Genomic DNA, 230,686 nt, shown 5'->3' with positions numbered 1-230,686 from the left:
CGACACCGGAGGCTTCGGCGTGCGTCTTGAGGTCGAAGTCGGTGCGGTTGGCCACGCCCTCCAGCTCACCCCACTCGCTGCCCTGGAAGTTGAACCGGTACTCCAGGTCCACGGTCCGCTTGGAGTAGTGGGAGAGCTTGTCCTGCGGGTGCTCGTACAGGCGCAGGTTGTCCTTGGCGATGCCCAGGTCCAGGTACCACTGGTGACGCTGGTCGATCCAGTACTGGTGCCACTCCTCGTCACTGCCCGGCTTGACGAAGAACTCCATCTCCATCTGCTCGAACTCACGGGTCCGGAAGATGAAGTTGCCCGGGGTGATCTCGTTGCGGAACGACTTGCCGATCTGGCCGATACCGAAGGGAACCTTGCGGCGGGCGCTCTGCTCGACGTTCTTGTAGTTGACGAAGATGCCCTGCGCGGTCTCCGGGCGCAGGTAGGCGAGGCCCTTCTCGTCCTGGATCGGGCCCAGGTAGGTGCGCAGCAGGCCGTTGAACATGCGCGGCTCGGTGAAGGAGGCCTTGGCACCGCAGTTGGGGCAGGCGATCGCGGCCAGGCCCTCCTCGGGCTCCCGGCCGTGCTTGGCCTCGTAGGCCTCGATGAGGTGGTCCGCGCGGAAACGCTTGTGGCAGGCCTGGCACTCCGTGAGGGGGTCGACGAACTCCTTCACGTGGCCGGACGCCTCCCAGACCTCACGGGCCAGGATCACGCTGGAGTCCAGGCCGACGACGTCGTCGCGCTCCTGCACCATCGAGCGCCACCACTGGCGCTTGACGTTGTTCTTCAGCTCCACGCCAAGGGGGCCGTAGTCCCAGGCGGCGCGCAGACCTCCGTAGATCTCACTGGAGGGGTAGACCAGACCTCGGCGTTTGGCGAGGTTGACCAGTGCGTCCATTGCCTCTGACTTGGCGGCCATGGGTGACTCTCCATCCGGCTGGCGGTCGGTGGATCGCGGTTCGCGATACATCGTCGGGTGTGTGGGAGGGCGGTTCGCGCGCGGAGCCACGGATGTGGCGCACCGGGCGACCGCTTCCCCCCAGGCTAGAGCAATCCGCAGACGGCCGCGCACCCTTCGCCAGGGGCGCGGCCGTCTCGGAGCGGGGCCGCTCAGGAGGGCGCGTCGCCGCTGGTGAGGATCTCGAACGCGGAGGGTTCGTCGATGGCCCGGGAGAGCAGTGGGACCGCGGTGACCTTGACCTCGTAGTCCGACAGGGCCCGGCGGTAGAACCCGGCGCCCTCCCATTCGGTGACCACGGTCCACAGGGTCGGTTCGTCGGCGGCGCGGCCGATGCGGTGGCCTCGGAAACCGGGCCGTCGGGACAGGACGTCGACGGCGGCGTCGGCGTCGGTTCGGAAGGCCTCGGTCTCGGCCTCGGGCACGGAGTAACGGGTGATGACGATCACGGGACCATTGTCGCGCAGGGACACGGCGGACCGGCCCGGAGGTGCTCCGGGCCGGCCGACCGCCCTCCTGGCCCAGCCACGAGGGGAACGTCCTCTAGTCCTTGCCGAAGACCCGGTCGACGACCCTGGCCGAGGCGTGGCCGTCGTCCAGGGGACAGAACTGGTCGACGAACGCCCGGTAGGAGTCCCGGCTCTGCGCGGCGACCTCGTCGATGTCCAGCAGTGCTCCGATGACCTCGTCCGAACGGGTCAGCAGCGGCCCGGGCGCGGTCTCCTCGAAGTCGAAGTAGAACCCGCGCAGGTTGTCCCGGTAGCTCTCCAGGTCGTAGGTGAAGAAGAGCATGGGGCGGCCGGTGTTGGCGAAGTCGAACATCATCGACGAGTAGTCCGTGACCAGTACGTCGGTGATCAGGAAGAGCTCCTGGATCTCCGGGTACAGGGACACGTCGTAGACGAAGTCCTCCCCCACGATCGGAACGCTGTCGACCACGCGGGGGTGGCGGCGCACCAGCAGGACGTGGTCGTCGCCGAGCTTGTCGTACATCCGACGCAGGTCCAGGTGCAGGTCCAGCTTGTGCTTGCCGCGCGTGTAGTACTTGTCGTCACGCCAGGTGGGCGCGTACAACACCACCTTCTTGCCCTCGGGCAGACCGAGCAGGCGCCGGGTGCGTTCGGCGACGGCCTCGCGCTCCGGGGAGAAGAAGATGTCGTTGCGCGGGTATCCGGTCTCCAGGATCTCCCCGTCGAACCGGAACGCGCTGCGCAGGATCGGGGTCGCCCAGGGGCTCGGTGAGACCAGGTAGTCCCACTGCCGGGTCTCCCAGGCGAGCTTGTCGAAGTAGTCGCGCGACTTGCCGCGGATGTTCTCCACGTCGAAGCCGATCCGCTTGAGCATCGAACCGTGCCAGGTCTGCACGACCACCTGGTCCGGGTGGCGGTGGAACCAGGCGGGCTGGCGGGAGTTGCTGACCAGGTAGCGGCTCCGGGCCAGTTCCCGGTAGTACTCCTCGCCCCGGTGCCGGACCGGGGTGAGGTCCTCGGGCAGGCGTACCTGCCCGTCGGCGACCAGCCAGGACATGGGGTAGTCGGCCCAGCGCTCACGCCCGCGCAGCTCGGCGTAGATGCTCTGCGGGCTGTCGGAGTACTGGCGTCCGGTGTAGGTGTCGAAGAGGACGCCCTCGGTGATCGGCTTCGCCCGCTGGACCGGGTAGAAGGTCTCCCGAAGCTCGCGCTGGGCGAAGGCCCCGCGTTCGGCGGGCCGCAGGTCGGTGCCGACCTGGAGCACCGGGATACCGCGTCCCTGGTAGGAGAGCGTGTAGGTGCGCTCGGGGGTCTCGGTTCCCAGCGGCAGCCCGTGGATGAGGGTGTCGGTGAACTCCACCCCCAGGTCGACGCTGTCGGCCGGGGCGCCCCCCTGCGCGGACTCCTCGCCGACCCGCCCCCACACCTGGTAGGAGCCTGCGGGCAGGGACAGTTCGCCGGACAGGGTGGGGATGCGGGAGGGATCGAAGCGAGCGGTGAAGCGGCTTCCGGAACGCTCCACCCTGAGCCGGTGCTCATCCTCCCGGCCGCGCGCCTTCACGACCAGGCCCAGGTCGACCCCGTCGGCGAACTCCCCACCGAGGACGAGGACGCGCTCCTGCCATTCGGCCCGGTCGACCAGGGGGCGGGCCCGGCCCGCACGCAGCTTCAGGTGGCCGGTGGCGGTCCGTTGGACCGCCAACTCCTGGTGGGCGCCCTCGGAGTTGTAGGGGACGGTGGTGACCTCGTCGGGCAGAACCAGGGGGACGGTCCGCTGGTCGGGGGTGACCAGGTGGGCGTCCCACTCCTCCTGCCGGATCACGCCGCCGCACTCGCTGAGTCCGCGGGCGAAGAGCTCCTCGGCCCGCACGACGGCGTCGAAACGGCCGCCCTGGATACTGACCGGATAGCTGAGCACGGCCGTGCCCGGACGCCGGACCAGCCTGAGCTCGGTGGCCTCGGCCGCGGGTGCGGACAGCAGCTCACCGCTGAGGGAGAGTTCGGCGGTGCGGCTTTCGAACCGGTGCTCGGTGACCCGGGCGCGTTCCGGTTCCACGCTGATGACGAGGTGGCGGTCCTTGTTCCAGTGCGGGCGGACCCATACGTCGTCGCCGACGCTCTGGTAGCCGGGGCGCTCCGGCGGGCCGGGGACCGGGTTGGAGACGACGCGGCGCCGGGTCAGGCTGCGGTTGAACACCACGAGCTCGATCTTCCAGTCGCCGGGCTCCCACCTGCCGGAGGTGCGCAGTCGGCGCGGGTCCACGACGACCGTGAAGCCGCCGTAGTCGTGTCGTGCGGAGTCGGGCAGGTCGGGCAGCCGGTACTCGGCGGCCAGCCGGGTCCGCACCGGTACCCGGACGCGGCGCCGGGTGGCGGTGTTGACCACGAAGGCGACGATGTGCTGCTGCCAGCGTTTGCGCGCCCGCAGGTTACGGATACCGATGCGGCCGCTGACGTGCAGTCGGCCGTCCTCCCAGTGGACGTTCTCGGTCTTCTGCCGGACCTTGATCTCGCCTTCGAGACGGTAGATCTCCCTGGGGACGGCCTTGGCCGGGTCCTTGGCCTCGAAGAAGGGGTAGCGGACGTAGTAGCCGAGCCCCTGGCGGACGACGTCGGCCTTCTTGATCTCGACGCTCTTGGCGAAGGTCGCGACCTCCAGTACGTCTTCCAGCCGCCGCTTGCGCACCAGGTGGTACAGCAGGCGGTTCAGAACGTTGAGCTCGTGCAGAAGAGTGCCCGGCACGTGGTCGAGGAACCCGTTGAGCAGGTCCAGGACGGTCTGGCGGACCTCGTCGTCGGCCTCGTCGAGCCGCAGCAGCAGGCGGTGGAGCTCGCCTTGCAGGAGAGTACGGTCCCAGAGCCGGCGGTCGGCGCAGGTGAGTTCCGCGCCGAGTTCGCCCATGGCGGTGAGCCGCCGGGTGAGGGCGCCCTTCTCCAGGGGGGTGCCGGAGCTCTCGCGTTCGCGCAGGAGCAGGACCGGAGCGGGCAGGACGTCCACGGCCCGGGCCAGGAGGGTCGCGCGGCGGATGTCGAGGTCGTCGTCCTCCGGCGCGAGGGCGTGAACGGGCAGGGAGTCCCAGAACTCCCTGCGCCAGAGCCGGTTGCCCAAGGTGGCGTCCGACACCAGGCCCGGCACGGCCCGAGGGTCCTCGGCGAGCCGGTGGCGTCCGAACCTGCGATGTGCCCTGGAGGGTGCGGCACCCAGTTCGTTGAACCGGTGGACGTTACCGATGACCAGGTCGGAGTGGGTGTCGGCGGCGCTACGGGCGAGGTAGGCCAGGGCGTAGCCGGTCAGCGCGTCGGAGCCGTCGATGAAGAGCAGGTGGCTGCCGCCGGCCACGGCGCTGCCCCGGGAACGCGCCTCGGGGTGGTTCGGCGCCGGCTCGCCCGGCACGAGGGTGACGCGCAGCCCTGCGGGCGGCGCCTGCGCGAAGGTTTCGGCTGCGGCGAGCCCGTCCTCACGAGCGGACTCGACCGCCTCGTCGCCCTGGTCGTCCTCCTCGGGACGGGACTCGTCGGGCCCGGGTCGGTCTTCCCCGTCGTCCCCGTTCGTGTCCTGGTCGACGGCTTCGTCAGCGGCCTCGGAGCCGCTGTCGGCGGACCTTCGCCCGCCGTTGGTGGTGCGGACCGGCACGAGGACGACCTCGGTGTCCGCTCGTGCGGCGGTGCTCTGCGCCGCCTCCCCGTGCTGGCTCTCGTCCCGCTGACGGGCCAGGGAGTCGAGGCAGTTCTGCAGATGCGGCTCGGTGACGTCGAACGTCACGATGACTGTGGGTTCGGGCACGGAAGTTGACACCCTCCGGAGGGTCCGTCGCTGTGCGACGCGCGGGAACCGTGGTGCGGACGGCCCGCGTTGGTTCAGACGGCCAATAACTGAATACAGACGGTTGACGACCCGTATCGTGTCGAACCCAGGACAGTCGGGATACGGGTACGAGGGGGGATGCACGGCAATGCGGCCGTGCCTGCGCCCGGCGCTGCGCCAGGGCCCTGCACTAGGGTCAGATCCACGATTATCACAGGCCTCGGGACACGGTGTGCACACCAGCCGGACGAAAACGCCCGGTCCGGGGCCTGCGGCACGGGACACAGGAAGAGGAACAGTCGGCGATGGCCTCTCCCGAGCACGAGGACGAGCAGCGGCGACCCGGCCCGGGGCGGCCGCTTCCGCCAGGGGACTCCCTTTTCACCCCGGGTGCAGGTCGGCTGCGCCGTGCGGTGGAGCGGCGCAGCGCGGTGCCGCTCGTGTGGCTGCACCAGCGGCCCCGGTGGCTGCCCCCCGCGGTGTTGGGAGCGCTGTTCGTCGCGGGACTGATGGCGCCCGGCTGGCTGGGCGCGCTGTGCCTGCTCCTGGTGGTGGCGTCCTTCCTCTGGTTGGCTTTCCTGACCTGGCCCTCGCTCAACCGGCAGCAGCGGATCCCGCGGATCCTGATGGTGTCGGTGGTCCTGGTGCTGGCGGTGGCGCGAATGCTCGGGTTCTGAGATCCGGAGCACCTCCGCGAATTTTGACAACCATTTTCGTTTTCGCCATACTGGGTGAGTGTCTGCCCAGTTCAAGGGGGCCGGGGGCCGGGCCTCCGAAACCCCGCCCGCCTTCCAGGCCATCGACGCGCACGCCGCCTATGACGGCGTCCCCGTCCTCAACGGCGTCAGCGTCGACATACCCCCGGGTCAGACCATGGCCGTCCTGGGTCCCAACGGTTCGGGCAAGTCGACCCTGATGCGCGCGATGCTCGGTATCGTTCCCCTCACTTCCGGCGAGATCCGGATCCACGGCACGCCCCTGCGCCGGTTCCGCGGCTGGCGCCGGATCGGGTACGTACCCCAGCGGCTCACCGCCGGGGGCGCCGTGCCCGCCACCGTGCGCGAGATCGTCGCCTCCGGACAGGTCGCCGCGCGCCGACGCCTCTCCTTCACCACGAAGGACGACCGGGCCGCCGTTGACGAGGCCCTCGACACCGTCGGCCTGGCCGACCGGGCGGGGGACGCCGTGCGCGAGCTCTCCGGCGGCCAGCAGCAGCGGGTGCTCATCGCCCGCGCCCTCGCCGGACGGCCCGACACCTTCGTCATGGACGAACCCATGGCCGGGGTGGACGCGGAGAACCAGCGCGCCCTCGCCGGGGCCATCACCCGGCTGCGCGACCAGGGCAGCACCGTAGTCCTGGTCCTGCACGAGCTGGGCCCCCTGGAGGAGGTCATCGAACGCGCCGTGGTGCTGGAGCACGGCCGCATCGTGCACGATGGGGAGGCGCCCGAGGCCACCGGGGAGTGCGCGCGCCCCGGGCACGAGCACCAGCACCCCCATCCTGATCCCAACGATCCCGACCCGAGCCCCGCGGACACCGGCACGGCCGCGGAGATGATCCGTCTGGAGGTGCCCCGCCGTGACTGAGCTGCTCCAGTACGAGTTCATGCGGCGTGCGCTGCTCGCAGCGCTGCTGGTCGGGCTGGTCACCCCGATCATCGGCACCTTCCTGGTCCAGCGCCGCCTCGCCCTGCTGGGCGACGGCATCGGCCACATCGCCCTCACCGGCGTGGCCCTGGGCCTGCTGACGAGCACCTCCCCCGTGCTGACCGCCGCCGTCACGGCCACCCTGGGCGCCATCGTCATGGAGCTGGTCAGGGTACGCACGCGCACCAGCGGCGACGTGGCCCTGGCCCTGCTGTTCTACGGCGGCATCGCGGGCGGCGTCCTGCTCATCGGGATGACCCCGGGGGCGAGCAACGCCACCCTGACGTCCTTCCTGTTCGGTTCGGTGAGCACCGTGGGCGAACAGGACATCTGGATCGTGGGCGTGCTGGCCGTGGGCGTGGCCGTGGTCCTGGCGGTCTTCGGCCGCGAGTTGTTCGTGCTGTGCCAGGACGAGGAGGTGGCCAGGGCCCACGGGCTCCCGGTGCGTTTCCTGAGCATCCTGCTGGCGGTCACCGCCGCTTTGACCGTGGTGATCGCGATGCGGGTGGTCGGTGTGCTGATGGTGAGCGCCCTGATGATCGTCCCGGTCGCCGCGGCCCAGCAGCTGAGCCGCAGCTTCCGGGTGACGATGGGGCTGGCGGTCCTGATCGGCCTTGTCTCCTCGCTCGGCGGACTGACCACGGCCTTCTACTCGGACCTGTCCCCGGGGGCCACCATCGTGCTGCTGGCACTGGCGATCTTCTGCCTCTCGGTGGTCGTGGGCGGAGCCCTGCGCCGTGCGGGCAGGCGCCGGACACCGGAGCCCCTGCAGCCCGTGCCGGGGGGTCCGGCAGATACGATGCCCCAGACAGATCGGGGGAGGGTGACACCATGAGCACACGACGCGAGGCCGTTCGGCAGGCGCTGACCGATGCCTCCGGTTTCCGCAGCGCGCAGGACCTGTACGCGGACCTGCGAGCCGACGGGTCGAAGATCGGTCTGACCACGGTGTACCGGGCCCTGCAGGCCCTGAGCGACTCCGGTGAGGTCGACGTTCTGCGCACCGACGACGGCGAGGCCGTCTACCGTGCGTGCGACACCGAGAGCCACCACCACCACCTGGTGTGCCGGACCTGCTCCACCGCGGTGGAGATCAAGGGTCCCACCGTGGAGAAGTGGGCCACGGAGATCGGTGCCGAGCACGGTTTCACCGGCGTGACCCACACGGTGGAGGTGTTCGGCACCTGCGCCGACTGCTCCCTGCGGGCCGTGCAGCAGACCTGACCCCGAGGAGGGGTCGTCACGGGCCCCGTGCGCACCCGGCCGGGTGTGTACGGGGCCCGTCGTGCACACGAACTCCACCCATTGGTTACCCGCCAGTAGCCATCCCGTGTCACGGCTGAGCCAGGCTGTGCGACCGTGTACAGACGAACCACGGCAGCGCTCCTGACGACGCTGCTCATCACCCCGCTCCTGTCCGCCGCCCCCGCCTTCGCCGATTCGGCGCCCACCTCCCAGCCAGCCCCCCGCATCGTCACCCACAACACGTTCCTGATGCCCAAGGCCCTCTACCCGAACTGGGGCCAGGACATCCGCGCCGACCTGATCGTGGACGACGGCGTCCTGTCCGGTCAGGACGTCGTGGTGCTCCAGGAGCTCTTCGAGAACTCCAGTGCCGGACGTCTGCGCGAGGGCCTGGCCGAGGAGTACCCGCACGCCACACCCGTCCTGGGCCGCTCGGAGTCGGGCTGGGACCGCACCACCGGCTTCCGGCACGAGACCGTCACCAACGGCGGGGTGAGCGTGCACAGCGTCTGGCCGATCGTCCGCAGTGAACAGCACGTCTTCACCAGCGCCTGCGGCGCCGACTGGTTCTCCAACAAGGGCTTCGCCTACGTGGAGCTGGACACCCCCGACGGACCGCTGCACGTGGTGGGCACCCACATGCAGTCCGAGGACGGTTCCTGCGGGGACGGGGAGGACGAACAGGTCCGTGGTCAGCAGCTGGACCAGATCCGTTCCGTGCTGGAGGACAAGGAGGTCCTCGGCACCGAGCCGGTGTACCTGGCGGGCGACCTCAACATCGTGGGCGGCGGCCGGGAGTGGGACCGCGCGCTCGAACAGCTCGACGCCGTGGAGCCCGTCTCCGCCAACGACACGGCCTCCTGGAACACCGAGACCAACTCGATCGCCGCCGAGGAGTACCCGGACTGGGCCCCGGAGCAGCTGGACCACGTCCTGCCGATCGGCGACGCGTCACCGCAGACCTACGTCAACGAGACCCGGCCAGTGAAGAGCGAGCCCTGGACGGTCCGTTCCTGGGGCCGCGAGTACACCTACGACGACTACTCGGACCACTACCCGGTGTTCGGCTCCACCGACCTGCCCTGACCGAACGCGCGGTGCGGGCGGCCGGAGCCGCCCGCACCGCGGGGCCGACAGCGATGGGGCCGCCGCCCGTTGCCGGGTGGCGGCCCCTCGCGGTGTCTACACCCGGCGTCCGTCGCCGGGCTCGCAGCGTTCCAGGGTGGGGCGCTTGGCGTTCACGCCGTCGCCGGAGGAACGGCCGGTGAGACGGCGGTGGATCCACGGGACGAGGAACTCGCGCGCCCAGTGCAGGTCCTCCTGGCGTGCGGTGCGCCAGTCGCGGGGCTCCGGAGGCGGCCAGGGCTGGTTCCAGTCGGAGTCGACCGGCAGGTCCAGGACCTCGCACACCCGCAGGGCGAGCCGGCGGTGGCCCTCCGAGGACAGGTGCAGGCGGTCCCAGTTCCAGGCACGGGAGTCGGAGAGGACCTTCATGCTCCACACGTCGACCACGTCGCAGCCGTACCGGTCCGCGACGGCGCGCATGTGCATGTTGTAGGTGGCGATCTTGCCGCGCAGGTGCCGCATGACCGGCTGCCAGTTGGTGTCGAAGCCGGTGAAGACGACCACCCGGGCACCGGTGGCGCGCAGGTCCGCGACCATCGATTCGAAGATCTCCACGACCTGGTCGGGGTCGCTGCCCGGGCGGAGGATGTCGTTGCCGCCCGCGCACAGGGTGACCAGGTCGGGCTTCATCTCGACCGCGCGCGGGACCTGTTCGTCACGGATCTGCGCGATGAGACGCCCGCGGATGGCGAGGTTGGCGTAGCGGACCTCGGGCACGTGCGCGGCGAGGTGCTCGGCCAGGCGGTCGGCCCAACCCCGATAACGGCCGTTGGGCACGCTGTCGCTGTCCGGGTAGGGGTCGCTCATGCCCTCGGTGAAGCTGTCACCGAGGGCGACGTAGGACAGAATGTCCTTGCTTTTCAGGTCACCGGAGGATCCGGTAGGCACACCGCTCATGGTGTCCGATGATCCAACCCGACCCTCTGGTTACGCGACAGTAGGTTGGTGGTTCGCCGCCTTTTGCGGCGGAACTCACACCTGGGGGGCACCCGCGCAGCCGGTGCGCTCGGGAGGGGGCCGCCAGGCCGGGCGGCCCCCTCCCGACGGGTGTCAGCGGTCCTTCGTGAGCGGGGTCAGCTCGGGGCGCTTGGCGGTCACCGTGTCACCCGAGGACCTTCCGGTGAGCCTGCGCCCGATCCACGGCCCCAGGGACTCCTTGAGCCAGTGCAGGTCGTCCCTGCGCGCCTCGGCCCAGCTGACCGGCTCGGCCTCGGGCCAGGGCTCGTCCCAGCGCTCCTTGGTGGGCACGCCCAGGACCTCGGCCACCCGCAGAGCCAGGCGGCGGTGCCCCTCCGGGGACATGTGCAGGCGGTCCTCGTCCCAGGCGCGCGAGTCGGTCAGCACGTCCATGGACCACTGGTCGACCAGGAAGCAGTCGTACCTGTCGGCGATCGCGCGCACGTTCATGTAGTAGCGCGCGAACAGGCCGATGGTGCCGCGCATGTACCCGGTGGCCACGTTGACGCCGGTGAACAGCACGACCTGGCTGCCGTTGGCGCGCAGGCGGCTCACCGTGCGGTCCAGGATCTTCGCCAGCCGCTCGGGGTCGCCCGCCGGGCGCAGCAGGTCGTTGCCGCCCGCGCACAGGGTGACCAGGTCCGGCGCCATCTCCAGGGCGGGCGGGACCTGGTCCGTGACGATCTGGCGGATGAGCTTGCCGCGCACCGCCAGGTTGGCGTATCCGACCTCGCCCACGTGATCGGCGAGGTGCTCGGCCAACCGGTCCGCCCAGCCCCGGAAGACACCGCTGCCGTCCGGGTAGGGGTCGCCCACGCCCTCGGTGAAGCTGTCGCCGAGCGAGGCGAGCGTCATCCCCGGCCTGATCGGCGAGGTCTCCTCGGAACGGTTCGTCTTGGCCATCACTTGGTCTCCTCAGCCACCGGGTTGGGCACGGCACCGCCGTAGCGGCGGTCCCGGCTCGCGTAGATCTCACAGGCCCGCCACAGGTCGCGGCGGTCGAAGTCGGGCCAGAGCGTCTCCAGGAAGACGAACTCCGCGTAGGCGGACTGCCAGAGGAGGAAGTTGGACAGCCGCTGCTCGCCGGAGGACCGCACGAAGAGGTCCACGGGCGGGACGTCGGGGGCGTAGAGGTGCTGGGCCAGGGTGTCCTCGGTGATCTTCTCCGGGGAGATCCGCCCGGCGGCGGCCTGGCGGGCCAGCTCGCGCGCGGCGTCGACGATCTCCGCCTGCCCGCCGTAGTTCACACAGAACTGGAGGGTGAGCCGGGTGTTGTCCCTGGTCATCTCCTCCGCGTCCTTGAGCTCCCGGATGACGCTCTTCCAGAGCATCCCGGAGCGTCCGGCCCACTTGACGCGCACGCCGCGGGCGTGCAGCTCGTCGCGGCGGTTGCGGATGGTGTCACGGTTGAAACCGAGGAGGAAGCGCACCTCGTCGGGCGAGCGCTTCCAGTTCTCGGTGGAGAAGGCGTAGGCGGAGAGGTTGGGGATGCCCATCTCCAGAGCGCCCTCGATCACGTCGAAGAGGGAGGACTCACCGGCCTTGTGCCCCTCGGTGCGCGGCAGGCCGCGTTCCTTCGCCCAACGGCCGTTGCCGTCCATGACCACGGCCACGTGGCGGGGCACCAGGTCGGCGGGGACTTCGGGGGGCCGGGCCCCACTGGGGTGCGGGACGGGCGCGGCGTGGTCCCGCTCACGCCGCTTACCGTTGTCGAAGCTGAACAGACTCAAGAACGCTCCACATGGCGCAGTGATCGGATTCCGTTTTCCAGGTGCCACTGCAGGTAGGCCGCAACCAGCCCGCTGCACTCGGAGCGATGCCTGCCGTCGCTGGCGTCGGCGCTGTCCCAGTCGCCCCCGAGCAGCGCCGACATCAGCCGGAGCGTCTCGGGCGAGGGGTGCGTGGAACCGTGCGGACGGCACACCGAGCAGACCATACCGCCCGCGTGGACCGCGAACGCACGGTGCTCCCCCCGACTTCCGCAACGGGCGCACTCGGTCAGAGCGGGGGCGTACCCGGCGACGGCCAGGGAGCGCAGGAGGTAGGCGTCCAGGACCAGCCTGGAGTCGTGGCTTCCCTCCCCCAGGGTACGCAGGGCGCCGATGAGCAGGAGGAACTGGCGCAGCGCCGGGTCCTTCTCCACGGCGACGACCTTTTCCGCGGTTTCCAGCATCGCGGTGGCCGCCGTGTAGCGGGAGTAGTCCGACACGACCGTCTTGCCGTAGGAGCGCACGGTCTCGGCCTGGGTGATGACGTCCAGGGTCCGGCCGGTGTGCAGCTGGAGGTCGACATGGGTGCACGGCTCCAGCCGGGCGCCGAAGCGCGACTTGGTGCGGCGCACGCCCTTGCCGACGGCGCGCACCAGCCCGGTGCGGCGGGTCAGGAGTGTGACGATACGGTCGGCCTCGCCCAGTTTCTGGTTGCGCAGGACGACGCCCTCGTCGCGGTAGAGACTCACACCCCCATTGTCGCGGATGGCGACGACCGTCTCGCGCGGACGCCCAGTCCCTTGAGCTGGTTTATTACGGTTTGGATTCCCTTTTCACAGTATTTGCTCTACTCTCACGCGCTAGGGCACACGGTTTCGGGCCCACCGCCCTTCCCCCGCGGCATCATCGCCCGAAACCGGAGGAAAAGCCCGCCCAGCATCAGACCACCGATTCCACACGTGGTCATGGGCACGGGAAGAACCGAGCCGGGGAAGACCACAGGCCCCGGCGGCGGAACCCCGTCGGGACCGCGTGTACCCGACCGCCCCGCAGGGGTGCCCGAACGATTCCCGATCCCGGTACGGAAGGCAGAGCGATATGGCGCGAGGTCGCCGAGGCAGGCGCAGGACGAGCGCTCGCGAACAGCGCTCGGACCGTGAAGGACGGCGCGGCAGGGTGCCACTCGTGGCCGGTATGGTCGCGGTCCCCGTGGGACTGACCCTGGCCGGGGCCCTGGTCCTCACCGGGCTCGGCGAGGAGCCGGACCCCGCGGACGGCACGACCGCTGCCTCCGGTGGCGCCGGCAGCGGGCTCGGGGGCACCGCGGCCGACGACTCCGGGGTCCCGGACACAGAGCCCGAGGACGATTTCTTCGCCACACCCACCAGTGCTCCTGACCCCGCCGAACCGCGGGGGGACAGCGCACCGAAGAGCTCCAGCGTCACCGGCTCCTCCGCCACGGAGGAGTCCGCGGGGTCCGACGAGCCCGAGGACTCCGCCGACGGCGAGGGCGGCCGAGGTGGCGGCGGCAACGGTGGCGGGAACGGTGGCGGGGGCCGCGGAGGCGGCGGCCAGTCCACCGGTGGCTCCTCGTCGACCTCGGCGGTCGTGAACCTGGTCAACGACGAGCGCGCATCGAACGGTTGCGACCCGGTGCACGTGGACGACCGGCTCACCAGCGCCGCCCAGGAGCACAGCGAGGACATGGACGCCCGCGACTACATGGCCCACGAGAGCCCCGAGGGCGAGGGGCCGGGCGAGCGCGCACGGCGGCACGGCTACGACGCCTGGGGGGCGGAGAACGTGGCCAAGGGTCAGACCAGTGCCGAGCAGGTCATGGACGCCTGGATGAACAGCCCCGGCCACCGGGCCAACATCCTCAACTGCGATCTCGAAGCCATCGGGGTCGGTGAGTCCGGCCACGCCTGGACCCAGAAGTTCGGTTACGAGTAGCCGGAGGGCGTGCCGTCTCCGCCACCGCCGCGACGGCTAGAGTGCGCGGTGTGAGCATCGAGATCCGTCCCGCGGGCCGCGCCGACCTCTCGCGGGTTCTCCGGCTGCTCGGCGAGAGGCACCCGGAGGACCCGCCGATGCCTGAGGCGGAGGCCGCCCGGGCCTGGTCGGAGATCGCCGGCCAGGACGGGCGGACCCTGCTGGTGGCCCAGAACGGTTCCGGTGAACTACTGGGCACGGTGGACTGCTTGGTCATGGCCGACCTCGGCCGTGGCGGACGGCCGCGCCTGGTCCTGGAGAACCTGGTGGTCGCCGAGGCGCACCGCCGCCGAGGCGTGGGTCGCATGCTGCTGGCCGCCGCGCGGAGCCTGGGCGAGCGGGAGGGCTGCCACAGGATCCAGTTCCTGGCCGCCGAGGACGCCTACGTGCACGCCTTCTACCGCTCCTGCGGGTTCACCCCCGGGGAGGGCGGCGGATTCTCCCTCCACCTGTGACCCTGGGGCACGGGACGGGGCCCGCGACGTGTGTCGTGGGCCCCGTCCGCTCAGTGCCAGGGATGCCGGGCTCCCGTGCCAGGGGTACCGGGTGGTGGGTCAGGCGCGGCCGATGGCGCTGCACACGGCCTTCAGGGAGGCGGTGGTGATGCTGCTGTGGATACCCACGCCCCACACCGTCCTGCCGTCGATCTCGGCCTCCACGTAGGCGGCGGCGCGGGCGTTGCCGTCCTCGCCCATGGAGTGCTCCACGTAGTCGATGACCCGGACCTTGACGTCCACGTCGGCCAGCGCGTCGCCGAACGCGGAGATCGGGCCGTTGCCGGTGCCCTTCAGTTCGCGGATCTCACCGTTGACACGGGCGTCGGCCTCGATCGTGTACGTGCCGTCCTCGGAGGTGCTGGAGCGGTGCGCCAGGACCGCCACCGGGCCGCGCTCGGCCAGGTAGGTGTCGGAGAAGATCTCCCAGATGCGCTCGGCCGGGAACTCGCCGCCCTCGGCGTCCATGAAACTCTGGATGACCTGGGAGAACTCGATCTGCAGCCGGCGCGGCAGGTCCAGGGAGTGGTCCCGCTGCATGACGTAGGAGACGCCGCCCTTGCCGGACTGGCTGTTGACCCGGATGACCGCCTCGTAGTTGCGGCCCACGTCCTTGGGGTCGATGGGCAGGTAGGGCACGTCCCAGGGGTAGTCCTCGACCTGCTTGCCGGCCTCGGCGGCGCGGGCGTCCAGGTCGGTAAAGCCCTTCTTGATGGCGTCCTGGTGGGAGCCGGAGAAGGCCGTGTAGACCAGGTCGCCGCCGTAGGGGTGGCGGGGCGCGACGGGCAGCTGGGTGCAGTGCTCGACCGTGCGGCGGATCTCGTCGATCCGTGAGAAGTCGATCTTGGGGTCGACGCCCTGGCTGAACAGGTTCATACCCAGGGTGACCAGGCAGACGTTGCCGGTGCGCTCACCGTGCCCGAACAGGCAGCCCTCGACCCGGTCGGCCCCGGCCATGACGGCCAGTTCCGCCGAGGCCACGCCGGTGCCGCGGTCGTTGTGCGGGTGCACGGACAGGACCACGTGCTCGCGCCGGGTCAGGTTGCGGCTCATCCACTCGATCTGGTCGGCGTAGACGTTGGGGGTGGCGCGCTCGACGGTGGCGGGCAGGTTCAGGATGATCTCGCGGCCCGGGCCGGGCTGCCAGACGTCCATGACCGCTTCGCAGACCTGCAGGGCGAAGTCCAGCTCGGTGTCGACGAAGATCTCCGGCGAGTACTCGTAGCCGAAGTACTCGGTCTCGCCCAGGTACTGCTCGGCGAAGCGCATCACGTGCCGGGTTCCCTCGACGGCGATGTTCTTGCAGGCCTCGCGGTCCACCCGGAACACCACGCGGCGGAAGGTGGGCGCGGTGGCGTTGTACAGGTGCACGGTGGCGCGCCTGGCGCCGACCAGGCTCTGCACGGTGCGTTCGATCAGGTCCTCACGGGCCTGGGTCAGTACGGAGATCTGTACGTCGTCGGGGATCAGGTCGTCCTCGATCAGCGACCGGACGAAGTCGAAGTCGGTCTGGCTGGCCGAGGGGAAACCGACCTCGATCTCCTTGTAGCCCATCCGGACCAGCAGCTGGAAGATCTCGTGCTTGCGCGCGGAGTCCATCGGCTCGATCAGCGCCTGGTTGCCGTCGCGCAGGTCGGTGGACAGCCAGCGGGGGGCCTCGGTGATGGACTTCGAAGGCCAGGTGCGGTCGGGCAGGTCCACCGGAGCGAAGGGCTCGTAACGATGGAAGGGCATGGGGCTGGTCTTCTGCTGCGGCACCATAGCGGTGTGGCTCCTCGGGAAATTGTGGCGCGTGATGTCGTGGTCGACACGGCAAGCCGAAGTCCCGCGGCGAGGGGCCGACCGTCTAACGATCCCCGCCGCGGCCACTAAGGAGGAGCAGCTCGCGCAGCATAACGATTGTCACGCTAGCAGACGCCGGGGAAAATCCGGTACCCGATGTCCACAGTATGGGACGACCCCGGCTTGGCCTGCGACGACTGCGGAGCTTTCGGCCGATTTCAGATGATCGTTCAAAACGGGTACCTCGACTTCAAGATATAGCCGTTGGCGGTTACCCTGGAGGGGAACCCTTCAGTGCTAGGGGGGTCATACGGATTCCGTCGGCGGGACCCAGGGTGCGGCCAACACCCGAGGCCGGCGTCGCCGCGCAGAGCAAGCCACGTAAGCCGCGCCGACGCCAGGCCGGTACCGCCGACGGAAATCCTTCCTTCACCCGCGAACGCCCGACCCCACTGGGGCCGGGCGTTCCTGCGTCGGCCCACCGGGAGTCCGAACACAGCCGCAGCGGCACCCCTCCTCGGGACACCCCCCGCCTCGACCGCCTCCGGGCGCCAGCGCAAGGGAACCCGGTACCGAATGGCCACATGCGGCCACGCTGGGTGTGCGACCGGTGACAGAAAAAGCGGGCTTCACGTGGCAAGGCCGCCAAACTAGTCAGAATGCTTCCATGGCTACGCAAAGTTAGCCATATTGACAGGTTGCGGCGTCCCGATCTCCAATATCGCCACGTGTTCGAAGCCTCACCCCCGCTCATGGAGGCATCGTGGACCACCCGTCCCCCGCTCCCCTGCTCAGAAGAACCCTCGTCCCCGTGGCCGCAGGCGCGCTCCTGCTGAGCACCCTGGCCACCGGCAGCGCCACCGCGGAACCCTCGTACGACCTGTACGAGATCACCGGCGTGCACACCGCCCAGGAGCGCTCCGAGATCGCCGCGACCGGCGTGGCCATCGACCACGTCGGTGAGGACTCGGTGCTGGTCACCGGTTCGGTCGAGGACGTGGCCGAGCTCGACGACCTGGGTTACGCCCCCGACCCCTTCGACGTCCCCGGGACCTTCGCCGGCCCCGACCCCGGGTACACCACCTACCCCGAACTGCTGGACATCGTCGACGAGGTCGTCGCGGACCACCCCGACCTGGCCTCCCAGCAGGTCTACGGCCAGTCGTACGAGGGCCGCGACCTGGTGGCGGTCAAGATCAGCGACAACGTGTCCGTGGACGAGGACCAGCCCGAGGTGCTGTTCGTCCACTCCCAGCACGCACGCGAACACCTGACCGTCGAGATGGCGGTCTACCTGCTGGACCTGCTCACCGACGGGTACGGCGACGACCCACGCATCACCGAACTGGTCGACAGCCGCGAGATCTGGATCCTGCCGAACGCCAATCCGGACGGCAGCGAGTACGACATGGCCGGCACCAGCTGGCGGGACTGGCGCAAGAACCGCCAGCCCAACCAGGGGTCGTCGGCCATCGGCACCGACATGAACCGCAACTGGGCCCACAAGTGGGGCTGCTGCGGCGGTTCCTCCGGCAACCCGAGCAGCCTCACCTACCGGGGCTCGGCCCCCGAGTCCTCCCCCGAGGTCGCGGCGATCGCCGACTTCGTCCGCGGCCGCGCGGTCGGGGGCGAGCAGCAGATCACCAGCGCCATCGACTTCCACACCTACAGCGAGCTGATCCTGTGGCCCTTCGGCTACACCTACGACGAGGCCACCGAGGGGATGACCCAGGAGGAGTACGACACCCACGAGGCGCTGGGCACGTACATGGCCCAGGCCAACGGCTACACGCCCCAGCAGTCCAGTGACCTGTACGTCACCGACGGCTCGATCAACGACTGGCTGTGGGCCGACCAGGGCATCGTGAACTTCACCTACGAGATGTATCCCCGGTCGTGGTGGGGCGGCGGCTTCTACCCGCCCTCCTCGGTGATCGGGCGCGAGACCTCCCGCAACGAGGAGGCTGTGCTGCGGCTGCTGGACTACGCGGACTGCCCCTACCGGATCATCGGTGAGGAGGAGGCCTACTGCGGCTGACCCGCACGGCGTCCGGCAGCCGGGACGAACGGACCGAGGGGCGGCGGTGCGCCAGCGAAGAACACCGCCGCCCCTCGGGGCTGTGCGGCCCCCTCCCGCCGGTCTGGGAGGGGGCCTCGCCAGGGGGCCGGGGTGCAGGTCCGGCCCCCTGGCGGTCTGTGGGGTCCGGGCGCCGACGCGCCCGGACCGGGGTCACCCGCCGGGGACTACGCGCCGGGCAGCGGCTCGAACTCCTTGACGGCGTCGATGGCCGGACCGTGCGGGGTGTTGGCCTCGCGCTCGATCATGATCTCGACCAGGACGGGGCGCGAGGTGGACTGCGCCTGCTTGCGGGCCCACTCCAGGGACTCCCGGATCTCCCCGGGCTCCCAGACCCGGCGGCCGGAGCAGCCGTAGGCCTCCATGAGCTTGACGCTGTCGGTGCCGTACTCGTCGTAGTGGATGTCCACCTGGTAGTTCATGTCGAAGGGGATCGACGCCTGGCGGATCAGGCCCAGGTACTCGTTGTTGAGCATGATGATCACGTACGGCACGTTGTACTGCGCCGCGACCGCCAACTCCTCGACCATGTACTGGAAGCCGTAGTCGCCGACGATGCCGACCACCTCGGCGTCCGGCTCGGTGTGCTTGAGGGCCTTCTTGACACCGATGGCGGCGGGGATCTCCCAGCCGAGCGGGCCCGCCTGGCCGCAGATCTGGTAGTGCCGCGGCTTGTACGCCTTCTGGTGCTGGCCGCCCCAGATCTGGTAGAGGCCGATGGCGGTGACGAAGTAGGTGCTGGAGTCGAAGACCTCGTTGATCTCCTTGTAGACGCGCGGCGCCTTGACCGGGACGGTGTCGAAGTCCTCGCGCCTGGTCAGGGTGGACTTGAGCTCGTTGACCCGGTCGATCCACGCGCCCACCTGCGCGGTGGCCCTCCGGCGCCTGGCGGCGGCCAGCAGCTCCTGGAGGAAGAGCTTGGCGTCGGAGACCACGCCCAGGTCGGGCTCGAAGACCCGGCCGATCTGGGTGGCCTCGATGTCCACGTGGACGAACTTGCGCTCGCCCCGGTAGACGTCGATCTGGCCGGTGTGGCGGTCGGCGAAGCGCGCGCCCACGGCCAGGACCAGGTCCGACTCCAGGAAGGAGGCGTTGCCGTAGCGCTGGGAGGTCTGCACGCCGGTCATGCCCGAGTACAGGGGCGAGTCCTCGTCGAAGGAGCCCTTGCCCATGAGGGTGACCTGGACCGGCACCTGGAGGTACTCGGCCAGTTCGCGCAGGTCGTCGGAGGCCTCGGCCAGGATCACGCCGCCGCCGGCCAGGATGAGCGGGCGCTCCGCCTCCAGCAGCAGGTCCAGGGCCCTCTCCACCCGGGGCAGGTGCGGCTCGACCGTGTTGATCTTGAGTGCGGCGTCCAGTTCGGGGTCGTACTCGATCAGGTGCTGGGCGATGTCCACCGGGATGTCGACCAGGACCGGCCCGGGACGGCCCTCCTGGGCGATGCGGAAGGCCTCGCGGAAGATCCACGGGGCGGTCGCCGCCTCCTTGATCTGGACGGCCCACTTGGTGACGGGCTTGGCGATCTCGACGATGTCGACCGCCTGGAAGCCCTCCTTGTCCAACAGGTCGGTGCGCTGCTGGCCGGTGATGCACACGATCGGGACCGAGTCCGCGATGGCGGTGTACAGGCCGGTGATCATGTTGGTCCCGGCCGGGCCGGAGGTGCCGATCGCCACGCCGACCCTGCCGGTCGTGCGCGACCAGCCGTCGGCCATGTGGGTGGCGCCCTCCTCGTGGCGGACGGTGAGGTGTTCGATGCCGCCCACCTCCTCCATCGCCTTGTAGAGGGGGAGGATGGCCGCGCCGGGGCAGCCGAAGGCGGTGTCGACGCCCTCGTCCTTGAGGACCTCCACGACGGCGTTCATCGCGGGCATTTTCGCCATGGGAGCGAACCCTTCAGTGCTGGGGTGGCCGGGGCGCTCGGGGTCGGCCCCGTCTGGACGGGCCGTCCCCGGCGCCCCGGTGCTGGGTGCTAGGGGTGGGGCGGCGTTCTCGCCTGCCTCCCGGGTGGGCCAACACCCGGGGGCGAGCACGGTGCCCCGGTCATACGGACTGCTGTGGCTGTCGGTGCTGCTGGTGGTACTGCTGCTGGCGGTGCCGGTCCGGTGGGGCCGGGCCCGGCCGGGCGGGCGCTACTCGCCGTCGCGGCCGGAGAGCTGCTCGACGACCTTGAGCAGGGCGGAGTGGTCGAGGCCGCCGTGGCCCTGGTTCCTGAGCGCGGCCACGTACTGCGCCACCTGCGAGCCCAGCGGGATGGCCACCCCGGCCGCGCTCGCGGAGTCGGTGATGATGCGCATGTCCTTGTCGTGCAGGGCGATCCGGAAGCCGGGGGCGAAGTTGCGCTCACGCATGGCCTTGCCCTTGCGCTGGAGCACGGTGCTGCCCGCGAGCCCGCCGCCCAGGACCTCCAGACCGGACTCGGTGTCGACGCCGTGCGCCTCCAGGAAGACGAGGGCTTCGGCGAGGAGCTGGATGTTGCCGGCCACGATGAGCTGGTTGGCGGCCTTGACCGTCTGTCCGGAACCGTTGGGGCCGACCAGGACCGGGGTGGAGCCCAGGATGTCGAAGACGGGGCGCGCGGCCTCGAAATCGTCATGGGAGCCGCCCACCATGATGGAGAGCTTGGCCTCGACCGCGCCGGCCTCGCCGCCGCTGACCGGGGCGTCCAGAACGCGGAAACCGCGCTCGGTGCCGTCCGAGGCGAGCTCCCGGGAGACGTCGGGGCGGATAGTGCTCATGTCGATGACCAGGGTGCCGGGCTTGGCGTTGTCGTAGACGCCCCCCTCACCGCGCAGGACCTGGTTGACGTCCGGGGAGTCCGGAACCATCGTGATGACCGCGTCGACGTCGGCGACCGCCTCGGCGATGCTCCCGCCGCGCAGGCCGCCCTCGGTGACCAGGGCGTCGACGCGCTCGGGGCTCTTGTTGACGCCAGTGACGCTGTAGCCGGCGCGGACGAGGTTGACGGCCATGGGCAGGCCCATGATGCCCAGACCGATGAAGGCGATCTTACGGATGGCCATGACGGCCCCTTTCAGACTGTGTGACTGGTGTGGATGGCGCGGCCGGGGCGACCCCTGGGGTCAGTCCAGCCAGCCGAAGCTCTGGGTGGTGGGGACGGTCGGCTTGTACTCCAGGCCGACCAGGCCCCGGTATCCGCCGGCCTGGGCGGCGGAGAGGAGTTCGTCGATGGGCAGATCGCCGGTGCCGGGCTCGCCCCTGCCGGGGGCGTCGGCGATCTGGATGTGTCCGAACTCGGCCGCGTGGTCGCGGACCACGGCGGCGACGTCGTCGCCGTTGACCGCGAGGTGGAAGAAGTCGGCGAGGAGCGCGACGTTCTCGGCCCCGGCCTCCTTGACCCTGGCGACGAAGGCGAGGCCCTCGGCCGCGGTCTTGAGCGGGTAGTCCTCGGAGCCGCTGATGGGTTCGACGAGCACGGTGCCACCGACCTTGGCGACCGCCTCGGCGGCGGCGACGGTGTTCTCCAGCGCGAGGCGGTCCTGTTCGGCCGGGTCGACCCCGTCCTGGCGCAGGCCGTAGAGGGCGTTGAAGCCGGTGGTGCCGGTGCGCTCGGCGATCTGGGCGACCACCTCGGTGTTGGCGAGGAACTCGGCGGTGCGGGAGGGGTGGGACAGCACACCGCGGTCAGGGCCGGGGAGCCGACCGGCGAAGAAGTTGAGGCCGCTGAGGCGCACACCGGCGGTGTCGAGGGCGTCGACGAAGGCGTCGACCTCCTCCTGCGCCGGGGTCGCGCTCTCGAAGGGCCACCAGAACTCGACGGCGTGGAAGCCCGCGTCGCGTGCGGCCTGGGGGCGCTCGTTGACGGGGAGCTCGGTGAACAGCAGGGAGCAGTTCACCGTGTACCCGAGTGTGTGGCTCATGCGTTGCCTCCGGCATCCACTTCCGTATTGCGGAAAGTAGTTTTCACTTTAAGGAATGCCTTGAGTGTGTGCCGGACCACCACCGCTTGTCAACCACCCCGACGACCGAACCCGAAGGCGAGCAGCGGCCGCACCCGCGCCCCACCCCGCGCAAACACGACCCCCGGACCCCCGCGGGCCCCACCGGTACGCAGGAACTTCACGGTTTCTTTGTCGGTAGATACAGATTCGACTGTTTTTCTCCGATCCCCCCTTGCCAGTGTTGACAAGGTCACACTGTCATCAACTAGAGTCCCTCCAATCCGTAATACGGAATCAGCTATCTGCACTATGAAAGCCCTGGCCGGTTCGAGACCCCCCGCCCCACGGGACGGGAGGTCGGCGCGCCGGCCGAGCAACGGGAGAACACATGCCCGAGAGCACCCCGGACACGTCGGGAAGCACACCCGACCCGGGTCTGGCGCGACTGAACGCCCTGTCCCGGGAGGAGCTGCGCACCGAACTCGCGCAGTGCCTGAACGTGGACCGCTGGGTGGAGGCCGTCGCGTCCGAGGCGCCCTACGCCGACCGCGGGACCCTCCTCGCCCGGGCCGACAGCCACGCGCGCGGGATCACCGCCGAAGAGGTCGCCACCGCCCTGGACCGCCACCCCCGGATCGGGGAGAAGGCCGAGGGGCAGGACACCGAGTCGGCCTGGTCGCGCGGCGAGCAGTCGGCCTTCGCCGCCGACACCGACGACGCCTCGGCACGGGTCCAGCGGATCTTCACCTTCGCGCAGGGTGAGTACGAGGGAAGGTTCGGGCAGATCTACCTCGTGTGCGCCAGCGGCCGCAGCAGCCGCGAACTCCTCGCCGACCTGGTCGACCGCCTGGCCAACGACCGCGAGACCGAGCTGTCCGTGGTCGGTGAGGAGCTCCGCAAGATCTCCGGGCTCCGCCTGGTCAAACTCCTGGAGGCAGCATGAGCCACGTGACCACCCACATCCTCGACGCCGCCCTGGGCAGCCCCGCCCGCGACGTGCCCGTCCGGCTGGAGGCCGCCGCCGACCGCGACCGCACCTCCTGGAAGACCGTCGCCGAGGGACGCACCAACGACGACGGCCGCGTGCCCGACCTGGGACCCGACCAGCTCGCCGCCGGGTACTACCGCGTCGTCTTCGACACCGGGTCCTACTTCGCCGCGACCGGCCAGAAGGGGTTCTACCCCGAGGTCAGCATCGTGTTCGACCTCGCCGAGGAGGACCAGCACTACCACGTGCCCCTGCTCCTGAGCCCGTTCGCCTACTCGACCTACCGGGGTTCCTAGCCCGGTCCACCCGATCCCGAGCCCGAAAGCGAGGCGAACCGCCCGGCCCCACCCCGCCCGTGACACCCAGACCTCTTCGAGTGCGTGACAGGTCCTTCCGCATGACCACAGCGGTCCTCCCTCATACGCACAGCGCACCGGCGCGCATGCCGCGCACGGCGCGAGCGATGAAACCGAATCCACACGGATGGAGTTCACCCTGATGGGCATCAGACTCGGAGACAACCAGTACGGCAAGGCCGAGGTCCGCCTCGTCCACGTCCAGCGCGACACCGACGTCCACCAGATCAAGGACGTCAACGTCACCTCCCAGCTCCGCGGCGACCTGGAGGAAGTCCACACCGTCGGCGACAACGCCAAGTGCCTGCCGACCGACACCCAGAAGAACACCGTCTACGCCAAGGCGCGCGAGTGGGGCGGCGTCGGCGCGATCGAGGACTTCGCCCTGCGCCTGGCCCGACACTTCGTGGACGAGCACGAGTACGTGCACGGTGCCCGCCAGGAGGTCCAGGAGTACTCCTGGGACCGGATCGCCACCGCGAAGGGCCCGCACGACCACGCGTTCTCCCGCCGCGGCGCCGAAACCCGCACCACCGTCGTCAACAAGGACGGCGACCGGGAGTGGGTGGTCTCCGGATTCGAGGGCCTCACCGTCCTCAAGTCCACCGGTTCGGAGTTCCACGGCTACCCGAAGACCCGGTACACCACCCTGAAGGAGACCGAGGACCGGATCCTGGCCACCGACGTCACCGCCCGCTGGCGCTATGTCGGCACCGACCACGACTTCGACAAGTCCTACGCCTCGGTCCGCGCCCTGTGTCTGGAGGCCTTCGCCGAGACGCACAGCCTCGCCCTGCAGCAGACGCTGTACGCGATGGGCACCGCCGTCCTCGAAGCCCACCCGGAGATCGCCGAGATCCGCTTCTCCATGCCGAACAACCACCACTTCCTGGTGGACCTGTCCCCGTTCGGCCTGGACAACCCCAACGAGGTGTTCTTCGCCGCGGACCGCCCCTACGGCAAGATCGAGGCCACGGTCGAGCGCGATGACGCCCCCGAGGCCGGCGACGCCTGGAAGACCGTTCCGGGATTCATCTGATCCCCTGACGCCGGGAAACCCCTTCGGGTTCCGCCCGGCGCCCTTCGGAACCCTCTGAACCCCGGGGCCCGCGCGTGCGGCCGGGCCCCGGATCCCCACCTCACGGATCCGATCCCCCTCAGAGCCCGACCGGCCCCAAGGTCCCCCACCCGAGGTATTCCTCGCCTGCCCGCCGAAAGGCGGGCCACACCGGCCTTCCGCGTGCCCGGGAGCTGTGCCTCCCGAGCGTCCGGGGCCGGAGCGACACCACCGGGCAACCGCTCGGAGAACCCGGTCGCCCCCTCGGTGACCACCGATCGCAAAGGCTGGAAACTGGCCATGTCGAACAGTCCGTCCGCGAAGGACTCGGCCACAACAACTGCCACGAACCCCGCCCGCCCCGAGGACGAGAAGCTGCCCACGCGGCTCCTGCTCGTCTACGGGCTCCAGCACATCCTCACCATGTACGCCGGTGCGGTGGCACCGGCCCTCGTCATCGGCGCCGCCGCTGGGCTCGCGAACGACCCCGCCGCCATGGGAATCCTCGTCAGCGGCGCACTCCTGGTGGCGGGTATCGCCACCCTGCTGCAGACCGTCGGCCACCGGCGGGTCGGCGCGCAGATGCCCATCGTGGTGGCCTGCTCCTTCGTCCCCGTCAGCGCCATCACCGCTCTGGCCGCCGGCCAGGACGGCGAGAACCTGCCCGTCGCCTTCGGCGCGTCCATGGCCGCAGGTGTGTTCGCCCTGGTCCTGACCCCGTTCTTCGGGCAGCTGATCCGCTTCTTCCCGCCGATCGTCACCGGCACGATCATCACGGTGATCGGTGTCAGTCTGATGCCGGTGGCGGCCCGCTGGATCATGGACGGCAACGTCCGTGTCCTGGAGGACGGTTCCGAGGTCCCGGCCGCGCCGTTGGCCAACCTCGCCCTGGCCGGCCTGACCCTCGCGGTCATCCTCGTCGGTTCCCGGCTCTTCCCCGGCATCTGGGGACGGCTGTCCATCCTGCTCGGCCTGGTCGTGGGCACGCTCGTCGCGCTCCCGCTCGGCATGGCCGACTTCAGCCGGGTGGGCGAGGCGGACCTCGTGTTCAACCCCGCGTCGGTGTTCTACTTCGGTGCCCCCCAGTTCGAGGTCACCGCGATCATCACCATGTGCATCATCATGCTGGTGGTCCTGACCGAGGGCGCCTCACACATCATCGCGGTCGGTGAGATCACCGGTTCCAAGGTCGACGCCAAGCGCATCTCGGCCGGTCTGCGCGCCGACGTGAGCGGCTCGATCATCGGCCCGATCTTCAGTGCCACGCCGACCAGCTCCTTCGCGCAGAACATCGGCCTGCTCGCGCTCACCGGCATCCGGAGCCGCTACGTGGTCGCCACCGGCGCCGCCATCCTGCTGGCCCTGGGGATGTTCCCGGTCCTGGGCGGGGTCATGGCCGCGATCCCCACTCCGGTCCTGGGCGGGGCCGGGCTGGTCCTGTTCGGCAGTGTGGCCGCCAGCGGGGCCAAGACCCTGGCCAAGGTGGACTTCACCAACAACCTCAACCTGATCCTCGTCGCCGCCTCCGTGGGGGTGGCGATCATCCCGCTGGCCTACCCGACCTTCTACTCCTTCCTCCCGGAGTCGGTCGAGCTCATCGCGCACTCGGGCATCATCGGCGCGGCGATCGTCTCGATCCTGCTGAACATCTGCTTCAACGTGATCGGCCGCGGTCCCTCGCCCTCCCCCGCCGAGATCGACCAGGCGGAGATCGGCACCGCCGGTCCCGGCGAGGCCAAGTACACCGACCAGGCGGGCGCGGCCCACCGGGGCGGTGAGGAGGAGGCCGGGCACCCCGACCGGACCTGACCGGCCGGACCGACCAGGGGCGGGCGCACCGTGACCGTGCGCCCGCCCCGCTGCTGTTAAGCGGAGATGAATGGTATGCCTGTGAGGGTGAGCGACTGGGACCTGCGCAAACTGCGCGTACTCCGCACCCTCGAGGAACTCGGGACCGTCAGGGCCACGGCCGAGGCCCTCTCCATGACGCCCTCCGGCGTCTCCCAACAGCTGTCGACGCTCTCCCAGCAGGTGGGGGTGGAGTTGCTGGAGGCGCACGGGCGCCGGGTCCGCCTCACCGACGCCGCACACGTGCTGCTGCGGCACACCGACGTCGTGCTGGCCCAACTGGAGCGGGCCGAGGCCGAACTCGACGGGTTCGTGCGCGGCGAGGCCGGACGGGTTCGCGTGGGCACCTTCGCCACCGCCATCCCCTCCCTGGTGGTCCCGGCGCTGAACGCGCTGCGCGAGGCCCATCCCGGGCTGCGCACGCGGGTACACCAGGCCGAGGCCGCCGAGGTGTACGAACTCCTCGCCGCGGGTGAGATCGACATCGGACTGTCCCTGGCCGCCCAGGCCCCGACCGGCCACGACGGGCGCTACGACCGGAGCGAGCTGCTCACCGACCCCCTGGACGTGGCCGTGCCCGCCCGGCACCGGCTGGCCGGCACACCGGCGCTGCGGATGCGCGACCTCGCCGAGGAGCCGTGGATCTACGGGGCCTCGGGGCCCTGGCGGGACATCACCATCGCGGCCTGCGCCCAGGCCGGGTTCGTTCCCGAGCAGGCTCACGTGGCCTCCGACTGGCGGGCCATCCTCGACATGGTGGCGGCGGGTATGGGCGTCGCGCTGATCCCCCGCCTGGCCGCCACCGGGGACGCGCCGGGGGTCGCCCTACGCGTCCCCCACGCGGACCAGCCGCGCCGCCACGTGGTCACCGCCGTGCGCTCCGGTTCCGGCGAACGTCCACAGATCGCCCTCGCCCTGCGTGCCCTGGCGGAGGCGGCTGCCCGCCTGAGTACAGCAAGTGTTCAGCTAAAACGAACATAGTGATCAAAAACTTTCGCTGGAAGTAATCAGTTTCTCCTGCCACCCTGGAAACGTCCCACCCCAGACACCGGCAGGAGAAACGTGAGCCAGACCCCGTCCTTCGACCCTCGCGCCTACAACGCCCAGCCCTACCCCGGCGGCGACCCCTACGGGGACTTCCGCAGGACCGAGCTGGACTTCTCCGGTCTCGTCGACCTCGCCGACCGCCGCCTGGGCGCCGGCGTCGTGGCCGCCAACGACGAGTTCTTCGCCGAGCGCGAGAACCTGCTCCGGACCGAACCCGCGGTGTTCGACCCGCACCACTTCGGGCACAAGGGCAAGGTCATGGACGGCTGGGAGACCCGGCGCCGCCGGGGCGTGAGCGCCGAGCAGCCGCACCCCACCGCCGAGGACCACGACTGGGCCCTGGTCCGGCTCGCCCTGCCCGGCGTCATCCGAGGCCTGGTCGTGGACACCGCGCACTTCCGCGGTAACCACCCCACCGAGATCGGCGTCGAGGCCGCGCACGTGGCGGGCACCCCCACCACCGAGGAGCTCCTCGACGCCGAGTGGACCGAGATCGTCCCGCGCACCCCGGTGTACGGCCACGCGGAGAACGGCTTCAAGGTCGACCTCCGGCAGCGCTGGACCCACCTGCGCCTCAAGCAGTTCCCCGACGGCGGCATCGCCCGCCTGCGTGTGTACGGCGAGCCCGTCGCCGACCCGGACTGGCTGGCCGCGCTCGGCAGCTTCGACGTCGCCGCCCTGGTCAACGGCGGCACGGTCGAGGACGCCTCGGACCGCTTCTACTCCTCCCCCGAGAACATCATCCAGCCGGGCCGCTCCCACAAGATGGACGACGGCTGGGAGAACCGCCGCCGCCGTGACTCCGGCAACGACTGGGTGCGCTTCCGGCTCACCGCCCAGGCCTCGGTGCGCGCCATCGAACTGGACACCGCCTACCTCAAGGGCAACTCCGCGGGCTGGGTGACCGTCCTGGGCCGGGACGCGCACTCGGACTCCCCGGAGGAATGGTTCGAGATCGTGGGCCGCACCGGACTCCAGCCGGACAGCGCCCACCGCTTCGTCCTGGACGCCCCGGTCACCGTGACCCACGTGCGCACCGACGTCTTCCCCGACGGCGGCATCGCCCGCCTGAACGTGTACGGCTCCCTCACCGAGACCGGAACCGCCGAGCTGCGGAGCCGTTGGGCGGACGCCCGCGGCTGATCCGCGCGGCCGCCGGCCGGCCCCCGTGCGGCTGACCGGCGCCCCGGCGGACGGGGCGCACAGACCGGGGCGGGCACGCGTCAGTGTGCCCGCCCCTCCACGTGTCCCCACCCCGGTGCCCCGGGACCACGGCACCACGACCAGGCGCAGGGCGTGGGTCCCCGACCTGCCCGGTCAAGGTGACCGCTCCTCACCCCGATCCCGTGACGCTTCTATGTCAAGTGGCGGGCTGAAGAGAGACAACAGCCCGCTCTCTCACCACTTGATCAGCGACCATCGCCCGATACACCACATCCATCAAATGCCGCTTCAACGCCCGATACGCACCCTTGGTGCCCTTGGCCTCCTGCCGGGAACGCACGAACTCCCGGGCCGGCCCATGGAACCGGGCCTGCACCACAGCGATCGAGTGCAGCGCCCGGTTCACCTGCCGGTTCCCACCCCGATGCAACCGGTGCCGCTGGCGCCCCGAGGAGAACACCGGGATCGGCGCGCACCCCGCCCACCGGGCCATCCTCGCCGAGGTCTTGAACCGCGACACGTCCCCTACCTGCGAAAGCAACACCGCAGCCCAGACCACACCCACACCACGAATCCCCAACAGGTTCGGCGCCAACGGCTCCACCAACTCCTTGAGCCGCCGCTCCACCCCAGCGATACGCACCAACAGCGTGTGCACCTCACCCAGCTGCTCGGCCAGCGCCCATCGCACCACCTCACCCAGCTCGGCCCCCTCCACCAGCGCACGCACCCGTCCCACCTTGGCCCGGGTGGCCAACGCACCCTTGCCCAGGTTGTGGTCCAGTTCCCGGTGCAGCATCGCCAGCACCCGGTTGGTCAGGGCCACCCGCCGCCGCACCAGGTCCTGGCGCAGATCCACCAGCACACGCACCTGCCGCACCAGCGGATCGAGACGGTGGCGGGCCAGATCAGGGTCGGCCATCGCCGCGCGGGCCACCGCCACCGCGTCGATCACGTCGGACTTGGCGCCCACCGCCCCGCTCAGGCGGCGGTGGGCGGCCATCGCGCGCGCCGGCACCCACACCACTTCCTGGCCCGCCCCCAACAAGGCGTCAGCGATGGCCCGGCCCAGCCCGGGGCCGCCCTCGATCGCCCACAACACCGGGGCATCGCCCGCCAGAGGGCGGATCCAGGCCAGGAGCTCGCCCAGGGCCTGCGGGCCCGCGGTGACCTTCTTGGCAGTGCCCAGCCGGGTGCCGTCATCGGCCAGCGCGAGGGCCTGGTGCATGTTCTTGTGCGGATCGATGCCCACTGTCACCATGGTGGTGTCCTGTCTTTCCTTTGTTCAGGAACGGGACGACTACCAGGGCCCTGGCCCGGGGGACAGATCTACTGTGAGTTATCGGCTGCACAGGCTTCTATGAGGTCACTCCCGCGGCCAGGGTCTTGGCCTGCGGGTGCTGGTGGACAGGTCACGACAAGGTCCACGTGGGACAGATCTTGCTGGAGTCACCCCAGCCCCGCTGTCGGGCGGCTCCCGTCGAAACCCTCCCGACACACACCAGGATGAACCAGTAGATCTTGCTACCAGGGGCAACTTCGGCGCCCATTTCGCTTCTGGTAGCAAGATCACGGCGCAAAGGGGCCCGGGCACACCAAGGGCGTCCCGCCGTCGGCGGGACGCCCGGAAACGGACCTCACCGAACCCTAGGTCCGGGTGATCATCCGCCCCTCGACGCTGTCCGGGCCGACCTCCCGGCCGCGCAGGAGCGTGCGCCGCACCCGGCCCCGCAACTCGGCGCCGTCGTAGGCGCTCAACGGGTTGCGGTGCGCCAGGGCACCGGCCTGCACCCGGACGGTCTCCTCCGGGGCGAACACGGCCAGGTCGGCGTCCAGGCCCGGGGCGATCGACCCCTTGCCCCGGACCCCGGCGACCCGGGCGGGCTCGGCGGACATCCACCGCACGACCTCGGCCAGCCCGACCCCGCGCCCGCGCGCCTCGGTCCACATGGCCGACAGCCCCACCTGCAGGCCGGACACCCCGCCCCACGCGGTACCGAAGTCACCGGTGTCCAGATCCTTGAGGTCGGGGGTGCTGGGCGAGTGGTCACTGACCACACAGTCGATCAGGCCGTCGCGCAGCGCCCGCCACAACAGGTCGCGGTTGGCCGCGCCCCGGATCGGCGGGCAGCACTTGTAGCTGGTGTCCCCCGCCGGGATCTCCTCCGCCGCCAGGGTGAGGTAGTGCGGGCAGCTCTCCACCGTGAGCGGCACGCCCTCCGCCCTGGCCTGCGCGATGAGCGGCAGGGCCGAGGCGCTGGACAGGTGCAGGATGTGCGCCCGCACACCGGTGCGGCGGGCGGTGTCGATCACCAGGGAGATCGCCGCGTGCTCGGCGGCGTCGGGGCGGGAGGCGAGGAAGTCCGCGTACTCGCGCCCGGCGGCCGGGGGCGCCGCCGCCAGAACGCCGGGGTCCTCGGCGTGCACGATCAGCCTGCCACCGAAGGCCTGGATGGCCGTGGCGGCCGTGTGCAGCTGCTCCGGGGACAGGTGCCCGAACTCGTCCACGCCCGAGGGCGACAGGAAGGACTTGAAGCCGAACACCCCCTCGTCCCACAGCTCGGCCAGAGTCCCGGTGGTGTCGGGGCCGCTGTTCTCCGGGACGGCTCCGCCCCAGAAGCCCACGTCCACCGCGAGCTTGCCCTCGGCCGCCGCACGCTTGGCCCTGAGGCCGTCGAGGGTGGTGGTGGGCGGGACACTGTTCAGCGGCATGTCCACGAGGGTGGTCACCCCGCCCAGGGCGGCGGCCCGGGTCGCGCTGGCGAAACCCTCCCACTCGGTGCGGCCGGGCTCGTTGACGTGTACGTGACTGTCCACGAGTCCGGGCAGCAGTACCTCGTCCTCGGCCAGGCGCAGCTCACGCCCGGCCGTCAGCGGGGCGTCGTCCCCGGACAGGACCTCGGTGATGCGTCCGTCGTCCACCGCCACGCTGACCGGGCGCTCACCCTCGGGGGTGAGCGCCCGACGGGCGCGTACGACAAGTGCGTGCTCGGTCAACTCACTGCTCCTGTCCGACACGGCGGGTGGCCAGGCCGACGATGGTACCGGCGTCGACCCCGCAGGCCCCGACCACCTCGGACTCCTCCAGAGCACCGCAGCGCAGGCCGCTGGCCAGCACCGAGGCCAGGGCCTGGGCGGTGGCGGGCTCGTCCATGACGTTCCCCGAGACGTCGCCGAGGTAGGCCTTCAGGCGCGCGGCGGCGGGGGCGAAGGCCTCCCGGTAGAAGGCGTAGGTGGCCAGGTAGCGGATGGGGAGCTGGTTCGGGTGCAGGTCCCAGCCCTGGTAGAAACCGCGCTCCAGGGAACGTCGGACCAGGCCCGCGTGCAGGCCCCACGCGGAGCGCACGTCCTCGGGGGCTCCGGTCGGCAGGATGTTGCTGCCGCCGTCCGAGAGCCACACGCCGGTACCGGCCGCGGCCACCTGCATGACCGACTTGGCGTGGTCGGCGACCGGGTGGGCCAGGCTCTGGTGGGCGGCGGTGATCCCGCAGGCGGCGCTGTAGTCGTAGGTGCCGTAGTGCAGGGCGGTGACCCGGCCCCGGCCCGCCTGGATCATCCGGGAGACCGCGACCGTGCCGTCGGTGAGCAGGATCGACTGGGGGGTCTCGATCTGGAGCTCGAACCGGAGGCGTCCGGCGGGCAGACCGAAGCGCTCCTCCAACCGCTCGGTGATCCAGACCATCGCCTCGACCTGCTCCACCGAGGTGATCTTGGGCAGGGTGAGCACGAGGTTGTCGGGCAGCGAGCCGTGCCCCTCCAGCAGGGTCTGGAGGAAGAGCGTCAGGGTGCGCACACCGCGGTGGCGCCCGGCGGCCTCCATGCCCTTCATCCGGATGCCGAAGTAGGGGGTGGCCGTCCCCTGCTTCAGGTCCGCGACGAAGGCGTTCGCCGTCGCGAGCACGTCGGCGTCCTCGGCCTCGTCCCCGGGCGCGCCGTAACCGTCCTCGAAGTCGGCCCGCAGGTCCTCGACGGGTTCGCGGGTGAGCTTGGCCCGGACCAACGGGAGCGCGTCCGCGACGGCGGCCTCGCTCAGCCCGGTGGCCCCGGCCAGGTCCGATGCCTCGGGCGCGTACTCGTCGAGGGCGGTGAGAGCCTGCGCGCCCCAGTCCGCGGCGAGGCCGGGTCGGATCCGGTCGGCGGGCACGTAGACACTGTGCACCGGCTGGCGGCCACCGGTCGCCCCGGGGTACTCGCGGTCCAGTCGGGCGTCCGCCTCCGCGAGCCGGGCGTCGAGTTCGGTGACCAGATCGGTCAAGCCCTGAAGGCTGTCCCTCGCCACGTGTGGTGTCCTCCTCCGTCATCGGTGCCGACCTCTGAGAGGCCGGTCACTAATTTCTATATGCGGATACTAACTTCTGCGATTCGGAAGAACAAGGGCGCCAGGAGCTTCGTGATCCGGATCCGGAACCCGCAATACACAACGGAGAGCGAAAGACAGCTTTCGTATTGCAGAATGATGAGCGTGACCGCAGCGGCCCTCAGCATGGGAGCACGACCCTTGTCAGCCTCACAGACCCCCCACACGGACCAGCCCCGACCGCCCGAGGAGGCGGCCCGGCGCACCGGTGGTGTGCAGTCCCTCGACCGAGCCTTCTCCCTGTTGGAGATCATGGCCGAGGCGGGCGGCGAGACCTCCCTGAGCCAACTCGCCGACTCCTCCGGGCTGCCCCTGCCCACCATCCACCGCATCATCCGCACCCTGGTCGGCAACGGCTACGTGCGCCAACTCCCCTCCAGGCGCTACGCCCTGGGGCCGCGCCTGATCGGCCTCGGCGACAAGGCCGCGCAGATGCTCGGCACCTGGGCCCGCCCCCACCTGGCACAACTCGTGGAGGACCTCGGCGAGACCGCCAACCTCGCGATGCTCGACGGGGACAAGGTCATCTACGTGGCCCAGGTCCCCTCCCCGCACGCCATGCGCATGTTCACCGAGGTCGGCCGCCGCGTACTGCCGCACTCGGCGGGCGTCGGCAAGGCCCTGCTGTCCCAGCTCAGCGACGAGGAAGCGCTCGCGACCGTGCGCCGCACCGGCATGCCCGCGGCGACGGAGCGCACCATCACCGACCCCGACGCCTTCCTCGCCGAACTCCGGCGCATCCGGGAGGCCGGCTACGCCATCGACGACGGCGAGCAGGAGATCGGCGTGCGCTGCGTGGCCGTCCCCGTCAAGGACGCCCCCTCGGGCATGGCCGTGTCGGTGTCGGGCCCGGAGGCCCGGGTGAGCTGGGACTTCGTCGACCAGGCCGCCCCCATCGTGCGCAGGTGCGCCCATGTCCTGGCCACCGACCTCAACAACCAGAACTGACACGCGAGGAGGGGCTGTGGCCACATGCGGCCACAGCCCCTCCGACCCCTCCGGCGCGCTACGTCTGCTGGTCGAAACCGAGCTTGCGGAGCTGCTTGGGGTCACGCTGCCAGTCCTTGGCCACCCGCACCCGCAGGTCCAGGAAGACCCGCCGGCCCAGCAGGCCCTCGATCTGCTTGCGGGCCCGGGACCCCACGTCGCGCAGACGCGACCCCTTGGAGCCAATCACGATCGCCTTCTGGCTGGGGCGCTCCACGTACAACGACGCGTAGATGTCCACCAGCTCCTTGCCCGGCCTGGTGTTCTCCCGCTCGTTCATCTCGTCCACGACCACCGCGATGGAGTGCGGTAGCTCGTCCCGAACCCCCTCCAGCGCGGCCTCCCGGACCAGCTCGGCAACGAGCATCTCGTCCGGTTCGTCGGTGAGGTCGCCGTCCGGGTACAGCGGCGGCCCCTCCGGCAGGTGCGAGCAGAGCACCTCGGTGACGGTGTCCAGCTGGTAGTCGCCGCGCGCGGAGACCGGGACGATGTCCGCCCAGTCGCCCAGCGCGTCCACGGCCATCAGGTGCTCCCCCACTGCCGCCCTGTCCACCAGGTCGGTCTTGGTCACCAACGCGACCACGGGCGTGTTGGTCTGCTCCGCGAGCTCCTTGGCGATGTAGGTGTCACCGCGCCCGATCGGCTCGTTGGCGGGCAGACAGAACGCGATCACGTCCACCTCGACCAACGTGGAGCGCACCAGCGAGTCCAGCCGCTCCCCCAGGAGCGTGCGGGGTTTGTGCAGACCGGGCGTGTCCACGATGATCAGCTGCGCGTCCGGACGGTGCACGATCCCGCGCACCGTCCGACGCGTGGTCTGGGGCCGGTTGCTGGTGATCGCCACCTTCTGCCCGACCAGAGCGTTCATCAGGGTGGACTTGCCCACGTTCGGGCGGCCCACGAAGCAGGCGAAGCCGCTCCGGAAACCCTCCGGGTAGGAGGGCAGCTCAAGCGGCACGCGGAGCTTCTCGAGGTCGAGGTCGTTCATTTGTCCTTCTCAGCGCCGGGTGATGCTCGCGGGCACCCCGTCGGGCGCCGCGATCACCACCACCTGGGTCTTCAGATCGTCCGCCACCGCGCGGTCGTCCTCGGTCAGTTCCTTGGCCTCGGTGACGACCACCGCCGCCTCCAGGGCGGAGGCCTCACCCGACACCGCAGCGGCCGCGGCGGCCTGGAGCGCGGTGAGGCGGAGCGAGGGCAGCGACACCGAGGTGGCCACGTACGTGCGCCCGGTCTCGTCGCGCACCGCCGCACCCTCGGCGGTCGCGTTCCTGGCCCGGGAGGCCCGAGCGAGCGTGATGAGTTTGGTGTCCTCCGGGCCGAGCCCCGTCGTGTCCGTCACTGGTCCGTGCTCCTCGTGTGTTCGTCCGAACCCTGGTCCTGTTGGTCGGGCAGGCGCTCCACCAGCGCCGTGGTCATCCGGTTGCGGCGGCTGCTCTTGCCCTCCAGGGTGAGCCTGAGTCCAGCGTATTGGGCCTGGGCTCCTCCGGCTGGGACCCGCCCCAGCACGAACGCCACCAGGCCGCCGACCGTCTCCACGTCGGGCACCTCGACGTCGCGGTCGGGGAAGAGCTCCGCGAGCTCTCCCAGCGGCAGCCGGGCGGTCACCCGCACCCGGTCCTCGTCCAACCACTCCACCGGCGGGATCTCGTGGTCGTACTCGTCGGTGATCTCACCGACGATCTCCTCCACGATGTCCTCCAGGGTGACCAGGCCGGCGGTACCGCCGTACTCGTCGATCGCCACCGCCACGTGGTTGCGCCGGCGCTGCATCTCACGCAACAGCTCGTCGATGGGCTTGGTGTCCGGCACGTAGGCGGCCTTGCGCATCACGTCGCCGGCGGTCAGCGCGACCTCCTCCGCCCCGCCCGCGGCGGCGGCCCAGCGGTCACGCAACCGCTCCACCAGGTCCTTGAGGTAGACGATGCCGACCACGTCGTCCTCGTCCTCACCGGTCACCGGGATACGCGAGTACCCGCTGCCCATGGCGAGCGTGAGGACCGCGTCGGCGTCGGCCTCGCGGCTGGTGAAGACGATGTCGGGCCGCGGCACCATCACCTCGCGCACGGAGGTGTCGTCGAGCTTGAACACCGAGTGGATCATCTCGCGCTCCTCGGAGTCGATGACGTCCCCCTGCTCGGCCAGGTCCACGAGCTGGCGCAGCTCCACCTCGGTACTGAAGGGACCGTCCCGGTCGCCCTTGCCGCGCGGGGTGAGCGCCCGGCCCGCCCCGACCAGGAGCCGGGCGAGCGGGCCCAGCACCACCTGGAGCGGGTACACGACCACCGCGCTGGCCCGGGCCGTGGGAGCCGCGAACTGGCGGCCGAGGATGCGCGGGGTCACGGCGATCAGCACGCACTCCACCACGATCATCGCCACGGCGGTCAGCACCAGGGCGGGCCGGCCCGGCCCCAGGAGCAGGACCATGCCCACGACGGCGGCCAGGACAGCGCAGACCTCGCACACCACGCGCAGGAACAGCAGCATGTTCAGGTGTGCGGTGGGGTCGGCGGCGACCCGGTCCCAGGCGGGCCCCGTCCTGGCGGTGCGCTCGCCCTGAGCAGCTTCCATCCCCAGCGACAGGACGCGGGTGACGGCGACTTCGGCGGCCACCAGGAACCCGGCCACGGCGGTCAGGGCCAGGGCCACCGCGAACGCCAGCACCCACTCGGAGGGCTCAGCGGTCGGCGGTGCCAGGCTCGGCCAGAGCGATGCGCTCATCGGGCGCTCTCGTCCCCTTCGGTCCCGGTCCCGCCGGCGGCCTCCCGCTCACGCCAGGCGGCGAGGATCTCACCCTGGAGACCGAACATCTCCTTGTGTTCCTCGGGCTCGGCGTGGTCGTAGCCCAGCAGGTGCAGGATGCCGTGCGTGCACAGCAGGTCGATCTCGGCCTCGGTGCCGTGGCCGGCGGTGCTGCCCTGGCGCTCGGCCACCTGGGGACAGATGATCACGTCACCGAGCACCCCGGGGTCGCTGGTGCGGCCGGGCCCACCGGGGCGCAGCTCGTCCATCGGGAACGAGAGCACGTCGGTGGGGCCGGGCTCGTCCATCCAGCGCACGTGCAGGTCGGTCATGGGTCCTTCGTCCACCAGCACCACGGACAGTTCGGCCAACGGGTGGACTCGCATGGCGTCGAGCACGTGCCGGGCCAGACGGGAGAGCCGTTCCTCGTCCACGGTGGTGACGCCGGACTCGTTGGCGACGTCGATACTCATCGGTAGCTGCTGCCTCACTTGGATGTCGGTGCGGTGGTCGGCGGTGTTCCCCGCTGGCGCCCGCCCGCGGGCGGGCGCCCTATCGACAGCGGTGGGCCCGCACGAGGCGGGCCCACCGGCCGGTGTCACTTGCGTACTTCCCCTCAGTCTGCCCGCTGTTCGGGGCCCTCGGAGCCTCCGTCGCCGCCCTTCGGGGCCCCACCGCCCTGGCGCCGCCCCCCGCGGGGGGCCGATCGGCCGCGGTCCCCGTCGCCGCGGCGGGCCTCAGCGGCGTCGTAACGGCCATAGGCGTCGACGATCTGCCCCACCAGCTTGTGCCGGACCACGTCCTCGCTGGTCAGTCGACAGAAGGCGATGTCGTCGATATCACGCAGAATGTTCTCGATGGTCCGCAGGCCGCTGGTCTGCCCGCCGGGCAGGTCCACCTGGGTGACGTCACCGGTGACCACGATCTTGGAACCGAACCCGAGCCTGGTCAGGAACATCTTCATCTGCTCCGGCGAGGTGTTCTGCGCCTCGTCCAGGATGATGAAGGAGTCGTTAATGGTCCTACCCCTCATGTACGCCAGGGGCGCGACCTCGATGGTCCCGGCGGCCATCAGCTTGGGGATGGAGTCCGGATCGAGCATGTCGTGCAGGGCGTCGTAGAGCGGGCGCAGGTAGGGGTCGATCTTGTCGTAGAGGGTGCCGGGCAGGAAGCCCAGGCGCTCACCGGCCTCGACCGCGGGGCGGGTGAGGATGATCCGGTTGACCTCCTTGTCCTGGAGCGCCCTGACCGCCTTGGCCATCGCCAGGTAGGTCTTCCCGGTACCCGCCGGCCCGATACCGAAGACCACGGTGCGCTGGTCGATGATGTCGACGTAACGCTTCTGGTTCAGCGTCTTGGGGCGGATGGTCTTGCCCCGGTTGGACAGGATGTTGGTGGTCAGCACGTCGGCGGGGCGCTCTTTGCCCGGGGAGCGCAGCATGTGGACCATGCGCTCGATGGTGTCGGGGGTGACGTGGGCTCCGCTCTTGGCGAACTCGATCAGCTCCTCCACGAGACGGACCACCACGGCCGTCTCCTCGGGGGTCCCACTGATCGTGAACTCGTTGCCGCGGACGTGGATGTCGCTCCTGAAGGACCGCTCCAGCGTCCGGAGGAGCTCGTCCCCCGAGCCCAGCAGGCTGATCATCGTGTGTTCGTCCGGTACCACGACCTTGACCTGGGTGTCCTGGTCCGGGTGCGTGTGAGTTGACTCGACCATGGTGTGGCCTCGCGGCCGCTGTCCCTGCCCTTCGGTCACGGCCCCGGGGTCGGTTCCCGGAGCTTCTCGCGGACGGGCCCTCGCCGGTGTCGTACACGGTCACCACAGGTGTGTGGGACAACCGAAGTGGCCGGTGGGGCCCGTCCTCGAGTCTACCAACGGGGGCCCGACGGGCTCGATCCGTTATTTCGTGCCCGAAGCTCCGACCCCTTTCCGGAGGTGACCGTCCGCGGCGGAGCGGGCGCGACCGCCGGTCCGGGGCACGCACCCCGGGAGGGGGTCCCTATCCGGGGGGCCAGTTCAGTCCGCGCCCACCGAGGACGTGCCCGTGGAGGTGGAACACGGTCTGCCCCGCCCCGGTCCCGGTGTTGAAGACCAGCCGGTAGCCGGACTCCACCACACCCTCGGACCTGGCGACCTCGTGGGCCTCCCGGACCAGGGCGTCCAGCAGTCCGGTGTCGGCTGCCGCCGCGGTCGCCGCGTCAGCGTGGTGCTCGCGCGGGATGACCAGGACGTGGGTGGGCGCCTGGGGGTTGATGTCGCGGAAGGCGACCGTGCGCTCTCCCTCTCGGACGATCTCCGCGGGCACCTCCCCCTTGACGATCTTGCAGAAAAGGCAGTCGGGATCGACCATCGCTCACCTTCCGTCGCACGGGCCGCGACCCTGGCGGCACCGCTTCTCGGGCTTGTCCGGGACCATGATGCCGCAGGTGGACGACGGGTGAGGAGATGAAGCCTCAACCTTTCCGCAACCGTTCTGATCCACGTTCCCTGACGGCCGAGAGTTCCGACACGGTAGGGTTTGCGTCAGTGCGCGCCAGATTTTCGGCGCCGTCCGCCGTGTGGCCGTGTCCGGCGTGTTCGGATCCAAACGCACGTCTAGTTGGAAAAGAAGAGGTATGCCCTTTCGTAAACCCCGCGACAAGGGTGTGCGTCGAACTGATGTGACCACAGAAACCTTGGTGGCTGGTGCCACCACGGCACCGCTCTCGGTCGAGTGGGACGCTGACCACGCGGTGACGGAGCTCTACCGGGAGCACTACCGTCCACTCGTTCGGCTTGCCGCCCTGCTGGTCCGGGACCACGCGACCGCCGAGGAAGTCGTCCAGGACGCCTTTGTGGCCATGCACGGAGCCTGGCGTCGCCTCCGGGACCCGAACAAGGCCCTCTCCTACCTCCGACAGGCGGTGGTGAACAAGGCCAGGTCGGTACTGCGCCACAGGGCGGTCGTGGAGAAGCACGCCCCCAAGGCCCTGCCCGACGCGCCCAGCGCCGAGCACGGGGCCATGAACCTTCTGGAACGCGAGGCCGTCATCGCGGCCCTGCGCAAGCTACCCACCCGTCAGCGAGAGGCAATCGTGCTCCGGTACTACGGTGACCTGTCCGAGGCACAGATCGCGGACGCCATGGGCATCAGCCGAGGCGCGGTCAAAAGCCACACGTCACGCGGCATCTCCGCCCTCCGCTCTGTACTGGAGCAGACGTCATGAGCAGCCCCAACGACCGGAACGAGACGGAGTTCGAGGACCAGCTCCGTCAGATACTCAGAGCCGAGGCCGACGAGGTCGCGCCCTCCGGTGAGGGTCTCCACCTCATCCGTGAACGGACCGAGCGCCAACGGGGCGCGGCCTGGTTCAGGCTGCCGTGGCTCCGTCCCGCGGCGGCGGTGGCGGCGGCCACTCTGATCGCCGCCTCGGTGATCATCGCGAACCCCCAGGTACGCGACCAGGTCCTGGAGATCGTCCCGGCCGGTGCCGACCGTGCGGGGACCCCGCCGGAGCCCAGCCAGGAGGACGCCGCCAGTACGACGCCCCCCACCCCGACGACGGACTCCGCCAGCGGCACCAGCAAGCCGGAGAAGGAGCCCGGCCGGCCCGCCGAGAACTCCCCGAGCCCCGAGGACGAGGCCTCCGCCGAGGAGGAGGGCCAGGAGTCGACTTCCTCCTGCCCGCCTGAGGACGAGGTCACCCCGACCGCCACCGACAGCGAGAGCGGCAACGAGCGGGACGGGGAGCAGCCCGAGGACGCGGACTGCGATCCCACCGAGGAGCCGACCCAGAAACCCAGCGAGACTCCGAAGGAGCCCGACGAGGGCGAGGAGGACCCCGGCAGCGGTGAGGAGGAGCCCGACAGCGGCTCCGGCAGCGGCAACGGCGGGGGATCCAACGACAGCGGTGAGGCGGAGGAGAGCAGCGTCAGCTCCGACTGACCCGCGTCGCCCCGGCGCCGGCCGGCCCTGAACCGGTCCGGCGAGGCGACGCAGAACGACGTCGTAGGGCCCGCGGGAGAGACTCCCGCGGGCCCTACGACGTCATGGTGGGGCTCGTTACCGTTCCTGGAGCGGTGACCGGGACCGGGATACCGGGCCCGGCGTGGCCGGCCCCCGCCTCACCAGCGTCCGGTCCTGGCCTGGAGCACCGACAGGGCGGCCACCCCGGCGGTGGAGGTACGCAGAACCGACGGGCCCAGCAGGGACCGGACCGCCCCGGCCTCGTCGAAGGCGGCCAGTTCGGCGTCGGAGATCCCGCCCTCGGGGCCGACGACCAGGACGATCCCCGCCCCGTCGGCCGTCTCCGGGAGGGGCAGCTCGGACAGGCGCCGAGCGCCCTCCTCGTGCAGGACCACCGCCAGGTCGGCCTCGGCGAGCAGCGCGGCCACACCCTTGCGGTCCGCCGGTTCGGCGACCTCGGGCATCCGTGCGCGGCGGGCCTGTTTGGCCGCCTCCCGGGCGCTCGCCCGCCACTTGGCCAGGGCCTTGGCCCCCCGTTCGCCCCTCCACTGGGTGACACAGCGCTCGGCGGCCCAGGGGACGACGGCGTCGACCCCGGCCTCGGTCATCATCTCGACCGCGAGCTCGCCCCTGTCCCGTTTGGGCAGGGCCTGCACCACGGTGATCCGCGGCCTCGGCTCGGGTTCGCTCCGGCGCTGAAGGACACGGCACACGAGGGTGTCCCTGCCGACGACCTCGGCCACCTCGCAGCGCACACGCAGGCCGAGACCGTCGGACAGGTCGACGGTCTCGCCCGCCTGGATGCGCCGGACCGCCACGGCGTGGCGGCCCTCGGGGCCCGCCAGCCGGATCCGGTCACCCGCCAGCTCCGCGGTGTCGGCCAGGAAGACCGGCGGGGTCACTTGGCTCCGAAGGCATCACGGATCTTGGAGAAGAAACCGCCGTGCCCGGGGCTGAACCGGCCCGGGTTCTGGTCCTCTCCGCGCAGCTCCGCGAACTTGCGCAGCAGGGCCTCCTGCTCCTCGTCCAGCCTGCTCGGGGTCTCCACGTCCACACGGATGCGCAGGTCGCCCCGGCCACCGCCGTCGAGGTGGGTGACGCCCTTGCCCGGCAGCGTGATGACGTGGCCCGAGTTGGTGCCCGGACGCAGATCGATGTTCTCGGTGCCGTCGAGGGTGTCGAAGGAGAAGGATGCGCCGAGCGCCGCCGCCGTCATCGGCACGGTGATGGTGCAGTGCAGGTCATCGCCGCGGCGCTCGAAGGTCGAGTGGGCCTTCTGCACGACTTCGAGGATGATGTCGCCGCGCGGTCCGCCGTTGGGACCGACCTCGCCCTCGCCCGCGAGCTGGATGCGGGTGCCGTCGTCGACCCCGGCGGGGATCTTGACGGTGCGGGTGACCTTCTCGCGCACCCGGCCCTCGCCCGCGCAGTCGCCGCAGGGGTTGGTGATGACCGAGCCCTGGCCCGAGCACTGCGGGCAGGGGCGCGAGGTCATGACCTGCCCCAGGAAGGAACGCGTGACCTGGGACACCTCGCCCTGGCCGTGGCACATCTCGCAGGTGGTCCGGTGCGAACCGGCCGCCGTGCCCTCACCCTGGCAGGTCTCGCACAGGATGGCGGTCGGGAAGGTGATCTCCTTGCTGACGCCGAAGGCGGTCTCGACGAGGTCGAGTTCGATGCGGATCTTGATGCTGCGTCCGCGCCGAACCCTCTCCCGGGGCCCCCGGCCGCCGGGCTGACCACCGCCGAAGAAGGCGTTCATGATGTCGTCGAAGGCGAACCCGCCGGCGCCGCCGAACCCTCCGGCACCGCCTCCGCCTCCGCCGCCGGGGGCGAAGGGGTCGTGACCCATGTCGAACATCCGACGCTTGCTCTCGTCGGAGAGGACCTCGTAGGCCTGGGTCACCTCCTTGAAGCGATCCTGGGTGGCGGGGTCCGGGTTGATGTCCGGGTGGAGCTCGCGCGCGAGCCGCCGGTACGCCTTTTTGATCTCGTCCTTGGACGCGTCGCGACGCACCCCGAGAACCTGGTAATAGTCTCTGGCCACTGAGTTACTGTCCTGCCAAAATCTGTCCGACATACCGAGCCACCGCACGGACGGCGCCCATTGTCCCTGGGTAGTCCATACGGGTGGGTCCCACCACACCGATCTTGGCCAGCGACTGGTTTCCCACACCGTAGTCGGCCGACACGATGGAGGTGGACCGAAGGCCCTCGTGGAAGTTCTCCGCGCCGATCCGCACGGTGAGCATAGAGGGATCCTTCGCCTCACCCAGCAAACGGATGAGGACCATGTTCTCTTCCAGTGCTTCGAGCACGTCACGCAGGCTGGCTGCGAAGTCGACGGCCGCGAGGTTGGCGGTGCCCGCCAGGACGATCTTCTCCTCGCGGCGTTCGACGAGGCTCTCCAGCAGAACCGACAGGACCGCGACCGCGACCGGGCGGTCCTCCGGGGCCACCTGCGCGGGCAGGTCCTCCACCGCGTCCGGTACGTCGCCGAGGTGTTTTCCGGCGATGGCGCGGTTGAGCATGGCGCGCAGGTCGTCGACGACGCTCTCGCTGACCGATCCCAGCCCGTCGATGACGCGCTGTTCGACCCGTCCGGTGTTGGTGATGACGACCATCATGATGCGCTGGCCGCCGAGCGGTACGAGTTCCACGTGCTGGACCGAGGACCGGGTCAGCGACGGGTACTGGACGATCGCCACCTGCCGGGTGAGCTGCGCGAGCAGCCGTACCGTGCGGGCGACGATCTCGTCGAGGTCCACGGCACCACCGAGGAAGGACTCGATGGCACGCCGCTCGGCCGCCGAGAGCGGTTTGACCGAGGAGAGCCGGTCGACGAAGAGCCGGTACCCCTTGTCCGTGGGCACACGCCCCGCACTGGTGTGCGGCTGGGCGATGTACCCGTCCTCCTCCAGGGCGACCATGTCGTTGCGGATGGTCGCCGGGGAGACCCCGAGGGGGTGCCGGTCCGCCAGCGCCCGGGAACCCACCGGTTCGTTGGTGTTGACGAAGTCCTCTACGACGGCACGCAGGACCGCGAGCTTGCGCTCGTCCAGCAACTCGCCACCTCCTGGCACTCCAAGGTCTTTAGTGCTAATTCTATGCCCGACCGCAAACCCGTACTGCTACCCGTCGGTAGTAACGCGCCGGGGGCCGGTTCCTCTTCCCTGACGGGGCGGCGACGTGCGCCACCCGGCCACGGGGATTCGCACCCCTTCGCCAGTAGACTGCACCACCGTGGCTACCAAGGGAAACGGCCGCTACGGCCGCGACGTTCTGGCGGGAGACTGGCGACGTCCGAGGAAGGGCGCGGTACGCGAGATACCCCTCAGCCGCGACCTCGTCGTGGAGGACGCCGACGAGAGTTTCTGCGGGGCCGTGGTGTCCTGGGACAAGGCCGCGGTGACCCTGGAGGACCGGCGCGGCCGCCGCCGCGTGTTCGACCTGGGCCCGGCCGCCTTCCTGGTGGACGGGGAGCCGGTGACGCTGGTGCGCCCGGCCACCGCGCCCGGGGGGCCGCTGCGCAGCGCCTCCGGCTCGATCGCGGTGACCGGCGCGCGGGCGCGCACCGCCCGGGAGAGCCGGATCTACGTGGAGGGCGCGCACGACGCCGAACTGGTCGAAAAGGTCTGGGGCCACGACCTGCGCGTGGAGGGCGTGGCCGTCGAGTTCCTGGAGGGGGTCGACGACCTTCCCGCCGTGGTGGCGGAGTTCTCCCCGGGACCGGGGCGCCGGCTGGGGGTCCTGGTGGACCACCTGGTGCCGGGTTCCAAGGAGAGCCGGATCGCGGACCGGGTCCGGGGCGGGGACGTGCTCGTGGTCGGGCACCCCTTCGTGGACGTGTGGCAGGCGGTACGTCCGGGCGCGGTGGGGATCACGGCGTGGCCCGAGGTGCCGCGCGGCCTCCCCTGGAAGGAGGGGGTCGTGGACGCCCTCGGCTGGCGGATGGAGACGGGGGAGGCCTGGCGCCGGATCCTGGGTTCGGTCCGCGGCTACGGAGACCTCGAACCGTCGTTGCTGGGGCGGGTCGAGGAGCTCATCGACTTCGTCACGGGTCCCCACCCTCCGCAACACTAGGATTGGCCCCGCCGCTTCGTCTGCCGGGGCCTCGGACCAGTGTGGTCCGGCTCCGCCGGACAGCACCGGCCTACGGCCCTCCGCGGTCGTCGGTACGGCCCGGTGGACCGGGCAGCACAAGCACACGCCCATCAACAGCGGAGCCGAGGAAGAGCATGAGCGAGACCCCGCCCAATCCCCCGTCCCCTGACGACGGTCAGGGGCAGCAACCGCCGCAGGATCCGGGGCCGCAGCCCCAGCCGGGTTACGGTCAGCCGGGACAGCCCGCTCAGCCTCCGCAGCAGCCCTACGGCCGGCCCAGCGGCGCACAGCCCGGCTACGGCCAACAGCAGCCCGCCTACGGACAGCCCACCGGCGGCCAGCCGCCCTACGGGCAGCAGTACGCGCAGCAGCCCCAGCAGCCCTACGGCCAGCCGGGCTTCGGGCCGCAGCAGCCCGGCCAGCCCCCACAGCAGCCCTACGGCCGGTCCGGGGCCTACGGGCAGCCGCAGCCCCCGCAGACCGCCCGGGACGGAGGCAACGACGTCCTGGTCGCGATGCTGGCCCACCTGTCCGGTTTCGTCATCGCCTGCTTCGGCTGGCTCCCGCCGCTGGCGATCTACTTCGCCAAGCGCAACCAGTCCCCGTTCGTCCGCCACCACGCCTCCGAGGCGGCGAACTTCCAGATCACGATGCTGATCCCTTACGTGTTCGCTGGCGTGGTCTTCTTCGGCCTGGGTATCTTCTTCCCTAGCCTCTCCTGGATCGGTTACCTGCTCATCGCCCTCGTATGGATCCTTTCCATCGTCTTCGGCGTCATAGGAGCATCAGGAGCGAACAAGGGAACGTGGTACCGCTACCCGGCGAGTATCCGGCTCCTGAAGTAGAACCAAGTCCCCCAACACCGAGGAATCGTCATGTCCTATCCGAACAGTCCGAACCCGGAGGACCCCTACGGTCAGGGCGGCCAGCCCGGCCAGGGGCCGTCCGGCGGCTACCCGCCCCCGGCGGGCGGCCAGCCCGGCCAGTACGACTCCGGCCAGCAGCCCGGCGGCTACCCGCCGCCCCCGGGAGGCCCGCAGCAGGGCGGCTACGGGCAACCGCACCCCGGACAGCCCGGCGGCTACGGCGTTCCTCCCGGCCAGGGCGGCTACCCCGGCCAGCACGGCGGCTACGCGCCCGGCCCCGGTCTCGGCGACTCCTCCGCCGTCACGGGGCAGCCGAACCAGGACGAGCGGACGATGGGTCTGCTCAGCCACCTGAGCGGCATCCTCATCGGCTTCCTCGGCCCGCTGGTGCTGTACCTGATCAAGAAGGACGAGTCGCCGTTCGTGCGCGACCAGGCCGCGCAGGCGCTGAACTTCCAGCTCCTGCTGCTGATCGGCTACATCGTCTCGGTCGTGCTGTACATCGTGCTCATCGGCGCGCTCCTGCAGTTGGCGGTCTGGGTGTGCGCGGTCATCTTCGGCATCCTGGGTGCGGTCGCGGCCAACAAGGGCGAGTGGTACCGCTACCCGTTCAACGTCAGCTGGGTCAAGTAGGCCTCAGCGCGTGACAACGGAGGGGCCCGGCATGCTGCCGGGCCCCTTCGCCGTGTTCGGGGCCCTGGGCCGTGGCCCGGTGCTCAGGTGAGGTCGCGGACCACGGCGTCGGCGAGCAGGCGGCCGCGCCGGGTCAGCGCCGCGCGCCCTCCGGCGTGCGCCCCGGCGTCCAGGAGGCCCTCGCCGACCAGGCGTTCGGCGGCGGCGAGCCCTCGGGCGTCCAACAGGTCCAGCGGGCAGCCCCCGTCCACGCGCAGTTCCAGCAGGACGCGCTCGAACCGGCGCTCGGCCGCGGTGAGGACCTCGCGGGCCTGGGCCGGGCTGTCCCCGGCGGCCAGGCGGGCGGCGTAGGCGGCCGGGTGCTTGACGTTCCACCAGCGGGTCCCGCCGACGTGGCTGTGTGCGCCCGGTCCGACGCCCCACCAGTGACCACCGGTCCAGTAGAGCATGTTGTGCGCACTGCGGCCCTCGGGGCTGCGGGCCCAGTTGGACACCTCGTAGGGGGTGTATCCGGCCCCGGCGAGGGCCTCGTCGGCCATGAGGTAGCGGTCGGCCATGGTGTCGTCGTCGGGTTCGGTGAGCTCTCCCCGCCGGACGCGGGCCGCCAGCCGGGTGCCCTCCTCCACGATCAGGGAGTAGGCGGAGACGTGGTCGGGACCGGCCCCGATCGCGGCTTCCAGGGAGGCCGCCCAGTCCTCGTCGCTCTCCCCGGGGGTCCCGTAGATGAGGTCGAGGTTGACGTGCTCGAACCCCGCCCGGCGCGCCCACCTCACGCACTGTTCGGGGCGTCCCGGGGTGTGCCCGCGTTCCAGGATCCGCAGGACGTGGGGCTGCGCGCTCTGCATACCGAAGGACACCCTGGTGAATCCGACCGCGCGCAGGCGGGCCAGGTAGTCGGGGTCGACCGTCTCGGGGTTGGCCTCGGTGGTGAGCTCGGCGTCGGGTGTGAGGCCGAAGCGGTCGCGGATCTCGCCGACGATCCGGCCGAGGTCCTCGGGCGGGAGCAGTGTGGGCGTGCCGCCGCCGACGAAGACGGTGCCGACCCGGGGGCGGTCGCCGGTCAGGACCCGGTCGGCCAGCTCGACCTCGGCCGCCGCCTGGCCCGCGTAGGTCTCACGTGAGGCCGTGACGGTGCCGTCCCGGGAGACGAGTTCGTCGGCGGTGTAGGTGTTGAAGTCGCAGTAGCCGCAGCGGGTGACGCAGAAGGGCACGTGGACGTAGAACCCGAGCGGCCGCTCCCCGAGCTGGGCGAGCGAGGGTTCGGGGAGGTCCCCGGTCCGGGGCACGGGTTCACCGTCAAGGGCTACGGATGGCATGCCTCCAGTGTCACCGACCCGACGGCGTGCCCCGGCCCGGGCCGTGGTCAGAGTCCGGGGGTGGCGTTCTGGGGGTCGCGGCGCAGGGGGGCGTCCACCCGGGCCTCGGGGGCGGGTTCGGGGACCGGGGAGGCCGGGGCGGCGGCTGTGGAGCCGCGGACGACCAGCTCGGGGTCGAAGACGTACTCGGCGTGCGAGACGGGGTGTCCGGCGATCTCGTCGCACAGGGCGCGCACGGCGGCCATGGCCATCGCGTTCACGGGCTGGCGGACGGTGGTCAGGGGCGGGTCGGTGAAGGCGATCAGCTGGGAGTCGTCGTAGCCGACCACGGAGAAGTCCTGCGGGACGCGCAGGCCGCGCTGGCGGGCGGCGCGGATGGCGCCCAGGGCCATGATGTCGGAGCCGCAGACCATGGCGGTGACGCCGCGTTCGATGAGGCGGCTCGCAGCGGCGTGGCCGCCCTCGACACCGAACAGGGAGAGTTCCACGAGTCCGTCGCCGTCGAGGCCGTGCTCGTCCAGGGCCTGGTGGAAACCCTGGAGCTTGCGGCGGACCGGCACGTAGCGTTCGGGGCCGCTGGTGAATCCGATACGGGTGTGGCCGAGGGCGACCAGGTGGTTGACGGCCAGGCGTCCGGCCTCGCGGTCGTCGGCGGAGATGAACGCCGCGGGGATGGAGTCGGCGTAGCCGTTGACCAGAACGATCGGCAGGCGGCGGGAGACCAGGGCCTGGTAGCGCTCGTGTGAGGCCGTGGTGTCGGCGTGTTTGCCGGAGACGAACATGATGCCGGAGACGTTGCGCTCCAGGAGCAGTTCGACGTACTCGTCCTCCGATATCCCGCCCGGGGTCTGGGTGCACAGCACCGGGGTGTACCCGCGCTGGGCCAGGGCGCCCTCGGCCGCCTGGGCGAACATCGGGAAGACCGGGTTCTCCAGTTCGGGGATCACCATGCCGACCAGGCCGGCGGAGCGTTGCCGCAGCCTGGCGGGGCGTTCGTATCCGAGCACGTCGAGCGCGGTCAGGACGGCCTTGCGGGTGTCGCTGCCGACGCCGGGCTTGTCGTTGAGCACTCGCGAGACCGTCGCCTCGCTGACGCCTGCGTGCCGCGCGATGTCGGCAAGTCGTGGACCCATGTGGGCAACTCTAGTCGAGATTACCGTCACAGGGATGAAAGTTGGCGGTAATCTTGCGCAAGAACTTGCAGACGCGACAGGGAAGGACCCCCGCAGATGAAGCACCAGTCGCACTGGTGGCGCGAGGCCGCCATCTACCAGATCTACGTGCGCAGCTTCGCCGACTCCAACGGGGACGGGGAGGGCGATCTGGCGGGGATCCGCGAGCGCCTCCCCCACCTCGCGGAGCTCGGCGTGGACGCGATCTGGCTGACGCCCTTCTACGTCTCGCCGCTCGCCGACGGCGGTTACGACGTCGCCGACTACCGTGACGTCGACCCGCGCTTCGGCACCCTGGAGGACTTCGACGCCCTCCTCGCCGCCGCCCACGACCTGGGCATCCGCATGATCATCGACGTGGTCCCCAACCACTCCTCCTCCGCGCACCGCTGGTTCCGCGAGGCCGTGGCCGCCGAGCCCGGCAGCGCCGCCCGCGCGCGCTACGTCTTCCGGGACGGCCGGGGCCCGGACGGCGACGAGCCGCCCAACAACTGGCAGTCGATCTTCGGCGGTCCGGCCTGGACCCGCCTCAAGACCGAGGACGGCACCCCCGAACAGTGGTACCTGCACCTGTTCGACGCCGAGCAGCCCGACTTCGACTGGAGCAACCAGGAGGTGCACGACGAGTTCGACGACGTCCTGCGCTTCTGGCTGGACCGGGGCGTGGACGGGTTCCGGATCGACGTCGCGCACGGCATGGTCAAGGACCCGGCCCTGCCGGACATCGACGAGGGCGCCAAGGCCGACCTGCTCGACGGCAGCACCTCGCTGCCCTACTTCGACCAGGAGGGCGTACACGAGATCTACCGTCGCTGGTCGCGCATCGCCGCCTCCTACCCGGGCGAGCGGACCCTGGTCGCCGAGGCCTGGGTGGAGGACGCCGAACGGGTGGCCCGCTACCTGCGCCCGGACGAGCTGCACCAGGCGTTCAACTTCGAGTACCTCACCGCGCCGTGGGACGCCGGACGCCTGCGCGAGGTGATCGACGGCTCCCTGGCCGCCAACGGCGCCGTGGGCGCGACCACCACGTGGGTGCTGTCCAACCACGACGTCACCCGGCACGTCACCCGTTTCGGCGGCGGCGAGCAGGGGCTGCGCCGGGCCCGCGCGGCCACCCTGCTGATGCTGGGCCTGCCCGGCTCGGTCTACCTGTACCAGGGCGAGGAGCTGGGCCTGCCGGAGGTCACCGACCTGCCCGAGGAGTCCCTCCAGGACCCCACCTGGGAACGTTCGGGCCGTACCGAGCGGGGCCGCGACGGCTGCCGCGTCCCGCTGCCGTGGGAGGGCCGAAGCGCCCCCTTCGGCTTCGGCCCGGAGGGCACCGAGCCGTGGCTGCCGGTCCCCGGGTACTGGGCCGACCTGTCCCGCGCGGCCCAGCGCGGGGTGCGGGGCTCGACGCTGGACCTGTACACCACCGCGCTCGGCCTGCGCCGCGAGCTGGACGCCCTGGGCGACGGGTCGATGAGCTGGCTGGACTCCCCGGAGGGGGTTCTGTACTTCGAGCGTGAGCCGGGCGTGCGGGTCGCGGTGAACATGACCGAGGCAGCGGTCGAACTGCCCGCGTCCGGGGAGGTGCTGGTCTCCAGCGGCCCCGGCGCCGAACTGACCGGGGGGACGCTGTCCCTGCCCGCCGAGACCTCGGTGTGGCTGCGCGTGTGACGTAGGGGCCGTTCCCCGCGCGGGTGCCGGACCGGTCTGCTTCGCGTCCGGCACCCGCCCGCTCCCGCCACGGACCAACGCGCCGTGGCCGGCCGTACGAACCACCACTCCCCCACCCATCCGCGGGGCACCTCCCCGCCCGGCGACCCCGGGCCCCGCCAGTCACCCCTGGAGACCAACCATGAGGTCACTTCTCCCCCTGTGCTCAGTGGGGCTGGTGCTCGCACTGACCGCCTGCTCGACCACCGAGACAACCGACGACTACTCCTCCGTTCCGCTGACCATATGGGCCGACGAGGAGCGCGCCCAGGCCATGCGCACCTTTGCCGAGGCGTTCGCCCGCGACGTCAACCGGCGGGTGGAGGTGATCGTGGTCGACCACGACGAACTGCGGGCCAGCTTCCTGAGCGCGCACTCCACCGGCCTGGGCCCGGACCTGCTCGTGGGGCCGCACGACTGGACCGGCGAACTGGCGTCGGCCGGAGCCATCGTCCCGGTGGGGCTGGAGGAGGACGACGCAGAACTGTTCTCCCCCGGAGCCCTGGCGGCGGTCAGCTACGACGGCCGGGTCCACGGGGTGCCCTACGCCACCGAGAACCTGGCGCTGCTGCGCAACACGGACCTGGTTCCGCAGGCACCGGACTCGTTGGAGGCCATGGTGGCGACCGGCACGGAGCTGGTGGACTCTGGCACCGTGGACCGGGCGCTGAGCCTCCAGGTGGGCGAGGAGGGCGACGCTTACCACATCCATCCGCTCTTCACCTCGGCCGGCGGCTACCTGTTCGGCGAGGACTCCTCGGGCGACCCCGACCCCACGGACCTGGGGGTGGCCGCCCCGGAGTCGATCGCCGCCTTCGAGCTGCTGGCGGAGCTGGGGGAGGACGGTTCGGGGGTGCTGAGCCGGTCCACCGACGCGACCAACGCGACCTCCCTGTTCGCCTCCGGTGCCGCCCCGTTCCTGGTGAGCGGTCCGTGGAGCGTGGCCGCGGTCCAGGAGGCGGGTCTGCCGTTCGCGGTGGATCCGGTGCCCTCCTTCGCCGAGGGGGACCCGGCCCGGCCGCTGATCGGTGTGCAGTCGTTCTTCGTGGCCTCCGGGGCCAGTGATCCGGATCTGGCCGAGAAGCTGGCCCAGGTGTTCCTGGACGACCCCGAACTGTCGGTGATTCTGTACGAGGCCGACCCGCGTGTGCCCGCGCTGGACGAGGCCCTGGAGATGCTCGCCGAGCAGGACCCGAACCTGGAGGCCTTCCAGCGTGCGGGCGAGGGCGGCCTGCCGATGCCCGCGATTCCCGAGATGGAGGCGGTGTGGAGCCCGTTCTCGCAGGCCAGCGCGGATATCATCGGTGGCGCTGAGCCCGCCGAGGCGCTGGCCGAGGCCGAGCGGCTCATCATCGAGGGCTTCGACGAATAGGGGCCCCGGGGCCCGACCCGGCCCGCCCGTGGCCCGGATGTGCCTCTCTCGACCCGGCCCCAGAACGTGAGCGCGCAGGCGCACCTCCTCACACAGAGCAACCACCGAGACACCTTCGGACAACCATCACCCTTCTGTTTCCGGGGTGTTTCCACATCTTTATCCACAGCGACTGCAAAGCCTTTCAAAGCTTGCAAGTTATTGCTAACGTCACATCACCGAGCATGCCCATAACGGACCCGGTTCCTCCGGTGAACCGCATGCACGACCTCCGACAGTCCTCCCGGAAGGAAGCCACCATGAGATCCCGCAGCGCGTCAGCGGTCGCCGGTATCGCCGCGATCGCACTTATGGCGACAGCGTGCAGCAACGACGGTTCGGACGGAGGCGACGAGGGCGCCGCGCAGAGCACGCTCGTCATCTGGTCCGACCCCGAGCGCGCCGAGGCCATCCAGAGCGCGGCCGCCGAGTTCGCCGAGGCCAACGACATCGAGGTGGACGTCCAGAACGTCTCCTTCGACGACATCCAGGGCGACGTGGTCAACGCCCACCAGGCCGGCAACGCCCCGGACATCTTCATCGGTGCGCACGACTGGACCGGCAACCTCATGCGCAACGGTGCCGTCCAGCCCATCGAGCTCCCCTCGGACCGTGCGGACGCGATCGACCCGACCGCCCTCGAAGCGGTGTCGCTGGAGGGCCAGCTCCTGGGTGTCCCCTACACCCAGGAGAACATCTTCCTGATGCGCAACACCGAGCTTGCGCCCGACGCCCCCGAGACCTTCGAGGAGCTCGTCGAGGTCGGCACCCGGCTCAAGGACGACGGTGAGGTCGACGAGGTCCTGGCCATGGCCGTGGGCCAGGAGGGCGACCCCTACCGGATGAACGCCCTGATGTCCTCCGCGGGCGGCTACCTCTTCGGCCAGGACGAGAACGGCGACTGGAACCCCGACGACCTCGGGGTCGGCACCGACGAGACCATCGCGGCCATGGAGAAGATCGCCGAGTACGGCGAGGAGGGCGAGGGCGTGCTGCGCCGCTCCATCGAACTCGAGAACGAGGCCTCGCTCTTCTTCGAGGGCGACGCCCCCTTCTTCGTCGCCGGTCCCTGGACCATCGGTGACGCCAACGCCTCCGACATCGACTACGAGATCAGCGCCATCCCCGGCTTCGAGGGCATGGACCCGGCCTCCCCCTACATCGGCTACCAGGCCTTCTTCGTCACCGAGGGCAGCGCCAACAGCGCCCTCGCCGAGGAGTTCGTGGTCAACCACGTCACCGACTCCGACTTCGTCCTGAGCCTGTACGAGGCCGACCCCCGCACCCCGGTGCAGACCGAGGCCCTGGAGAGCGTCTCCGCCGACGACCCCAACATCGCCGTGATGGCCGAGACCGGGGAGAACGGCGTCCCGATGCCGAACATCCCCGAGATGGGTGAGACCTGGGAACCGCTGGGCATCGCCCAGGCCCAGATCATCGGCGGCGCGGACGCCCGTGAGGCGCTGGAGACCGCCCACGACACCATCGCCGAGCGGATCGGCCAGTAGTAGTGGCCACCAACCGATCCGGCACAGCGGGCGCCCCCGGGAAGGGGGCGCCCGCCCGCCCAGCGCTGCCCGGTGGCCGTTTCTCCACAAACGGGTCGCTCGCCGGCCAACTGGTCAAGATCGCCCTCCTCGGACTGTTCACCGCCCTCGGCGTCTGGGCCGTCCTCCCCCTCTACACGGCGGGGAACTGGTGGGGCATCGGTCTGGCCGTGGCCGTGGTGGTCCTCGTCTACTGGGTCTACCTGTCCAAACGCACCGTCCCGGCCAAGTACCTGGTCCCCGGTGTGCTGTTCCTGATGGCCTTCCAGATCTTCCCGGTGCTCTACACGATGAGCACCTCGCTGACCAACATGAGCGACGGCCACCGGGGTTCGAAGGAACAGGCCATCTCCTCCATCGAGGCGTACTCGGTGGTCCGCGGCGAGGACTCCGAGGAGTACGTGCTCACCGTGGCCACGACCGGTGACCCCGAGTCGGGCGAGCTGGTGTTCCTGCTCACCGACTCCGAGGGCGACGCCTACGCGGGTACCGAGGAGGGGCTCAGCGAACTCGACCGGGCCGAGGTCGACCCGTCGGGCAAGGTCACCGACGCCTTCGGCTACACCATCCTCACACCCGGCCAGGTCAACGCACGCAGCGACGACCTCCAGAACTTCGCGGTCCCCACCGGCGACGGTTCGGGTATCCGCTCCAGCGGTCTGTCCAGCGCCTTCGAGGGCAACGCCCAGCGCGCCTACGACGAGGCCTGCGACTGCGTCACCGACAGCGAGACCGGGAAGGTCTACACGGCCGACGACGAGCGCGGCGCCTTCTACAGCGAGGACGGCGAGCGCCTGGCCCAGGGCTGGCAGGTGGGCGTCGGGTTGGACAACTTCGCCCGGTTCCTGCTCAACCCCACCTTCGCCGCTTCGTTCTTCGGCACCCTGGTCTGGAACATCGCCTTCGCCGCGTCGGTCACGTTCCTGGTGTTCGTGCTCGGCCTCGCGGTCGCCCTGACCCTGCACGTGCCGAGGATGCGCGGCAAGGTGGTCTACCGGATCCTCGTCGTCCTGCCGTACGCCATGAGCTCCCTGGCCATGTACCTGCTGTGGCGGGACATGTTCAACGCGGACTTCGGCCTGTTCAACCGGATACTCGGCCTCCAGGTGGACTGGCTGGGGGACGTGTGGGCGGCCCGGGCCGCGGTCATCCTGGCCAACGTGTGGCTGGGCTACCCGTACATGTTCCTGGTGGCCACCGGGGCGCTCCAGGCCATCCCCCGGGAGCTGGGCCAGGCCGCGCAGCTGGACGGCGCAGGGCCCTGGCAGGCCTTCCGGCACGTCACCCTGCCCCTGCTGATGGTCGCCATGGCACCGATCCTCATCGCCACGTTCGCGTTCAACTTCAACAACTTCAACGCGGTGTGGCTGCTCACCCGGGGCGGTCCGTTCGGCGCGGAGGGGACGGCCTCGGGCGGCGCCACGGACCTGCTCATCACCTACACCTACAGGTTGGCGTTCAGTGAGGCCACCGCCCAGTACGGGTACGCGGCGGCACTGTCGGTGATGATCTTCCTCATCGTCTCGGTCACCTCGGTGATCAGCCTGAGCCGGACCAAAGCCCTCCAGGAGGTGGACCGATGACCGCTCCCGACGCCGCCGTCAGGCCCGTCTACCGGCGTTCGACCACCACCCGGCTGACCCTGTGGCTGAGCCGACTGGGCTGGCGGCACGCCGTCATGTGGGTGGTCGCGGCCTTCGCGGTCTTCCCCGTGCTGTTCGTGGTCTCCGCGGCGCTCAACCCCGTCGGCACCCTGAGCAGCTCACAGCTGTGGCCGACCGGTGCCAGCCTGGCCAACGCCCGTGAACTGTTCCAGAACACGCCCTTCACCACCTGGTACGCGAACTCGCTGTTCTTCGCCCTGACCAACGCGGCCGTCACCGTGCTGTTGTCGGCACTGGCCGCGTACGCGTTCAGCCGGATGCGGTTCAAGGGCCGCAGGGTGGGTCTGATCGGCCTCCTGGTCATCCAGATGTTCCCGCAGTTCCTGGCGATCGTCGCGATCTATCTGATGTTCTCCAACATCGGTGAGGTCTACCCGGTGATCGGCTTCGACACCCGGTGGGGCCTGCTGCTGGTCTACCTCGGCGGCGCCCTGAGCATCAACACCTGGTTGATGAAGGGCTTCTTCGACACGGTGCCCCGGGAACTGGACGAGTCGGCCCAGATGGACGGGGCCACCCACGCCCAGGTGTTCTTCCGGATCATGCTGCCGCTGGTCACCCCGGTGCTGGCGATCGTGGCGCTGCTGGTGTTCATCAACACCATCAACGAGTTCCTGATGGCCAGCGTGTTCCTACGGGACACCGCGTCCCAGACCCTGGGCCTGGGGCTGTACCAACTGGTGGACTCCCAGCGCAACGCCAACTTCGGGATGTTCGCGGTGGGCGCGCTGATGCTGTCCCTGCCCACCCTGATCGTGTTCTGGTTCCTCCAGCGCTACATCAGCGAGGGCCTGACCTCCGGAGCGGTCAAGGGGTAGCCGGGGGCGGAGCAACCCCGAACCGGGGCCCGCCCGGGAAACGACGAGGAGGGGCGCTCCCCTGCGGGGGCGCCCCTCCTCGTGTGCGGTCACGGTCCCGGAAGGCGTCGCCCCCGGGGCCGGGCACTACTTCTTCTTCTTGTCCTCGGAGATGCTGCTGTCCGTGGACAGCGCGGAGATGAAGGCCTCCTGGGGCACCTCGACCCGACCGACCATCTTCATCCGCTTCTTGCCCTCCTTCTGCTTCTCCAGCAGCTTGCGCTTACGGCTGATGTCACCGCCGTAGCACTTGGAGAGCACGTCCTTGCGGATGGCGCGGATGTTCTCACGAGCGATCACCCGGGCACCGATGGCGGCCTGGACGGGTACCTCGAACTGCTGCCGCGGAATGAGCTCACGCAGCTTCTTGGTCATCTCGACCCCGTAGGCGTAGGCCTTCTCCTTGTGCACGATCGCGGAGAACGCGTCGACCGGCTCACCCTGGAGGAGGATGTCGACCTTGACCAGGTCGGCCTGCTGCTCACCGATGGGCTCGTAGTCCAGGGAGGCGTAGCCCTTGGTCCGGGACTTGAGGGCGTCGAAGAAGTCGAAGACGATCTCGGCCATCGGGAGCGTGTACCGCATCTCGACGCGGTCCTCGGAGAGGTAGTCCATGCCCTGGAGCTCGCCCCGGCGGTCCTGGCACAGCTCCATGATCTGGCCGATGTGGTCGGAGGGGCTGAGCAGGGTGGCCTTGACCATCGGCTCGTAGATCGCCTCGATCTTGCCGGCCGGGAACTCGCTGGGGTTGGTCACCACGTGCTCGGCGCCGTCCTCCATGTCCACCCGGTAGATCACGTTGGGCGCGGTGGAGATGAGGTCGAGGTTGAACTCGCGCTCCAGGCGGGCCCTGGTGATCTCCAGGTGGAGCAGCCCGAGGAAGCCGCAGCGGAAACCGAAGCCCAGGGCGGCGGAGGTCTCCGGCTCGAACGCCAGCGCGGCGTCGTTGAGCTGGAGCTTCTCCAGGGCGTCGCGGAGCACCGGGTAGTCGGTGCCGTCGATCGGGTACAGGCCCGAGAACACCATCGGCTTGGGTTCCTGGTACCCGGCGAGCATCTCCCCGGCGGGCTTGTTCAGGGTGGTGATCGTGTCACCGACCTTGGACTGGCGCACGTCCTTCACACCGGTGATGATGTAGCCGACCTCGCCCACGGCCAGGCCCTTGCTCTTGGTCGGCTCGGGCGAGCTGACCCCGATCTCCAGGATCTCGTGGGAGGCCCTGGTGGACATCATCTGGATGCGCTCGCGTGGGCTGAGGTGGCCGTCGACGACCCGCACGTAGGTGACCACGCCGCGGTAGGTGTCGTAGACCGAGTCGAAGATCATCGCGCGGGCCGGGGCGTCGGCCTCACCGACGGGGGCGGGGATCTGGTTGACGATCTCGTTGAGGAGCTCCTCGACGCCCGCGCCGGTCTTGGCGCTGACCTTGAGCACGTCGGAGGGCTCGCATCCGATGATCCCGGCGAGTTCCTCGGCGTACTTCTCGGGCTGGGCCGCGGGGAGGTCGATCTTGTTGAGCACCGGGATGATCGTGAGGTCGTTCTCCAGCGCCATGTAGAGGTTGGCGAGGGTCTGGGCCTCGATCCCCTGCGCGGCGTCGACCAGCAGGATCGCGCCCTCGCAGGCAGCCAGGGAGCGCGACACCTCGTAGGTGAAGTCGACGTGGCCGGGGGTGTCGATGAGGTCGAGCGTGTAGGTCCTGTCGTCCAGCGCGGTGAACGGGATCCGCACGGCCTGCGACTTGATCGTGATGCCGCGCTCGCGCTCGATGTCCATGCGGTCCAGGTACTGGGCGCGCATCTGGCGGTCCTCGACGACCCCGGTGATCTGGAGCATCCGGTCGGCCAGCGTCGACTTGCCATGGTCGATGTGCGCGATGATGCAGAAGTTGCGGATCAGCGCAGGATCGGTCCAGTTCGGCTGTGCCACCGTGCTCCGTTCACAGGGTTGGGTCCGGGTCGTGATGCGCCTGCGGCGGCGCCGCCCTGCCGGGGGTCCGCCCACGGCATCGTCCATCATCCCACGGCGCCGACACCGTCCTCACCGACCGGGGCCGGTGCGGATACGGCAGTATGGGCGCGAACGCGCGGGACTCGTGTCCAGATTATGCGACCTGGGACCGGGAACGGGCTGTGCGGGTACCGGATGAGGACGGGTGGCGTACGGTTGAAGTGGCTTGTGAAGCGGTTGTTGGCCGGTCTGGCGGCGATCCTGGTCGTGCTGGTGGGCGCAGGTGCGCTGCTGGCCTACCAGTACTCGGGGACCCCCGGAGAAGGGGCCGCCTCCCAGGGGTCGGACGCGGCGTGGGTGGGTTCGTGGGAGGACACGGAGGCGCTGGAGGAGCTACTGGGGACCGGTGGGGTGGACACCCTGTACGTGTACGCGGGCGAGGTGGCCGGGGACGGCGGCGTCGAACGGGTCCCGGGCACCGGTGACCTGCTGGCGTGGTTGGAAGCGGAGTTTCCCCAGGTGCGGTCGCTGGCTTGGCTGCGGCACGTGGAGTCGGGTTCCTCGCTGATCCGGGACCGGTTCGACGCGGACGCGCGGGCGGCCCTGGCGCCCCGGATCGCCGAGGTGGGGGCGGACGGGTTCGCCGGGGTGCATCTGGACATCCGCCCGGTGACGGTGAACGACCCCTCGCTGCCCGCTCTCATGGAGGCGGTCCGGGAGGAACTGGGCGCGGAGCAGGTGCTGTCGGTCCGGGCCCACCACGTGGAACTGGTGCCGGGCGGTCGGGTGCCGTCCTTCGTCGTCGGCGGCGAGGAGAAGTACTGGTCGAAGGGGTACCTGGAGCGGGTGACCGAGCACGCGGACGAGGTCGTGCTGCCCGGGGTGGACGCGGGCATGCCCGTGGCGGGGATGTACGGCGGGTTCATGGTGCGGCAGGTGACCGAGTCGGTGACGGCGCTGCGCACCCGTGCGGACGTGACGGTGCGGTTCGGGGTCCCGGCCTACAGCAGCGAGCGGTGGGGGCCGGCGACCGGTCACGAGACCGCGCTCACCGCGATCGCCGCGGTACGGCTGGGTGTGTCCCGTGTGCAGGTGCCCGACACGATGACCCTGGGTGTGGCGTTGTACCTGGTGGACGAGGCGGAGCCGGAGGACCTGACCGCCTACCGGACGGCCTGGCTGGCGCCGTAGGCGCCCGGGGCCCGAGCAGTCCGATCGGTGCGGCATACTGAGAAGTCCGTGTCTCGGACTTCCACGTTCGAATTTGAGCCCTGTGGACTCACACACACCCTGCGTCGGCGCCCACGCAGGCCTCTCATGGAACGGCTGCCCATGAGATGAGCCGCCTGGCCGACCGGCGCGATGATCACAGTAACTGGAGCACGTTTTCGCATGGCGAACATCAAGTCGCAGAAGAAGCGCATTCGGCAGAACGAGAAGGCTCGTGTCCGCAACCAGGCGGTGCGCTCTTCCCTGAAGACGGCCATCCGGAAGTTCCGCGCGGCCGCCGAGGCCGGGAACGTCGAGCAGGCCACCGTCGCGCAGCGTGAGGCCGCTCGCGCCCTGGACAAGGCCAGCAGCAAGGGCGTCATCCACAAGAACCAGGCCGCGAACCGCAAGAGCGCGATCGCCAAGCGCCTGCAGGAGCTTCAGGCCGCCTAGGGGCGCCGAGCACACGGCTCAGAGGGTCCGGTCCCATAGGGACCGGGCCCTTCCGTGTGTCCGGGGTCGGTCTCCGCGGGTGCGCGCCGGACCCGCGTACCGGCCCCGCACATCCGCGAGCCCCGGTCCGTCGGCCCTCGCGGCGGGTTGTCCACAGGTACGGAAACGGCCGGTGACAGAGCGTCGTCGGCTCCCTAGCGTTGGTGTCATGACCGTTTCGCGCCGGTCACGGCGCCACCCTCCCGTGTCAGCCCCCGAAGAACGACTCCGCTCGCTCGGTCTGGACTCCTCGCCCGCCGCCAGACGGCTGCGTGCCCGTATCACCCGCCCCCGGTGCGAACCCGGCCCCGTGGCCGCCGTCCCCCGGGCCCCCTACGCGGCCGAAGAGGCCGCCGCCCCCTACCGTCTCGAAGAGCCCCGGGTCGTTCCGGCCGGGCCCCGGCGGACGGCGGCCCCCGCGGCCCGGTGGCCCGGGGCCCCGGCCACTCCCGACCGGGACGAGACGGCTCCGACGCGGACCCCCCGGCACGAGCCACCCGGGAACCGGAACGGCCGGAAGGCGGAGGAGGGCCAGAGGACGGGGCAGATCCCGCCGACCCAGGAGAGGGACAAAACCACGCCCGGGACGGACGCGGCGCAGGCCCCGGAAGAGGGCTCGGGAGGACGGCACCGGCGCGCCCGCGAACCGGTGCGTCCGCCCTCCGGGTACACGGAGCTGGATCCGGAGGCAGCCACTCCCCTCCTGGAACGGGTGGCCCGCGGGTGGGGCGCCCGCGCCTCCCTGTCCCGGCGGTCGGTGGTGACCCTGCTGGTCCTGGGCCTGCTCGCCGCGGCGGTCGCCTTCTGGGCGCTGCGTGAGCGCCCCGAGGAGGTGACGGTCCCCGAACTGGTCACCCGGTCGGCCCCGGCCGACCAGAGCACGGACGGGTCGGCCGACGGAGGCGAGGAGGCGGGCCTGCCCGCACCGGCCGGGTCCGACACCGGTGACGGCGCCAGTGGGGACACCGGCGGGGAGGTGGTGGTGCACGTCGGCGGCGAGGTGGCCGAACCCGGGCTGTACACGCTGCCCTCCGGTTCGAGGGTGGCCGACGCGGTCCAGGAGGCGGGCGGGCCGCTGCCCGACGCCGACCTGGACCTGGTCAACCTGGCCCGGTCACTGACCGACGGCGAGCGGATCCTGGTGGGCGTCCCCCAGCCGGACGGCGGTCCGGGCGGCGGCCCGGCGGGCGCCGCTCCACCGGTCAACCTCAACCTGGCCGGGCAGAACGATCTGGAGACGCTGCCCGGTATCGGGGAGAAGCGAGCACAGCAGATCCTCACCCACCGGGAGTCGCTCGGCGGTTCCTTCTCCAGCGTCGAGGACCTCCTCGGGGTGGACGGGATCGGGGAGAAGACGTTCAGGACGCTCGAACCGCACGTGACGGTGGGGTGAGCCGCCGTGGTGGCCTGGTTGGGGACCGACGCACACGGCCTGGAACGACCGCCCGATCTGAGACTGCTCCTGCCGGCCGCGGCGGCCTGGCTGACCGCGCTCGGTGCGCTCGCCGCACCACCGTGGCTGGCGTGGCTGTGCGCCGGGCTGGCGGTCTGCGGCGCGCTGGCGGCGTTCCTCGCGGCGCGCCCCCCGTGGGAGGCCCCCGCGCTGGCCCTGGCGGCGACGTTGGCGTGCTGCGCCACGGTGGCCGCGGTGGCCGGGGCCCATGTGCACCGCACCGTGTCGAGTGCTGCGGCGGAGGCCGTGGGCCGGGGCGGTGACGCGCTCTTCCGTGCGGTGGTGTCGGCCGACCCGCGGCCCAGGGCCGGTATGCCGCGCCCGGGCCGGGCCGAGTGGGTGGTGCCCGCCCGGACCGAGTGGGTCCGGCTGGACGGCCGGGCGGACGCCTCGCGGGCACCGGTGGTGGTCCTGGCCTCCGGGCAGGGCTGGGCCGACCTGCTGCCCGGCCAGTCCTTCGAGGCGCGCGGGGCCTTCCTGGAAGCGGACGGCGACCGTCTGACCGCCGCTCTGGTACCGGTCCGGGGCCCTCCCGAAAAGGTCCGCGGCCCCGGTCGGCTGCAAGTTTTCGCCGCCGGGGTGCGGTCCGGTCTGCGCGAGGCGACGGCGGAGCTCCCGCAACCCGCGCGCGGACTGCTCCCCGCCCTGGTCCTCGGTGACGTGTCGGCCCTGCCGGAAAGCACGGCCGAGGACTTCCGGGCCACCGGGATGACACACCTGTTGACGGTCTCCGGAGCCAACCTGGCGATCCTGACCGGGTTCGTGCTGGGTGCGGCGCGGTGGACGCGCGCGCCCACCTGGTGCGCGGTCCTGGGCGGTGCGCTGATGATCTGGGTGTTCGTCCTGGTGTGCCGACCGGAGCCGAGCGTGGTGCGGGCGGCGTTCATGGGGTCTCTGGGGTTGCTGGCGCTGGCGAGCGGGCGGGCACACGCGGGGTTGGGTGCCCTGTGCGCCACGGTCGTCGGGGTGCTGTTCGTGGCCCCGGGGTTGGCCGCCTCCTACGGTTTCGCGCTTTCCGTTCTGGCCACCGCGGGGATCCTGTTGCTCGTGCCCGGTTGGACCCGGGCGTGGTCCTCGCGCTGCCCCGGACCGGTGGCCGAGGCCTGCGCGGTCGCGGTGGCCGCGCACGTGGCGGTCGCCCCGGTCCTGGTGCTGCTGTCCGGCGAGGTGTCCTGGGTGTCGATCCCGGCCAACGTGCTGGCGGCGCCCGTGGTGGCGGCGGTCACCGTGGCGGGGTCCGCGCTGGCGGCACTGGCCGCGGTGTGGCCGGAGGGGGCCGCGGCCCTGGTGCACCTACCCGGGCTGGGGGTGTCCTGGATCGCCGTGGTGGCCGAGACCGGGGCACGGGTCCCGTACGGGGCGCTGCCCTGGCGTTCGGACGTGGCGGGTGCCCTGCTGTTGGCCGCGGTGGTGGCGGTGTTCCTGCTGACCCGTGGGCTGCTGCGCCGGGTGGTCGCCGCCGTGGCCGTGGCGGTTCTGGTGCTCGGCCTGGCCGTCCGGTGCGTGCCGGGCGGGTGGCCGCCGCCGGGGTGGGTTCTGCTCGCCTGTGACGTGGGGCAGGGGAACGCGATCGTGCTGTCCTCCGGGAGCGGCGAGGCGGTGGTGTTCGACGTCGGCCAAGAGCCGGAACCGGTGGACGACTGCCTGGAGCGCCTGGGGGTGCGCGAGATTCCGTTGCTGGTGCTCAGCCACGACCACGCCGACCACGTCGACGGCGCGCCCGGGGCGTTGAGGCACCGGAAGGTGTCCGCCGCGCTGGCCCCGGAGGGGTTCGGGCAGAGCCCGGTGGGCCGTCTGCTCGCCGAGGAGGGGGTGGCGCTGACGGCCGCCGAGCGCGGCCAGCAGTTCCGGGTGGGTCCGTGGCTGCTGCGGGTGCTCTGGCCGGAGGCGGGGTTCACCGGCTCGGTCAACGACGCGTCCGTGGTGATCCGGGCCGACGGCCCGGAAATGTCGGTACTGCTGACCGGTGACATCGAGGAGGAGGCACAGGGGAGACTGTTGCACGGACCGGAACCGGCCCTGTTGTCGGTGACGGTACTGACCACACCCCACCACGGCGCCGGTAGCCAGGACTCGGACTTCCTCGCCGCGACCGGGGCGGCGGTGTCGGTGACATCGGTGGGAAGGGAGAACCGCCATGGCCATCCCGCACCCTCCACCTGGAACCTGTTGGAGCGGACCGTCCGGGTGAACGCCCGTACCGACCGCGACGGCGATGTCGCCGTCCTGGGCGGCCCGGTCCGGGTGGCGGTCCGCGGCGCGGAAGCGGAACCGGACCGCTGAACGCCCGGCCAGGGAGCTCTCCCGGGACACCGGACGCCGGCCTGCGGTCCGGTGGGCCCGGGCACAGGGAGGGGCGCCGGAGGGGCAGCACCCCCGGTCCGCCGTTCGGGCACCGCCCGGTCGGTGGGGCGTGGCATCCTCGTTGTATGCCTGCACCCGCCCTCATCACGCTCATCGTCGGCGACGAGGAACTCCTCGTCGACCGGGCCGTGGCCGCCGTCGTCGCCTCGGCCCGCGAGACCGACCCCGAGGTGGACGTCCACGACCTGGTCCCCTCCCAGGTAGGCCTGTCCACCCTGGTCGAGGTCACCTCGCCCTCGCTCTTCGGCGACCGCCGGGTGGTGGTGCTCCGCTCCTCCCAGGACCTGGTCAAGGACCTGGCGGCGACGGTCACCGACTACCTCAAGAACCCGGCCGACGACGTGTACATGGTGCTCACCCACGCGGGGGGCGCCAAGGGCAAGGCGCTGCTCCAGGCCGCGGTGAAGGCGGGCGCCCAGCGGGTGGACTGCAAGGGCCCCACCAAGGGCCCCGAGCGGGTCGCCTTCGTCAAGGGCGAGTTCTCCACGGCCGGACGGCAGATCACCCCCGACGCCGCCCAGGCGCTGGTGGACGCGGTCGGTACCGAACTGCGCGAGATCGCCGCCGCCTGTACCCAGTTGATCGCGGACACCGAGGGCCGGGTGGACGCGGCCGCGGTGGCCAGGTACCACTCCGGCAAGGCGGAGGCCTCGGGGTTCAGCGTGGCCGACCGAGCGGTGGAGGGGCGCCTGCCCGAGGCGCTGGAGCAGCTGCGCTGGTCACTGGCGGTGGGCACCGCACCGGTACTGGTCAACAGTGCGCTGGCCGGCGCGGTGCGCGGGATCGCGGTGGCCGCCCAGCCGCCGCGGGGGATGAGTGAGGCGGAGCTGGCCAAGCGCGCCAAGGTTCCGCCGTGGAAACTGCGCACCCTGCGCCAACAGGCCCGGGGCTGGAACGCTGCCGGGGTGCGGCGGGCGATGGAGGTGATCGCCGAGACCGACGCGCTGATCAAGGGGGGCGGCCGCGACCCCGAATACGCGTTGGAGCGCGCGGTGATCGAGATCGCCCGGGCCCGCGGCGCCCGCTGACGGCTCCGGACCGCTCCGGTCACCGGGCGGCGGCACGGCCGTCGCGGTTGCTCAGCGGATCGTGCGGCCGCCCTGCCACACCCGCAGGGCGTTCAGGCCCATGGACCAGGCGAAGGCGCCTTCGTGGTCGGCGTCCCACTGCACCAGGTCGGCCAGGCTGCCCGGGGTGATCATGCCCCGGTCATTGAGGCCCAGCGCGTGCGCACTGCCCGCCGTGGCGGCGTTGAGTGCCTCCTGGACGGTCATCTCGAACATCGAGACGGCCAGGGAGATGACCAGTGGCATGGACGTGGTGCCGGACTGGCCCGGGTTGTGGTCGGTGCCCAGGCCCACCGGGACGCCGTGGTCGAGCAGCGCGCGCACCGGCGGGTTGCGGCGCTCGTGCAGAGCGGTGGTGGGGCAGGCGACCACCGGGGTACGGGTGGCCGCCAGGGCCAGCAGGTCCTCGTCATCGGCCTCGTGCACGAGGTCGACCGAGGAGCAGCCCAGTTCCGCGGCCATCCGGACGGCCCCGTGCCGGGGCCGGGAGCAGGCGTGCATGGTGGTGCGCAACCCCACGGACTGGCCCACGCCCAGGAGCATGTGGGCGTCCTCGGTGGTGAACTGCTGGTTGTCGCAGTAGACGTCCACCCCGTCCGCGCCGGCCATCGCGGCGTCGCTGAGCCAGGAGGCGGCGGTGGCCACGTACTCCTTGGGACGGCCGAAGAACTCGGGCGGGACCCCGTGTGCGGGGAAGAAGGTGACGTGCAGGCGCGGCATGCCCGGTTCCTCCTCCAGGGAACGGAGCAGGCGTACGTCGGCGAGCTCGCCGTCCCGGGTGAGGTGGTAACCGGTCTTGGCCTCCACCGTGGTGCTGCCGGACAGCACCCAGTGCCGCAGCCGTTCCCGGACGGCGTTGCACAGGGTCCAGGGGTCGGTCCCCCTGGTGATGGTGACGGTCGTGGACACGCCTCCGCCAGCGGCGAAGATGTCGGCCCGGGTGGCCCCCTGGGCCCACATGTTGACCTCCGCGTACCGGTCGCCCGCGTAGACGGGGTGGCAGTGGGCGTCGACGAGACCGGGGGTGAGCAGGCCGCCCCCGATGTTGACGACCTCGTCCACCTCGGTGAGGTCCTCCATCACACCGGGGATGCGCTGGGGAAGCTCCGCCGCGGGGCCGACCCAGGCGACGCGGTCGTTGTCGATCAGGAGGGCGGCCTTGGTGAGCAGCTCGTTCCCGGTCCACAGCCGACCGATGTTGGTGAGGAGTACTACCGTCATGAGGTGGTCCGCCCCCGCCGGTCAGTTCCGCTGCGACACGTGCGAAGCAGCGGCGTGGCGTGCACGGGCGGGCATGGCGACCTCGTATCTGGATGCGATTCCGACAGGGCCGTGAGCGACCCGGGGTCGCCTCGCGGTGCCGTGACAGTGGGGGTTCGCGTCAGCCTCAGGGGGACAGCGGTCACTGTCGGCCAGTGCTCCAAAACCGTAGTCCATTCGCGGACTCCGTGTACACCTCCCCGAAGGGACGAATGCGAGTGTTCCCAGCCGAAACTCACAGAGCCACAGCGTGATGAAGGCCACCCTGACCCGTGCTGAGCTGTTCCTTCGGACTCCGCCCCGCAGATCGGAGAGCATCACCAGAACATGAAACCGGCTCGGTCCCGTCCGGATGCGGGGCCCGCTGACCCCGCCCGGGACACGGTCCCACGGACCCTGTCCGGACACGACACGGCCGGGGCACCCGCGGGCGCCCCGGCCGTGTACCGTCACGGACCGCACTCGGGCGGACCGTCCTCCCCGTGGCGACCGGCCCCCGAAGCCGTTGTCAGGCTTGCGAGCCGGTTCCCCTCAGCTCAGACGCCGCTGGGCGTGTACTCGTCGAGCCTGGCGGCGAGCAGCGCCGGAACGAAGGCGTGCAGGGCCGTACCCTCCCCGGTGTGCTCCTCGCTGATGATGCGGCCTTCCTCGTGCACCTTGGCGACGAGGTCGCCCCGCGAGTACGGAACGAGGGCGTGCACCTCCTTGGCGAGCTCGGGCAGCGCCTCGGCCAACGCCGTGACCAGCTCGGAGACGCCCTGGCCGGTACGGGCCGAGACTTCGACCAGGTCGGGGTAGCGGGTACGCAGCGCCCGGAGCGTGTCCGGGTCGGCGGCGTCGACCTTGTTGACCACGACGAGCTCGGGCACGTCGACGGCCTCGATCTCGGCGAACACCTCACGGACCGCGCTGATCTGCTGCTCTGGGTCGGGGTGCGAACCGTCGACCACGTGCAGGATCAGGTCGGAGTCGGCGACCTCCTCCAGAGTGGAGCGGAACGCCTCCACCAGCTGGTGCGGCAGGTGTCGGACGAAACCGACCGTGTCGCTCAGGGTGAAGCCGCGGCCGTCGGGTGTGCGTGCCTGGCGGACCGTCGGGTCCAGGGTGGCGAACAGTGCGTTCTCCACCAGCACCCCGGCTCCGGTGAGCCGGTTGAGCAGGCTCGACTTGCCCGCGTTGGTGTACCCGGCGATCGCCACCGAGGGCACCTCGCGGGTGCGGCGGACGTCCTTCTTGACCTCGCGCGCGGTACGCATGTGGGCGAGCTGACGGCGCAGCTTGGCCATCTTGTCGTTGATGCGTCGGCGGTCGGTCTCGATCTTGGTCTCACCGGGGCCGCGCAGGCCCACGCCGCCGCCGGAACCGCCGCCGGAGCCGCCCGCCTGTCGGGACAGGGAGTCGCCCCAGCCGCGCAGTCGGGGCAGCAGGTAGTTGAGCTGGGCGAGTTCGACCTGGGCCTTGCCCTCGCTGCTACGGGCGTGCTGGGCGAAGATGTCGAGGATCAGGGCGGTCCGGTCGACCACCTTGACCTTGACCACGTCCTCCAGCTGGCGCAGCTGGCCCGGGGTGAGCTCGCCGTCGCAGATGACGGTGTCGGCGCCGGTGGCCTCGACGATCTCGTGCAGTTCCGAGGCCTTGCCCTTGCCGACGTAGGTGGCGGGATCCGGCTTGGCTCGGCGCTGGGTGAGCCCCTCCAGGACCAGGGCACCCGCCGTCTCGGCGAGGGCTGCCAGCTCGGTCAGTGAGTTGTCGGCGTCGGCCTGGGTCCCACGGGTCCAGACGCCGATGAGGACGACCCGCTCCAGGCGCAGCTTCCGGTACTCGACCTCGGTGACGTCGGTGAGTTCGGTGGAAAGGCCCTGGACACGGCGGAGCGCGTGCCGTTCGGCCAGCTCCATCTCACCCTGGTCGGGGGCGTTGCCCGGGTCCTCGTAGCGGTCGCCGTCGGTGGCCGCGGCCTCGCGGGACGCGTCGTCGGCGTGGACCCCGTCCCCGACGGTGTTCGCCTCACGGAACGCGTCCTGCCCCCGGGCCCCGTGGCCCGTGCGGTCGCTTCCGTGGGTGTCAGCTGTATTCATATCCCTCCAGGTGGGTCAACGCTGTCGCGGTCGTGATTCTTCCCCGTCCACCGTGTTCGGCGGCGGTCCGGCACCCGTCCTCTGTGGCCGCCGACCGCCGCACGGCAGGGTGTGTGGCCGCGGAGGGAGCCCCTGGGGTCGATGGTGGCACCTCGCCAGGGTGAAGGCACGTTAATTATCGCAGGGGGCGTGACACAGGACACCACCCGGAGCATCGCGTGGTTACGCACGAATCAGCACCAAGACCGAAGAAGCTCGATATTTCCAGAAGAACTTTTCCCTGGCTTACCCCTGTGGAAAAATTGCACGTCACTGACACCACGAGTGACGTTGACCGCTCGACATCAAGATAGTAGTTTCACTTCCACATACCAGAAGCTTGTTTCGTATCGCGGAAGGTTTTCCATGGGCGCCAAGCACGGGGTTGAGATCACCGGCCCCCTCAACGAACGGTTCGACGAGATCCTCACCGAGGACGCCCTCGCGCTCGTCGCCGAACTGCACCGCACCTTCGAGCCGCGCCGCCAGGAACTGCTGGCCGCCCGCCGGACCAAGGAGGCGCAGATCGCGGCCGGCGAGGACCTCGACTTCCTCCCCGAGACCAGGCACATCCGCGAGGACGACAGCTGGAAGGTCGCGCCGCCCGCCCCGGGCATCACCGACCGCCGCGTCGAGATCACCGGTCCCACCGACCGCAAGATGACGATCAACGCCCTCAACTCCGGCGCGAAGGTGTGGCTGGCCGACTTCGAGGACGCCAACACCCCGCTGTGGGAGAACATGATCCAGGGGCAGCTCAACCTGCGCGACGCCCTGGACCGCGAGATCGACTTCACCTCCCCCCAGGGCAAGACCTACGCCCTCAAGGAGGACTCCGAGCTGGCCACCATCGTCGTCCGCCCGCGCGGCTGGCACCTGGACGAGAAGCACATCCTCGTCGACGGCGAGCGCACCAGCGGCGGCATCGTCGACTTCGCGCTGTACTTCTTCCACAGCGCCAAGCGTCAGATCGCCAAGGGCAAGGGCCCGTACTTCTACCTGCCGAAGATGCAGAGCCACCTCGAGGCCCGCCTCTGGAACGACATCTTCGTGCTGGCCCAGGAGCGCCTGGAGATCCCCCGCGGCACCATCCGCGCCACCTGCCTGATCGAGACCATCCCGGCCGCGTTCGAGATGGAGGAGATCCTCTACGAGCTGCGCGAGCACTCGGCCGGCCTCAACGCGGGCCGTTGGGACTACCTCTTCAGCCTCATCAAGACCCACCGCACCCGCGGCCGCAAGTTCCTGCTGCCCGAGCGCAACGCCGTCACGATGACCGCCCCGATGATGCGTGCCTACACCGAGCTGCTGGTCAAGACCTGCCACAAGCGCGGCGCCCACGCCATCGGCGGCATGGCCGCCTTCATCCCCTCCCGCAGGGACGAGGAGGTCAACCGGAACGCCTTCGCCAAGGTGCGCGACGACAAGTCCCGCGAGTCCGGCGACGGCTTCGACGGCTCCTGGGTCGCCCACCCCGACCTGGTGCCGATCGCCAAGGAGATCTTCGACGGCGTTCTGGGCGAGCGGCCCAACCAGATCGACAAGCAGCGCCCCGACGTCGAGGTGAGCGCCGCCGACCTGCTCTCGGTGGACCGGACCCCGGGCGGCGTCACCCTCGCAGGCCTGCGCGGCAACATCAACGTCGCCCTCCAGTACCTGGCGGCGTGGATGGGCGGCAACGGCGCGGTGGCGATCCACAACCTCATGGAGGACGCCGCGACCGCCGAGATCTCCCGTTCCCAGATCTGGCAGTGGCTGCACAACGACGTCACCCTGGACGGCGGCGAGAAGGTCACCGCCGAACTGGTCAAGCAGATCATCGGTGAGGAGCTGGCCGCCATCCGGCAGGACCTCGGCGACAACTTCAACGAGGACCTCTACAAGCAGGCCAGCGAGCTCTTCACCGAGGTCGCCCTGGACGACGACTACGTCGACTTCCTGACCCTGCCCGCCTACGAGCGCATGCCGTAGCCGAACCGGGGAAGCGTCCGGCGGCCAACCCGGACGATTTCACGAAACAGAAGCCTGCTTTCACCGCGCCCCTTGCTTCGGCAGGGGGCGCGGTCGTACGGTCCCTGTGCGAGGTCGCAACCGGAGAACGGACCCGGTGCCGCTCCCCGGCCGAACCAGGGAGGCACCCATGGCCACGACCGCACGCCGCACACCCGATGATCTCGCGCGCACACCCGCGGCCCTGGCCGCGCTGGTCCCCCGGCTGCGTCGGATCTGCGGTGAGGACGGCGTCCTGACCGACCTCTCCCGACGGCGCACGTACGAGAGCGACGGCCTCACCCACCACCGGTCCACCCCGGGTGTCGTGGCCATGCCGACCACCACCGCCCAGGTCCGCGAGGTCATCGCGCTGTGCGCCGAACACGGCGTCCCCTACGTTCCGCGCGGCGCCGGCACCGGCCTGTCAGCGGGGGCGCTCCCCCACGCCGAAGGCGTCCTGCTCGTCACCTCGCGCATGCGCCGGATCCTGGAGATCGACCCGGAGAACGAGTGCGCGGTGGTCGAACCGGGCGTGGCCAACCTCGACATCACCCGCGCCGCCGAACCGTACGGCTACCACTACGCGCCCGACCCCTCCAGCCAACAGGTGTGCTCGGTGGGCGGCAACGTCGCGGAGAACTCCGGCGGTGCGCACTGCCTCAAGTACGGGTTCACCGCGGGCCACGTGCGCGGACTGGAGATCGTCACCCCCTCGGGCGAGGTGGTCGAGCTCGGCGGCAAGGCCCCGGGCGCGCACGGCTACGACCTCCTCGGAGCGTTCGTCGGCTCCGAGGGCACCCTGGGCGTGGCCACGCGCGTCACCGTCTCCCTGACCCGGTCCCCGCAGAGGACCGTCACCCTGCTGTCGGCGTTCACCTCCCTGGACGCCGGAGGCGAGGCGGTGGGGGCGATCATCGCCGCCGGGGTACTGCCGTCGGCGGTCGAGATGATGGACGCGCTGGCCGTGGAGGCCGCGGAGGCCGCCGTGGCCTGCGACTACCCTGCGGGCGCGGCAGCGGTGCTGGTGGTGGAACTGGACGGACCGGCCGCGGAGGTCGACGCCCAGGTCCGGCGGGTCACCGAACTCTGCGCGGCCTGCGGTTCCTTCGGGACGCGTACCGCCGGCGGCGCCGAGGAGCGCGCGCTGATCTGGAAGGGCCGCAAGTCGGCCTTCGCCGCGGTGGGCCGGATCAGCCCCGCCTACATCGTCCAGGACGGGGTGGTGCCGCGCACGGCCCTGGGCGAGGTGCTGGGCCGGATCGCCGCCCTGTCCGCCGAAAGCGGCATACGGGTCGCCAACGTCTTCCACGCGGGTGACGGAAACCTGCACCCGCTCGTCCTGTTCGACGACGCCGAACCCGGCGCGGCCGAGCGCGCCGAGGAGGTCTCCGGGGCGATCCTGGACCTGTGCATCGAACACGGCGGGTCCATCACCGGCGAGCACGGGGTGGGTGTGGACAAGGCGTGCAAGATGCCGCGCATGTACGACGACGCCTCCCTGGAGACCTTCGACCTGTTCCGGCGGGCCTTCGACCCCGATGGGATCGCCAACCCGGACAAACTGCTGCCCACCCCGCGCCTGTGCGGGGAACGGCCCGAGGCGCGCACGGGGGTGCACCCGCTGGTGGCCTCCGGCGAGGCCGAACAGTTCTGACCGGGCGGCCCGCCCACTCGGGCACCGTGGCCGACACCGCCGGCACAGGAGTACGACCGCGAGCGGGCCGGGAGGGCCGAGGGTGAGACAGGACCTGGACGCCGAGGAGCACACCCTGCGGGAGGGAACCCCCGAGGACGCCGTGTGCGGGGTCGTGCCGGCGCACGTGGCGTGTCCGGCCGGCACCGGGGCGCTCGCGGAGCTGATGGCCGCCGCGCACCGGAACGGCCTCTCGGTGACCGCACGCGGGGGCGGGACCGGCCTGGGCTGGGGTGCACCGCCCCGTTCCCTGGACCTGCTGGTGGACACCCGCGCGCTGTCCTGGATCGACCACAACGCCGGTGACCTGGTGGTGGAGGTCGGCGCGGGCACCCCGCTGGCCGAACTCGGACGGGTCCTGGCCGCCGCCGGACAGCGGCTGTCCTACGACCCGGTCCGGATCGGCGGCACGGTGGGCGGGGCCCTGGCGACAGGGGCGAGTGGCCCGCGACGGCTGCTCGCCGGAGCACTGCGCGACCTGGTGATCGGGATGTCGGTGGTGCGCGCCGACGGGGCGGTGGCCCGCAGCGGCGGCCGGGTGGTCAAGAACGTGGCCGGATACGACCTGGCCAAGCTGCACACCGGCGGGTACGGCACACTCGGGGTGATCGCCGCGGCCGCGTTCCGCCTGCACCCGCTCCCGCCGGCCGTCCGTGTGGTGAGCGCGGAGATGCCCTCCGGCTCCCGGGCGAGGCGGGCCCTGGCAGCGCTGCGCGGGACCGCGGTGGTGCCCTCGGCCGTGGAACTGGACCGGTCCGCCGAGGGGCCGGGACGGCTGGTCGTGGTGTTGGAGGGCACTCCGGAGGGCCTGGTGTCCCGGGTCGGGGAGACCTCACGGGCGCTGGGCGGTGAGACGGAGGTGGCCGAGGAACTGCCCGCGGACTGGGGAGTGCTCCCCGCCGAGGGCTGTCTGGTCCGGGTCCTGGCGCCCCCGGCCGAGCTGCCCGACCTCGCCGGCGATCTGGGGCGCCTGGCCCGGGACGGGTTCGGGGCTCCCGTCCGCGGGACCGCGTCCGTGCCCGCGGGCTGCCTGTACCTGGCCTTCCCCCCGGGCGCCTCCGCTGAGGCGGTGGCCGCGGTCCTGGACCGGGCCCGTGCCGGCGCCGGCCGGTCAGCGGTACTGCTGCGCGCCGAACCGCACGTCCTGGCGGCCGGTGTGGACCTGTGGGGCGAGGTGCCGGGGCTGTCGCTGATGCGGGCGGTCAAGGACTCCCTCGACCCCGGGCACCGCCTGTCCCCCGGCCGCTTCGCGGGCGGGATCTGAACCATCCGCCGAGCTCCCTCAGGGAGGGTCCCGTGACCGATCGACCGACCGACCCCGAACCCGGCCCGGAGCGGCTCTTCGGGGAGCTGCTCGACGACTGCGTGCACTGCGGGTTCTGTCTACCGACCTGTCCCACCAACGTGCTGTGGGGACAGGAGATGGACTCGCCCCGCGGGCGCATCCACCTGATGGCGCAGATGCACGAGGAGGACGTGCTCACCGAAACCTCGGTGGGCCACTTCGACAACTGCCTGGGCTGCCTGGCCTGCGTGTCCTCGTGCCCGTCGGGAGTGGCCTACGACGCGCTGATCGAGCACACCAGGCACCGGGTGGAGACCGAACACCGGCGCACCCTCGGCGAGCGGGCCCTGCGCGCGACGGTGTTCTCGCTCTTCCCGTACCGGTCCCGGCTGCGGGCGCTGCGCGGGCCGCTGCGCGCATACCAGGCCAGCGGTGTCTCCTCGCTGGTCCGCAAGTCCGGTCTGCTGGAGCGGATCTCACCGGCCCTGGCCGCCATGGAACGCGTCGCCCCACGGCTGTCGGCTCCGCCGCCCCCGCTGCCCGAACTCGTACCCGCCGTCGGCGAACGGCGCGCCCGGGTGGGCATGCTCGTGGGCTGTGTACAGGGAGCGTTCTTCCCCGAGGTGAACACGGCGACCGCGCGGGTGCTGGCGCTGGAGGGCTGCGAGGTGGTGATCCCGCGCTCCCAGGGGTGCTGTGGTGCGCTCTCGGGCCACTCGGGGAGGATCGCCGAGGCCGCCGACCTGGCCAAACGGATGATCGAGGTGTTCGAGACCCGCCGGGTGGAACGGATCGTGGTGAACTCCGCCGGGTGCGGGTCCGGCATGAAGCACTTCGACCGGACCCTGGCCGAGGCGGGAGCCGGGCGCGCCTGGACGGACCGGGCCCGTGCGCTCTCGGCCAAGGTCGTGGACCTCACCGAGTACCTGGTGGACCTGGGCCCCCGCGCCGAATACCACCCGGTGCCGCTGCGCGTGGCCTACCACGACGCCTGCCACCTGTCCCACGGCCAGGGCGTCACCCGTCAGCCCCGGGAGCTCCTGCGGCGGATCCCCGGGCTGGAGCTGGCCGAGCTGCCCGACAGGGAGGTCTGCTGCGGATCGGCGGGTGTGTACAACCTGTTCAGGCCCGAGGCCGCCGAGGAGCTGGGCGAGAGCAAGGCCCGGGGAGCGGCCTCGACCGGTGCCCGGCTCCTGGTGTCGGGCAACCCCGGCTGCTCGCTGCAGATCGCCTCGGCGACAGAGCGTGCGGGTTCGCCGATCGCGGTGACCCACACCGCGCAACTCCTGGACGCCTCCCTGCGCGGCCTGGGCCCGGGGCCGCTGCTCGGCCGGGGACGGGGGTAGCGGGAGCCCGGCGGCTCTAGAGGAGGGAGGTCTCGCCCTCGGCGACGATGGTGGCCGGACCGCTCAGCCGGGCCCCGGAGGCGTCGAGGTAGACGGTGCACTCGCCGCCGAGCACACGCACCCGCCAGGTGGACTCCTCCCCCTCGGGGGCGGCCGCGGCGGCGGCCGCGACGATGCCGGTCCCGCAGGAGCGGGTCTCGCCGGAGCCGCGCTCGTACACGCGCATCTCCAGCACACCGGGGGCGATCTCGGCGTACACCTCGACGTTGGCCCCCTCGGGGAAGGCCTCGGCGTCCAGCTCGGGCGGTTCGCTCAGGTCGACGTCGGCGACCGGGCCCTGGACCTCGCAGGCCAGGTGCGGGTTGCCCACGGAGATCTGGGAGCCGTGCACGGCCTGCCGGGCGAGCTTCGCGGAGGAGGTGCCCTGCATCTCCACGCGCCCCATGTCCACGGTGATGTCGCCGTCGGCCTCGACCACGACCCCCTTGGCCCCGTCCCGGGTGCCGACCTCGAACCGGTCGCCCTCGACCAGTCCGGCGTGCCGCAGGTAGTGAGCGAAGACCCGTACCCCGTTGCCGCACATCTCGGCGACGCTTCCGTCGGAGTTGCGGTAGTCCATGAACCACTCGGGGCGTTCGGCCGTGCGGGCCGCCGGGGCGAGGGTCTCACCGAGCGCGCGTGTGCGCACCACCCGGAGGATGCCGTCGCCGCCGATGCCCGCCCGGCGGTCGCACAGCAGCCGGACGGTCTCCTTCGTGAGCCGAAGCTCCCCTTCGGGGTCGGGGAGGATCACGAAGTCGTTCTCTGTTCCGTGGCCCTTGGCGAATCGCATGGTGACCATCCTAGGCCCTGTTCCCAGGCCCGTTCCTCCCGCGCCGCGGCCCGCCGCCACCGCCGCCGGGCCCTGGCACGCGCACCCCGGCGGCCGCGCGGACCGATTCCCACCCGTTTCTCACCCGGTACGGGCCCGACCGGGCCGCGACGTGGTTACGCTGGAGGGATGATCAAGGTGATCGCGGTCGTGGGCCCGACCGCTGTGGGCAAGTCGGACCTGGCCGTCGACCTCGCGGAGTGGCTGGAGGAACGGACCGGTCGTCGCGGCGAGGTGATCAACGCTGATTCCATGCAGCTGTACCGGGGCATGGACATCGGCACCGCCAAGCTCTCCGAGGAGGAGCGCCGGGGCATACCCCACCACCTGTTGGACATCTGGGACGTGCACGAACCCGCCGACGTGGCCAGCTACCAGACCCTCGCCCGGGAGAGGGTGGAGGACTGCGCCGACCGCGACGTCATCCCCGTGCTGGTGGGCGGGTCCGGGCTGTACGTACGAGCGGTCCTGGACCACATGGAGTTCCCCGGCACCGATCCGCGGGTGCGCGCCCGACTGGAGGCCGAACTGGCCGACATCGGCCCCGGCCTGCTGCACGCCAGGCTGGCCGAGTCCGATCCCGAGGCCGCCCGGACGATCCTGCCCGGGAACGGGCGGCGCATCGTCCGCGCGCTGGAGGTCATCGAGCTGACCGGGCAGCCGTTCACCGCGAACCTGCCCGACCACACCTCCTACTACCCGTGTGTGCAGCTCGGGCTGACCGCCCCGCGCCCCGAACTGGACGAGCGCATCGACCTGCGAGTCGAGCGCATGTGGGACCAGGGGCTGCTGGAGGAGGTCCGCCGCCTGGACGGACAGGGGCTGCGCGAGGGGCGCACCGCGTCGAAGGCGCTCGGATACGCCCAGGCGCTCGCCCAGCTCGACGGCGAGCTCACACCGGCCGAGGCCAGGGAGCAGACCGCCCAGGCCACCCGCCGGTTCGCCCGCCGCCAGGAGTCGTGGTTCCGCCGCGACCCCCGGGTGCGGTGGCTGCCCTACGACGCGCCCAACCTGCTGGAGCGGGCGATGGCGCAGGTGGAGTCGGCCCTGGCCGGCAGGAACGAGTACCCGGGCGAGGCCCTGGTGGACGTGGCCACCCTGCTGCCGAACTCCCAGCGCTGAGGGGACGGCCTCCGGGCCGCCCCGGGACCAACGGGCTCAGGACCAGGCGGCCACGAAGTAGCCCACCCCGTAGGGCGCCTCGTAGGCGAGCAGGTCACCGGTGAGGGGGTGCTCCCCCACCGCGCCCGCCAGGACCTGCCAGGCGGGGCGCCCGGCCACCATGAGCTCACCGGCCGGCGCCGGTTCGAGTCCGGCCAGGTGCGCGGCGTCCGCCTCGCCCAGGGCCTCGGCCACGGCGTCGTCGTAGGAAAGAGCGCGCTCGTCCACGTAACCGGGTGACCGTTCGGTCCGGCGGGCGCTGCCGTCCCCCATCACCAGCAGGGCGACCCGGTCCCCCGACCCCGCCAGCGCGGCTCCGAGTTCGGCCGCCCGTTCCGGAGTGGTCTGCGGTGCGACCTCCTGGTAGCCGTCGGGGGTCAGACCCGAGCGTTCGGCCAGCCAGCGACCGGCCGTGGCCGCCAGATCCAGGACACCCGGTGTCGGCCCCACCCGCAGTGCGACCCCGTAGTCGTCGAGGCCTCCCCCCGCGTCGCGGCCGTGGCGGCGTTCCCGCGACCCCGGACCCACCACGTACAGGCGGTCGGCCCCGCTCGCCCCGAGCCCTGCGACGGCCCGGTCGCAGGCGTCGCGCAGGGCATCCAGGTCCGGCGCGGCCCCCTGGGCGACCTCGGGGAACAGCACGGGCGGATGGGGACACACAGCGGCGGCGATCAACACAGGGGCGAGACTATACCTGTCCCCGCGGAAAGATTCGCCTCACCAGCCTTGCCCGGGGCCGACCCCTGACCTAGGTTTGACTGTGTGACCAGTTTTGAAATCTGGTCACACAGTCAGGCGCACGGTCAGGCGATCGGCCCGGAACGGAGGTGTGGATATGGTCTTCGCGTCAACGCTGGTGGGAGCCACCGCCGGCCGCAGCCGAACCGAAGGAGCCGTACGTGCCCCCGTTCACCGACAGGTCCACCGCCGAACGCACGTCACGGGCCGACCACATCCTGGACGCCGCGGAGGAGCTCATGGTGGCGCTGGGGCCCCGGAAGGTCACGGTCGGGGACGTGGCCCGGCGCGCCGGCGTCGGCAAGGGCACCGTCTACCTGCACTTCACCACCAAGGAACTGCTGTTCCTGACCGTGGTGATGCGGGCCCAGACCGGGATGATCGGCGAGATCGTCCGGGCCATGCACGAGGACCGCGAGGCCGTCCGACCGAGCGAACTGGCCCGCAGGCTGTACCTGCTCCAGGCGCGGGAACCGGTCCTGAGGTCGATGCTCGTGGACGCCCCCGGCTCGCTGGCGAGGCTCTCCCACGACGCCCACGTCCTGCTCGGCGACATCGTCGAGCTCCGGTGGAGAACGATCCGCGCGTACTGGGACCACCTGCGCGAACACGGGGTCCTACGCCGGGACCGGCCCTTCGAGGAGCAGTTCTACGCCTACACGGCCATCATCACCGGCCACATGACCACCGAACAGGTCCTGGCGGAACAGGGTCAGGACGTCCCCGGACTCGCGACCCGCGCCGAACTCATCGCCCAGAGCGTACGCCCCCTCCTGGAGGCCGAGGTGTCCCCCGAGACCCTCGACGCGGCCCGGCCGAAGGTCGTCGAGATCTTCACCGACCTGGAACGGCGCATGATCGACGAGGTCGAGGAACAGAAACGCGTCAAGCGCACTACGTAGACCTCCGAGGAGGGGCACATGAGCACCAACGCACCCATCGACCTGCGCTCGCCGGAGTTCGCCACGGATCCCCACGGGGTGATCGAACGGGTCCGCCAGGAGGGCGGGGCCGCCCGGGTCCTCTTCCTGGACACCATGGAGGCCCTCCTCTTCGTCGGGGACGAGGACGTCCGCGCCATCCTCAGCGACCGGCGGTTCGTCGTCGACCCAGCCAACGTGAAGCAGGCGAAGGCGCAGGCGAAGCGCTCCGACGCCATGCGCGCCATGGGGGTGCACCAGGACCTGATCACCTATCTCACCGAAACCGTCCTGGACAAGGACCACTCCGACCACACCCGGCTGCGCAAGCTGGTCTCACGCGCCTTCACCGCGCGGCGGGTCAACGACCTGCGCCCGGGCATCGAGCGGATCACCGCCGACCTGCTCGCCGACCTCCCCGCGCGTGCCGACGGCGACGGGGTCGTCGACCTCATGGAACACCTCTCCTACCCGCTGCCCATCACGGTGATCTGCGACCTGGTCGGCGTCCCCGTCGAGGACCGCCAGGCCTGGCGGTCGTGGAGCCACGCCCTCAGCAACTTCGACCCCGCGAACCCGGCCCGGATGAACGACGTGCTCGGCCGGATGATCGACCACATCAAGTGGATGATCGGTGAGCGCCGGGCGAGCGAGCACGGGGACCTGCTCGGCGCCCTGGTCCGGGCCCGTGACGAGGACGGCGACCGGCTGAGCGAAACCGAACTGGTCACCCTGGTGTTCACGCTCGTCCTCGCCGGCCACGAGACCACCGCGCACCTGCTCGGCAACGGCACACTGGCCTTGCTGGAACACCGCGAACAGCTCGAACTCCTCAAGGCCTCGCCGGAACTGCTGCCGTCAGCGGTGCACGAGATGCTCAGGTACGGCGGGACGGCCGTCGTGGCCCGGGCCAGGTACGCCGCGCAGGACGTGCAGCTCGACAGCGCGAGAGTGAGCGCCGGTGAGCGGGTCGCGGTGGCCCTGGCCGGAGCGAACCGGGACCCCGCCGTGCACCCGGAGCCGCACCGCTTCGACATCACCCGGCACCAGGGACGGCCGGGAGAGGCCCACGTGGGCTTCGGGCACGGCCTCCACTACTGCCTGGGGGCCGCCCTCGCCCGGCAGGAGGGAGAGGTCGCCCTCGGAGCGCTGCTGTCCGCCTACCCGGACCTGGCCCTGGTGCCCGCGCGGGAGCCGGTGCGCTCCTCCGTTCCCGGCACCGCGCGCCTGGACAGCCTTCCGGTCCGCCTGGGCGCCTGAGCACCGGGCCCGGGCCCGGGCCCGGTGTCGGGGCCCGGGCGAACAACCGGGTCAGGCGTCGCAGCAACCGCCCGCGGGGGCCGGCTGCTCCTCGGGGGCCCCGACCCCGGGCATGCCCAACAGCACGTCCGGCTTGCTCACCTGAACCGGCCGTCCCTGACGGGCGTCCCAGGCGTCCCCGGCGCGGGTACGGCGCAGATTCCGGACCCCGGAGTCGGCGACCAGGTGGTGCGGGGCGGCGTAGGTGACCTCGACGGTGACCATGTCGCCCGGCCGCGGCTCCTCGGCCTCACCCACGGCGAAGTGCACGAGACGGTTGTCGGGGGCACGGCCGGACAGACGGCGGTGCTCACCGTCCTTCTTCCCCTCGCCCTCGGAGACCATCAGCTCGACCTCGCAGCCGACCAGCTTCTGGTTCTCCTCCCAGGAGATCTGGTCCTGGAGGGCGACCAGCCGCTGGTAGCGCTCCTTGACCACCTCCGGCGGCACCTGCCCGTCCATGGTGGCGGCCGGGGTCCCGGGGCGCTTGGAGTACTGGAAGGTGAACGCCATCGCGAACCGGGACTCACGGACCACGTGCAGGGTCTCGGCGAAGTCCTCCTCGGTCTCACCGGGGAAGCCCACGATGATGTCCGTGGTGATGGCGGCCTGCGGCATGGCCGCGCGCACCTTCTCCACGATCCCCAGGAAGCGCTCCTGACGGTAGGAGCGGCGCATGTCCCTGAGCACCTTGCTGGAGCCCGACTGCAACGGCATGTGCAACTGCGGCATCACGTTGGGGGTCTGGGCCATCGCCTCGATGACGTCGTCGGTGAAGTCACGCGGATGCGGGGAGGTGAAACGGACCCGCTCCAGCCCCTCGATCTCACCACAGGCGCGCAGCAGCTTGGAGAACGCCTGCCGGTCGCCGAACTCACTGCCGTAGGCGTTGACGTTCTGCCCCAGCAGGGTCACCTCGGTGACGCCCTCCTCGACCAGGGCGCGGACCTCGGCGAGCACGTCGCCGGGGCGCCGGTCCTTCTCCTTGCCGCGCAGTGCGGGCACGATGCAGAAGGTACAGGTGTTGTTGCAGCCGACCGAGATCGACACCCAGGCCGCGTAGGCGGACTCACGGCGGCTGGGCAGGGTGGACGGGAAGTGCTCCAACGACTCGGCGATCTCGACCTGCGCCTCACGCTGGACGCGCGAACGCTCCAGGAGGGTCGGCAGGGAGCCGATGTTGTGGGTTCCGAACACCACGTCCACCCAGGGCGCACGGCGCACGATCTCCCCGCGGTCCTTCTGCGCCAGGCAACCGCCCACGGCGATCTGCATACCGGGGTTGGCGTCCTTGACCGGACGCAGGTGCCCCAGGTTGCCGTAGAGGCGGTTGTCCGCGTTCTCCCGGACCGCACAGGTGTTGAAGACGACGATGTCTGCGGTGGTGTCCTCGGCTGCGCGCGCGTACCCAGCGTCCTCCAGCAGACCGGAGAGGCGCTCGGAGTCGTGGACGTTCATCTGGCAGCCGTAGGTCCGCACTTGGTAGGTACGACTCTGGCTCACCGTTCCAGGCTATCCCGTCCGCGCCCGCGTCCAGGACGCCCGTTCCCGAGCCCCCTGACCTCACCGCTGAACACCGCACATGAGACTCTGGAGAACGGAACCGCCACTCAGCGCGACAACAGCGAACTTATGCGTCGAAAAACATAACATTTCCGCAGATCACGCCGTAACAAGTCCGCTACTCCCTGGGCAGGCGGCGTTTTTGTGATGACACGGCAACATGGAGCCATTAGGTTCCGATGCATGACCTCAACTCCTCTCGTCGTGCTGGAGAACGTCAACAAGCACTTCGGCGACCTGCACGTGCTCCGCGACATCGATCTGACGGTTAACTCCGGCGAGGTGGTAGTCGTCATCGGCCCGTCCGGGTCCGGTAAGTCGACGCTGTGCCGCACGATCAACCGGCTGGAGACGATCGACTCCGGCACCATCACCCTGGACGGCCAGCCGCTGCCGGCCGAGGGGCGCGGCCTCGCCAAGCTGCGCAGCGACGTCGGCATGGTGTTCCAGTCCTTCAACCTGTTCGCGCACAAGACCGTGCTGCAGAACGTGACCCTGGGCCCGACCAAGGTGCTCCGCAAGTCGAAGGCGGACGCCGACGCCCGGGGCATGGAACTGCTGGACCGCGTCCAGATCGGCAACCAGGCCCACAAGTATCCCGCGCAACTCTCGGGCGGCCAGCAACAGCGCGTCGCCATCGCCCGCGCGCTGGCGATGAACCCGAAGGTGCTCCTGTTCGACGAGCCGACCTCGGCCCTGGACCCCGAGATGGTCCAGGAGGTCCTCGACGTCATGACCGACCTCGCCGGCGAGGGCATGACCATGGTCGTGGTCACACACGAGATGGGCTTCGCCCGCCGCGCCGCTAACCGGGTCGTCTTCATGGCGGACGGGCAGATCGTCGAGGAGAACACCCCCGACGAGTTCTTCACCAACCCCGAGTCGGACCGGGCCAAGGACTTCCTGTCGAAGATCCTGACCCACTAGGTTTCCCCGAGTTCTTCGCACGGACAAGGAAGAGGTACCCCACATGCGAGCCAGCCGTTCCACCAAGATCATCGGTGGCGTCGCCGCTCTGGCCATGACCGCAGCCCTCACGGCGTGCAGTGGCGACGACGACACCCTCCGCATCGGCGTCAAGTACGACCAGCCCGGGCTCGGCCTCGACGAGGGCGGCAACCCGGTCGGCTTCGACGTCGACGTCGCGACCTACATCGCCGAGCACCTCGGCTACACGGAGGACCAGATCGAGTGGTCGGAGGCAGCCTCCGCCAACCGCGAGTCCTTCCTCCAGCAGGGCACGGTCGACATGGTCGTCGCGACCTACTCGATCACCGACGAGCGCCGCGAGGTCGTCGACTTCGCCGGCCCGTACTACGTGGCCCAGCAGGACATCCTGACCGCCGCCGACAACACGGACATCAGCGGTCCCGACGACCTCGCCGGCGAGGTGCTCTGCTCCGCCTCGGGTTCGCGCTCGGCCAACAACATCGTCGACGACATGGGCATCGACGCCGAGCTGCGCGAGGCCGGCAACTACTCCGAGTGCCTCGAACTGCTCGGCAACGGCACCGTCGCCGCGGTCACCACCGACAACACCATCCTCGCGGGCTTCGCGGCCCAGAACCCCGACACCTACCGCATGGTGAACAACCCGTTCGGCGAGGAGCAGTACGGCGTCGGCCTGCCGCAGGGCTCCACCGAGCGCTGCGAGGAGATCAACGAGGCCATCACCCAGATGTGGGACGACGGCTCCGCCATCGAGTTCCTCGAGGCCGCCTTCGGCGAGACGGACTTCGCCTACGAGGAGTCCACCCCCGAGCTCGCGCCCTGCGCCTGAGTCTCCTCAACTGACCACGTGCCCGTAGCGGCGGGGCCGATCCCGGCCCCGCCGCTCGGCCCTTGACCGGCTGGGACCCATGGAAGCCTTTCTCAGCAATATCGACAGGGTTGTCGACGGTTTCTCATGGACCGTCCGGCTGACCCTCTTCAGCGCCCTCTTCTCATTCGTTCTCGGCGTGCTCCTGACCGCGATGCGGGTCTCCCCCGTTCCGCTGCTGCGCGGCCTGTCCACCGCCTACGTCGAGGGCGTGCGCAACAGCCCCCTCACCCTCGTACTGCTCTTCTGCGGCCTCGGCCTCAACAGCGCGATGGGCCTGAGCCTGGCTGACTCCGTGGCCTGGGACGTGTTCTGGTGGGCGGTCATCGGCCTCTCCGCCTACACCTCCTGCTTCGTGTCCGAGTCGCTGCGCTCGGGCATCAACACGATCCCCGTCGGCCAGGTCGAGGCGGCCCGGTCCCTGGGCCTGACCTTCACCCAGAACCTGCGGCTGATCGTCATCCCCCAGGCGCTGCGCACCGTCGTCGGCCCGCTGGGGAGCGTGCTCATCGCGCTGACCAAGAACACGACCGTCGCCTCCGTCGCGGGGTTGGGCGTTCAGGAGGCGTCCCGCCAGATGAAGCTCATGTTCGACCAGGGCATCGCCCCGGTCCTGCCGACCTTCGTCGGTTTCGCGATCGGGTTCCTGATCCTGACCCTGCCGATGGGGTACTTCTTCGGCTGGCTCGCCAAGCGCGTGGCGGTGGTCCGATGAGCGCGCAGACCGTCCTCTTCGACGTACCCGGGCCCAGGGCCAGGGCACGCAACGCCGTCTACACGGTGCTCAGCCTGATCCTGATCGTGGCCGGTCTGGCCACCGTCTACCTGAGCTTCAACCGGACCCTGTCCACGGTGGACTCTCCCGGCGACCTGTTCGACCCGCTCACCTGGTCGGTCAACCCGGCCGGCCAGTGGTCGGCGGCCAACTGGGAACCCTTCATCCGCCCCGAGACGTGGACCGGCTACGTCCTGCCCGGTCTGCTGAACACACTGACGGCGGCGCTGATCGCCGCCGTGCTGGCGGTCCTGTTCGGCCTGGTCTTCGGGGTCGGCCGGCTCTCCCAGCGCTGGTGGATCCGCTTCCTTTCCGGTGCCGTGGTGGAGTTCTTCCGCGGCATCCCGCTGCTGATGCTGATCTTCTTCACGATGGCGATCCCCATCGTGATGAACCAGGTGTTCGGACTCTCCCCGGCGATGTTCCAGGTGAGCGCGCTCGCGGCGGTGGTCACCGGCCTGACCCTGTACAACGGGTCGGTGCTGGCCGAGGTGTTCCGCGCCGGGATCAACTCCGTGCCGCCCGGACAGGGCGAGGCCGCCGAGTCCATCGGTATGACGCGGACCCAGACGCTGTGGACGATCCTCATCCCGCAGGCCGTCACCGCGATGATGCCCGCGATCGTCGCCCAGCTGGTGGTTCTGCTCAAGGACTCCGCGCTGGGTTACATCATCGCCTTTCCGGAGCTGCTGCGCAGCTTCACGCTGGTAGCCACCCGGGAGAACAACGTCATCCCGGCGGCGATCGTCTGCGCGATCATCTACATCATCATCAACCTCTCGCTGAGCAGGGTCGCGATCTGGTTGGAACGCCGCAACTCCGGGCGCGGCAGGTCCTCCGCCAGGCCCGCCGACGCGGACGGTGAGCCCGCCCCGGTCAGGGAGGGCGCCGGGGGCCTGCCCACACCCAGCGGCACCACCGCCGAACCCGGGGTCGGCGACACGGCCACCGAGCCCCGGACCGAGGAGGAGACCGGGGACGGCGACGCCCCCGACCCCGGTAAGGGGCCCGGCGGCACCTGACCGGCCCGCCCGGGCACCCCGTGACGGCTCCGTGGACGCACCCCGAGTGCGCTCCGCGGGGCCGTCTTTCTGGCTGGCCGCCGTCGCCAGCCGCCGTCACGTACCGGCGCCACCGCCTCCTGCGCAAACACCGGCCCGTCCGTCCACAGGTGAGGAGGACAGGACTGCACACGGGAGCTCGGGAGCACTAAGGTCGATATGTCATCTGATCACACCCACGACCCATCCTGAGCGGGACATGTCTGAACTGTCGAGCCCCCACGGCTCCTGGCCATCGCCCATCAGCGCCGGCGACGTCGCCCGAGGAGTGCGCCGGATGGCGTACCCGTCCGTTCTGGGTGAGGAGGTCTGGTGGGAGGAGTACCGCCCGGCCGAGGGGGGCCGGACGACACTCGTGCGACGGGACGCGGACGGAACCGTGCACGATCTGCTCCCCGCCCCGTGGAGCGTGGGGACCAGGGTGCACGAGTACGGCGGCCGTTCCCACCTTCCGGTCCCCCGCCGGGATGACAAGGCCATCCCCCGGGTGGGGGTGGTCTTCGCCAACTCCGCCGACCAACGCCTGTACCTGCTCGAACGCGGAGCCAGGGAACCGGTCCCGCTGACTCCGGAGCCCGCCTCGGCAGGGGCGCTGCGCTACGCCGACCCGACGCCGGGCCCCGACGGCAAACAGCTGTTGTGCGTGCGTGAACAGCACGCCGACGGCGCCGTCCGCCGCTCGATCGTGTCGGTCCCCCTCTCCGGGCGGGGGGCCGAGGACCCGGAGGCGGTCCAGGAGCTGGTCTCGGGCGCCCACTTCTACGCCGCCCCGGCCCTCTCCCCCGACGGGACCCGCCTGGCGTACGTGCGGTGGAACCATCCGCGGATGCCCTGGGACGGCACCGAACTGCGGGTCGGCGAACTGACCGCGGCCGGACTGACCGGGGAGTACACGCTCAAGGGCGGGGTCGACGAGTCCGTGCTCTCCCCCGTCTGGGCCGACGAGGACACCCTGTACGTGGCCTCGGACTGGCCCGGCTTCTGGAACCTCTACCAGGTCGGGCTGAGGGGCCCGGCGATCGCCCTCTACCCGGCCGAGGAGGAGTTCCACAGTCCCCCGTGGCGGCTGGGGGACCGCTGCTTCCGCGTGCTGGACTCGGGCAGGATCGTGGCCCTGCACGGTGACACCGGGTTGCGGCCGAGCGTGTACGACCCCGACACCCTGGACCTGGAACCGGTCGCCACGGAACTGACCTCCTGGTCCCACCTCGACTCCGACGGAACCAGCGTGGTGGCGATCGCCGCCTCGGCCGACACCGCCGGATGCGTGGTGCGGCTGGACCCGCTGCGCCGCACCGTCGAGGTGCTCCGGCGGTCCGTGGAGGAGCCACCGGACCCCGCCTACCTGCCCGTACCCCGGGCGGTGACACTCCCGGGCCGCTACGGGGCGACGGTGCACGCCAACGTGTACCCGCCCACCAACCCCGACGTCTCCTCCGACGGGCCCGCACCGTACGTGGTGTGGGCGCACGGCGGGCCGGTGAGCCACTCCCCGCGCGAACTGGACCTGGTCAAGGCCTACTTCACCAGCCGCGGTATCGGCGTGGTGGACGTCGACTACGGCGGCTCCACGGGGTACGGCCGCTCCTACCGCAAGCGTCTGCACAAGGAGTGGGGCGCGGTGGACGTGGAGGACTGCACGGCCGCGGCCCGGGCCCTGGTGGAACAGGGGCTGGCCGACCCCGAACGGCTGGCCGTCCGCGGCCCGAGCGCGGGCGGCCTCACCGCCCTGCTGGCGCTCACCGGGGACACCTTCGCCTGCGGGGTGTCCTACTTCGGGGTGGCCGACATGCTGGGTCTGGTCGAGACCACCCACGACTTCGAGTCACGGTTCCTGGACACCCTGGTGGGCTCGCTGCCGGGCTTCGTGGAGACCTACCGGGAGCGGTCCCCGATCAACCGGACCGGCGAGATCGACGTCCCGGTGCTGCTGCTACAGGGTTCGGACGACAAGGTGGTCACCCCGGACCAGGCCTTCCGGATGGCGACCGCGCTCGGTGAGCGGAGTGTGCCGTACGCGCTGCTGGAGTTCGAGGGCGAGGCGCACGGCTTCCGCGGTGAGGAGGCACGGCTGCGTTCCCTGGAGGCCGAACTGGCCTTCTACGCCGGGGTGTTCGGTTTCGAGCCCGACGTGGCGCCGCTGGAACTCACCACCACGCCGCCCAAGCCCCGTCCCGCCGCGGAGGAGGACGACCTCCCCGTGGCCGAGCAACTGCCCGAGGTCACCCCGGAGGCCGGTGTGACCGCTGGTACCGGCGAACCGGTGCTCCGCAAACCCGCCGAGCAGGAGTGAGTGCTCCCTCTCCGAAGGCCGGAGTGCCCGCCGCTGCCGTGCGAGCTGCGGGGCCTGCTGTCCCAGGCTTCCCCGCGGGCGGGTTCCGCTGTTCTCCGCCTCCGCGACGAAGGTACGGGTGTCGGCGAAGAGGAGACCGGCGACCCGCCACGGCTCAGAGTTCGGGGTCGGGCAGGTCGGCTTCGAGGCCTTCCTGTTCGAGTTCCTCGCGGACGATCCGGTAGGAGAGCCCGCCGGGGTAGCCCTTGCGGCCGAGCACGCCCAGGGCGCGGCGGATCCGGGCCTCCTTGTCCTTGTTCCGGCTGCCCCTCAGGCTCTTGCGGGCCAGGGCCCGGGCGGCGTCCTGCTCGTCCTCGTCACTGACCTCGGCGACCGCCTCGCGGACGGTCTCCTCCTCGATCCCGCGGGTGCGCAGCTCCTGCGTCAGGGCACGCCGGGACAGGTGGCGGCTGTACTGCCGGGAGCTGACCCAGCCCCGCGCGAAGGCGGCGTCATCGATCAGTCCGACCTCGTCGAGGCCGTTGAGGACCGCGTCCACCACCTCGTCCGGGTACTCCCTGCGGTGCAGGGAGCGTTCCAGCTGGGCGCGGGTGCGCGGAGAGTGGGTGAGCATCCGCAGCACCAGGTTCCTGGCCTTGTTCTCCAGCTTCTCCCCGCTGGGCGGGGGCTCCTCTCCGGGCGGGGTCTGCCCGCCCGGAGGGGTTTCCTCGTCGGCGCTCACCGGGGCGGCCTCGGCCTCTCCGGTGCGGTCAGGAGACCGGCGCCGCTCACGCATCCGGGTCGGCGGCCTTGGTGGTCCTGGCGGTGGCCCGCTTGGCGGGGGCCTTGGCCTCCTCGGCCTTGGCGCCCTTGGCCGGGTCGGCCCCGGTCTCGTCCTTGGCGCTACCGGAGGCGCTGTCGTCGCCCGATCCGGGGATGCCCAGCTTCTCCTTGATCTTCTTCTCGATCTCCTGGGACACGTCGACGTTCTCGCGCAGGAAGTTGCGCGCGTTCTCCTTGCCCTGGCCGAGCTGGGTGCCGTCATAGGTGTACCAGGCACCGGACTTGCGCACGATGGCGTGTTCGACGCCCAGGTCGATGAGGCTGCCCTCGCGGGAGACGCCGACGCCGTACAGGATGTCGAACTCGGCCTGCTTGAAGGGCGGCGCGACCTTGTTCTTGACGACCTTGACGCGGGTGCGGTTGCCGACCGCGTCGGTACCGTCCTTGAGCGTCTCGATACGGCGCACGTCCAGCCGGACCGAGGCGTAGAACTTCAGCGCCTTGCCGCCGGTGGTGGTCTCGGGAGACCCGAACATGACGCCGACTTTTTCACGAAGCTGGTTGATGAAGATCGCGGTGGTTCCGGTGGTGTGCAGGGCACCGGCGATCTTGCGCAGCGCCTGCGACATGAGCCGGGCCTGGAGGCCGACGTGACTGTCGCCCATCTCGCCCTCGATCTCGGCGCGGGGCACCAGGGCCGCCACGGAGTCGATCACGATGATGGAGACGGCGCCCGAACGGATGAGCATGTCGACGATCTCCAGCGCCTGCTCACCGGTGTCCGGCTGGGACAGGAGGAGGTTGTCGGTGTCGACGCCGATCTTCTTGGCGTACTCGGGGTCGAGCGCGTGTTCGGCGTCCACGAAGGCGGCGATACCGCCCATCTTCTGGGCGCTGGCCACCGCGTGCAGGGCGACGGTCGTCTTACCGGAGGACTCCGGGCCGTACACCTCGACGACCCGGCCCTTGGGCAGGCCGCCGATACCCAGGGCGACGTCCAGGGCGATGGCGCCGGTGGGGATCGCCTCGATCGGCGGGCGGTCGTCGTCGCCGAGGCGCATGACGGAGCCCTTGCCGAACTGCCGCTCGATCTGCGCGAGCGCTGTTTCGAGAGCCTTGTCTCGGTCTCCTGATGCCACGGGATTCCCCTGTTGGGTTGATGCCTTTTTCTTCATGGTGCGCACGACGCTACGCGGTCGGTACGACAATCGCGACGCTCGACGTCCGCCTGCTCAAACCCCAGACTACCCGAACTCATGTTCGAAGTCCGGCACAAGCCCCGGCCGTGTCGGTTTTTCCGTGCCGACGGCCCCGCGGAGGTCAGCGGGCGGAGGCCGGCAGGTCGAACGCGTCACACACCGCCCGCCACACCTCCTTGGGCCCGATGCCGTCGGCGAGCGCCTGGTTGACCGTCCGGGAGCCGAGCCCCTCGATGACGTGGTCCTTGGCGAGGCTGGCCGTGTAGACCTCGCCGAACTGGGCGTGCATGTTGTTCCAGAAAGCAGTGAGTCTCATCGGCCCCAGTATGGGCGACCGGGCCGACCTCCGTGGACTTGTCCACAGGACGGATTCCCCGGGACCGGGGCCGACCTCCCCGCGCCCGTCCCCTTCGCGGCCCCGCCCCGGGTGTCCTGCCCCGATCTGTCGGGCCCCTTGGGCAGACTGGCCGGATGAACGGTGTGACCGACCCCCTCGAACCCTTCGGATCGGCGACCCGGGCCTGGTTCGGCCAGGCCTTTCCCACGGGCCCCACCGCGGCCCAGGCCGAGGCCTGGGAAGCGGTCTCGGCCGGCCTCGACACCCTCGTCGTCGCTCCGACCGGGTCCGGCAAGACCCTGTCGGCCTTCCTCTGGTCCCTGGACCGGCTCACCCGCGCCCCCGTCCCCCAGGACCGTTCGAAGCGCTGCCGTGTCCTGTACGTGTCACCGCTCAAGGCCCTGGCCGTGGACGTGGAGCGCAACCTCCGCCAGCCGCTGGCGGGGATCGCGGACACCGCCCGGGCCCACGGCGAGGACCTGAGCCCCGTCACCGTGGGCGTGCGCACCGGCGACACCCCCGCCCGGGAGCGGCGCAGGACGGCCACGCACCCGCCGGACGTCCTCATCACCACACCCGAATCGCTCTTCCTGGTCCTGACCTCCAAGGCCAGGGAGGGCCTGTCCGGAGTGGAGACCGTCATCGTCGACGAGGTGCACGCCCTGGCCGGGACCAAACGCGGCGCGCACCTGGCCCTGAGCCTGGAACGCCTGGAGGCCCTGCTGGGGCGCCCGGCCCAGCGGATCGGCCTGTCCGCGACCGTGCGCCCCAGGCGGACCGTAGCCGAGTACCTGGGCGGCGCGCGCGGCGGTGCCGCGGTCGTCGCGCCGCCGGACGCCCCGCGCATGGAGCTGCGGGTCCAGGCCCCGGTCCCGGACCTGGAGGAGCCGGGCAGTGCGCCCGCAACCGCCGCGGGGATCCCGCCGGACCCCCGCGCGGGCAACACCATGGGCCGGGGTTCGGTGTGGCCGCACGTGGAGCGCCGGGTGCTGGACCTGGTCGAGGAGCACCGCTCCACCATCGTGTTCACCAACGGCCGCCGCACCGCGGAGAAGCTGTGCGCCCGCCTCAACGACCTGCACGCCGAACGCACCGGCGGTGTCCTACCCGCCGAGGAGAGGGCCGCCCAGGCCATCGGCCAGTCCGAGCAGAGCCGCGGAGCGGCTGCCGTGGTGGCCCGCGCCCACCACGGGTCGATGTCCAAGGCCGAGCGGGCGCTCATCGAGGACGACCTGAAGGCGGGGCGGCTACGGTGCGTGGTGGCCACCTCCAGCCTGGAACTGGGTGTGGACATGGGTGCGGTGGACCTGGTGGTGCAGGTGGCCGCGCCCCCGTCGGTGGCCGGCGGCCTGCAGCGGGTCGGGCGGGCCGGGCACCGGGTGGGCGAGATCTCCCGCGGGGTCTTCCTGCCGCAGTACCGGGGCGACCTGCTGGCGACCGCGGTGGTGACCGAACGTATGCGCGCGGGCGGGATCGAGCGGTTGGAGCTGCCGCGCAACCCTCTGGACGTGCTGTCCCAACAGGTCGTGGCGATGGTGGCGATGGACGACTGGCAGGTGCCGGAGCTGGCGGCGCTGGTGCGGCGGGCGGCGCCGTTCGCGGACCTGTCCGACTCGGTGCTGGAGTCGGTGCTGGACATGCTGTCGGGGCGCTACCCCTCGGACGAGTTCGCCGAGCTGCGTCCGCGCCTGGTGTGGGACCGGGAGGGGGACGTGCTCCGGGCCCGGCCGGGCGCCCAACGGCTGGCGGTGATCAGTGGGGGCACCATCCCGGACCGGGGGCTGTACGGGGTGCACCTGGCCTCGGACCGGGGCGGCAGGGCCCCCACGCGGGTCGGTGAGCTGGACGAGGAGATGGTGTACGAGTCCCGGGTGGGCGATGTGTTCGTGCTGGGTTCGTCCTCGTGGCGGATCGAGGCGATCACCGCCGACCGGGTGATGGTCTCCCCCGCGCCGGGGCGGCCCGGGCGGATGCCGTTCTGGAAGGCGGACGCGCTCGGTCGGCCCGCCGAGCTGGGCCGAGCCGTGGGTGCGATGACCCGCGAGCTGGCCGCCCGCGACCGGGAGGGGGCCCGGAAGGTGGCCGCAGCTGCGGGGTTGGACGAATGGGCGGCCGACAACCTGGTGGAGTACGTGGCCGAGCAACGGGAGGCTACCGGGAGTGTGCCGGACGACCGCACGGTGGTGATCGAGCGGTTCCGCGACCAGGTGGGCGACTGGCGGGCGGTGGTGCACTCACCGCTGGGCGCCCGGGTGCACGCGCCCTGGGCGCTGGCCGTCGCGAGGCGGATGCGCGAGCGGTTCGGAGTGGACGCGCAGGTGGTGCACGGTGATGACGGGCTCGTGCTGCGCCTTCCGGACCTGGGGGCGGACGGGTTCGGCGGGGCCGGCGAGCTGACCGGTCTGGTGTCGCTGGACCCGGAGACGGTGGAGGAGCTGGTCACCGACGAACTCACCGGCTCGGCGCTGTTCGCGTCCCGGTTCCGGGAGTGCGCGGCACGGGCGCTGCTACTGCCCCGTCAGCGACCGGACCGGCGGATGCCGTTGTGGCAGCAGCGGTTGCGGTCCCAGCACCTGCTGTCGGTGGCGGGCCGGTACGGGTCGTTCCCCATCGTGTTGGAGACGGTGCGCGAGTGCCTGCGCGACGTGTTCGACGTGCCCGCGCTGGCGGGGGTGCTCACCGACGTGCGGGCGCGGCGGATCCGGGTGGTGGAGGTCGAGACCCGGCAGGCGTCGCCGTTCGCCCGGTCGCTGTTGATGGAGTACACGGCGGCGTTCCTGTACGAGGGCGACGCCCCGGCCGCCGAGCTGCGGGCGCAGGCACTGACCCTGGACCCGTCGCTGCTGGCCGACCTGTTGGGCGGTGCGGACCTGCGGGAGCTCCTCGATCCCGGGGTGGTGGAGCGTACCGGTGCCCTGTTGCAGCGTCTGGACGCCCCGGTCCGGGACCTGGAGGGCACCGCGGACCTGCTGCGGGAGATGGGGCCGCTGTCCGAGGGGGAGGCGGCCGAACGGGGGGTCGAGTCGGCGTGGCTGGCGGAGCTGGAGGATGCGGGACGCGCGGTGCGGATGCGGGTCGCCGGTGCCGAGCGGTGGTGTGCGGTGGAGGATGTGGCGCGGTTGCGGGACGCCCTGGGTGCCGAGCCGCCGCCCGGGGTGCCGGAGGTGTTCCTGGAGCCGGTGGACTCCCCCGTGCTCGACCTGGTGTCCCGGTACGCGCGTACGCACGGGCCGTTCACCTCGGCTGAGGCGGCTGAGCGCCTGGGGCTGTCCCCGGAGTCGGTGGAGGGCTCGCTGCGGGAGCTGTCCCGGTCGGGCAGGGTGGCGCGGGGCGGTTTCCGCCCCGGCGGCTCGGGCACCGAGTGGTGCGACGAGGGCGTGCTGCGCCGGTTGCGGCGGGGGTCCGTCGCTCGGCTGCGGCAGGAGGTGGAGCCGGTCGAACCCCGTGCGCTGGCCCGGTTCGCGCCGTTGTGGCAGCGGGCTGTTCCCGGTGCGCGGCTGAGCGGACCGGACGCGGTCTTCGGGGCCGTGGACTCGTTGCGGGGCGCCCCATTGGTGGCCTCCTGCCTGGAGTCCCTGGTGCTGCCCGCCCGGGTCGAGGGGTACACCCCGGCGTCCCTGGACGCGCTCACCCAGGCCGGTGAGGTCGTGTGGGCCGGGACCGGAGGACTGCCGGGCGGGGACGGCTGGGTGGTGCTGGTTCCGGCGGAAGAGGCGTCCCTGTTGCTGCCCGTCCCCCTCGCCCTCGAGGAGGGCACGCTCGCGAGCACTGCTCTGGGGGTGCTGCGGGAGGGGGGCGCTCTGTTCTTCCGGGACGTCGCCGACCGGGTCGCCCGCGCCCTGGGCGGCGCGGTGGTCTCCGACGCCGACCTGGTGGCGGCTGTGTGGGAGTTGGTGTGGGCCGGGTGCGTCACCAACGACACCCTGGCCCCGCTGCGCGCGATGCTGGGCGCGGGGAGTGTTCCGCGGCGGTCACCCTCCCGGGTGCGGCGGCGGCCGGCTCTGCCCACCCGCTCGGGACCGCCCACGGCGGCGGGCCGCTGGTCCGTGCTTCCCGAACCCGAGCCGGATCCCACCCGGCGTGTCCTGGCCCGGGTGGAGGCCGGGCTCGAACGCGGCGGGATCCTGCTCAGGGGTCAGCAGGGGCGGGGGATGTCCCAGGAGGAGTACCGGGTGCTGCGGTCGATGGAGGAGGCCGGGCAGGTCCGGCGGGGCTACTTCGTGGAGGGGCTCGGCGGGGCGCAGTTCGCGTTGCCCGGGGCGGTGGACCGGCTCCGGTCCCTGGCCGGTGAGGGGGCCGAGGGCTCGCGTGCCCCGGTGGTGCTGGCCGCGACGGACCCCGCGAACCCCTTCGGTGCGGCACTGGCCTGGCCCGCGGGGGCGCCGGGGGCGGATCCGGCGCACCGGCCGGGTCGGACGGCGGGTGCGCTGGTGGTGATCGACGGCGGGCGGCTCACGCTGTACCTGGGCCGGGGCGGTCGGTCGGTGCTGACCTTCGGGTCGCCCCCTGAGCTGCTGGAGCGGGCCGCCCGCGCGGTGGCGGAGCTGGTCATGGCCGGGTCGGTGGATTCGCTGACCGTGGAGCGCGCCGACGGCGCGGAGGTCTTCGGTACCCCGGTGGACACCGCCCTGGTCGCCGCCGGTTTCCACGTGACACCGCGGGGGTTGCGGCTGCGCCGCTGACCGGAGGGCGATCCCCGCGCCCGCCGGGGCCGCCGGGGGGTCGGAAAACCCCTGGCCGGTCCGGTGCGGCCGCAGCATGATGGGGTCCGGAGCAGGACGTGCACGGTAGGAGGGAGAGCGGTGGTGCCGAGGATCCGCCGGATGGAAGCGAAGGACGTGGACGGGGTGGTGGAGGTGTCCCTGGCCGCGGACACGCTCTTCGCCGAGGCGGGGTTGGAGCTGCCACCGGACGATCCCCGGGAGATGCTCGACCGGGCGGAGCGGGTGCTGGTGGCGGTGGAAGGCACGGATGTGGTGGGCCTGGCCGCGACGGTCACACTTGACGGGGACGCCCATCTGGAACAGCTCGCCGTGCACCCCGGGTACGGGCGGCGCGGGGTCGGCGGGGCGCTGCTGGAGGCGGTCTGCGTCGGTGCGGCGGGGAGCGGGCGTACCCGGGTGAGCCTGACCACCTTCCGTGACCTGCCCTGGAACGCGCCCTGGTACGAACGCAGGGGTTTCACGGTGCTCCCCCGGCCGGAGTGGGGGCCGGAGCTGGCCCGACAGTGGGAGGAGGAGGAACGGGCCGGGATCCTGGTCCGCCCCCGGGTCGTGATGGTCCGGGACCTGGTGCCCTCCCCCTGACCTCCCGCCGGCCGGGCTGCCCGGTTCGGAAGGTTTGGGAGAATGGACGCATGGTCCCCACTGATCCCGCGGAACCCCCGGAACCCGCGGAGAACCCCTCCCCTCCCTCCCCGTGGAGGTGCGTCGGCCGCTACGAACTCATGGGCGAGCTGGGCAGCGGTGCGATGGGCACGGTGTGGCGTGCCCGCGACACCCGGTTGGACCGGGAGGTGGCGGTCAAGGAGGTCCATCTGCCGCACGACATGCCGCCCCGCGAACGCGAGCGGGCCCGGGCGAGGATGGTGCGCGAGGCGCAGGCGGCGGCCCGTGTCTCCCACCCCTCGGTGGTGACCGTGCACGACGTGCTGGAGGCGGACGGGGTCCCGTTCATCGTCATGGAGTTGTTGGAGGGTGAGTCGCTGCGCGAGCGGCTGAAGCGTTCGGGGCCGTTGGCGGAGGCCGAGGTGGAACGGATCGCCCGGCCGTTGCTGGGCGCGTTGTGGGCGGCACACCGGGCCGGGGTGATCCACCGGGACGTCAAGCCCGCCAACATCGTGCTGACCGAGGGCGGCGCCCGCCCGGTGCTGACCGACTTCGGGATCGCCAATCTCCCCGACCACGAGGGGACGGCCCTGACCGGCACCGGGGCTGTTCTCGGCACCGCCGCCTACGCTGCCCCCGAGCGCCTGGAGAACGACGGGACCAGCGCGGTCTCGGACCTGTGGAGTCTGGGGACCACCCTGTTCGAGGCCCTGGCCGGGGTGTCCCCCTTCAGGAGGGAGACCCTCACCGCGACCCTCACCGCGGTCCTCACCCAGCCTGTTCCGCCGCCGCCCGCCCGGGGACGGCTGGCCACCGTGATCGGCGGTCTCCTGGAGCGGGACCCCCGGCGGCGCCTGCTCCCGGAGCAGGCTCTGTCCCTGCTCGACGCCCCCGGTCCGAACCGTCCGCTTGCGGATACGGGCCACGCGTTCTCGGGCCCGCGCCCCTCGGTTCCCACCGGGCCGACCGCCGCGGTGCCCCAGGCGGTGCCTGCTCCCGGTTCCCGGCCCGGGCGCTCACGTGCCCCGCTGTGGGTCGCCGGTGCCGCCGCGCTCCTGGCCGTCCTGGTGCTGGGAGCCCTGGCCCTGCGGACCCTGGCCCCCTGGTCCGCCGTATCCACCGGGGCCGACGGAGCCGGGACGGCCGCCGGCGGCGTGGCGGCTTCGGAGGAACCGGACCCGAGCCCCGAGCCGTCCGGGCCCGACCTCCCCGAGACGGTCACCGACGACGCACCCGAGGCGTTCGTCCGGCTCGACGACGGCGTGGTCGGCCTCATCCTGCCCGAGGACTGGGAGGTCCGGGACGGGGACCTTCGGGGCGGCGGCGAGTCGGCCACCCGGCTGTCCTCGTACGAGTTGGGTACCGGGGTGGAGACCGGTACGGCGACGGTCGTCGCCACCCGGTACGACATCCTGCTCCACGACGCCGAGAGCGCGATGCTGCGGATGGAGGAACTGCTCCAGGAGGACGAGGACTTCAGCGACGTCCGGCGGCAGGGGCTGGACACCGAGCGGATGGAGGGCGGGCTCCAGAGCGCCGTCTACGAGGTGCTGTTCCACCACGAGGAGCGCGAGTTCCAGGAGCGGTGGATGTTCTCCCGGGAGATCACCGACGGGGACCGGGGCATCTCCTACCGGCTGAGCCTCAACTTCCCCGCCGAACTGCGGGACGAGTACCGGGACGACTTCCGGAGCATGCTCGACTCCTTCGGCCCCGCCGCCGGCGGGAGCTGAGCCGGTGTCCGGTACCGTCCCGGACCCCGGCACCGGTCCGCGCCCCGGCGGGTGAGGGGGCCGGGGCGCGGAGTGAGGTGTCGGTGGTGTGTGGGTGCGCGGTTCAGACCGTGGAGGAGAAGACCTCGTCACGGGCGTGTTCCAGGGCGTGCAGGAGGGCTCCCCGCACGAGTGAGTTGCCCTCGACCGCACCCAGGGCCACCTCGGTGGTGTTCGGGGCGATGCGGGCGGTGGCGGCCTGGACCCGTTCGGCGAGCCTGGGGCCGCCCGCCTCGGCCACGTCGCCGCCCAGCACGACCAGCCCGGGGTCGATGATCACGCTGACCGCGGCCACGCCCCGGGCGAGCCGGTCGGCGAAGGCGTCGAGGAAGGCGTCGCTCTCGGGGCTGTCGGAGGCGGAGGCGGAGGCCACGACCTCGGTGACGTCGGTGCCGGTGATGCCGTGCTCCTGGGCGAGTTTGACCACCTGACCGGCCTTGACCAGGGCCTGGAAGCCGTGCGGTAGTTCCTGGTCCCCGTGTTCCTTGTGGGCCTCGTAGCCGCCGGACAGGCCGACGTCTACCGGCAGGGGCGCCCCGGGCACCGGCAGGTAGCCGATCTCGCCCGCGCCGCCGGAGCGGCCGCGGTGGATCCGACCGCCGATCATCGTGGACATACCGACGCCGCCGGCCGCGCTGAGCCAGATGAGTACGAACTCGTCGACTCCCGCGGCGGCGCCCTCGGCGTGCTCGGCCAGTGCGGCGAGGTTCACGTCGTTCTCGATGATGACCGAGCGTTCGAGGTCGGCGCGCAGGGCTTCCAGGACGCCCTCGTGCCAGGACATGAGGTCGAAGGAGAAGCGGATGTCACCGGTGCGGGGGTCGACGACACCGGGGGTGCCGATGACGCAGGCCCGGACCTTGTCCAGGGGGACCCCTGCGGTGTCGACCAGGCGCATGACGGCGGTGTGTACGAGGGCGACGGGGTCGTCGGAGGCGCTGGGGTCGACCGTGACGTCGCTGATGACCTGGCCGGTGATGTCGGCGATGGTCGCGGTGACCCGGGTGGCGCTGACGTCCAGGGCCGCGACGTAGGCGCTCTCGGGAACGACCGCGTAGAGGGCCGCGTTGGGCCCGCGCCCACCCGCCCTGCTGCCGACCACCCGGACGAGGTCGCGCTCCTCCAGCCGCGCGAGGAGCTGGGACGCCGTCACCTTGGACAGGCCCGTCCTCGTGCCGAGCTGGGTCCGGGTCAGCGGCCCCCCGGACAGTAGGAGTTCCAGTGCCGCGCGATCGTTGAGCTGGCGCAGCAGCCGGGGAGTCCCCGGACGTTGAGACATAACCGTGACACCTCACCCTGTTTTTATTAGGAAAGTTTCCTGTTAATTTAGCTCACAACCTCACAGGAGGTCACGTCCCGGCAGGTCCGCCTCGTTATCGGACCACCGGTACCCGCGCCGGCGGGGCGGCCAACCGTGCTGTGCCAGCACGAACCACTCGACAACACGCCCCCCACAAGAGATGTCGAGGCGCCCGGATCCGTTCATGATCCCAGGTCGTTTCGAGCACAGGCGCCGCGCCCCAGCGCGTCGTGCGAAGGGAGATAGATTCACATGAGGTTCCCAAAGATCGCGATGGCCTCGGCCGTGGTGATGCTTGCGGCCGCCTGCGGCGGCTCCGACGACGGCAGCAGCAACGGATCGGGGGAAGCGCCCGAGGCCCTGACCGTATGGGTGATGGGTACCGCCCAGGATGACCTGGTCACCTACTTCGACAACGCGGAGACCCGTTTCCAGAAGCTCTACCCGGACACCTCCGTCAACGTCGAGTTCATTCCCTGGGGCGACGCCCAGGAGTCGATCACCAACGCCATCGCGGGCGGTGACGCACCCGACGTTCTCGAAGTCGGCAACGATCAGGTCTCCAGCTGGGCCTCCCAGGGCGCCCTGCTCGACATCAGCGACCAGGTCTCCGAGTGGGCGCCTGCCTCCGACATGGACCAGGCCGCCCTGGAGTACGGCACCTACAACGGCACCCAGTACGGCGTGCCCTGGTTCTCCGGTGTGCGCACCCTCTACTACCGGGCCGACTGGCTCCAGGAGGTCGGTCACGAGGCGCCCGAGACCTGGGACGAGCTGGTCGAGGTCTCCGAAGCCATCGAGGAGGAGTACGGAGTCCCGGGCTTCGCCGCCCCCACCGACTTCACCAACGGTATCGCCAGCTTCATCTGGAGCAACGGCGGGGAGATCGCCGTACAGGAGGGTGATGAGTGGACCGGTCAGCTGACAGACCCCGCCACCGTCGAGGCCATCGAGTTCTACGCCGGGCTCACCTCTGAGCAGGAGATCTCGCCGCAGAGCTACGTCGGCGAGAACGAACTCGTCCCACTGGCCGACATGGCCAACAGCCAGCTCGGCATGTACATCGACGGCGGCTGGGCCCTGAGCTCGATGGAGGAGCAGGCCGAGGACCCCGAGGTTCTGGAGAACATCGCCTCCGCGCCGATCCCCGGTGCCGACGGTTTCGCCCCGGTCTTCGCCGGGGGTTCCGCCCTGACCGTCTTCAGCCTCACCGAGCACCCGGATCACGCCTTCGAGCTGCTGGGGGTCCTCGGCGACCAGGATGGTGGCAAGGGTTACGCCGACGCTGCCGGCTTCTTCCCGGCTTACCCCGAAATGCTCAAGGCCGATGAGTACCAGAACGACCCGGAGCGCGCGGCCGCGGCGACCAGCATGCAGAACACGCGCTTCTTCCCCAGCACCCCGCGCTGGAACGCAGCCGACCAGGACAACAAGATCCTGCCCGGTGCCGTTCTGGACATCGTCCGGGGAGATGACCCGGAGGAGGTGCTGGAGGAGGCCAACCAGCAGCTGACCGAGATCCTCAACGAACCGGTCGAGTAGCAGCCCCTCCCATCCGAGTCACGCCGTGGCGGCCGGGCACCAGGCCCGCCCGCCACGGCCGAACCCGCCCCGATTGAGAAGACCATGCCGAGAACCGTCGACAAAGCGCCAGCTGCTCCGGACGATGCCGCAGGTAAGGCACGTCAGCCTTGGCGCGTGAAGCCAACTCCGTACCTGCTCATCATCCCGTCGGTGATCCTGCTCGCGACCGTCCTGCTCTGGCCGATCGTGCAGATGGTGTGGTACTCCTTCACCAGCTTCACCACCCGAAACCTGATGCCGAACCAGCCGGGCCCGGAGTGGAACAACTTCGCCCACTACCAGAACCTGCTCAGCGACGGTGAGTTCTGGTCGATCCTGCGCAACACGATCGTCGTCTGCATTCTCATGGTCGGCATCACCATGGTGCTGGGAACCCTCGTCGGTATCCTGCTGCACAAGCTGCCCAAGTGGTTCTCGACCCTCGTGGCCATCGGCATGATGCTGGCCTGGTCCACCCCTGCGCTGAGTGCCTCCCTGGTCTTCCGGTGGCTGTTCCTCCCCGAACGCGGTCTGGTCAACATCACCCTGGACCGCCTCCCGAACTGGCTCGTCGGTGACGGGTGGCTCGAGTACAACTGGTTCCTCGAACCCCTGCCGCTGTTCACCATCCTCATCACGGTCATCGTCTGGCAGTCGTTCCCGTTCATCGCGGTTTCGGTGCTCGCAGGCCTCAAAAGCATCCCGTCGGAGTTGTACGAGGCGGCTCGGATGGACGGCGCGAACGCCTGGAAGTCGTTCTGGAACGTCACCTTCCCCATGCTGCGACCGCTGTTCGCCCTCCTGCTGATCCTTCAGATCATTTGGGATCTGCGCGTGTTCACCCAGCTGTACATCCTGGCGAACAGTTTCCAGAACAAGGACGTCTACCTGCTCTCCTACTACATCTACCAGCAGGGATTCAGCGCCAGCCCGGCCAATTACGGCATGGGATCGGCGATCGCCGTGGTCATGACCGTCATGATTCTCGCCGTCACCGCGTACTACCTGCGCATCATGATCCGCCAGGGGGAGACCCGATGACCGCCGTAGACAAGACCGCACAGAACGCACCCGCCGCGCTGCGCAATTCCTCGAAGGGCGGTTCCGACGGCCCGCGGGACCCGCAGTACACCCACCGCCGCAGCCCGCTGCGCCGTCTGCGCACACTCCCCCTATACCTGGCCGGGGTCGCCGTCTTCATCTTCTCGGTCTTTCCCGTCTACTGGATGGTCGCCACAGCCTTCAAACCGACCGGCGAGATCTTCACCCGAGACCAGAGCCTGGTCCCCCAGGCTCCTACGCTCGAACACTTCGACCGAGTGGTCAACGGCCAGCTGATCCCCGGAGTGAGTTTCGGGACCTTCCTCGCCAACAGCCTCATCGTCACACTCGGTGCGGTGGCGATGGGAGCGTTCTTCTCCCTGCTGGCAGCAGTGGCCGTCGCTAGGTTCCGGTTCAAACTCCGCTCCGCCTTCATCATGCTGCTGCTCATCATCCAAATGGTGCCGATGGAAGCGATGATCATCTCCATCTTCATCAATTTCCGCTCACTGTCGGAGGCCAGCGGTGTGCAACTGCTCGGCAACCTCTCCGGCCTGCTGATCGTGTACACGGCGGTCTCCCTACCGATCACCATCCTGATGCTGAGGGGCTTCGTCACCGCCGTTCCCAAGGAACTGGAGGAGGCAGCGGCTATCGACGGGGCCAGCGGATGGACCATCTTCTGGCGCATTCTCATGCCACTCGTGGCACCCGGCCTGGTCGCCGCCAGTATCTTCGCCTTCATCACCGCATGGAACGAGTTCATCGTCGCCCTGACCTTCCTCGGGCGGGACACCGACAGCTACACGCTGCCGCTCACACTGTCCTACTACTTCGGACGGTTCGGCACCGAGTGGGGCTCGATCATGGCCGCCTCCACCCTGCTGACCATCCCCGTGATGGTCTTCTTCCTCTTCGTCCAACGCCGCATGGTCTCCGGCCTGACCATGGGCGCGGTCAAGGGCTGACCTGACCGGACACCGGCTCGGGGCGGGGCCCGCGGAACCTGCGCGCCCCGCCCCGAGCCCGCCGACACCACCGACGCCCCCTTCTCCCGCCACACGTCTGCCCCCGCCCGGGCACCCCTGCTCACCGAACGGAGTTCGTCATGCCGCACGACCCGACACTGGAGCGTCTGGCCAACGCCACGCTGCTGGTGCCCTTCGAGTCCCTCCAGGCCCCCCGATGGATCCTGGACGGGTTGGCGGACGGGATCTCCGGCGTCTGTCTGTTCCACAACAACCTGGAAAGCCCCGAACAGGTCACCGCGCTCAACGCGAGCCTGCGCGAGGCCACGGACACACCCCTGATCTCCCTCGACGAGGAGGGCGGCGACGTCACCCGCATCGGCCAGGCCCGGGGCAGCGACTACCCCGGCAACGCCGCGCTGGGCACCGTCGACGACACCGACCTCACCCGAGCCACCCTGCGTTCGCTGGGCCTCCAACTCTCCGGCCTGGGCTTCAACCTGGACCTGGCCCCCTCCGTGGACGTCAACGTGGCCGACGACAACCCGGTGATCGGCACCCGCTCCTTCGGCTCCGACGCCGAACTAGTCGCCCGACACGCCGCCGCCTCGGTCCAGGGCCTCCAGGAAGCCGGGGTGGCCGCGTGCGCCAAGCACTTCCCCGGCCACGGAGCCACCTCCCAGGACTCGCACCACACCCTGCCCCAGATCGGGGCCGACCCCGAGCTGCTGCGCCGCCGGGAGCTCCTCCCCTTCCGGGCAGCCGTCGACGCCGGGGTCCGCGCCATCCTGACCGCGCACATCGAGCTGCCCGGTCTGGGCGTCGAGGGTCCCGCCACGCTCAACCGCACCATGCTCAACGACCTGCTGCGCGACGAGATGGGCTTCACCGGGGTCGTGGTCAGCGACGCCATGGACATGCGGGGCGTGAGCGGCGAGATCGGCATCCCCGAGGCCAGCGTGCTCGCGGTGGCCGCCGGTTGCGACCTGCTCTGCCTGGGCCGCTTCGTCTACGCCGACCAGGTCGCCCAGGTCCGCTCCGCGCTGGTCGGGGCGGTGCGCGACGGACGCCTGTCAGGCGAACGCCTGGAGGAGGCGGCCGACCGCAACTCCCGGCTGCGCGACTGGATCAAGCGGTCCGCGCAGGAGCGTGCGCACAACGGTGCCGAGGACGGCACCGAACGGGTCGGGCTGGCCGGGGCCCGCCGCGCCACCCGTGTGGACGGGGACGTCCCCGCCCTGGAGAACCCCTACGTGGTGGAGGTGGACGCCCCCGCCGGGATCGCCGTCGGTGACGTGCCGTGGGGTCTGGGCCCCTGGTTCGGCGACACCGTCCGAGTCTCCCCCGAGGCCGACGACCCCTCCGAGCAGCTCACCGCCGCAGCCGACCGCGACCTGGTCGTCGTGGTACGGGACGCGCACCGTTACCCGAGCGCGCAGGAGTTCGTGAGCGCCCTGCTCAGCGCCCGCCCCGAGGCCGTGGTGGTGGAGATGGGCCTGCCCATCTGGCGGCCCGACTGCGGCGCCTACGTGAGCACCTACGGCGCCGCCCACGTCAACGCCCTGAGCGCGGCCGAGCTTCTCGGCTCCGCAGGTGCGCTCCGGGCCGCCCGCTGAGAGTTCCCGCCCCGGCGGCTCCGGTCACCGCACACGCGCCGGCGCGCTCTCTCAGCCGAGAGCGGAGAACGCCGCACATGTCCCCGCAAGCCGGTAGGAGAAGTACTCTTGGCGTGTAGCACCCCGGGCGCCGACGACACCCGTCGGCGCCCGGTGCCCCATTCGCCCTTCTAACCACGGCATAATCACAGCATGCGCCTTTCAGCCCGGGTCGACTACGCGCTTCGCGCGGCCGCAGAGCTCGCTGTCGCCGGCGACGGTCCGGTGACGGCCGAGCAGCTCGCACGCGCGCAGGCCATCCCCGGAAAATTCCTGGAGAACATTCTCACCCAGCTACGCCGCGCCGGTTTGGTGCGCAGCCAACGGGGCCCCGTTGGCGGCTACTGGCTCGCCCGGCCTCCGGGGGAGATCTCCCTCGCGGACATCATCCGAGCGGTCGACGGTCCGCTCGCCAACGTGCGCGGGGAACGCCCCGAGCACGTCGACTACGACGGGGCGGCCCGCAGCCTGCAACAGGTGTGGATCGCCCTGCGTGCCAGTGAGCGGGCCATCCTGGAGGGGGTCAACCTCCAGCACCTGGTCAGCAACGAGCTCCCCGACCAGGTGCGTTCCCTGGCCGAGGACCCCGAGGCCTGGGTCAACCACACCCACCGCTGATCGCGCTGCCGCCGCGGACACCACCGCACACGCAAGGAGCCGGCCACCCCGAGGGGTGACCGGCTCCTTGAACGAGATCTGTGTGACGTGTGCTGAGGTACCCGCACGGGGCGGGGTGTCAGACCCCCGCCATGTCGGCGACCTGGGGAACACGATCCGGTACGGGCTCGATGCCGAGGTCCTGGGCGGGGACGGGGTCGTTCGTGACCGCGTCGCCCAACAGTGCGGCCTCCTGGAGCTCGGCCAGGGCCAGCTGGTCGGAGACCTCTCTGAGCACCTGTGAGAGCGGGACCCCGAGGGCCCCGCAGATGGAGGAGAGCAGTTCGGAAGAGGCTTCCTTCTGACCGCGCTCCACCTCGGACAGGTAGCCGAGGGAGACCCGTGCATCGGCCGACACCTCGCGGAGGGTGCGGCCCTGGCGCTGCCGCAGCCGCCTGAGCACGTCACCAAGTAGGTGACGAAGCAGGACCATCATTCGCGCTCCCTCCCACCGGTAGCGACCTTCATATACAACACCGTACCTGCCCCACGCCCGATTCGGGCACCTCTTGCCGTCCTGTTCGCTGGAGGGGGAACCGCGGCCGGGGGTGTTTTTGTTCCCGTGCTCCGGGGGAGGCGGACCGGCCGGAGGGATCAGCTCCGGGTGTTTCCCGCCGCTTCCCCGCGGACTGCGGCCCTCAGGAGCCTCAGCGCACCCTCGACCGTGTCGTAGCGGATACCCGCGCGCTCCCCGCTGAAACCGAAGCGGACGACCCGCGTGTGTGAGTCGGGTCCCGCCACCGCCGCGTAGACAGTGCCGACGGGCTGGCCGTCCTGGGGTTCGGGCCCCGCCACGCCGGTGACCGCGACCCCGTAATCGGCTCCGACGAGGCGTCGCACACCCCGCGCCATGTGGGCGGCGACGTCGGGGTGGACCGCGCCGTGTTCGTCCAACAGGTCCTGGGGGACCCCCAGGACGGACGCCTTGGTGTCGGTGGCGTAGGTGACGACGCCGCCCCGGTAGGTGGACGAGGAACCGGGGACCGCCGTCAGGTGAGCGCCGATGAGCCCTCCGGTGAGGGACTCGGCGGTGGCGCAGGTGGACCCGTCCTCCAGCAGGGCCCGGTGTGCGGCCTCCGCGGCCTCCAGCGCAGCGTCGCCGAGCGGGAGCCCCACCTGCGCCCCGGTCACCGGCCCGGCTCCGCGTCGGAGCCCGGGGCGCCCTTGGCGCGTACCAGGCGGACGGCGCCGACCAGGTAGGTCAGGCCGGTCCAGAGTGTGACGGCCAGGGCCGCGGCCATGACCCCGTGGGCGATCCACGTGAACACCGCGGTGAACGGCAGCAGGTGCAGCGGGAACAGGTAGATGCTGATCGCCACGATCTGCAGCACGGTCTTGAGCTTGCCGCCGCTGTTCGCCGGGATGACCCCGTACCGCAGGACCGCGAAGCGCAGGGCCGTGACACCCCATTCGCGCAGCAGGATGGCGATGGTCACCCACCACCACAGGTCGCCCTGGACGGACAGCACGATCAGCGCGGCACCGGTCAGCGCCTTGTCCGCGATGGGGTCGGCGATCTTGCCGAAGTCGGTGACCAGGTTCCGCCGACGGGCCAGCTCACCGTCGACACGGTCGGTGATCGCGGCCAGCACGAACACGGCGAAAGCCGCGGACTGCCACCCGGTCCCGTCCAGGAACATGAACCAGACGAAGACCGGCACCATCACCAGGCGGCTCATCGTGAGGATGTTCGCGATGTTCCACAACGGGGCTTGGGGGGCGGGCGAGGCCGCGGCGTCGTTGGTGCTCATCTGTCTCCGGCTTCCCCGTCCTGCTCCGCGACGAGGTCGGCGCCCGCCGACTGGATGACGGTGGCGCGCACCAGGTCCCCGACCGCGAGGTTCTCGCCGTACAGGATGGTGCTGCCGTCCACCTCGGGCGCCTGGTGCTCGGAGCGGCCCTCGTAGGCGCCGTCCTCCAGGACGGACTCCACCAGGACGGTCACCTCGGTGCCGACGCGTTCTTCGGCCCGCTGGGCCATGAGCTCCTCGGAGAGGCGGTTGAGCGTGTCCACCCGTTCCTGGATGACCTCCTCGGACACCTTGTCGCCGTGGTTGAGCGCCTCGGTCCCGTCCTCGTCGGAGTAGCCGAACACGCCGATGGCGTCCAGGCGGGCCTCGCTGAGGAAGGACACCAGCTCCTGGAACTCCTCCTCCGTCTCCCCGGGGAAACCGACGATGAAGTTGGAGCGGGCTCCGGCTTCCGGCGCGCCCCTGCGGGCGGTCTCCAACAGTTCGAGGAAGCGCTCGCGGTCACCGAACCGGCGCATACGGCGCAGCAGCGGACCGCTGGCGTGCTGGAAGGACAGGTCGAAGTAGGGGACCACCCCCGGGGTGCCGGTGAGCACGTCCACCAGCCCGGGGCGGACCTCGGCGGGCTGGAGGTAGCTGACCCGGATCCGCTCCAGGCCCTCGACGGCGGCCAGGCGCGGCAGCAGCTTCTCCAGCGCGCGCACGTCACCGAGGTCCTTGCCGAAGGATGTGGAGTTCTCGCTGACCAGGAACACCTCGCGCACGCCCTCGCCGGCCAGCCACTCGGCCTCGCGGACGATCTCGTCGGGTTGACGGGAGATGTAGGCGCCGCGGAAGGCCGGGATCGCGCAGAAGGTGCACCTTCTGTCGCAGCCGGAGGCGATCTTGAGGTTGGCCACGGGGCCGCCGGTCAGCCGACGGCGCGGGACCGCGGCGCGGTACGGCAGCTCGGTGCCGTCCGCGCCCTCGGACTCGGCGAACGCGGCGTGCCCGGGCACGTGGACCTGGGAGTCGCCGCGCTCGGCCGGGCTGATCGGCAGCAGGGTGCGGCGGTCGCGCGGGTCGTGCGGGACCAGTTCGCGTCCGGCGACGACGTCGTCGAGCCGGTCGGTGATGGCGGCGTAGTCGTCGAATCCGATGACGTTGGCCTCGGGGAGGGCCCCGGCGAGTTCGGAGCCGTAGCGCTCGGCCATACACCCGGCGGCGACGACCTTCCCGCCGCCCTCGGCCGCCTCCAACAGGGTCTCGATGGAGTCCTGCTTGGCGGCGTCGATGAACCCGCAGGTGTTGACGACGGTCACGTCGGCCTTGGTGTCGTCGTCGACGAGGTCCCAGCCGCCGGCGGCCAGGCGTCCGGCGAGCTCTTCTGAGTCGACCTCGTTACGCGCACACCCCAGGGTGACGAGTGAGACAGTACGGCGCGATGACATGGCTTCCAAGCGTGTGGGAGAGCTTCGGGTGCTGCGGGGCGCGGCGTGGTCGAAGGCCGGGGTACCCGGTCGGCTCGTGCTCGCACGAAGGCGTCGACTGTCGCCGCCCGCAGCCCCCCACACTACCGTGGTTGACCAACCCACCCGTACCCCGGCCTCGTCCGTACTCCCTGGAACCCGCGGTTGCGCGCCCGCTGTGGAGTCGATCGTCAGTCGACGAGGCCGTCGGCTCCGACGATGACCTCCTTCACCTCGCCGAGCCCTCCGCTGGGCCCCTGTTCCCGCCCGTCGACGGACACCTCGATCGCCCCGGCGTTGCCGACCCACAGGGTCAGCGGTACCCCGGTCCGGTAGTCCTGGGACTCGCCCTCGGTGAGGAACCCGGTGAACAGGTCCTCGCCCGCGGGGTCGCTGACCCTGATCCAACTGCGCTCGGAGGCGGTGAGGGCGACGGTGAACTCGTCCACCTCACCGGCCGCGGGACCGGTCTGACCCGTGGCCGCGTCCCCGGCGGCGTCCCCCGCGGTCTCCTGGGCCGCCTCGGTCTCCCGGGCCTCCTCGGTGTCCGGGGCCGCCGAGGAGCGAATGCCCTCCTCGCTGTTGGAACCGGCCGAACCGAACGCGGTGCGGACGGGGGCGCCCTCCTCCCAGCCCTGCCAGGTCCGGACCCCCACGAACACCGCGGTGACCAGGATGAGGCCGACCACGGCCCAGGGCCAGTGCCGTCGGACCCTCTCCCCCCGGAGCGTCCGGGTCCGGGTGACGGCGACCCGGGCGGCGGGCCTGTCGTCCCGGGGCCGGTTCTCGGGCTTGCTGTGCCTGCCGGGCCGCCGGGGCCCGGGTACCGGGGCCGCCACTCCCCTGGGCCGGTTGCGCCGAAGCGGCCGGGCGAGTCTCTGGTTGCGCTCGAAGTGTCCCCAGCTCTCGGCCCGTTGTTCGGGGTCGGCCTCCTCGTCCCCGACCCGGGCGGGAAGCACCTCCTGCGGTGCCTCGTGGTCGCTCGTCCCGGTGTGGGCCCGTCCGCCCTCGGCCGCCGCCACCCGGGCCGCCTTGGGTTTCGCGGACGGGTGCCGGGGCGGGGGGACGAAGGTGGGCCTGTCCCCGGAGGCGTGTTCGCGGTCGTATTCCTCCAGGAGTGGCGCGGGGTCCAGTCCGAGGAACTTGCAGATCCTCCGAATGTGCCCGCGCGCGTAGAAGTCCCCTCCGCAGGGGACGAAGTCCTCGTTCTCGATGCCTCTCAGGACCTGTGTCCGGATCCGTGTACGTGTGCTCAGGTTCTCCAAGGAGCAACCCGCCGCGATCCGTGCAGCGGACAGGGTCTGGCCGATCGTCGCCATGCGCACTCCCCCCGCGACTTTCTGTGCCTACGTGGACCCACTCTGCTACCCGGAGCCCTCCGGTGCAGGTCACCACGCCCCATGCGGCCCTCAAGATCGCACCAAATCGGGCGAGGCGGACGCACGACGGGCACGGAGGGGGCTCAGCCGCCCCTGATGTCGGTGAGCACCGAAGCGAGGTCGTCCGGGGCGACCAGGACGTCGCGGGCCTTGGACCCCTCGGTGGGGCCGACGACGTCGCGGCTCTCCATCAGGTCCATCAGGCGGCCCGCCTTCGCGAAACCGACGCGGAGCTTGCGCTGGAGCATCGACGTGGACCCGAACTGGGTGGTGACGACCAGCTCGACCGCCTGCAACAGCAGGTCCATGTCGTCGCCGACCTCCTCGTCGATCTCCTTCTTCTTGGTGCCGGCCACCGCGACGTCCTCGCGGTAGCTGGGTTCGGACTGCTTCTTGCAGTGGTCGACGATCCCGCGGATCTCCTTCTCGGCCACCCAGGCGTTCTGCAGCCGGATGGGCTTGCCCGCACCCATCGGAAGGAAGAGCGCGTCACCCTTGCCGACGAGCTTCTCCGCGCCGGGTTGGTCGAGGATGACGCGGCTGTCGGAGAGGCTGGAGGTGGCGAAGGCCAGCCGGGAGGGGACGTTGGCCTTGATCAGACCGGTGACGACGTCGACGCTGGGCCGCTGGGTGGCCAGCACCAGGTGAATCCCGGCCGCGCGGGCCAGTTGGGTGATACGCACGACCGCGTCCTCGACGTCGCGGGGGGCGACCATCATCAGGTCGGCGAGCTCGTCGACGATCACCAGCAGGTAGGGGTAGGGCTCGTAGACGCGTTCGCTGCCCGGCGGGGCGGTGAGCTCGCCGGTGCGCACGGCGGCGTTGAAGTCGTCGATGTGCCGGTACCCGGAGGCGGCGAGGTCGTCGTAGCGGCGGTCCATCTCCCCGACGACCCACTGCAGGGCCTCGGCGGCCTTCTTCGGGCTGGTGATGATCGGGGTGATCAGGTGCGGGATGCCCTCGTACATGGTCAGCTCGACCCGCTTGGGGTCGACCAGGATCATCCGCACCTCGTCGGGGGTGGCGCGCATCATCAGCGAGGTGATGAGCCCGTTGATGCAGGTGGACTTACCGGCGCCGGTGGCACCGGCGACCAGCACGTGCGGCATCTTCGCGAGGTTGGCCACGACGTTGCTGCCCTCGACGTCCTTGCCCAGGCCCACCAGCATGGGGTGGTCGTCGGAGGTGGCCGCCGGGGACCGGAGCACGTCGCCCAGGCTGACGATGTCCTTGTCGGTGTTGGGGATCTCCACGCCGATCGCGGACTTGCCGGGGATGGGCGACTGGATGCGCACGTCGGTGCTCTTGACCGCCAGGGAGATGTTCTTGGACAGGGCCGTGACCTTCTCGACCTTCACCGCCGGGCCGAGCTCGATCTCGTAGCGGGTGACCGTGGGACCGCGGGTGAAGCCGGTGACCTCGGCGTCGATCTTGAACTGGTCCAGGACCCCGGTCAGGGCCGCGACCACCTCGTCGTTGGCCTTGGTACGCGGTTTGGACGGGGTGCCGGGCTTGAGCATCACCGGGGCGGGCAGCTCGTAGTCGCCCTCGACCACGCGGGAGGGGATGGAGAGCTGTTCGGTGGTGGCCGGCGGCGGGGTGGGGTCGGGTGCCGGCGCCTTGGCCCTTCGACGGGAGGCGGGCTTGTCCCGAACCTCTTCGTCCTCCTCCTCGTCCGGAGCGGAGGCGATCTTCTTGGGCTCGGACCCGCTGGGCAGGACCGGGCTGTCGTAGGGGCGTTCGTGGTCGCCCGCGACCGTCTCGCTCCCGGCGGTTTCGGCCCTGGGCCTGCGCTTGCGCGGTTTGGCGGGTTTCCTCTCCGGGTCCGCTCCGAGGATGCCGATGCCGGAGTCGGGCCCGGCGTCGCGCTCCATGAGGGCGCCGAAGAGGGTCTGGAGGCGGTCGGGGATACGGCGGATCGGGGTGGCGGTCACCACGAGGATCCCGAAGACCAGGATCAGTGCCAGGAGGAGACCGGTGAGCCAGGGGGTGACGACGGCGCTGAGCGGTCCCGAGGCGATGAAGCCGATGAGGCCGCCCGCCTTCTGGAGCCCCTCGAGGCCGTCCGCGGGCTGGGGGACGCCGTGGGCGATGTGGATGAGCCCGAGCAGCCCGAGCATGATCGCGGTGACCCCGATGAACAGGCGTCCCGCGTCGCCCTCCCGGCCGGTGCTGGGAGTGCGCATCAGTTTCACGGCGACGGGCAGGAAGAGCAGCGGCAGGATCGGGGAGAAGGTTCCGAAACCGCCGACGACCACCATGCGGGTGGCCTCCAGGAGCGGCCCCTCGCTCCGCCACCACACGGCTGCGGCCACCAGGACTCCCAGGGCCAGCAGGATCAGGCCGGCGCCGTCCCGCCTCAGGTCCGGGTCGAGGTCGCGGGCGCTGCGCCCGACCGCTCGGGCCGCCCCGCCCACGGTGTGCGCGATGAGTTTCCACAGGACGAGCAGGAACTGGCCGAAGAGGGCGACGACGTAGGCGATGGGCCCGTCGGGCATGCGCTTCTTCGCCGCGGGCTTGCGTGCGGCGGGCTTCCTGCGCCCTGAACCGCCAGAGGAGGCACGCGTGGCCATCGGGGGGTCACCTCCACGGGGACGGGGTCGTTCTCAGGGCGCGGGCACAGCGACCCGGCACGGCGGGAAGCCTACTAAGACGTCCAGCCCGGGACACGAAGGCCGCGCGGCGTGTCGCGGCGGCCTCCCGTGAAACACCGGACGGCCCGGGAGCGCGGTGCGCGCTCCCGGGCCGTCCGGTGTGTCGTGTCCGGTCCGGGTCAGACCTCGACCAGGACGGGAATGATCATGGGACGGCGACGGTAGGTCTCGTTGACCCAGCGCCCGGTGCTGCGCCGGATGAGCTGGCGCAGCTGGTGCGGGTCGTTGACCCCGTCGGCGGCCGCCTTGTCCAGGGCGTCCTGGAGCTTGTCGATGACGTCGTCGTAGGCGTCGGCGCCCATGCCCGCGCCCCGGGTATGGATCTCGGGCTCGCCGAGCATCTTCCCGGTGTTGGAGTCCACCGCGACGACGACGGAGATGAAGCCCTCCTCGCCGAGGATGCGGCGGTCCTTGAGCGCGGCGTCGGTGACGTCGCCGACCGAGGAGCCGTCCACGTACACGTACCCGGCCTGGACCGCGCCGACGATCTTGGCGCGGTTCTTGTACAGGTCGACCACCACGCCGTCCTCGGCGATGACGATGCGGTCGTTCGGGACGCCCGTGAGCTTGGCCAGGTCCGAGTGGGCCCGCATGTGCCGCCACTCGCCGTGCACCGGCATGAAGTTGCGCGGACGCACCATGTTGAGGACGTAGAGCAGCTCGCCGGCGGAGGCGTGGCCGGACACGTGCACGAGGGCGTTGCCCTTGTGCACGACGTTGGCGCCCCAGCGGGTCAGGCCGTTGATCACCCGGTTGACCGAGTTCTCGTTGCCCGGGATGAGCGAGGAGGCGAGCAGGATGGTGTCGCCCTCCTCGATCCGGATCTGGTGGTCCCGGTTGGCCATCCGGCTGAGCGCCGCCATGGGCTCGCCCTGGGAGCCCGTGCAGACCATGAGCACCTTGTCCGGGGGCAGCTTGTCGAGCTGCTTGACGTCGACGATGGTGTCGCCGGGGATGCTCAGGTAGCCCAGGTCCCGCGCGATGTTCATGTTGCGGACCATGGAGCGGCCGACGAAGGCGATCTTGCGCCCGTGGCGCACCGCGGCGTCGATCACCTGCTGGACGCGGTGCACGTGCGAGGCGAAACAGGCCACCACGACGCGCTTCTCCGACTGCCGGAAGACCTTGTCGATGGCCTCGGTCAGGTTGCGCTCGTTGACGACGAACCCGGGCTGCTCGGCGTTGGTGGAGTCCGACAGCAGCAGGTCGACGCCCTCGTCGCCGAACCGGGCGAACCCGGCCAGGTCGGTGAGTCGGCCGTCCAGCGGCAGCTGGTCCATCTTGAAGTCACCGGTGTGCAGCACGGAGCCGCCGGAGGTGCGGATGCCCACGGCGAGCGCGTCCGGGATGGAGTGGTTGACCGCGAAGAACTCCAGGTTGAAGGGGCCGAAGTCGTGGCGCTCCCCCTCCTCCACCTGGACGGTCTCCGGCTTGATGCGGTGCTCGCCCAGCTTGGCGCTGATCAGCGCGAGGGTGAGCTTGGAGCCGACGATCGGGATGTCGGCCCGCTCGCGCAGCAGGAACGGCACGCCGCCGATGTGGTCCTCGTGCCCGTGGGTGAGCACGATCGCCTCGATGTCGTCGAGACGGTCCCGGATGTAGTCGAAGTCCGGCAGGATCAGGTCGACGCCGGGCTGCTCCTCCTCGGGGAAGAGCACGCCGCAGTCGACGATGAGCAGACGGCCCTCGTACTCGAAGACCGTCATGTTGCGGCCGATCTCGCCGAGCCCGCCCAGCGGGACGATGCGGAGGGCGCCCTTGCCCAGGGGCGGGGGCGGGCCGAGTTCGGGGTGCGGGTGACTCATACGGAACCCTCCGTGAGACGTTCGACGCGGACCGCGCTGGCGGGCACCGCCTGGTGCGGGGCGAGCCCGATCGGGCCCTTGACCCCGGCGGCGGCCAGGTCCTCGCGCAGGAGTGCCTGGAGCTCGGAGGACGCGTCGGCGAGCGGTGTGCGGACCGGGCCGGAGGGGAGCCCGAAGAGGTTGAGGACGGCCTTGGTCGTGATGACGCCCTGAGTGCGGAACATGCCGGTGTAGACCGGGGTGAGACGGCGGTGGATGGCCAACGCCTGGCCGACCTCGCCGGCCTCGAAGGCGTCGATCATGTCCTTGAGGTCACTGCCGACGATGTGGCCGACGACACTGACGAAACCGGCCGCGCCGACCGACAGCAGCGGCAGGTTCAGGATGTCGGTGCCGCAGTAGTACGCCAGGTCGGTGCGCTCCATGACCCAGGAGCTGGCGCCGACGTTGTCCTTGGCGTCCTTGTTGGCGACGATGCGCGGGTGCTCGGCCAGCCGGACCAGGGTCTCGGAGGCGATCGGCGTCCCGGTGCGATGCGGGATGTCGTAGAGCATGACCGGCAGCTCGGTGGTGTCGGCGATCTCCGAGAAGTGCCGGATCAGCCCCTCCTGCGGAGGCTTGTTGTAGTAGGGCGTGACGGCCAGCAGGCCGTGTGCGCCCGCCGCCTCCGCGGCCTTCGCGAGCCGGACGCTGTGGCGCGTGTCGTTGGTACCGACCCCCGCCACGACCTGGGCCCGGTCCCCGACCGCCTCGACCACCGCACGAAGCAGGCGGTCCTTCTCGTCATCGCTGGTCGTGGGCGACTCACCGGTCGTCCCGCTGATGATGAGGCCGTCGTTGTGCTGCTCGTCGACCAGGTACGAGGCGAGTCTGGCCGCGCCGTCGTAGTCGAGTTCCCCATCTTCGAGCATCGGGGTGACCATCGCGGTCAGCATCTTGCCGAACGGACGGTTCTTGGTGTCTACCATCGCGTGTGAAAGGCTTTCGGACCCTTTTCCGGAAGCGTCAAGGGTCCGGGGTGCCCCTCCTCCTCTCCATGTGCGTGAGAAACAAACTGATACGTCCCGTGCCGAGTACTTCCGTACACGGGTGAAGGCGGCGCTGTGCGTCCGCCGCCGCGACCGGTGAACAGCCGGAGCCGGACGCGGGAAAGTCTGTGTGCCCCGCGCAGGGAGTGCGCGGGAGCGTTCTGCGGTTCGGCCCCCGTCCTCGCTGGTCGAGGTGGGAGGCAAGCCGGAACCGGGTGGAGCCGACCGGTAACCGGAAGAGTCCTGACCTGTGAACCTACCCGCCCCGGGCCCACGCCACGCAGGCGGGGCCCGGGGTCACCGCGGTCGGGAAACGGTGGTCGGGAGGTTGCCGGAGGCTGCTCAGTCGTCCTGCCCGTCCGGGAGGAACATACTGGCGACCCAGCTCACGATGGTGACGACGATGGCGCCGAAGAAGGCGGCCCAGAAGTCCTCCACGTGGAAGGGGAGGTCGAACCAACCGGAGATCCACTCCGTGAGCAGGAACAGCAGCGCGTTCACGACCAGGCCGATGAGACCGAGGGTCAGGGCGTAGAACAGGCAACCGACCGTTTTGACGATCGGTTTGATGACCGCGTTCACCACACCGAAGATCGCGCCGACCGCGAGATAGGTGACGATCTGACCGGTGGTGTCCTGCGCCGCGACGTCGATCCCGTCGACCAGGAGGACAGCCGCCCAAAGGGCGAGCGCGTTCACGATAACTCTGATAATGAGGCTCACAAGGTAGATGTTCCCATGCCATGGCAAGGTCCGGAAACTCCGGCGTGGGTGATCTTGCCGTTACCGCCCCTCGTGCCCCTTCAGGAGGCCCCCGTGTCCAGTGCACAGTTCGTCCGCCCCGCCCGTTCCGCCGACGTGGACACGGTGGTGGACCTGCAGGTCGCGTCGTGGCGTGCGGTGTACGGGGAGTTGTTGCCCGCGGAGGTGGCGGAGGGACTGGGGGGCGGGGAGGCCCGTGAACAGTTCCGCGAGCAGTGGAGCGCGGCGCTGGAGTCGCCGCCCACCTCCAGGCACCGGCTCGTGGTGGCCACCGACGAGGTCGGCGGGGTGCGGACGGTGGTGGGGTTCGCGGCCTTCGGCCCGGCCGGGGATCCGGACCTGTGGCCCGCCACGGACGGGGAGGTGTTCGCGCTGCACGTGGACCCGGAGCGGGTCCGGGAGGGACACGGCAGCCGTCTGCTGAACGCGTGCGTGGACCACCTGGTCGAGGGCGGGTTCAGGACGGTGCACGTGTGGGCCCCGGAGGAGGAGAACGCTCTGCGGTCGTTCTTCGAGGCGTCGGGGTGGCGCGCCGACGGTGCGCGCAGGGAGATCGACATGGGACGGCTGCTGCCGATGGTGCGGCTGCACGCGTCGGTCTCGGAGTAGCCCCGCGGACGGTGCCCGGCCACGGGGGCGCGCGGTGCCGGTTGGGCGGGGCGTCGGCCAGGTACTACCGTTGGGTGGTTGTCTCGGCGTGCCTCCGGCGCGCCCCGTCTCGAACTGGAGGACCGGCGCGTGGCCACGGTCAGTGAATGGGTCTCGGGGCTGCGCCCCCGCACGCTTGCGAACTCGGTCGTCCCGGTGGCGGTGGGTACCGCGCTGGCTTTCTCCCTGGACGGGTTCGTGTGGTGGAAGGCGCTGCTGGCGCTGGTGGTGTCGATGTCCCTCCAGGTGGGTGTGAACTTCGCCAACGACTACAGCGACGGGGTCAAGGGCACCGACACCGAGGAGCGCACGGGCCCGACCCGGCTGACCGCGAGCGGTCTGGCCGCGCCCAGGCAGGTGCTGGCCGCGGCCCTGGGGAGTTTCGCCTTCGCCGGTGCGGTCGGCCTGGTGCTGGTGGCGACCACCTCGTGGTGGCTGGTGCTGATCGGCGCGGCCGCGATCGCCGCCGCCTGGTACTACACCGGTGGCCGGACTCCGTACGGGTACCGGGGTCTGGGCGAGGTCTCGGTGTTCGTGTTCTTCGGTGTGGTGGCCGTGGTGGGCACGGTGTTCGTGCAACTGGAGGCGCTGCCCTGGCAGGCCTGGGCGGCCTCGGTCCCGGTGGGGTTGCTCTCCTGCTCGGTGCTGGTGATCAACAACCTGCGCGACATCCCCACGGACCGGGAGACCGGCAAGATCACCCTGGCCGTGCGCCTGGGCGAGACCGGCACGCGACGGCTGTACGCGGGGATGGTCGCGGTCTCCTACGCGGTCGCCCTGGTCCTGACCGCGGTGTCCTGGTGGGTGCCGCTGGTGCTGCTGTCCGCTCCGCTGGCGGTGCCCCCGCTGCGCCGGGTCCTCGGCGGCCAGAAGGGCCACGACCTGGTCCTGGGCCTGGGTGAGACCGGCAGGCTCCAGATGGCCTTCGGCCTGCTGTTCTCCGTCACCCTCGCCCTGGGCTGATCCCGGGCGCCCGCGGTCCGGACCCCCCTCACGCCGGGCCGGTCCCGGAGCCCTGTTGCTAGGCTCGTCCAGCGTTAGGCCCCTCCCCCGATCCCCGAAGGACGGCCATGACGAGCACTGGCGAGGACGTCCCCCGCGTCGTGGCGGACCGCTACGAGATCCGCGGCGAACTCGGGCGCGGCGGCATGGGGGCGGTCTGGCGCTCCTGGGACCGCGTGCTGGGGCGCGACGTCGCTCTCAAGGAGATGGTCCTGCCCGCCGGGATCTCCGAGGAGCAGCGGTCCGCCTTCCACGCGAGGATGCGCCGGGAGGCCCGGTCCGCGGGGCGTCTGGCCGACGAGCCCGGTGTGGTGACCGTGCACGACATCCTCGACGTGGACGGCGACCCGTGGGTGGTCATGCAGCTGGTCCGGGGGCGTTCCCTGCGCGAGGAGGTCGCCGAGCGCGGTCCCCTGCCGGTGCCGGAGGCCACCCGGGTCGCGGAGGCGCTGCTGGAGGCGCTGGGGGCCGCGCACGCCCGGGGCATCGTCCACCGCGACGTCAAACCCGGAAACGTCATGCTGTCCGAGGACGGCCGGGTGCTCCTGACCGACTTCGGGATCGCCACCATCGCGGGCGAGGACGAGGTGACCAGGGACGGAGCCCGGATGGGATCGGCCCCGTACATGGCTCCCGAACGGCTGCGCGGCCAGGGCCCGGCGGAGCCCCCGTCGGACCTGTGGGCACTGGGCGCGACCCTGTACACGGTGGTGGAGGGGCGCCACCCGTTCCGGCGGGGCGAGACGGGCCGGACCATCGCGGCGGTGCTGTCGGAGCCCCTTCCGCCACCGACGCGGTCCGGTGCGCTGGCCCCGCTGATCACGGCCCTGTTGGAACGCGATCCGAACCGCCGCCCCACGGCGGAGGCTGCCCTGGCCGCCCTGCGGGGCGGCATGGTGCCTCTGGGGCCGCCCACCGCCCCGACGGGACCGTCCACCGGAGCCGTGGCGGCACCCGCCGGAACGATCGGGCCGCCCACCGGCCCCACTGGTCCCGGTCCCGTCCCGGGGGCCGCCGGAGTCTCCGACGGGCGCGGCCGCGCCCTGCTGCTGGCCGGGGCCGCCGCGGTCGCGCTCACGCTCGTCACGGCCCTGGGCGTGTACCTGCTCTCCCCCGACGAGCTGTCCGTCGAGTACGACAGGTACTCCGCGGAGACTTTCCTGGTCGACCACCCGCAGGGTTGGGAACCGCAGGTCCACGGCGACGAACCGCACCAGAGCTCCTGGGGCTCGGTGGACTTCCTGCCTCCGGAGGGGGCGGAGGAGTTCCCGGAGACCCTGATGTCCGCCGGCTGGTACACCTCCCCCGAGCACGAGGACGCCGCCACCGAATCCCAGGAGGCGTGGGAGAAGGCCATGGACGAACTGGACGTGACGGACCGCTCCCAGCGGTCCCTGGACCCCGAGGACTACATCGACGTCCCGAAGTCCTGGGACGCGGTGATGTTCGAGGACACCTACAGGGGCTTCGACAACATCGCCCTCGACCTGGGCTGGGACGAGGACCCGGAACGGTTCAGCACCGTCCTCCAGATCCACGTGGGCGGCACCGAGGGCACCACGGCCTACTGGATCGCCTGGTACGGGCCGCAGAGCGAACTCCGCGCCTACGACACCGTCATCCGCGACACCTTCGGCTCGTTCACTCCCCGGGAGTGAACCGCACGTCCTAGGGTCGGCGGTGTGAACCATCTGAGCGACGAGGAGTTCTTCGCGAGCCTGCCCGCGACCCGGGGCGCGGCGGGCGCGCTCATCCGTTCGGAGCGGGGCGAGGTGCTGCTGGTGCGGCGCGTGTACGTGCCCGACCAGCCCTGGGGCATCCCCGGCGGGATCATGGAGGCCGAGGAGTCCCCGCTGGCCGCCTGCCGCCGGGAGATCGGCGAGGAGCTGGGTGTGGACGCCCGGGTCCGGGCGCTGCTGGTGGTGGACTGGGTGCCGCCCAGGCCCCCGCGCACCGCCGCGCTGCAGTGGCTGTTCCGCGTCGAGGTCGCCGGGACGGACTTCCGGCTGCCGCCCGAGGAGCTGTCCGGCTGGGAGTGGGTGCCGCCCGCGAAGCTCACGGAGTACCTGCCCGAGCGCATCGCACAGCGGATGCTGGCAGCGGTCGCGGTGGACGAGCGGGGTTCGGACCCGGTCTACCTGGAGTACGGACACGCCGTACTGCCTGGCCCGGGCTGAGCAATCGTGCGTGATGGCGCCCACACCAGTTACGATGCCTGCTCGCAGTCCACCCCAGGGAGAGCCGAACACCGTGCCGAGCGACAACACCCCCGATCCCCGCGAACTCGCCCCCGACCCGGTGGCGTGGGCCGAACGCAACGCCCACCAGGCGGGCGCCTTCGACGCGATCGGGGAGCACTACGACGAGGCCTTCCCCAACAAGGAGGGCCAGCAGGACTGCGTCCGGCGCATGCTGAGCCTGCTCCCTCCCGGAGCGCACGTGCTCGACCTCGGGTCGGGCACCGGCCTGCCCACCGCCCGCCAACTGGTGCTGGCCGGTGCGCGGGTGACCGGGTTCGAGATCTCCGAACGGATGCTCGAACTCGCCCGCCGCAACGTCCCGGAGGCCGAGTTCCGCCGGGCCGACATCCTCGACCTGGACCCGGTGGAGAGGTCCTATGACGCCATCGTGGCGTTCTTCTCGCTGCTGTGCCTGCCCAAGGAGCGGATCCCCGAGGCCCTGGGCCGCGTGCGCGCCTCCCTGCTGCCCGGGGGCCTGTTGTGCCTGTCGATGGTGGAGGCGGACCTGGACGACACCCCGATCCCGTTCCTGGGCTCCGAGATCCGGGTGTCGGGCTATCCCCGTGAGGAGCTGCGTCGGGTGGTGGAGAAGGCGGGCCTGATCGTCGAGGACGAACGTGCGGTCGCCTACGAGCCCGGGCCCGGGGGCGCACCCCCGGAGGTCCAGATCTTCCTCACCTGCCGCCGGGGCGCCTAGACTCCGTCGCGACGGTACGCGCAGGCGGCTCCCGCGCACGACGAAGGGGACCGCCCTCCCGGACGGTCCCCTGCTGAGCGTGCGGTCCTACTCCAGGCCGAGGAGGGGCTCCAGGCCCAGGGTGAGCGGCTCGGGGAGCTCCGCGGTCCTGCGGATGCCCAGCAGGACCCCGGGCATGAAGGACGTGCGGTTCATGGAGTCGTGGCGGATCCTGAGCGTCTCGCCGTCGGTGCCGAACACGACCTCCTGGTGGGCGATCAGGCCCTGGATCCGGAGCGCGTGCACCCGGACGCCGTCGACGTCCGCGCCGCGGGCACCCGGGATCTCCGAGGTGGTGGCGTCGGGCATCGCCCCGGTTCCGGCCTCGCGGCGGGCCCCGGCGACCAGCTCGGCGGTCCGGTAGGCCGTTCCGCTCGGGGCGTCGGCCTTGTTGGGGTGGTGCAGCTCGATGATCTCCGTGGAGTCGAAGTACGGTGCGGCCTTCTCCGCGAAGTGCATCATCAGCACCGCAGCGATACCGAAGTTGGGTGCGATCAGCACCTTGGATCCGGGTGTGGCCGTCTGGAGCGCGCGGACCTCGGCCAGGCGGGCCTCGTCGAAACCGCTCGTCCCCACGACGGCGTGGATCCCGTGGCCGATGAGCCACTCCAGGTTGCCCATCACCACGTCGGGGTGCGTGAAGTCGACGACGTAGTCCGCCCCCAGCACCGCGTCCCGGTCGTCGGCGCTGTCCACGCCCGCGACGAGTTCCATGTCGTCGGCGGCCCGAACCGCCCTGACGACCTCTGACCCCATGCGCCCATCGGCGCCGAAAACTCCTACCTTGAACACGCGTCGAGCGTACCGGAGTCCGGGCTGGTGTTCGGCGTGGTGGGGCGGGGCAACCGGAACCACGCGTGCGACTGTGGCTCCATGGCACAGGAGCGCCCGGAGGACACCGAACAGTCGCAGAAACGCCTGAGCTCGCTGCTGAACGGACTCAGAGCCGCGGTACTGGGCGCCAACGACGGTATCGTCTCGACCGCAGGCCTGGTGGTGGGAGTGGCGGGCGCCACCCCGCACCGGGAGGCGCTGCTGGTCGCGGGGGTCGCCGGGACCCTGGCGGGCGCGCTTTCGATGGCCGCCGGCGAGTACGTGTCGGTGAGTACCCAGCGCGACACCGAGCGGGCCGCGATCGCACACGAACGCAGGGAGCTTACCGAGGACCCGGACGGCGAACTGGAGGAGCTCTCCGGGATGTACCGTGCGCGCGGCCTGAGCGAGGAGCTGTCCAGGAGGGTTGCCCGGGAGCTCACCGACCACGACGCCCTGCGCGCCCACGTGGAGGTGGAACTGGGCCTGAACCGCTACCGGGTCGACCCGTGGCAGGCCGCCCTCGCCAGCATGTTCTCCTTCCTGCTCGGCGCGCTGGTCCCGCTCACGGCCATGTTGCTGAGCCCCGGCAGTTGGCGCCTGGCGGTGACCGTGATCGCGGTGCTGGCGGCCACCGGTCTGCTGGGAGCGGTCAGTGCCCGGATGGGCGGCGCCCTGCCGGTGCGGGCGGCCCTGCGGTGCGTGGCGGGCGGTTCCTTCGCGATGCTGGTGACCTACCTGGTGGGTTCCCTGATCGGAGCCGCTGCCGGGCTCTAGCGGTGCTTCGTCGTACGAGGCCCCCGGCGCCGGGCACCAGTGACACCACGTCACCACTGCCCCGGAGAAACGTCACGGCGCGGTGGTGACGCGGCGCCACTGCCGGACGGGCGCGGCGGCGACTGTACTTGGAGACGTCCCCGCGGACACGACGCCGGGGAACGGCGGACCCGGCCGTGGGGCCGCCGAGGAGACCGAGAGAACAGGGAGACCGCCACCATGTGCGCAGCCCGCCCCGACGACCCCCGGCGCCAGGCCCCGGTCGGCAGCGCCTCCCCGACGCGTCCGGGGTGGCCGGAGATCGCGGTCGGGCTGCTCGCCATGACGGGGGCCGTGGCCCTGCTGGTGATCCTCGGCCTGCTCGGCCTCCCGGACGCGAGCCCCGTGGTGTACGGGCTCGCCGTGGCCGCCTGGTCGGGTGTGGCAGGACTCGTCGGCTTCGCCGCGGCCGCGGCGGTGCGCATCCGCTCGCTCGGCGCCTTCGGTATCCGTCGCACCACCTGGCGCTGGATGCTCATCGGTACGGCGGGGGGCGTGGTCGCTCTGGTCGCCAAGGGCGCGCTGATCCTCGCCATCACCGCCCTGACCGGGTTCGACAGCAACCCCCAGGGCATGTACTACGAGGCGGCCGGCGGAGGCCCGGTGGCCCTGGTCCTGACCGTCCTGTTCCTGTCCGTGCTGACCCCCGTCGGTGAGGAGTTCCTCTTCCGTGGTGTGGTCACCAACGCCCTGCTGCGCTATGGGCCCCTCGTCGGGGTGCTCGGCGGTTCGGCGGTCTTCGCCCTCTTCCACGGCATCAACATCATCCTGCCCGCGGCGTTCGTGGTGGGTGTCGTCGCCGCCGAGGTGATGCGGCGCAGCGGATCGGTCTGGCCCGCGGTGGCCGTGCACGTGGTCAACAACCTCGCCCTTCCGCTGCTGGTGCTCTTCACCGGAGCCGTCGGCCCCGGCTGAACCGGGGACGACCGCCCGAAGAGGACGGTGGACCGGACTCAGCGGGCGGTCGCGAGCGTGAGCGCGAAGTCCCCCGCCGTGTCGGTCCACCAGTGGGTGAGGTCGAACCCGGCCCCGTCGAGTTCGGCGCTCAGCCCCTGTCTGCGGAACTTGGCGGAGACCTCGGTACGCATCTCCTCCCCCGCCGCGAAGTCCACCTCCAGGTCCAGGTCGGCCACCCGGACGTGCTGGGCCGAGCGGGCACGCAGCCGCATCTCGATCCATTCCCGGTCGGCGTTCCACACGGCCAGGTGGTCGAAGGCCTCCGGGTCGAAGTCACCGCCCAACCGGGTGTTGATCACCGAGAGCACGTTGCGGTTGAAGGCGGCGGTCACCCCCTGGGCGTCGTCGTAGGCGGCGACGAGCCGGTCCGGGGCCTTGACCAGGTCGGCGCCGAGCAGGAGGCGGTCACCCGGGTGCAGGACGTCGTGGATGTCGCGGAGGAAGGCCGCGCGCGGGCCCGGTTCCTGGTTGCCGATGGTGGAGCCGAGGACGGCGAGGAGCTGGCGGCCGCCCTCGCTGACCGGCAGCAGTCCCAGGTGGTGTTCGAAGTCCCCGACGACCGCGTGGACGTCCAGGCCCGGGTAGTCGTCGGCGACGGGACGGGCGGAGGAGGCGAGGAAGTCGCCGCTGACGTCGACCGGGACGAAGCGGGTGAGGCCGCCGTGGCGGCGCATGGCGTCCAGGAGCAGGCGCGTCTTGACCCCGGCCCCGGAGCCGAGTTCGATGAGGGCCGCCGCGTCGGCCGCGTCGGCGATCTCGTCGGCGCGCAGCTCCAGGATGGAGCGTTCGGCCCGGGTCGGGTAGTACTCCGGAAGCCGCGTGATGTCCTCGAACAGCGCGCTGCCGCGTTCGTCGTAGAACCACTTGGGCGGTAGTTGCTTGGGCCGCGCGGTGAGCCCTTCGGCCACGTCGGCGCGCAGGGCCTTGTCCAGTTCGTCGGCGGTCAGGTTGCGGTCGATCCGGAACATGGTGCCTCCTGTGTCCCTTACGGATGTACCCGGGGCGGGGCGATGCCAGTGAGGTGCTGCGGGGGACGTCCTCAGCCGATGGGGCGGATGTCGGTGCGTTCGCGGGTGGCCACGACCACCGAGTCGTCGGGGATCCGCCGCCAGCCCCGGCCGTCGTCGAAGGGTTCGGAGGCCAGCCATACCCCCTCGCCCTCCCCCCTCCGCAGGATGTACAGGGTGTCCCCCGCAGCCGTCCCGACGAGCACCTCTCCGTCGCTGGCCAGCAGGTTGTACCTGCCCTCGGAGTGCTCCCGGGCGTGTCGGACCACCGCGGCCAGGGCCGCGGCCAGATCCCCGGAGGACCGCCACAGCCGTACGGTGTGCGCGAACAGGGGTGCGGAGTCCACGGGTGCCCGCGCGTCCAGAGCACCGGGCGGGAACGGCGTGCCCAGAGCCGCGGCCAGCGCCTCGTCGTCCTCGGCCGCCCCGTTGTGGCTGAACAGGAGGCGGTCGGCGCGGAAGGGCTGGGCTCCGGACTCCTCCGAGCCGAAGCCGACGGTGGCGTCGCGGACCGCCGCGACCACGCACCCGGAGGTGATGGCGCGGGCGGCGTCGGCGAAGGAGGCGTCACCCCAGATGGGCATGGCCCGGCGGTACCGGAGCGGCTCGGGGGGCCGCTCACCTTCGGTCCGCTGCCACTCGGGCCGTCCCGGCCCCTGCGGGTACCAGCCCGCGCCGAAGCCGTCGGCGTTGACGGTCCCGTACCTCTGCCGACGGGGCGCCCAGGACTGCACGTGTAGCGAGTGGGGCGCCGCGTACAGCAGGTCGTGGAGCGTGCGCGGCGGCCCCAGGTAGGCGAGATGGCGGCACATCAGCCGCGGTCCGCGTCGCGTGCGCAGCGGAACCCGCTGAAGATCTGGCGGCGGACCGGGTGGTCCCAGTTCCGGAAGGTGGATCGGACGGCCGTGGGGTGGGTGGCCCAGGACCCACCGCGCAGGACCTTGTAACCGTCGTCGAAGAAGACCTCCGAGTACTCGCGGTACGGGAAGGCGGTGAACCCGGGGTAGCCGTCGAAGGTGGTGGAAGTCCACTCCCACACGTCGCCGACCAACTGCCGCACCCCCAGGGGCGAGGCCCCGTCCGGGCGGCTGCCGACCGGATCCGGGCCGAGCCTGCGCTGGCCGAGGTTGGCGTGGCGGCGGTCGGGTTCTCCGTCGCCCCAGGGGAAGCGGAGCGAGCGCCCGGTGGTGGGGTCGAACCGGGCCGCCTTCTCCCACTCGGCCTCGGTGGGCAGCCGTTTTCCGGCCCAGCGGGCGTAGGCCTGTGCCTCGTGGAAGCACACGTGCTGCACGGGTTCGTGCGGCGGTACCTGTTCACGGCGGCCGAACCGGCGTCGGCTCCACCCGCCGTCCTCCTCGGACCAGAAGGCGGGGGCGAGTGCTCCGCGCCGTTCCCGCCACTGCCAGCCGCGGGGCGTCCACCAGCGCGGGTCCCGGTACCCGCCGTCGGCGACGAACTCCAGGTAGGCGGCGTTGGTGACCGGGTCGGTGTCGATCCAGTACGCGCCCAGGTCGACGGTGTGGCCCGGGCGCTCGTTGTCGTAGGACCAGGGGTCGTCGTCGGTGCCCATGGTGAAGGGGCCCGCCGGAACCAGGACCTCGTCGGCAGCGGGCGGGGCCGCTCGCGCGAAGGCGGGCTCCTCCTCCAACAGCACGGGGCCGCCCCGGCGCAGCTGGTGGGTGGCGAGCATGGTCTCGTCGTGCATGTGCTCGTGCTGGATCACCATGTGGAACACGAACCCCGAGTCCAGCAGGGAGCGTTCCCCCGGTGCTGCCGCGCCCGGCTCCGCGCCGGGCGCCCGCCGGGGCGCGGGGACAGCGGAGAGGTCGGCGGAGTCGAGGGCGTCCAGGACCTCGCGGCGCACCCGCTCGTTGTACTCGCGCGCCTCCTCGGGCCGCAGCAGCGGCAGGGAGACCCGGTCGGCCCTGGGGTTCTCGAAGGCGTCGTAGAGGCCGTCGATGTCGGGGCGCAGTGCCTCGCGTCCCCCGGCGGCCCGCAGCAGCCACTGCTCCTCGTAGTTGCCGACGTGCGCCAGGTCCCAGACCAGCGGAGACATCAGCGGAGAGTGTTGGGCGAGCAGGTCCTCCTCGTCCAGGGCGTCCAGGGTCAGACCGTTGCTGCGCCGCCTGCTCCGGTCCAGTTCGGCGGCGATGCGCTCCTTGGCGTGTTCCTGTTCGCGGCTCATGAGGAACCTCCACTGTGTGCGGGACGGGCGCCGGCCCCCTCGTCCGCGGCCGGTTCCGGACCGGTTCCCGGCCCTGCCGGGCGGGGTTCGGGGACCCGGGCCCCGCCCCCGGAAGCCTCCCGGGGGCCACCGTCGCGGCCGGTGTCGGGGCCGCTGTCGGCGGGGCAGAGGCCGCGCCGGACGTAGTGGTCCGCGTACTCGTCGACGAGGGCCGCCAGCCCGGCCGCCCCCATCCGCGGTAGTGCCTCCACCGCGGCGTCGAAGCAGGTCCGGGCGCAGGCGTCCACCTCGGGGGCGGCGAGGCCCAGGCGGGCCGAGTTCAGCCACAGCACGGGTTCGGGGACGGCGCCCCGGCACATCCGCTCGGTGGCCTCCTCCGCGACGGCACGGGCGCGGGGGTCGTCGGTCAGGGCGGCGGCGAGCGCCACCGGGACCGGCCACCAGCGCAGCGGGAGGGCGTCGATCATGCGCAGTTCCCACCAGCCGCGCGGGCGCACGGGCGGGAAGAGCGTGGACAGGTGGAACTCCAGGTCGGCCGGGGTCAGCGGGCGCGGGCCCCGGCCACCGGCCCAGTCGGCCAGGCTGATCCCCGGGTCGGCGGTCCACTCTCCCCCGCCGCCGGGGATCTCGGGGACGGCCATCACCCGGGCCGCGAGGGCGTACTCGGCCCAGGCGGTCGCGGGGTCGGTGCGGGTGTGCGGCTCCAGGACGGGTCTGGTCCGGGTGGCGTCGGTGGCCGCCCAGATCGCCCAGCGGGTGGACTTCCAGCCGGTGGGGCGCCCGCGCCAGACGGCGGAGTTGGCGAAGGCAGCCACCAGGACGGGGCCGAGCCGGTGGACGAGTTCCCACCGGGAGCGCACGTCGGCGTCGTCGGCACCGGTGTCCAGGCACACCTGGAGCGAGGCGGTGCTGCACATCATGGTGTGGCCGCTGGGGTGGCGGTGGTTGGCGAAGAAGCGCTCCATGGCGGCGTACCGGGGCAGCCGGAGCTGGCGGACGGGGGGCCGCACGGGGTCCAGGGCGGTCTCGGACAGGCGCAGTCCGGCGTCGGCGAGGGTCTTGCGGATGTGGTCCAGGTCCCTGGCCAGAGCCTCATGGGCTCGTGCGGGGCCCGGCAGTGCGGCGGAGCTGAGCTCGATCTGGCCGCCGGGTTCGAAGGTGATCCGGCTTCCCGCGGGCGGGGGGCCACAGGCCTCCAGCAGTCCCGTGAGGCGGTCGATGGTAACGGGCGCGGTGGGTTGTCCGGGGTCGGTGACGAGCCATTCGGTCTCGGCTCCGACCTTTCCGGGGGGTCCGGTCTTGAAACAGACCCCGTTGATGTACTCGTGAACGTCTTCGGTGGTCATGGGCACCATGGGCTGCTCCCTCGGAGTTACGCCTCCAAGGTCCTGCCCCGAGGTCCACTGCGGTGAACGTGTGTGATCAACCCAAATCCTCGTGTCCGCGTCCGTCGGCCCGGGCGGGCGCACCACCGCCCGGGTGGCACAGCCGCTGGCGTCGGTGTTCTCGTCGGCACGCTCCGCACACCCCAGCAAAACGTGACCACGATCACACTCAATCCACGGACAGGAAGCCCCTGACCCGTTCCTCGACGATCGACTGTTCCTCCTGGTCAAGGGCGATGTCGAACACCTCCCGCAACACCGGACCCACCTCTCCCAGAGCCAACTCCCGCACCTCACCGGTGCCGTCGACCCGGTCGACGGTCAGGGTCGTGTTGGTCAGCACGTACCTGGTTCCGCCCGTGGTCCGCGCGGCCATGAGGCGGTTGCCGAAGGGCGAGCGCGGGTGGGTGGTGAGGTAGTGGTTAAAGATGCCGTAGTCCTGTGGCAGGTTGCCCGCGGTGCTGAAGGAGTACAGGTTCTGCCAGCGCCTGCCGTCGAACCCGCGCAGCAGCCACTCCTCGTCGCCGACCTCCGAGATCCGGTCCAGCCGCAGGTTCCAGCCGCCCTGGGACACCTGGTGCCCGTCCACGAACGGGAACGGCTCCACCAGGCCCCCACCACCGAACCCGACGTCGGCCAGCCAGGGAGCGCCCTCCGCCGCCACCCTCAGCAGGGCGTGGGTGGAGGGCCGGGGGCGCCCGTCCCCGCCCATCAGTACCCGGGCGCTGAAGGCGGTCAGGGGGAAGCCGAGCCGGTCCAGGACAGCGGCGAGCAGGAGGTTCTGCTCGTAGCAGTACCCGCCCCTGCGGTGGTGGACCATCTTGTCGACCAGGGAGGGGACGTCGAGCCGCACGGGGCGTCCCAGGACCAGGTTGAGGTTCTCGAACGGGATCGCCGCCAGGTGGGCGCGGTGCACGGCCGCAAGGGTGTCCGGGGTGGGCGGCAGCCCGCCGGACAGGCCGACACGGGACAGGTAGGCGTCCAGGTCGAGGTCGCCGCCGCCCCAGAAGTCGCGGTCGGTGAAGACCCGTTCCGGAGGCGGGGCCTGGGCGGCGGGCGGGGCCGGAACGGGCTCGGGGAGCGGTGTGAAGGACGGTGCGGTGGTGTGTTCGTCGGTCGACATGTCCCTGGCAACGAGGACTACGCCGGGCATGTTCCGGTATGAGCTGTTTCCTCCCGTCCGCAATCGGCCGAAGGGAACGTGTGTACAGCGGGACTTCATGGAGACTTACCCGGTCAGTGGAACGAAACCGGCCGCACCGCCGCGGGTGGCCGGGAGCCCGGCGGGGCCGGGAGGACGGAAGGCCCGTGGCGGCGTGGTCAGGGGACAGACGGGTCAGGGAGCGGCAGTCCCCTCCGCACGCAGGCGCCCTGACCCGTCCGCGGCCGACCAGTGGCAGGCGACCCGGCGCTGCGCGCCGCCACCCAGGACCGCCGGGTCCACACTCGCGCAGAGGTCGGCGACCCCGGCCCGTTCGGCCTCTCCGGAGGCCAGGACCGGGCAGCGCGGGTGGAACCGGCAGCCCGTCGGCACCTGTTTGGGGTCCGGCGGCTCACCGGAGAGCACCACGGGCCCCTCGGCAGCGCCCGAGTCGGGCAGCACCGACAACAGCGCCCGCGTGTACGGGTGGGCGGGGGCGGACAGGACCTCCTCCACGGTTCCCAGCTCCACCACACGGCCCAGGTACATCACGGCGACCCGGTCGGCGATGTTCCACGCCAACCCGAGGTCGTGCGTGGCGACGAGGGCGGACAGGCCCAGCTCTGCGCGCAGCTCCAGCAGCAGCCGCAGGATCTCGCCGCGCACCGAGGCGTCCAGGGACGCCACCGGCTCGTCGGCCACCAGGACCTCGGGTTCCAGGATCAGAGCGCCGGCGATCACCACCCGTTGGCGCTGGCCGCCGGAGAGCTCGTGCGGGTAGCGGGCGAAGAACCGTTCGGGCGGGCGCAGACCGGCCCGGGACAGGGCCTCGGCGACCCGCTCGGACTCGTCGACCGTGGTGCCCTCGTGGATCCGCAGCCCCTCCACGACCGACTCGTAGACGGTGCGCCGGGGGTTGAGCGAACCCGTGGGGTCCTGCTGTACCAACTGGACTCGGCGCCGGTAGGAGCGCAGGTCACGGGAACGGTAACCCAACGGGGCGCCCTCGAACACGACCCGGCCCCCGGTGGGCCTCTCCAGGCCGAGCAGCGCCCGGGCCAGAGTGGTCTTCCCGCAGCCGGACTCCCCGACCAGGGCGACGATCTCCCCGGCCGCCACGTCCAGGTTGACCCCGTCCACCGCGCGGGCGGTGCCGCGGCCCCCGCCCGGGGCGAACCCGGCGGTGAAGGCCACCTCGACCGCCTCGGCCCGCAGGATCGGCTCGGCGACCCCCTCGGTACCGGGGTCGGAGAAGGGCTGTCGTGAGTCGGTGTCGGCGCTCAACGGCTCGTCTCCTCTTCTTCCTCCGCACTGCCCTGCTCCGGACCGCCGGGCCCGCCGCCCGGCCCCACATGCACGCAGGCGGCGTGCCGGGCGGAGTGCCCGCCTCGGTCGGGCCGAACCGGCCACAGGGGCGGGTCGACCGTGGCGCACACCGTCTCGGCGACGGCGCAGCGCGGCCTGAACACACAGCCCGAGGGCGCGTCGGCCGGGTCCGGCGGATCACCGGGCAGCCCCCGGGGCGCCAGGCGCGAGGCCGGGTCGCCGATCCTGGGGAAGGCGGCGCTGAGCGCGCTCGCGTAGGGGTGCGCGGGTTCGTGTACGACCTCCCGCGCGGGCCCCTGCTCCACGATCCGGCCCGCGTACATGACCGCGACCCGGTCACAGGTGGCGGCCAGGACGGACAGGTCGTGGCTGATCATCAGCATGCCGATGCCGCTCTCGTCGACCAGCCGTTCCAGCAGGGCGAGGATCTGGGCCTGGATCATGACGTCCAGGGCGGTGGTCGCCTCGTCCGCGATGATCAGCCGCGGCTCACAGGCCAGCGCCATCGCGATCATCACCCGCTGCCGCTGGCCCCCGGACAGCTGGTGGGGGTAGTCGCGGCGCCGGGAGGCGGGCAGTCCCACCTGTTCGAGGAGTTCGGCCACGCGGGCCCCGGCCCCGTCCGGCTTCACGAGTTGGTGGACGAGGAGGGGTTCGGCGATCTGCTCGCCGATCCGCTGCACCGGGTTGAGCGAGTGCATGGCGCCCTGGAACACCACCGAGGCGCCCGCCCAGCGGACGGCGCGCAGGCGGCCCCACCTCATCCGGAGGACGTCCTCTCCCTCCAGCAGGATCTCGCCGGTGACCCGCGTGCCGGCGGGGAGCAGGCGCAGGAGCGCCAGGGCGACGGTGGACTTTCCGCTGCCGGACTCCCCCGCGATCCCGAGGGTGTCTCCGGGGTCCAGGGACAGGTGCACCCCGCGCACGGCGGGGACGTCGCCACCGCCACCGGAGTAGGTGACGTGCAGGTCTCGGACGTCGAGAAGGCTGGTCAACTCTGCCCCCGGAGCCGTGGGTTGATGACGGACTCGACCGCGCGTCCGCACAGGGTGAAGGACAGCGCGACCACGGCGATCGCCAGGCCCGGCGGGATCATGTACCACCAGATCCCCGCGCTGATCGCCCCTGCGGTGCGGGCGGATTCGAGGATGCCGCCCCAGGAGATGGTGGTGGGGTCTCCCATGCCGAGGAACGCCAGTGTGGACTCGGCGATGATGGAGGTGGCCACCAGCAGCGTGGTCTGGGCGAGCACGACCGGCATCACGTTGGGCAGGACGTGCCAGCCCATGACGTGCGTGTGGCCGCCGCCGAGGGCTCGGGCCCGCTCCACGTAGGGCCGGGCCTCCACGGCCAGGGTCTGGGCGCGTACCAGGCGCGCGGTGGGCGGCCAGACGGTGAGTCCGATGGCGATGACGATGGTTCCGGTGCCGCGCGGCAGGACGGCGGCCAGGGCCACGGCCAGGACCAGGGTGGGCAGGACCAGGAACCAGTCGGTGACGCGCATGAGCACCGTCGACACGATCCGGCCTCCGAGGCCGCCGGAGGAGCCGAAGTGTCCGGCGGTGACGCCGACCAGGGTCCCCAGGGTCACCGACACGAACGTGGCCAGCAGGCCGACGGTCAGCGACACCCGCGCGCCCCAGACGATCAGGTCCAGGACCGAACGGCCGAAGTTGTCGGTTCCCAGGGGGTACTCCCGGCTGGGCGGCTGGTAGGAGTCACCGGGCGCACCGGTCACGGTCAGGTGGGCCTGGTCGACGAACAGCGGCGCGGTCAGGGCGAGTACACCGATGGTGAGCAGCGAGGCCAGGCCGAAGAGTCCGGCCCGGTTACGGGCGTACTCGCGGGCGAACCGGCCCAGGGTCTCACGCCGCCGCCGGCGGGCCAGGGCCCGGGCGGTGACCGCCGGAGTCGGCGCGCGGCCCTCGGCCGCGGGTCCGGTGGGGGCTGGTCCGGTGGGGGCGCTCATGGGCGCACCCGGGGGTCGAGCAGGGGGTACACCAGGTCGGCCAGGAGGTTCATGAGGATCACCGAGGCCGCGAAGACCACGAACAGGCCCTGGACGAGGCCCAGGTCGGGTACGCGCAGGCCGGAGTAGAAGAGCTGGCCGAGGCCGGGCCAGGAGAACACGGTCTCCACGAGGATGACCCCGGACACGACCTGCCCCAGGTTGAGGAAGACGAGCGTCACGGTGGGCAGCAGGGCGTTGGGCACGGCGTGCCTGCGGCGCACGAGGGTGTCGCGCAGCCCCTTGGCGCGCGCCGTGGTCAGGTAGTCGGCACCCTTCTCGTCCATCAGCGAGGAGCGCATGATCATCAGGTACTGGGCGTAGATGACCGCGACCATGGTGGTCACCGGCAGCACCATGTGCCGGGCGGTGCTCAGGGCGGTCTCCAGCGGCCCGCTGACACCGGGGTCGACCATGCCGCCGGTGGGGAACAGGTTGGGCATGAAGCCGCGCCCGGAGGCGAGCAGCACGATCAGCAGCAGCCCGAGCCAGAACGTGGGTACCGACCAGAAGAACAGCGCCACCCCGGTGTTGACCCGGTCCCCGCGGCCTCCCGGCCGCCACCCGGCACGGGCGCCGAGGAGCAGGCCCAGGAGTGCGGCGACGACCGTCCCGGTCCCGGCGAGCAGGACGGTCGGGCCCAGGCGTTCGAGGATGAGGTCGACGACGGGCTCGCGGTACTGGAAGGAGACCCCCAGGTCGAACCGGAGGAGCCCGCCGGCGTAGTCGAGGAACTGCTGCCACAGCGGCTGGTCGAGGCCGAACTGGCGGCTCAGCTCCTCGCGCTGTTGCGCGGTGACCTCGCGCCCCTCGGTCATGGCCCGGACCGGGTCGCCGGGCAGGATCCGGAACAGGAAGAACCCGGCGACGATCACGGCGAACAGGGAGACCAGCGCGGTGGTCAGGCGGCCGAGCACGTAGGCGGCCACCCGAGCCGCCCGGCCCGGCCCGGCGGGGGCCTCCGGGGCGGGGAGGGCCGGCGCCCCCGCCCCGGGGGCCCCGTTCGCCTCGCGGGGCGTGGTCCTCACTCGCGGTCCTCCACGGTGGAGCGTCGTCGGACGAGCACGAAGGCTCCCACGGCCAGCAGGAGGAGCACACCGGCGCCGACCCCGACGAGCACGCCGCCGGACACACCGACTCCTCTGGCACCGCCCGCCCCGGAGAGGGCCGCCTCCGCGGGTTCGGCCGACCACCAGGCCCAATAGCCGTCCTGGCCCCAGATGTTGCCGCCCTCGGCGGGCTCCAACTGGATGTCGGCGATGTGGTCGGTCCGGTAGGCCTCCATGATGTTCGGGTAGGTCAGGACGTTGACCACGGCCTCCCGGTAGAGGACCTCCTGGAGCTGGTGGACGATCTCGGCGCGGGCCCGGCGGTCGTACTCGGCCAGCTGGGCCTCGTACAGCTCGTCGTACTCCTCGTCGCAGAAGTAGGCGTCGCCCTGCATGGTGCCCGGCTCGTCGGGCAGCGCGCCGCAGGTGTGGATGCTGAACACGTAGTCGGGGTCGGGGTTGACCGTCCATCCGGTGAAGATGAGGTCGTACTCGGCGTCGTAGAGGGCGTCGCTGAGGATGCCCGGGTCGACGGTCCGGTTGTCGATCTCGATGCCGATGTCGGCGAGGCGTTCGGCGATCACCAGCCCGGCCTGGACGTTGTCGGGCCGGTCCGCGTGGACGTGCATGCGCAGTTCGAGGCGGTCGCCGTCGGGCGAGACGCGCACGCCGTCGTCGCCCCTGGCGTAGCCCGCGTCGTCGAGCATCTCGTTGGCGGCCTCGGGGTCGAAGTCGAGGAAGGCCTCGTCGCCCTCGGGGGCCCAGTGGAAGTCCGTGTAGCGCGGCGGGATGTAGCCGCCCGCGGCGACGGCCTGGCCGTTGGAGCCCTGCTGGGCGATCTCCTCGTTGTCGATGCCCATGACGATGGCCTGGCGCAGGGTCAGGTCGCTCAGCGCGGGGTGCCCGTCACCGAACTCCTCACCGTCCCGGGTCACGGCTCCGGGGTTGATGGTGAAGGCCTGGAAGCGCTTGCCGTCGGCGATGTTGACGGCGATGTCGTCAACGGTCTCCAGGAAAGTGACCTGGGCGTCGGTGAGTTCGTAGACGAAGGAGACCTCTCCGCTGCGGAGCGCCTCCACGGCGGCGTCCTTCTCCGAGTAGTAGCGGAAGTAGAGCTCGTCGAAACCGGGAGCCCCCCGCCAGTGGTCGGGGTTGGCCTCCAGGCGGATGTGCTCGCCCCGCGAGTGCTCGGTGAGGACGAAGGGACCGCTGCCCACCGTGGGGAGGTCGTCCGCGGTGTAGTCGGAGAAGGCGTCGCCCTCCGCCTCGATGATCGGCTCCCACACGTGCCGGGGGACGATCGGGACCCGCAGGGACTCCATGGTGGCCTGGGGCTCGTCCAGCTCGATGACGACGGTCGCCTCGTCCTGCGCCGTGACGGTCTCGAACCCGGCGACGTAGTTGCCGTTGGCGACCGCCGCAGCCTCGTTCTCCATCATGGTGTCGAACGTCCAGGCGACGTCCTCGGCGGTGAGCTGCTCGCCGTCGGTGAAGTAGGCGTCGTCGCGGAGGTTGAACGTCCAGGTCAATCCGTCCTCGGAGGTCTCCCAGCTCTCCGCGAGCGAGGGTTCCGGTTCGTTGGTCCGCGGGTTCACCGTGGTGAGGCTGTCGTAGACGTGCCGGAGGATGTTCGTGGTGACGGCGAGCTGGGCCGTGAAGGGGTTGAAGGAGTCGACCTGCTGGGCGACCGCGACGGTCAGGGTGCTGCGGTCGGCCTCGTCCGCGGCGGCCGGGGCTGCCGGAAGGGTGCCGAGGAGGAGCAGTGCGCCGCCGGAGGCCGCTGTCCGTCGGAGGAGGGTGCCGGTGGGAGGGTGGTCGGTCTGCATGACGGCCCCTGTCGGGTTTCGTGGGGTGGTGGCCTTGCCACCCGGGGGTTGTTGGTTGTCTACCAACTCGCCGCGACAAGCGTCAATGATCTTCGGGGTGAGGCGCGACATCGCAACACATTCGACTCCTGGCCTGGGGAAACTGGTGTTTCGTGGGGTTTTTGTGGCTTTTGTTCCCCGACCGAAACCGCTCCCGGATTCGCTGCGAATGACGGACTCCGCTACGGTTCCCGCCATGATGGGGCACTCGCACGCACTCAGTGGCGTGGTCGGCTGGATGGCGGTCGTACCGTTCGTCCAGGGCAAGGAATTCCTCGGACTCAGCTTCGATCTGGGTCCGGGAGAGATCATCGCCGGTTCGCTGGTCTGCGCGGGCGCCGCCCTGCTGCCCGACGTGGACCACAAGAGCGCGACGGTGACCAAGACCTACGGCAAGGCCACCGAGATCCTCAGCGACATCCTCAGTTGGGCCTTCGGCGGGCACCGGATGGGGACGCACTCCTTCTTCTTCGCCGTCCTGATGGGCGCCCTGGTCCAGGCGCTGGCCCTGTGGTCGGAACTGGCCGTGCAGATCTTCGTGTTCCTGCTGGTCGGTATCGCGCTCCAGGGCCTGGGTTTCGGCATGGACAAGAACCGGACGGCCTCGGGGATCATCAACGCCCTGGGAACCGCGGCGATCACCCTCACCCTCTACTCCGTCGGCGTGAGCTACACCTGGCTGGGCCTGGCGGTCGCCTTCGGTGTCGTCCTGCACTTCTTCGGCGACATGATCACCAAGATGGGCGTGCCGATCTTCTGGCCGTTCTGGAAGAAGCGCATCGGCCAGAACCAGGGTTTCGCCACCAACGGCCCGGTCGAGCAGAAGGTCGTCACCCCCCTGCTCACCATCGGCGTCATCATCGGTTCGATCTACCTCTTCGACTGGCCCACCCTGCTCCCCGAGCACTAGGGCGCCCGCCCGGGTGAGCCGCCTGGCCCGGGGCGGCGGCCGCTGTCTAGGCTGGCTCGGGTGACACGAACAACAGAGGGCATCAGCCCGCAACTGCACGCCTACATCGTCGACCACAGCCTGCCCGTGGACCCGGTCCTGGCGGACCTCGCGGAGGAGACCGCACGCCTGTTCCCCGACCACCAGGGGATGCAGATCGGCCCGGAGCAGGGAGCGTTCACCACCCTGCTCACCCAGTTGTCCGGCGCCCGGAACGCGGTGGAGATCGGCACCTTCACCGGGTACTCCGCCATCTGCTTCGCCCGCGGGCTGCCCGAGGACGGCACCCTCCTGGCACTGGACATCAGCGAGGAGTGGACCTCGGTGGCCCGGCGGTACTGGGAGCGGGCCGGGGTCGCGGACAGGATCACGCTGCGGATCGGCCCGGCCCTGGACTCGCTGCGCGCCCTGCCCGGGGAGCCGCAGTTCGACCTGGCCTTCCTCGACGCGGACAAGACCGGCTACCTCGACTACTGGGAGGAACTGGTACCCCGTATGCGGCCCGGCGGACTGCTGCTGGCCGACAACACCCTCTCCCACGGGCGCGTGGTGGACCCGGAGGAGGACTCCCCGTCCGTGCAGGGCATCCGGGACTTCAACGACCGCCTCGTCGCCGACGACCGCGTCACCCAGGTCCTGCTGCCGATCGGTGACGGACTCACCCTGGCCCGCAGGCTCTGAACCGCGCCCGCCCCGGGCACCCGGGACCCGGGACCCGGGGCGGGTCCGGTGCGAGTTGTCCACAGGTTCACCGGTAGCCCCGGCGGGGACACCGTGGTCTTCGGTAATGTCCAGTCCCATGCGCCTGCTGCACACATCGGACTGGCACCTGGGTCGTTCCTTCCACCGGGAGAACCTCATCGACGCCCAGGCCGAGTTCCTCGACCACCTCGTCGACACCATCCACACCGAACGGATCGACGTGGTGGTGGTCGCCGGCGACCTCTACGACCGCGCCCTGCCGCCGGTCGACGCGGTGCGCCTGTTCGACCGTGCGCTGGGCCGGATCCGGGCCACCGGTGCCCGGGCGGTCCTGATCAGCGGCAACCACGACTCCATGGCCCGGATGGCCTTCGCCACCGACCTCATCGACGCCTCCGGGGTACACCTGCGCAGCTCCCTGGACGGGGTCGGCAGCCCCGTGGTCATCGACGACGAGCACGGCCCGGTGGCCTTCTACGGCATCCCCTACCTGGAACCCGAGATCGCCCGCCACCACTGGAACCTGCCCGAACGGGGCCACCCCGCGGCGGTCGGGCACGCCATGGACCTGGTCCGGGCCGACCTGGACCAGCGCCCGGGCACCCGGTCCGTGGTGCTCTCCCACGCCTTCGTCACCGGCGGAGAGGCCTCCGACAGCGAACGCGACATCTCCGTGGGCGGAGCCTCCCACGTGCCCGCCTCGGTCTACGACGGCGTGGACTACGTGGCCCTGGGACACCTGCACGGACGCCAGACCATCACGCCCACGGTGCGCTACCCGGGCAGCCCGCTGGCCTACTCCTTCTCCGAGGAGCACCACCGCAAGGGCTACTGGGTGGTGGACCTGGACGCCGACGGGTTCGCCGGCGCCGAGTTCACCGACGCGCCCGTCCCCCGGCCGCTCGCCCGGATCCGGGGCCGGATCGACCAGCTCCTCACCGATCCGGAGTGGGCGCGCTACACCGGCCACTGGCTCCAGGTCACCCTCACCGACCCGCGCCGCCCGGCCCAGCCCATGGACCGGCTGCGCGAACGCTTCCCGCACACCCTGATGCTGGAGTTCGACCCGCAGGGCGGTGAACCCGACCGGCGGCCGGTCACCGCCACGATCGCCGAACGCCCCGAACGCGAGGTGGTCGCCGACTTCGTCGAGTGGGCGCGGGGCACCGCCGCCACCCCCGCCGAGCGTGAGCTGGTGGACCGCGCGGTCGAAGAGGTACGCGTCCAGGAAGGGACACGCTGATGCGGCTGCACACCCTCACCATGACGGCCCTGGGGCCCTTCGCCGGAACCGAGACGGTCGACTTCGACCGGCTCGGCGCGGGCGGTCTCTTCCTGATCCACGGCCCCACCGGTGCCGGTAAGACCTCCGTACTGGACGCGGTCTGCTTCGCGCTGTACGGCGACGTGCCCGGGGCGCGCGGCAAGGACCGCTCGCCCAGGAGCGACCACGCGCCGCCCGGGCTCAAACCCGAGGTGACGCTGGAGTTCACCGTCCAGGGCCGCCGCGTGCGGATCGAACGCAACCCGCGCTGGGAACGCCCCAAGAAGCGCGGATCCGGGACGGTCACCGAGAACCAGAAGGTACGCGTCTACGACTGGCGGCAGGACCGCTGGGAAGGGGTGACCACCCGCCCGGACGAGGCCGGACAGTTCGTCGGCGACCTCCTCGGGCTCACCCTCACCCAGTTCTGCCAGATCGTCATGCTGCCCCAGGGTGACTTCGCCCGGTTCCTGCGGGCCAAATCCGACGACCGGCGCAAGTCCCTGGAGCGGATCTTCAACACCCGGGTCTTCCGGGACGTGGAGGAGTGGTTCGGCGGACACGCCAGGAAGCTGGAGCGCGAGGTGCGCGCCGCCGACGAGCGGGTGCGCGCCGTCGCCGGGCGCATCGCGGAGGTCAGCCGGACCACCGCCCCGGAGGCCCCCGGGGAACTCACCGCCTGGGCCGCCGAACTGGCCTCGGTGTTCACCGCCACCGCCAGCGACGCCGAGGCGGTCACCGCGGGGTTCACCGGCGCCCGCGACCGTGCCCGGGAGGCCCTCACCGCCGGACGCGAGCTGCGGAGCCGGCAGGAACGTCTGGCCGCCGCCCGGGAACGCCACACCCTGATGACGGGGGACCGCCAGTGGCGGGCCAGGATCGACGAGCAGTTGGCCGCCGCGGAGCGGGCCGACCCCGTACTGCCGTTCCTGCGCGCCCGCGACCAGCGCCGCACCGAACTGGACAAGGCCGAGCTGGCCGTCACCGACCGGCTGTCCCTGGTGGGCGACCTGCCCGACGTCGGCGCCACCGACCTGAGCGGGCCCGGCTCCCCCGCGGCACTGCGCTCGGCCGAGCGGTCCCGTCGCGACGAACTCGCCCGGCTGGACCTGCTGCGCGGTGACGCCGAACGCCGCCGCGCCCTGCACCGGGAACTGGGCGGGTGGGACCGGCGGATCGCCTCGGTGCGCGCCGAGGCCGCCCGGGCGCGCGAACGAGTGGGCGCACTGCCGGACCGGGTGGAAAAGGTCACCGGGGAACTGCGCCGGGCACGCGAGCAGGCCGGGCTGGCCGACGCCGCCGGGGCCGCCCTGGAGCTGGCCAGGCGACGGCACGACGCGGCCGTGGAGCACGAACGGCTCGGTAGCGAGCTGGAGCGGGCCGAGGAGGATCGTCGACTGGCGGTCGACACCGCCCAGGCCGCCCGGGACCGGGCCCAGGAGCTGCGGGGGCGCCGAATCAGGCAGATGGCGGCCGAGCTCGCCGGCAAGCTGGTCGACGGGGAGCCCTGTGCGGTGTGCGGGGCCGCCGAGCACCCCTCCCCCGCCCGGCCCAGTGCGGAGGGCCTGGTCTCGGACGAGGAGGAACAGGCCGCCCGGAGCGCCGAGGAGAGCACTGCCGCGCGACGCACCGAGGCGGAGAACTTCCTGGAGAAGCTGCGGGGACGGCACACGGCCGCCGCGGAGCGCGCCGAGGGCCGTACGGTGGCCGCCGCGACCGCGGAGGTGGACGCCCGCGAGCGCGAACTCGCCGAGGCGCGCGCCGCCGCCCGGGAGGTGCCCCGGTTGGAGGAGGAGTTGACCCAGGTCACCGGAGATCTGGACCGGGCCCGGAGCCAGGAGGGGGAACTGGCGCGTGAGGAGAGCGAGTTGGCCGCCCGCCGGGACGAGGGCGCCAAGGAGCACCGGCGGCTGACCGAGCTGCTGGACCGGGCCCGGGGCCGGGACGCCGGGCTGGACGAGCGCATCGCCCGGCTGCGCGGGGAGGCCGAGGAGCTGTGCGGGGCGGCGGATGCGGTCGACCAGCGCGACCGGGCCGCCGAGGAGTTGCGCACCGCCGCCGCCGAGGTGGAACGGCAGTTGGCCGAGGCGCGTTTCGCGAACGAGGCCGAGGTGGTCGGGGCGTACCTGGACGAGCGCGACCGGCGCGCCAGGCGGGACCGGGCCCGGGAGTTCGACGACGGGCTGGCCGCGGCCGAGGCGCAGCTGGCCGACCCCGAACTGGTGGCGGCCGGGGCCGAACCGGCCCCGGACCTGGCGGCTCTGGAGGCCGCGGTGGAGGAGGCCACGGGCTTCGCGGACCGTGCGGTGGCCTGGCAGAGCCTGCTCGCCGAGCGGGCCCGGCGGCTCGCGGCACTGCGCGGCGACCTCGGCGAACAGTTGTCGGGTTCGGAACCGGTGCTGCGCCGTTACGCGGTGGCGCAGGGTCTGAGCGCCCTGGCGGCGGGGACGTCCGCGGACAACACCGACAGCGTGCGGCTGTCCGCCTACGTGCTGGCGGCCCGACTGGAGCAGGTGGTGGAGGCGGCCAACCAGCGGCTGCTGACGATGTCGGACGGCCGGTACGAGCTGCGGTACACGGTGGACAAGGCCGCCGGGGACGGCAGGGCCCGTTCCGCCGGCGGTCTCGGGATGCGGGTGCTGGACGCCTGGACGGGTGTGGAACGCGACCCGGCCACCCTGTCGGGCGGGGAGACCTTCTTCAGTTCGCTGGCGCTGGCCCTGGGCCTGGGCGACGTCGCCACCGCCGAGGCGGGCGGCACCGAGATCGACACCCTGTTCGTGGACGAGGGTTTCGGGACGCTGGACGAGGACACCCTGGAGGAGGTCCTGGACGTGCTGGACCGACTGCGGGACGGCGGACGCGCGGTCGGTGTGGTCAGTCACGTCGCCGACCTGCGCCAGCGTGTGACCACACGGCTGCAGGTGGTCAAGGACTCCGGCGGCTCCCGGGTGAGGCACCACGGCTGACCGCGGCCGCGGGCCGCACCCCGGGCCCGGTCCCGGTCCCGAAGGCGCCAAGGACACCCCGGATTGGTGCACCGGCGGGGCGGTGCGACAATGACCAGCGTGAATTCGCTGGTCAACATCGCCGTGTTCGGAATCGGGGGCGCCATCATGGTGGCGGCCCTCATCGGTCTACTCCTCGTGGTCTCCGGGAGTGCCCGCGGGAGCTCGCCCCGGCTGCTCACCGCCTTCGGGGGCGCTTCGGTGGTGCTGTTGGTGGTGCTTCCGGCCCTGTCCGCGCTGAACGTGATGGCCGGCGGCGGCGGTTTCTGGGCGGGTCTGGTCAATGCGACCGTGGTGGCCGCCCTCATGTACGCGGTCAACGTCGCCCTGCTGCCGGTCCTGGCCCGGCGCCAGGCCATGGTGAGCGGGCGACCCGGCCTGACCGACCTCAGGCCCTCCGCCTCGGTTCTGCTCGGCGGACTGGTCGTCTGCCTCGGTGTGGGACTGCTCGTGACGGGTGTGATGGCGTTCGTCGTCTGATCCCGCCCCTGTCCCCGCGACCGTTTCCGGCCCCGGTTGCCGGGACGCCTGAGCGCCCTCGGCGGTTTCGTTCCGTGCGCCCCTGGCCGGTCGGCGGTCGCGCAGGCGGTCATCAGCAGTGATCCGAAGCTCCGCCTCGGCGGACGACCCCGCCGTAGGCCGGCGACAGGGGAGTGCCCGGCCGGGCACTCCCCTGTGCGTCCGGTTGGCTGGTCAGTCCCTGCCGGACGGGTCGCCGACTCCCCCGGAGCCCCCGGACGCGTCCGTCTCCTCGGGGGCCTCGACCTCCTGGGGTGCTTCGACCGTGGCGGTCGCGGCGCCCCCGGCCCCGGCCGGTGCCCCCTCGCGCGAGCGGCGGTCGAGCTCGGCCAGGTAGGCGTTGTAGGCGTCCATGTCGGCGTCGTCGGACCCGCCGCGACGACTGTGCCGTTCCCGGCGGCGCTCCTGGCGCTCGTCGTCACGCGACCACTGCACCACCAGCGCCAGCATCACCAGGACCGTGGGAATCTCGCCCAGCGCCCAGGCGACGCCGCCGCCCGCGTACTGGTCGGCGGCCTGGTCGGTCATCCAGGGGATGTCGAACTGGCCGTAGTACTGCATGGCCATCGGCGTGGCCTGCTCCATGATCGCGATGCCGAAGAAGGCGTGGAAACCCATCGCCACCAGCAGCAGCAGGATGCGCAGCAGGAAGGGGACCTTCCTCGGTGCCGGGTCGATCCCGACGATGACCCAGTAGAAGAGGAAACCCGAGATCAGGAAGTGCACACCCATGAACAGGTGACCGAGGTGGTCGTTCATGAGCGTGGGGAACAGCGGGGTGAAGTACAGCGCGTACGGGCTGAACACGAAGAGCGGGGCGGCCACCGCCGGATGGGTCACGATCTGGGAGAACCGGCTGTTCAGGAACGCGTTGAGCCATTCGCGGGGCCCGCGGTCGCCGCGCTTTTCGGCGGGCCGGAGCGCGCGCAGGGCCAGGGTGGCCGGGGCGCCCAGAACGAGGAGGATCGGGGTGAGCATGGCCAGCACCATGTGCTGGATCATGTGCATGGAGAACATGATCATCGCGTAGGTCGCGAACCCGCTGAGCTGGACCGCGACGATGGTCAGCAGTCCCAGGAGGAACGCGACGGTGCGGCCGACCGGCCAGCTGTCGCCCCGCTTGACCAGCCGGTACACGCCGCCCAGGTACAGGGCCCCCGAGACCGCCACGAACATGATGAAGAACAGGTCCGGACGCCACAGGGTCAGGAGGTTCTGCGCGCTCATGGCGGGCGGGATCGGGAAGCCCAGAATGACGGCGGCCGGATCGACGGTGCTCTCCAGCGGCGGGGGCGGCGCGGTGCGGCCCAGGCCCACGGAGACACCGATGACGGCGGCCATGATGAGGACCTCGGCCCCGGCCAGCAGCAGGAAGAGCCAGCGGCGGAAGGGGTGGCCGGCGCTGCCCCGGGGGGTCCGTTCGATCCGGGCCACGACCCACCGGCGGTGGGCGTAGCCGAAGACGCCGAGGATCCCGAAGAGGACGATCTTCACGACGATGATGAGGCCGTACTCGGTACCGAACAGGTCGTCCAACGAGTACAGGCGGGCCAGGGCGCTGGCTGCACCGCTGACCGCCACACCGACGTAGGCCCACAGGGCCAGACGGCTGAAGCGGTGGGCGGCGGTCTGCGGCTCCTGGGCGTCCGCGCGCATGGCGTGATAGGTGAGCGCCACCAGTCCGCCGACCCACGCGCAGATGGAGACCAGGTGCAGGGCCAGCCCGGTGACGGCCAGTTCGTGGGCGCCGGAGGAGGCGGAGTGGCCGGTCAGTGCGGGGGGCGTGACCGCGACCAGGGACGCGATCAGAAGCCAGAGCCCTCCGGTCGCGGTGGTGGCCGTACGGCCGAACAGCGCGATGCCCGTCGTGATGAGGACGACGAACATCAGGGAGATGCCGCTGGACACCGACCCGGCGTAGGCGGTGACCTCGTCGACCGTCACCTCGCCCATGGGCTTGGCGAGGAACTCCGAGGCCTGGAAGTACAGGGTGGCCACGGCGCCCAGGGCCCAGACCAGGGCGGTCCAGGTGGCGCCGCGCACGTAACCGGCGGCCTGCGGGGACAGGCGCCCCTTGTTCGAGGCGAGGAGGACGACCGCCAGGAGCAGGAGGCCGATGGTCAGGACCGCGGCGGCGTCCATCACCGTCTTCGCGACGGGCAGGCCCCAGCGGACCGCCTCGCCCGCGTCGGGCAGGCCCGGGATGACCTGGGCGAAGACTGATCCGCCCAGGATGAGTGTGGCGCCCAGGGCGGTCACGCACAACAGCCCGGCGAGTACCGCCAGCACGGCGAAGGCGGTCGTGCCCGGGGCCTTGTCCAGGTACTCCTTGAGGGGGGATGCGTTTTTCTGTGCGGGAGGAGCCACGCGCCACTCCGTCGTCGAGGTTCGGTCAACTGGCAGTTCAGCGCCCTCGGCCGTGGTGGCCGTCCCGCTGCTGCCGGAGTCGGGGTCCGGCAGGGGCCCGTGCACGGAGGAACACCTGGACCAAGGTTAAACCGTTTACTACACAGTGTCGGACTTGGGCCTGATCGCCCTCCCCCTTTTTCCCCGGAGCCGTGCCCGGACATGCGGACCCCGCCCGTACCGCGGCGGGGATCCCCGGCGGGTCCGGACGGGAAGTGACGTTTCCCCCTTCTCGGCGCGGCCTTCGCGATACGCTCGACCTCCCGTCCGAGGCCGCGGACCGCCCTCTCGTGCCGTCACCCCTCGTCGCCGTGTCCCCTCGCACGGCCGCACAGCACCACGAACGCACGACAGCGCACGAAGGGGGAGGGCGATGCCCGAGTTCGACAGTGTCATCCGCTCACGCAGGACGGTGGTCCCCGAGGGGACCAGGCCCGCCTGTGTGGGGATCCGCGACGGCCGGATCGAGGCGATCCGGCCCTACGCCGCCGAGCTGAGCGCGCACGAGGTCGTGGACCTCGGCGAGACGGCTCTGCTGCCCGGCGCGATCGACCTGGGCACCGGTGTGCACGTGCCCGGCCGGGAACTCCGGGAGTCCTACCTGCGTGCGGGTGAGGCCGCGCTGCGTGGCGGGGTGACCTGTGTGGTGGCCTCCCCCGCTCCGGGGCGGCCCGCCATCACCTGCGCCGACTCCCTCCAGCTCCACCAGCGCGCGGCGGCGGGCACCGCGGTCCCGGTGGCCTTCCTCGGCGGGGTGACGAGGGGGACGGGGCCGCTGGACCTGGCCGACCTGCACGCCGGAGGGGTGGTGGCCTTCCAGGGGTCGCTGTCGGACGGGGGCGCCCCCGACATGGCGGCGCTGGATGACGCCCAGCTACGCAAGGCCATGGCCGAGATCGCCGCCCTGAACGCCCTGCTGGTGGTACACGCCGAGGACGCCCGGGAGCTGGGGGCCCAGCCGGTGGCGGCGGAGCAGCGGCCGCCCCGGGCCGAACGCAGGGGGCTTGAGCGGGTGATCGCGGCGGCGCGTGTGGTGGGCGCGCGCACCCACGTGGCTCCCTTCACCGCCGCGGAGTGCGCGGCCCTGCTGGCCGCTGCCGGCGCGGTGGGGGTGGGCCTGACCGCGCACACCTGTCCGCACTATCTGTGCCTGCCCTCGGAGTACCCGGGCCCGGGGTCGCCGACGCGGGCCTGCCGTCCGCCGCTGCGCTCCGACGCCAACCGGAAGGCCCTGTGGAGCGCACTGCTGGAACCGGACTCGGCGATCCTGACCGTCGGTTCGGGCCACCTGCCCGCGATCGGCCTGTACACCCTGGAGTGGAGCCTGCCCGCGCTGTGGACGGCGGCGCGTAAACGCGGCCTGTCCCTGTCCGACCTGGCGCGGTGGACTTCCCGGGCCCCCGCGGACCTGTTGGGGTTGGGCGGTCGGGGCCGGATCCGGGAGGGCTTCGACGCCGACCTGGTGGCCTTCGGGGACCAGGCGACGCAGACGGTCCCCACGAGCGACCCCAGCCCCTACGCCGGGATGCGGTTGACCGGGCGGGTGGAGCGGGTGTGGGTGGCGGGACGGCCGACGCGGGTGGCTCCGGCGGCTCGGGCGGGCGCGACGGAACAGGCGGGTGCGGGGGGACCGCGGGTCTGATCGGGATCCACCCGGGCAACCCCGTGTCACACCGCACACTACGGGCTTACACCCTGTCAACATGGCAACGAACAGCCATGCACATTGGCGATGGCGCGGATGTGCCTTCGCAGGTCACAGTGGAAGGTATCGATGGCGATACCAGTTGGAGGAACCGTGCGCATCGGCGTGCCCCGTGAGATCAAGAACCACGAGTACCGGGTGGCGATCACCCCTGCGGGTGTCCACGAGCTGACCCGCCGGGGTCATGAGGTCTTCGTCGAACGCGACGCGGGCCTGGGCTCCTCCATCACGAACGAAGAGTACGAGGCGGCGGGAGCGGGCATCCTGGACACCGCCGACGAGGTGTGGGCCGCCGGGGACCTCATCCTCAAGGTCAAGGAGCCCGTCCCGGACGAGTACCACCGCATGCGCGAAGGCCAGACCCTGTTCACGTACCTGCACCTGGCGGCCTCCCGCGAGTGCACGGACGCACTGTTGGAGCGGAGGGTCACCGGCATCGCCTACGAGACGGTGCAGCTGCCCGACGGCTCGCTGCCCCTGCTCGCCCCCATGTCCGAGGTGGCCGGACGGCTGGCCACGCAGGTCGGTTCGGTGACGCTGCAGCGTCCCAACGGGGGCCGCGGCGTCCTGATGGGCGGTGTCCCGGGTGTGCGCCCGGCACGCGTCACCGTGGTCGGCGCGGGCGTGTCCGGACTGAACGCGACCCAGATCGCGGTGGGTATGGGCGCGGACGTGACCGTGCTCGACCTGAACGTCAACAAGCTCCGCCACGTCGACTCCCTGTACCGGGGCCAGGTCAAGACGGTGGTGTCGAACGCCTTCGAGCTGGAGCTGTCCGTCCTGGAGTCGGACATGGTGATCGGCGCGGTCCTGGTCCCCGGCGCCAAGGCCCCCAAGCTCATCTCGAACGAACTCGTCTCCCGGATGCGCCCGGGTGCGGTGCTCGTGGACATCGCGATCGACCAGGGCGGCTGTTTCGAGGACTCGCGCCCGACCACCCACGACGACCCGACCTTCACCGTGCACGACACGGTGTTCTACTGCGTCGCCAACATGCCGGGCGCCGTGCCGAACACCTCCACGCACGCCCTCACCAAGGACACGCTGCGGTACACGGTGGCCCTGGCGGAGAAGGGCTGGAAGCAGGCCCTGCGGGACGACGCCTCCCTGGCGGAGGGCCTCAACACCCATGACGGTGACCTGGTCTACTCCCCGGTCGCCGAGGCCCACGGCATGAAGCACCGGGAGCTCTCCGAGGTGCTCGCCTCCTAGGTTCGCCCCACCGGGGCGGTGGGGCCCGTCCTGCGGCCCCCACCGCCCCGGCTCACGCACGCCTCGGCGGGCCCCGCCCTGGGGCGGCCCGTCTGCGTGAGCGACCCCGTCAGCGGAGCCGGGCGAACCGCCACCCGCCCACCCGAAGCCCCTCCCACCTGGGCGCCCGAACGGAACTACCCCCTGCGGACGGGGTGTTCGGCCGGGTCGGCCGGAGGTACCGTCGAGAGGTGGGCCCTCCGTCCGTCGGGCCCGTGACCGGGTTCCGAACACATGAGGTGGGGCAGCAGTGACACACACCGGCGCGGTAACGGTGACCCGGCTCGTCGAGGTCGAACTGGTGCGGTTGCGGCCCTCACTGGCCGGGCGCGGTGCCGACCGGGCCGTTCCGGTACTGGTCCGGGTGTCCGACGGCCGGGTGAGCGGCTGGGGCGAGGTGCCCCGGGCGACCCCGCAGCAGTGGGAGTCCCTCTCCCGTGACTTCGCGCCCGCCCTGCTGGCGCACGAGTGGCGCCGTCCCACCGAGGTGGCCGGAGCCTTCGCCGACCTGCCCTGGGACCCGGCCCTGGTGGGTGCGCTCGACACCGCCTGCTGGGACCTGTGGAGCCGCCAGCGCGCCACCCCGCTGGCGCACTCGCTGGGCGGGGAGCGCACCGCGCTCACGGCGGGGGTGACCCTGCCGCGGCAGGTGACCCTGGAGTCGGTGGTGACGGAGGTGAACCGCCAGGTCGGTGCGGGTTTCCGGCGGATCAGGCTGGAGGTCGAACCGGGCTGGGACGCCGACGTGGTCCGGGCCGTACAGGCCAGTTTCCCGTTCCTCGTCCTCCAGGTGGACGCGGGCGGACGCTACACCGAGTCCCCCGCCGACCTGGACGCGCTGCGTGTTCTGGACGCCATGGGGCTGTTGGCGATCGAGGACCCCTTCGCCCCCGATGACCTGGCCGCGCACTCCCGGCTCTCGGCCGAGTTGCGCACCCCCGTGGCGCTGTACCGGTCGCTGTCCTGCGTGGAGGACCTGCGCGAGGCGGTCGGGGCCGAGGCCGGTCGGGCGGTGAACGTGGATCCTGTGCGCCTGGGCGGGCTGACCGCCGCCCGGCGGGCGGTGGACCGGGCGGTCGACGCCGGCTGGCAGGTGTGGTGCGGTTCCTCTGCGCTGACCGGGGTGGGCCGGGCGGCCACGGTCGCGCTGGCCTCCCTGTCCGGGGCGAGCCTGCCGGTGGAGATGCCGGGGGCCGGAGGACGGGGCCGCGACCTGGTGGTTCCTCCGGTGCGCGCGCACGACGGGGTGGTCCCGGTGCCGCTGGCCGAGAGCGGGCTGGGGCACGACGTGGACCGTGCGGCGCTGTCCGGGTACACCTCGCGGACCGTGGTACTGGACACGCGGACGGCCGGGGGCCCCGGCCCCGCCGCCACTTAACCGAACACCGTTAGGTAAGGTGGCTCGCGTCACCGTCCGTTCCCCGGAGCGCACCGGCCGCCGAGGCCGGAGCGAGCCGAACCCCTATCGAACGTGGAGGCGTGGTGCGCGTATTCGCCGACGTCCAAGAGGTCATCGCCGCCCAGGGTGAACACCTGGGCCACACCGACTGGCTGACCATCGACCAGAGCCGCATCGACAAGTTCGCCGACGCGACCAACGACCACCAGTGGATCCACCTGGACGCGGAACGGGCCGCCGAGGGCCCCTTCGGCGCGACCATCGCGCACGGGTTCCTCTCCCTGTCGCTGCTGGCCCACTTCTCGCAGAGCATCTTCTCCCTGACGAAGAAGCCCCAGATGTCCATCAACTACGGCCTCAACAAGGTGCGCTTCCTGCAGCCGGTCACGGTGGGCTCGCGGGTGCGCGACGCCGTGCAGCTCGCCGAGGTGAAGGAAACCCCCAAGGGCTACCTGATCACCACCTCGCACACCGTGGAGATCGAGGGCCAGGAGCGCCCCGCCCTGATCGCCGAGAGTCTCGGGCTCTGGATCCCCTGACCGGACCCGACGGCGGCACACCCCGCCGGACAGGCCCTGCCGGGGGCGGAGCCGTGGCGACTCGGCCCCGCCCCCGGAGTCCCTTCCCGGCCTTTCCTCAGCGGGCCAGCCTGCGCAGCGCCCGTCGGAACAGGTCCGGGGTGAACCAGCGCAGTTTGCGTTCGGCCCGCTCCGCCCGGCGGCGCATACGGTCCCCCCGGGCCTGGGCCTGGGCGAGCTGGGCGCGCAACTGCTCGACGCTCTCGCTCTTCTCTTCCCGGTCCTCCTCCGGCCCCGCGACGATCCCGGTCGCGGGTGCCCAGTGCAGCCCGAAGAGCTCCTCCACCACCCGGTCCAGGTCCCGGCCGACGGCCTCGGGCTCCAGGCGGCGGGCCCGCGCGTAGGCGGCGGTGCGCTCCAACCGGAGCGCCCCCTCCGCGGCCCGGGTGCTCCCCGGCAGAGGCGCACACAGCAGGCCGGCGTGGGTCCGGTTGGCGAGCTGGACCAGCTCGGCCAGCGCGTCCCGGGTCGGGGTCGGCCCCGCGCCCAGGTACAGCCGGAAGGGCACCCACGGGTCCGGTTCCGGGGCCGGTTCGGTGAAGCGGACCCGCGGGTCGCCCCGGAAGGTCTCGCGGACCAGCCGCAGGTCCAGCAACTCCTCCTCGAGCACCGGGCGCCGCTCCCCGGTCAACCGCGACCAGGGGCCGCGCAGCCACAGACGCAGGTCCGGGGTGGAACCGGCCAGCAGGGCCGAGGCGGTGGCGTCGACCTCCTCCAGGGTGCGACCCTCGACGTCCACGACCACCTCCACCTGGGGGACCTCCCACTGGCGGTCGGGGCGTTTGCGGCGCAGGTGGAACTCGGGCACCCGGTTGGAGACGTAGGGCATCCGGAAGCGGGTCCCCGCGTCACGTTGGGTCTGCATCTGGGACCGGCCCAGGTGCCAGCTGCTGGTGTCCAGGTCCGGAACGAACACCGCGCCCTGCTGGGCGAGGCGGTACCCGAACTCGCTGTCGCCGCCCAGGACCATCTCCCCGTCCATCCCGCCGACCTCGTCGTAGAGCTCCCGGTGCAGGGAACCGGTGGCGCCGACGAACACCTTGTAGGCCTCGTGGTGGGCGGAGCGCAGTGCGTCCTTGCGTTTGATGAAGGACTCCACCCAGTGCGGGTCGGCGTCCTCCCGGTCGAAGAGCTGGTCCGCACGGCCCTCGCGCACCTCGGAGAACACGTGTTTGGGGGTCATGGCGTCCGGTTCGAAGTCCACGAACATCTTGTGGCCCATCACCACGACGTAGTCCGCCAGGTGGTGCCAGCGCATCTGGGACTCCACGTGGTCGCCGTACACCAGCATGTCGGCGTCCAGGCGCAGCACCACCCTCCCCGAGGACGCGGCCACCCCGGTGTTGACCGCGTGCGCCGACCCCCAGCCACCGGGGGCGGAGGGGACCAGAAGGGTGTTGTCCGGGCGGACCCGGGGCAGGGTGAGCGGTTCGGGTGAGCCGTCGTCCACCACGACCACCTCCATCAGGTGGCTCGGATAGGTCTGCGCGGCCAACGCGGCCAGGACCAGGTCGAGCTTGTCCTGGTGGCCGTGGGCCGGGATCACCACGCTCACCGACAGGGTCGGCGTCCACTCCCCCAGCGGCGGCGGGTTCAGGGACGAGTAGTCGTTGCGGACGACACGGGGCCGGCCCGCGCCGGGCTCCCCCCTGGCGTGCTGCTGCGTCCCGGCCCGTGCCGCCTCCTGCGCCGGGGCGTTGTCTGAGGTGGTCACCGGTGTCCTCCCGAGTACTCGACGGTCCGGGCGGCCCCCAGCGGTTCGACCGCGCCCTCCAGCAGCGCGCTGGGGCGCCACCCGGACCACTGTTTGGTGTTCCTGCGCAGGAAGTAGCCCAGGTCCGCGGCCCAGGTGTGGCCCTGGCCCGCCCGGCGCAGCAGATACCCCAGGCCGTGGGTGCGGTAGATCCGGCCGCCGTTGCGGCGCACCGCGAAGAGCAGTTGGCTGTCGATCGCCCGCGGCAGTGGCCGGAACCCGCCCACTTCCTCCAGGACCGAGCGGTCGATGACGATGGTGCTGCCGACCACGTCCGGGGAGGGCTTCTCGGACTTGTAGCTCTGCCACACGGTCAGGTCCAGCTCCTCCAGGTAGACCAGGTCCTGGGTGATGCCCACCAGGTCCGCGCCCGAGTAGGTGCGGGCGAGCGCCATGTCGGCGAGGTGGTCGGGGCCGTACCAGTCGTCGTCGTCCCACTTGGCGATGACGGTGCCCGAGGCGCGGTCAGCGGCCTCGTTGAGCACCGCTCCGAAGACCTGGTCGGCGGGCGCCTCGTACACGGTGATCTGCACCCCCGTGGCGGCGAAGGCGCCGATCGCCGACCGCACCTGCGGCAGCGAGGCGGGGAAACCGTGCAGGGCCAGCACCACCTCGAAGCGGACACCCCGTTGGCGGGCGATCTGGGCGAGCGCGAACCCGACCATCTCCGGGCGGCGGGTGCACAGCATCACCGTCATCCGGGGTTCGGGCGGCACCGGGATCCCGGCGCGGGCCGCGAGTTCCCGCCAACGGGCGATCTGGCCGTGGGTGCGCAGAGCGGCGCGGCGCAGCCGGACGCTGTGTTCCTCGCGGGTGAGCGGGTCGCGCAGGTCCGCCGCCGACACCGAGACGAGCAGGGAGGCGAGTTCCGTGCCCAGACCCGACGCCCAGGCGGGGACGGAACCGCTGACCAGGGGGACGCCCCCGGCGGCCAGCGAGGCCACGGACCGTACCGCGGCGGCGGGTCCGCTGTGCCCGGACCAGTCCACGCGGATCCCGCGCAGGTAGCGGGTGTGGCCGATGTCGAGATCGGTGACGGTGCCGTCGTCCGGGACGGCGAACAGGACCTTCTGCCCCTCCCGCACCACGGCTTTCCCGCCTCGGACGGTGAGGTCCCCCATGGGACCGCCGGCCTTCTTGGTGAAACCGCAGGGGTTGACGGCGCGTTCGTCGATGGGCGCGATGGTGGTGACGGGGTCGGGTTCGCTGACCCTGGCCGGGGGGCGGCCGGTCTCCGAGGCCCCGGGGCGCGCGCCCGGAACGGACACCGCCGGGGCGTCGTCCGAGGTCAGGGACTCCCAGGAACCGGAGCCGGTGGTGGCCGCGTCCAGGTGAGCCACGGCCGGGTCCTGCCACTCGGGCAGCCCGCTGCCGTCATCGACCCGTAGGACCAGGTCGGCGACGGGGGTGACCCGGCGCAACGGGATGGGGCCGGTGGCGGAGACCCCGGTGGCGGAGACGTCGCCGGACCGCCAGAGGGCCCCCTCCCGGCCGTGGACGGCTCCCAGGGGTACGCTCCTGGGCCCGCGTCTGCGCCCCCCGGTACCGCTGAGCACGTGGTCGAGGGCGGCCGCGGTCTCGACCGAGTTGGGGAAGTACAGCTCGCACAACCACCCGCGTTGGCCGACCCGGCGGACCCTCAGCTCCTGGAGTCCGTGCCACTCGTCGATCCCGGGCGGAGCCGGGACCAGCGGCCCCTGGTTGCCGGGGGTGTCGGCAACCGCCACGACCAGGTGCACGGCGGGAGGCAGGAGAGTGGCGGTGGTCAGGCAGCGGCGCAGGTCGGTGAGGCTGGCGGCGACCACCACGAGCAGACCGACCGCCTCCGGCTCGCCCTCGCCGCCCACACCCGACACCTCCACCGGGTCGCCGAGGCGGTGGGTGTCCAGGTCGAGCAGCCGGTCGGTCGGCCGCAGCCGGAACCCGGAGAGTTCCCTGCGGGTGGTCCGGTGGTCCCCCGTGTGGCACAGGATGGCGGGCTCGTCACCGCGGGTGCGCAGGGCCTGGCGGACGACGGAGGTGATCATCGGGCGACCTCGGTGTGTTGGCTGAGCGGGACGGGCGCACGTGGGGGCGGGCCACTCTCAGAGCCCAGCGTAGCCAACTCGATTACACTCGGTGATTTCCTGTGCTGGGCGTGTCGGGAGCGGGCGTTCTCCTGCGCGCCCGACACGCCGGCACGGAACGTATCACCGACCGGGTCCGACGGGGGGTGGTCGCCAGTGCAGCCCGCCCGAACCGGTACGACGTCCTCCTCAGCGGGCCAGGCGGCGCAGCACTCTGCGGGTCAGGCCGGGGGTGAACCAGCGCAGTTTGCGTTCGGCCCGCTGGGCCCGTGCGCGGAGGCGGTCAGCCTCGCCCAGGGCTCGGTCCAGACGCTTCTGGAGCACCTCGGGTTTCTCCGGGGGCGCGGACTCGGCCTCCGGGTCGGTCACGAACCTCTCCCCCGGAATCCAGTGGGTCCCGTGGGTCTCCTCGACGACCCGGTCCAGTTCCGCGCCGGTGACCTCGGGCTCCAGGTGGCGGGCCCGGGCGTAGGCGGCGGTGCGCTCCAGCCTCAGGACACCGTCCCCCCGGGTGGCGCCGGGCAGCGGCGCGCACAGCAGTCCCGCGCCCTCGCGGTCGATCTCCTTGACGAGGTCGCGAACGGCGTCGGGGGCCGGGACGGTTCCTCCGGCGACGGTCAGCCGGAAGGGCACCCGGGGATCGCGGTCGGGTTCGGCCTCGGCGAACCGTACCCGCTGGTCGCCGCGGAAGGTCTCGTGCACCAGGCGCGAGTCGAGGAGGGCCTCGTCGAGCGGGGACCGGCGCTCCCCGTCCAGCCGGGACCAGGGGCCCAGCAGCCACAGACGCAGGTCCGGGGTGGAACCGGCCAGCAGGGCCGAGGCGGTGGCGTCGACCTCCTCCAGGGTGCGGCCCACGGTGTCCAGAACGACGTCCGCCAGGGGGACCTCCCACTGGCGGTCGGGGCGTTTGCGGCGCAGGTGGAAGTCGGGCACCCGGTTGGAGACGTAGGGGAGGCGGTAGCGGGTCCCCGCTTCGCGACGGGTCTGCATCTGGGACCGGCCCAGGTGCCAGCTGCTGGTGTCCAGGTCCGGAACGAACACCGCGCCCTGCTGGGCGACCCGGTAGGCGAACTCGGTGTCGCCGCCCAGGATCAGGTCGGCGTCCAGGCCCCCGGCGGCGTCGAAGAGGCTGCGGTGCAGGGATCCGGTGGCCCCGATGAACACCTTGTAGGACAGCCGTCCGGCGGTGCGCAGCCGGTCGTGCTGGTTGATGAGGCGTTCCACCCAGTGCGGGTCGGCGCTCTCCCGGTCGAAGAGCTGGTCCGCGCGACCCGCCGCAACCTCCTCGTGCACGTGTTCGGGGGTCATGGCGTCCGGGCCGAAGTCCACGAACATCTTGTGGCCCAGGGCGACCCCGTAGTCCACCAGGTGGTGCCAGCGCATCTGGGACTCCACGTGCTCGCGGTAGACGAGCATGTCGGCGTCCAGGCGCAGCACCACCTGGCCGGAGGAGGCGGCCACCCCGGTGTTGACCGCGTGCGCCGACCCCCAGCCACCGGGGGCGGAGGGCAGGATCCGGGTGTTGCCCGGGCGGACCCGGGGCAGGGTGAGCGGTTCGGGTGAACCGTCGTCCACCACGACCACCTCCATCAGGTGCGCGGGGTAGCTCTGCCCGGCCAGGGAGGCCAGGACCAGGTCGAGCTTGTCCTGGTGGCCGTGGGCCGGGATCACCACGCTCACCGACAGGGTCGGCGTCCACTCCCCCAGCGGCGGCGGAGCCAACGGCGCGTAGTCGTTGCGGCGCAGCCTGGGCTGGGCGCCGAAGTCCACCTCGCCGGAGGGCAGCGGGTCCCCCGGGGTGAGGATCCGCCCGGAGGCGGGGACGGTGTGTTCTTCGGTACTGGTCAAGGGTGTCCCCCCGTGTGCTGTGTGGCGCCGACCGGCTGTTCCTGGGCGGTTCCGGTCCCCAGTGGGGCGGGTTCGCCCTCCAGGAGGGAGCTGGGACGCCAGCCGGACCACTGTCGGGCGTAGTTGTGCAGGAAGTAGGCCATGTCCTCGGACCAGGTGTGTCCGCCGCCGGTGCGGCGCAGCACGTAGCCCAGTCCGTGGGTGCGATGGACGCGGCCGCCGCCGCGGGCGACGGCGATGAGCAGCTGGGTGTCGATGGCGCGCGGCAGCGGCCGGAACCCTCCGGTCTCCTCCAGGACCACGCGGTCGGTGAGGATCGTGCCCCCGGCGATGAAGCGGGTGGTGGTCTCCGACTCGCGACTGCGCCACACGGTCAGGTCCACTTCCTGGAGGAAGACGAAGTCCTGGCCGGTGCCGACCAGTTCGGCCCCGGAGTAGGTCCGGGCCAGGACGAGGTCGCTGAGGTGTTCCGGGCCGTACCAGTCGTCGTCGTCCCACTTGGCGATCAGGTCTCCGCCGGCGCGGGCGACGGAGTCGTTGAGCACCGACCCGAAGATCCGGTCGGCGGGCGCCTCGTGCACGGTGATGGGCAGACCGGTGGCCCGGTAGGCGTCGATGGCGGCCCGTACCCGGGGCAGCGAGGCGGGGAAGCCGTGCAGGGTGAGGACGGTCTCCAGGTCGACGCCGCGCTGGCGGGCGATCTGGGCGAGTGCGAACCCGACCATCTCGGGGCGGCGGGTGCACAGGATGACCGAGATCCGGGGCCCGGCCGGGACGGGCACGCCCGCCTCGGCCGCCAGGGCGCGCCAGCGGGAGCGCAGGCCGTGAGTGCGCAGGGCGGCTCGGCGCAACCGGACGCTGTGTTCCTCGCGGGCGAGCCGGTCGGACAGGTCGGCCTCGGCGGCGTTGGCCAGGAGTTCGGTGAGCGGTCGCCCCAGACCCGCGGCCCAGCCGGGGACGGGGTCGCTGACCAGGGGCACCCCGCCGGCGGCCAGCGAGGCCACGGCCCGCACCGCGGCGTGGGGGCCGCTGTGCCCGGACCAGTCGACCCGGACCCCGCGGAGGTGGCGCAGGTGGGCGAGGTCGACGTCGGTGACGGTCCCGTCCGGGGCCACCGTCACCAGGTCCTTCCTCCCCTCCCTGATGACGGCGCGGTCACCGTGCAGGGTGAGCTCGCCGAGGGGGCCGTTCTCGGCCTTGGCGAAACCGGTCGGGTTGACGGTGGTCTCGTCGACGGGCGCGATCCGTTGGACGGGGTCGGTGCTCGTGTGCACCTCGCGGACGGTGCCGGCGGTGCCCGCCGCGCGGGTGTAGCCGTCCGGTCCGGTGAGGCCGTCCCAGGAGTCGGTACCGGTGCTCGTCCGGTCCAGGGCGGGCACCGCCTCGTCGGTCCAGGCGGGCGGAGCCCCGTGGTCGTGCAGCCGCAGCACGATGTCGGCCACCGGGGTGACCCGGCGCAGCGGGACCGGCCCCTGGGCGGCCACCCCGTGGGCGCCCGTGTCTCCGGGGCGCCACAGGGCCGCCTCGGTTCCGTTCAGGGCGGCCAGGGGTGCCAGGGCGGGGCCACGGCGGCGCCCCCGGGTTCCGTGCAGGACCGCGTCCAGCACCGGGGCGGTCTCGATGGCGTTGGGGAAGAAGAGCTCGCACACCCAACCCCGGCGGTCCACCCGACGGACCCGCAGTTCCTGCAGGTCGCGCCACTGTCCCATCCCGGGGCCGACCGGGACCGGCGGCTCCTGGTGGCCCGGGGTGGCGACCAGGGCCGCCACCACGTGCACGGCCCGGGGCAGGTGGACGGCCGCGGTGAGGACCCGGTTGAGGTCGGTGGTGGTGGCCGCGACCACCGCCACCAGGCCGGCGACCCGGTCGTCGTCGAACACGGGCTGACCCGGCGGTTGGGCGTCGAGGTCCAGGAGCAGGTCTCCCGGGGCCGTGGGCAGCCCGGCCAGGTCGGCCCGGGTTTCGGCGCCGGTGTGGCAGAGCACCGCCGGTTCGCCGCCGCGGGCGCGCAGGGCATGCCGAAGGACGGTGGTGATCATCGGTGGGCCTTCACTGTCGGTGGCGGCTGGGGCGGCCGCCGGGACGGGTTCGGGTCGGGGCGGATCGGGGTCAGTGGTTCCGGCGGGTGAACACGTGGGCGCCCTTCTCGGCGGGCTCCTCGGTGCGGTAGAGGGAGTGTTCGGCGACCCAGCGGTCACCGAGCGCGCGCTCGTCCGGTCGGTCCGCGTCGTCGAGGACGACCACGGCGTCGGCGGTGCAGTACGGCAGGAGGGCGGGGACCGCCGGGTGGCGGGCCTGTTCCCCGGTGGCCTGGGGCGGGCCGTCGACGAACAGCAGGCCGATGCCGTCCAGGTCGCTCAGGCGGGAGAGGTCGTACCACAGGGGTGCGGATTCGCCGGGGCCGTCGGGGGCGGGGCCGAGGAGTTCGGCCCTGACCTCGGTGAGCGGGGCGTGCCGGACCTCGACGATGTCGTCGAGGCCGTGCGCGGCGACCAGGTCCCGACTGATTTCGGCGTACCGGGCCTCGTGCTCGATCGCGACGAGCCTGCCGCTGCCGGCACGGCGCAGCGCGTAGCCGATCCACACGCTGGAGGCCCCGCTGCCGCACTCCACCACCAGCTCGGGGTGGTGCCGGTCGATCAGCCGGACCAGCAGGCGCAGGACGTCCGGGGAGGCGGCCCAGCCGCGCAGGGGCGGCATGAACGGGGCCACGTCCAGGTGTGCGCGCAGTTCGGCCCAGGCGACCTGCTGTTCGTAGTCGTGGCGGCCCTGTACGGTGACGGCGTTCCGGATCTCCCGGCCGACCTTGGGCAGGGCGTGGTCCTGGAGGCTGCTGAGGCGGTCGCGGACACCGCCGAGGGAGCGGGTGATCTCCAGGCGGTCCTGGCCGAGCACCTCGGTGACACGGTGGGTGTGCCCGCTGACGCTGGTCTCCAGGGCGCGCACGGAACGGTTGAGCAGCCACAGCCCCGCGCCGAGAGCGCACACCAGCCCGCCGAGCAGGAGCAGGGCGGTGACGATCACGGCCTCCGCCCAGCTCAGCACGGCCAGCGCACCCAAAGCCGTGGGGACGGCGAGCAGGACGAGGCCGAGAAGGGCACCGATCGCCAGAAGCGGCCGGGCTCTGCGGCGGAGTGTGCGCACGGGGGCCTCCACGGGGGTGACGTGGCAGTGGATTCAGGGGGATGCCCGGGCGTTTTGTGAAAACCCCGGGCGCTTTCGACACTAACTCCTCAAAGCAGGCACCGGACCTTTCACCGGGGAAATCAAAACCCGCGTGGGCATCAATTCCCCCGGCGTTCACCGACACATCACCGAGGCGTCATTCACGGTGGCCACTTCCCCCGTTTCCGGTGAATTCCCCGCCCGCCCCCGGTCACCTGGCGGACCGGTTCACCGACCGGGACGGTTCACCAACCGGTGGCATCGATCAGGGCCTCCTCCATCACCGGGGCGAGGGTTTCGGCATAGGTGGCGGTGATGTGCGAGTGGTCCCAGAACACCAGGATGTTGCCGACCACCGCGTCGCAGGAGCCGCTGGGGCACACGTGTGCGGTGAGGTCCATGAGGGAGACGTTGGGCGGCAGATTGACCAGGGTCGCGGGGTCCACGTCCCGCTGGCTGGCCGAGGCCGGAGAGGTGCACTGGTCGTCCGGGCCCGACGCCACGCACTCGGCGCCCTGGTAGGGCAGCCGGGGCAGGTCGCGCAGGCCGATCACTTCGATGCCCAGTGCGTCGAGCCGCCGCCAGACCTCCAGGTAACCGTCGTGGACGGTCTCCTTGCTGAGGGTGGCCCGAGTGGAGGAGGTCAGGACCGCGTCGGGGCGCAACTCCTCGATCTCGGCCATCGCATCGGCCTTCCAGGACTCGCACGCCTGGTCGACCGCACCGTCCCGGTAGGCGGTCTCGGTGCTGAACAGGCAGCCGCTCTTGGTGAAGGAGACCAGGCGCCACCCCCGGGCCTCGGCCGCCGCCTCGACGGCCGGGTACCAGTGGGCCATGCGTGAGGCGCCGACGAGGACGAGCGTGTGCTCGGCCCCGTCCGGCCCGGTGTCGCAGACGACCAGTTCGGCGGTGGTGAGGGCGACGTGGCAGCCCTGCTCGTGGTGGCTGGACAGGTCCTCCCTCGCGTAGGCCGGATCCGGGCGCACCGGGACGTCTGGCAGGAGCGGAAGGATGGCGGGGTCGACAGCCACCTGGGCTCCCGGGTAGCGCTCGGGCATGACGACCTCCTGGGCGCTTTCGGTCCGCTCCCGCTCGATGCCTCCGGTCCACACCAGCGATGCGGCCAGGACCGGGGTGATCAGCGCGGCCGCGATGCCCGACGACCACCCGGGGCCGCGGCGGCGGGCCTGCCGGGTGAAGCGGTCCAGGCCGCCCTCGATCAGGCGGTGGGTCAACCAGGCCAGGGACAGGGAGAGTCCCAGGACCCCCAGTCCGCCCAGCGGGGTTGCCAGGGACCGGCCGGTGGCCTCCAGGTAGCAGACCAGGACCGGCCAGTGCCACAGGTACAGGGGGTAGGAGAGCTTGCCGAGGGCGGTCAGGGGCTTCCAGGTGAGCAGCCGGTCCACGCCGTGGCGGCTGCCCGTGGTCCCGGCCAGGACCACCAGGGTCGCGGCGAGAGTGGGCCACAGGGCGATGTACCCGGGGAAGAGCGTGGAGACCGAGACGAGCAACCCACAGGAGACCAGGGCCGCCAGCCCGAGCCAGCCCAGGAGGACCCGCAACCGGACGGGCAGGTGTACGCGGTGGATGACCAGGGCCAGGATCGCGCCCAGGGCCAGCTCCCACAGGCGGGCACCGGTGTCGAAGTAGGCCCAGGCCTGGTCCCGGACGGTGATCGACACCGAGTAACCCAGGGACAGGACGAACACGGCCGTGACCGCGGCCAGGACCGCCATGCGCAGGGGTATCCGGGCCCGGGAGGCCACGAACGCCGCCAGCGCGACCAGCACCGGCCACAGCAGGTAGAACTGCCCCTGTACGGACAGGGACCAGAAGTGCTGCACCGGGCTGACCGCAGCCTCCCGGGCCAGGTAGTCCACCGCGTTGCGGGCCAGGAGCCAGTTCTCGTGGTAGAGCGCGGCGGCACGCACCTCGTCGAGGATGTCCGGCCAGCGCGGGCGGGGCAGCCACAGGTACGTGGCGGCCATCGTCGCGACCAGGACCACGGCGACGGGGGGTACCAGGCGCCGAGCCAACCGGGTCCAGAACGCGACGAAGCGGACACGGCCCTCGCGCTCGACACCGCGGACCAGTGAACCGGTGATGAGGAAGCCGGTGAGCATCAGGAAGACGTCGACACCGCCGGAGACCCGGCCGAGCCAGATGTGGTAGACGGCCACGAGGAGGACGGCGACGGCGCGCAACCCCTCGATCTCGGGCCGAAAACCCCCTCCGACGCCCTTCGCGCGCACGGTGTCGGGAACGGAGGGGGTACTGGGGGCCTCGGTGCTGGGAGGCCGGAAAGATGAGATGTGCATGAGCGGCGACGGCCTCGGAGAACTAGGGATACTTTTCACCGAACGAGGCTTTTGGACGGGTTCCATAACTCGAATTCGGCGCTGCATTATCGCTGACCCCGATGCCCGGTCAGTGAATGGCGGACCAACACCCGAGAAACACCTCCCGGCGCCCCTGGAGCGTTGGCGTGTGGTCCTGCCAAACCAGGGCGTGTTCGGCGAGCACACCCTAGGACCGCCGACCGGGAACTCCTCGGACGCGGCACCGCTCGGGAGGTTCAGTACGAAGCTGGACGATTGGGCGACCCGACGGGCGGGAAGGGACCGGAGGGGCCGGGGCGCCACGGGGATGGAGCACGACCACGGCGGTGAGCGCCGCAGGGTGTTCGGCTCGCGCCGCAGGGCCGGCCCCCGCCGACGGGCCGCGGACCGTTTATTCCCGGACCGGGATGTAAAGAGCCTGACATCGGGTCTGTGCCCGCTTGGCTGATAGCTTGCTGCCTAGAGCGATCCCATCGCTGGTAAGCCCGACGAATCGCGTCATTGGAAAGGTGCGTCAGAGATGTCTGCGCCATATTCGCTTCCTGAACTGCCCTACGACTACGCGGCCCTGGAGCCGTGGATCTCCGGTCAGATCATGGAGCTGCACCACGACAAGCACCACGCCACCTACGTCGCCGGTGCCAACAGTGCGCTGGAGAAGCTGGCGGAGGCCCGCGAGGCCGACGACTTCGGCACCGTGCCCATGCTCCAGAAGAACCTCGCGTTCCACCTGGGCGGCCACGTCAACCACTCCGTCTTCTGGAAGAACCTCTCCCCGGACGGTGGCGACAAGCCCGAGGGCGAGCTGGGCGCCGCCATCGACGACCAGTTCGGCTCCTTCGACGCCTTCCGCGCGCACTTCAACGCCGCGGCGACCAGCATCCAGGGTTCCGGCTGGGCGATCCTGGCCTGGGACGCCCTGGGTCAGCGTCTGATCATCGAGCAGCTGTACGACCAGCAGGCCAACATCGCCATCGGCACGCAGCCGCTGCTCATGCTGGACATGTGGGAGCACGCCTTCTACCTCCAGTACAAGAACGTCAAGGGCGAGTACGTCAAGGCGTTCTGGAACGTGGTCAACTGGGCCGACGTCCAGGAGCGCTTCGCCGAGGCCCGCAAGGTCCAGCTCGGCTAGCCTCTCCGGTTCTCCCGGATCGGCCGGAACCCCTGGGTCCCGACCGCCCCGGCGGGCCGGGAACGGCGGAGGGCGGCACCACGCGCGTGGTGCCGCCCTCCTCTTGTCTCCGTCCCCGCCTCGGTGATCTTGCTACCAGGGGCGATCTCGGCGCCGAAGTTGCCCCTGGTAGCAAGATCACGGCTGTTCAGACCACCAGCGCGTCCGGGTGGCTCTCCACCGGGCCGTACCGGTCGAGTTCGCGCCAGGCACGGGCCAGCCGCCACACCAGCTCCTCACGCGTCTCGCGGTCGTAGGCGAACGGCAGCCGGAAGTACTCGTCGTGGAGACCGCCCTCGGAGGCGGACATCACGGGACCGGGCACCAGTTCCACGTCGTGGCAGAGCGCGACCTGGGCGAAGGCGCGGGCGTTGACCCCGGGCAGGTGCACCCACAGGGCGGCGCCGCCGTCGGGGGCCTCCCACCGCCAGTCGGGCAGATCTCGGCGCAGCAGGGAGCCCATGTGCGCCAGCGCCTCGCGGAGCTCCTCCGAACGCTGGTGGGCGAGCTGGCCGTAGCGGTCGAGCAGGCGCACGGCGACCGCCTGGTCCAGTAGGGGGCTGGCCAGGTCGGCGAGGACCTTGCGGCGGCTGAGCCGGAGCGCCATCTCGGCGGGGGCGCGCAACCAGCCGACGCGGAGCCCCGCCCACCCCACCTTGGACAGCGAGTCGACGCTGATGACCTCGGCTCCGCGCGGGGCGTAGGCGGCAAGCGGGGCGGGCTCGTCGGCGGCCCGGATCCCGGTGTAGGCACTGTCCTCCAGGATCGGCACCCCGTGCCGGGCCGACAGCTCCCCCAGCTCCCGGCGGCGGGCCACGGACATCAGGGTGCCGGTCGGGTTGTGGTACGAGGGCATCACGTAGAGCAGGTGGGGCGCGTGGCCGGCGAAGGCCCGGCGCACCCCGTTGGCGTCGATCCCCTGGGCGTCCATGGGGACCGGGTGGATCTGGGCGCCCCGGTCGCGCATGAGGTCCAGGCATCCGGCGAAGCTCGGGTCCTCCGACACCACGGGGGAACCCTTGCGCAGGTAGAGCTGGGCGACCAGGGCGACGGCCTGGTGGGCGCCGGTGGTGACCACGATCTGGTCGGGGTGGGTGGGCAGGCCCTGGCGTTCGTAATGGCGTGAGATCGCCTCGCGCAGGGCGGGCAGCCCGCGCGGATAGTAGGTGCCCTCGGCCATGAGGGCGGGCAGGTCCTCGGCCACGACCTCGCGAATGGCCTGCTCGACCCCGGCGAGGGCGGGGGTGCGCAGGCACGACACGGGAATGACGTTCTCGTCGGCGCGCAGGAGGTTGCTGTACATGGGGTTGCCGTTGCCGGCCGCGGCCCACCCATCGGCGCGCACCGGGGCCCTGGTGCTGCAGACCCGGGTACCGCTGCCCTGGCGGCTCTCCAGGACGTCCTCGTCACGCAGGTGGTCGTAGGCGGAGACGACGGTGGTGCGGCTGATCCGCAGTGCGACGGCCAGGTTCCGCTCGGAGGGCAGGCGCTCCCCCGGGACGAGGGAGCCCTGCTCGACCAGGCCGCGCAGGGACGCGGCCAACCTCCGGTAGAGGGCGCCGGTCCCGGCGGACCAGTTCCCGAGAAGATCCACGAGCTCGTCGGTACGTCGAACAAGGTCCATTTTCGGCTCCATTGGCTCTATTCGCACTCCGCCTGACTCCCGATACTGGCATCAGACCAACAGAGACCACCAGAGCCAAAGTGGACTCTTTAACAAGGTCCACTTGAACCGGGAGTTCCGATGCGTTCCCTGCTTTCCCAGCCCACCGCCGATCACCTCAGCGCACGCACGAAGGCGGCCAGGATCCGTTGCTCCTTGGCTGAGCCGACCCTCCCCGCCCACTGGACGGTCCTGGTGGAGGCCCGCACGGTCACCGGTGAGCGCCACCATCTTCAAGCCCTCGTCGGCGCGCTGCGGGAACAGGCCAAGGACCATTTGGGGCACCTGGGAGAAGTCCACTTCTTCGATCAGGGGGACCGCGTGCGCGTGGTGAGCCTGTGGCGCTCCCCCGCTGACCTGCGCTCCTTCGTGGAGGAGACCCATCGGGAGGTCCTCGCCTACCGTGCGGCGGCCGGCGGTTTCCCCACCGTGGAACGGGCCCTGTGGTGGACCACGGCGGGGACCGGGATCCCCGCGGCGGAGGCCGAGGAACGCGCCGAACAGCTGCGGGCCCACGGTCCCGGCCCGCGGGCCTTCACCCTGGGCTCCCCGGTCCCCGCCCCCGCCTGAGGACCCGGGTCCCACACGGCCGGATCCTGGCCGGCGCATTCAGGGAGCGGTTCCGGGAGGGTGGAACCGCTCTGCCCCCGCGGGGCCCTCTGCGGGGTCCTCACCCAGCACGGTCAGGACGGCGTCCAGGGCACGGGCGTCGATCTGGCGCCCCACCCACCGGGCGCGGCGGACCAGGAACTCCAGTTCATCCGACTCCGGGGGGCGCAGTTCCCGCCTGGTACGGCGTCCGGCCCATTCCCGTCCCACCTCGGTGAGGCGGAGGGCGTAGGACTCCAGGACCTGGATCCGGACCTCCAGCGGGTCGACGAGGGCGATGTCCCACCAGGGCGCCTCCGGGGTGTCCCCCTCCCTGGCCCCGAGTTCCCGGGCCACCGCCCACTCGGTCCGGGCCACGAGGTCCCGGCTGAGGTCACGGTCCACCAGGGCCTCACGGACCAGCGGGGAACGCAGGATCTCGTCGGAGGCGCGCTGGGTCCGGCCCAGGGTCCAACGGCCGGAGTCCCCCAGGTCCGCCGGTTCGACGTAACGCCCCGGGTGGCGGTCGATGACCTGTTGGGGGCCGGCGAGGCGTCCGGCCAGCTCGCGCTCACGTCTGCGGCGGGCGAACAGGGCGCCGCCCGGCGCCCGGGAGGCCTGGCCGCGCGATCGGCGCAGCAGCAGCGCACGCTGTTCCAGGGCCAGGCGCAACCGGCGGGCCTGACCCGCGGGCAGCTCCGCGTCCACCACGGGCCGAAGGGACTCGGAGGCGCCGATCATCGGCGGTGCCTCGCCGAACTCGGCCTCCTCCAGCGCGTCTGCGGCCTCCGGCCGCCTCCCTCCGAGCACGGCCCTTCTACGGCGCCCGAACGCCTCGAAGCGCCTCCTCACCCTTGTGCGCCGGGTCGGCGGAGGGCCCTCGGAACGCGGTCCGGGGTGTTTGGCCGCCAGAGCCCTGATGCGGTGTCCGCCGTACGCGGTGGCCCCGGGCGCCTCCGTCCCGGAACGATCCGGGACGGGCTCCTCGATGCCGACCAGTTCGAGGGGCCCGCCGAGTCTGCGGCACACCTCATCGCCGAGCGGGGTGAGACGTGCCCCGTGCGGCCGCTGCCGGACGACCAGGCCGCGTTTCCTGAGCGCGACGTACACCGGCTCGGGCACCTCGACCGACAGCCGGAGCCCGCCGGAACCGTCGTCCACCGCCTGCCGCAGCGCCTCGCACAGGGTCTCGGAGAGTTTCAGCGTGCGACCGTCGTCCAGGGTGATGCTGACCGTGCCCAACGCCTCCGAACCTCCGTATCCGCACGCCCCGGCACAATGCCTACCCCTGAAGGGCCGGAGGACACCTCGGCCCCGGGGTCAGGCCCCGGAGGCGTCCTCCGGTGCGGCTGGGGCGAGGGGGGCGCCCATCGCGTGGTAACCGCCGTCCACGTGCATGACCGTGCCCGTGATGGCGCGGGCGGCGGGCGACATCAGGAACAGGGCGGGGCCCGCCACGACCGTGGTGTCCTTGGTGTCCCAACCCAGCGGCGAGTTGTCCGCCCAGGAGTCGGCGATCTGCGAGAAGCCCGGGATGGAGCCGCCCGCGAGGGACTTGATCGGGCCGGCGGAGATCGTGTTCACCCGGATGCCCTGCGGGCCCAGGTCACGGGCGAGATAGCGGGCGGAGTTCTCCAGGACGGCCTTGGCCGAGCCCATCCAGTCGTAGACCGGCCAGGCGACGCTGGCGTCGAAGGTCAGCGAGACCACACCGGCACCCTCGGGGGCCTTGGCGAGCAGGTCGCGCATACCGACGGCCAGGGCGGCCAGCGAGTAGCCGGAGATGTGGATCGCCTTGGCCACGTCCTCCCAGTCGGTGTTGAGGAAGTTGCCGCCCAGGGCGGACTCGGGCGCGTAGGCGATGGCGTGCAGCAGGCCGTCCACGTGGTCCCAGTACTCGCCGACCGCCTCGGCGGTGGCGGTGATCTGCTCGGGGTCGGTGACGTCCATGGGCAGGACGGCCACTGGCTCCTTGGGCAGCCGCTTGGCGATGCGCTCGCAGATGGAGAAGGCACGGCCGGGCGGGTTGGTCAGGATCACCTCGTGCCCCTGGAGCATGGCTTCCTCCGCGATCGCGTAGGCGATGGAGGACTGCGTGGTGATGCCGGTGATGAGCAGGTTCAAGGGGTCCCCTGGAAGGCGGTGTTGTGGCTGGCAGTGGCAACGTATCGGCGCGCGGTGGGGCACGTCTGCCGTGGAACGGCACAAAGAATCGGGCCCGGGCTTTGAAGGGGTCCGCCAGTGGGCGGGCCGTGGGTGTTCAGACCGCGTCCCCGCCCGGCCCCGGCCACGCCCCGCCGAACTCGGCTCCCAGCCCCCGGCGCGCCGCGGCGGTGAACTCCTCCGGGGCCAGGGCGCCCATGCCCTCGGGCAGGACGCCCACGAGCGGCCCCGCGCCCATGCCGGGCAGGTCGGTGAGGTTGCAGCGCATCGCCAGGTCCGGCTGCTGCGGGGCCTGCGGCCAGGATCCGACCAGGACCCCGGCGGGGGCGAGACCGCGCGAACGCAGCGCCTCGGTGGTCAGGGCGGTGGCGTTGAGGGTGCCCAGCCGGGGGTCGGCGACCACCAGCACCGGGGCGGCCAACAGGACGGCCGCGTCGGCCAGGGTCTCCCCCGCCGCGTTCAACCGGACCAGCAGCCCGCCGGCTCCCTCCACCAGCACCAGGTCGTGTTCGCCGGCCAGGTCGCGCGCGAGGTCCGCGACCTGCCGCGCTTCGGGTCCGTCCAGGCCGACCCGGGCGGCGGCCCGGGCCGGGGCGAGGGGTTCGGGGTAGCGGGCGGTCTCGGCGGTGGTCACCCCGGGGACCAGGCGCGCCACGGTCTGCGCGTCGCCCTCCTCCCCCGGCCCCACCCCGGTCTGGGCGGCCTTGAGCACCGCCACCCGCCGTCCCTGGGCCGCGGCCAGCGCGGCGACGGCGGCCGTGGCCACGGTCTTGCCCACCTCGGTGCCGGTCCCGGTCACCACGAGCACCCGGGTCACTGCTGCCCCTCCACGTTCTCGTCGGCCGCCAACGTGGCAGCGGCCGCGGCGACCATCCCCTCCGCGATGGTCGCGATCTGCTGCTCGGAGCACACGTAGGGCGGCATCGCGTACACGTGCTCGCGGAACGGCCGCAGCCACGCCCCGGCCGCCACCGCCGCCCGAGTGGCCTCGCGCATACGCACCGGCCGGTCCAGCTCGATCACCCCGATCGCGCCGAGCACGCGCACCTCCCGCACGCCCGGCAGGCTCTCCGCGGGGGCCAGGCCCCGACGCAGCCCCGACTCGATCCTGGCCACGTCGCCCCGCCAGTCGCCCCCGGCGAGCAGCTCCACCGACGCCAGGGCTGTTGCGCAGGCCAGCGGGTTGCCCATGAAGGTGGGGCCGTGCGCGAGCACCGGGACCTCTCCCCCGGCGATCCCCCGTGCCACCCGGGAGGTGCACAGGGTGGCGGCCAGCGTCATGTACCCGCCGGTCAGCGCCTTGCCCACGCACAGGACGTCGGGAACGACCCCGGCGTGGTCGGCGGCGAACATCTCCCCGGTCCGGCCGAACCCGGTGGCGATCTCGTCGAAGACCAGCAGTAGCCCGTACACGTCCGCGATCCTGCGCAGCTCCCTGAGATACCCGGGGTGGTGGAAGCGCATCCCGCCCGCGCCCTGGACGACGGGCTCGACGATGATCGCGGCCAGCTCTCCGGCGTGTTCCCGGGCCAGCGCCTCGAACTCCGCCAGGTAGTCGGGGTCGGGCCCGGTGCCGAACCCGGCGGGCGGTGCGGGCGCGTACACCTGGCCGGGCAGGACGTCCCCCCACAGCGAGTGCATGCCGCCGTCGGGGTCGCACACGCTCATGGCGTGGAAGGTGTCGCCGTGGTAGCCGCCCCGCCAGGTGAGGAACCGGCGGCGTTCGGCGTTGCCGGTGGACCGGTGGTACTGGAGGCACATCTTCATGGCGACCTCCACCGACACCGAGCCGGAGTCGGCGAGGAAGACGTGCTCCAGTCCGTCGGGGGTGATCCCGACCAGGGCCCGGGCCAGCTCGGCGGCGGGTGCGTGGGTCAGCCCGCCGAACATCACGTGGCTGAACCGGCCCACCTGGGCGTGCACGGCGGCGTCGAGTTCGGGGTGGCGGTAGCCGTGGATCGCGGACCACCACGAGGCCATGCCGTCGATCACCCGGTGGTGTTCGCCGTCCGCCCACAGAGTCAGGTGGACGCCTTCTGCGCCGGTGACCACATAGGGGGTCTCAGCTGCGGGAACGGTCGTGTAGGGGTGCCACAGGTGCGCGCTGTCGGCGGCCCGGACACGGTCGGGGCTGGCCGTCGCTGTGCTGATTCGGGACATGGTGCCCCATTGTTCCCCGCGCGCGGGGACTGGCGCCCCGTACGAGTGAGCCAGGAATCCCCGCCGATTCTTTGTGGGCTTCCACTGGTGACTGAGGGCCTGCCGAACGGCAGAGTCGTATACGCCTCCCTGGCACTCAAGGGACGGGTCGCCCCAGCGGGCTTGGCCGCCGCTGGGTCGACCCGCCAGGGACCTCCCCGCAGGACTGGACCCGCACCGTCGAGCCCCGAGGAGCTCTCACCCGCATGGAACACCTCGACACCGCCCCCCGCCCCTGGCCGCTGCGCGCGGCGCGGACGGGGCCGCTACCGGCCGACCACCCCCTGGCGTGGTTGGACGAGGCCGCCGAACGCCGGTCCCGGGCCGGGCTGACCCGCCGCACCGTCCCCAGGCCGCCCTCCGAGGGGCTGTTGGACCTGGCGGGCAACGACTACCTCGGGCTCATGCGCGATCCCCGGGTGGTGGCGGCCGCCGCCGAGGCCGCCCACACCTGGGGCGCGGGCGCCGGAGGTTCCCGGCTGGTCACCGGTGACACGGAACTGCACGGTGAGCTGGAGCGCGAGCTGGCCGCCTTCCACGGTGCGGAGGCCGCCCTGGTGTTCTCCTCGGGGTACACCGCCAATCTGGCGATGGTGACCGCGCTGGGCGCCCCGACCGCCGGCGAGACGGAACCTCCCCTGGTGGTGTGCGACCAGTACAACCACGCCTCCCTCATCGACGCCACCCGGCTGGCCAAGGCGGCCGGCGCCCGGGTCACGGTGTTCCCGCACGGCGACGCCGACCGGGCGGCCGAGCTGCTGTCCGGGGGCGCCGGCCGGCGCCTGCTGCTCAGCGACACCGTGTTCTCGGTCGACGGCGACCTCACCGACATCCCCTCCCTGGCGGAGGTCGCGCGCTCCCACCGGGCGGCACTGCTGTTGGACGACGCCCACGGGCTCGGGGTGGTGGGCCCGGGCGGGCGCGGTGCCGCGGGTGCGGAGCTGGGCGGGGCCGACGACGTGGTGGTGTCGGTGACCCTGTCCAAGTCGTTGGGCGCCCAGGGCGGTGCGGTCCTGGGCTCCCGCCGGGTGATCCGGCACCTGGTGGAGACGGCGCGCACGTTCGTGTTCGACACCGGGTTGGCTCCGGCGGCCGCGGGGGCGGCGCTGGCGGCGCTGCGTGTCCTGCGCGCCGAACCGGAGCGGGCCGAGGTGGTGCGGTCCCGCGCCCGCGAACTGTCCGAGGGGCTCCGTGCCCGGGGGCTGTCGGCCAGCGCCCCGGACGCCGCGGTGGTGTCGGTACTGGCCCCCTCCCCGGAGGCTGCGGTGGACTGGCGTGCGGCCTGTCTGGCGGACGGGGTCCGGGTGGGCTGTTTCCGCCCGCCGTCGGTCCCGGACGGCCGTTCCCGGCTGCGCCTGACCGCCCGCGCCACCCTGGACAACACCGATATCCGCCGTGTTCTCGACGTCATCACGACAAACCGCCCCGGGTAGTCTGACGGATGGATCTGGGCGTGTGTACACGCGCCCGCACGCCCGCAGACCCGGGAGGCGGTAGGAGACCGTGTCAGCGCGTGATGGTGACCCCCAGGACCCTCAGGAGCCCCACGAGCCCGAGGAGATCCCGGACGACACCCCCGTGGGCGGCGGAGGTGGAGCCGAGGCGACGGGCAAGGGTTCTCCCAGGCGGCGCCGTCGGGCCAGGATCACCCTGGCCGTCGCCTCGGTTCTCGTCCTGACCATGGTGGCCGTCCTGGCCGTGCCCGCCACCCGCAACGGTCTGGTCGACCTGTGGTGCGACGTCACCGGCGGGGTGTGCCCCGGTGAGCCGCTGCCTCCGATCGCCGAGGACGAGGAAGAGGACTGGCGGGTCCGGATGGAGCCGGAGGAGGCCGCCCTGTGGGGTAACTACGTGGCCCTGGGCGACTCCTACTCCTCGGGTGACGGCGCCGGGGAGTACGAGGAGGGCACCGCGGAGCCGGGCGAGTGCTGGCGTTCGGAGCACGCCTACCCCAAGGTCGTCGAGCGCGAGTTCTCCTTCGAGGGCGACCTGGGCTTCTATGCCTGCAGCAGCCACAAGGGTTCGGACATGCTCAGCCAGATCGGCACCCCCGAGTCCCAGATCGAGCGCGTCACCGAACACACCTCCCTGGTGACCGTCGGCATCGGCGGCAACGATCTCGGTTTCATCCCCGTCCTGCGTACCTGCATCGTGCGGATGCCGCTCCTGGAGCGGACCGGCTGCACGGACCAGGAGGACGAGATCACCGAGAAGATGGAGTCCTTCGACGAGACCCTCACCGAGGTGCTCACGGAGATCCGCGACCGTGCCCCGGACGCCCGCGTGCTCGTTCTCGGCTACCCGCGGCTGTTCCCCGAGGAGCCGCCCGGGATGTACTACACGCTCTCGGTGAGCGACCAGCTGTGGTTGAACTCGGTCGCCGAGCGGTTCAACGACCGGATCAGGGACACCGTCTACCGGGTGGACGGCGACGTGTACGGTTCCCGCCAGGTCGGCAGCGTGGAGTTCGTCAACGTCTTCACCGCGCTCACCGGCTACGAGGTCAGCGAGGAGGAAGCCTGGCTGAACGGGATCGTCCTCGGACAGCTGGGCGAGGGGCTGCGTGTGGACCGGGCGAGCTTCCACCCGACCGCCGAGGGGCAGCGCTCCGTGGCCGAACGCGTGCGGCTCCAGATCGAGGAGGGTCCCGAGAGGGTGCTGTACACGTCCCGGGAAACCCTGGAGGGCGCCAGCTCCGAGGTGCTCAGCAGCGAACTCGGTGGACCGCTGGACCCCGCCAACGGCGAACCCGAGGAGGACACCGAAGCCACCGAGGGCGCTGCCGACTCCGACTCCTAGGACACACGCCCTGCTGCGGCGATGAGTTCTCCGGCCCCGGCGAGTCATACCTACATGCCATCGCCCAATGCACAGGAGGAACACGTGACTCAGATGCTGAGGGTCCAGAACTTCACCGTCTCCAGCGACGGGATCGGCGCCGGCGAGGCGCAGAGCCGCGAAAGACCGTTCGGCCATGTCGATCCGGGGAGGTTGTTCTCCTGGGCGGGGGCCACGGCGAGCTGGCCGGGCCGCACCGACCCGGGAGGCAGCCGGGGCCTCGACGACTACTTCACACGGGACTTCACACACAACGTCGGTGCCGAGATCATGGGCCGCAACAAGTTCGGCCCCCAGCGCGGCCCCTGGAAGGACCACGAGTGGCTCGGCTGGTGGGGTGACGAGCCCCCGTTCCACACGCCGGTCTTCGTCATGACCCACCACGATCGCCCGTCGTTCACGCTCTCCGACACCACGTTCCACTTCGTCGGCGGCGACCCGGCCGCCGTCCTCGAGCAGGCACGGGATGCGGCGCGGGGCAAGGACGTCCGGCTCGGCGGCGGGGTCACCACCATCCGGCAGTTCCTCGACGCCGACCTCGTCGACACCCTGCACGTGGCGGTCTCACCGGTGAAGCTCGGATCCGGGCTGCGGCTCTGGGAGTCACCCGACGAACTGCTCGACCGCTTCCACCTGGAGGTCGTGCCCAGCCCGAGCGGTGTGGCGCACCACCTCTTCTGGCGGAGGTGACACGCGGGGTCGGCACGGGGCCCGCCCGGATCGGATCCGGGCGGGCCCCGCAGTCTCAGCTATCCCCTGCGTCCCGTACGTTCCCTTCGTACGGTGGTACGCGCTACCGCTTCTCGGCCTTCAGTTCGGCGATGACCTCGGCGAAGCGGTCCAGCCCCCAGTTGAGGTCCTCCTCGCTGACGACCAGCGGCGGGGACATCCGCACGGTCGAACCGTGGGTGTCCTTGACCAGCACCCCGTGCTCGGCGAGGCGCCTGCACAACTCCTTGCCCGAGGCCAGTTCGGGGTCGACGTCCACACCGGCCCACAGGCCGATACTGCGTGCCGACACCACTCCGTCACCGACGAACCCGTCCAACCTGCGGCGGAGCACCTCACCCAGTTTCCGGGCGTTCTCCAGGTAGGGGCCCTCGGTCAGCATCCGGACGACCGTGCTGCCCACCGCCCCGGCGAGCGGGTTGCCGCCGAAGGTACTGCCGTGCTGGCCGGGCTGGATGACACCGAGGACGTCCTCGTCGGCCACCATCGCCGACACCGGAAGGATGCCGCCGCCCAGCGCCTTGCCGAACAGGTAGGCGTCCGGAACGACACCTGTGTGCTCACAGGCCCGGATGGTGCCCGTGCGGCCCAGGCCCGACTGCACCTCGTCGGCGATGAACAGCACCTGGTTGTCGTCGCAGATCTCCCGGACCCGGGGCAGGTAGTCCTCGGGCGGCACGATCACGCCGGCCTCGCCCTGGACCGGTTCGATGAGCACCGCCACCGTGGTGTGGTCGACGGCCTCCTCGATGGCCTTCGCGTCCCCGTAGGCCACCGAGCGGAACCCCGGAGTGTAGGGACCGAAGCCGGTCTTCGCCTCGGGGTCCGAGGAGAAGGAGATGATCGTGGTGGTGCGCCCGTGGAAGTTGGCGCCCGCCACGACGATGGTCGCCTGGTTCTCCGGAACGCCCTTGACCTCGTAGCCCCACTTTCGGGCCACCTTGATGCCGGTCTCCACCGCCTCGGCGCCGGTGTTCATCGGCAGGACCTTCTGCTTGTCGACCATGTCGGCGAGGGCGCTCACCCAGGGGCCGAACCGGTCGTTGTAGAAGGCCCGGCTGGTCAGTGTCACCCGGTCGAGCTGGGCGTGCGCGGTCGCCAAAAGGTCGGGGTTGTGGTGGCCGAAGTTCATGGCCGAGTACCCGGCCAGGCAGTCGAGGTACCGCTTTCCCTCCACGTCGGTCACCCAGGCGCCACGGCCTTCGGCGATCACGACGGGCAGGGGTGAGTAGTTGTGTGCGGACCTCGCCTGGGCGAGTTCGATGTGGTCCGCGCTGGAGAGTCCCTGTCCGCCGGAGTTTCCGACGGAGTCCTGCTGTCCCAGGTTCTGGGTGGTCATCTAGCCGCTCCGATCACCATTGACCGATGTCAGACAGTAGATACCCACCGTGGAGCCCGGTAGAGCCCCGGCGGCGGGATCCCCAAGAGTTGAGCAGATGATCCGGTGAGCACACAAGGGGTGGCGCATCTCACCGTTCTACGGCCGGGCCCGAAACCTGCGCGCCTCGTGAGCCCGCACCCGCCCTGAGCGGGGGCTGCCCGGCCCTGCCTTCGGAAAGGGTGACGGGGGACGGTTACGCAGGTGACGCGGTCCACAGCCCCCACCGCGATCGGGCCGTCCGCCGAGGGGTACGTTCGCTCCTACCAGTCACAGCCGCCTCGAGTGTCCTCACCGGGGACGGCCGCCCGCGATCGTCAGGGAGGTCACCAGACGTGCCCCATCACGCGTCCCCGGACAGCCCCTTCTCCCTCTCCGGCCTCATGGCCGCGGTGGCCGACGCCGTTCCGGACCGGATCGCCCTGGTCGCCGGGCCCCGGCGGCTTACCTACCGAGCCCTGGACGAGCGTTCCACACGCCTGGCGCGGCACCTGGTCGCGGCCGGGGTACGCCCCGGCGAGAACGTGGCGATCCTGTCCTTCAACCGGGCGGAGTGGGTCGAGTCGTTCCTGGGCGTGCTGCGCGCGGGCGCGGTTCCGGTGAACGTGAACTACCGGTACGTGGCGGGCGAGCTGCGGCACGTGCTCTCGGACTCGCACGCGGTCGCCCTGATCGCCGAGGACTCCCTGGCCGCGACGGTGACGGCGATCCTGCCCGACCTCCCCCGACTCCGGCACGTGCTGCTGTTGGAAGACGGCTCGGTGCGTGACGCGTCGTTGGCGGGCGTGGACTACGAGGAGGCGCTCGCCGCCCAGGAGAGCTCCGCCGGCCAGAGCACGGGCGACACCGACAGCACCGGCATCGTGGGCGGCTCCGGCGACACCGACGGCGCCGGCGGTCCGGGCGCAGCGCCACTCCCGGCGACCAGCGGCGAGGACCACTACCTGCTCTACACCGGCGGCACCACCGGCTACCCCAAGGGGGTGCTGTGGCGCCAGGCGGACATCTTCCGTGCCGCCGTGGAGCGGCGCTCCCCGGGCACCCCGCGTGCCCGGACCCCGAAGGACGTGGCCGACCGCGCCGCCCGCTGCTTCCCGCAGCGGATGCTGGTGCTGGGCCCGCTGATGCACGCGGCCGGCCAGTGGAACGCGTTGAGCATGCTGCTGTGCGGCAAGCGCGTGGTGCTGTCCACGGACCGCAGCTTCTGCCCGGACCGGGTGCTGGAGCTGGCCCACCGGGAGGGTGTGCACACCGTGCAGCTGGTGGGTGACGCGATGGCCCGTCCGCTGGCCAGGCACCTGCTGACCGAACCCTCCCTGTGCCCCGACCTCACCTCGGTGCGTTCCGGCGGCACTCCGCTGACGCCTGCTGTGCGCGGGCTGTGGCGGGCGTGGCGCGAGGACGTCGCCCTGGCCGACGCCTACGGGGGATCGGAGACGGGCGTGTGCGGTTCGGCGACCGCCCCCGACGCGGAGGAGACCGTCACCTCTCCGGACCGGCGCAGTTTCACCATGGGCGGCAGCATCGCGGTGCTCGACGGGTCGCTGCGCCCGCTGGCCCCGGGTTCGGCCGAGGTCGGCCGCATCGCGCGAACCGGCCGGATCCCGCTGGGCTACTACAACGATCCGATCGCCACCGCCCGCACCTTCCCCACGGACGGGCAGGGGCGGCGCTGGGCTCTGTCGGGCGACTACGGCACCCGGGCCGCGGACGGTTCGATCGTGCTGCTGGGGCGGGGCAGCGTCGTCATCAACACCGCGGGGGAGAAGGTCTACCCCGAGGAGGTGGAGGCCGTGCTGAAGGCACACCCGTCGGTGGACGACGTGATCGTGGTGCCCGCACCGGACGAGACGCTCGGCCAGCGGGTGACGGCGCTGGTGTCGCTGGCCCCCGGGGCCTCCCTGCACGAGGACGCGCTGCGTGCGCACTGCCGGGTCCGGCTGGCCGGGTTCAAGGTGCCCCGGACCGTGCACTTCGTGGACCGGGTGCGGCGCACCGCCGTGGGCAAGCAGGACTACCGGTGGGCCGCGTCGGTGGCAGGCGAGGGGACCGCGGCGCTCACCCTGTGATCCCACGGCGCCCGCTCCGGGCGCCGATGCCCTCACCCCGTGTTCCGGTGCCTCTGCCGGCGAAGCCCCGTCTCCTCCTTCCCTGACGGGCTCCGCTTTTCGGCCTCGGAGGCGACGCATACAACCCCAGCCGAAACCTCGCTTTTCTGGGTGGACGAGCGCCTGTTCCTCCTCCGGTCACCGCTAGACTTGGCGCTGCCCGGCCCTGGGCCCGACGGCTCCCCTCCCCCATCACGCGGCCCGGGCCGTCAAAACTCGGCGCGGATCCGGACATCGGGCCCAGAAGCGGTTACCAGACGGGTCCGCGCGGACCAGCACCCCTTTGACCCCCGCCGGTCTACCGTGGAAACGGGACCGGCGGCCCCATCAGGACGGAGGACGGCGCCCCTCCCGGGAGTCCCCGGGCACGCGCCCGACAACATGGCCAAGTCAGTAGGCTCCTACATCTTCAACGCGGTGCGCGGCGGGGCCGTGGGCACCTCAGAGGCGCTGCCCGGTATCAGCGGCGGCACGGTCGCCCTGATCGTCGGCCTCTACGACCAGCTGATCGGCGGCGCCGGCCACATGGTCAGCGGGATCAAGCGCTACCTCACCGACGTCCCGCGCGGTCGCGGCAAGGACCGGGCCAGGGCGCAGTTCCGCCAGGTGGAATGGTCCGTCCTGGTTCCCGCGCTGATCGGGATGGCGGTGGCCCTGGTCCTGGCGCTGCTACTCATCGCCCCGCTGGTCGAGGAGTACACCCAGTACGCCTACGCCATCTTCTTCGGGCTCGTGCTGGCCTGCCTGTGGATCCCCTACACCGGCGCCGGCCGCAGCTGGCGGGCGGGCCATTACCTGATCGCCCTGGCCTTCGCCGCCCTCACCTTCTTCCTGACCGGCCTTCCGGGCGCCAACCTGCCCACACACCCGGTGGTGGTCTTCCTCGTCGCCTCGGTCGCGATCTGCGCGCTGGTCCTGCCGGGCCTGTCCGGTTCCTTCATCCTGCTGACCGTCGGCCTGTACGGGCCGACCAAGGACGCGGTGGGGAACCTCGACTTCGTCTACCTGGGCACCTTCGCCCTCGGCATGATCACGGGTCTGGCGGTCTTCGTGAAGGTCCTCCAGTACCTACTGGAGAACTTCCACCACATGACCCTGGTGGTCCTGACCGGTTTGATGGCGGGTTCCCTGCGCGCCCTGTGGCCCTGGCAGAACGAGGAGCGGGAGATCCTCCCCGCCACCGAAATCCCGGTGACCGTCACCCTCATGGTGCTCGGCTTCGCCGTCATCGTCGGGGCCATCGTCTGGGAACGCCGCAAGCGGGAGCGGTTGGAGGCCACCCAGCGCCGACCGGACGTCACCGTCCACTGACCGGAGCCGCCGGTCCGGGGCCGAGGCGCGTCAACGCCTCCCGGGACCTCGGTTAGAGTCGGAACCACCACAAACACATACGGATGCCGGGGCCGCGAGGCCCCGGCGGCGCGGGGTGCCGGAGACAGACCTGCCGGCTGAGAGCACACCCGTCGAACCTGCCCTAGTTAGTACTAGCGAAGGAACGCCCATGAGCGCGTACAACGTCGTGTCCATCGCCGGAAGCGACCCCAGCGGGGGCGCCGGCATCCAGGCCGACCTGAAGTCGTTCTCCGCCCACGGGGTCTACGGGATGACCGTGGTGACGGCGTTGACCGCCCAGTCCACACGCGGGGTCACCGGGGTGCACGGTGTCCCCGCGTCGTTCGTCACCGACCAGATGGACACCCTGTTCTCCGACGCGACCGTGCACGCGGTCAAGGTGGGGATGCTGTCGACCTCCGAAGTCACCGAGGCGGTCGCGGCGGCCGTGGACCGGTACGACCTGCCGAACGTGGTGGTGGATCCGGTGATGGTGGCCAAGAGCGGTGACCGGCTGTTGGAGAGCTCGGCGATCGAGGCGCTGCGCAGCGAACTGCTGCCACGCGCCGACCTGATCACCCCGAACCTGCCTGAGGCCGCCGACCTGCTCGGCGAAGCCGAGGCCACCGACCTCAAGCAGATGCGCGACCAGGCCGAGCGCCTGCTGGAGCTGGGCCCGCGCCACGTCCTGATCAAGGGCGGGCACCTTCCGGGGGAGGAGAGCGTGGACCTGCTGGTCGACGGGGTGACGGAGCCGGTGGAGTTCCGCGCCGGGCGGGTGGACACCCGCAACACCCACGGCACCGGCTGCACCCTGTCGTCCTCGATCGCCGCCCTCCTCCCGCAGCGCCCGGACACGGTGACCGCCGTGGCCGACGCCAAGGAGTACCTGACCCGGGCCCTGGTCCGTGCCGGGGAGATCGACGCCGGCGGCGGCCAGGGCCCCGTGCACCATTTCCACCTTTGGTGGTAGCAGACACTGCCACCTCTGGTGGTAGCAAGCACAGCCACCTCTGGTGGTAGCAGGCACAGCCGTCCCCGGTGGTGGCAGGACAACCGTCCCTGAATCGCCCCTGGTACCAGGAAGCACAGCCCCCTTGCCGGGGAGAGACGAAGGGGGACCGGCCGCAGCGGCCGGTCCCCCTCCTGTCAGCCCGCCGAGTGCGCGGGAACGGGTGCGCTTCTCCGAGCGCGCGAACGCCCCTAGCCGCGCACGTCGTCCATGACGGCGTCCGGGTTACGCCAGTCGGGGTGTCCGAAGAACTTCTTGGTCTCCGCGACGATGACCGGCGACAGGAGCAGCAGGCCGACCAGGTTGGGCAGGGCCATCAGGCCGTTGGCGATGTCGCTGAACAGCCAGACCGAGTCGAGGCTGGCCACCGCCCCGACGAAGATGATCACGATGAACACCAGACGGTAGGGCAGGACGAGCCCGCGGCCGCCCAGGAACTCCACGCAGCGCTCTCCGTAGTAGGCCCAGCCGAGCAGGGTGCTGAAGGCGAACACCGCCACCGCGAGCGCCACGACGTAGGCACCGGCGGAACCGAACGCCGGGCTGATGGTCCCCAGGCCCTCGGTCAGCGCCTGCGAGGTGAGCAGGGAACCGTCCTCGGGGTTCTCCACCTCCCACACACCGGTGGTGATGATGACCAGGCAGGTCATGCTGACCACGATGATGGTGTCGATGAAGGTCTGGGTCATGGAGACCATGGCCTGGCGGACCGGCTGGGTGGTCTTGGCCGCGGCGGCCGCGATGCCGCCGGTGCCCAGGCCGGACTCGTTGGAGAAGATGCCGCGGGCGAAGCCCATCTGGATGGCGAGCATGACACCGGCCCCGACGAAACCGCCGGTGGCGGAGGTCCCGGTGAAGGCGCTGACGACGACCAGCTGCAGCGCGGGCAGGATCGCGGCCCAGTTGACGATGAGCACGAGGAGGCAGATGCCGACGTAGCCGACGATCATGACCGGCACCAGTGCGGAGGTGACCCGCCCGATGCTCTTGATCCCGCCGAGGATGACGGCTCCGGCGAGCAGCATCAGGACCAGGCCGATGATCCACGGCTCCACGCCGGTGACGCTGTTCACCTGCTGGGCGACGGTGTTGGCCTGGGTACCGTTGCCGATACCGAAGGCGGCGATGGCGCCGAAGACCGCGAAGGCGACGCCGAGGAAGGTCCCCAGACCGCCCTTGATGCCGTGCTTCAGGTAGTACATCGGTCCACCGCTCTGTTCGCCCTTGGCGTCGGTGCGGCGGAACTTCACCCCCAGGAGGGCTTCGCTGTACTTGGTGGCCATCCCGAAGATGCCGATGATCCACATCCAGAACAGCGCGCCCGGGCCGCCGATGCCGATGGCCAGAGCCGCGCCGGCGATGTTGCCGACACCGACGGTGGCGGCGAGAGCGGTGCTCAGCGCCTGGTAGTGCGAGATGTCGCCCTCGACGGAGGCGTCCTCCTTGCGCCGGACCAGGGCCAGCCAGAGCGCGTGTGGCAGCTTGAACAGCTGGAGGAGGCGCAGACGGATGGTGAGGTAGACACCGACACCCAGCAGCAGCGGAATGAGGACGAAGGGTCCCCAGATGATGCCGCTGACGATGTCAGCCATCTCAAGGAGTTGGTCCACGGGGGATCTCCCTTTCGGTGAGTGTGTGGGGCCGAGGAAGCCAGAGGTGGAACGGGGGACCAGCGCCCTCGGGATCGCGCTGGCACCGGTGTGCGCTGCAGCGATATCGGCAAAGAATGGCACCGACGCGTAACGAACGAATCACGTGTGGTCCACATGCGCGTTGCGTCGCCCCAGCGCCTGTTTCGGTGTGCCCTGGTTCGGTCAGTTCTCCCGTTCTTCGCCCTGCTCCTCGCCCTGGGCGAGTGCGAGCCTGCTGAGCGCGGCGGCAGCGGCCTCCGGGTCCGCCCCCTGGCCCACGGCCACCCCGAGCAGGTAGGTCGTGAGCGGTGCCGCGGGCCGGGCCACGGAGTGGGCTGCGTCGCGCGCGAGGTCGAGAACGCGGTCGACGTCGGTCTTCCGGAGGGGGTCGGTCCCGGTGAGGTCCAGCTCAGCTCGGACCAGCTCGGACCATTCCACGAGGGTCACCGCGCGACTCCTTAGTGCACTCATCTTGTTACTTTTGGTGATCATAGCGAGTTCCGGGTCACCAGCTGGTCAGTTGACCGTGCGGACGGCGTCACCAGCTGATCCACCAACCCGTGTCGGGCCTTCGGACACGGTTCTCCCGCCCGGCGGTCCCGGTTCACCCTCCGACCCTAGCGTCGAAAGAAGCGACACCTCGGCGTTGGGAGCCCCCGCATGTCCCCCACACCCCTGCCCACCGTCCACCGTCCGCCGCTACGCGTGGCGATCGTGGCCGAGTCCTTCCTGCCACAGGTCAACGGAGTCACCAACTCCGTGTGCCGGATCGCCGAACACCTCGCCGCCGAAGGGCACCAGGCCCTCGTGCTGGCCCCCGGACACGGGCCCGCCTCGTACGCGGGCTTCCCCGTCCTGCGGATGCCCGCCCTCCCCCTGCCCGTCTACCGTGACTTTCCGGTCGGCCTGCCCTCCCGTAGGACGATGACCGCCGCGATTCGGGCCTTCGCACCCGACGTACTCCACCTGGCCTCCCCCGCACTGTTCGGCGCGACCGCCGTGGACGTGGCCCGAAGGTGGGCGCTGCCGACCGTGGCGGCCTTCCAGACCGACCTGCCCGGGTTCGCCGGACGTTACGGCCTGCCCGGCTCCGATGCCCTGTGGTCCCTGCTGCGCCGGACGCACTCCGCTGTGGACCGCACCCTGGTCCCCTCCTCCGCCACGATGGAGGCCCTCTCGGCCCGGGGGTTCCCCCGGCTGAACCTGTGGCGGCGCGGTGTGGACACCGTGCGGTTCTCCCCCGACCACCGCTCCGAGGAGCTGCGCCGACGCCTGGCGCCGAACGGGGAGGCGATCGTGGGGTACGTCGGCCGCCTGTCCCGGGACAAACGCGTGGACCTGCTGGCCCACCTGGCCAGGCTCCGCGGCGTCCGTCTGGTGGTGGTCGGCGACGGCCCCGAACGGGCCCGGCTGCGCCGCCTGCTGCCCGACGCCGTTTTCACCGGCCAGCGCACCGGTCGGGATCTGTCGCGGTTGTACGCGGCCATGGACGTGTTCGTGCACACGGGAGCGGACGAGACCTTCTGCCAGACCGTCCAGGAGGCGCTGGCCTCCGGTGTGCCGGTGGTGGCCCCAGCGGCAGGCGGCCCGCTGGACCTGGTCCTACCCGAGCGCAACGGGTTGCTGTACGCGCCGGACTCGGTCCGGGAGCTGCGGGTGGCGGTGGGCCGACTGGTGCACAACCGCCAGGTACGGGCGCGGATGGCTGCCGGAGCCCGGCCGTCGGTGGCGCACCGGACCTGGGCGTCGGTCAACACGGAGCTGGTGGGCCACTACCGGGCGGTGATCGCGCCCAGCCACGAGCTGGCCGCCCGACGGGCACACGAGGCGCACACGCCCTGACCCGGGCAGGCCCGGGCACAGATCGGGTTCGGGCCGGGTTCGGACCCGTGCCGGGCTCGGTCCCGTGCGGAACACGAAGTCGCAGAAGCACCGACCGGGAACGCACCGGAAAAGGTAACGGGACCCTCCCTGGGAGAGATAGGGAGGGTCCCGTCGTCTGTGCCCGCCTCGCCCCCTTCACGTGGCGGACACGGCTTCGGGGCGGTCGCCGGGTCAGTGCACCGGCTGGGCGACCGCCTGCGGGGCCGGGATGACCGTGTTGGGAACTTCGGACAGCAGCGACCCCAGGACCTCCGCCAACCGGTCCAGGTGGGCGCGGATCCACGGCAGGGCCAGCGGGTCCCCGGCGGCCAGGGCCGCGTAGCGCCGGTCCTCGGAGTCCCCGTACAGGAGGCTGGTGGCCACCCGCATGCGCAGGGCGGCAGAGCTCTCACCGAACTCGACGGCGGGCAGGACGCCCATGCCGTACCGCTCCAGGAGGAGCCCGGTCAGTTCTGGTCCGGTGGCCACGCCGTGCAGCGCGGCCAGCCGTTCGCGGACCGGCTCGAAGTCCGGGTAGAGGTAGAAGGCCGCGCTCGGAGCGGCGACCGCTGCTCCGGCCCTGGTGAAGACATCGGCGACGGCGCGAGCCACGATGCCGTGCAGGCGGCGGCTGCGGTCGATGTGATCCCGGAGCTCGGCGGGCTCGGCGAAGGCGTGGGCGGCCGCCTGCTGGACCGGCGCCGCCGGGCTCGACCAGATCTCGCTGGCCACGCCGAGCAATCCGCCGCGCAGGCGACGGCCGATCTCGGAGTCGGGCAGGCGCAGCACACCGATCCGCCAACCGCCCAGGGCCAGGTTCTTGCTCAGGCCGGTCGAGATGACCGTGCGCTCGGGCGCGTACTCGGCGGGGCTGTGCACGACGGCGCCCTCCCGTTCCCCCTCCCCCGGGTGGACCAGGTCGCGGTAGATCTCGTCGGAGATGATGACCAGATCGAGCTCCCGGGCGACCTCGGACAGGCGTCGTACCGTCTCGGCGTCGGCGACGGTCCCGGTCGGGTTGTCCGGAACGGTGACGACCACCGCGTTGACGGTGCGCCCCTGTTCCCGGGCGTCGGTGACCGCCGCGTGCAGGAGGTCGGGCTGGGGTACGCCGCCCTGACCGGTGGCGGTCGGCACCATGATGGGGCGCTGGCCGACGAGTCGGCTCTGCGCGGCGTAACTCACCCAGCTGGGCGCGGCGATGGCGGTGTCGCCGCCGATCTCCAGAAGAAGGCTGTACAGCAGGGGCTTGCTGCCGGGGCCCGCGATGACCGTGTCGGGGTCGGTGGGCAGACCGCGGCGGGCCCAGTACCCGGCGGCCGCCTCACGCAGGGCGGCGGAACCGGCGACGGGCCCGTAGGCGTTGGCACCGTTGCTCGCCGAAAGCTGCTCCCGCATGACCGGGTGCACCGGCAAACCCGCCTCACCGAACCCGAGCGGAAGCACGCGCACCCCCTGGCGGCGCTTGTCGTTGAGAGCTTCGTTCACGGCGAGGGTCGCGGACACAGTGACGGTCATGGATGACTCATCTCCGGCTTGTCGTTAGGCATCGGCCACCGGTTGAGCTGTGACTCCGTCCAGCTGGTGGCCTTCGAACACAAGCCTGCCCAGGAACTGTCATCAGTACAAGCGAGTCTTTGCGATGCTGAGCATAAGCTGTTCTTATGCTCGATCTTCGACGCCTCCAGCTCCTCCGCGAGTTCAGCGCCCGCGGCACCATCGCCGCGACCGCGAGCGCCCTCGGTTACACGCCTTCGGCCGTGTCCCAACAGCTCGCCGCCCTCGAACGGGAGACGGGGGTGGCGCTCCTGGACCGGTCCCCGCGAGGGGCCGAGCTGACCGACGCCGGCCAGCTCCTGGTGAACCAGTCCGAGGAGATCCTGGCCCTGGTGGAGGCGACCGAGTCGGTACTCGCCGAACAGGCGGACATCGCCCTGGGGGTGGTGACCGTCACGGCCTTCCCGACCGCCGCGGTGGCCTTCGCCCCGCTGCTGGCCCCTCCCCTGCGCAGCCATGAGGGGATGCAGCTGGTGCTGCGGCAGACACTGCTGGCGACCGGCACCCAGAAGGTGCGCTCCCGTGAGGTCGACATCGCGCTGGTCGATGACTGGACCGGCCAGCACCCCGGACGGGGGCCGGACAGCGGCCTGCGCCACGTGCACCTGTTGCGGGACCCCATGGTGCTCGCGGTTCCGGAGGACCACAGGCTGGCCGACACGGAGGTGCCGCTGGTCCTGGACCAGATGCTGGGCGAGTCGTGGATCGTGGCGCCGGAGGGTGAGCGTTCGCGTTACGGAACCGAGAAGCTGTTCGCCGAGGCCGGCGGGCTGCCCGCGGCCACGTGGGAGTTCGAAGGGCTGGGCACGATCCTGAGCCTGGTCTCCCGGGGCATCGGGATCGCGGCGGTTCCGGCGCTGGCCATGGTGGGCGCCCCCGCGGGGCTGGTCTACCGGCAGCTGCCCTCTCCGCCGGAGCGGCACGTGTACGCGGTCCTGCGTCCGGCCTCGTTGCGGCGCCCGGCCGTCCAGGTCACCCTGGCCGCCCTGCGCGACGCCGCCCGCAGCGTGGAGGAGGAACTGAGTCCGGTCTCCCCCCGGGTACAGGGCCCGCCGAGGTAGCGCGGCCGTCCGCCCCCCGGATCCGGCGCCGGGTTCGGGGACGGCCGGGAGGTCGAGGAGGCCCGGACCCGGTGGTCGGACGCGGAGGCCCGAACGCGGTAGCCGGGTGGGGCTGTCGAGACGCGGCGGCCGGGCGGGGCGGGAAGGCCGGGGGCGGGGTTCGGGACCGCCAGGAGTGACGGAGCAACTGGAGTGACGGAGCAGCTGGAAACGGAAATCGGCCCGCCCCCGACGGGGACGGGCCGTGTTCTGTCTCGTTCGTGCCGGTTTCCAGGGTCAGCACCGGTCACGTGTCGTTACCCTTCCGACGCGCCTTGTCGATCCTGCGGCGGAGCTTACGACAGACGTGGCGAGCTCGGTCGCGGTCGTCGCGGGCGTTCCACCAGCGCGCGTAGGCTTCCAGTCTTCTTTTGCGCAGGGACTCAAGCTCGGCCTCCATCCGGTTCACCCGGTGTTCCAGGTCGATGCGCTCGCGTTCGAACGACGACATGTCACGCTCGTGGAACCCTGCCTCACGTTCGGCGCTGACCAACCGATCCGTGAGGCCCTCGGTGGCGTTTCCGCCCCGGGCGATCCGGCCGACGCCGGCTTGTCCGCTGATGCCTTCGAACCACACAGTCTCTGGTCTTTCCGGAAACAGCCCATCATCACCGATGGCTACGCAAAGAATACGGAAAGTGGCAAAAAGGACTTTTGGTTATGATTCGCTTGCCCTCCCCGAAACGCTCCCCCACGGGTCGAACCCCGGAAGCAGCGACGAGCCCCCACCCGCCGACGACACCGGCGGTCCCGCCAACGCGAAGCAGGCGAGCTACGCGCGCCGGGCGAACTGGGCAGTCTGAGCGAGCTGGGCGGCACTGACCCGCCTTCGCCCGGGAACCGGGTATCGGACGGCTCCGATCGAGAGAGCACTCGGGACCGATTGACGGGCGGTCTGTGCCCTCGCCCCCTAACGTGGCACTATGTCCGTAATTGGTCTAGACCGGATAGGAGCAGTAACCCGTGCCTGACTCTCCCCGCCCCGACGCCCCCTCCCTGCTGCCGCGCCCCCAGAAGGTGGAGACCTCCGGGTCCGACGGCCTCACCCTCACCGCGGCCACACGCGTCTCGGCCGACCGCGCGGCACGGGGCACACTCACCTGGCTCCAGCGCGAACTGGGCACCGCCACCGGCCTGCCCCTGGCCACCGGTGACGAGGAGAACGCCCAGATCCGTCTGAGCGTCGACCCCGGTGCCGGACTCGGACGAGAGGGCTACCGCCTCATCATCGACTCCGAGGGCGCAATCGTTGTCGGCAACGACCCCGCCGGCGTGTTCTACGGGGCGCAGACGCTCCGCCAACTGCTGCCCCCCGACGCCTACCGCACGGCGCCCCTTGGCAGGGCCGAGTGGCGGCTGCCCGCGATCAGCATCACCGACGCCCCCCGCTTCCACTGGCGCGGCGCCATGCTCGACATCGCCCGCCACTTCCAGCCCAAGCGCGAGATCCTGCGTTTCATCGACCTGCTCGCACTGCACAAACTCAACGTGCTGCACCTGCACCTGACAGACGACCAGGGCTGGCGGGTCGAGATCCGCCGCTACCCCAAGCTGAGCGAGGCAGCATCCTGGCGCACCCAGAGCCAGCTGGGGATCTCCAAACCGCCCGTGTTCGACAACCGCCCGCACGGCGGCTTCCTCACCCAGGACGACATCCAGGAGATCGTCGCCTACGCCGACGACCGGCACGTCACGGTGGTCCCGGAGATCGACGTCCCCGGACACTCCCAGGCAGCCATCCACGCCTACCCCGAACTCGGGGAGGCCGGTGAGATCCCGGTCGGCACCCAGTGGGGTGTCTTCGACGAGGTCCTCGCGGTCACCGACAACGTCCTGGAGTTCTACCGGAACGTCCTCGACGAGATCCTCGAACTGTTCCCCAGCACGTACGTGCACGTGGGCGGCGACGAGTGCCCCAAGACCCAGTGGCGGAACAGCGCCTCGGCCCAGCAGCGCATCAGGGAGGAGGGCCTGGCCGACGAGGACGAGCTGCAGAGCTGGTTCATCCGCCAACTGGACGACCACCTCACCAAGCGCGGCCGTCGCCTGGTCGGCTGGGACGAGATCCTGGAGGGGTGGCTCCTGGAGGGACAGGAGAGACAGGAGGAGCCGCGGGACGGGAGTGACGCAGCCGAGGGCAGGGGCAGGCGTCGGGCAGGTCTGGCCCCGGGCGCCACGGTGATGTCCTGGCGCGGTGAGGAGGGCGGCATCGCGGCCGCGCGCGCCGGACACGACGTGGTCATGGCACCCACCGCCACCTCCTACCTGGACTACAAGCAGTCCGACAGCCCGGACGAGCCGGTCCCGGTCGGCACACTGCTGCGCTGGGAGGACGTGTACGCGAGCGAACCCGTCCCCGCCGGCCTCACCGAGGAGGAGGCCAGGCACGTCCTGGGCGCGCAGGTCAACCTGTGGAGCGAGCACATCGACAGCCAGCGCAAGCTGGACTACATGGTCTTCCCGCGTCTGTCGGCCTTCGCGGAGAAGGTCTGGTCCGAAGGCGAACGCGACCACACGGAGTTCGAACCGCGACTGCGCGCCCACCTGGAGCGCCTGGACGCCGTGGGTGTGGAGTACCGTCCGCTGGACGGTCCCCGTCCCTGGCACACCAGGCCGGGTGTGCACGGGTGGGGTTACTACCCGGACGGGTCGGAGTGATCGGAGGGGCGGAAGGACCAGAGGCATAGGAGGGATGGGACGGTTCGGACGGAGAAGGTCCCGAACAGGGCCGGGCTGCGGGCCGGCTTTGATTCCCGGACAGGCCCTGGTCGCACGCCGAACAGGGGCTCCGGTGGTCAGTCGCGCCCCGGACAGGGGCGCGACGGGCCGGCCCGGCCGGCCCGGACGTAGACGTACACCAGGAGTGGTTGTCCACAGCCCCGCCCGTCCGGAGTGGCCACACGGGCGGGGCCTGGTGTCCCCTTCTCCTGGGGTGCGGGGCACCGGGCAGGCGGGGCGTTGTCAGAAGTACGTCGCGATCATCTCGACCACGCGGTAACCGTCGTCCACGACCGGGATGACCTGCCAGCGGTCGAAGGCCGTGCACGGGTGGGAGATCCCGAAGGACAGCAGGTCGCCGGGGCGTACGTGGAGCCCCTCGGGGATGTTCAGGTAGGCGTGGTGGTCGTTGAGGTTGGTGACCTCGACCCCGTCCGCCGGAACAGTGGTGCCGTCGGACCTGCGCAGCACCCTCGAAACGGGGAAGCCCTGGTCGTAGTTGGCCTCGCGTCTGCCCATCCCGGCGATCGCCAGCCCCTCCTCCGGGGTGGAGGTGACCTGCGCCCACAGTTCCAGGGCACCGGCCAGCGCGTCCCCGCCCTCCGGCATCCGGTTGTAGGGGGTGGTGCGCCGGTACAGGCCGTCGTCGTGGGCGACGTAGGCGCCGCTACGCAGAACCGGGAGTACGTCCGAGCGACCGCCGATCACCTCCGCGACCACGTCGAACCAGGCGCTGCCGCCCACCGACAGCACCGGGCGTTCCAGCCCGTGTTCGGCGGTGAGCGCGGCGGCGTCACCCAGGAGGTCGCCCAGGAAGCCGCGAACCCCCTCCGCGTCGCTCAACGGCCCCTCGTAGCCCGCCACACCGGCCAGTTCCAGGCCCGGGGCCCGCACTACCTCCCGGGCCACGCCCAGGAGCGCTTCCCTGGTACGGCACCCGGTGCGGCCGCCCGGGACGCCGCGCTCCACCATCACCCGGAGCGGACGGCCACCGTCGCGTTCGACGGCCTGGGAGGCGACTGCGACGCCCTCGGGCGAGTCGACGTAGAACAGGAAGTCGAAACCGGGGTCGGCGTCGAGTTCGGCCGCCGCCCAGCGCAGGACCTTCGGGTCGAGGAGTTCGTTGGCCAGCAGGATGCGGTTCACACCGAACCGGCGAAAGTCCAGGACCTGGTTGGCGGTGGCGGCGGTGATACCCCAGGCGCCCGCGTCGAGCTGGCGCTGGGTGAGCACCGGGGACATGGCGGTCTTGCCGTGCGGGGCGAACGGGAGCCGGTGCCGCTCGGTGAAGTCGGCCAGCGCCGCGAGGTTGCGGTCCAGCGCGGAGGCGCGCAGGACCATGAGCGGCCAGGTGAACGGTCCGGTGAACACGTGGTCCCCGCGGGCGGCGAACTCGTCGAGGGTGACGGGGTCTCCCGGCCACCACAAGCCCTTGGTCCGCCAGTCAACGAGTTCTGTGGGGATGGACAGCCGGTCGTTCACGTGGCCTCTGCTTCCTGTCCGAACCGGCGCAGGCGGCCCGTAAGCCACCCGAAGCCGGGTGCGTTTCGGGTTGGTTCGCCCCTGATCCTCCCATTGGGTGGTCCCCAACACACCCCTTCGGGCGTCCTGAGGGGAGAGGACTCAGTGGGAGACCGGCTCCCGGCCGTGCGCGCGGGCCGCCTCCGGGTCCCTGGCGCCGAGGAACTCGTCGATGACCCGCTGGCCGACGTCCGGGAGGTCGGTGATGAAGCCGTCTGCCCCCATGTCGAGCGCCCGGACCATGGCCTCGGGATCGTTGATCGTGTACGGCATGATCTCCAGACCCGCGGCGTGGACGCTGTCGACGTACCCGGCGTCGATGGTGGTGTGGTTCGGGTTGATCATGTGCGCCCAGTCGAACTCGTCGATCCGGTCCTGCGGGACACGCCCGAGCAGGGCGTGCGGGACGGACGGCAGAAGGCCCTTGGAGAGTTCGACGGAGTCCCAGTCGAAGCTCTGCACGACGAGACGGTGGGGTTCCTCGGGGGTGTTGGGGACCAGCCAGTGCGGGCGCCTGGCCAGTTCGACGGCTATCTGATGTTCGATGCCCGGGTAGAGCTCGGGTTCCTTGACCTCCAGGAGGAGGTTCATGTCGAGCGTGTGGAGGCGGTCCAGCACCTCACCGAGGAGCGGGACGGGCTCGCCTTCGAACTCGTCACTGAAGAAGGACCCGGCGTCGAGCCGGCGAATCTCCGCCAAGGTGAAGTCGGCGACCTCGTACGGGGCCCGGTCCGGAAAGACCTCGGCGACGTCGGTGGTGCGGTCGAGACTGGTGTCGTGCATCAGGACGAGGTGGTCGTCCGAGGTGAGCTGGACGTCCACCTCCACGGTGCGGGCACCGAGACGGTGGGCTTCGTCGATGGCGGCGAGGGTGTTCTCCGGGGCGTATCCGGAGGCACCCCGGTGGGCGACGGCGAGGAGGGGGCGGGACGGCGGCGGCTGCTGGGGCAGAGGGGCGCTTGCCCTGAGGCTCACCCTGGCTGAGCTCTGGCCCGCCTTCTCGGGGGCGGTGGCCCCGAAGGTCGGGGCCGCGAGCGCGGGGCTCGCGACGACGGCCAACGACAGTGATACGGCTCCGACTACGAATCCGATGCGATGGTGCACCGGGCCTCCCAAGTACGCGTGGACTGGCCGACTGCAACCTCAGGGTGAGTGCGTTTGGTGACCACGTGGTGACCGTGCGCGGAGCAGACGGTGATCCGCCGCCCATCTTCTGGTGGCCTGGAACCCACCGATCAATCTCACCCTATGCATGCCATTGATTACTTCATGTCCGATTTTTGACTGGATGACCCTCGATAATTACCGAGAGTCCTGGAAGCATCACAAGTAGTAGTCGATGGGAAGGAGCCCGTATGCGCAAGCACCACACGAGGTGGGTCGCGCTCTGCAGTGCCGCCACCATCTCCACAGCCGGACTGGTCGGCATCGCCGGGCCCGCTGCCGCGGACGACAAGGAAACACGGACGTTCAGCTGGCCGGTGGTCCGGCAGGGGGTGTCCACGTACAGCGTCGACGGCTACGAGATCACCTACCTGCCCGCCGGCCTGGAGCGGTACGGCATCAACGCCGCGTCCACGACGGACCGTCAGGGCAACAGCCGGTCCCAGCTCTCGTGGACGCAGGGACCCGACCAGCTGTACGGCAGGGTGGCCGTACTGCGCTCGGAGCGCCTCCAGGACGTGGAATCCCTGCGCGAGAGCCGGTACAGCCACCTGTCGGAGAGTTCGCTGGAGGAGTTGGAGCCCAGTGAGTCCTTCGAGCACGGCGCCTACCTGTCCGAGGAGACCGGTGACCTGTTCTGGCTGGACAGCCCCGGGGTGGCGCTGACCACCCATCTTCAACCGGACCGCTGGGAGAGCTCCGAACTGGTAAAACTCGCCGAGGCCGTCTCAGTGGAGGAGACCGCGGAAACCGGGGAGAGCGGGAACGCAGCGGAGGAGGCGGATACGGAGGGGACCGAGGAAACCGAGGCTGCTGAGGCTGAGGAAACCGAAGGGCCCGAGGAGGTTCCCGCCGAAGAGGCCCCCGTTGAGGAGGTCGTCGACGAGGCCCCGGCCGAGGAGACTCCGGTCGAGGAAGCACCCGAGGAAGAAGCACCGGCCGAGGAGGCCCCCGCGGAGGAGGCGCCGGTCGAAGAGGCGCCCGCAGAGGAAGCGCCGGTCGAAGAGGCGCCCGCAGAGGAAGCCCCCGTTGAGGAGGCCCCCGCAGAGGAAGCGCCGGTCGAAGAGGCGCCCGCAGAGGAAGCACCCGAGGAAGAAGCACCGGCCGAGGAGGCCCCTGCGGAGGACGAAGCTGAGGAGGTCGTCGACGGTGAAGAGGCGACCCCGGTCGGAGACACCGAGGAGGCCGCTCCCCCGGCGGAGGCCGACCTCCCCGCCAACGCTTCCTCGCGTGAGGTCAAGACCTGCCTGACCGAGCACTTCGTTGACTTCAGCTCCGGAGAGACCGGCCTCGACTCGGCGGAGATGACCGAGACCAGCGGAGAGTTCGTCGAGAGGGCACTGTCCGCGAACGACCTCGACGACGCCGAGCGCGACCGCCTGCTGGCCACCGTCTGGTACTACGGCCACGAGGACGACAAGGTGGCCGCCACCGACGCCTGCGCCCAGCGGTTCGACATGGAGCGCAGCGAGGTCGAGGACGTGATCGCCGAGATCTCCGACCTCATCGCGCAGGTGGTCCAGGACGCCAACGAGAGCATGGCCAACGCCATGGACGAGGCCGAGAAGGCGGCCGACGAGGCCGAAGCGCCCACCGAGGCCGTCACCGACCCGGTTGACGCCGAGGAGTGGGGCGAGCTGTGGGACTCCCTGCCGTGGAGCTTCCCCGTCGAGACTCCCTAGCCTGAGAGCTCCCCGGGTCGCATGACCAGAGCCCGGTCGTGGCCGAACAGCGGCTGCGACCGGGCTTTCTGGTGTTCGTCCCGGCGCTTCCCGGAAACAGTGACCAAAGGCCTGAAGCCCCCGAAAAACCAACATCCAGAACGAGACATGCTGTACCGTCGCCCTCGTTCGGCCGGTGCCCACCGGCGCCGACCCGACACACGTCCGCCCGGTACGACACCCCCGGACCGGTGGCGGCCCGCCCTTCCCCCACTCGCAGGAGGACCACCCCCATGCCCGGCTTCACCACACGACCCGAACTACGCGGCGACTTCGGCATGGTCGCCTCCACCCACTGGCTGGCCAGCGCCACCGGCATGTCCGTCCTGGAGCGCGGCGGCAACGCCTTCGACGCCGCCGTCGCCGCGGGCTTCACCCTCCAGGTCGTCGAACCCCACCTCAACGGCCCCGGCGGCGAGGTCCCGGTCCTCTTCCAGGCCCGTGGCGGCACCCCTCGCGTCCTCTGCGGGCAGGGGGTCTCCCCCGCCGCCGCCACCATCGGGGCCTTCTCCGGCATGGACCGCATCCCCGGCAGCGGCGTCCTCGCCGCCACCGTCCCCGGGTCCTTCGACGCCTGGATGCTGCTCCTGCGCGACCACGGCACCATGACCGTCCGCCAGGTCCTCGACCACGCCATCGGCCTGGCCGAACGCGGCTACCCCGTCCTGGACCGGATCGCCGCCGCGGTCGAAGCCCTCGCCCCCGTGTTCTCCCGGCACTGGGCCGGGTCCGCCGCCCTCTACCTACCGCACGGGGCCGCCCCCGCCGCAGGCTCCCGGCTGCGCAACCCGGCCCTCGCCGCCACCTACCGCAGGATCGTCTCCGAGGCCGAGACCGTCGGCGGCGACCGTGAAGCCCAGATCGAGACCGCCCGCCGCTCCTGGTCCCAGGGGTTCGTCGCAGAAGCGGTCGGCGCCTTCCTCTCATCACCCGTCCCCAACGGCCTCGGCGAACCCCAGCAAGCCCTGCTGACCGCCCAGGACATGGCCGACTGGAGCGCCACCTACGAGGATCCCGTCAGCGTCACGCACGGCGTCCACACCGTGCACAAGACCGGCCCCTGGGGGCAGGGCCCCGCCATGCTCCAGCAACTCCGCACGGCCGAGGTCCTCGGGATCGGATCGGACGTCCGGGAGGGCGTCAGCGCGGACTTCGTGCACCGGGTGACCGAGGCCGCCAAACTCGCCTTCGCCGACCGCGAGGCCTGGTACGGGGACCCCGACTTCACCGACGTCCCGCTCAAGGAGCTGCTCGGCCCCCGCTACGCCGCCGAGCGTTCCCGCCTGGTCGACGACGCCCGCGCATGCCTCGACCTGCGCCCCGGCTCCCCCGGCGGCCGCACCCCCTTCGAACCGCCGTCGTACCTGCCCGGGGACGCCCCCGGCGACCGCACCACCGGCGAACCGACCGTCCGCAACGCCGCCGGGTCGAGTCGGGCCGACCTCCGAGGCGACACCTGCCACCTGGATGTGGTGGACGCCGACGGCAACATGGTGTCGGCGACCCCCAGCGGCGGCTGGCTCAGCAGCTCCCCGGTCATCCCCGAGCTCGGTTTTCCGCTGGGGACGCGGGCGCAGATGTTCTGGCTCGACCCCGCGTCCCCGAACGCCCTCTCCCCGCGCCGCCGCCCCCGCACCACCCTCTCCCCCACCCTGGTGTGCCGCGAGGACGGGGAGGCCGTCCTCGCGATCGGCACCCCCGGCGGCGACCAGCAGGACCAGTGGACCACCACGGCTCTGCTGCGCCTCCTCAACGGGGTCGACAACCTCCAGGAGGCCCTGGACACCCCGATGTTCCACACCAACGCTTTCCCCAGCTCCTTCCACCCCCGGGAGACCGTGCCGGGCGACCTGGTCGTCGAGCCGCGTGTGGGTCGGGACGTCATCGCAGAGCTCTCCCGACGCGACCACCGGGTGCAGGTCGCCCAGGACTGGTCCCTGGGACGTCTGGCCGCCGTCGCCCGCGATCCGGAGAGCGGTGAACTGCGCGCGGCCGCGGATGCTCGGGGAAACCAGAACTACGCGTCCGGCCGCTGAACCGAAGGAAGACGGAAAGCGCATACAATCCCCCTCCCGTTCGACAGGAGGGGGCTTTGTGGCGGGCTGGGGTTGCTTGCATGACTTGGACGGACCTCTTGCCAAATCGGCCGGTCACTGCTTATGTAGACCTGTGCGACGGGACACCCGGCCCGAAGGCCGTGCACTGACCGTCACAACTCGATACCTCCGAAGGGTCGACCACCGCTGTCTCCCCCTCCCTCAGCGGCGGCCCTGTCCCCCCTCCTGGCCGAGGCCTGCCTTCCCCTCCCGGCGGTTTTTCGGACAAGGAGAAAGAAGGGCCGTGGTTCCACCTCCCCGGTGGCGCCACGGCCCTCCTTCGTGCTCGGGTCCCGGGTCAGGTGTGCACGCGCACCGCGCCCGCGTAGTTGGCGGTCCGCACCGGGGTGACACGCACGTCCAGACCGGTCCTCGGCGCCTCCAGCATCTGGTCGTCGCCGAGGTAGATGGCCACGTGTGAGATGTAGTCGGGTGCGGTCGGGTCCGAACGCCAGAACAGCAGGTCGCCGCGCTGCAGGTCGTCCCACTCCACCCGTTCGCCCGCGTTCCACTGGTCGTGCGTGACGCGCGGGATGTCCACGCCTGCCTCGCGGAAGGCCCACTGGAGCAGACCGGAGCAGTCGAAACCGACGTCGGGGGTGGTACCGCCCCACACGTAGGGCACACCCAACTGGGTCTCGGCGTTGGCGATGACCTGCTCGACCACCGGCGAGGACACGGTGCCCCCGTCGGTCATGGGTTCGGGGGCGTCGGCGACGAGCTGGAGCGAGGTGTCCTCCCCCAGCACCTCCCCGAGTTCCTCGTACAGTTCCATCAGGTCCGCGTCGGGTGCGGAGACGACGATCGCGTTGCCCTCGGGCATGCCCAGTTCCCGGGCGGTCCCCCGGGAGACGAGGGCGTCGATCCCGGCGATGCCGGAGGTCGCGTGGGTCCACACCTCCAGGGGCACCTCGCCGCGGCCTCCCGCGACGGTGACGTCCTCGCCGATCTCCAGTTCGCGTTCGGTGCCCACGTCCTTGGAGAGGGCGACGCGGCCCGCGGCGACGCCCCGCCAGATCTCGTCGGACTCGGCGGAGGGTTCGGGGGCGTGGTTCCGGAAGCTGGACGGGTTGACGCCGAGCACCGACGTCGGTTCCCCGTCGACCTCCACGCGGGCGGCGTCGACGGTGAGGACCCGCTCGACCCCGTCGATCTCGCGGACCGCGTCGACGGCCTCCCGGGGCAGGGTCCGGGGGGCCACCGCGAAGTACTCGACGGAGCGCGCCTCGCGGAAGGGCGCGACGTAGGCGTCCCGTTCGAGTTCCGCGACGTCCGCGGTGTCGGGGGTTTCGGTGGCGGTGGTTTCGGTTTCGGGGCCCGTGGTCCGGGGCGCGGAGCCGCTGGGTGCGGCGGCTCCGGGCGAGACCTGTTCGGCCAGGGGCGGGCGGTCCTCGACGACGGGGGCTGCTGTCGCGGGGGTGGCCCCGAAGGCCGTGAAGACGACCGCGAAGGCGGCCGTGGTTCCCGCACATGTTCTGAGACGGTTCCGCACGGGGGTCGATCATCCTCTCTGTGGCCGCGACGGGGCGGGGGAAGCGCTGCGGCGCACGGCCTTCGATGACATGGTCCGCGTTTAAGAATGGGCGTACGCGGAGGAGTTTGCAAGAAGCCCGCGCCGTCCGATATCCGACGTCCACCCGGTAGCCGCTCGTCCGTTTCTTCCGGGCTCACGGTGCGTGATCGCGTTGCCGGTCGCCGGGTCACAGGTCGGCGTAACAGTCCGTCACCGACACCGAGAGGGGGAAGCGCACCGGGGTGTCCCCGAAGAGGATCCTCCGGGTCCGGGTCTGCGCCCTGTCGATCGCCCGGACCGCCTCCTCGGCGAGGTCGGCGGGGACGTGCAGGACGACCTCGTCGTGCACGAAGAAGACGATCCCGCCGCCCTCCGGGGTCTCGGGGAGTTCCTGCCGGAGCGCGGCGAGCAGGACGAGGGCCCATTCGGCGGCGGTGGCCTGGACGACGAAGTTGCGGGTGAACCGGCCGTGCGCGCGGCGTCTGCGGTCCCCGTCCGCCGCCGCGACGGTGGCCGCCCAGCCCCCGGGTGCGGGCGAGGTACGGCCCAGCCAGGACCGGACGATACCGCCGCCCTCCCCGGTACGGGCGGCGGCGTCCACGTACTCCAGGGCGCGGGGGTAGAGCCGGCGCATGGTGGCCAGTAGGGGCGCCGCGTCACCCGAGGTCTGTCCGTACATGGCGGCGAGCAGGCCGATCTTCGCTCGCTCGCGGTCGCCGCCCACGTGCGCGGCCAGCCGCGCGTACAGGTCCTCCTCCGCGGCGGCGGCCGCGAGGGCGTCGTCACCGGAGACGGCGGCCAGCACCCGTGGTTCGAGCTGGCCGGCGTCGGCCCGGACCAGGACCCAGCCGGGGTCGGCGCGCACGGCTCTCCGTACCGACCTGGGGATCTGGAGGGCGCCGCCGCCCCTGGTGGCCCAGCGCCCGGAGACCACGCCGCCCACCACGTAGTCGGGGCGGAACCGCCCCAACCTCGGCCCGTCCCCCGTTCCGCCGCCGGGCAGTTCCCGCACCCAGGTCTCCAGCCAGGCCCAGCCGTTGGCCGAGTACAGGCGGGCGAGTTCCTTGTAGCGGAGCAGCAGCGGCACCAACGGGTGGTCGACACCCTCCAGGACCCAGGACCGGGTGGACGCCACGGGGTGGCCGACCCACGCCATCGCCCTGAGCACCTGGGCAGGGGAGTCCGGATTGACCTCGTGGCCGACGACCTCGCTGATCCGTGCCGCGAGGTCGGCCAGGACCGACGGTCTCTGGCCGGGGCGCGGGCGGGGCCCGAGGATCTCGGTGAGCACCCGGTCGTGGATCTCGGGGCGCCAGGGCAGCCCGTCGTGGCTCATCTCCACGGCGGCCAGGGCCCCGGCCGACTCGACCGCCGCGAGGAGCGCCATGCGGCCGGGCGAGGGGAGTCCGGCGATCCGTCCGCGCTGGTCGGCGTGGACTTCCACCAGGGCCTCGAGCCGGTCGATCCCCGGCGGCAGGGTGGAGCGGTCGGCTTCGAAGAGCGCGGGCTGGGCGGCGGTGCCCTCCCCGAGCGGACGCACGGGGTCGTCGGGGACCGGCAGGTCGTGCAGGCGGGCCCAGGCCGCCCCCAGCGAGTGGGGTTCGGTGTGCCGTGCCCGGTACCCCAGCAGGAGCGCCTCGGTGAGGGCGGCGTCGTGGCAGCGCGTCACCCGCACTCCGGCCCGTACCAGGTCGGGGTAGAGGTCCTCGGTGTCCGCCCAGACCCAGCGCGGGGGTTGGTCGCCGGAGTGTTCGGCTGCGCGTACCGCCGCCGCGAGGTCGCCCACCCGGCGCACCGGAGCGGGCGGGGTCCCGTCACCGAGCTCCCGCAGCCATCCTCCGCCGTCCCCGTCGGAGACCACCGCGATCCGCATGTCCCCAGTCTCCCCCGGGGCACCGACAGACGGGCGGCGTCGGGGTGCGCGTCGGGGCGGCCGGGCCCCGACCGACGTGTACGGGCCCTGCCGGACTCCGGGCCGCGGGTCCGCTATCTCCCGGGCCGGACGACGTTGGCGAGCGGCTCACCGGCGGCCCAGCGGGCGAGTTGAGCGTCCATGAAGGCCCGGGCTCGCGGGTAGAAGGCGGCGGAACCACCCGCCACGTGCGGGGTCAGGTACACGCCCGGGGCGTCCCACAGCGGGTGGTCCACGGGCAGCGGTTCGGGGTCGGTGACGTCCAGGGCGGCACGGACACGGCCGTTCTGGGCGAGCAGGGCGCCGGTGTCCAGGACCGGCCCCCGGCCGACGTTGACCACGAGGGCGTCGTCGCGCAGCAGTGCGAACTCGGGCGCGCCGAACAGGCCCCGCGTGTCCTCGGTGAGCGGTGTGACCAGCACGACGACGTCCGCGTCCGGCAACAGTGCGGGCAATTCGCCGACGCCGTGCACCCCCTCCTCCGGGCGGGCCCGGCTCGCCACCCGGAGCACGTCGGTCTCGAAGGGCAGCAGGCGCCGCTCGATCGCCCGGCCGATGCTCCCGTAGCCGACGATCACCACCCGCGAGTCGGCCAGGGAGCGCTGCGGGACCGAACCCCAGCGGTGTTCGCGCTGGTCGATCGCCCACCGGGGCAGGTCGCGCTGGGCGGCGAGGATGAGTGCGAGCGCGTGCTCGGCGGTGCTGGCGTCGTGCAGTCCCCGGCCGTTGCACAGGGTGACGTGGTCCGGGAGGAGCCCGAGGACCTGTTCGTACCCGGCCGAGACCAACTGGAGGACCTTCAGCTCCGGCATCCGCTCGATGATGTCGAGCCGTTCGTCCACGCCCTGGGTGGAGGGCGCGTAGGGCACCTGGTAGAAGGTGACGTCCTCCAGGCCCGCGTCGGGGGCCGGCCCGCCCACGTAGAGGTCGACGTGGAGCGCCTCGGGGGCGTTGTCCCTGTTCTGCTCCCACTGCACCAGTGCTCGGCCGCCCATGTCCTGCGTCCTCCCTCTGCTCTGCCTGCGTCAGGCGCCACACTACGGCCCCGGGCGGCCCGGGGCCCCGACGGCGACGCGCAGCGGGGTGTTCACCGGGTGCGTCCGAGTTCGTAGCAGGCCACGGCCGCGGCGGCGGTGACGTTGAGGGAGTCCACGTCGCGGTCGGCCATCGGGATGTGCACCCGGGAGGTGGCCCGCTCCAGCCAGCGGGAGGACAGGCCGTCGCCCTCGGTGCCCAGCAGCAGGCCCACCCTGGCGTCGGCTCCGAGGCGGTCCATGGCCTCGCGGATCGGTAGCGAGCCCTCGCCCGGGGTGAGCGCCATGAGGTCGAACCCGGCGTCGCGCAGTGTGTCGAGGCCGCCGTACCAGTCGTCGAGGCGGGTGTAGGGGAGGGTGAAGACAGCCCCCATCGACACCTTCACCGACCTGCGGTAGAGCGGGTCCGCGCAGCGCGGGGCCAGGACCACGGCGTCCACCCCCAGCCCGGCGGCGCTGCGGAAGATCGCGCCGACGTTGGTGTGGTCGACCAGGTCCTCCAGCACGACGATGCTGCGGGCGCCGGCGAGGGTCTCGTCGAGTCCGGGGAGCGGCCTGCGGTGGTAGGCGGCGAGGGCGCCCCGGTGCAGGTCGAAGCCGACCAGGCTCTGCGCGGTCTCCTCGCTCACCACGTACAGCGGCGCACCGGAGGCGGCGACCACGTCGTCCAGGGCCTCGGCGCGGCGTTCGGTGAGCAGGAAGCTGCGGGGGCTGAAGCCCGCGGTGGCCGCCCGGCGGATCACCTTGTCGCCCTCGGCCATGAACAGGCCGTGTTCGGCCTCCAGGTGGCGGCGCAGGTTGACGTCGCGGAGCCGGGTGTAGTCGGCCAGACGCGGGTCGGTGGGGTCACTGACCCTGATGGCATCCATGGTCAGCGATTATCCCGTGCCCGGTGCGGTGCCGGAACAGGGGTGGTGCCGGGCCGGGGCCCGATCGGGCCCATCCGGGAGGGGCCGGGTCAGCCGAGCTGCTCGGTGACGGCGCGCAGGCGCTGCCAGCGGGCCTCCTCGCAGGAGCCCTTGCGGGAGAGCGTGGTCTCGATCTCCTCGCCCTCCCAGGTGCCCTCGATCGCTGCCTCCTGGGGGCCGTACACCTTGTCGGTGCAGACCGTGCCCTCGCGGACCTCGGTGAACAGCAGGCTTCCGGGGGTCTCGACCCCGCCGTCCCCGGCGGCGTCCTCGGCGGCGGTCGGGTCCTCGGCGAGCTCCTGTGCGGCCTCGGCCATCATCGCGCAGGGCTCGGGGTCCTCCGCGAGGTTCCCGGTGCAGTTCAGGGTCTGGACCCAGGCACGGTCCCGGTCGCTGACGTGGATGCGCAGCTGACCGACCGGACCCGCGCCGTCGGCCTCCTCGGGCTGTTCGATGACGCTCCCGAGCACCTCCGGACTGGCCGCGTTGGTGGTCTCGACGTCCGGCGGCGGCAGCATCGACGGCCCGACCAGCACGGCGTAGGCCGCAGCACCGGCGCAGCAGGCTCCGGCGAGCAGCACGGTGCCGAGGCTGCCTCGGCTCCGTCGATCACTGTGCGAATGGGACATGCCATAACCCTCGGGGGTCGATTGCTCACAGGGGCCGTCCGCCGCGTGTGGCGCCCTCCTTCGTGGGGCGCCCGCCAAGCGGACGTCATGTATCGGTCAAGCGAATACCGGGGCAATGGTAGCCGGGAGTGAGTAGTGGTACCGGACGTGCACCGTAACAAAGAGATCACCGCCACCTCCGGCGAACCGCCTGTGAGCCGGAACACTCCTCCCCTTTCGCTCGCGCATTACCAGCGAGTAAGGTCCTGGTGAGGAATCGTTCGTGCCGCACGGCCGCTCGTTCGCATTCACAGTGTGTGACGCCGTCCGCCGCACGATGGTTCACCGAACTTCCCACCGCGGGGCGCCGGGCGCAGCCCCCGCGCCGCCCCTGAAGACCGGCCCCCGGGAGGCTTCGCCCGGAGGCCGGGGACAGCCACACCCCCGGAGTGCCCGTGCCCAGTGGACGCCACCGTCTTTCCTCGCCGACCGCCGCCACCACCCGCAGGGTGGCGGGCTCGCCGCTGGGGATCACCGCGATCGTCGTCGCCCTGATCGCCCTCACAGCGATCGCCGTCCCGGTCACCATGAACGCCCTCGGCTGCGGCGACACCCGCTACCTGCGGGTGTCCGCCACCCAGAGCACCGCCCCCGTCATGCGCGAGGCGGCGTCGGAGTTCAACTCCGCCGAGCACAGCTACGGCGGCGAGTGCGTGTACGCGCAGGTCGACGAGATCCCGCCGCACCGCATCCTGAACGCCCTGACCGGCAGTCGGCCCGGCGACTCCACCATCGCCCCGCACGTGTGGGTGCCGGAGTCCTCCGCCTGGGTCGAGCTGGCCCGGGTCTCCGACGGCGGCGCGCACGGCATCGAAACCGACCCGCCCTCCCTGGCCAGCTCCCCGGTCGTGCTCGCCGCACCGCCGGACACCGAGGGGATGCCCGACCAGGACGACGCCGGCTGGAGCCTGCTGCTCCCCGGTGAACGCGACCCCGACCGCCCCGTGGTGATGGTCGACCCCAACCGGGGCGCCGACGGCATGACGGTCATGCACGCGATCCGCGAACACCTGGGCACCGGGGACGAGGCGGACACCGCGATGACCGACTTCGTCCGCGACGTGCAGCTGGACAGCGCGTTCGGCGAGATCGACCTGACCACGGTTTTCACCGGTTCGGCCGCCGCGAACCAACGGGTGGACCCGGTCATCGCCGTACCCGAGCAGGCGGTGGTGTCCTACAACGAACGCCGGGCGGACTCCGCACCCCGGCTCCGGGCCCACTACGTCAGTGAGGGCACCGTCAACCTGGACTACCCGTACGTGACCACCACCGACGACTCCGTGCTCCGGTCGGCCGCCGCCGACCTGTACGAGGTCGTCCGGGGCGGCACCTACCGGGAACGCATGCGCGAGCTGGGCTTCCGCGACCCGAACGGGGAGGCGTCGCCGGTGCTGGCCGGCCGGTCCGGGATCATCGCGGATCCGCCCGCCACGCACGAGAACCTGACCGGTGACGCCCTGCTGGCGTCGGTCACCGACTGGAACCGGCTGTCCATGCCCAGCCGCACGCTGGTGCTGGCCGACGCCTCGGAGAACATGTCGGAGAGCCTCGACGACGGGACCGAGCAGATCGAGGTCGCCAAGCAGGCGGCGCTCATGGGGCTGGCGATGTTCCCGGACGAGACCGACATGGGCCTGTGGCTGATGTCGGAGGAGCTCGGTGAGAACGGCCGCGAGGAGTCCGCCGACATGCACCCGCTCGGCTCGGCGGACGACGGTGACGTCACCCGGCGCCAGGAGATGACCGAGGTGGCCGAGGAGCTGGAGGTCGCGGGCGGGGGCTCACGCCTGTACGACAACATCCTGGCCGCCTACGACCAGGTGCAGGACAACTTCCACGAGGACAAGATCAACAGCGTCATCCTGTTGACCGCGGGACAGGACGAGGGATCCAGCGACATCTCCCACGAGGAGCTGATCGCGGCCCTGCAGGACCGCTTCGACCCGCGGCGGCCGGTCACGATGTTCGTCATCGGCTTCGGCGAGGGGGCCGACGAGCGCGAACTGGCGCAGATCGCGCGGGCCACCAGTGGTTCCTCCTTCGTGGCCGAGGACCCTGCGGAGATCGGGGACTTCTTCCTCAGCTCGATCTCGCGGCGTCTGTGCGTGCCCAACTGCGACAACTGACACGACGGCCGAACAGACCCCAGAAGGGTCTCGATTCGGTATCGGAATGGTTTTTCGGGCCGACCATTTCCCCGGGATTCATTCCGGACCGGACAAGTCGGATTTCCCAGGGTGGACGGTACTCCGTAGGCAATCCCGACACACCTGACCCGATCGCCGCCGCGCAGCCCGGCGCCCCGGGTCTCATTCACGAAGCTTGGGGTGTTGAGTACCGTTCCCACCAGTAACCCTCCCGTGTTCGCCTCACTCCGGCACCGACCCGGAGGCCGAACCGGCGCGTACGGGACCGCCCGTACCGCACACCCCTGTACCGACTCATCCCCCTGTACGACACCTCGTCCGTACACCACCCCGTGAGGAAAGCTGTGGGACGTCACCGCGGAAAATACGCAGAAGAACCCTCCGGCCGGAGCAGACGCCGCCGCGGCCGTGGCGGAGCCTTCGCCGCGCTGGCCGCCGCGATGGTGATCGTGGTCGGACTCGCCGTGGCGGGCGTGTACATGTTCGGGCAGGGGGACGGCTGCGGCGGCTCCGACATCGAGCTGGACGTCGCGGTCAGCCCCGAACTGGGCCCCGCGCTGGCCGACGTCGCCGGCGACTTCAACGCCGAGGAACACAAGGTCGACAACAACTGTGTGCGCGCCAACGTGCGCCAGGTCGACTCGGCCAACGTCGCCTACAAGATCACCGGGTCCGGCGCCACCATGGGCGACACCGAATCCGACGTGTGGATCCCGGACTCCTCCGTGTGGCCGCGGCTGGTCCAGAGCCAGTCCGGGGACGCCGTCATCACCGAGACCGGCACCTCCCTGGCCCGCAGCCCGCTGGTCCTGGCCGAGCTGGCCGAGTTCGCCGAGGCCGACGACGGCGAGACCACCTGGATGGACGTGGTCCCCACCGCCGCCCCCGGCGAGGAGAGCGACCGCACCGTCCGCGTGGTCGACCCGGCCCGCAGTTCCAGCGGGCTCGGCACCCTCTACCTGCTGCACGGCGCTCTGGAGGAGGCCAGTCCCGACGCCGACACCTTCAACGCGCACATGACCGCCGCGCTGCAGTCCCTGCACCAGGGCGCCTCCGCCGACGAGGACGCCGCCTTCCTGGCACTGAGCGGCGGCGGCGCCGAGGCCCCGCCCGTGATGGTGATGTCGGAGCAGGCGGTGTGGCGCTACAACGCGGCCCACGCCGACGCCGCCGCCCAGCCCAGCTACCTCAGCGACGGCACCTACTTCCTCGACTACCCGTACATCGTGCGCAGCGAGGACAGCGACATCACCCGCGCCGCCGAGGTGTTCCGGACCGCCGTGCGCACCGACGAGGCCGTCCAGCGCTTCGTCGACGAGGGCTTCCGCGGCCCCGACGGCGAGGTCAACGGCTCCGTGCTGGCCGAGGAGGCCGGGTTCCGCGCGGACGAGCCCGCCGAACTGCCCGCGCCTTCCGAGGGTTCGATCACCGAGCTGACCCGTTCCTGGAACCAGCTGAAGATGGACTCCCGGGTACTGACCATCGTCGACGTCTCCGGGTCGATGCTGGCCGAGGTGCCCGGCACCGGGCTGACCCGAATGCAGGTGGCCGGTGCCGCCTCCGCGGAGGGCCTCCAGATGTTCTCCGACAGCTCCGAGCTGGGCCTGTGGAAGTTCTCCACCAACGTCAACAACGACCTGCACTACCAGGAGATCGCCCCGATAAGGGAGCTGCAGGCCACCGACGACGCCGGGAACGCGCACCGCGACGTGATCGGCACCGCGCTGCAGGGCCTGGAGCCGCTCCCGCAGGGCGACACCGCGCTGTACGAGACCTACCTGGCCGCCTACCAGGAGATGTCGCGCACCTACCGGCCCGACCGCACCAACGTGGTCCTGATGCTCACCGACGGGGACAACGACAACCCCGGCGGGCTGGAGTTCGAGGAGCTGATGTCCCAGATCGACTCCCTCGCCAGCCCGACCCGGCCCATCCCGATCATCACGATCGCCTTCGGCCCCGACGTGCAGAACCTGGAGCCGCTCCAGGAGATCGCGGCGGCCACCGGGGGCGCGGCGTACATGACCGAGGACCCGACCGAGATCGGGGACATCTTCCTCCAGGCGTTCTCGCTGCGCATCGCCGACGACGGGAACGAGGAGGAGTAGGCACCGGGCGGGCCCCGCACCGGGGTCCGCCCGCACCGGGGTCCGCCCGCGCCGGTTCGCCGGGCCCGGCGAAGGCGGACCGACCGGGACGCGGCAGTGCGCCGCGTCCCGGTCGTGCTCGTTGCGGCCCGGGCACTCCGCAGTGGTCCGGGCGGTGCCCTTCGGGCCCCTTCCGCTCGGCTCCCTTCCGCCGAACGGGAAAGGCGGAACGGAAGGTGACATGAACCTATCCACCGCCCGCGCGGCTATGGACTTCTCCACCGGGGTGGCGTACCACGGGAAGGACCTGGATCCGTTACCCGGGCGCCTTTCCCGCCCCGGATCCACAGGACCGAGACCCGGTGCGGCCGGATTGGGGAGTGCCATGGCGAAGGCGTGGATGCCCGGTGCCGAGAGGATCGACGGAGGGGCCGTCCGAACCGCCACCGGGGCCGGCGCCCCGCGCGCCGTATGGACGGTGACCGGATCGGACCCGAACGCGTGGTCGGCGAAGGAGGAGGCACACCGGCTGGTCCAGAAGGGGGAAAGCGTCCACCTGGTGTGGAACCCGATGACCGGTGCCGTGGCACAGGCCCTGGCCGCCACCCGGCGGAGCGGTCTCGCCCTGGGCAGCACCTCCCGGCACGGACTGTGTCTGGAGCACGGTGACGAGGGCCGGGTCTGCCTGGTGGTCGCCGTGGTCGCCACGGAGGAGGAGCCGTTCACCGATGGCTCCCTCGTCGGGCTGGCCCCGATCGTGGACTGGCTGGAGTCGTGGGGTGTGTCCAGGAGCTGGCCGGCCGGACCGCCCGGTGTTCGGAATGAGCGTCCCCCCTCCCCGGAGGAAACGGTCCGGGTGTGGTCCCGGGGCGGTCACTTCGGCCACGGCCAGGTTCCGGGTTCGCTGTCGACCGCGCCCGGCCGGGTGATGCCGGAGCGTGTGCTGACCGCCGGTCTGCACGGGACGGTTCCGGCGGCGAGACCTTCCCATTTATCACGGAAACACCCCAACCCTCAACCCTCCGTAACCACATAAGCGCCCGAGCGGCGGGACAAAAGCGCCAAAACCCCACCATCGCGAAGAATCGGATACCACTGGTTAAGTACAGCTCCAAAACCCCTTAGTCTGTCGCCCATGGGTGGATCTATCGAGCCGGGTTGGTACGCCGACCCGCAGGGCGACGCGCAGACGCTCAGATGGTGGAACGGCGACGAGTGGACGAGGCATACCCGTTCACTGAGCGAACTCCAGGGCGGCGCCGACGGCTCCGACGAGGAAGCCGCCACCACCGACCTGGGCGAGCAGAACAGGGACGGCTCCCCGTCTCCCGACGATGACGAGGAGGACACGGTCCGCCTCGGCTCCTCCTCGTCGTCAGCACCGATCGACGACGAACCCAGCACCATGCGGATCAATCCGTCCTGGGAGCAGACCTCCGCGCCCTCGCAGCCCTCGTCCTCCACCCCCACCCCCGGCGACGACGAGCCCAGCACCATGCGGATCGACCCGTCCTGGGCCCGACAGGCCTCGGAGCCGGACAGCGCGGCCGGTCCCCCCGCGGCACCGGTCGACGACGAACCCAGCACCATGCGGATCAGCCCGTCCTGGCGCCAGGACCCGGCCGACGAGGAGCCGACCGCCGACCTCAGCGACGACGAGGCGACCGCGGACCTGGGCGGCGGTCCCGGAGCCACGATGCGGGTCAGCCCCTCCGACCTGCCCGGCGCGGGCGACGACACGCCCGATGCCGGTGAGGACGAGGTCCCCACGGCCAACCTGGCCGACGAGGGCATCGGCGACACGCCCCGCACCGCCGTCTTCGATCCCGGCAGCATCGGTGACACCCCGCGCACCGCCGTGTTCAACCCCGGCGGCGACCAGCCCGGCGGGCCCGGTGGCACCGCCGTCTTCGACCCCAACGACCCGGCGTTCGCGGGCGGTGCGGGCGAGGACGACGGCAAGGGCGGCAAGTTCAACAAGTTCCTCGGCAACCTCAAGGAGGGTTGGTCGGACCTGTCCGAGGAGCGCAAGGAACAGCGCCGTCAGGCCGAGGCGGAGGCCGCCCAGAAGCGCGAGGAGGAGCGGGTCCGCAAGGAGGCCGAGGCCAAGCAGCAGGCCGAGGAGGAGCGCAGGCGGGCCGAGGAGGCCCAGCAGCACGCCCCCGCCGCCCCCGAGCAGCCCCAGGCCGGCACCCCGCAGTCCGCGGGTGTCCCGCCCGCCGGATGGACCCCGCAGAACCCGGGCCAGCCGCAGCCCCCGTCCGGACCGAACCAGCCCCCGTCGGGTGCGAACCAGGCTCCGTCGGGCGCACAGCCGGGCCACGGCCCCGCCGTACCCCCGGGCGGTCCGGCCCAGGGGGGTTTCCCGGGCCAGCAGCCGCCGTCCGGCCCGCAGCACCCGCAGTCGGGGCCGAACCAGCCGCCCTCCGGTGCCCAGTACGGCTACCAGCAGCAGGGCTACCCGCCGCCCGGACAGCCGCACCAGCAGTTCGGACCGCCGCCCGGCGGCTTCCCGCCGCAACAGCAGATGGGCCACCGGCCCCCGATGCCCCCGCAGGGTCCGCCGCCCGGGCAGTGGGGCCCGCCCGGCGGTCCCGGACCGCGCCCCGGCCAGCCGCACATGGGCGGCCCTCCCGGAGGTCCGCCGCCCGGAGGCCCCGGCCGTCCGCCGCAGGGCCCCATGGGCGGCCCTCCCGGCGGACCGCCCCCCGGCGCCCCCCAGTGGGGCCCGCACGGCGGCCCCGGGCAGAACCCGTACGGGCCGCCGCCCCAGCAGCCGCCCACACCGCCCAGGAAGAAGCGCGGTTGCGGATGCGGCTGCTTCTTCCTGGTCCTGATCGTGCTGGTTCTGCTGGCGCTGGCCTACCTCCAGTTCTGGGACGTGTGGGACTGGATGTACGACATCTTCGACGTCGGTGAGCCGCAGGGCGTGTCAGACCCCTACGTCTGGGACTGACCCGGTAGCGAGCAACGATGAGGGGCGGCGGGCCGAGGCCCGCCGCCCCCTTCGCGTCTGCGGGCCGGTCCGCCCAGCCTCTAAGCTGACCGGTATGAATGACAGTTTGGTGTGGATCGACTGCGAGATGACAGGCCTCGACTTCGAGAACGACGCACTTATCGAGGTGGCCTGTCTGATCACCGACGGGGACCTGAACATCCTCGACGAGGGTGTGGACGTCGTGATCAAGCCGCCGCAGGAGGCCCTGGACCGGATGGGCGACTTCGTCCGGGACATGCACACCACCTCGGGGCTCCTGGCGGAGCTGGACAAGGGCGTGACCCTGGAGGAGGCCGAGGACCGCGTCCTCGAACACATCCGCCAGTACGTGACCGAACCGCGCAAGGCACCCCTGTGCGGCAACTCCATCGCCACGGACCGCACCTTCCTGGCACGCGACATGCGCCGGATCGACGATTTCCTGCACTACCGGATGGTGGACGTCTCCTCGATCAAGGAGCTTCTGCGCCGTTGGCACCCGCGTGTCTACTACGCCAGCCCGGAGAAGAAGGGCGGCCACCGCGCCCTCGCCGACATCACCGAGAGCATCCGTGAGCTGCGGTACTTCCGCGCTGCGGCGTTCGTCCCCGAGCCCGGACCGAGCTCGGCCACGGCCCGCGCCATCGCCGCCGAGGTGGTCGACGGGGGCACCGGTCTGAGAGCACGTGACGCGGCTCTCGCCAAGACGGACCCGGAAAACTGATCGAAGCACTCCTCGGAGTCCGCTAAGCTTTCATACGTACGCAGGGCCGAGAGGCCAGGCGGACGTGGTGGGTGTAGCTCAGCCGGTAGAGCACTTGGTTGTGGTCCAAGAAGTCGCGGGTTCAAGTCCCGTCACTCACCCCAGAGCCGGAAGGCCCTGATCCAGCGGATCGGGGCCTTCCGCGTGTTCGGACCCGTCGGGTCCAAGGATCAGGTGGCCGGCAGGCTCAGCGAGGTGCGCACCGCAGCGGCCAGATCATCGAACTCCCCCGGGTCACCCCCAACCGGTTCCTGTCGTGCGCGGGGCCGTGCCTGCTCCGGGCCACCAAACAAGTAGGGACGCACCCCGCGCACCCCGTCGTTGTCCACACACCACCCCTGCTGCTCCGAGGGACGCGGACGCCGGGGTCGCGGGACCCGCACCGGCCCGGGACCAGGCTCGGGCTCGTTTCCAACGGCCCCGAGAACATTCGACCTCCTGCGCCGCACCTCGTGCGAGGGGGCGGGGATGGCCCTGGGAGTCGCGCGGCGCTCCAGCACCAACCGACCTTCGTGCCTGGAGCGCTCGTTGTTCCGACGCGGTGAGACTTCGAGCGGGCTGCACAGCACAGCGGCCAGGACCGCGCCGAACAGCCACCGCACTCGCTGTCCCCAGCCCCGCACGGGTTTGCGATGCCTGCCAGTAGGCTTCTCCACGGATCTCCTCCTGCTTACTCAGGTGGGGATTTCAGCCCCGGCCCGGTGCCACTAACACCGCGTCGGGGCGCCTCCACTTCACTGCTCTTCTTTGTTCTGCGGCATGAGCGGGTGTCTCTGGCCCCGAGCCCACACACCACCCGGAACTGCGCTTCCCATCCACGCCACACAGGGACCACGGCCCTGGATCCCCGCTGAACACACCGCTCCCGCGAGGGATGGTCGATGTTCGCTTGGGTGAGCAAGGTGCTTCAACCCCTGTCGACCACAACCCGGCCGCGCGGTCTCACACAGCCATCCGGGTTCGTCCGGACCGGTCGAAAGCGGCACGAACCATCAACCCGCCGTCGGGCTCGCGGGTGAAGTCCCAGTACAGGGCCATCGCGTCCACCAGGGCCAACCCGTAACCGCCCTCCGCCAGCGTCTGTCCCGGCGCCTGCTGTCCCGGCAGCGGGCAGACCTCAGGCACGGTCGCCTCCGCACCGGGGCGGGGTCCATCGTCAGTGACACGGAGCAGGAACAGCCGGCGTCGCCGCTCGATCTCGATACGAACCCGCCCACCGGGCAGCCCCGAAGCGGTGTGCTTCAACGCGTTGGTGTGCAGCTCGGAGAGTGAGACCAGCAACGGATCCGCGCAGACGGGGGTGGTGCGGGCCACGTGAGTGGCCCAGCTACGGGCGGCCTTGAGATGCCAGAGCTGGTGCCCGCACTCCAGGGACCCCTGGGCCGGATCCGTGCAGCGGATCCGCCGTGGCAGGTCGAGGGGTGGCCGGGTGGGAGTCATGGAATCCACCGGTTCCTTTCGTCGTCGCGCTGATGGCTGCGGGCCCGCGACAGAAAGGATGTGGCCTGGGGCGATGGTGTGTGAAGGCTGCTCGGAGAGCTCACGAATCTTCCATATGCGCTTGGAATTCTCTGGAATCCCCCACGAGTCATCGCCCCTTGTGTTCCTATGGCTACATGCACACAGACGAACGGGATCTGAAGGCATTCGGGCGGGAGCTACGCAGGCTTCGAGTAGAAGCAGAGCTGACCCAGCAGGCCCTGGCCCGAAGGATCAGCCAGCGCGGCACGACCATCAGCGATTCACACCTGTCCGACGTCGAGAACGGCCGAGCCATGGCCCGGCCCTGGTTGAGGAAGTTCCTGGACGAGGTCCTGGAGAGCGACGGCAGGCTGGACAAGCTCTGGGAGGAGCTCACCGGCTCCGGTCGCCAGGTGTGGCTGCACGAAGTCACCAAACGCACCCACGATGCCGACGCCCTGTTCGAGTACCAGCCTCTGGTGTTCCCGGTTTATCTCCAGACACAGGAGTACTCGTACGCACTCATCCGATACGGAGCACCATGGCTTTCCCAGGAGCAGGTCCTCGCCCTCGCCAAGGAGAGGAACCACCGGGCAAAGCGCATGGCAGAGGCCACCTCTCCGGTGATCTGGCTGATTATCGACCAAAGCGTGCTCTGGCGACGCTACGGCTCCCCGCAGGTGCAAAAAGAGCAGTTGGCGTATGTAGCCCATCAGATCGAGCGTGAACGGGTCACTGTGCAGATGCTTCCGATCCGGGCACCACGGCACGCGGGGACGTCGGGGCCGAGGCGGATCATCACCACAGCAGACGAACCCGAGGTGGTGTACATGGAATCCGCTGAGGAGGGGCGCATCATCTCCGGCTCAGCGGACATCAACCGGAGCCGTATGGTGTTCACTGCTCTACAGGGAGCCGCCAGGGACCCACAGGAAACACTGCAAGCAATCCACGACGAGATGAAGGCGATTGATAATGAGTGACTGGCACAAGAGCAGCTATAGCGGTGGAACCAACGAATGCGTCGAAGCCCGGGAGCACCAGGCCGGAGCCGATGTGCGAGACACCCAGAACAGGGAACTGGGCCACCTGTCCTTCACCCGCACGGAGTGGAACGCCTTCGTCGAGACCACTCTCCACAGCCACCGGTAATCCTTACGCGACGATCTCGCCGCTCTCCAGATAGAGCGTGGTCCCCTCACGACGTGCACGGTCCCCTTGAGCGATCCTTCGAGCGAGCCGGGGGATCGTCACCCTCTCTGCTGAGGACACACCGTGAAACTCATACCCGGCCAGTTCGGCTGGGTCGAGAACAACCTGGTCTAGCCACTGCCGGCCGAGCACCCCTCCATCGAAGACAAACAGCTGTTTGTCTCCTTCAGAGGGGTTGGGCGCCCAGTCCACGACCAGAAGTCGACCGATCGGCGGGGTGATCCCCAATTCTTCCTCCACCTCGCGCACCACGGCTTGTGTCGGTGTCTCCCCGTGCTCGATGTACCCGCCGGGGATCTCCAGGTAGTCCTTGTAGGTCGGGGCCACCATCATCACCCGCCCCAGCTCATCGAAAAATAGAGCACCGGCGGCCACCCGGGGGCGGGCGAAGGATTCAGTGGGATCAGAGGCCATGCCCAGACACTAGCCACCTCCCCCGGCCCGACAGGCGTCGGAACAAGAGCCGAGGAAGCGACCAACCCTCCTCAGGCACCAAAGCGCAGATCCGCGATGCCGGACAGGTCGATGCCGTAACGGGCATAGACCTTCGTGGTGTTCTCACCCGTCAGATCCGCCTCGTCGAAGCCGAGCAGCACGACCACCCGCACCACCTCGGCACGGCTGTCGGTGACGGTGCTGCGGTTGCACCACACGCGACTGGCAGCAGACGAGGCTCCTGGCGTACAGCCCCCTGTGTCCGGAGTCCAAGCCCAGCTCTGAAAGCTCTGTGCCCACCTCTGACACGAAGCGTGTTCGAATGACAACTACACTACGCTTTGCACCTACTTCAGCGGTTCCGCCCCGCGAGCCACGGCACGAGCCGACCGCGGCGGGGCTCCCCCTCATCCTCACCACGAAGGCCCCCATGTACCCCCAGCCTCCGCAGCCCGGCCCGACCCCCTCCCTGGAGCAGGCCCCCGCTCCCGGCCCGGTAAACATCGTGGCCGTGATGCTCTGGCTCACCGTGACCGTCGCGCTGATCGTTCTCACCATCAACATGGCCACCGCGCCCATGGCCGGTGTGGAGCCCGGCTACGCGTTCGGCGCCTCGCTGCACTACCTCGTGATCGCCGCGCTCCTGGGTGTGACCGCTGTCCCCCTCATCCGCGGCCACTCCTGGGCGCGAACCATGACCAAGGTCGTCCTGATCATCCAGATCGTCCTGCAGTCGCTCTCCCTGCTCGGCGGAACCGGTTTCTTCTGGGCGCTGCTCCTGCTCCCGATGGCCATCACCGCGCTGGTCCAGCTGCACCACCCCCTGTCCAAGTGGTTCTTCGCGGTCCACAACCCGGCAGCCAACCAGGAGTACCTGCGCCAGCACGCGGTGCCCTACTACCCACAGCAGCAGTACCCGCCGCAGGGTTACGGCCAGCAGCCCCCGCAGTACGGCCCCTGGAACCAGAACCCCCACCAGCGGTAACCTCTGCGGTGTCCGGTGCGCGCACCGACCACGGCGAAGAACCGGTCAGGTGATGTCGTGGTTCCGTGGGTGCTGCCAGGACTGGCTGGACCACTCTCAGCGGAACGCCCCCAGTCCCTCCGACCGAGGTCAGCTCTGGATCAGGCGGCTGTCGAACCCTGATGCGACAAGGACCCCGTAGGCCTCACGCACCGCCCGGGGGACGTCCTGCTCGATGGCGAACCCGAGCTTGGGATACTCCATCACCCGCTGGAGGTCACCGACCATCATGTCGATGACGAGCCCGGCGTCCCCGATCTCCTTGACGTAGTCGCCCAGGCCCAGCGGCGCGGAGGCACACACCACCTCGACCTCGGGCCACAGTTTCCGCGCGGTCGCGAAAGCACGCCGTTCCATGTAGGGCATGCAGACCAGGAGCACGGCGGCGGGGACGATGCCGTTCGCCGCCAGGACCCGGCGGGAGAAGGTGATGTTCTGGCCGGTGTTCGACGCCTCCGGTTCCACCAGGACCACGGAGTCGGGGACACCGAGTTCCATGGCCCGCTCACGGAAGTACACCGCCTCCCCTGCCGGGAACACCTCGGCGGTCGAGGGGCTGTTCCCACCGGTGAACACCAGAGCCGGAAAGAGCCCTGCGTGGTACAGCTCGGCGGCGTACTCGGCGACGCCGATGTCGTTGCAGCCCAGAGCAATCGCCACGTCACACGGCCGCACCCGGTGGCGCATGCGGTGGTACTCCCAGATCGATTCCGCGTGCCGCCACTGCTCCCGAGTGATGGCCCCCATGTACCCCTCCTCTGGTCCTCGGACCAGGTCTCCTGCTCGACCCCGCGGCCCACCGGTTTCCGTCTCCACCACACCTCGGCCCGCTGGCCGGGCCGCTGCTGTCGACGTTCGGCGTCGGGGCCGGGGCGCTGTCGTTCACACTGGCAGTTCACCCCGAAAAACAGCAGACCCTGTTCCGAAGGAAAGATCATGGCGACACGGACCGTGGACTTCTGGTTCGACCCGGCCTGCCCCTACACCTGGCTCACCTCGCGGTGGCTCCTGGAAGCGGCGAAGGTCCGGCCCCTGGAGGTGCGCTGGCGCATCATGAGCCTGTCGGTGCTCAACGAGGACCGCGACGACGATCCGGAAGGCGACCCCGAAGGCTACCTCTGGATACCCGTGCGCATCTGCGCGGCGGTGCTGCGCGAGCACGGGCAGGCGGCACTCGGCGATTTCTACGCAGCGCTCTGGGCGGACCGCGGCGGCGACGGGAAGCAGTGGCTCAACGACCCCGCTACCGCGCTGGTCGATGCGGGGCTGCCCGCGGAGCTGGCCGAGGCCGGGGTGTCGGACGCCTACGACGGTGCGGTGCGCGCCTCGCACGCCGAGGGCGTCGCCCTGCTCGGCGAGCGCACCGGCACCCCGATCGTCGCCGTCGCGGCGCCGAAGGATGACGCTGGAGCACCGATCGCGTTCAACGGTCCCGTCATCTCCCGGGTCCCCCGGGGCGAGGAGGCGGGGCGCCTGTGGGACGGGGCGCTGTTGATGGCGGGTGTCCCGGGTTTCCACGAGCTCAGGGGGACGCCCGCCGACCCGAACCCCGACGTCGGCGGTTGGGACGCCGATCCGGTGTAACGGGACCCGTGGTGGGCGCATGGCAGCAAGCACTTGGAAACCACCAGAAACATCAGCCACACGGGCTGATGGTCGGCACACCAGCCAAAGAGCGACCACGGGCACCAATTTCCGAGAATAGCTTTTTGTTGAACTGACAAGAAGCTAGGCTCGCGGCATGCCGAACGAAACGTGGCAACCACCCCCCGTACTGCTGACCGTCGACCTGGTGATCCTGACCCTGCGGTCATCGACCCTCCACGTCCTGGTCATCGAGAGGGGCATCGCCCCCTACAAGGGCCACTGGGCCCTTCCCGGAGGGTTCATCTCAAACGCGGGCGAGGACATCGTCGACGCGGCCCGAAGGGAACTCCGCGAAGAGGCCGATCTCGATGCGACCTCGCTGCACCTGGAGCAGTTGGGCACCTACGGCCGCCCCGACAGGGACCCGCGCGGTCGCATCGTCTCCGTCGCCCACCTCGCCATCGCGCCGGGGCTTCCGGAACCGGAAGCGGGCACCGACGCCTCGGCGGCCTCCTGGCGCCCCGTCGAAGAATTCACTTCGGGTCGAAGATCCCTCGCCTTCGACCACCACCAGATCCTGGACGACGGCCTGGAACGCGCCCGCACGAAGATCGAACACACCTCGCTGGCCACGGCTTTCTGCGACGAAACCTTCACCATCACCGACCTGCAACGCGTGTACGAGGCGGTGTGGGGCTTCGAACTCGACCCGCGCAACTTCTACCGCAAGGTCCAAGCGGTACCCGGCTTCCTCACCCCCGTCGGCTCGGACAGACGCACCACCAGAGGACGCCCCGCCCGCCTGTTCCAAGCCGGCCCCGAGCACCTGCTGCGCCCCCCGATGATGCGTCCCCTGCCCCCGGACCAGAACCCCCCGACCAAGAGCGAGACGAAATGACGAGCAACGACCTTGTGGTGGTCCTGACCGCCCTGAACCTGGAATACGAAGCCGTACGCGAGCGGCTTGCCTCCCCCGAGGTGTACCGGCACCCCCGGGGCACCCGGTTCGAAATCGGCTCCCTGCCCGGCGGCCGTGGACGCGTCGTCCTCGGTCTGACCGGCAAGGGCAACCAGTCCTCCGCCGTTCTGACGGAAAGGGCCATCCAGGAATTCTCACCCGCCGCCCTGCTCTTCGTCGGAGTGGCCGGAGCCCTGTGGGACACACCGCTCGGCGACGTGGTCGTCGGAACGCACGTGTACGCCTACCACGGCGGGACCAGCGAGGACGACGGGCTCAAGGCCCGACCCCGTGCGTGGGAGTCGCCGCACGAGATCAGCCAGACGGCCGCGCACCTGGCCAGGCTCGGTACCTGGGACCGGTTCACCCCCGCGGAGCGGGCCCGGCCACGGGTGCACTTCGGCCCCATCGCCGCCGGGGAGATCGTGCAGAACTCCCGCGTCTCCCACGAGGCCGAATGGATCAGGCAGACCTTCAACGACGCCCTGGCGGTGGAGATGGAGGGGGCGGGGATCGCCCAGGCAGGACACCTGAGCGCGACACCGGTCGCGATCGTGCGCGGAATCAGTGACCGCGCGGACGGCGCGAAGGCCACCGAGGCGGATCGGAAGTGGCAGCCGATCGCCGCCGCGAACGCCGCCGCCTTCGCCCTCGAACTCGCCACCGAACTCATCGAAGCGGAGCCCCCCAGCATGCGCGAGAACAGCACCCCCCGCGACTCCGGCAGTGTCACCAACACCGCCCATGGCAGCGTCGGGGTCCAGGCCGGCCATGTCAGCGGCGGCACGTTCCACGTGGCGCTCAACTCCGCCGGGCCCGCCCCCGTCGACCTTCCCGACCAGCTCGCTGCGCTGCGGGAGGAAGTGTCCCGGGAGCGCTCCGCGGGCCGCATCGACGAGGAGACCCACGAGGCGGCCTCGAACGAACTCGACATCGCGAGCAAGGGAATCGAGGAGGCCACGCCTCAGGGCAGGAAGACCTCGCTGCTGGCCCTGAAGCGACTCATGGGGCTCCTGGGTGATCTGGCGTCGCTGGCCACCAAGGTCGGCACGCTGATCACCGCGGTGAAGGGGCTCTCATGAGCGGTGCCAACACCTCCAACAACGCCGGCCCGAACTCCTCCGTCGGAGCCCAGGTCGGCAACATGCGCGATTCCACCATCTACGTGGTGGGGCCCGAAGACCCACCCGAGCGCGATTTCGAAGTCGGATGCCGTTACCTCTCCGACGGAGTCCCGGTCAAAGCGAGGGAACACCTCGAACGAGCCTACGCGCGCGGATTCGACAGCCCGAAGATCCATTTCCACCGGGCTCTGGCCATCCTCAGCAAACGCTCCTACCGGGATCTCACAAGGGAGGATCGCACCGTCCTGGGAGCGCTGTCGGACCGAAGGGAACCAGCAGAACGCAACGAGTGGTGGCAGGGCCTGAACATCGTCTTCGCGCTCCTGTCCTGCGTGGACGGCTCGGGTGGAGACCCAACGGACACGATGGTTCGCCTGGACGCTTTGCCCGCCGCGCAGCGCAACCTGATCCTGCGCCATCTCGGTCTGGTACTCACCGGAGGTATGAAGCAGGGCGTGTGGCACAGGATCCAGGGGGACGCTGAACTGGAGCAACGCGCCCGCGAACGAGTCGACCGGGCCTGGGCCTACTTCGAGCCCGTACCCGCCAAGGCCAGAGCCAGGAGGCCCAGGCCGAAATCCACCACCGTCTGGGACGTCTTCGCAGGTCTGCTCCTGGCGAGCAGCTTCCTGCTCCCCGTCATGGTCATAACGAAGTCCGCCTTGGCTCAGGGGAGCCTGTTGGCGCTGATCTCCTGCTTGGCGATGTTCGTCTTCGGATCTGCCGCGGCCTGGCACATCGCTTTCTGGGACCACAAGCACCGGCGGAGGCTGGCGAAGGAAGAGGAGTACGGTTACCGGCGCTCGCGCGCACGTCCGCCCGAGCGCGGTTTCGCGGACCACGTGCAGCACACGTTCGACCACTACTTCGCCAGGTACGCCCCCGAACCGGAGAACAGGGACGCATGGCTCAGCCAGACCGCCGGTGTACGCCGGGCTCTGCGCGATGAGGTCGCCCGTGTCTACCGGGAGAGCGGCGTTCGAAAAGGAGAGGTGAACTGGCTGATCCGATTCATGGTGCGCGATGTTCGCCGGCGCTGGTCCGAAGGGCAACCGCTGGAGCCGGACGAGATCCACGCAGTGGGCACAGCGGTCAAGGCACGCAGCGTGGTTCTGTGCCTGCTCTCGGCGGCGGCGACCATGACGGTTCTCGGCATCGTGCTCCAGGAGGCGCCGGCCGCGACGGTGGGCTGCCTCCTCCTCGCCGGGGTCACCGGCCGATTCGCGATTCCCCTGTGGTTGAGGATCCACAGTGAACGCCGACGTCACAGCGAGGAGACTCACGAACGAGAGGAAGTCCTCAGGGCCCGGGAGGCCGAGTACGAGCGGTGGAAGGGCAAGCTCGAAGCGCTGATGCCCACCGAGACGGAGATGGAGTCCTGGTTGAACGCGGATAAGACCCTGATCCTCAACGAGGCCCTGAAGCACCACCGTCTGGTCTGGCCCGAGGTCACGACCCACGCCTTCCTCCCGACGCCGGACCGCCCCTGTAAGTCGGCCGGCGTGCAGGGAGGCCCTTGGCGACATTCGAAGTACGAGATCAGGGTTTTCCTGGTCACCAACGAAGGGATGCGGGAGGCAACGGCCAAACTCGACTTCGAGCGGGCACGGTGGCACCGCAGTGAACGGGACAACTACCGCTTCGAGGCGCTTTCGTCAGTCCAGGTGCAGATCAAAAGCGCACGGCGCTACACCCTGAACATCACACTGACCAACGGACCGACCAAGAGCATTCCGGTGTCAGACACTCCCGTTCACGAGCCGGAGGACGAGGAGCCGCAGACCGAAGCGTCAGATATCAACCTCGACGCCGCCGGTTTCTCCCACACGCTCCGCATCCTCGAAGGCATGGCTGCTGAGGGCAAACCCTGGTTCGAACGCGCGTCAGAGCCTCCTCCCGTTTTCGTGTCCGACCACCCCGGGACCGATACGTCTCCAGCGGGCGCCGCCGCACCAGCACAGGACGACACGGCACGACCCGAGCGGTCTGCTCGGCCTCTTGCGGACCGAGTGGCTCCTGTGCCGTGAGTCCGTGATGCGCCCGCGAGGGTGCACGCCTTCCGATCAGGAACCGGGAAGCACGGAGACGAGGGTTGCTGCCGTGATGGCCCTGAACGCAGCCTTCCCCTCTCCCCCGACTGGGGGCTGGGTCCGCCCCGGGGCCACCGAACCGGGCGGACGCCGGTGGCGGCCCGGAATCCTCCTGTGTGGTGCCCACGCACACAGGTGGTTCCGGACCACCGCGGCTCCCCAGCCAGAAGCCCTACCCGACTCCAGGCGTGGGTGCGTCCGGTGAGATGGACATCCTGTCGGCTGCACGGAATCGTCCCGTCACCGCAGACGGTCACTGCGCCCTGTGGCCGGTGCGGCTGGGGCACGACTCCTCGACCGTCCCGGGCCCCGCCCACCGTGGGGCTCGGGGAACGGCCCGTCCGACTTCCTCGGGTCGCCGCCGATGCGGTCCGCCGCCCAACCGGATCCGCATCGGGAGAGGGGGTGTCGTCTGTCAGCCGGTTTCCCGCGGTCGGTGAACCGGGGGGTGTCTTCCCTGCGACGTGGTGACCGGAGGTCCCCGGGCCCTGGGGACCGCGTCCCCGGCCTGTCGCCGGCGGTCGTCCGGAGGGGGCGGACGGCCGATGCGCTCCCCGCGCAGGGAACGGTCCGGCTCACCACCGGCCGGGAGCCGAGCGCCGAAGTTCGACTCCCGGGCACGGACGCCGTCCGCTCCCCCGGACCTGGGGACGGCGTCGACGGAGTGGGCCCCGCCCTCCGCCGCCTGGTGCGGCGCGGGGGCTGAGGTGCCCTCTTCGTGGACGGTGGCTTGACCGCCGGGGGACACGGCTTCCGGTGGCCCGCCCGGGTCAGGGGACGGGACCGGGGTTCGTTGCGGGCTGTGGTCGACGACCAGCACCGGAGGGTTGTCACGGACGTCGAAGCGGCGCCAGGCCGCGCTCCCGGACTCGTCCCGTTCGCCGAGCCGCAGGTGGATGTGGGCTTCTCCGTTGTCCACGGCCCACTGGTAGGCCTCGGTCACGTCGAACTCCACACCGCCGGGCGCGGGGCAGGCGGTGTGCCCGCCCCTGACGTTTCGGGTGTCGAGCAGGGCACGAGCCGTCGGCTGGTCGTTCCAGGTGGTTCCGGTGTGGAAGGGGTCGACCCGGTGCAACTGCACGAAGGAGTCGCTGCCGCAGTCATAGGACCACGCCACCTCGGCGCGGAGCACGGCGGAGTCCACGACGGTCTCGGATCCGAGGGCCACCGGGAACCGGAACAGGGCCCTGCGGGTGTAGACGCGGTCCCATGCGAGGCGTCCCGTACCCACGGTGCCGGTTCCGGTGCCGCTGTGGGGGCGGTCGGGGGAGGCACGGTCCACGTAGGTCCACAGGGAGTTCTCGACCTGGGTTCGGCCACCGCCGGAGCTTCCTGGAACGCGCGACCCGTCTGCGGAGGCACCGTCGGATCCGGCCGGACCCGCGGGGAGCTCGTCGGTCGACGCGGGCCTGCCCTGTACGCCGACCGGGTCCCCGTAGGCAGCCGTGTCCTCGGGGGTGGCGGGAGCCTCCTCGCCGACCGTGCCGGGCGCGGCTCCCCCCAGCAGAAGGGCCAGGGCGCAAGCCGCACCAACTGCCGTCGCGCGGGCCAGGGAACGACGCATTACGGGTGGTGCCTACACATTCCACATATGACTGAAAAGAATTCGGATGGGGCCTGTGCACCCCACTCCAACCACAAGGAATTTACCAAACTCCCACAGCACCCCACAAACAGCTGGGACATAAAAGCAGACCAAAAACCAAGGTTAATGACAACAGAAACATAGACGCCAAACACCCCGCCGCAACCACCCGAAGCCACGGCCTTCTTCATTCGGCAAACACCGAATACCAGTTCACTTCGGACCAAAAACCAGCGCCCTCGAAGGACCGACGAACTCCCGCTTCAGCCACGCCCTCACACCGGAACGGCGGCCCTGCCGGAGCTGTTTCGGTCCGGCCCTCCCCGGCGAACGGGCGACCCGGCTGCCGAGCACGGCGGTGACCCGCCCGACCTCTCGAAGACACCCGGACCCAGAAGGAGGCCAGGCCGGAAAGCGCAACGGGAGAAACATCTCCGATGCGCCCGGGCACCGATTTCACAGAGCCCACGAGGCAGCGGTGACAGCAGAAGCCCTTCGGCTTGTTTCAGCGCGCCAAAAAATACGCGCAAACGAGCACCAATTTACGTGGGACCCTTTTCCGCCCCGACGGAAAACGGGCCCGCCCATCACCCCCGGGCCCACCCCTTCCGGACACCGCCCGCGCCGAGGGTGCGAGGGTCCTGCCCCCCCGGGGTGCGGCGACCCCTCACCGAAGGACACGGCGGCAGGGAGGCAGCTCGTACCGGCCCGGTCGAGCACCGGCCGGGAAGTTGTGAGAGTTGCCATGTGAACCGGAGGGCGCCAAGGGAGAGGTGTTGTCCGCAAGGTCCTGGCCGCCAACGATGCCCGCACCCGTGAACAGCCTGTTCGCCGGAGGGTTCACGGAGGTCCGGTCTCCGCGCCCTGGAGGCGCGGAGGGCGGCCGGTGGTTTTGATATACCCGATTTGTGGACTTGGATGATTCCGGGCCCGTCACCGCCGGAAGGCGCCTGCCGAACCCGGCGGCCGCGACGGGGTCCTTCCTCCACGTCTCCCACACTGACTAGAGAACCCCTGATGCCGGAATCCCCATCCCACTCCTCCGCTCTCCGGCGGGGCACCCACCTGAGCGGTGCCGCCCTGCTCGCCTTCGCCCTGGCCGCTCCGGGCACCGCCGCCGCAGACACCACCGTCAGCCCCCTGGCGGGCGGCAACGGCTTCCTCGTGCTCGTCGAGGGCCGGGCCGAGCTGGCCGGCAACGAATCCGAGGGCCCCATCGCCGTCGGTGGCGACCTGGCCTTCGGCTCCTACAACGTCGCCGCCCACACCCCGGGCACCTACGTGGGTGACGGGGACGAACAGCCCTCCGCGCTCGTCGTCAACGGCGGCGTGGACCTCGACGGCAGCGAAGGCCACCTCAAGGTCCTGCAGGACGGTCATGTCAAGATCGGCGACCCCAGCGGGGCCGAGATCAGCACCACCGACGCCAACGGGGCACAGGTCTCCACCGTCGTCTCGGCCCCCGGCGGGCGCGAGTCGACTCCGCGCATCTCCCTCACCACCGGGCAGCCCGAGGAATCGGTCACCGCGGAGGCGTTCGACGTGGCCGCCCTGTTCCCCGAGTACCGGCAGCGCGCCGCCGGCATGGCGGCCTGCCAGGGCAACCTGACCCCGGTGCGGACCGGCGACGGAGAGGAGGCGACCCCTCCCTTCGACTCCGGGGCCAACGTGACCCTCCCCCTGGCCTCCGGGCCCAACATCTGGAACGTGGACGCCGCGGATCTGGCGGACCTGGAGGTCGTCACCTTCGAGGACAAGCCCTCGGCCGACGCCCCGTTGCTGGTGAACGTCGACACCTCCGGCGTCGACGGTGAGTTCGAGTGGCACACACCGAACATGGCCGGTATCGGCCTGGCGGAGTCGCGGTACGTCCTGTTCAACTTCGGCGACGCCACCGGGGTCACCTTCACCCCCGACAGCCGCACCCTGGAGGGCACGGTGTTCGCCCCGGACGCACGCGTGCGGTGGCTGTCCCCGTCCAACATCGAGGGCGCGGTGGTCGCCGCCTCCTTCGAGCACGGTTCCCTCGCCGAGGGCGTCACCGGCAACGGTGAGCTGCACAACGGTGCCTTCGAGGGCGAACTGCCGCTCTGCTCGGGCGGCGGGGACCCGGAGACGCCGGTGAGCCCCGAGCCCACACCGCCCGCCGACGAACCCGGGGAACCGACCGAGGAGCCCGGCACGGAGGAGGACCCCGGGCAGGAGGTGCCGGATTCCGAGGAGCCCGGCACCGAAGCACCGGCCGACGAGCGGGGCGGTGCGGACACACTTCCGGTGACCGGAGCGAACCTGGCTCTGCTGGTGACCGCGGCCGTGGCCGCGATCGCGGGCGGGATCGCCGCCTTCGTCGTGGGCCGACGCAGGAGGGCCTGAGCCGGCCACCGCTCCCCCGTCGAACGAAACCGGAGGGTGGGAGCGGTCCCGGCCGTGCTGGAGGCGCCCGCTGCCGACGTGTGGTCGGCGGCGGGTGCCTCCGCCGTTCCTCCGGCGGGCTCGACCGTGGAAGGGGCCCGCGCTCCTCCTGGGACCGCTGGTCCCTCGCATGAGGGCCGAGCGCTCTGTTCGAGGCGGAGCGGACGGACGCCGGTCCGGGCCCCGTTGTAGGTTGCGGGTCGTGACTGACGAACACGGCACCGAAGGTCTCACCGTCGCGCAGATGGCCGAACGGACCGGGGTCTCCGGCCACACACTCCGCTACTACGAGCGGATCGGCCTGCTCCGGCCGGTCGGGCGTTCGGCCGGGAACCACCGCCGCTACCGGGACGAGGACATCGAGTGGTTGCGTTTCCTGCTCCGACTCCGGGAGACCGGGATGCCGATCGCCCGGATGCGCCGCTACGCCGAACTCCGCGAACAGGGCGCGGGCACCCTGCGCGCCCGGATGGACATGCTGGCCGACCACCACGAAGACCTCCGTGAGCGAATCTCGCTCCTGTTGGGCCACGAGAGGGCCCTGGAGGCCAAGGTCGCGGCCTACGAGACGCTCATCGACGCCCACGAGGGTTGTGGGACGGGCGAGGGGGCCGGGTGAGCCCGCCCCCGCACCAGGGCCGTCCCACACCGGCCGTCCCACACCGGTCATCTCATACGGGCCGCATGACCCAGTGCTCGACCACCTCGGTGAACTCGTGTTCCAGGTACGAGCGCGTGTGCTGGTACTCGAAGTGCCGCCGGAACGCCTCCTCGTCGGCGAAGACCTCCCACAGCACGAACGAACCGGGTGCTTCGGTCTCCTCGTGTACCGAGAACGCCAGGCAGCCGGGCTCGGCACGGGTCTGTTCCGCCAGGGCGCCCAGGGCGGTGCGCGCCGGTTCGACGCGGTCGGGGTCGGTGCAGCGGATACGGGCGGTGACCTCGTAGGGCGAGGCGGTGGTCTGCTTCATGCCGGGAACGTTAGGACTTCGAGCGCGCTCGAAGTCAATCCGCTTGTGGACGCGGAGCGGGTTCTGCCTCCCCCGTGCCGGCGCCCTCCTGGCGTTCGGCGTGCCGACGGAACCAGTCGAGCGCGAAGCGGTGCGCTGCGATGCCGTAGTCGAGTGTCGCGAACTGGTGCCGGGCGACGTCGCGGAGCCCCTCGGGGATGTCCCGGCCGTCGAGGTGTTCGCTGAGTCCGGTCAGCCGGGCCAGATCCGCCTCGATGCGCGCGGTGATGCGGTGGAGCACCGGTGCGCGCTCGTCCGGCTCCAACAGCCCGAGGAAGTAGAGCCTGGGCAGCGCCACGGTCTCCATGTCCTGCCCGGCCGGTTCCCCCGTCATCCAGGCGCGGAACTCCTGGTGGCCGGCTTCGGTGACGCGGTACACCTTTCTCCCGCGTGCCCCGGGGTCGACGCTGGCGACCTCGATGAGCCCCTGCTTGAGCAGGTTGTCCAGGGCGCGTTTGATGCTGCCGGAACTGGCGCTGTAGAAGAGCGAGACCCCCGCCTCGAACGCCTTGACGAGGTCGTAGAGGCTCATCGGGGAGATCAGGAGCAGGCCGAGGATCACATGGGACATGGCCCGAGTCTAAACCTTTGACTCTCATAGACATGTCTATTAGACATATAGAGAGCGGAACGACCCCCTCCGACCACTCCCCCCGATGAGGTGTCCTGCCATGCCCTCGACCACGACCCGCCACGCAGCGGACCGCCTGCGGACCTGGCTCGAACGGACCGCCCGCCGTCGCCACGGCATGCCCGAACCCCAGGTGCTGGTGCGGGCGCCCGGGTTCGGGTTCGACTTCGGCGACCTGGCCACGCCCTTCCACGCCGCCAGCGTCGGCAAGCTCATGACGGCCGTGCTCATCGCCCAGCTCACCGACGCGGGCCGTTTCGACTTCACCACACCCCTCGGCGCGTTGCTGCCCCCGGGCGACCTCACCGGCCTGCCCGCCGCCCCCGGCGCGGACGTCGCCGCGGACGTGACGGTCGAGCACCTGTTGACGCACACCAGCGGGATCCCCGACTACTTCGAGCCCCCGGGCCGCGTTCGGACCGCCGCGTCGAGCAGCGCGGTCGCCGCCGACCGCGACCGCCGCTGGCGCCCCGCGGACCTGCTCGACCAGGTCCGGGGCCTGCCCGCCGCCGGGCGTCCCGGGGAGCGCTTCCACTACGCGGACACCGGCTACGTCCTGCTCGGGAGAATCGCCGAGGAGGCCGCCGGCGAACGGTTCTCCGACCTCCTGCGCGAACGGGTCCTCGACCCCGGCGGCATGACGGGCGCCTCGACGCCCTACGACCCCGACGACGCCCCCGATAACCTCGCCGAACTCGACGTCGCACCGTTCTGGCTCGACGGCCACGAGCTCAGCCGCGCGCACTCCGTGAGCATCGACTGGGCCTGCGGCGGCGTCGTCGGTACCGCCGAGGACTTCCTGCGCTTCCAACGGGCCCTGCACGGGGGACTGCTCGTCTCCCGGGAAAGCCTGGAACACCTCCTCCGGCCCCGCCGCCGGTTCCGCCGCGGCATCCGCTACGGCGCCGGCGCCATGACACTGAGGTTCGGCGAGTTCCTCCCCCCGCTGATGCGCGGCCTCCCCGAGCCGGTGGGACACAACGGTGTCTGGGCCACGCACCTCTACCACTACCCGGAGCAGGACGCCCACGTGGTGCTCAACTTCCACTCCACCCGCCAGGTGAACCCGAGCTTCATGGCGCACGCCCGCATCGCCCGGCTGCTGACCGGGCTCGACTGCTGACCGGGTCCGGCCGGGACCGGACCGCCCTCGCTCTCCTGTCCCCGGGGTGCACCGCGGGTGTCCGAGGGCCGCCGATCGGGTGAACGTCCCACGGTCGGCCCCCGCACGTGTGGACACCGACGGCCCGACCGCAGCAGGATCGGTTCCCTGCCGGACCACCGAAAGCCCACAAGCCCGGCACACAAGGAGAATCCAGGCGCGCGGGAGGGTGACGGTGAACCGACGGTCCGACGGTTCGGGCGTTCCCCCGCGTCGGCAGTGGCGGCCGGTGCACACCGGACTGGTCGGCGGGCTGGCGACGCTGGTCGGCCTGGGCACGGCGGCCCAGGAGGTCCCCGACCTGGTAACCGGGGACGGCGGGCTGCTGCTCGCGGTGGTCGGGCTGCTCGGAACCGGAACCGCGGTCACCGCCCAACTGCTCCTGGAACGCCTCGACCAGGCGCCCGGTTCCGAGGAAGCCCCGGCGCTGAGGCGCCGTCTGCCCCCGCCGGTGGACCACTTCACCGGGCACGAGACGCTCATGGCGGAGCTGCTGGAACAGTTCGAGCGCTTCCCCCGCACCGGGGCACGCGGCCTCCTGCGCCGCCCGTTCCGTCGGGTTCCGGGGCGCCGCTCCCGCGGTCCGCTGGTCATCGCGGTCACCGGGGAGGGCGGCACCGGGAAGAGCCAGCTGACCGCCCAGGTCGTGGACCGGGTCGCCGACCGCTTCCCCGACGGCAAGATCGAGTTCGAGCTCTACGGCGGCGCGGACCGTGGCTCCTCGGGGCGTCGGGAGCCGCGCAGACCCGAGGACGTGCTCGCGCAGATGGTCGCCGAACTCGGCGGTCGGCCCCCGGACGGCGCTTCCCTGGACGAACTCTCCGGACTGTGGAAGACCGCTACACAGGACCGCAGGCTGCTCGTCGTCCTCGACAACGCCAAGGACTACACGCAGGTGGAACCGCTGCTTCCCAGCGGTCGGGGATGCGCCGTGCTGATCACCGGCCGCAACGGTTTCCCCGACGCCGAACAGCCCATGCTGCAGCGCGGACTCGCCCCGCTGTCCCGGCGGGAGAGCCTGGAACTGGTCAACCGGCTGGTCGAGGCCTCGGGGCGGAAACTGGCCGCCGCGGACCGGGACGCCCTGCCCGAACTGGTCCGGGCCTGCCACGGGCTGCCCCTGGCCCTCTGCCTGGCGGGGACCCAGATCACCAGGGAGGACGGCCCGGGCGCCGCGGACCTGCTGGACCACATGAAGGGGCTGGACGTCCCCGGCCCCCGGGCCGTCGCACGATCACTCGCCTTCAGCCTGCAGCAGTGCGAACCAGCGGAGCGGCTGCTCCTGAACAGGCTGGCCGCCACCGGGCTGACCACCTTCGCCGCCTGGGCGGCCGCCGCCCTGCTGGACACCTCCGAGGAGGAGGCCAGGCGGATGCTGTTACGGATGAACCACCGCTACCTGGTGACGTACCTGTACAGGACGGGCGGGTTCGACCGCTTCCAGCTGCACGACCGGGTCCGGGACACCCTGCTGACCGCGGGCCCGCACGTCCTGGGCGTCCCGGAGGAGGAACGCGCGGACTGGTCCGCGGAGGCGCTCGCTCCGGCGGTGGAGCGGCTGCTCGGCGCCTTCGAACGTATCGGTGAGGCCGCCGCCCGCCGTGCGGCCCCGCACGAGTGGAACTTCGGCGCCCCGGTGCCCGGCCGGGGCGGGGAGCGCGTGGCGCCCTCTCCGTCCGTGCACGGCCCCGCGGACCCCCTCGCCTGGTTGGAGTCCGAGCGCCGGGGGTTCGAGGTCTGTTTCCGGTGGACCGCGCCCGGAGGGGACGGTCCGCGGTTACCCGCGCACGGGTGGCGGCTGCGGCGGGCCTTCGCGGTCCTGTGCCGGACCGGGCGCACGCACTGGGACGCCGTGCGCGGAGCCACCCGTCAGGCCACCGGCCTGGCCCTGGAGATGGCGGATCCGTTCGCCTACGGGGTGGCCCTGCTCGACCGGGCCGAGGTGGCCAGCGGCCACGGTGACCACGACACCGGCTACGAGCGCGCCCTGACCGCCCTGTACGTGCTGGAGCAACTGGATCCCGCGGTGGACCCGCGCTGGTCGGCGCGGGCGCACCGGGCCATCGGGGTGAACCTGTACCGCCGCGGTGACCTGGACGACGGCCGGGCAGAGATCGAGCGGGCGGCGCGGATCTTCGAGGAGCACGAGGACCGCTGGTGGTGGGCGCGGACGCTGTGCAACCTGGCCGAGGTCGACCGGTTCCAGGGGCACCTGGAGCGCGCCTACACCCTGCTCTCCCGGGCCGAGGAGCTGCTCGTGGGCTCCCGGGACGTACCCGAGCAGTGGGCGAGGGTCCAACTGCAGCGGGGCGAGGTACTGCGGTTGCGCGGATACACGCTGAACGCCTGGTTCGTGCTCGCCGACGGCCTGGAGCAGCTCTCCCAGGCCCCGAAGGAGAACTGGTACCGGGCGCGCTACCTGCGTTCGCTGGGCCAGCTGTCCACCAACGAGCTCAACCGGGAGGCCTGGGCGTGTGAGCTTTTGCTGAGCCCCGGGCGGGAACGGGAGCGCCGTCGGCTGACCGCGCGGGACCCGGAGTGGCCGGAGCGGCAGCGCACCAGGGTGGACGGGCTGTTCGTCGACGGCTCCGCCGGGTACGCGCAGCGGTGTGCCGAACCGGGGCCGGGGCGGGGACCGCTGCGCGGCAGGAGGGCGCTCAGGGACGCCTGGCAGGGCGAACGGCAGCTCGACCGGCTGCGGGAGGCGGAACGGGCGTTCGAGGAGATCGGTGATGAATGGGGGCGGTGGCGTACCTGTCTGGTGCTGGGGCAGGTGTTGCTGGCGCACGACCGCAGCCGGGGCAAGGAGGAGTTCCTGCGGGCCGCCCGGGGGTTCCGGGAGCTGGGTGACAAGTGGTGGCACGCCAGGGCCCACCGGATGGCGGCCGAGTCGTTGCAGCGGGTGGGTCGGCTGACCGAGGCCGAGGAGCTGGCGCGGGTGGCGATCGAGGGGTACCGCGGGTTGCAGCACCGCTCGGGCCAGCTGCGTGCGATGCGGCTGCTGGCCGGGGTCGTGGCCCGCCGCGACCTGTTGGAGGCGTGGCGGATCCTCAACCGGGCCGAGGAGCTGGCACGGGAGGGCGTCCGGCTGGGGATCGTGCCGGAGTCGCTGCTCGTGGAGGTGAAGGACATGCTCCGGGTCGTCGAGCACGGCTCCGACTCGGCGCTGGGCGCGAACCCGGCGGGGCGGTGAGAGCAGGGCCCTGGCGGCACACCCTGACTTTCGACGGGCGACGCGGCGGGGTCGGGCGGGTTAGTTTCCGGGGTATGCGTCCTTCCCGCGTCCCCTGGGGCCGCCTGGCCCCGGCCGCCGTGCTCGTCCTGCTGGCCCCGGCCGTGTTCTGGCCACCGCTGCTCCTGGTCGTGCCCCTGCCCGCCCTGCTCACCGGTCGCCTGTCCGGGGACCCGCGGGCGGCGGGGTGGACCTGGCCGGCGGCGGCCGCCGTGGGGGCGGCGGCCCTGGCACTCGGCGATCAGCCCCTGGGCATGTGGGTCACCTCCGGGATCCTGGCGGTGTTCACCGTACTGCTGCCGTGGCTGGTGGGGTTGTACCTGCGCAGCACCTCCGCGTTGGAGCGGTCGGGGTGGGAGCAGGCCCGGATCCTGGAGCGCGAGAGTGAACTCATGGCCGAACAGGCCCGGATGCGGGAGCGCTCGCGTATCGCCCAGGACCTGCACGACGCCGTGGGGCACGAGCTGAGCCTGCTCGCCCTGGGCGCGGGTGCCCTGGAGATGGCGGAGGACCTCACCGGGGAGCGCCGGGCCCAGGCCGGGCAGCTGCGGGAGGTCGCCGGCCGGGCGGCCGATCAGCTCCTGGACGCGGTCGGAGTCCTGCGCGCCGACTCCGGGGCCGCCCCGCTCGATCCGGCGGGCGACGGTGTCGCCGCGCTGGTGCGGCGTTCGGTCGAGGCGGGCATGGACGTCTCCCTGGAGCGGGAGGGCGAGTTCCGCGAACCCCCCGTGCTGGTGGACCGGGCTCTCCGCCGGGTGGTCCAGGAGGCCCTGACCAACGCCGCGAAGCACGCACCGGAATCGGCGCCGCGGGTGGTCCTGACGGGGTCGCCGAACGCGGTGTCCGTGCGGGTGGCCAACACCGTGGCGGCGGGCGCCCGCTCCCCCGACCGTGCTCCCGGCACCGGAAGCGGGCTCGTGGGCCTGCGCGAACGGGTGCGCCTGGTGGGCGGTGAACTGTCCGCCGGGCCGGAGGGCGACCTGTGGGTGGTGTCGGCCCGGATGCCGGTGCGCGGACCCGGTGCCCGGACGTTCACCGGGCAGGACCACCGGGAGGACCCCGGAACGCGCCGGGCCGAGGGGGCTCCCCGGGTCCACGCGCGCCTGCTCGGATACCGCCGGGACCGCCATCGGGCCCTGTGGGCGATCGGTGTGGTCGTGGGGGTCCCGGCCCTGGCCGCAGCGGCGGGGTACGTGCTGATGCTGATGCTCACGGCACACCAGGCGGCCACCGCCACCCTCGCCCCCGATGTCTTCGAGCGGTTGCGGCCGGAACAGGACCGGGCCGAGGCGGAGGCACTGCTCCCCGAGGAGGAGCTCTACCTGGAGCCCGCCGGGGAGGGCGCCTCTCCCGAAGCCCGGGAGGGACTGGAGTGCCGCTACTACCGGTCCAGCGCCGACCTCTTCGCGGGTGGGCACGACCGGTACCGTCTGTGCTTCGGCCCGGAGAGACTGGTTTCGGCCGAGGTGCTGGTGAGGTGACGGGAGACCGGGCGTGATCAGGGTTCTGCTGGTGGACGACGAGGCGATGGTCCGTGCGGGTGTGCGGGCGATCCTGGCCAACGAGCCGGAGATCGAGGTCGTCGCCGAGGCCTCCGACGGTCGGGAGGGCGTCCGGCTGGCCGGGTCCCACCGCCCCGACGTGGCCCTCGTCGACATCCGGATGCCCGGGATGAACGGTCTGGACGCAGCCGCCGAGATGCGTCGGTCGGCCCCCGGGACCGCCGTGGTCATCCTGACCACCTTCGGCGAGGAGGAGTACGTGGTCCGCGCCCTCGACGGGGGCGCGGACGGGTTCCTCCTCAAGACCGGTGACCCCAGGGAGCTGCTGCTGGGTGTGCGGGCGGTGGCGGAGGGCGGCGCGTTCCTCTCCCCCAGGGTGGCCCGGCGTGTCCTGGACAACCTCGACCACGCCCGTTCGGCCGGCCGTCTGGACGCCCGGGAGCGGTTGGCCGGGCTGACCGACCGTGAGCGCGAGGTACTGGCCCTGCTGGGTGCGGGCCTGTCCAACCAGGAGATCGGCGCACGGCTCTTCCTCGTGGAGGGCACGGTGAAGGGCCACGTCAGCACGATCCTCAAACGCCTGGGGGTGCGCAACCGGGTGGAGGCCGCCGTCCTGGCGTACGAGGCGGGCCTGGTCGGCGAGGACCGGGGGCGGGACGCCTGAGGGGCCGACCGGATACGTCGCCGGTGTGAGCCAGGGCCCCCTCGCCGCAGGTAGGCCCCGGTCAGTCGCCGCTGAGCCCTTCCGCAGGAGCGATCCGGGCGGCACGGCGGGCCGGGAACAGTGTGGCGGCCGCCCCGATCACCAGGGCCGCGACCAGCACCAGCCCCAACCGCCCCCAGGGCACCGCCACCACCAGGGGCGCCGTCCCGCCGACGATCGCGTCCACCCCGACCACTCCGTAGGGCACCCCGGTCAGGACCCCCAGGAGGGCACCGAGCAGGGCGAGCACCACCGCCTCGACCGCCAGCGTGCCCCGGAGCCCACCCCTGGTCAGGCCCAGCGCCCGCAGCAGCGCCAACTCCCTGGTCCGCTCCAGGACCGACAGGCCCAGTGTGTTCGCCACCCCGACGCTGGAGATGACCACGGTGACGAGCAGCATCGCCAAGGCCAGGTTGACCATGATGTCGAGGACCTCGGTGATGTCGGCGCGTTCACTGAGCGCCCCGCTGAGAGCGATGTCCGGGTCGGCCCCGGCGACCAGGCTCATCTGCGCGGCGAGGTCGTCGGTGTCGGCCTCCGGGGCGGCCACGCCCCACACCATGCCGCGTTCCCCGCCCTCGGCCACGGTGTCCAGGACGTCGGCGCGCACCACCGGGTCCGGGGCGCCGGAGACGGTGGCCAGGTGGGACGGGTAGACGGTGAAGGACCACCGGGCACCGTCCACGGTGAGTTCGACGGTCTCCCCCGCCTCGGCCCCGAGCTCCTTCAACTGTGCACCGGAGACCAGCACGACCGGGGTGTTCACAGCCTCCGTCAGCTCTCCGGCGCCCGTCGCGGCGGCCATTTCCGGGGAGACCCCGACCAGGGTGACCTCGTCCAGTCCGGCCACCGTCACCCGTTCGGTGCGGGGTGCCTCGACCAGTTCGAGCCCGTCGACGGCGCGGACCGCGGCCACGGTCTCCGGGGCCACCGACCCCTCGTCCACGCGCGCGCTGACCTCCACCGGGTAGCGGTCGCGCAGGTCGCTGTCGATGGTGGCGCGACCGGTCGCGGCGGCCGTGGTGAGCGCGCAGATCAGGCCGAGCCCCAGGACGAGGGCGAGCGTGGCCGTGGCCGCCCGGCCCGGGTCGCGTCTCAGGTTGGCCCCGGCCAGTTCGGGGACACCGCCCATCCGGCGCAGCAGGGGTTCGACCGCTCCGAGGAGGCGGGCAATCAGGTAGCGCAGGGTCAGAAGCAGGCCGAGCGCGCCGACGGAACCGCCGCCGACCGCCAGGGGCAGGGTCTGCGCCACGACCCCGGCGGCCATGGCGGCCGCCCCGAGCAGCGCGGCCGCGGCACCGAGGACGTGCACCGGGCGCAAACGCACCCCGCCATGGAGGGGCGCCGAGCGCAGGGCCTCGACCGGGGCGGTCACCGCCGCCCGCCGCGCGGGGAACCAGGCGGCGCCCACGGTGGTGGCCACACCCACCAGGAAGGCTCCGAGCAGGGCGACCAACCGGACCTCGGGACCGCCGCCGACCAGTCCGGCCAGGGAAGCTCCCGCGTAGCCGACGCCCACGCCCGCGCACACGCCGATCAGGGAACCGACGGTACCGACGATCAGCGCCTCGGCGACGACCAGGTTCCGTACCTGGGCCCGGTCCGCGCCCACCAGGCGCAGCAGGGCGGTGTCGCGGCGGCGCTGGGAGAGCAGGATCGTGAAGGTGTTGGCGATAACAGCGGAGGCCGCGAGCAGGGCGATGAGCGCGAAGACCAGCAGGATCATGTCGAGCTGTTGTGAGCCTCCCGCGAACCGGTCGGCGGCGAGCCGGGCCTGTTCCTCCGCGGTCATCGGGTGGAGGCCCTCGGGCAGGGCGACCCCGAGGTTCGCGACGGCCTCCGGTGCGGAAACGCCGTCGGCCGTGTCGGCCAGGACGCTGAACGCGCTGTCGCCCTCGAAGTGCGCCTCGGTGGCGTAGAGCGTGTACTGGACACCGGTCAGCGGCTGGAAGCCCGGGTCGGTCGCACCCACCACGGTGGCCCGGGTGCCCTCCCCCTCCCGGGGCAGGATCCGCACGGTGTCGCCCACCGAGATCCCCAGGGCGTCCAGTGTCGCGGTGTCGGCGACGACCTCGTCCGGGGCGGTGGGCCAGACGCCCTCGGCCAGGTCGAACCAGCGCAGTGCGGGGTCGTCGGCGAAGCTGTAGACGTTGGCCTCGCCCCGCCGTTCCCCGGTGGCGAGTCGGACGGTACGCGCGTGGTGGGCGGTGACGGCGCCGATGTCGGGGTGGTCGGCGACCGCGTCGGGCCAGTCCGGACCGGGGTCGGCCGACTCGGGGTCGCGGTCGACGACCACGTCGGCGGCGGCCAGCGGTGCCGCGGCCACGGCGCGCATCCCGGCGTCGGAGGTCGCGGAGAACACGGCGGTCGCGGCCAGGAAGAGCGTGCCCAGGATGATGGCCGTCAGCACGGCGGCCAACCGGGCGGGACGGGTGCGGGTCTGTGCCCAGGCGAGGCTCAGCACCGGCTCTCCGCCCGGGCCACGGCCGCCAGGACCTGCTGGGTCGTGGGGTGTTCGAGGGTGCCGTGCAGGGCGCCGTCGGACATCAGCAGGACGCGGTCGGCGTAGGTCGCGGCGACCGGGCCGTGGGTGACCATGACGATGGTCCGACCGAGTTCGCTGCTGGCCGTGCGCAGGCGTTCGAGCAGTTCACGGCCGTTGGTGACGTCGAGGGACCCGGTGGGCTCGTCGGCGAGGAGCACCGCGGGCCGGGTGAGCAGGGCCCGGGCGAGTGCGACGCGCTGCTGCTGTCCGCCGGACAGTTCCGGGGGCCGGTGCCCCAGCCGGTCGCCGAGCCGCAGGGAGCGCACGACCTCGTCGAGGCGGTCGCGGTCCGGGCACTGTCCGGCGAGCCTGAGCGGGAGCAGGATGTTCTGTTCCGCGGTGAGGGCGGGCAGCAGGTTGAAGGCCTGAAAGACGAAACCGATCCGCTCGGGCCTGAGCCGGGTCAGTCTCCGGTCGTCGAGCCGGGCCAGGTCCTGCCCCTCGACCAGCACGCTCCCCGAGGTGGGGGTGTCCAGCCCGGCCAGCAGGTTCATGAGCGTGGACTTGCCGGAGCCGGAGGGGCCCATGATCGCGGTGAACTCCGCCGGTGCGAAGCCGAGGCTCACCCCGGCCACGGCGGTGACCGCGGTCTCTCCCGCGCCGTACCGCCTGGCCAGGTCGACCGTTCGGAGTGTGCTGCTCCGCTGCCCTGTCGGTGTGTTCATCCGGCCCTCTCCGCCCGCACCGCGTCCCGGCCTCGGCGGCCTCGGCGGTGCCCGCTCCCTCGCGTGTCCTGCTGTGCGTGGACAACGCTAGGAATCGGCGGCCAGGGGTCGACAGTGGCGACCGACGGGGCACCGCCCTGACGAAGGTCAGGGTGCGGTGCGGGTCAGGCTGCGGCGCGGGCCCGCACGGTGGCCGGGACCGGGCGCGGGTCGGTGTACGGGTACGGGCCCGGGATCATCCTCCGCGGAGCGCGTGTCTGAGGACGTCGGCGATCGCGGACTCGGTGAGTTCCTCGTCCCCGAGAAGGATCCGGGCACGACGACCGGATCACCCGCACCCAGGCCGTGGGGGTCGTCCTCACCGTCACCGGGGTCCTCGCCCTCCAGCTCGGCGACTGAACCGGCCGGGAGGGGCGGGGCGAGCAGGAGGACGGTCCCTACTGTTCGGGATACACCGACTGGATGCGCTCGGCGACGTGGCCGAAGCCGGTCCGCTCCAGGATGTCCACCTGTTCGCGGACGAAGGCGGCCCGCTCGGCCTCGTCCTCGACGGAGTCGATGAGCCCGCGCAGGATGGCGACCTGGACGTCCTGC

General features: G+C 71.3%; 185 protein-coding genes, 1 tRNA gene, 1 pseudogene and 1 riboswitch (2 of these 188 running past the window's edge). Of the genes and pseudogenes, 98 read left to right on the top strand and 89 right to left on the bottom strand.

The window, feature by feature from the left end; genetic code table 11:
* The 3 genes from ACUKCB_RS01865 to ACUKCB_RS01855 form a co-directional block, all read right to left on the bottom strand.
* Positions 1-913 carry the 5' portion of a glycine--tRNA ligase gene (locus tag ACUKCB_RS01865; RefSeq protein ID WP_473038719.1) on the bottom strand. Its footprint begins 476 nt before the window's first position, so 913 of the gene's 1,389 nt are visible here — the first part of the coding sequence; its start codon is at positions 911-913; its stop codon lies off the left edge, out of view.
* A gap of 191 nt (positions 914-1,104) precedes the next feature.
* Entirely contained in the window at positions 1,105-1,401 is a 297-nt protein-coding gene (locus ACUKCB_RS01860; RefSeq protein WP_191272576.1) for an antibiotic biosynthesis monooxygenase family protein, read from the bottom strand.
* 94 nt (positions 1,402-1,495) lie between these two features.
* Positions 1,496-5,206 carry a bifunctional glycosyltransferase/CDP-glycerol:glycerophosphate glycerophosphotransferase gene (locus tag ACUKCB_RS01855; protein WP_473038718.1) on the bottom strand — a complete coding sequence of 1,237 codons (3,711 nt, stop codon included), beginning with the start codon at positions 5,204-5,206 and terminating at the stop codon, positions 1,496-1,498.
* 326 nt (positions 5,207-5,532) lie between these two features.
* Between ACUKCB_RS01855 and ACUKCB_RS01850 the strand changes: the two genes are divergently transcribed.
* From ACUKCB_RS01850 to sph, 5 genes are all read left to right on the top strand, one after another.
* Complete coding sequence (locus ACUKCB_RS01850) at positions 5,533-5,904, top strand: DUF6703 family protein (RefSeq protein WP_473038717.1); 372 nt, start codon at positions 5,533-5,535, stop codon at positions 5,902-5,904.
* Between the two features lie 58 nt (positions 5,905-5,962).
* Entirely contained in the window at positions 5,963-6,814 is an 852-nt protein-coding gene (locus ACUKCB_RS01845; RefSeq protein ID WP_473038716.1) for a metal ABC transporter ATP-binding protein, read from the top strand.
* A complete protein-coding gene (locus ACUKCB_RS01840; RefSeq protein ID WP_473038715.1) occupies positions 6,807-7,709 on the top strand; it encodes a metal ABC transporter permease in 903 nt (300 codons plus the stop codon). The genes ACUKCB_RS01845 and ACUKCB_RS01840 overlap by 8 nt, the downstream gene beginning before the upstream one ends.
* Positions 7,706-8,098 (top strand): Fur family transcriptional regulator, encoded by a 393-nt coding sequence (locus tag ACUKCB_RS01835; RefSeq protein WP_473038714.1) that lies wholly within the window; start codon positions 7,706-7,708, stop codon positions 8,096-8,098. Before ACUKCB_RS01840 ends, ACUKCB_RS01835 begins: the two co-directional genes overlap by 4 nt.
* 135 nt (positions 8,099-8,233) lie before the next feature.
* Positions 8,234-9,205 (top strand): sphingomyelin phosphodiesterase, encoded by a 972-nt coding sequence (gene sph / locus ACUKCB_RS01830; RefSeq protein ID WP_473038713.1) that lies wholly within the window; start codon positions 8,234-8,236, stop codon positions 9,203-9,205.
* A 96-nt stretch (positions 9,206-9,301) separates the two neighbouring features.
* Here the strand turns inward: sph and ACUKCB_RS01825 are convergent, their stop codons facing one another.
* The 4 genes from ACUKCB_RS01825 to recO form a co-directional block, all read right to left on the bottom strand.
* Complete coding sequence (locus ACUKCB_RS01825; RefSeq protein ID WP_473038712.1) at positions 9,302-10,141, bottom strand: SGNH/GDSL hydrolase family protein; 840 nt, start codon at positions 10,139-10,141, stop codon at positions 9,302-9,304.
* A gap of 153 nt (positions 10,142-10,294) precedes the next feature.
* Positions 10,295-11,104, bottom strand: coding sequence for an SGNH/GDSL hydrolase family protein (locus tag ACUKCB_RS01820; protein WP_473038711.1), 810 nt, complete (start codon positions 11,102-11,104; stop codon positions 10,295-10,297).
* On the bottom strand, positions 11,104-11,931 hold the full coding sequence (locus ACUKCB_RS01815) for an isoprenyl transferase (RefSeq protein WP_473038710.1): 828 nt from the start codon (positions 11,929-11,931) through the stop codon (positions 11,104-11,106). The genes ACUKCB_RS01820 and ACUKCB_RS01815 overlap by 1 nt, the downstream gene beginning before the upstream one ends.
* Positions 11,928-12,659, bottom strand: coding sequence for a DNA repair protein RecO (recO, locus tag ACUKCB_RS01810; RefSeq protein ID WP_191272598.1), 732 nt, complete (start codon positions 12,657-12,659; stop codon positions 11,928-11,930). The genes ACUKCB_RS01815 and recO overlap by 4 nt, the downstream gene beginning before the upstream one ends.
* A gap of 436 nt (positions 12,660-13,095) precedes the next feature.
* Here recO and ACUKCB_RS01805 point away from each other — a divergent pair, with 436 nt between their 5' ends.
* Both ACUKCB_RS01805 and ACUKCB_RS01800 read left to right on the top strand, forming a co-directional pair.
* Positions 13,096-13,863, top strand: coding sequence for a CAP domain-containing protein (locus ACUKCB_RS01805; RefSeq protein WP_473038709.1), 768 nt, complete (start codon positions 13,096-13,098; stop codon positions 13,861-13,863).
* A gap of 50 nt (positions 13,864-13,913) precedes the next feature.
* Complete coding sequence (locus ACUKCB_RS01800; RefSeq protein WP_473038708.1) at positions 13,914-14,357, top strand: GNAT family N-acetyltransferase; 444 nt, start codon at positions 13,914-13,916, stop codon at positions 14,355-14,357.
* A 99-nt stretch (positions 14,358-14,456) separates the two neighbouring features.
* On the opposite strand, the gene leuA is transcribed toward ACUKCB_RS01800, so the two are convergent.
* Positions 14,457-16,157 carry a 2-isopropylmalate synthase gene (leuA, locus tag ACUKCB_RS01795; protein ID WP_473038707.1) on the bottom strand — a complete coding sequence of 567 codons (1,701 nt, stop codon included), beginning with the start codon at positions 16,155-16,157 and terminating at the stop codon, positions 14,457-14,459.
* Positions 16,158-16,941: 784 nt separating this feature from the next.
* Here leuA and ACUKCB_RS01790 point away from each other — a divergent pair.
* Positions 16,942-18,216, top strand: a complete 1,275-nt coding sequence (locus tag ACUKCB_RS01790) for a M14 family metallopeptidase (RefSeq protein WP_473038706.1) — start codon at positions 16,942-16,944, stop codon at positions 18,214-18,216.
* 206 nt (positions 18,217-18,422) lie between these two features.
* Here the strand turns inward: ACUKCB_RS01790 and gcl are convergent, their stop codons facing one another.
* The 3 genes from gcl to ACUKCB_RS01775 form a co-directional block, all read right to left on the bottom strand.
* Positions 18,423-20,138: a glyoxylate carboligase gene (gene gcl / locus ACUKCB_RS01785; protein WP_473038705.1), complete on the bottom strand. Its 1,716-nt coding sequence runs from the start codon at positions 20,136-20,138 to the stop codon at positions 18,423-18,425.
* Positions 20,139-20,387: 249 nt separating this feature from the next.
* Positions 20,388-21,278 carry a 2-hydroxy-3-oxopropionate reductase gene (locus tag ACUKCB_RS01780; RefSeq protein ID WP_473038704.1) on the bottom strand — a complete coding sequence of 297 codons (891 nt, stop codon included), beginning with the start codon at positions 21,276-21,278 and terminating at the stop codon, positions 20,388-20,390.
* 60 nt (positions 21,279-21,338) lie between these two features.
* A complete protein-coding gene (locus ACUKCB_RS01775; RefSeq protein WP_473038703.1) occupies positions 21,339-22,136 on the bottom strand; it encodes a hydroxypyruvate isomerase family protein in 798 nt (265 codons plus the stop codon).
* Positions 22,137-22,545: 409 nt separating this feature from the next.
* Between ACUKCB_RS01775 and ACUKCB_RS01770 the strand changes: the two genes are divergently transcribed.
* From ACUKCB_RS01770 to alc, 6 genes are all read left to right on the top strand, one after another.
* A complete protein-coding gene (locus ACUKCB_RS01770) occupies positions 22,546-23,100 on the top strand; it encodes a 2-oxo-4-hydroxy-4-carboxy-5-ureidoimidazoline decarboxylase (protein ID WP_473038702.1) in 555 nt (184 codons plus the stop codon).
* On the top strand, positions 23,097-23,441 hold the full coding sequence (gene uraH, locus ACUKCB_RS01765) for a hydroxyisourate hydrolase (protein WP_473038701.1): 345 nt from the start codon (positions 23,097-23,099) through the stop codon (positions 23,439-23,441). Before ACUKCB_RS01770 ends, uraH begins: the two co-directional genes overlap by 4 nt.
* 202 nt (positions 23,442-23,643) lie before the next feature.
* Positions 23,644-24,540 carry a factor-independent urate hydroxylase gene (pucL, locus tag ACUKCB_RS01760; protein ID WP_191272622.1) on the top strand — a complete coding sequence of 299 codons (897 nt, stop codon included), beginning with the start codon at positions 23,644-23,646 and terminating at the stop codon, positions 24,538-24,540.
* Positions 24,541-24,858: 318 nt separating this feature from the next.
* A complete protein-coding gene (locus ACUKCB_RS01755; RefSeq protein WP_473038700.1) occupies positions 24,859-26,367 on the top strand; it encodes a nucleobase:cation symporter-2 family protein in 1,509 nt (502 codons plus the stop codon).
* Positions 26,368-26,442: 75 nt separating this feature from the next.
* The gene (locus tag ACUKCB_RS01750) at positions 26,443-27,387 is read left to right on the top strand and encodes a LysR family transcriptional regulator (RefSeq protein WP_473038699.1); all 945 of its coding nucleotides are present in this window, start codon (positions 26,443-26,445) and stop codon (positions 27,385-27,387) included.
* A gap of 81 nt (positions 27,388-27,468) precedes the next feature.
* The gene (gene alc / locus ACUKCB_RS01745) at positions 27,469-28,596 is read left to right on the top strand and encodes an allantoicase (RefSeq protein WP_473038698.1); all 1,128 of its coding nucleotides are present in this window, start codon (positions 27,469-27,471) and stop codon (positions 28,594-28,596) included.
* A gap of 217 nt (positions 28,597-28,813) precedes the next feature.
* Here the strand turns inward: alc and ACUKCB_RS01740 are convergent, their stop codons facing one another.
* The 3 genes from ACUKCB_RS01740 to ACUKCB_RS01730 all read right to left on the bottom strand — a co-directional run bounded on the left by ACUKCB_RS01740 (position 28,814) and on the right by ACUKCB_RS01730 (position 32,896).
* The gene (locus ACUKCB_RS01740; RefSeq protein ID WP_473036352.1) at positions 28,814-29,878 is read right to left on the bottom strand and encodes an IS110 family RNA-guided transposase; all 1,065 of its coding nucleotides are present in this window, start codon (positions 29,876-29,878) and stop codon (positions 28,814-28,816) included.
* A gap of 386 nt (positions 29,879-30,264) precedes the next feature.
* On the bottom strand, positions 30,265-31,614 hold the full coding sequence (gene allB / locus ACUKCB_RS01735) for an allantoinase AllB (protein WP_473038697.1): 1,350 nt from the start codon (positions 31,612-31,614) through the stop codon (positions 30,265-30,267).
* A 1-nt stretch (position 31,615) separates the two neighbouring features.
* On the bottom strand, positions 31,616-32,896 hold the full coding sequence (locus ACUKCB_RS01730) for a DUF6986 family protein (protein ID WP_473038696.1): 1,281 nt from the start codon (positions 32,894-32,896) through the stop codon (positions 31,616-31,618).
* A 291-nt stretch (positions 32,897-33,187) separates the two neighbouring features.
* Here ACUKCB_RS01730 and ACUKCB_RS01725 point away from each other — a divergent pair, with 291 nt between their 5' ends.
* Positions 33,188-33,922 carry an IclR family transcriptional regulator gene (locus tag ACUKCB_RS01725; RefSeq protein WP_473040884.1) on the top strand — a complete coding sequence of 245 codons (735 nt, stop codon included), beginning with the start codon at positions 33,188-33,190 and terminating at the stop codon, positions 33,920-33,922.
* A gap of 58 nt (positions 33,923-33,980) precedes the next feature.
* On the opposite strand, the gene era is transcribed toward ACUKCB_RS01725, so the two are convergent.
* The 6 genes from era to ACUKCB_RS01695 form a co-directional block, all read right to left on the bottom strand.
* Positions 33,981-34,949 carry a GTPase Era gene (era, locus tag ACUKCB_RS01720; RefSeq protein ID WP_473038695.1) on the bottom strand — a complete coding sequence of 323 codons (969 nt, stop codon included), beginning with the start codon at positions 34,947-34,949 and terminating at the stop codon, positions 33,981-33,983.
* Positions 34,950-34,958: 9 nt separating this feature from the next.
* The gene (locus tag ACUKCB_RS01715; protein WP_191275730.1) at positions 34,959-35,303 is read right to left on the bottom strand and encodes a cytidine deaminase; all 345 of its coding nucleotides are present in this window, start codon (positions 35,301-35,303) and stop codon (positions 34,959-34,961) included.
* On the bottom strand, positions 35,300-36,682 hold the full coding sequence (locus ACUKCB_RS01710; RefSeq protein ID WP_473038694.1) for a hemolysin family protein: 1,383 nt from the start codon (positions 36,680-36,682) through the stop codon (positions 35,300-35,302). The genes ACUKCB_RS01715 and ACUKCB_RS01710 overlap by 4 nt, the downstream gene beginning before the upstream one ends.
* Positions 36,679-37,176 (bottom strand): rRNA maturation RNase YbeY, encoded by a 498-nt coding sequence (gene ybeY / locus ACUKCB_RS01705; protein ID WP_473038693.1) that lies wholly within the window; start codon positions 37,174-37,176, stop codon positions 36,679-36,681. Before ybeY ends, ACUKCB_RS01710 begins: the two co-directional genes overlap by 4 nt.
* Positions 37,177-37,319: 143 nt before the next feature.
* Complete coding sequence (locus ACUKCB_RS01700) at positions 37,320-38,423, bottom strand: PhoH family protein (RefSeq protein ID WP_473038692.1); 1,104 nt, start codon at positions 38,421-38,423, stop codon at positions 37,320-37,322.
* Between the two features lie 283 nt (positions 38,424-38,706).
* The gene (locus tag ACUKCB_RS01695) at positions 38,707-39,057 is read right to left on the bottom strand and encodes a histidine triad nucleotide-binding protein (RefSeq protein WP_473038691.1); all 351 of its coding nucleotides are present in this window, start codon (positions 39,055-39,057) and stop codon (positions 38,707-38,709) included.
* A gap of 325 nt (positions 39,058-39,382) precedes the next feature.
* Between ACUKCB_RS01695 and ACUKCB_RS01690 the strand changes: the two genes are divergently transcribed.
* Both ACUKCB_RS01690 and ACUKCB_RS01685 read left to right on the top strand, forming a co-directional pair.
* The gene (locus tag ACUKCB_RS01690) at positions 39,383-39,913 is read left to right on the top strand and encodes a SigE family RNA polymerase sigma factor (protein ID WP_191275931.1); all 531 of its coding nucleotides are present in this window, start codon (positions 39,383-39,385) and stop codon (positions 39,911-39,913) included.
* Positions 39,910-40,632, top strand: a complete 723-nt coding sequence (locus ACUKCB_RS01685; protein ID WP_473038690.1) for a hypothetical protein — start codon at positions 39,910-39,912, stop codon at positions 40,630-40,632. The genes ACUKCB_RS01690 and ACUKCB_RS01685 overlap by 4 nt, the downstream gene beginning before the upstream one ends.
* A 179-nt stretch (positions 40,633-40,811) precedes the next feature.
* Here ACUKCB_RS01685 and ACUKCB_RS01680 read toward each other — a convergent pair whose 3' ends face one another.
* Genes ACUKCB_RS01680 through hrcA form a run of 3 tightly spaced genes read right to left on the bottom strand, consistent with a single transcriptional unit; the run spans position 40,812 to position 43,718 of the window.
* A complete protein-coding gene (locus ACUKCB_RS01680) occupies positions 40,812-41,555 on the bottom strand; it encodes a 16S rRNA (uracil(1498)-N(3))-methyltransferase (RefSeq protein WP_473038689.1) in 744 nt (247 codons plus the stop codon).
* Positions 41,552-42,700, bottom strand: a complete 1,149-nt coding sequence (dnaJ, locus tag ACUKCB_RS01675) for a molecular chaperone DnaJ (RefSeq protein WP_473038688.1) — start codon at positions 42,698-42,700, stop codon at positions 41,552-41,554. The genes ACUKCB_RS01680 and dnaJ overlap by 4 nt, the downstream gene beginning before the upstream one ends.
* Positions 42,701-42,704: 4 nt before the next feature.
* A complete protein-coding gene (gene hrcA, locus ACUKCB_RS01670; RefSeq protein ID WP_452542139.1) occupies positions 42,705-43,718 on the bottom strand; it encodes a heat-inducible transcriptional repressor HrcA in 1,014 nt (337 codons plus the stop codon).
* Between the two features lie 178 nt (positions 43,719-43,896).
* Here hrcA and ACUKCB_RS01665 point away from each other — a divergent pair, with 178 nt between their 5' ends.
* The 3 genes from ACUKCB_RS01665 (at position 43,897) to ACUKCB_RS01655 (ending at position 46,256) form a co-directional block, all read left to right on the top strand.
* Positions 43,897-44,736 (top strand): DUF3097 domain-containing protein, encoded by an 840-nt coding sequence (locus ACUKCB_RS01665; RefSeq protein ID WP_473038687.1) that lies wholly within the window; start codon positions 43,897-43,899, stop codon positions 44,734-44,736.
* A 536-nt stretch (positions 44,737-45,272) separates the two neighbouring features.
* Positions 45,273-45,602, top strand: coding sequence for a DUF4870 domain-containing protein (locus tag ACUKCB_RS01660; RefSeq protein ID WP_473040883.1), 330 nt, complete (start codon positions 45,273-45,275; stop codon positions 45,600-45,602).
* 30 nt (positions 45,603-45,632) lie between these two features.
* Positions 45,633-46,256: a DUF4870 domain-containing protein gene (locus ACUKCB_RS01655; protein WP_473038686.1), complete on the top strand. Its 624-nt coding sequence runs from the start codon at positions 45,633-45,635 to the stop codon at positions 46,254-46,256.
* Positions 46,257-46,339: 83 nt separating this feature from the next.
* Here the strand turns inward: ACUKCB_RS01655 and hemW are convergent, their stop codons facing one another.
* Entirely contained in the window at positions 46,340-47,572 is a 1,233-nt protein-coding gene (gene hemW / locus ACUKCB_RS01650; protein WP_473038685.1) for a radical SAM family heme chaperone HemW, read from the bottom strand.
* Between the two features lie 47 nt (positions 47,573-47,619).
* On the bottom strand, positions 47,620-48,705 hold the full coding sequence (locus ACUKCB_RS01645; protein WP_473038684.1) for a LacI family DNA-binding transcriptional regulator: 1,086 nt from the start codon (positions 48,703-48,705) through the stop codon (positions 47,620-47,622).
* Between the two features lie 96 nt (positions 48,706-48,801).
* Between ACUKCB_RS01645 and ACUKCB_RS01640 the strand changes: the two genes are divergently transcribed.
* From ACUKCB_RS01640 to ACUKCB_RS01620, 5 genes are all read left to right on the top strand, one after another.
* Complete coding sequence (locus ACUKCB_RS01640; protein WP_473038683.1) at positions 48,802-50,403, top strand: glycoside hydrolase family 13 protein; 1,602 nt, start codon at positions 48,802-48,804, stop codon at positions 50,401-50,403.
* A 181-nt stretch (positions 50,404-50,584) separates the two neighbouring features.
* A complete protein-coding gene (locus tag ACUKCB_RS01635) occupies positions 50,585-51,814 on the top strand; it encodes a sugar ABC transporter substrate-binding protein (protein WP_473038682.1) in 1,230 nt (409 codons plus the stop codon).
* A 299-nt stretch (positions 51,815-52,113) separates the two neighbouring features.
* Positions 52,114-53,361 (top strand): sugar ABC transporter substrate-binding protein, encoded by a 1,248-nt coding sequence (locus ACUKCB_RS01630; protein ID WP_473038681.1) that lies wholly within the window; start codon positions 52,114-52,116, stop codon positions 53,359-53,361.
* A 2-nt stretch (positions 53,362-53,363) separates the two neighbouring features.
* Entirely contained in the window at positions 53,364-54,983 is a 1,620-nt protein-coding gene (locus ACUKCB_RS01625; RefSeq protein WP_473038680.1) for an ABC transporter permease subunit, read from the top strand.
* The gene (locus ACUKCB_RS01620; RefSeq protein WP_473038679.1) at positions 54,980-55,882 is read left to right on the top strand and encodes a sugar ABC transporter permease; all 903 of its coding nucleotides are present in this window, start codon (positions 54,980-54,982) and stop codon (positions 55,880-55,882) included. The genes ACUKCB_RS01625 and ACUKCB_RS01620 overlap by 4 nt, the downstream gene beginning before the upstream one ends.
* Positions 55,883-56,008: 126 nt before the next feature.
* Here ACUKCB_RS01620 and lepA read toward each other — a convergent pair whose 3' ends face one another.
* Positions 56,009-57,850: a translation elongation factor 4 gene (lepA, locus tag ACUKCB_RS01615; RefSeq protein WP_473038678.1), complete on the bottom strand. Its 1,842-nt coding sequence runs from the start codon at positions 57,848-57,850 to the stop codon at positions 56,009-56,011.
* Positions 57,851-58,087: 237 nt separating this feature from the next.
* Here lepA and ACUKCB_RS01610 point away from each other — a divergent pair, with 237 nt between their 5' ends.
* The 5 genes from ACUKCB_RS01610 to holA all read left to right on the top strand — a co-directional run bounded on the left by ACUKCB_RS01610 (position 58,088) and on the right by holA (position 64,417).
* Positions 58,088-59,062 carry a hypothetical protein gene (locus tag ACUKCB_RS01610; RefSeq protein ID WP_473038677.1) on the top strand — a complete coding sequence of 325 codons (975 nt, stop codon included), beginning with the start codon at positions 58,088-58,090 and terminating at the stop codon, positions 59,060-59,062.
* 201 nt (positions 59,063-59,263) lie between these two features.
* Positions 59,264-59,533, top strand: coding sequence for a 30S ribosomal protein S20 (gene rpsT / locus ACUKCB_RS01605; protein ID WP_191275770.1), 270 nt, complete (start codon positions 59,264-59,266; stop codon positions 59,531-59,533).
* Between the two features lie 244 nt (positions 59,534-59,777).
* Positions 59,778-60,965 (top strand): helix-hairpin-helix domain-containing protein, encoded by a 1,188-nt coding sequence (locus ACUKCB_RS01600; RefSeq protein WP_473038676.1) that lies wholly within the window; start codon positions 59,778-59,780, stop codon positions 60,963-60,965.
* 6 nt (positions 60,966-60,971) lie between these two features.
* On the top strand, positions 60,972-63,308 hold the full coding sequence (locus ACUKCB_RS01595; protein WP_473038675.1) for a ComEC/Rec2 family competence protein: 2,337 nt from the start codon (positions 60,972-60,974) through the stop codon (positions 63,306-63,308).
* Positions 63,309-63,454: 146 nt separating this feature from the next.
* Positions 63,455-64,417: a DNA polymerase III subunit delta gene (gene holA / locus ACUKCB_RS01590; protein WP_473038674.1), complete on the top strand. Its 963-nt coding sequence runs from the start codon at positions 63,455-63,457 to the stop codon at positions 64,415-64,417.
* Positions 64,418-64,468: 51 nt separating this feature from the next.
* Here holA and ACUKCB_RS01585 read toward each other — a convergent pair whose 3' ends face one another.
* The gene (locus ACUKCB_RS01585; protein ID WP_473038673.1) at positions 64,469-65,677 is read right to left on the bottom strand and encodes an amidohydrolase family protein; all 1,209 of its coding nucleotides are present in this window, start codon (positions 65,675-65,677) and stop codon (positions 64,469-64,471) included.
* 575 nt (positions 65,678-66,252) lie between these two features.
* Positions 66,253-67,794 (bottom strand): GTPase HflX, encoded by a 1,542-nt coding sequence (hflX, locus tag ACUKCB_RS01580; RefSeq protein WP_473038672.1) that lies wholly within the window; start codon positions 67,792-67,794, stop codon positions 66,253-66,255.
* A 405-nt stretch (positions 67,795-68,199) separates the two neighbouring features.
* On the opposite strand from hflX, the gene aceB reads away from it, so the two are divergent.
* The 4 genes from aceB to ACUKCB_RS01560 all read left to right on the top strand — a co-directional run bounded on the left by aceB (position 68,200) and on the right by ACUKCB_RS01560 (position 74,149).
* Positions 68,200-69,804: a malate synthase A gene (aceB, locus tag ACUKCB_RS01575; RefSeq protein ID WP_473038671.1), complete on the top strand. Its 1,605-nt coding sequence runs from the start codon at positions 68,200-68,202 to the stop codon at positions 69,802-69,804.
* A gap of 169 nt (positions 69,805-69,973) precedes the next feature.
* A complete protein-coding gene (locus ACUKCB_RS01570; protein WP_473038670.1) occupies positions 69,974-71,479 on the top strand; it encodes an FAD-linked oxidase C-terminal domain-containing protein in 1,506 nt (501 codons plus the stop codon).
* Positions 71,480-71,561: 82 nt separating this feature from the next.
* A complete protein-coding gene (locus tag ACUKCB_RS01565) occupies positions 71,562-72,782 on the top strand; it encodes an FAD-binding oxidoreductase (RefSeq protein WP_473038669.1) in 1,221 nt (406 codons plus the stop codon).
* A 32-nt stretch (positions 72,783-72,814) separates the two neighbouring features.
* Positions 72,815-74,149 carry a (Fe-S)-binding protein gene (locus ACUKCB_RS01560; protein ID WP_473038668.1) on the top strand — a complete coding sequence of 445 codons (1,335 nt, stop codon included), beginning with the start codon at positions 72,815-72,817 and terminating at the stop codon, positions 74,147-74,149.
* A gap of 16 nt (positions 74,150-74,165) precedes the next feature.
* Here the strand turns inward: ACUKCB_RS01560 and dapF are convergent, their stop codons facing one another.
* Positions 74,166-74,990: a diaminopimelate epimerase gene (dapF, locus tag ACUKCB_RS01555; RefSeq protein ID WP_473038667.1), complete on the bottom strand. Its 825-nt coding sequence runs from the start codon at positions 74,988-74,990 to the stop codon at positions 74,166-74,168.
* Positions 74,991-75,149: 159 nt separating this feature from the next.
* Here dapF and miaA point away from each other — a divergent pair, with 159 nt between their 5' ends.
* Positions 75,150-76,142, top strand: coding sequence for a tRNA (adenosine(37)-N6)-dimethylallyltransferase MiaA (gene miaA, locus ACUKCB_RS01550; protein WP_473038666.1), 993 nt, complete (start codon positions 75,150-75,152; stop codon positions 76,140-76,142).
* 36 nt (positions 76,143-76,178) lie between these two features.
* Here miaA and ACUKCB_RS01545 read toward each other — a convergent pair whose 3' ends face one another.
* Positions 76,179-76,859, bottom strand: coding sequence for a class III extradiol ring-cleavage dioxygenase family protein (locus tag ACUKCB_RS01545; protein WP_473038665.1), 681 nt, complete (start codon positions 76,857-76,859; stop codon positions 76,179-76,181).
* A 221-nt stretch (positions 76,860-77,080) separates the two neighbouring features.
* Here ACUKCB_RS01545 and ACUKCB_RS01540 point away from each other — a divergent pair, with 221 nt between their 5' ends.
* Both ACUKCB_RS01540 and ACUKCB_RS01535 read left to right on the top strand, forming a co-directional pair.
* Entirely contained in the window at positions 77,081-77,821 is a 741-nt protein-coding gene (locus ACUKCB_RS01540) for a TetR/AcrR family transcriptional regulator (protein ID WP_473038664.1), read from the top strand.
* Between the two features lie 18 nt (positions 77,822-77,839).
* Entirely contained in the window at positions 77,840-79,099 is a 1,260-nt protein-coding gene (locus ACUKCB_RS01535) for a cytochrome P450 family protein (protein WP_473038662.1), read from the top strand.
* 51 nt (positions 79,100-79,150) lie between these two features.
* Here ACUKCB_RS01535 and miaB read toward each other — a convergent pair whose 3' ends face one another.
* A complete protein-coding gene (miaB, locus tag ACUKCB_RS01530) occupies positions 79,151-80,617 on the bottom strand; it encodes a tRNA (N6-isopentenyl adenosine(37)-C2)-methylthiotransferase MiaB (protein ID WP_473040882.1) in 1,467 nt (488 codons plus the stop codon).
* Between the two features lie 267 nt (positions 80,618-80,884).
* On the opposite strand from miaB, the gene ACUKCB_RS01525 reads away from it, so the two are divergent.
* From ACUKCB_RS01525 to ACUKCB_RS01505, 5 genes are all read left to right on the top strand, one after another.
* Positions 80,885-81,628, top strand: coding sequence for an amino acid ABC transporter ATP-binding protein (locus ACUKCB_RS01525; protein WP_473038661.1), 744 nt, complete (start codon positions 80,885-80,887; stop codon positions 81,626-81,628).
* 43 nt (positions 81,629-81,671) lie between these two features.
* Positions 81,672-82,481 carry a glutamate ABC transporter substrate-binding protein gene (locus tag ACUKCB_RS01520; protein WP_473038660.1) on the top strand — a complete coding sequence of 270 codons (810 nt, stop codon included), beginning with the start codon at positions 81,672-81,674 and terminating at the stop codon, positions 82,479-82,481.
* A gap of 79 nt (positions 82,482-82,560) precedes the next feature.
* Positions 82,561-83,235 carry an amino acid ABC transporter permease gene (locus ACUKCB_RS01515; protein WP_473038659.1) on the top strand — a complete coding sequence of 225 codons (675 nt, stop codon included), beginning with the start codon at positions 82,561-82,563 and terminating at the stop codon, positions 83,233-83,235.
* Complete coding sequence (locus tag ACUKCB_RS01510) at positions 83,232-84,317, top strand: amino acid ABC transporter permease (RefSeq protein ID WP_473038658.1); 1,086 nt, start codon at positions 83,232-83,234, stop codon at positions 84,315-84,317. Before ACUKCB_RS01515 ends, ACUKCB_RS01510 begins: the two co-directional genes overlap by 4 nt.
* Before the next feature lie 238 nt (positions 84,318-84,555).
* Positions 84,556-86,649 carry a S9 family peptidase gene (locus ACUKCB_RS01505; protein ID WP_473038657.1) on the top strand — a complete coding sequence of 698 codons (2,094 nt, stop codon included), beginning with the start codon at positions 84,556-84,558 and terminating at the stop codon, positions 86,647-86,649.
* 154 nt (positions 86,650-86,803) lie between these two features.
* On the opposite strand, the gene ACUKCB_RS01500 is transcribed toward ACUKCB_RS01505, so the two are convergent.
* The 3 genes from ACUKCB_RS01500 to ACUKCB_RS01490 all read right to left on the bottom strand — a co-directional run bounded on the left by ACUKCB_RS01500 (position 86,804) and on the right by ACUKCB_RS01490 (position 88,926).
* Positions 86,804-87,424: a regulatory protein RecX gene (locus ACUKCB_RS01500; protein WP_473038655.1), complete on the bottom strand. Its 621-nt coding sequence runs from the start codon at positions 87,422-87,424 to the stop codon at positions 86,804-86,806.
* On the bottom strand, positions 87,417-88,550 hold the full coding sequence (recA, locus tag ACUKCB_RS01495) for a recombinase RecA (RefSeq protein WP_191275814.1): 1,134 nt from the start codon (positions 88,548-88,550) through the stop codon (positions 87,417-87,419). Before recA ends, ACUKCB_RS01500 begins: the two co-directional genes overlap by 8 nt.
* 181 nt (positions 88,551-88,731) lie before the next feature.
* Entirely contained in the window at positions 88,732-88,926 is a 195-nt protein-coding gene (locus tag ACUKCB_RS01490) for a DUF3046 domain-containing protein (RefSeq protein WP_191275816.1), read from the bottom strand.
* 155 nt (positions 88,927-89,081) lie between these two features.
* Here ACUKCB_RS01490 and ACUKCB_RS01485 point away from each other — a divergent pair, with 155 nt between their 5' ends.
* From ACUKCB_RS01485 to ACUKCB_RS01475, 3 genes are all read left to right on the top strand, one after another.
* Entirely contained in the window at positions 89,082-93,629 is a 4,548-nt protein-coding gene (locus ACUKCB_RS01485) for an ATP-dependent helicase (protein WP_473038654.1), read from the top strand.
* Between the two features lie 141 nt (positions 93,630-93,770).
* Positions 93,771-94,253 (top strand): GNAT family N-acetyltransferase, encoded by a 483-nt coding sequence (locus ACUKCB_RS01480; protein WP_473038653.1) that lies wholly within the window; start codon positions 93,771-93,773, stop codon positions 94,251-94,253.
* A 50-nt stretch (positions 94,254-94,303) separates the two neighbouring features.
* Entirely contained in the window at positions 94,304-96,007 is a 1,704-nt protein-coding gene (locus ACUKCB_RS01475; protein ID WP_473038652.1) for a serine/threonine-protein kinase, read from the top strand.
* Between the two features lie 103 nt (positions 96,008-96,110).
* On the opposite strand, the gene ACUKCB_RS01470 is transcribed toward ACUKCB_RS01475, so the two are convergent.
* Positions 96,111-97,325 (bottom strand): ROK family transcriptional regulator, encoded by a 1,215-nt coding sequence (locus ACUKCB_RS01470; protein WP_452541420.1) that lies wholly within the window; start codon positions 97,323-97,325, stop codon positions 96,111-96,113.
* Between the two features lie 273 nt (positions 97,326-97,598).
* Between ACUKCB_RS01470 and ACUKCB_RS01465 the strand changes: the two genes are divergently transcribed.
* From ACUKCB_RS01465 to ACUKCB_RS01445, 5 genes are all read left to right on the top strand, one after another.
* The gene (locus tag ACUKCB_RS01465) at positions 97,599-98,888 is read left to right on the top strand and encodes an extracellular solute-binding protein (RefSeq protein WP_473038651.1); all 1,290 of its coding nucleotides are present in this window, start codon (positions 97,599-97,601) and stop codon (positions 98,886-98,888) included.
* 84 nt (positions 98,889-98,972) lie between these two features.
* Positions 98,973-99,950 (top strand): carbohydrate ABC transporter permease, encoded by a 978-nt coding sequence (locus ACUKCB_RS01460; protein WP_473038650.1) that lies wholly within the window; start codon positions 98,973-98,975, stop codon positions 99,948-99,950.
* Entirely contained in the window at positions 99,947-100,918 is a 972-nt protein-coding gene (locus tag ACUKCB_RS01455) for a carbohydrate ABC transporter permease (RefSeq protein WP_473038649.1), read from the top strand. Before ACUKCB_RS01460 ends, ACUKCB_RS01455 begins: the two co-directional genes overlap by 4 nt.
* Before the next feature lie 140 nt (positions 100,919-101,058).
* Positions 101,059-102,534: a glycoside hydrolase family 3 protein gene (locus ACUKCB_RS01450; protein WP_473038648.1), complete on the top strand. Its 1,476-nt coding sequence runs from the start codon at positions 101,059-101,061 to the stop codon at positions 102,532-102,534.
* Positions 102,535-102,726: 192 nt separating this feature from the next.
* On the top strand, positions 102,727-103,191 hold the full coding sequence (locus ACUKCB_RS01445; protein WP_191275843.1) for an RrF2 family transcriptional regulator: 465 nt from the start codon (positions 102,727-102,729) through the stop codon (positions 103,189-103,191).
* Positions 103,192-103,309: 118 nt separating this feature from the next.
* Here ACUKCB_RS01445 and ACUKCB_RS01440 read toward each other — a convergent pair whose 3' ends face one another.
* The 9 genes from ACUKCB_RS01440 to ACUKCB_RS01400 all read right to left on the bottom strand — a co-directional run bounded on the left by ACUKCB_RS01440 (position 103,310) and on the right by ACUKCB_RS01400 (position 114,018).
* Positions 103,310-103,666 (bottom strand): helix-turn-helix domain-containing protein, encoded by a 357-nt coding sequence (locus ACUKCB_RS01440; RefSeq protein WP_191275846.1) that lies wholly within the window; start codon positions 103,664-103,666, stop codon positions 103,310-103,312.
* Between the two features lie 158 nt (positions 103,667-103,824).
* Positions 103,825-104,361, bottom strand: coding sequence for a CinA family protein (locus ACUKCB_RS01435; RefSeq protein ID WP_473038647.1), 537 nt, complete (start codon positions 104,359-104,361; stop codon positions 103,825-103,827).
* Complete coding sequence (gene pgsA / locus ACUKCB_RS01430) at positions 104,358-104,981, bottom strand: CDP-diacylglycerol--glycerol-3-phosphate 3-phosphatidyltransferase (RefSeq protein WP_473038646.1); 624 nt, start codon at positions 104,979-104,981, stop codon at positions 104,358-104,360. The genes ACUKCB_RS01435 and pgsA overlap by 4 nt, the downstream gene beginning before the upstream one ends.
* A complete protein-coding gene (rimO, locus tag ACUKCB_RS01425; protein WP_473038645.1) occupies positions 104,978-106,411 on the bottom strand; it encodes a 30S ribosomal protein S12 methylthiotransferase RimO in 1,434 nt (477 codons plus the stop codon). The genes pgsA and rimO overlap by 4 nt, the downstream gene beginning before the upstream one ends.
* A 209-nt stretch (positions 106,412-106,620) precedes the next feature.
* Positions 106,621-107,748: a helix-turn-helix domain-containing protein gene (locus tag ACUKCB_RS01420; RefSeq protein WP_473038644.1), complete on the bottom strand. Its 1,128-nt coding sequence runs from the start codon at positions 107,746-107,748 to the stop codon at positions 106,621-106,623.
* A gap of 143 nt (positions 107,749-107,891) precedes the next feature.
* Positions 107,892-110,381, bottom strand: a complete 2,490-nt coding sequence (locus ACUKCB_RS01415; RefSeq protein WP_473038643.1) for a DNA translocase FtsK — start codon at positions 110,379-110,381, stop codon at positions 107,892-107,894.
* Between the two features lie 200 nt (positions 110,382-110,581).
* Positions 110,582-112,267: a ribonuclease J gene (locus ACUKCB_RS01410; RefSeq protein ID WP_473038642.1), complete on the bottom strand. Its 1,686-nt coding sequence runs from the start codon at positions 112,265-112,267 to the stop codon at positions 110,582-110,584.
* Positions 112,264-113,235: a 4-hydroxy-tetrahydrodipicolinate synthase gene (gene dapA, locus ACUKCB_RS01405; protein WP_191275866.1), complete on the bottom strand. Its 972-nt coding sequence runs from the start codon at positions 113,233-113,235 to the stop codon at positions 112,264-112,266. The genes ACUKCB_RS01410 and dapA overlap by 4 nt, the downstream gene beginning before the upstream one ends.
* 402 nt (positions 113,236-113,637) lie before the next feature.
* The gene (locus tag ACUKCB_RS01400; protein WP_191275868.1) at positions 113,638-114,018 is read right to left on the bottom strand and encodes a phage holin family protein; all 381 of its coding nucleotides are present in this window, start codon (positions 114,016-114,018) and stop codon (positions 113,638-113,640) included.
* Positions 114,019-114,111: 93 nt separating this feature from the next.
* Between ACUKCB_RS01400 and ACUKCB_RS01395 the strand changes: the two genes are divergently transcribed.
* The 5 genes from ACUKCB_RS01395 (at position 114,112) to ACUKCB_RS01375 (ending at position 118,644) form a co-directional block, all read left to right on the top strand.
* The gene (locus ACUKCB_RS01395; RefSeq protein ID WP_473038641.1) at positions 114,112-114,666 is read left to right on the top strand and encodes a GNAT family N-acetyltransferase; all 555 of its coding nucleotides are present in this window, start codon (positions 114,112-114,114) and stop codon (positions 114,664-114,666) included.
* 129 nt (positions 114,667-114,795) lie between these two features.
* Positions 114,796-115,668 carry a 1,4-dihydroxy-2-naphthoate polyprenyltransferase gene (locus ACUKCB_RS01390; RefSeq protein WP_473040881.1) on the top strand — a complete coding sequence of 291 codons (873 nt, stop codon included), beginning with the start codon at positions 114,796-114,798 and terminating at the stop codon, positions 115,666-115,668.
* Between the two features lie 107 nt (positions 115,669-115,775).
* A complete protein-coding gene (locus ACUKCB_RS01385; RefSeq protein ID WP_473038640.1) occupies positions 115,776-117,365 on the top strand; it encodes a serine/threonine-protein kinase in 1,590 nt (529 codons plus the stop codon).
* Between the two features lie 24 nt (positions 117,366-117,389).
* Complete coding sequence (locus ACUKCB_RS01380) at positions 117,390-117,884, top strand: NUDIX domain-containing protein (protein WP_473038639.1); 495 nt, start codon at positions 117,390-117,392, stop codon at positions 117,882-117,884.
* 73 nt (positions 117,885-117,957) lie between these two features.
* On the top strand, positions 117,958-118,644 hold the full coding sequence (locus tag ACUKCB_RS01375) for a class I SAM-dependent DNA methyltransferase (protein ID WP_473038638.1): 687 nt from the start codon (positions 117,958-117,960) through the stop codon (positions 118,642-118,644).
* An 87-nt stretch (positions 118,645-118,731) separates the two neighbouring features.
* Here the strand turns inward: ACUKCB_RS01375 and dapB are convergent, their stop codons facing one another.
* Positions 118,732-119,475 (bottom strand): 4-hydroxy-tetrahydrodipicolinate reductase, encoded by a 744-nt coding sequence (gene dapB, locus ACUKCB_RS01370; RefSeq protein ID WP_473038637.1) that lies wholly within the window; start codon positions 119,473-119,475, stop codon positions 118,732-118,734.
* Positions 119,476-119,556: 81 nt separating this feature from the next.
* Here dapB and ACUKCB_RS01365 point away from each other — a divergent pair, with 81 nt between their 5' ends.
* The gene (locus ACUKCB_RS01365; protein WP_473038636.1) at positions 119,557-120,273 is read left to right on the top strand and encodes a VIT1/CCC1 transporter family protein; all 717 of its coding nucleotides are present in this window, start codon (positions 119,557-119,559) and stop codon (positions 120,271-120,273) included.
* Between the two features lie 219 nt (positions 120,274-120,492).
* The gene (locus ACUKCB_RS01360; RefSeq protein WP_473038635.1) at positions 120,493-121,227 is read left to right on the top strand and encodes a lysostaphin resistance A-like protein; all 735 of its coding nucleotides are present in this window, start codon (positions 120,493-120,495) and stop codon (positions 121,225-121,227) included.
* A 38-nt stretch (positions 121,228-121,265) separates the two neighbouring features.
* On the opposite strand, the gene egtD is transcribed toward ACUKCB_RS01360, so the two are convergent.
* The 10 genes from egtD to ACUKCB_RS01310 form a co-directional block, all read right to left on the bottom strand.
* On the bottom strand, positions 121,266-122,237 hold the full coding sequence (egtD, locus tag ACUKCB_RS01355; RefSeq protein ID WP_473038634.1) for an L-histidine N(alpha)-methyltransferase: 972 nt from the start codon (positions 122,235-122,237) through the stop codon (positions 121,266-121,268).
* A gap of 71 nt (positions 122,238-122,308) precedes the next feature.
* Positions 122,309-123,088, bottom strand: a complete 780-nt coding sequence (gene egtC / locus ACUKCB_RS01350; RefSeq protein WP_473038633.1) for an ergothioneine biosynthesis protein EgtC — start codon at positions 123,086-123,088, stop codon at positions 122,309-122,311.
* The gene (gene egtB / locus ACUKCB_RS01345; protein ID WP_473038632.1) at positions 123,088-124,461 is read right to left on the bottom strand and encodes an ergothioneine biosynthesis protein EgtB; all 1,374 of its coding nucleotides are present in this window, start codon (positions 124,459-124,461) and stop codon (positions 123,088-123,090) included. Before egtB ends, egtC begins: the two co-directional genes overlap by 1 nt.
* Positions 124,458-125,816 (bottom strand): ergothioneine biosynthesis glutamate--cysteine ligase EgtA, encoded by a 1,359-nt coding sequence (gene egtA, locus ACUKCB_RS01340; RefSeq protein ID WP_473038631.1) that lies wholly within the window; start codon positions 125,814-125,816, stop codon positions 124,458-124,460. Before egtA ends, egtB begins: the two co-directional genes overlap by 4 nt.
* Before the next feature lie 199 nt (positions 125,817-126,015).
* Positions 126,016-126,969, bottom strand: coding sequence for an arylamine N-acetyltransferase family protein (locus ACUKCB_RS01335; RefSeq protein ID WP_473038630.1), 954 nt, complete (start codon positions 126,967-126,969; stop codon positions 126,016-126,018).
* 213 nt (positions 126,970-127,182) lie between these two features.
* Positions 127,183-128,271, bottom strand: a complete 1,089-nt coding sequence (locus ACUKCB_RS01330; RefSeq protein ID WP_473038629.1) for an ABC transporter ATP-binding protein — start codon at positions 128,269-128,271, stop codon at positions 127,183-127,185.
* Positions 128,268-129,308: an ABC transporter ATP-binding protein gene (locus tag ACUKCB_RS01325; protein ID WP_473038628.1), complete on the bottom strand. Its 1,041-nt coding sequence runs from the start codon at positions 129,306-129,308 to the stop codon at positions 128,268-128,270. Before ACUKCB_RS01325 ends, ACUKCB_RS01330 begins: the two co-directional genes overlap by 4 nt.
* On the bottom strand, positions 129,305-130,282 hold the full coding sequence (locus ACUKCB_RS01320; protein ID WP_473038627.1) for an ABC transporter permease: 978 nt from the start codon (positions 130,280-130,282) through the stop codon (positions 129,305-129,307). Before ACUKCB_RS01320 ends, ACUKCB_RS01325 begins: the two co-directional genes overlap by 4 nt.
* Positions 130,279-131,349 (bottom strand): ABC transporter permease, encoded by a 1,071-nt coding sequence (locus ACUKCB_RS01315; protein WP_473038626.1) that lies wholly within the window; start codon positions 131,347-131,349, stop codon positions 130,279-130,281. Before ACUKCB_RS01315 ends, ACUKCB_RS01320 begins: the two co-directional genes overlap by 4 nt.
* A complete protein-coding gene (locus tag ACUKCB_RS01310; protein WP_473038625.1) occupies positions 131,346-133,196 on the bottom strand; it encodes an ABC transporter substrate-binding protein in 1,851 nt (616 codons plus the stop codon). The genes ACUKCB_RS01315 and ACUKCB_RS01310 overlap by 4 nt, the downstream gene beginning before the upstream one ends.
* A gap of 235 nt (positions 133,197-133,431) precedes the next feature.
* Between ACUKCB_RS01310 and ACUKCB_RS01305 the strand changes: the two genes are divergently transcribed.
* The 5 genes from ACUKCB_RS01305 to ACUKCB_RS01285 all read left to right on the top strand — a co-directional run bounded on the left by ACUKCB_RS01305 (position 133,432) and on the right by ACUKCB_RS01285 (position 139,638).
* Positions 133,432-134,145 carry a metal-dependent hydrolase gene (locus ACUKCB_RS01305; protein ID WP_473040880.1) on the top strand — a complete coding sequence of 238 codons (714 nt, stop codon included), beginning with the start codon at positions 133,432-133,434 and terminating at the stop codon, positions 134,143-134,145.
* Positions 134,146-134,205: 60 nt separating this feature from the next.
* Positions 134,206-134,865 carry an O-methyltransferase gene (locus ACUKCB_RS01300; RefSeq protein ID WP_473038624.1) on the top strand — a complete coding sequence of 220 codons (660 nt, stop codon included), beginning with the start codon at positions 134,206-134,208 and terminating at the stop codon, positions 134,863-134,865.
* A 106-nt stretch (positions 134,866-134,971) separates the two neighbouring features.
* Positions 134,972-136,129 carry an exonuclease SbcCD subunit D gene (locus tag ACUKCB_RS01295; protein WP_473038623.1) on the top strand — a complete coding sequence of 386 codons (1,158 nt, stop codon included), beginning with the start codon at positions 134,972-134,974 and terminating at the stop codon, positions 136,127-136,129.
* On the top strand, positions 136,129-139,119 hold the full coding sequence (locus ACUKCB_RS01290) for an AAA family ATPase (protein WP_473038622.1): 2,991 nt from the start codon (positions 136,129-136,131) through the stop codon (positions 139,117-139,119). The genes ACUKCB_RS01295 and ACUKCB_RS01290 overlap by 1 nt, the downstream gene beginning before the upstream one ends.
* A gap of 90 nt (positions 139,120-139,209) precedes the next feature.
* A complete protein-coding gene (locus ACUKCB_RS01285) occupies positions 139,210-139,638 on the top strand; it encodes a hypothetical protein (protein WP_473038621.1) in 429 nt (142 codons plus the stop codon).
* 213 nt (positions 139,639-139,851) lie between these two features.
* Here the strand turns inward: ACUKCB_RS01285 and ACUKCB_RS01280 are convergent, their stop codons facing one another.
* Positions 139,852-142,044 (bottom strand): bifunctional copper resistance protein CopD/cytochrome c oxidase assembly protein, encoded by a 2,193-nt coding sequence (locus tag ACUKCB_RS01280; RefSeq protein ID WP_473038620.1) that lies wholly within the window; start codon positions 142,042-142,044, stop codon positions 139,852-139,854.
* A 412-nt stretch (positions 142,045-142,456) separates the two neighbouring features.
* Here ACUKCB_RS01280 and ACUKCB_RS01275 point away from each other — a divergent pair, with 412 nt between their 5' ends.
* From ACUKCB_RS01275 to ACUKCB_RS01260, 4 genes are all read left to right on the top strand, one after another.
* A complete protein-coding gene (locus ACUKCB_RS01275; protein ID WP_473038619.1) occupies positions 142,457-143,725 on the top strand; it encodes a dihydroorotase in 1,269 nt (422 codons plus the stop codon).
* 156 nt (positions 143,726-143,881) lie between these two features.
* Positions 143,882-145,000, top strand: coding sequence for an alanine dehydrogenase (ald, locus tag ACUKCB_RS01270; RefSeq protein ID WP_473040879.1), 1,119 nt, complete (start codon positions 143,882-143,884; stop codon positions 144,998-145,000).
* Positions 145,001-145,289: 289 nt separating this feature from the next.
* A complete protein-coding gene (locus ACUKCB_RS01265) occupies positions 145,290-146,417 on the top strand; it encodes an enolase C-terminal domain-like protein (RefSeq protein ID WP_473038618.1) in 1,128 nt (375 codons plus the stop codon).
* A 104-nt stretch (positions 146,418-146,521) separates the two neighbouring features.
* A complete protein-coding gene (locus ACUKCB_RS01260) occupies positions 146,522-146,977 on the top strand; it encodes a MaoC family dehydratase (protein WP_473040878.1) in 456 nt (151 codons plus the stop codon).
* A 97-nt stretch (positions 146,978-147,074) separates the two neighbouring features.
* Here the strand turns inward: ACUKCB_RS01260 and ACUKCB_RS01255 are convergent, their stop codons facing one another.
* The 6 genes from ACUKCB_RS01255 to ACUKCB_RS01230 all read right to left on the bottom strand — a co-directional run bounded on the left by ACUKCB_RS01255 (position 147,075) and on the right by ACUKCB_RS01230 (position 158,166).
* Positions 147,075-148,730, bottom strand: coding sequence for a glycosyltransferase family 2 protein (locus ACUKCB_RS01255; protein ID WP_473038617.1), 1,656 nt, complete (start codon positions 148,728-148,730; stop codon positions 147,075-147,077).
* Entirely contained in the window at positions 148,727-150,796 is a 2,070-nt protein-coding gene (locus ACUKCB_RS01250; RefSeq protein ID WP_473038616.1) for a glycosyltransferase family 2 protein, read from the bottom strand. Before ACUKCB_RS01250 ends, ACUKCB_RS01255 begins: the two co-directional genes overlap by 4 nt.
* 228 nt (positions 150,797-151,024) lie before the next feature.
* Positions 151,025-152,683: a glycosyltransferase family 2 protein gene (locus ACUKCB_RS01245; protein ID WP_473038615.1), complete on the bottom strand. Its 1,659-nt coding sequence runs from the start codon at positions 152,681-152,683 to the stop codon at positions 151,025-151,027.
* Positions 152,680-154,722, bottom strand: coding sequence for a glycosyl transferase family 2 (locus ACUKCB_RS01240; RefSeq protein WP_473038614.1), 2,043 nt, complete (start codon positions 154,720-154,722; stop codon positions 152,680-152,682). Before ACUKCB_RS01240 ends, ACUKCB_RS01245 begins: the two co-directional genes overlap by 4 nt.
* 70 nt (positions 154,723-154,792) lie before the next feature.
* Positions 154,793-155,827 (bottom strand): class I SAM-dependent methyltransferase, encoded by a 1,035-nt coding sequence (locus ACUKCB_RS01235; protein ID WP_473038613.1) that lies wholly within the window; start codon positions 155,825-155,827, stop codon positions 154,793-154,795.
* Positions 155,828-156,093: 266 nt separating this feature from the next.
* A complete protein-coding gene (locus ACUKCB_RS01230; RefSeq protein ID WP_473038612.1) occupies positions 156,094-158,166 on the bottom strand; it encodes an acyltransferase family protein in 2,073 nt (690 codons plus the stop codon).
* A gap of 541 nt (positions 158,167-158,707) precedes the next feature.
* Here ACUKCB_RS01230 and ACUKCB_RS01225 point away from each other — a divergent pair.
* Positions 158,708-159,322 carry a superoxide dismutase gene (locus ACUKCB_RS01225; protein ID WP_473038611.1) on the top strand — a complete coding sequence of 205 codons (615 nt, stop codon included), beginning with the start codon at positions 158,708-158,710 and terminating at the stop codon, positions 159,320-159,322.
* A gap of 187 nt (positions 159,323-159,509) precedes the next feature.
* On the opposite strand, the gene ACUKCB_RS01220 is transcribed toward ACUKCB_RS01225, so the two are convergent.
* Positions 159,510-160,985, bottom strand: a complete 1,476-nt coding sequence (locus ACUKCB_RS01220; RefSeq protein WP_473038610.1) for an aminotransferase-like domain-containing protein — start codon at positions 160,983-160,985, stop codon at positions 159,510-159,512.
* A 120-nt stretch (positions 160,986-161,105) separates the two neighbouring features.
* Here ACUKCB_RS01220 and ACUKCB_RS01215 point away from each other — a divergent pair, with 120 nt between their 5' ends.
* Positions 161,106-161,594, top strand: a complete 489-nt coding sequence (locus ACUKCB_RS01215) for a DUF3291 domain-containing protein (protein ID WP_473038609.1) — start codon at positions 161,106-161,108, stop codon at positions 161,592-161,594.
* 39 nt (positions 161,595-161,633) lie between these two features.
* Here the strand turns inward: ACUKCB_RS01215 and ACUKCB_RS01210 are convergent, their stop codons facing one another.
* From ACUKCB_RS01210 to ACUKCB_RS01195, 4 genes are all read right to left on the bottom strand, one after another.
* The gene (locus tag ACUKCB_RS01210; RefSeq protein ID WP_473038608.1) at positions 161,634-162,854 is read right to left on the bottom strand and encodes a hypothetical protein; all 1,221 of its coding nucleotides are present in this window, start codon (positions 162,852-162,854) and stop codon (positions 161,634-161,636) included.
* Between the two features lie 78 nt (positions 162,855-162,932).
* The gene (gene fabI, locus ACUKCB_RS01205; protein ID WP_473038607.1) at positions 162,933-163,736 is read right to left on the bottom strand and encodes an enoyl-ACP reductase FabI; all 804 of its coding nucleotides are present in this window, start codon (positions 163,734-163,736) and stop codon (positions 162,933-162,935) included.
* Positions 163,737-163,872: 136 nt separating this feature from the next.
* Positions 163,873-164,592 carry a dethiobiotin synthase gene (bioD, locus tag ACUKCB_RS01200; RefSeq protein WP_473038606.1) on the bottom strand — a complete coding sequence of 240 codons (720 nt, stop codon included), beginning with the start codon at positions 164,590-164,592 and terminating at the stop codon, positions 163,873-163,875.
* Positions 164,589-165,935, bottom strand: coding sequence for an adenosylmethionine--8-amino-7-oxononanoate transaminase (locus ACUKCB_RS01195; RefSeq protein ID WP_473038605.1), 1,347 nt, complete (start codon positions 165,933-165,935; stop codon positions 164,589-164,591). Before ACUKCB_RS01195 ends, bioD begins: the two co-directional genes overlap by 4 nt.
* 245 nt (positions 165,936-166,180) lie before the next feature.
* On the opposite strand from ACUKCB_RS01195, the gene ACUKCB_RS01190 reads away from it, so the two are divergent.
* From ACUKCB_RS01190 to ACUKCB_RS01180, 3 genes are all read left to right on the top strand, one after another.
* Positions 166,181-167,407, top strand: a complete 1,227-nt coding sequence (locus ACUKCB_RS01190; RefSeq protein ID WP_473038604.1) for an 8-amino-7-oxononanoate synthase — start codon at positions 166,181-166,183, stop codon at positions 167,405-167,407.
* A gap of 70 nt (positions 167,408-167,477) precedes the next feature.
* Complete coding sequence (locus ACUKCB_RS01185; RefSeq protein ID WP_473038603.1) at positions 167,478-168,773, top strand: SGNH/GDSL hydrolase family protein; 1,296 nt, start codon at positions 167,478-167,480, stop codon at positions 168,771-168,773.
* An 84-nt stretch (positions 168,774-168,857) separates the two neighbouring features.
* On the top strand, positions 168,858-169,502 hold the full coding sequence (locus ACUKCB_RS01180; RefSeq protein WP_473038602.1) for a dihydrofolate reductase family protein: 645 nt from the start codon (positions 168,858-168,860) through the stop codon (positions 169,500-169,502).
* 103 nt (positions 169,503-169,605) lie between these two features.
* Here ACUKCB_RS01180 and rocD read toward each other — a convergent pair whose 3' ends face one another.
* Positions 169,606-170,880, bottom strand: a complete 1,275-nt coding sequence (rocD, locus tag ACUKCB_RS01175; protein ID WP_473038601.1) for an ornithine--oxo-acid transaminase — start codon at positions 170,878-170,880, stop codon at positions 169,606-169,608.
* A 374-nt stretch (positions 170,881-171,254) separates the two neighbouring features.
* On the opposite strand from rocD, the gene ACUKCB_RS01170 reads away from it, so the two are divergent.
* The 3 genes from ACUKCB_RS01170 (at position 171,255) to thiD (ending at position 175,332) form a co-directional block, all read left to right on the top strand.
* On the top strand, positions 171,255-172,988 hold the full coding sequence (locus tag ACUKCB_RS01170; RefSeq protein ID WP_473038600.1) for an acyl-CoA synthetase: 1,734 nt from the start codon (positions 171,255-171,257) through the stop codon (positions 172,986-172,988).
* Between the two features lie 420 nt (positions 172,989-173,408).
* The gene (locus ACUKCB_RS01165) at positions 173,409-174,338 is read left to right on the top strand and encodes a DUF368 domain-containing protein (RefSeq protein ID WP_473038599.1); all 930 of its coding nucleotides are present in this window, start codon (positions 173,409-173,411) and stop codon (positions 174,336-174,338) included.
* Positions 174,339-174,439: 101 nt separating this feature from the next.
* Positions 174,440-174,540: riboswitch (TPP riboswitch) on the top strand.
* Positions 174,529-175,332 (top strand): bifunctional hydroxymethylpyrimidine kinase/phosphomethylpyrimidine kinase, encoded by an 804-nt coding sequence (gene thiD, locus ACUKCB_RS01160; protein ID WP_473038598.1) that lies wholly within the window; start codon positions 174,529-174,531, stop codon positions 175,330-175,332. Its footprint overlaps the riboswitch before it by 12 nt.
* Positions 175,333-175,562: 230 nt before the next feature.
* Here thiD and ACUKCB_RS01155 read toward each other — a convergent pair whose 3' ends face one another.
* Together ACUKCB_RS01155 and ACUKCB_RS01150 are read right to left on the bottom strand one after the other, a co-directional pair.
* Positions 175,563-176,981, bottom strand: coding sequence for an alanine/glycine:cation symporter family protein (locus ACUKCB_RS01155; protein ID WP_473038597.1), 1,419 nt, complete (start codon positions 176,979-176,981; stop codon positions 175,563-175,565).
* A gap of 204 nt (positions 176,982-177,185) precedes the next feature.
* The gene (locus ACUKCB_RS01150) at positions 177,186-177,449 is read right to left on the bottom strand and encodes a DUF6457 domain-containing protein (RefSeq protein WP_473038596.1); all 264 of its coding nucleotides are present in this window, start codon (positions 177,447-177,449) and stop codon (positions 177,186-177,188) included.
* Positions 177,450-177,662: 213 nt separating this feature from the next.
* Between ACUKCB_RS01150 and ACUKCB_RS01145 the strand changes: the two genes are divergently transcribed.
* Positions 177,663-178,844, top strand: a complete 1,182-nt coding sequence (locus ACUKCB_RS01145) for a glycosyltransferase family 4 protein (protein WP_473038595.1) — start codon at positions 177,663-177,665, stop codon at positions 178,842-178,844.
* A gap of 213 nt (positions 178,845-179,057) precedes the next feature.
* Here ACUKCB_RS01145 and ACUKCB_RS01140 read toward each other — a convergent pair whose 3' ends face one another.
* Complete coding sequence (locus tag ACUKCB_RS01140; RefSeq protein ID WP_473038594.1) at positions 179,058-180,383, bottom strand: pyridoxal phosphate-dependent aminotransferase; 1,326 nt, start codon at positions 180,381-180,383, stop codon at positions 179,058-179,060.
* A 146-nt stretch (positions 180,384-180,529) separates the two neighbouring features.
* Between ACUKCB_RS01140 and ACUKCB_RS01135 the strand changes: the two genes are divergently transcribed.
* Positions 180,530-181,483, top strand: a complete 954-nt coding sequence (locus ACUKCB_RS01135) for a LysR family transcriptional regulator (protein ID WP_473038593.1) — start codon at positions 180,530-180,532, stop codon at positions 181,481-181,483.
* Positions 181,484-181,769: 286 nt separating this feature from the next.
* Here the strand turns inward: ACUKCB_RS01135 and ACUKCB_RS01130 are convergent, their stop codons facing one another.
* Complete coding sequence (locus tag ACUKCB_RS01130; protein WP_473038592.1) at positions 181,770-182,099, bottom strand: hypothetical protein; 330 nt, start codon at positions 182,097-182,099, stop codon at positions 181,770-181,772.
* Between the two features lie 386 nt (positions 182,100-182,485).
* On the opposite strand from ACUKCB_RS01130, the gene ACUKCB_RS01125 reads away from it, so the two are divergent.
* Entirely contained in the window at positions 182,486-184,180 is a 1,695-nt protein-coding gene (locus ACUKCB_RS01125) for a beta-N-acetylhexosaminidase (RefSeq protein WP_473038591.1), read from the top strand.
* Positions 184,181-184,483: 303 nt separating this feature from the next.
* Here ACUKCB_RS01125 and ACUKCB_RS01120 read toward each other — a convergent pair whose 3' ends face one another.
* A complete protein-coding gene (locus ACUKCB_RS01120) occupies positions 184,484-185,722 on the bottom strand; it encodes an alanine racemase (RefSeq protein WP_473038590.1) in 1,239 nt (412 codons plus the stop codon).
* 141 nt (positions 185,723-185,863) lie between these two features.
* Positions 185,864-186,865 carry a glycerophosphodiester phosphodiesterase gene (locus ACUKCB_RS01115; RefSeq protein WP_473038588.1) on the bottom strand — a complete coding sequence of 334 codons (1,002 nt, stop codon included), beginning with the start codon at positions 186,863-186,865 and terminating at the stop codon, positions 185,864-185,866.
* Positions 186,866-187,116: 251 nt separating this feature from the next.
* Here ACUKCB_RS01115 and ACUKCB_RS01110 point away from each other — a divergent pair, with 251 nt between their 5' ends.
* Together ACUKCB_RS01110 and ACUKCB_RS01105 are read left to right on the top strand one after the other, a co-directional pair.
* Positions 187,117-188,607: a hypothetical protein gene (locus ACUKCB_RS01110; RefSeq protein ID WP_473038587.1), complete on the top strand. Its 1,491-nt coding sequence runs from the start codon at positions 187,117-187,119 to the stop codon at positions 188,605-188,607.
* A 272-nt stretch (positions 188,608-188,879) separates the two neighbouring features.
* On the top strand, positions 188,880-190,682 hold the full coding sequence (locus ACUKCB_RS01105; RefSeq protein ID WP_473038586.1) for a gamma-glutamyltransferase family protein: 1,803 nt from the start codon (positions 188,880-188,882) through the stop codon (positions 190,680-190,682).
* A gap of 358 nt (positions 190,683-191,040) precedes the next feature.
* On the opposite strand, the gene ACUKCB_RS01100 is transcribed toward ACUKCB_RS01105, so the two are convergent.
* The 5 genes from ACUKCB_RS01100 to ACUKCB_RS01080 form a co-directional block, all read right to left on the bottom strand.
* Positions 191,041-192,234 carry a C40 family peptidase gene (locus ACUKCB_RS01100; protein ID WP_473038585.1) on the bottom strand — a complete coding sequence of 398 codons (1,194 nt, stop codon included), beginning with the start codon at positions 192,232-192,234 and terminating at the stop codon, positions 191,041-191,043.
* 208 nt (positions 192,235-192,442) lie between these two features.
* The gene (locus ACUKCB_RS01095) at positions 192,443-194,128 is read right to left on the bottom strand and encodes a bifunctional 3'-5' exonuclease/DNA polymerase (RefSeq protein ID WP_473038584.1); all 1,686 of its coding nucleotides are present in this window, start codon (positions 194,126-194,128) and stop codon (positions 192,443-192,445) included.
* A gap of 113 nt (positions 194,129-194,241) precedes the next feature.
* Positions 194,242-195,162, bottom strand: a complete 921-nt coding sequence (locus ACUKCB_RS01090) for a 2-hydroxyacid dehydrogenase (protein ID WP_473038583.1) — start codon at positions 195,160-195,162, stop codon at positions 194,242-194,244.
* Positions 195,163-195,254: 92 nt separating this feature from the next.
* The gene (locus tag ACUKCB_RS01085) at positions 195,255-196,070 is read right to left on the bottom strand and encodes a TrmH family RNA methyltransferase (protein ID WP_473038582.1); all 816 of its coding nucleotides are present in this window, start codon (positions 196,068-196,070) and stop codon (positions 195,255-195,257) included.
* An 89-nt stretch (positions 196,071-196,159) separates the two neighbouring features.
* A complete protein-coding gene (locus ACUKCB_RS01080; RefSeq protein ID WP_473038581.1) occupies positions 196,160-196,738 on the bottom strand; it encodes a hypothetical protein in 579 nt (192 codons plus the stop codon).
* 434 nt (positions 196,739-197,172) lie between these two features.
* Here ACUKCB_RS01080 and ACUKCB_RS01075 point away from each other — a divergent pair, with 434 nt between their 5' ends.
* The 6 genes from ACUKCB_RS01075 (at position 197,173) to ACUKCB_RS01050 (ending at position 204,858) form a co-directional block, all read left to right on the top strand.
* Positions 197,173-198,906: a substrate-binding domain-containing protein gene (locus ACUKCB_RS01075; RefSeq protein ID WP_473038580.1), complete on the top strand. Its 1,734-nt coding sequence runs from the start codon at positions 197,173-197,175 to the stop codon at positions 198,904-198,906.
* 365 nt (positions 198,907-199,271) lie between these two features.
* Entirely contained in the window at positions 199,272-201,035 is a 1,764-nt protein-coding gene (locus ACUKCB_RS01070) for a substrate-binding domain-containing protein (RefSeq protein WP_473038579.1), read from the top strand.
* A 364-nt stretch (positions 201,036-201,399) separates the two neighbouring features.
* Positions 201,400-202,050: a hypothetical protein gene (locus tag ACUKCB_RS01065; RefSeq protein WP_473038577.1), complete on the top strand. Its 651-nt coding sequence runs from the start codon at positions 201,400-201,402 to the stop codon at positions 202,048-202,050.
* Positions 202,051-202,149: 99 nt separating this feature from the next.
* Complete coding sequence (locus tag ACUKCB_RS01060) at positions 202,150-203,970, top strand: hypothetical protein (protein WP_473038576.1); 1,821 nt, start codon at positions 202,150-202,152, stop codon at positions 203,968-203,970.
* Between the two features lie 94 nt (positions 203,971-204,064).
* Positions 204,065-204,715, top strand: a complete 651-nt coding sequence (gene orn, locus ACUKCB_RS01055) for an oligoribonuclease (protein ID WP_473038575.1) — start codon at positions 204,065-204,067, stop codon at positions 204,713-204,715.
* Positions 204,716-204,782: 67 nt separating this feature from the next.
* Positions 204,783-204,858, top strand: a tRNA-His gene (locus tag ACUKCB_RS01050).
* 838 nt (positions 204,859-205,696) lie between these two features.
* Here ACUKCB_RS01050 and ACUKCB_RS01045 read toward each other — a convergent pair.
* Entirely contained in the window at positions 205,697-206,194 is a 498-nt protein-coding gene (locus tag ACUKCB_RS01045) for an ATP-binding protein (RefSeq protein ID WP_473038574.1), read from the bottom strand.
* A gap of 176 nt (positions 206,195-206,370) precedes the next feature.
* Here ACUKCB_RS01045 and ACUKCB_RS01040 point away from each other — a divergent pair, with 176 nt between their 5' ends.
* Both ACUKCB_RS01040 and ACUKCB_RS01035 read left to right on the top strand, forming a co-directional pair.
* The gene (locus tag ACUKCB_RS01040) at positions 206,371-207,198 is read left to right on the top strand and encodes a helix-turn-helix domain-containing protein (RefSeq protein WP_473038573.1); all 828 of its coding nucleotides are present in this window, start codon (positions 206,371-206,373) and stop codon (positions 207,196-207,198) included.
* Positions 207,191-207,367 carry a DUF397 domain-containing protein gene (locus ACUKCB_RS01035; protein WP_473038572.1) on the top strand — a complete coding sequence of 59 codons (177 nt, stop codon included), beginning with the start codon at positions 207,191-207,193 and terminating at the stop codon, positions 207,365-207,367. The genes ACUKCB_RS01040 and ACUKCB_RS01035 overlap by 8 nt, the downstream gene beginning before the upstream one ends.
* 3 nt (positions 207,368-207,370) lie before the next feature.
* Here the strand turns inward: ACUKCB_RS01035 and ACUKCB_RS01030 are convergent, their stop codons facing one another.
* Both ACUKCB_RS01030 and ACUKCB_RS01025 read right to left on the bottom strand, forming a co-directional pair.
* The gene (locus ACUKCB_RS01030; RefSeq protein ID WP_473038571.1) at positions 207,371-207,841 is read right to left on the bottom strand and encodes an NUDIX domain-containing protein; all 471 of its coding nucleotides are present in this window, start codon (positions 207,839-207,841) and stop codon (positions 207,371-207,373) included.
* Between the two features lie 71 nt (positions 207,842-207,912).
* A pseudogene (locus tag ACUKCB_RS01025) lies at positions 207,913-208,053 on the bottom strand (adenylate cyclase); the annotation flags it as partial.
* Positions 208,054-208,292: 239 nt separating this feature from the next.
* Here ACUKCB_RS01025 and ACUKCB_RS01020 point away from each other — a divergent pair.
* Positions 208,293-208,847 (top strand): hypothetical protein, encoded by a 555-nt coding sequence (locus tag ACUKCB_RS01020; protein ID WP_473038570.1) that lies wholly within the window; start codon positions 208,293-208,295, stop codon positions 208,845-208,847.
* 129 nt (positions 208,848-208,976) lie between these two features.
* On the opposite strand, the gene ACUKCB_RS01015 is transcribed toward ACUKCB_RS01020, so the two are convergent.
* On the bottom strand, positions 208,977-209,633 hold the full coding sequence (locus ACUKCB_RS01015; protein ID WP_473038569.1) for a YdcF family protein: 657 nt from the start codon (positions 209,631-209,633) through the stop codon (positions 208,977-208,979).
* 189 nt (positions 209,634-209,822) lie between these two features.
* Here ACUKCB_RS01015 and ACUKCB_RS01010 point away from each other — a divergent pair, with 189 nt between their 5' ends.
* From ACUKCB_RS01010 to ACUKCB_RS00995, 4 genes are all read left to right on the top strand, one after another.
* Positions 209,823-210,470 (top strand): mycothiol-dependent nitroreductase Rv2466c family protein, encoded by a 648-nt coding sequence (locus ACUKCB_RS01010; RefSeq protein ID WP_473038568.1) that lies wholly within the window; start codon positions 209,823-209,825, stop codon positions 210,468-210,470.
* Between the two features lie 157 nt (positions 210,471-210,627).
* A complete protein-coding gene (locus ACUKCB_RS01005) occupies positions 210,628-211,371 on the top strand; it encodes an NUDIX hydrolase (protein WP_473038567.1) in 744 nt (247 codons plus the stop codon).
* Positions 211,368-212,513: a 5'-methylthioadenosine/S-adenosylhomocysteine nucleosidase family protein gene (locus ACUKCB_RS01000; RefSeq protein WP_473038565.1), complete on the top strand. Its 1,146-nt coding sequence runs from the start codon at positions 211,368-211,370 to the stop codon at positions 212,511-212,513. Before ACUKCB_RS01005 ends, ACUKCB_RS01000 begins: the two co-directional genes overlap by 4 nt.
* On the top strand, positions 212,510-214,582 hold the full coding sequence (locus ACUKCB_RS00995; RefSeq protein WP_473038563.1) for a hypothetical protein: 2,073 nt from the start codon (positions 212,510-212,512) through the stop codon (positions 214,580-214,582). The genes ACUKCB_RS01000 and ACUKCB_RS00995 overlap by 4 nt, the downstream gene beginning before the upstream one ends.
* 478 nt (positions 214,583-215,060) lie before the next feature.
* On the opposite strand, the gene ACUKCB_RS00990 is transcribed toward ACUKCB_RS00995, so the two are convergent.
* On the bottom strand, positions 215,061-216,209 hold the full coding sequence (locus tag ACUKCB_RS00990; protein WP_473038562.1) for a DNRLRE domain-containing protein: 1,149 nt from the start codon (positions 216,207-216,209) through the stop codon (positions 215,061-215,063).
* A 1,038-nt stretch (positions 216,210-217,247) separates the two neighbouring features.
* Between ACUKCB_RS00990 and ACUKCB_RS00985 the strand changes: the two genes are divergently transcribed.
* On the top strand, positions 217,248-218,603 hold the full coding sequence (locus tag ACUKCB_RS00985; RefSeq protein WP_473038561.1) for a collagen-binding domain-containing protein: 1,356 nt from the start codon (positions 217,248-217,250) through the stop codon (positions 218,601-218,603).
* A 241-nt stretch (positions 218,604-218,844) separates the two neighbouring features.
* Positions 218,845-219,261 carry a MerR family transcriptional regulator gene (locus ACUKCB_RS00980; RefSeq protein ID WP_473038560.1) on the top strand — a complete coding sequence of 139 codons (417 nt, stop codon included), beginning with the start codon at positions 218,845-218,847 and terminating at the stop codon, positions 219,259-219,261.
* A gap of 52 nt (positions 219,262-219,313) precedes the next feature.
* Here ACUKCB_RS00980 and ACUKCB_RS00975 read toward each other — a convergent pair whose 3' ends face one another.
* Together ACUKCB_RS00975 and ACUKCB_RS00970 are read right to left on the bottom strand one after the other, a co-directional pair.
* Entirely contained in the window at positions 219,314-219,613 is a 300-nt protein-coding gene (locus tag ACUKCB_RS00975; RefSeq protein WP_473038559.1) for a putative quinol monooxygenase, read from the bottom strand.
* 34 nt (positions 219,614-219,647) lie between these two features.
* Positions 219,648-220,223 (bottom strand): PadR family transcriptional regulator, encoded by a 576-nt coding sequence (locus ACUKCB_RS00970; protein WP_473038558.1) that lies wholly within the window; start codon positions 220,221-220,223, stop codon positions 219,648-219,650.
* Between the two features lie 100 nt (positions 220,224-220,323).
* Here ACUKCB_RS00970 and ACUKCB_RS00965 point away from each other — a divergent pair, with 100 nt between their 5' ends.
* The 4 genes from ACUKCB_RS00965 (at position 220,324) to ACUKCB_RS00950 (ending at position 226,843) form a co-directional block, all read left to right on the top strand.
* Positions 220,324-221,406, top strand: coding sequence for a serine hydrolase domain-containing protein (locus ACUKCB_RS00965; protein ID WP_473038557.1), 1,083 nt, complete (start codon positions 220,324-220,326; stop codon positions 221,404-221,406).
* A 214-nt stretch (positions 221,407-221,620) separates the two neighbouring features.
* Positions 221,621-224,638: a tetratricopeptide repeat protein gene (locus tag ACUKCB_RS00960; RefSeq protein ID WP_473038556.1), complete on the top strand. Its 3,018-nt coding sequence runs from the start codon at positions 221,621-221,623 to the stop codon at positions 224,636-224,638.
* Positions 224,639-224,712: 74 nt separating this feature from the next.
* Positions 224,713-226,158, top strand: coding sequence for a sensor histidine kinase (locus ACUKCB_RS00955; protein WP_473038555.1), 1,446 nt, complete (start codon positions 224,713-224,715; stop codon positions 226,156-226,158).
* Positions 226,159-226,171: 13 nt separating this feature from the next.
* Positions 226,172-226,843, top strand: a complete 672-nt coding sequence (locus ACUKCB_RS00950) for a response regulator (protein WP_473038554.1) — start codon at positions 226,172-226,174, stop codon at positions 226,841-226,843.
* A 61-nt stretch (positions 226,844-226,904) separates the two neighbouring features.
* Here ACUKCB_RS00950 and ACUKCB_RS00945 read toward each other — a convergent pair whose 3' ends face one another.
* From ACUKCB_RS00945 to ACUKCB_RS00935, 3 genes are all read right to left on the bottom strand, one after another.
* Positions 226,905-229,346 (bottom strand): FtsX-like permease family protein, encoded by a 2,442-nt coding sequence (locus ACUKCB_RS00945; RefSeq protein WP_473038553.1) that lies wholly within the window; start codon positions 229,344-229,346, stop codon positions 226,905-226,907.
* Positions 229,340-230,092 (bottom strand): ABC transporter ATP-binding protein, encoded by a 753-nt coding sequence (locus tag ACUKCB_RS00940; protein WP_473038552.1) that lies wholly within the window; start codon positions 230,090-230,092, stop codon positions 229,340-229,342. The genes ACUKCB_RS00945 and ACUKCB_RS00940 overlap by 7 nt, the downstream gene beginning before the upstream one ends.
* Positions 230,093-230,529: 437 nt before the next feature.
* On the bottom strand, positions 230,530-230,686 hold the end of the coding sequence (locus ACUKCB_RS00935) for a hypothetical protein (RefSeq protein ID WP_473038551.1). It continues 932 nt past the right edge of the window; only the last 157 of its 1,089 coding nucleotides appear in the window; the start codon falls outside the window, past its right edge — the gene reads right to left on this strand; the stop codon is at positions 230,530-230,532.

The sequence above is a fragment of the Nocardiopsis moroccensis genome (assembly GCF_055763695.1).
Note: the sequence above shows the minus strand (reverse complement) of the source record. Positions and strands in the feature narration are given on the sequence as shown.

What these genes read in the sequence shown, in the direction of transcription:
- ACUKCB_RS01420 (WP_473038644.1), bottom strand. Translation starts at nt 107,748, where the DNA reads ATGGCGACGATCGGCCAGACCCTGTCCGCTGCACGGATCGCGGCGGGT.
- ACUKCB_RS01505 (WP_473038657.1), top strand. Translation starts at nt 84,556, where the DNA reads ATGTCTGAACTGTCGAGCCCCCACGGCTCCTGGCCATCGCCCATCAGC.
- era (WP_473038695.1), bottom strand. Translation starts at nt 34,949, where the DNA reads ATGAACGACCTCGACCTCGAGAAGCTCCGCGTGCCGCTTGAGCTGCCC.
- ACUKCB_RS01135 (WP_473038593.1), top strand. Translation starts at nt 180,530, where the DNA reads ATGCTCGATCTTCGACGCCTCCAGCTCCTCCGCGAGTTCAGCGCCCGC.
- miaA (WP_473038666.1), top strand. Translation starts at nt 75,150, where the DNA reads ATGATCAAGGTGATCGCGGTCGTGGGCCCGACCGCTGTGGGCAAGTCG.
- ACUKCB_RS01465 (WP_473038651.1), top strand. Translation starts at nt 97,599, where the DNA reads ATGAGGTTCCCAAAGATCGCGATGGCCTCGGCCGTGGTGATGCTTGCG.
- rimO (WP_473038645.1), bottom strand. Translation starts at nt 106,411, where the DNA reads ATGTCATCGCGCCGTACTGTCTCACTCGTCACCCTGGGGTGTGCGCGT.
- ACUKCB_RS01470 (WP_452541420.1), bottom strand. Translation starts at nt 97,325, where the DNA reads ATGTCTCAACGTCCGGGGACTCCCCGGCTGCTGCGCCAGCTCAACGAT.
- ACUKCB_RS01030 (WP_473038571.1), bottom strand. Translation starts at nt 207,841, where the DNA reads ATGGCCTCTGATCCCACTGAATCCTTCGCCCGCCCCCGGGTGGCCGCC.
- ACUKCB_RS01250 (WP_473038616.1), bottom strand. Translation starts at nt 150,796, where the DNA reads ATGATCACCTCCGTCGTCCGCCAGGCCCTGCGCACCCGCGGTGACGAG.
- ACUKCB_RS01485 (WP_473038654.1), top strand. Translation starts at nt 89,082, where the DNA reads ATGAACGGTGTGACCGACCCCCTCGAACCCTTCGGATCGGCGACCCGG.
- ACUKCB_RS01000 (WP_473038565.1), top strand. Translation starts at nt 211,368, where the DNA reads ATGACGAGCAACGACCTTGTGGTGGTCCTGACCGCCCTGAACCTGGAA.
- hemW (WP_473038685.1), bottom strand. Translation starts at nt 47,572, where the DNA reads ATGCCATCCGTAGCCCTTGACGGTGAACCCGTGCCCCGGACCGGGGAC.
- ACUKCB_RS01310 (WP_473038625.1), bottom strand. Translation starts at nt 133,196, where the DNA reads ATGCAGACCGACCACCCTCCCACCGGCACCCTCCTCCGACGGACAGCG.
- ACUKCB_RS00975 (WP_473038559.1), bottom strand. Translation starts at nt 219,613, where the DNA reads ATGAAGCAGACCACCGCCTCGCCCTACGAGGTCACCGCCCGTATCCGC.
- ACUKCB_RS01775 (WP_473038703.1), bottom strand. Translation starts at nt 22,136, where the DNA reads ATGAGCCACACACTCGGGTACACGGTGAACTGCTCCCTGCTGTTCACC.
- ACUKCB_RS01065 (WP_473038577.1), top strand. Translation starts at nt 201,400, where the DNA reads ATGGCGAAGGCGTGGATGCCCGGTGCCGAGAGGATCGACGGAGGGGCC.
- pucL (WP_191272622.1), top strand. Translation starts at nt 23,644, where the DNA reads ATGGGCATCAGACTCGGAGACAACCAGTACGGCAAGGCCGAGGTCCGC.
- ACUKCB_RS01510 (WP_473038658.1), top strand. Translation starts at nt 83,232, where the DNA reads ATGAGCGCGCAGACCGTCCTCTTCGACGTACCCGGGCCCAGGGCCAGG.
- ACUKCB_RS01700 (WP_473038692.1), bottom strand. Translation starts at nt 38,423, where the DNA reads ATGGTCGAGTCAACTCACACGCACCCGGACCAGGACACCCAGGTCAAG.
- ACUKCB_RS01410 (WP_473038642.1), bottom strand. Translation starts at nt 112,267, where the DNA reads ATGAGTCACCCGCACCCCGAACTCGGCCCGCCCCCGCCCCTGGGCAAG.
- ACUKCB_RS01480 (WP_473038653.1), top strand. Translation starts at nt 93,771, where the DNA reads ATGGAAGCGAAGGACGTGGACGGGGTGGTGGAGGTGTCCCTGGCCGCG.
- ybeY (WP_473038693.1), bottom strand. Translation starts at nt 37,176, where the DNA reads ATGAGTATCGACGTCGCCAACGAGTCCGGCGTCACCACCGTGGACGAG.
- ACUKCB_RS01105 (WP_473038586.1), top strand. Translation starts at nt 188,880, where the DNA reads ATGCCCGGCTTCACCACACGACCCGAACTACGCGGCGACTTCGGCATG.
- ACUKCB_RS01740 (WP_473036352.1), bottom strand. Translation starts at nt 29,878, where the DNA reads ATGGTGACAGTGGGCATCGATCCGCACAAGAACATGCACCAGGCCCTC.
- ACUKCB_RS01240 (WP_473038614.1), bottom strand. Translation starts at nt 154,722, where the DNA reads ATGATCACCACCGTCCTTCGGCATGCCCTGCGCGCCCGCGGCGGCGAA.
- ACUKCB_RS01570 (WP_473038670.1), top strand. Translation starts at nt 69,974, where the DNA reads ATGGCCACGACCGCACGCCGCACACCCGATGATCTCGCGCGCACACCC.
- leuA (WP_473038707.1), bottom strand. Translation starts at nt 16,157, where the DNA reads ATGGTGCCGCAGCAGAAGACCAGCCCCATGCCCTTCCATCGTTACGAG.
- ACUKCB_RS01500 (WP_473038655.1), bottom strand. Translation starts at nt 87,424, where the DNA reads ATGCGTGAGCGGCGCCGGTCTCCTGACCGCACCGGAGAGGCCGAGGCC.
- ACUKCB_RS01455 (WP_473038649.1), top strand. Translation starts at nt 99,947, where the DNA reads ATGACCGCCGTAGACAAGACCGCACAGAACGCACCCGCCGCGCTGCGC.
- ACUKCB_RS01515 (WP_473038659.1), top strand. Translation starts at nt 82,561, where the DNA reads ATGGAAGCCTTTCTCAGCAATATCGACAGGGTTGTCGACGGTTTCTCA.
- ACUKCB_RS01490 (WP_191275816.1), bottom strand. Translation starts at nt 88,926, where the DNA reads ATGAGACTCACTGCTTTCTGGAACAACATGCACGCCCAGTTCGGCGAG.
- orn (WP_473038575.1), top strand. Translation starts at nt 204,065, where the DNA reads ATGAATGACAGTTTGGTGTGGATCGACTGCGAGATGACAGGCCTCGAC.
- ACUKCB_RS01040 (WP_473038573.1), top strand. Translation starts at nt 206,371, where the DNA reads ATGCACACAGACGAACGGGATCTGAAGGCATTCGGGCGGGAGCTACGC.
- ACUKCB_RS00940 (WP_473038552.1), bottom strand. Translation starts at nt 230,092, where the DNA reads ATGAACACACCGACAGGGCAGCGGAGCAGCACACTCCGAACGGTCGAC.
- ACUKCB_RS01335 (WP_473038630.1), bottom strand. Translation starts at nt 126,969, where the DNA reads ATGTCGACCGACGAACACACCACCGCACCGTCCTTCACACCGCTCCCC.
- ACUKCB_RS01525 (WP_473038661.1), top strand. Translation starts at nt 80,885, where the DNA reads ATGACCTCAACTCCTCTCGTCGTGCTGGAGAACGTCAACAAGCACTTC.
- egtC (WP_473038633.1), bottom strand. Translation starts at nt 123,088, where the DNA reads ATGTGCCGCCATCTCGCCTACCTGGGGCCGCCGCGCACGCTCCACGAC.
- ACUKCB_RS01095 (WP_473038584.1), bottom strand. Translation starts at nt 194,128, where the DNA reads ATGCGGATCGCGGTGGTCTCCGACGGGGACGGCGGAGGATGGCTGCGG.
- ACUKCB_RS01695 (WP_473038691.1), bottom strand. Translation starts at nt 39,057, where the DNA reads ATGGTCGATCCCGACTGCCTTTTCTGCAAGATCGTCAAGGGGGAGGTG.
- ACUKCB_RS01685 (WP_473038690.1), top strand. Translation starts at nt 39,910, where the DNA reads ATGAGCAGCCCCAACGACCGGAACGAGACGGAGTTCGAGGACCAGCTC.
- ACUKCB_RS01365 (WP_473038636.1), top strand. Translation starts at nt 119,557, where the DNA reads ATGGCACAGGAGCGCCCGGAGGACACCGAACAGTCGCAGAAACGCCTG.
- ACUKCB_RS01360 (WP_473038635.1), top strand. Translation starts at nt 120,493, where the DNA reads ATGTGCGCAGCCCGCCCCGACGACCCCCGGCGCCAGGCCCCGGTCGGC.
- egtA (WP_473038631.1), bottom strand. Translation starts at nt 125,816, where the DNA reads ATGGTGCCCATGACCACCGAAGACGTTCACGAGTACATCAACGGGGTC.
- ACUKCB_RS01820 (WP_473038711.1), bottom strand. Translation starts at nt 11,104, where the DNA reads ATGGCCAAGACGAACCGTTCCGAGGAGACCTCGCCGATCAGGCCGGGG.
- dapA (WP_191275866.1), bottom strand. Translation starts at nt 113,235, where the DNA reads ATGGTAGACACCAAGAACCGTCCGTTCGGCAAGATGCTGACCGCGATG.
- ACUKCB_RS01320 (WP_473038627.1), bottom strand. Translation starts at nt 130,282, where the DNA reads ATGAGCGCCCCCACCGGACCAGCCCCCACCGGACCCGCGGCCGAGGGC.
- ACUKCB_RS01640 (WP_473038683.1), top strand. Translation starts at nt 48,802, where the DNA reads ATGAAGCACCAGTCGCACTGGTGGCGCGAGGCCGCCATCTACCAGATC.
- ACUKCB_RS01010 (WP_473038568.1), top strand. Translation starts at nt 209,823, where the DNA reads ATGGCGACACGGACCGTGGACTTCTGGTTCGACCCGGCCTGCCCCTAC.
- ACUKCB_RS01655 (WP_473038686.1), top strand. Translation starts at nt 45,633, where the DNA reads ATGTCCTATCCGAACAGTCCGAACCCGGAGGACCCCTACGGTCAGGGC.
- ACUKCB_RS01090 (WP_473038583.1), bottom strand. Translation starts at nt 195,162, where the DNA reads ATGGGCGGCCGAGCACTGGTGCAGTGGGAGCAGAACAGGGACAACGCC.
- ACUKCB_RS00955 (WP_473038555.1), top strand. Translation starts at nt 224,713, where the DNA reads ATGCGTCCTTCCCGCGTCCCCTGGGGCCGCCTGGCCCCGGCCGCCGTG.
- ACUKCB_RS01190 (WP_473038604.1), top strand. Translation starts at nt 166,181, where the DNA reads ATGGAACACCTCGACACCGCCCCCCGCCCCTGGCCGCTGCGCGCGGCG.
- ACUKCB_RS01475 (WP_473038652.1), top strand. Translation starts at nt 94,304, where the DNA reads ATGGTCCCCACTGATCCCGCGGAACCCCCGGAACCCGCGGAGAACCCC.
- ACUKCB_RS01165 (WP_473038599.1), top strand. Translation starts at nt 173,409, where the DNA reads ATGGCCAAGTCAGTAGGCTCCTACATCTTCAACGCGGTGCGCGGCGGG.
- ACUKCB_RS01045 (WP_473038574.1), bottom strand. Translation starts at nt 206,194, where the DNA reads ATGACTCCCACCCGGCCACCCCTCGACCTGCCACGGCGGATCCGCTGC.
- egtD (WP_473038634.1), bottom strand. Translation starts at nt 122,237, where the DNA reads ATGTTCCGGATCGACCGCAACCTGACCGCCGACGAACTGGACAAGGCC.
- ACUKCB_RS01225 (WP_473038611.1), top strand. Translation starts at nt 158,708, where the DNA reads ATGTCTGCGCCATATTCGCTTCCTGAACTGCCCTACGACTACGCGGCC.
- ACUKCB_RS01085 (WP_473038582.1), bottom strand. Translation starts at nt 196,070, where the DNA reads ATGGATGCCATCAGGGTCAGTGACCCCACCGACCCGCGTCTGGCCGAC.
- ACUKCB_RS01195 (WP_473038605.1), bottom strand. Translation starts at nt 165,935, where the DNA reads ATGTCCCGAATCAGCACAGCGACGGCCAGCCCCGACCGTGTCCGGGCC.
- ACUKCB_RS00995 (WP_473038563.1), top strand. Translation starts at nt 212,510, where the DNA reads ATGAGCGGTGCCAACACCTCCAACAACGCCGGCCCGAACTCCTCCGTC.
- ACUKCB_RS01445 (WP_191275843.1), top strand. Translation starts at nt 102,727, where the DNA reads ATGCGCCTTTCAGCCCGGGTCGACTACGCGCTTCGCGCGGCCGCAGAG.
- egtB (WP_473038632.1), bottom strand. Translation starts at nt 124,461, where the DNA reads ATGAGCCGCGAACAGGAACACGCCAAGGAGCGCATCGCCGCCGAACTG.
- hflX (WP_473038672.1), bottom strand. Translation starts at nt 67,794, where the DNA reads ATGAATACAGCTGACACCCACGGAAGCGACCGCACGGGCCACGGGGCC.
- ACUKCB_RS00970 (WP_473038558.1), bottom strand. Translation starts at nt 220,223, where the DNA reads ATGTCCCATGTGATCCTCGGCCTGCTCCTGATCTCCCCGATGAGCCTC.
- ACUKCB_RS01020 (WP_473038570.1), top strand. Translation starts at nt 208,293, where the DNA reads ATGTACCCCCAGCCTCCGCAGCCCGGCCCGACCCCCTCCCTGGAGCAG.
- ACUKCB_RS01440 (WP_191275846.1), bottom strand. Translation starts at nt 103,666, where the DNA reads ATGATGGTCCTGCTTCGTCACCTACTTGGTGACGTGCTCAGGCGGCTG.
- ACUKCB_RS01145 (WP_473038595.1), top strand. Translation starts at nt 177,663, where the DNA reads ATGTCCCCCACACCCCTGCCCACCGTCCACCGTCCGCCGCTACGCGTG.
- pgsA (WP_473038646.1), bottom strand. Translation starts at nt 104,981, where the DNA reads ATGAGCACCAACGACGCCGCGGCCTCGCCCGCCCCCCAAGCCCCGTTG.
- ACUKCB_RS01230 (WP_473038612.1), bottom strand. Translation starts at nt 158,166, where the DNA reads ATGCACATCTCATCTTTCCGGCCTCCCAGCACCGAGGCCCCCAGTACC.
- thiD (WP_473038598.1), top strand. Translation starts at nt 174,529, where the DNA reads ATGAGCGCGTACAACGTCGTGTCCATCGCCGGAAGCGACCCCAGCGGG.
- ACUKCB_RS01645 (WP_473038684.1), bottom strand. Translation starts at nt 48,705, where the DNA reads ATGGGTCCACGACTTGCCGACATCGCGCGGCACGCAGGCGTCAGCGAG.
- ACUKCB_RS01220 (WP_473038610.1), bottom strand. Translation starts at nt 160,985, where the DNA reads ATGGACCTTGTTCGACGTACCGACGAGCTCGTGGATCTTCTCGGGAAC.
- ACUKCB_RS01015 (WP_473038569.1), bottom strand. Translation starts at nt 209,633, where the DNA reads ATGGGGGCCATCACTCGGGAGCAGTGGCGGCACGCGGAATCGATCTGG.
- ACUKCB_RS01835 (WP_473038714.1), top strand. Translation starts at nt 7,706, where the DNA reads ATGAGCACACGACGCGAGGCCGTTCGGCAGGCGCTGACCGATGCCTCC.
- holA (WP_473038674.1), top strand. Translation starts at nt 63,455, where the DNA reads ATGCCTGCACCCGCCCTCATCACGCTCATCGTCGGCGACGAGGAACTC.
- ACUKCB_RS01035 (WP_473038572.1), top strand. Translation starts at nt 207,191, where the DNA reads ATGAGTGACTGGCACAAGAGCAGCTATAGCGGTGGAACCAACGAATGC.
- ACUKCB_RS01450 (WP_473038648.1), top strand. Translation starts at nt 101,059, where the DNA reads ATGCCGCACGACCCGACACTGGAGCGTCTGGCCAACGCCACGCTGCTG.
- ACUKCB_RS01275 (WP_473038619.1), top strand. Translation starts at nt 142,457, where the DNA reads ATGCCCGAGTTCGACAGTGTCATCCGCTCACGCAGGACGGTGGTCCCC.
- ACUKCB_RS00990 (WP_473038562.1), bottom strand. Translation starts at nt 216,209, where the DNA reads ATGCGTCGTTCCCTGGCCCGCGCGACGGCAGTTGGTGCGGCTTGCGCC.
- ACUKCB_RS01780 (WP_473038704.1), bottom strand. Translation starts at nt 21,278, where the DNA reads ATGGCCATCCGTAAGATCGCCTTCATCGGTCTGGGCATCATGGGCCTG.
- ACUKCB_RS01295 (WP_473038623.1), top strand. Translation starts at nt 134,972, where the DNA reads ATGTCCAGTCCCATGCGCCTGCTGCACACATCGGACTGGCACCTGGGT.
- ACUKCB_RS01535 (WP_473038662.1), top strand. Translation starts at nt 77,840, where the DNA reads ATGAGCACCAACGCACCCATCGACCTGCGCTCGCCGGAGTTCGCCACG.
- ACUKCB_RS01710 (WP_473038694.1), bottom strand. Translation starts at nt 36,682, where the DNA reads ATGAGCGCATCGCTCTGGCCGAGCCTGGCACCGCCGACCGCTGAGCCC.
- rpsT (WP_191275770.1), top strand. Translation starts at nt 59,264, where the DNA reads ATGGCGAACATCAAGTCGCAGAAGAAGCGCATTCGGCAGAACGAGAAG.
- uraH (WP_473038701.1), top strand. Translation starts at nt 23,097, where the DNA reads ATGAGCCACGTGACCACCCACATCCTCGACGCCGCCCTGGGCAGCCCC.
- ACUKCB_RS01080 (WP_473038581.1), bottom strand. Translation starts at nt 196,738, where the DNA reads ATGTCCCATTCGCACAGTGATCGACGGAGCCGAGGCAGCCTCGGCACC.
- rocD (WP_473038601.1), bottom strand. Translation starts at nt 170,880, where the DNA reads ATGACCACCCAGAACCTGGGACAGCAGGACTCCGTCGGAAACTCCGGC.
- ACUKCB_RS01770 (WP_473038702.1), top strand. Translation starts at nt 22,546, where the DNA reads ATGCCCGAGAGCACCCCGGACACGTCGGGAAGCACACCCGACCCGGGT.
- ACUKCB_RS01755 (WP_473038700.1), top strand. Translation starts at nt 24,859, where the DNA reads ATGTCGAACAGTCCGTCCGCGAAGGACTCGGCCACAACAACTGCCACG.
- ACUKCB_RS01825 (WP_473038712.1), bottom strand. Translation starts at nt 10,141, where the DNA reads ATGAGCGGTGTGCCTACCGGATCCTCCGGTGACCTGAAAAGCAAGGAC.
- ACUKCB_RS01585 (WP_473038673.1), bottom strand. Translation starts at nt 65,677, where the DNA reads ATGACGGTAGTACTCCTCACCAACATCGGTCGGCTGTGGACCGGGAAC.
- ACUKCB_RS01620 (WP_473038679.1), top strand. Translation starts at nt 54,980, where the DNA reads ATGACCGCTCCCGACGCCGCCGTCAGGCCCGTCTACCGGCGTTCGACC.
- ACUKCB_RS00985 (WP_473038561.1), top strand. Translation starts at nt 217,248, where the DNA reads ATGCCGGAATCCCCATCCCACTCCTCCGCTCTCCGGCGGGGCACCCAC.
- ACUKCB_RS01635 (WP_473038682.1), top strand. Translation starts at nt 50,585, where the DNA reads ATGAGGTCACTTCTCCCCCTGTGCTCAGTGGGGCTGGTGCTCGCACTG.
- ACUKCB_RS01385 (WP_473038640.1), top strand. Translation starts at nt 115,776, where the DNA reads ATGACGAGCACTGGCGAGGACGTCCCCCGCGTCGTGGCGGACCGCTAC.
- ACUKCB_RS01290 (WP_473038622.1), top strand. Translation starts at nt 136,129, where the DNA reads ATGCGGCTGCACACCCTCACCATGACGGCCCTGGGGCCCTTCGCCGGA.
- dapF (WP_473038667.1), bottom strand. Translation starts at nt 74,990, where the DNA reads ATGGTCACCATGCGATTCGCCAAGGGCCACGGAACAGAGAACGACTTC.
- ACUKCB_RS01140 (WP_473038594.1), bottom strand. Translation starts at nt 180,383, where the DNA reads ATGACCGTCACTGTGTCCGCGACCCTCGCCGTGAACGAAGCTCTCAAC.
- gcl (WP_473038705.1), bottom strand. Translation starts at nt 20,138, where the DNA reads ATGGCGAAAATGCCCGCGATGAACGCCGTCGTGGAGGTCCTCAAGGAC.
- ACUKCB_RS01660 (WP_473040883.1), top strand. Translation starts at nt 45,273, where the DNA reads ATGCTGGCCCACCTGTCCGGTTTCGTCATCGCCTGCTTCGGCTGGCTC.
- ACUKCB_RS01285 (WP_473038621.1), top strand. Translation starts at nt 139,210, where the DNA reads ATGACCAGCGTGAATTCGCTGGTCAACATCGCCGTGTTCGGAATCGGG.
- ACUKCB_RS01060 (WP_473038576.1), top strand. Translation starts at nt 202,150, where the DNA reads ATGGGTGGATCTATCGAGCCGGGTTGGTACGCCGACCCGCAGGGCGAC.
- ACUKCB_RS01520 (WP_473038660.1), top strand. Translation starts at nt 81,672, where the DNA reads ATGCGAGCCAGCCGTTCCACCAAGATCATCGGTGGCGTCGCCGCTCTG.
- ACUKCB_RS00965 (WP_473038557.1), top strand. Translation starts at nt 220,324, where the DNA reads ATGCCCTCGACCACGACCCGCCACGCAGCGGACCGCCTGCGGACCTGG.
- ACUKCB_RS01005 (WP_473038567.1), top strand. Translation starts at nt 210,628, where the DNA reads ATGCCGAACGAAACGTGGCAACCACCCCCCGTACTGCTGACCGTCGAC.
- ACUKCB_RS01415 (WP_473038643.1), bottom strand. Translation starts at nt 110,381, where the DNA reads ATGGCCACGCGTGCCTCCTCTGGCGGTTCAGGGCGCAGGAAGCCCGCC.
- ACUKCB_RS01750 (WP_473038699.1), top strand. Translation starts at nt 26,443, where the DNA reads ATGCCTGTGAGGGTGAGCGACTGGGACCTGCGCAAACTGCGCGTACTC.
- ACUKCB_RS01460 (WP_473038650.1), top strand. Translation starts at nt 98,973, where the DNA reads ATGCCGAGAACCGTCGACAAAGCGCCAGCTGCTCCGGACGATGCCGCA.
- ACUKCB_RS01850 (WP_473038717.1), top strand. Translation starts at nt 5,533, where the DNA reads ATGGCCTCTCCCGAGCACGAGGACGAGCAGCGGCGACCCGGCCCGGGG.
- ACUKCB_RS01305 (WP_473040880.1), top strand. Translation starts at nt 133,432, where the DNA reads ATGATGGGGCACTCGCACGCACTCAGTGGCGTGGTCGGCTGGATGGCG.
- ACUKCB_RS01215 (WP_473038609.1), top strand. Translation starts at nt 161,106, where the DNA reads ATGCGTTCCCTGCTTTCCCAGCCCACCGCCGATCACCTCAGCGCACGC.
- ACUKCB_RS01630 (WP_473038681.1), top strand. Translation starts at nt 52,114, where the DNA reads ATGAGATCCCGCAGCGCGTCAGCGGTCGCCGGTATCGCCGCGATCGCA.
- aceB (WP_473038671.1), top strand. Translation starts at nt 68,200, where the DNA reads ATGGGCGCCAAGCACGGGGTTGAGATCACCGGCCCCCTCAACGAACGG.
- ACUKCB_RS01110 (WP_473038587.1), top strand. Translation starts at nt 187,117, where the DNA reads ATGCGCAAGCACCACACGAGGTGGGTCGCGCTCTGCAGTGCCGCCACC.